Annotated in this window: 215 protein-coding genes, 3 tRNA genes, 2 pseudogenes and 2 riboswitches (1 of these 222 only partly in view); of the genes and pseudogenes, 95 read left to right on the top strand and 125 right to left on the bottom strand. The window is 66.3% G+C overall.

Translation table 11 applies throughout. The annotated features are described in order from the left end of the window. The 3 genes from AB4Y98_RS13690 to AB4Y98_RS13680 all read right to left on the bottom strand — a co-directional run. Window positions 1–466, bottom strand: partial view of a Rossmann fold nucleotide-binding protein gene (locus tag AB4Y98_RS13690; protein WP_363731440.1) — the 5' portion only. It extends 158 nt beyond the left edge of the window; only the first 466 of its 624 coding nucleotides appear in the window; it begins with the start codon at window positions 464–466; its stop codon lies off the left edge, out of view. A gap of 36 nt (window positions 467–502) precedes the next feature. Then, on the bottom strand, window positions 503–1,684 hold the full coding sequence (cml, locus tag AB4Y98_RS13685) for a CmlA/FloR family chloramphenicol efflux MFS transporter (RefSeq protein WP_442244525.1): 1,182 nt from the start codon (window positions 1,682–1,684) through the stop codon (window positions 503–505). Between the two features lie 218 nt (window positions 1,685–1,902). After that, window positions 1,903–2,808, bottom strand: coding sequence for a LysR family transcriptional regulator (locus tag AB4Y98_RS13680; RefSeq protein ID WP_442244524.1), 906 nt, complete (start codon window positions 2,806–2,808; stop codon window positions 1,903–1,905). Between the two features lie 109 nt (window positions 2,809–2,917). Here AB4Y98_RS13680 and AB4Y98_RS13675 point away from each other — a divergent pair, with 109 nt between their 5' ends. Then, on the top strand, window positions 2,918–4,384 hold the full coding sequence (locus AB4Y98_RS13675; protein ID WP_336032410.1) for an MFS transporter: 1,467 nt from the start codon (window positions 2,918–2,920) through the stop codon (window positions 4,382–4,384). Window positions 4,385–4,468: 84 nt separating this feature from the next. On the opposite strand, the gene AB4Y98_RS13670 is transcribed toward AB4Y98_RS13675, so the two are convergent. The 5 genes from AB4Y98_RS13670 to AB4Y98_RS13650 all read right to left on the bottom strand — a co-directional run bounded on the left by AB4Y98_RS13670 (window position 4,469) and on the right by AB4Y98_RS13650 (window position 7,829). Continuing rightward, complete coding sequence (locus AB4Y98_RS13670) at window positions 4,469–4,921, bottom strand: PA2169 family four-helix-bundle protein (protein WP_049466788.1); 453 nt, start codon at window positions 4,919–4,921, stop codon at window positions 4,469–4,471. 209 nt (window positions 4,922–5,130) lie between these two features. Beyond that, window positions 5,131–5,628, bottom strand: coding sequence for an Ohr family peroxiredoxin (locus AB4Y98_RS13665; protein WP_154881105.1), 498 nt, complete (start codon window positions 5,626–5,628; stop codon window positions 5,131–5,133). Window positions 5,629–5,660: 32 nt separating this feature from the next. After that, complete coding sequence (locus tag AB4Y98_RS13660; protein WP_442244523.1) at window positions 5,661–6,428, bottom strand: SDR family oxidoreductase; 768 nt, start codon at window positions 6,426–6,428, stop codon at window positions 5,661–5,663. A gap of 115 nt (window positions 6,429–6,543) precedes the next feature. Continuing rightward, entirely contained in the window at window positions 6,544–7,575 is a 1,032-nt protein-coding gene (locus AB4Y98_RS13655) for a LysR substrate-binding domain-containing protein (protein WP_442244522.1), read from the bottom strand. Beyond that, window positions 7,572–7,829: a sigma factor-like helix-turn-helix DNA-binding protein gene (locus AB4Y98_RS13650; protein WP_223483463.1), complete on the bottom strand. Its 258-nt coding sequence runs from the start codon at window positions 7,827–7,829 to the stop codon at window positions 7,572–7,574. Before AB4Y98_RS13650 ends, AB4Y98_RS13655 begins: the two co-directional genes overlap by 4 nt. A 144-nt stretch (window positions 7,830–7,973) precedes the next feature. Between AB4Y98_RS13650 and AB4Y98_RS13645 the strand changes: the two genes are divergently transcribed. The 3 genes from AB4Y98_RS13645 (at window position 7,974) to AB4Y98_RS13635 (ending at window position 9,860) form a co-directional block, all read left to right on the top strand. Next, window positions 7,974–8,453, top strand: a complete 480-nt coding sequence (locus AB4Y98_RS13645) for a carboxymuconolactone decarboxylase family protein (protein WP_099843770.1) — start codon at window positions 7,974–7,976, stop codon at window positions 8,451–8,453. Between the two features lie 35 nt (window positions 8,454–8,488). Beyond that, on the top strand, window positions 8,489–8,896 hold the full coding sequence (locus AB4Y98_RS13640; RefSeq protein ID WP_049466772.1) for a cupin domain-containing protein: 408 nt from the start codon (window positions 8,489–8,491) through the stop codon (window positions 8,894–8,896). An 82-nt stretch (window positions 8,897–8,978) separates the two neighbouring features. Continuing rightward, a complete protein-coding gene (locus tag AB4Y98_RS13635; RefSeq protein WP_154881108.1) occupies window positions 8,979–9,860 on the top strand; it encodes an RNA polymerase sigma-70 factor in 882 nt (293 codons plus the stop codon). Between the two features lie 197 nt (window positions 9,861–10,057). Here AB4Y98_RS13635 and AB4Y98_RS13630 read toward each other — a convergent pair whose 3' ends face one another. The 7 genes from AB4Y98_RS13630 to AB4Y98_RS13600 form a co-directional block, all read right to left on the bottom strand. Then, entirely contained in the window at window positions 10,058–11,011 is a 954-nt protein-coding gene (locus AB4Y98_RS13630) for an alpha/beta fold hydrolase (RefSeq protein ID WP_248151194.1), read from the bottom strand. Window positions 11,012–11,102: 91 nt separating this feature from the next. Further along, entirely contained in the window at window positions 11,103–12,023 is a 921-nt protein-coding gene (locus AB4Y98_RS13625; RefSeq protein ID WP_033832295.1) for an MBL fold metallo-hydrolase, read from the bottom strand. Between the two features lie 312 nt (window positions 12,024–12,335). After that, window positions 12,336–13,400, bottom strand: a complete 1,065-nt coding sequence (locus AB4Y98_RS13620) for a prolyl oligopeptidase family serine peptidase (protein WP_442244521.1) — start codon at window positions 13,398–13,400, stop codon at window positions 12,336–12,338. Between the two features lie 77 nt (window positions 13,401–13,477). Beyond that, window positions 13,478–13,777, bottom strand: coding sequence for a hypothetical protein (locus AB4Y98_RS13615; RefSeq protein WP_025879032.1), 300 nt, complete (start codon window positions 13,775–13,777; stop codon window positions 13,478–13,480). Continuing rightward, window positions 13,765–13,980, bottom strand: a complete 216-nt coding sequence (locus AB4Y98_RS13610) for a hypothetical protein (protein ID WP_025879033.1) — start codon at window positions 13,978–13,980, stop codon at window positions 13,765–13,767. The genes AB4Y98_RS13615 and AB4Y98_RS13610 overlap by 13 nt, the downstream gene beginning before the upstream one ends. A gap of 43 nt (window positions 13,981–14,023) precedes the next feature. Next, window positions 14,024–14,281, bottom strand: coding sequence for a hypothetical protein (locus AB4Y98_RS13605; protein WP_223483464.1), 258 nt, complete (start codon window positions 14,279–14,281; stop codon window positions 14,024–14,026). Window positions 14,282–14,378: 97 nt separating this feature from the next. Beyond that, window positions 14,379–14,609, bottom strand: coding sequence for a hypothetical protein (locus tag AB4Y98_RS13600; RefSeq protein ID WP_033832573.1), 231 nt, complete (start codon window positions 14,607–14,609; stop codon window positions 14,379–14,381). A gap of 167 nt (window positions 14,610–14,776) precedes the next feature. Here AB4Y98_RS13600 and AB4Y98_RS13595 point away from each other — a divergent pair, with 167 nt between their 5' ends. Next, window positions 14,777–15,079, top strand: coding sequence for a hypothetical protein (locus AB4Y98_RS13595; RefSeq protein ID WP_025879036.1), 303 nt, complete (start codon window positions 14,777–14,779; stop codon window positions 15,077–15,079). A 17-nt stretch (window positions 15,080–15,096) separates the two neighbouring features. Here AB4Y98_RS13595 and AB4Y98_RS13590 read toward each other — a convergent pair whose 3' ends face one another. After that, window positions 15,097–15,417, bottom strand: coding sequence for a hypothetical protein (locus AB4Y98_RS13590; protein WP_080149919.1), 321 nt, complete (start codon window positions 15,415–15,417; stop codon window positions 15,097–15,099). A 195-nt stretch (window positions 15,418–15,612) separates the two neighbouring features. Between AB4Y98_RS13590 and AB4Y98_RS13585 the strand changes: the two genes are divergently transcribed. Next, a complete protein-coding gene (locus AB4Y98_RS13585; protein WP_442244520.1) occupies window positions 15,613–16,254 on the top strand; it encodes a glutathione S-transferase family protein in 642 nt (213 codons plus the stop codon). A 100-nt stretch (window positions 16,255–16,354) separates the two neighbouring features. On the opposite strand, the gene AB4Y98_RS13580 is transcribed toward AB4Y98_RS13585, so the two are convergent. Further along, entirely contained in the window at window positions 16,355–16,681 is a 327-nt protein-coding gene (locus AB4Y98_RS13580; RefSeq protein WP_442244519.1) for a nuclear transport factor 2 family protein, read from the bottom strand. 87 nt (window positions 16,682–16,768) lie between these two features. Between AB4Y98_RS13580 and AB4Y98_RS13575 the strand changes: the two genes are divergently transcribed. Together AB4Y98_RS13575 and AB4Y98_RS13570 are read left to right on the top strand one after the other, a co-directional pair. Further along, window positions 16,769–17,113, top strand: coding sequence for a winged helix-turn-helix transcriptional regulator (locus AB4Y98_RS13575; RefSeq protein ID WP_025879040.1), 345 nt, complete (start codon window positions 16,769–16,771; stop codon window positions 17,111–17,113). 129 nt (window positions 17,114–17,242) lie between these two features. Then, window positions 17,243–17,563 (top strand): hypothetical protein, encoded by a 321-nt coding sequence (locus AB4Y98_RS13570; protein ID WP_025879041.1) that lies wholly within the window; start codon window positions 17,243–17,245, stop codon window positions 17,561–17,563. An 18-nt stretch (window positions 17,564–17,581) separates the two neighbouring features. On the opposite strand, the gene AB4Y98_RS13565 is transcribed toward AB4Y98_RS13570, so the two are convergent. Both AB4Y98_RS13565 and AB4Y98_RS13560 read right to left on the bottom strand, forming a co-directional pair. Continuing rightward, entirely contained in the window at window positions 17,582–18,250 is a 669-nt protein-coding gene (locus AB4Y98_RS13565; RefSeq protein WP_080149773.1) for a hypothetical protein, read from the bottom strand. 200 nt (window positions 18,251–18,450) lie between these two features. After that, complete coding sequence (locus tag AB4Y98_RS13560; RefSeq protein ID WP_442244518.1) at window positions 18,451–19,590, bottom strand: hypothetical protein; 1,140 nt, start codon at window positions 19,588–19,590, stop codon at window positions 18,451–18,453. 567 nt (window positions 19,591–20,157) lie between these two features. Here AB4Y98_RS13560 and AB4Y98_RS13555 point away from each other — a divergent pair. Next, entirely contained in the window at window positions 20,158–20,526 is a 369-nt protein-coding gene (locus tag AB4Y98_RS13555; protein WP_180165453.1) for a hypothetical protein, read from the top strand. After that, window positions 20,526–20,855 carry a helix-turn-helix domain-containing protein gene (locus tag AB4Y98_RS13550; RefSeq protein ID WP_152543233.1) on the top strand — a complete coding sequence of 110 codons (330 nt, stop codon included), beginning with the start codon at window positions 20,526–20,528 and terminating at the stop codon, window positions 20,853–20,855. The genes AB4Y98_RS13555 and AB4Y98_RS13550 overlap by 1 nt, the downstream gene beginning before the upstream one ends. A gap of 140 nt (window positions 20,856–20,995) precedes the next feature. Here AB4Y98_RS13550 and AB4Y98_RS13545 read toward each other — a convergent pair whose 3' ends face one another. Further along, window positions 20,996–21,385: a VOC family protein gene (locus AB4Y98_RS13545; RefSeq protein WP_033832304.1), complete on the bottom strand. Its 390-nt coding sequence runs from the start codon at window positions 21,383–21,385 to the stop codon at window positions 20,996–20,998. 74 nt (window positions 21,386–21,459) lie between these two features. Further along, window positions 21,460–21,867 carry a hypothetical protein gene (locus AB4Y98_RS13540; RefSeq protein ID WP_442244517.1) on the bottom strand — a complete coding sequence of 136 codons (408 nt, stop codon included), beginning with the start codon at window positions 21,865–21,867 and terminating at the stop codon, window positions 21,460–21,462. A gap of 74 nt (window positions 21,868–21,941) precedes the next feature. Here AB4Y98_RS13540 and AB4Y98_RS13535 point away from each other — a divergent pair, with 74 nt between their 5' ends. Both AB4Y98_RS13535 and AB4Y98_RS13530 read left to right on the top strand, forming a co-directional pair. After that, on the top strand, window positions 21,942–22,337 hold the full coding sequence (locus tag AB4Y98_RS13535; protein ID WP_180165451.1) for a winged helix-turn-helix transcriptional regulator: 396 nt from the start codon (window positions 21,942–21,944) through the stop codon (window positions 22,335–22,337). A 19-nt stretch (window positions 22,338–22,356) separates the two neighbouring features. Continuing rightward, window positions 22,357–22,917 (top strand): hypothetical protein, encoded by a 561-nt coding sequence (locus AB4Y98_RS13530; protein ID WP_152543234.1) that lies wholly within the window; start codon window positions 22,357–22,359, stop codon window positions 22,915–22,917. Between the two features lie 73 nt (window positions 22,918–22,990). On the opposite strand, the gene AB4Y98_RS13525 is transcribed toward AB4Y98_RS13530, so the two are convergent. The 10 genes from AB4Y98_RS13525 to dtd form a co-directional block, all read right to left on the bottom strand. Further along, window positions 22,991–23,533, bottom strand: a complete 543-nt coding sequence (locus AB4Y98_RS13525) for a hypothetical protein (protein WP_442244516.1) — start codon at window positions 23,531–23,533, stop codon at window positions 22,991–22,993. A gap of 85 nt (window positions 23,534–23,618) precedes the next feature. After that, window positions 23,619–23,828: a hypothetical protein gene (locus tag AB4Y98_RS13520; protein WP_442244515.1), complete on the bottom strand. Its 210-nt coding sequence runs from the start codon at window positions 23,826–23,828 to the stop codon at window positions 23,619–23,621. Between the two features lie 521 nt (window positions 23,829–24,349). Then, window positions 24,350–24,718: a hypothetical protein gene (locus AB4Y98_RS13515; protein ID WP_442244514.1), complete on the bottom strand. Its 369-nt coding sequence runs from the start codon at window positions 24,716–24,718 to the stop codon at window positions 24,350–24,352. Window positions 24,719–24,769: 51 nt separating this feature from the next. Beyond that, window positions 24,770–25,735: a hypothetical protein gene (locus AB4Y98_RS13510; protein ID WP_442244513.1), complete on the bottom strand. Its 966-nt coding sequence runs from the start codon at window positions 25,733–25,735 to the stop codon at window positions 24,770–24,772. Continuing rightward, the gene (locus AB4Y98_RS13505; RefSeq protein WP_442244512.1) at window positions 25,732–26,181 is read right to left on the bottom strand and encodes a DUF6932 family protein; all 450 of its coding nucleotides are present in this window, start codon (window positions 26,179–26,181) and stop codon (window positions 25,732–25,734) included. The genes AB4Y98_RS13510 and AB4Y98_RS13505 overlap by 4 nt, the downstream gene beginning before the upstream one ends. Window positions 26,182–27,247: 1,066 nt before the next feature. Beyond that, the gene (locus AB4Y98_RS13500) at window positions 27,248–27,541 is read right to left on the bottom strand and encodes a hypothetical protein (RefSeq protein WP_442244511.1); all 294 of its coding nucleotides are present in this window, start codon (window positions 27,539–27,541) and stop codon (window positions 27,248–27,250) included. Window positions 27,542–28,072: 531 nt separating this feature from the next. Then, window positions 28,073–28,148: transfer RNA gene (locus tag AB4Y98_RS13495), tRNA-Ile, on the bottom strand. Window positions 28,149–28,192: 44 nt separating this feature from the next. Next, window positions 28,193–28,522 carry a hypothetical protein gene (locus AB4Y98_RS13490; protein WP_442244510.1) on the bottom strand — a complete coding sequence of 110 codons (330 nt, stop codon included), beginning with the start codon at window positions 28,520–28,522 and terminating at the stop codon, window positions 28,193–28,195. Window positions 28,523–29,132: 610 nt separating this feature from the next. Then, window positions 29,133–30,983, bottom strand: a complete 1,851-nt coding sequence (rpoD, locus tag AB4Y98_RS13485) for an RNA polymerase sigma factor RpoD (protein ID WP_312111186.1) — start codon at window positions 30,981–30,983, stop codon at window positions 29,133–29,135. Between the two features lie 90 nt (window positions 30,984–31,073). Then, the gene (dtd, locus tag AB4Y98_RS13480) at window positions 31,074–31,514 is read right to left on the bottom strand and encodes a D-aminoacyl-tRNA deacylase (RefSeq protein WP_312705771.1); all 441 of its coding nucleotides are present in this window, start codon (window positions 31,512–31,514) and stop codon (window positions 31,074–31,076) included. A gap of 60 nt (window positions 31,515–31,574) precedes the next feature. Between dtd and AB4Y98_RS13475 the strand changes: the two genes are divergently transcribed. The 4 genes from AB4Y98_RS13475 (at window position 31,575) to AB4Y98_RS13460 (ending at window position 35,807) form a co-directional block, all read left to right on the top strand. Then, complete coding sequence (locus AB4Y98_RS13475) at window positions 31,575–32,495, top strand: lauroyl acyltransferase (protein WP_442244509.1); 921 nt, start codon at window positions 31,575–31,577, stop codon at window positions 32,493–32,495. A gap of 75 nt (window positions 32,496–32,570) precedes the next feature. Next, window positions 32,571–33,704, top strand: a complete 1,134-nt coding sequence (gene ribA / locus AB4Y98_RS13470; protein WP_105164716.1) for a GTP cyclohydrolase II RibA — start codon at window positions 32,571–32,573, stop codon at window positions 33,702–33,704. 112 nt (window positions 33,705–33,816) lie between these two features. After that, window positions 33,817–34,293: a PH domain-containing protein gene (locus AB4Y98_RS13465; RefSeq protein ID WP_442244529.1), complete on the top strand. Its 477-nt coding sequence runs from the start codon at window positions 33,817–33,819 to the stop codon at window positions 34,291–34,293. Further along, complete coding sequence (locus AB4Y98_RS13460) at window positions 34,290–35,807, top strand: PH domain-containing protein (protein ID WP_442244508.1); 1,518 nt, start codon at window positions 34,290–34,292, stop codon at window positions 35,805–35,807. Before AB4Y98_RS13465 ends, AB4Y98_RS13460 begins: the two co-directional genes overlap by 4 nt. Here the strand turns inward: AB4Y98_RS13460 and AB4Y98_RS13455 are convergent. Further along, a complete protein-coding gene (locus AB4Y98_RS13455; protein WP_312787159.1) occupies window positions 35,783–36,841 on the bottom strand; it encodes a CDP-glycerol glycerophosphotransferase family protein in 1,059 nt (352 codons plus the stop codon). The two genes, AB4Y98_RS13460 and AB4Y98_RS13455, sit on opposite strands and share 25 nt — an antisense overlap. On the opposite strand from AB4Y98_RS13455, the gene AB4Y98_RS13450 reads away from it, so the two are divergent. Next, entirely contained in the window at window positions 36,840–37,646 is an 807-nt protein-coding gene (locus AB4Y98_RS13450) for a glycosyltransferase family 2 protein (protein ID WP_312110434.1), read from the top strand. The genes AB4Y98_RS13455 and AB4Y98_RS13450 overlap by 2 nt on opposite strands. A gap of 25 nt (window positions 37,647–37,671) precedes the next feature. Here AB4Y98_RS13450 and AB4Y98_RS13445 read toward each other — a convergent pair whose 3' ends face one another. The 5 genes from AB4Y98_RS13445 to def all read right to left on the bottom strand — a co-directional run bounded on the left by AB4Y98_RS13445 (window position 37,672) and on the right by def (window position 43,708). Then, on the bottom strand, window positions 37,672–38,847 hold the full coding sequence (locus AB4Y98_RS13445) for an O-antigen ligase family protein (RefSeq protein ID WP_312787160.1): 1,176 nt from the start codon (window positions 38,845–38,847) through the stop codon (window positions 37,672–37,674). 233 nt (window positions 38,848–39,080) lie between these two features. Further along, entirely contained in the window at window positions 39,081–40,793 is a 1,713-nt protein-coding gene (locus tag AB4Y98_RS13440) for a glycosyltransferase family 39 protein (RefSeq protein ID WP_442244507.1), read from the bottom strand. A gap of 22 nt (window positions 40,794–40,815) precedes the next feature. Further along, window positions 40,816–42,147, bottom strand: a complete 1,332-nt coding sequence (rsmB, locus tag AB4Y98_RS13435) for a 16S rRNA (cytosine(967)-C(5))-methyltransferase RsmB (RefSeq protein ID WP_363734060.1) — start codon at window positions 42,145–42,147, stop codon at window positions 40,816–40,818. A gap of 3 nt (window positions 42,148–42,150) precedes the next feature. Further along, window positions 42,151–43,074, bottom strand: a complete 924-nt coding sequence (gene fmt, locus AB4Y98_RS13430; protein ID WP_394197946.1) for a methionyl-tRNA formyltransferase — start codon at window positions 43,072–43,074, stop codon at window positions 42,151–42,153. Window positions 43,075–43,195: 121 nt separating this feature from the next. Then, window positions 43,196–43,708, bottom strand: a complete 513-nt coding sequence (gene def, locus AB4Y98_RS13425) for a peptide deformylase (protein ID WP_154881125.1) — start codon at window positions 43,706–43,708, stop codon at window positions 43,196–43,198. A gap of 128 nt (window positions 43,709–43,836) precedes the next feature. On the opposite strand from def, the gene AB4Y98_RS13420 reads away from it, so the two are divergent. The 9 genes from AB4Y98_RS13420 to AB4Y98_RS13380 all read left to right on the top strand — a co-directional run bounded on the left by AB4Y98_RS13420 (window position 43,837) and on the right by AB4Y98_RS13380 (window position 53,480). Further along, complete coding sequence (locus AB4Y98_RS13420) at window positions 43,837–44,964, top strand: LysM peptidoglycan-binding domain-containing protein (protein ID WP_223496792.1); 1,128 nt, start codon at window positions 43,837–43,839, stop codon at window positions 44,962–44,964. Window positions 44,965–45,096: 132 nt separating this feature from the next. Continuing rightward, the gene (gene dprA / locus AB4Y98_RS13415; protein WP_363734058.1) at window positions 45,097–46,224 is read left to right on the top strand and encodes a DNA-processing protein DprA; all 1,128 of its coding nucleotides are present in this window, start codon (window positions 45,097–45,099) and stop codon (window positions 46,222–46,224) included. Window positions 46,225–46,267: 43 nt separating this feature from the next. Then, window positions 46,268–46,741: a DUF494 family protein gene (locus AB4Y98_RS13410; RefSeq protein ID WP_025879062.1), complete on the top strand. Its 474-nt coding sequence runs from the start codon at window positions 46,268–46,270 to the stop codon at window positions 46,739–46,741. 40 nt (window positions 46,742–46,781) lie between these two features. Beyond that, window positions 46,782–47,522 carry a GYF domain-containing protein gene (locus tag AB4Y98_RS13405; protein WP_442244506.1) on the top strand — a complete coding sequence of 247 codons (741 nt, stop codon included), beginning with the start codon at window positions 46,782–46,784 and terminating at the stop codon, window positions 47,520–47,522. Between the two features lie 49 nt (window positions 47,523–47,571). Beyond that, a complete protein-coding gene (locus tag AB4Y98_RS13400) occupies window positions 47,572–48,501 on the top strand; it encodes an RDD family protein (protein ID WP_312787211.1) in 930 nt (309 codons plus the stop codon). A gap of 222 nt (window positions 48,502–48,723) precedes the next feature. After that, complete coding sequence (locus AB4Y98_RS13395; protein ID WP_312110647.1) at window positions 48,724–51,207, top strand: DNA topoisomerase I; 2,484 nt, start codon at window positions 48,724–48,726, stop codon at window positions 51,205–51,207. A gap of 121 nt (window positions 51,208–51,328) precedes the next feature. Further along, on the top strand, window positions 51,329–51,889 hold the full coding sequence (locus tag AB4Y98_RS13390) for a Sua5/YciO/YrdC/YwlC family protein (protein ID WP_108266987.1): 561 nt from the start codon (window positions 51,329–51,331) through the stop codon (window positions 51,887–51,889). A gap of 43 nt (window positions 51,890–51,932) precedes the next feature. Then, complete coding sequence (locus tag AB4Y98_RS13385; RefSeq protein ID WP_442244505.1) at window positions 51,933–52,640, top strand: DUF4124 domain-containing protein; 708 nt, start codon at window positions 51,933–51,935, stop codon at window positions 52,638–52,640. 123 nt (window positions 52,641–52,763) lie between these two features. Next, window positions 52,764–53,480, top strand: coding sequence for a hypothetical protein (locus AB4Y98_RS13380; protein WP_312109873.1), 717 nt, complete (start codon window positions 52,764–52,766; stop codon window positions 53,478–53,480). A gap of 46 nt (window positions 53,481–53,526) precedes the next feature. Here AB4Y98_RS13380 and AB4Y98_RS13375 read toward each other — a convergent pair whose 3' ends face one another. Continuing rightward, complete coding sequence (locus tag AB4Y98_RS13375) at window positions 53,527–54,303, bottom strand: SDR family oxidoreductase (protein WP_025879399.1); 777 nt, start codon at window positions 54,301–54,303, stop codon at window positions 53,527–53,529. A gap of 111 nt (window positions 54,304–54,414) precedes the next feature. Between AB4Y98_RS13375 and AB4Y98_RS13370 the strand changes: the two genes are divergently transcribed. After that, entirely contained in the window at window positions 54,415–54,618 is a 204-nt protein-coding gene (locus tag AB4Y98_RS13370) for a hypothetical protein (protein WP_312109868.1), read from the top strand. Between the two features lie 107 nt (window positions 54,619–54,725). Here AB4Y98_RS13370 and sppA read toward each other — a convergent pair whose 3' ends face one another. The 4 genes from sppA to AB4Y98_RS13350 all read right to left on the bottom strand — a co-directional run bounded on the left by sppA (window position 54,726) and on the right by AB4Y98_RS13350 (window position 59,866). Further along, entirely contained in the window at window positions 54,726–56,648 is a 1,923-nt protein-coding gene (sppA, locus tag AB4Y98_RS13365; protein ID WP_033832340.1) for a signal peptide peptidase SppA, read from the bottom strand. Window positions 56,649–56,762: 114 nt separating this feature from the next. Next, window positions 56,763–58,127, bottom strand: coding sequence for an MATE family efflux transporter (locus AB4Y98_RS13360; protein ID WP_025879396.1), 1,365 nt, complete (start codon window positions 58,125–58,127; stop codon window positions 56,763–56,765). A 181-nt stretch (window positions 58,128–58,308) separates the two neighbouring features. Further along, window positions 58,309–58,872, bottom strand: a complete 564-nt coding sequence (locus AB4Y98_RS13355) for a DUF3106 domain-containing protein (RefSeq protein WP_442244504.1) — start codon at window positions 58,870–58,872, stop codon at window positions 58,309–58,311. Then, entirely contained in the window at window positions 58,865–59,866 is a 1,002-nt protein-coding gene (locus AB4Y98_RS13350) for a hypothetical protein (protein ID WP_442244503.1), read from the bottom strand. Before AB4Y98_RS13350 ends, AB4Y98_RS13355 begins: the two co-directional genes overlap by 8 nt. Window positions 59,867–60,259: 393 nt before the next feature. Between AB4Y98_RS13350 and AB4Y98_RS13345 the strand changes: the two genes are divergently transcribed. Then, on the top strand, window positions 60,260–62,470 hold the full coding sequence (locus tag AB4Y98_RS13345; RefSeq protein WP_442244502.1) for a primosomal protein N': 2,211 nt from the start codon (window positions 60,260–60,262) through the stop codon (window positions 62,468–62,470). A 112-nt stretch (window positions 62,471–62,582) separates the two neighbouring features. Here AB4Y98_RS13345 and AB4Y98_RS13340 read toward each other — a convergent pair whose 3' ends face one another. Both AB4Y98_RS13340 and AB4Y98_RS13335 read right to left on the bottom strand, forming a co-directional pair. Continuing rightward, complete coding sequence (locus AB4Y98_RS13340) at window positions 62,583–63,203, bottom strand: glutathione S-transferase family protein (RefSeq protein ID WP_100462250.1); 621 nt, start codon at window positions 63,201–63,203, stop codon at window positions 62,583–62,585. 119 nt (window positions 63,204–63,322) lie between these two features. Beyond that, window positions 63,323–64,117 carry an NYN domain-containing protein gene (locus tag AB4Y98_RS13335; protein WP_442244501.1) on the bottom strand — a complete coding sequence of 265 codons (795 nt, stop codon included), beginning with the start codon at window positions 64,115–64,117 and terminating at the stop codon, window positions 63,323–63,325. Between the two features lie 122 nt (window positions 64,118–64,239). Here AB4Y98_RS13335 and AB4Y98_RS13330 point away from each other — a divergent pair, with 122 nt between their 5' ends. Next, window positions 64,240–65,520 (top strand): NAD(P)/FAD-dependent oxidoreductase, encoded by a 1,281-nt coding sequence (locus tag AB4Y98_RS13330; protein ID WP_442244500.1) that lies wholly within the window; start codon window positions 64,240–64,242, stop codon window positions 65,518–65,520. 91 nt (window positions 65,521–65,611) lie between these two features. On the opposite strand, the gene AB4Y98_RS13325 is transcribed toward AB4Y98_RS13330, so the two are convergent. The 3 genes from AB4Y98_RS13325 to AB4Y98_RS13315 all read right to left on the bottom strand — a co-directional run bounded on the left by AB4Y98_RS13325 (window position 65,612) and on the right by AB4Y98_RS13315 (window position 66,909). Beyond that, complete coding sequence (locus tag AB4Y98_RS13325) at window positions 65,612–66,058, bottom strand: hypothetical protein (protein ID WP_442244499.1); 447 nt, start codon at window positions 66,056–66,058, stop codon at window positions 65,612–65,614. Window positions 66,059–66,061: 3 nt separating this feature from the next. Then, window positions 66,062–66,493, bottom strand: coding sequence for a nuclear transport factor 2 family protein (locus AB4Y98_RS13320; RefSeq protein ID WP_442244498.1), 432 nt, complete (start codon window positions 66,491–66,493; stop codon window positions 66,062–66,064). A 149-nt stretch (window positions 66,494–66,642) separates the two neighbouring features. Then, window positions 66,643–66,909, bottom strand: a complete 267-nt coding sequence (locus AB4Y98_RS13315) for a GIY-YIG nuclease family protein (RefSeq protein WP_442244497.1) — start codon at window positions 66,907–66,909, stop codon at window positions 66,643–66,645. A 40-nt stretch (window positions 66,910–66,949) separates the two neighbouring features. Further along, a riboswitch (glycine riboswitch) is annotated at window positions 66,950–67,039 on the top strand. Between the two features lie 13 nt (window positions 67,040–67,052). Further along, a riboswitch (glycine riboswitch) is annotated at window positions 67,053–67,156 on the top strand. Between the two features lie 84 nt (window positions 67,157–67,240). On the opposite strand from AB4Y98_RS13315, the gene AB4Y98_RS13310 reads away from it, so the two are divergent. The 4 genes from AB4Y98_RS13310 to AB4Y98_RS13295 all read left to right on the top strand — a co-directional run bounded on the left by AB4Y98_RS13310 (window position 67,241) and on the right by AB4Y98_RS13295 (window position 75,429). Further along, on the top strand, window positions 67,241–67,858 hold the full coding sequence (locus tag AB4Y98_RS13310) for a trimeric intracellular cation channel family protein (protein WP_032952083.1): 618 nt from the start codon (window positions 67,241–67,243) through the stop codon (window positions 67,856–67,858). Between the two features lie 220 nt (window positions 67,859–68,078). Further along, entirely contained in the window at window positions 68,079–69,245 is a 1,167-nt protein-coding gene (locus AB4Y98_RS13305; RefSeq protein ID WP_363734040.1) for an MdtA/MuxA family multidrug efflux RND transporter periplasmic adaptor subunit, read from the top strand. Then, window positions 69,242–72,373, top strand: a complete 3,132-nt coding sequence (locus tag AB4Y98_RS13300) for a multidrug efflux RND transporter permease subunit (RefSeq protein ID WP_442244496.1) — start codon at window positions 69,242–69,244, stop codon at window positions 72,371–72,373. Before AB4Y98_RS13305 ends, AB4Y98_RS13300 begins: the two co-directional genes overlap by 4 nt. Beyond that, a complete protein-coding gene (locus AB4Y98_RS13295) occupies window positions 72,370–75,429 on the top strand; it encodes an efflux RND transporter permease subunit (RefSeq protein ID WP_363734037.1) in 3,060 nt (1,019 codons plus the stop codon). Before AB4Y98_RS13300 ends, AB4Y98_RS13295 begins: the two co-directional genes overlap by 4 nt. Window positions 75,430–75,639: 210 nt before the next feature. Here AB4Y98_RS13295 and AB4Y98_RS13290 read toward each other — a convergent pair whose 3' ends face one another. The 6 genes from AB4Y98_RS13290 to AB4Y98_RS13265 all read right to left on the bottom strand — a co-directional run bounded on the left by AB4Y98_RS13290 (window position 75,640) and on the right by AB4Y98_RS13265 (window position 80,438). Further along, window positions 75,640–76,713: a 3-deoxy-7-phosphoheptulonate synthase gene (locus tag AB4Y98_RS13290; protein WP_363734036.1), complete on the bottom strand. Its 1,074-nt coding sequence runs from the start codon at window positions 76,711–76,713 to the stop codon at window positions 75,640–75,642. A gap of 253 nt (window positions 76,714–76,966) precedes the next feature. Next, the gene (locus AB4Y98_RS13285; RefSeq protein ID WP_025878654.1) at window positions 76,967–77,227 is read right to left on the bottom strand and encodes a hypothetical protein; all 261 of its coding nucleotides are present in this window, start codon (window positions 77,225–77,227) and stop codon (window positions 76,967–76,969) included. A gap of 188 nt (window positions 77,228–77,415) precedes the next feature. After that, window positions 77,416–78,153, bottom strand: a complete 738-nt coding sequence (locus AB4Y98_RS13280) for a DNA alkylation repair protein (protein ID WP_363734035.1) — start codon at window positions 78,151–78,153, stop codon at window positions 77,416–77,418. Then, on the bottom strand, window positions 78,150–78,650 hold the full coding sequence (locus tag AB4Y98_RS13275) for a MarR family winged helix-turn-helix transcriptional regulator (protein ID WP_442244495.1): 501 nt from the start codon (window positions 78,648–78,650) through the stop codon (window positions 78,150–78,152). The genes AB4Y98_RS13280 and AB4Y98_RS13275 overlap by 4 nt, the downstream gene beginning before the upstream one ends. A 110-nt stretch (window positions 78,651–78,760) precedes the next feature. Continuing rightward, window positions 78,761–79,789 (bottom strand): LLM class oxidoreductase, encoded by a 1,029-nt coding sequence (locus AB4Y98_RS13270; protein ID WP_442244494.1) that lies wholly within the window; start codon window positions 79,787–79,789, stop codon window positions 78,761–78,763. 13 nt (window positions 79,790–79,802) lie between these two features. After that, a complete protein-coding gene (locus AB4Y98_RS13265; protein ID WP_363734031.1) occupies window positions 79,803–80,438 on the bottom strand; it encodes a glutathione S-transferase family protein in 636 nt (211 codons plus the stop codon). Window positions 80,439–80,716: 278 nt separating this feature from the next. Here AB4Y98_RS13265 and AB4Y98_RS13260 point away from each other — a divergent pair, with 278 nt between their 5' ends. Continuing rightward, window positions 80,717–81,613: a LysR substrate-binding domain-containing protein gene (locus AB4Y98_RS13260; RefSeq protein ID WP_394197382.1), complete on the top strand. Its 897-nt coding sequence runs from the start codon at window positions 80,717–80,719 to the stop codon at window positions 81,611–81,613. Between the two features lie 141 nt (window positions 81,614–81,754). On the opposite strand, the gene groL is transcribed toward AB4Y98_RS13260, so the two are convergent. Both groL and AB4Y98_RS13250 read right to left on the bottom strand, forming a co-directional pair. Next, window positions 81,755–83,404, bottom strand: a complete 1,650-nt coding sequence (gene groL / locus AB4Y98_RS13255; RefSeq protein WP_025878650.1) for a chaperonin GroEL — start codon at window positions 83,402–83,404, stop codon at window positions 81,755–81,757. An 84-nt stretch (window positions 83,405–83,488) separates the two neighbouring features. Beyond that, on the bottom strand, window positions 83,489–83,776 hold the full coding sequence (locus AB4Y98_RS13250) for a co-chaperone GroES (protein ID WP_025878649.1): 288 nt from the start codon (window positions 83,774–83,776) through the stop codon (window positions 83,489–83,491). Window positions 83,777–84,127: 351 nt separating this feature from the next. Between AB4Y98_RS13250 and AB4Y98_RS13245 the strand changes: the two genes are divergently transcribed. From AB4Y98_RS13245 to AB4Y98_RS13225, 5 genes are all read left to right on the top strand, one after another. Further along, entirely contained in the window at window positions 84,128–85,918 is a 1,791-nt protein-coding gene (locus tag AB4Y98_RS13245; protein ID WP_442244493.1) for an endonuclease, read from the top strand. A 74-nt stretch (window positions 85,919–85,992) separates the two neighbouring features. Beyond that, a complete protein-coding gene (gene cutA, locus AB4Y98_RS13240) occupies window positions 85,993–86,331 on the top strand; it encodes a divalent-cation tolerance protein CutA (protein ID WP_080149728.1) in 339 nt (112 codons plus the stop codon). Beyond that, on the top strand, window positions 86,328–88,718 hold the full coding sequence (locus AB4Y98_RS13235) for a protein-disulfide reductase DsbD domain-containing protein (protein WP_442244492.1): 2,391 nt from the start codon (window positions 86,328–86,330) through the stop codon (window positions 88,716–88,718). The genes cutA and AB4Y98_RS13235 overlap by 4 nt, the downstream gene beginning before the upstream one ends. Then, window positions 88,715–89,272 carry a TlpA family protein disulfide reductase gene (locus tag AB4Y98_RS13230; protein WP_442244491.1) on the top strand — a complete coding sequence of 186 codons (558 nt, stop codon included), beginning with the start codon at window positions 88,715–88,717 and terminating at the stop codon, window positions 89,270–89,272. Before AB4Y98_RS13235 ends, AB4Y98_RS13230 begins: the two co-directional genes overlap by 4 nt. A 326-nt stretch (window positions 89,273–89,598) precedes the next feature. Further along, entirely contained in the window at window positions 89,599–92,124 is a 2,526-nt protein-coding gene (locus tag AB4Y98_RS13225; protein WP_363734023.1) for a sulfite reductase flavoprotein subunit alpha, read from the top strand. Between the two features lie 99 nt (window positions 92,125–92,223). On the opposite strand, the gene AB4Y98_RS13220 is transcribed toward AB4Y98_RS13225, so the two are convergent. Next, window positions 92,224–94,758: a methyl-accepting chemotaxis protein gene (locus AB4Y98_RS13220; protein ID WP_442244490.1), complete on the bottom strand. Its 2,535-nt coding sequence runs from the start codon at window positions 94,756–94,758 to the stop codon at window positions 92,224–92,226. Between the two features lie 202 nt (window positions 94,759–94,960). Between AB4Y98_RS13220 and AB4Y98_RS13215 the strand changes: the two genes are divergently transcribed. Next, complete coding sequence (locus tag AB4Y98_RS13215; RefSeq protein ID WP_363734020.1) at window positions 94,961–95,794, top strand: arylamine N-acetyltransferase family protein; 834 nt, start codon at window positions 94,961–94,963, stop codon at window positions 95,792–95,794. A 32-nt stretch (window positions 95,795–95,826) separates the two neighbouring features. Here the strand turns inward: AB4Y98_RS13215 and AB4Y98_RS13210 are convergent, their stop codons facing one another. Continuing rightward, the gene (locus tag AB4Y98_RS13210) at window positions 95,827–96,198 is read right to left on the bottom strand and encodes a VOC family protein (RefSeq protein WP_313249913.1); all 372 of its coding nucleotides are present in this window, start codon (window positions 96,196–96,198) and stop codon (window positions 95,827–95,829) included. A 113-nt stretch (window positions 96,199–96,311) separates the two neighbouring features. Between AB4Y98_RS13210 and AB4Y98_RS13205 the strand changes: the two genes are divergently transcribed. Then, entirely contained in the window at window positions 96,312–97,028 is a 717-nt protein-coding gene (locus AB4Y98_RS13205) for a transporter substrate-binding domain-containing protein (RefSeq protein WP_442244489.1), read from the top strand. Between the two features lie 32 nt (window positions 97,029–97,060). On the opposite strand, the gene AB4Y98_RS13200 is transcribed toward AB4Y98_RS13205, so the two are convergent. Beyond that, window positions 97,061–97,963, bottom strand: a complete 903-nt coding sequence (locus AB4Y98_RS13200) for a LysR substrate-binding domain-containing protein (RefSeq protein WP_032976453.1) — start codon at window positions 97,961–97,963, stop codon at window positions 97,061–97,063. A gap of 98 nt (window positions 97,964–98,061) precedes the next feature. On the opposite strand from AB4Y98_RS13200, the gene AB4Y98_RS13195 reads away from it, so the two are divergent. Further along, the gene (locus AB4Y98_RS13195) at window positions 98,062–98,256 is read left to right on the top strand and encodes a hypothetical protein (protein ID WP_363734085.1); all 195 of its coding nucleotides are present in this window, start codon (window positions 98,062–98,064) and stop codon (window positions 98,254–98,256) included. Here AB4Y98_RS13195 and AB4Y98_RS13190 read toward each other — a convergent pair. Further along, a complete protein-coding gene (locus AB4Y98_RS13190) occupies window positions 98,207–98,761 on the bottom strand; it encodes a GIY-YIG nuclease family protein (RefSeq protein WP_363734017.1) in 555 nt (184 codons plus the stop codon). The two genes, AB4Y98_RS13195 and AB4Y98_RS13190, sit on opposite strands and share 50 nt — an antisense overlap. An 84-nt stretch (window positions 98,762–98,845) precedes the next feature. Here AB4Y98_RS13190 and AB4Y98_RS13185 point away from each other — a divergent pair, with 84 nt between their 5' ends. Together AB4Y98_RS13185 and AB4Y98_RS13180 are read left to right on the top strand one after the other, a co-directional pair. Continuing rightward, window positions 98,846–99,643: a D-alanyl-D-alanine carboxypeptidase family protein gene (locus tag AB4Y98_RS13185; RefSeq protein ID WP_363734015.1), complete on the top strand. Its 798-nt coding sequence runs from the start codon at window positions 98,846–98,848 to the stop codon at window positions 99,641–99,643. Window positions 99,644–99,711: 68 nt separating this feature from the next. Continuing rightward, on the top strand, window positions 99,712–100,245 hold the full coding sequence (locus AB4Y98_RS13180) for a hypothetical protein (RefSeq protein WP_312785803.1): 534 nt from the start codon (window positions 99,712–99,714) through the stop codon (window positions 100,243–100,245). Window positions 100,246–100,264: 19 nt separating this feature from the next. Here AB4Y98_RS13180 and AB4Y98_RS13175 read toward each other — a convergent pair whose 3' ends face one another. Together AB4Y98_RS13175 and AB4Y98_RS13170 are read right to left on the bottom strand one after the other, a co-directional pair. After that, complete coding sequence (locus AB4Y98_RS13175; RefSeq protein ID WP_414716109.1) at window positions 100,265–100,828, bottom strand: TetR/AcrR family transcriptional regulator; 564 nt, start codon at window positions 100,826–100,828, stop codon at window positions 100,265–100,267. Between the two features lie 48 nt (window positions 100,829–100,876). Continuing rightward, on the bottom strand, window positions 100,877–101,473 hold the full coding sequence (locus AB4Y98_RS13170) for an NAD(P)H-dependent oxidoreductase (RefSeq protein WP_312108225.1): 597 nt from the start codon (window positions 101,471–101,473) through the stop codon (window positions 100,877–100,879). Window positions 101,474–101,664: 191 nt separating this feature from the next. On the opposite strand from AB4Y98_RS13170, the gene AB4Y98_RS13165 reads away from it, so the two are divergent. Beyond that, entirely contained in the window at window positions 101,665–102,066 is a 402-nt protein-coding gene (locus AB4Y98_RS13165) for a response regulator (RefSeq protein WP_117311546.1), read from the top strand. Window positions 102,067–102,077: 11 nt separating this feature from the next. On the opposite strand, the gene AB4Y98_RS13160 is transcribed toward AB4Y98_RS13165, so the two are convergent. Continuing rightward, window positions 102,078–102,905 carry an isocitrate lyase/PEP mutase family protein gene (locus tag AB4Y98_RS13160; protein ID WP_442244488.1) on the bottom strand — a complete coding sequence of 276 codons (828 nt, stop codon included), beginning with the start codon at window positions 102,903–102,905 and terminating at the stop codon, window positions 102,078–102,080. 46 nt (window positions 102,906–102,951) lie between these two features. Beyond that, complete coding sequence (locus tag AB4Y98_RS13155; protein ID WP_363734013.1) at window positions 102,952–104,292, bottom strand: acetamidase/formamidase family protein; 1,341 nt, start codon at window positions 104,290–104,292, stop codon at window positions 102,952–102,954. A gap of 265 nt (window positions 104,293–104,557) precedes the next feature. Here AB4Y98_RS13155 and aroQ point away from each other — a divergent pair, with 265 nt between their 5' ends. The 4 genes from aroQ to accC are packed head-to-tail and all read left to right on the top strand — an operon-like array spanning window position 104,558 to window position 107,355. Next, window positions 104,558–105,010 carry a type II 3-dehydroquinate dehydratase gene (gene aroQ / locus AB4Y98_RS13150; RefSeq protein WP_025878630.1) on the top strand — a complete coding sequence of 151 codons (453 nt, stop codon included), beginning with the start codon at window positions 104,558–104,560 and terminating at the stop codon, window positions 105,008–105,010. Continuing rightward, on the top strand, window positions 105,007–105,429 hold the full coding sequence (locus AB4Y98_RS13145; protein ID WP_089237270.1) for a lysozyme inhibitor LprI family protein: 423 nt from the start codon (window positions 105,007–105,009) through the stop codon (window positions 105,427–105,429). Before aroQ ends, AB4Y98_RS13145 begins: the two co-directional genes overlap by 4 nt. Before the next feature lie 54 nt (window positions 105,430–105,483). Next, complete coding sequence (gene accB, locus AB4Y98_RS13140; RefSeq protein ID WP_100553780.1) at window positions 105,484–105,975, top strand: acetyl-CoA carboxylase biotin carboxyl carrier protein; 492 nt, start codon at window positions 105,484–105,486, stop codon at window positions 105,973–105,975. A gap of 12 nt (window positions 105,976–105,987) precedes the next feature. Beyond that, on the top strand, window positions 105,988–107,355 hold the full coding sequence (gene accC, locus AB4Y98_RS13135) for an acetyl-CoA carboxylase biotin carboxylase subunit (protein ID WP_312785797.1): 1,368 nt from the start codon (window positions 105,988–105,990) through the stop codon (window positions 107,353–107,355). Window positions 107,356–107,494: 139 nt separating this feature from the next. Here the strand turns inward: accC and AB4Y98_RS13130 are convergent, their stop codons facing one another. Together AB4Y98_RS13130 and AB4Y98_RS13125 are read right to left on the bottom strand one after the other, a co-directional pair. After that, window positions 107,495–107,869 (bottom strand): hypothetical protein, encoded by a 375-nt coding sequence (locus tag AB4Y98_RS13130; protein WP_230109901.1) that lies wholly within the window; start codon window positions 107,867–107,869, stop codon window positions 107,495–107,497. Beyond that, window positions 107,866–108,831, bottom strand: coding sequence for a hypothetical protein (locus AB4Y98_RS13125; protein WP_223496859.1), 966 nt, complete (start codon window positions 108,829–108,831; stop codon window positions 107,866–107,868). Before AB4Y98_RS13125 ends, AB4Y98_RS13130 begins: the two co-directional genes overlap by 4 nt. A gap of 150 nt (window positions 108,832–108,981) precedes the next feature. Here AB4Y98_RS13125 and prmA point away from each other — a divergent pair, with 150 nt between their 5' ends. The 3 genes from prmA to fis all read left to right on the top strand — a co-directional run bounded on the left by prmA (window position 108,982) and on the right by fis (window position 111,085). Further along, window positions 108,982–109,902, top strand: a complete 921-nt coding sequence (gene prmA, locus AB4Y98_RS13120) for a 50S ribosomal protein L11 methyltransferase (RefSeq protein ID WP_312110626.1) — start codon at window positions 108,982–108,984, stop codon at window positions 109,900–109,902. A gap of 42 nt (window positions 109,903–109,944) precedes the next feature. Next, window positions 109,945–110,694: a DUF3426 domain-containing protein gene (locus AB4Y98_RS13115; RefSeq protein ID WP_442244487.1), complete on the top strand. Its 750-nt coding sequence runs from the start codon at window positions 109,945–109,947 to the stop codon at window positions 110,692–110,694. Window positions 110,695–110,809: 115 nt separating this feature from the next. After that, window positions 110,810–111,085 carry a DNA-binding transcriptional regulator Fis gene (fis, locus tag AB4Y98_RS13110; protein WP_006397198.1) on the top strand — a complete coding sequence of 92 codons (276 nt, stop codon included), beginning with the start codon at window positions 110,810–110,812 and terminating at the stop codon, window positions 111,083–111,085. Window positions 111,086–111,134: 49 nt separating this feature from the next. Here the strand turns inward: fis and AB4Y98_RS13105 are convergent, their stop codons facing one another. The 6 genes from AB4Y98_RS13105 to AB4Y98_RS13080 are packed head-to-tail and all read right to left on the bottom strand — an operon-like array spanning window position 111,135 to window position 116,948. Next, the gene (locus tag AB4Y98_RS13105) at window positions 111,135–112,130 is read right to left on the bottom strand and encodes a phosphatidate cytidylyltransferase (RefSeq protein WP_223496862.1); all 996 of its coding nucleotides are present in this window, start codon (window positions 112,128–112,130) and stop codon (window positions 111,135–111,137) included. Further along, on the bottom strand, window positions 112,127–112,756 hold the full coding sequence (locus tag AB4Y98_RS13100) for a lysophospholipid acyltransferase family protein (protein WP_025878621.1): 630 nt from the start codon (window positions 112,754–112,756) through the stop codon (window positions 112,127–112,129). The genes AB4Y98_RS13105 and AB4Y98_RS13100 overlap by 4 nt, the downstream gene beginning before the upstream one ends. A gap of 12 nt (window positions 112,757–112,768) precedes the next feature. Next, window positions 112,769–113,206, bottom strand: a complete 438-nt coding sequence (locus tag AB4Y98_RS13095; RefSeq protein WP_336032581.1) for a hypothetical protein — start codon at window positions 113,204–113,206, stop codon at window positions 112,769–112,771. Continuing rightward, on the bottom strand, window positions 113,203–114,537 hold the full coding sequence (locus AB4Y98_RS13090; protein ID WP_336032583.1) for a phosphatase PAP2/dual specificity phosphatase family protein: 1,335 nt from the start codon (window positions 114,535–114,537) through the stop codon (window positions 113,203–113,205). Before AB4Y98_RS13090 ends, AB4Y98_RS13095 begins: the two co-directional genes overlap by 4 nt. Next, window positions 114,537–116,288, bottom strand: a complete 1,752-nt coding sequence (locus AB4Y98_RS13085) for a bifunctional alpha/beta hydrolase/class I SAM-dependent methyltransferase (RefSeq protein WP_223496867.1) — start codon at window positions 116,286–116,288, stop codon at window positions 114,537–114,539. The genes AB4Y98_RS13090 and AB4Y98_RS13085 overlap by 1 nt, the downstream gene beginning before the upstream one ends. Window positions 116,289–116,327: 39 nt before the next feature. Next, window positions 116,328–116,948, bottom strand: a complete 621-nt coding sequence (locus AB4Y98_RS13080; RefSeq protein WP_442244486.1) for a CDP-alcohol phosphatidyltransferase family protein — start codon at window positions 116,946–116,948, stop codon at window positions 116,328–116,330. A 213-nt stretch (window positions 116,949–117,161) separates the two neighbouring features. Here AB4Y98_RS13080 and purH point away from each other — a divergent pair, with 213 nt between their 5' ends. From purH to purD, 3 genes are read left to right on the top strand one after another with little or no spacing between them, the layout of a single operon-like run. Then, window positions 117,162–118,745, top strand: coding sequence for a bifunctional phosphoribosylaminoimidazolecarboxamide formyltransferase/IMP cyclohydrolase (gene purH, locus AB4Y98_RS13075; protein WP_442244485.1), 1,584 nt, complete (start codon window positions 117,162–117,164; stop codon window positions 118,743–118,745). 17 nt (window positions 118,746–118,762) lie between these two features. Further along, window positions 118,763–119,641, top strand: a complete 879-nt coding sequence (locus tag AB4Y98_RS13070; RefSeq protein WP_442244484.1) for a hypothetical protein — start codon at window positions 118,763–118,765, stop codon at window positions 119,639–119,641. A gap of 58 nt (window positions 119,642–119,699) precedes the next feature. Further along, a complete protein-coding gene (gene purD / locus AB4Y98_RS13065) occupies window positions 119,700–120,983 on the top strand; it encodes a phosphoribosylamine--glycine ligase (protein ID WP_442244483.1) in 1,284 nt (427 codons plus the stop codon). Between the two features lie 135 nt (window positions 120,984–121,118). On the opposite strand, the gene rpoH is transcribed toward purD, so the two are convergent. The 6 genes from rpoH to rhlB all read right to left on the bottom strand — a co-directional run bounded on the left by rpoH (window position 121,119) and on the right by rhlB (window position 127,307). Continuing rightward, the gene (gene rpoH, locus AB4Y98_RS13060; RefSeq protein WP_100462199.1) at window positions 121,119–121,994 is read right to left on the bottom strand and encodes an RNA polymerase sigma factor RpoH; all 876 of its coding nucleotides are present in this window, start codon (window positions 121,992–121,994) and stop codon (window positions 121,119–121,121) included. A gap of 254 nt (window positions 121,995–122,248) precedes the next feature. Beyond that, on the bottom strand, window positions 122,249–122,974 hold the full coding sequence (gene ung / locus AB4Y98_RS13055) for a uracil-DNA glycosylase (protein ID WP_312108806.1): 726 nt from the start codon (window positions 122,972–122,974) through the stop codon (window positions 122,249–122,251). Then, window positions 122,971–123,813 (bottom strand): response regulator, encoded by an 843-nt coding sequence (locus AB4Y98_RS13050; protein WP_025878611.1) that lies wholly within the window; start codon window positions 123,811–123,813, stop codon window positions 122,971–122,973. The genes ung and AB4Y98_RS13050 overlap by 4 nt, the downstream gene beginning before the upstream one ends. A 7-nt stretch (window positions 123,814–123,820) precedes the next feature. Next, window positions 123,821–124,768, bottom strand: a complete 948-nt coding sequence (gene ftsX / locus AB4Y98_RS13045) for a permease-like cell division protein FtsX (RefSeq protein WP_223496878.1) — start codon at window positions 124,766–124,768, stop codon at window positions 123,821–123,823. Between the two features lie 2 nt (window positions 124,769–124,770). Next, window positions 124,771–125,457, bottom strand: coding sequence for a cell division ATP-binding protein FtsE (ftsE, locus tag AB4Y98_RS13040; RefSeq protein ID WP_025878609.1), 687 nt, complete (start codon window positions 125,455–125,457; stop codon window positions 124,771–124,773). A 119-nt stretch (window positions 125,458–125,576) separates the two neighbouring features. Continuing rightward, window positions 125,577–127,307 (bottom strand): ATP-dependent RNA helicase RhlB, encoded by a 1,731-nt coding sequence (gene rhlB, locus AB4Y98_RS13035; RefSeq protein ID WP_223496880.1) that lies wholly within the window; start codon window positions 127,305–127,307, stop codon window positions 125,577–125,579. Between the two features lie 512 nt (window positions 127,308–127,819). Between rhlB and trxA the strand changes: the two genes are divergently transcribed. The 3 genes from trxA (at window position 127,820) to AB4Y98_RS13020 (ending at window position 131,952) form a co-directional block, all read left to right on the top strand. Beyond that, window positions 127,820–128,149 carry a thioredoxin gene (gene trxA / locus AB4Y98_RS13030; protein ID WP_025878607.1) on the top strand — a complete coding sequence of 110 codons (330 nt, stop codon included), beginning with the start codon at window positions 127,820–127,822 and terminating at the stop codon, window positions 128,147–128,149. A gap of 229 nt (window positions 128,150–128,378) precedes the next feature. After that, window positions 128,379–130,154 (top strand): transcription termination factor Rho, encoded by a 1,776-nt coding sequence (gene rho / locus AB4Y98_RS13025; protein WP_442244482.1) that lies wholly within the window; start codon window positions 128,379–128,381, stop codon window positions 130,152–130,154. A gap of 223 nt (window positions 130,155–130,377) precedes the next feature. Continuing rightward, complete coding sequence (locus AB4Y98_RS13020) at window positions 130,378–131,952, top strand: sensor domain-containing diguanylate cyclase (protein ID WP_154881152.1); 1,575 nt, start codon at window positions 130,378–130,380, stop codon at window positions 131,950–131,952. Window positions 131,953–132,010: 58 nt separating this feature from the next. On the opposite strand, the gene AB4Y98_RS13015 is transcribed toward AB4Y98_RS13020, so the two are convergent. The 11 genes from AB4Y98_RS13015 to AB4Y98_RS12965 form a co-directional block, all read right to left on the bottom strand. Next, window positions 132,011–132,886 carry an energy transducer TonB gene (locus AB4Y98_RS13015; RefSeq protein WP_442244481.1) on the bottom strand — a complete coding sequence of 292 codons (876 nt, stop codon included), beginning with the start codon at window positions 132,884–132,886 and terminating at the stop codon, window positions 132,011–132,013. A gap of 65 nt (window positions 132,887–132,951) precedes the next feature. Beyond that, the gene (gene aceK, locus AB4Y98_RS13010; RefSeq protein ID WP_442244480.1) at window positions 132,952–134,682 is read right to left on the bottom strand and encodes a bifunctional isocitrate dehydrogenase kinase/phosphatase; all 1,731 of its coding nucleotides are present in this window, start codon (window positions 134,680–134,682) and stop codon (window positions 132,952–132,954) included. Window positions 134,683–134,827: 145 nt separating this feature from the next. Then, complete coding sequence (locus tag AB4Y98_RS13005) at window positions 134,828–135,187, bottom strand: hypothetical protein (RefSeq protein ID WP_025878601.1); 360 nt, start codon at window positions 135,185–135,187, stop codon at window positions 134,828–134,830. Window positions 135,188–135,239: 52 nt separating this feature from the next. Further along, a complete protein-coding gene (locus AB4Y98_RS13000) occupies window positions 135,240–135,656 on the bottom strand; it encodes a roadblock/LC7 domain-containing protein (RefSeq protein ID WP_032976421.1) in 417 nt (138 codons plus the stop codon). After that, on the bottom strand, window positions 135,649–136,197 hold the full coding sequence (locus AB4Y98_RS12995) for a GTP-binding protein (RefSeq protein WP_025878599.1): 549 nt from the start codon (window positions 136,195–136,197) through the stop codon (window positions 135,649–135,651). The genes AB4Y98_RS13000 and AB4Y98_RS12995 overlap by 8 nt, the downstream gene beginning before the upstream one ends. Then, window positions 136,190–137,137 (bottom strand): hypothetical protein, encoded by a 948-nt coding sequence (locus AB4Y98_RS12990; RefSeq protein ID WP_223496890.1) that lies wholly within the window; start codon window positions 137,135–137,137, stop codon window positions 136,190–136,192. Before AB4Y98_RS12990 ends, AB4Y98_RS12995 begins: the two co-directional genes overlap by 8 nt. A 363-nt stretch (window positions 137,138–137,500) precedes the next feature. Then, entirely contained in the window at window positions 137,501–139,723 is a 2,223-nt protein-coding gene (locus AB4Y98_RS12985; RefSeq protein ID WP_442244479.1) for an NADP-dependent isocitrate dehydrogenase, read from the bottom strand. Between the two features lie 356 nt (window positions 139,724–140,079). Then, entirely contained in the window at window positions 140,080–140,583 is a 504-nt protein-coding gene (locus AB4Y98_RS12980) for a hypothetical protein (protein WP_025878596.1), read from the bottom strand. Window positions 140,584–140,630: 47 nt separating this feature from the next. Then, complete coding sequence (locus AB4Y98_RS12975; protein WP_025878595.1) at window positions 140,631–140,924, bottom strand: LysM peptidoglycan-binding domain-containing protein; 294 nt, start codon at window positions 140,922–140,924, stop codon at window positions 140,631–140,633. Between the two features lie 265 nt (window positions 140,925–141,189). Beyond that, on the bottom strand, window positions 141,190–142,008 hold the full coding sequence (queF, locus tag AB4Y98_RS12970; protein WP_442244478.1) for an NADPH-dependent 7-cyano-7-deazaguanine reductase QueF: 819 nt from the start codon (window positions 142,006–142,008) through the stop codon (window positions 141,190–141,192). A gap of 555 nt (window positions 142,009–142,563) precedes the next feature. Next, on the bottom strand, window positions 142,564–143,883 hold the full coding sequence (locus AB4Y98_RS12965; RefSeq protein WP_025874644.1) for a M20 family metallopeptidase: 1,320 nt from the start codon (window positions 143,881–143,883) through the stop codon (window positions 142,564–142,566). A 186-nt stretch (window positions 143,884–144,069) separates the two neighbouring features. On the opposite strand from AB4Y98_RS12965, the gene AB4Y98_RS12960 reads away from it, so the two are divergent. The 10 genes from AB4Y98_RS12960 (at window position 144,070) to AB4Y98_RS12915 (ending at window position 160,636) form a co-directional block, all read left to right on the top strand. Then, window positions 144,070–145,308, top strand: coding sequence for an efflux RND transporter periplasmic adaptor subunit (locus AB4Y98_RS12960; RefSeq protein WP_312107986.1), 1,239 nt, complete (start codon window positions 144,070–144,072; stop codon window positions 145,306–145,308). A gap of 74 nt (window positions 145,309–145,382) precedes the next feature. After that, the gene (locus AB4Y98_RS12955; RefSeq protein WP_442244477.1) at window positions 145,383–148,616 is read left to right on the top strand and encodes an efflux RND transporter permease subunit; all 3,234 of its coding nucleotides are present in this window, start codon (window positions 145,383–145,385) and stop codon (window positions 148,614–148,616) included. A 31-nt stretch (window positions 148,617–148,647) separates the two neighbouring features. Continuing rightward, window positions 148,648–151,770, top strand: a complete 3,123-nt coding sequence (locus tag AB4Y98_RS12950; protein ID WP_442244476.1) for an efflux RND transporter permease subunit — start codon at window positions 148,648–148,650, stop codon at window positions 151,768–151,770. Window positions 151,771–152,018: 248 nt separating this feature from the next. Then, complete coding sequence (locus AB4Y98_RS12945; RefSeq protein ID WP_442244475.1) at window positions 152,019–154,076, top strand: TonB-dependent siderophore receptor; 2,058 nt, start codon at window positions 152,019–152,021, stop codon at window positions 154,074–154,076. Window positions 154,077–154,211: 135 nt separating this feature from the next. Continuing rightward, complete coding sequence (gene yccS, locus AB4Y98_RS12940; RefSeq protein ID WP_223496900.1) at window positions 154,212–156,389, top strand: YccS family putative transporter; 2,178 nt, start codon at window positions 154,212–154,214, stop codon at window positions 156,387–156,389. A 210-nt stretch (window positions 156,390–156,599) separates the two neighbouring features. Further along, window positions 156,600–157,397: an SDR family NAD(P)-dependent oxidoreductase gene (locus AB4Y98_RS12935; protein WP_442244474.1), complete on the top strand. Its 798-nt coding sequence runs from the start codon at window positions 156,600–156,602 to the stop codon at window positions 157,395–157,397. Between the two features lie 93 nt (window positions 157,398–157,490). Beyond that, window positions 157,491–159,380 carry an MFS transporter gene (locus AB4Y98_RS12930; protein ID WP_428703965.1) on the top strand — a complete coding sequence of 630 codons (1,890 nt, stop codon included), beginning with the start codon at window positions 157,491–157,493 and terminating at the stop codon, window positions 159,378–159,380. A 181-nt stretch (window positions 159,381–159,561) separates the two neighbouring features. Further along, window positions 159,562–159,849 (top strand): CD225/dispanin family protein, encoded by a 288-nt coding sequence (locus tag AB4Y98_RS12925; RefSeq protein WP_025874636.1) that lies wholly within the window; start codon window positions 159,562–159,564, stop codon window positions 159,847–159,849. Between the two features lie 33 nt (window positions 159,850–159,882). Beyond that, window positions 159,883–160,167: a CD225/dispanin family protein gene (locus tag AB4Y98_RS12920; RefSeq protein ID WP_025874635.1), complete on the top strand. Its 285-nt coding sequence runs from the start codon at window positions 159,883–159,885 to the stop codon at window positions 160,165–160,167. Between the two features lie 43 nt (window positions 160,168–160,210). Next, the gene (locus AB4Y98_RS12915) at window positions 160,211–160,636 is read left to right on the top strand and encodes a DUF2752 domain-containing protein (protein ID WP_025874634.1); all 426 of its coding nucleotides are present in this window, start codon (window positions 160,211–160,213) and stop codon (window positions 160,634–160,636) included. A 555-nt stretch (window positions 160,637–161,191) separates the two neighbouring features. On the opposite strand, the gene ampE is transcribed toward AB4Y98_RS12915, so the two are convergent. The 5 genes from ampE to AB4Y98_RS12890 all read right to left on the bottom strand — a co-directional run bounded on the left by ampE (window position 161,192) and on the right by AB4Y98_RS12890 (window position 164,884). Then, on the bottom strand, window positions 161,192–162,079 hold the full coding sequence (ampE, locus tag AB4Y98_RS12910) for a regulatory signaling modulator protein AmpE (RefSeq protein ID WP_025874633.1): 888 nt from the start codon (window positions 162,077–162,079) through the stop codon (window positions 161,192–161,194). Window positions 162,080–162,173: 94 nt separating this feature from the next. Continuing rightward, complete coding sequence (nudC, locus tag AB4Y98_RS12905) at window positions 162,174–163,106, bottom strand: NAD(+) diphosphatase (RefSeq protein ID WP_025874632.1); 933 nt, start codon at window positions 163,104–163,106, stop codon at window positions 162,174–162,176. Window positions 163,107–163,247: 141 nt separating this feature from the next. Next, entirely contained in the window at window positions 163,248–163,640 is a 393-nt protein-coding gene (gene erpA, locus AB4Y98_RS12900) for an iron-sulfur cluster insertion protein ErpA (protein WP_025874631.1), read from the bottom strand. Between the two features lie 31 nt (window positions 163,641–163,671). Then, complete coding sequence (locus tag AB4Y98_RS12895) at window positions 163,672–164,136, bottom strand: bactofilin family protein (RefSeq protein WP_025874630.1); 465 nt, start codon at window positions 164,134–164,136, stop codon at window positions 163,672–163,674. 4 nt (window positions 164,137–164,140) lie between these two features. Further along, window positions 164,141–164,884, bottom strand: coding sequence for a DUF6776 family protein (locus tag AB4Y98_RS12890; RefSeq protein WP_025874629.1), 744 nt, complete (start codon window positions 164,882–164,884; stop codon window positions 164,141–164,143). Between the two features lie 178 nt (window positions 164,885–165,062). On the opposite strand from AB4Y98_RS12890, the gene AB4Y98_RS12885 reads away from it, so the two are divergent. From AB4Y98_RS12885 to AB4Y98_RS12875, 3 genes are read left to right on the top strand one after another with little or no spacing between them, the layout of a single operon-like run. Then, window positions 165,063–165,680: a DUF4126 domain-containing protein gene (locus AB4Y98_RS12885; RefSeq protein ID WP_025874628.1), complete on the top strand. Its 618-nt coding sequence runs from the start codon at window positions 165,063–165,065 to the stop codon at window positions 165,678–165,680. Between the two features lie 44 nt (window positions 165,681–165,724). Beyond that, the gene (locus tag AB4Y98_RS12880; protein ID WP_032976658.1) at window positions 165,725–167,620 is read left to right on the top strand and encodes an EAL domain-containing protein; all 1,896 of its coding nucleotides are present in this window, start codon (window positions 165,725–165,727) and stop codon (window positions 167,618–167,620) included. Next, the gene (locus AB4Y98_RS12875; protein ID WP_442244473.1) at window positions 167,621–169,825 is read left to right on the top strand and encodes an ATP-binding protein; all 2,205 of its coding nucleotides are present in this window, start codon (window positions 167,621–167,623) and stop codon (window positions 169,823–169,825) included. It begins immediately after the preceding gene. Between the two features lies 1 nt (window position 169,826). On the opposite strand, the gene bfr is transcribed toward AB4Y98_RS12875, so the two are convergent. The 4 genes from bfr to AB4Y98_RS12855 form a co-directional block, all read right to left on the bottom strand. Beyond that, the gene (gene bfr, locus AB4Y98_RS12870; RefSeq protein WP_025874625.1) at window positions 169,827–170,297 is read right to left on the bottom strand and encodes a bacterioferritin; all 471 of its coding nucleotides are present in this window, start codon (window positions 170,295–170,297) and stop codon (window positions 169,827–169,829) included. A gap of 140 nt (window positions 170,298–170,437) precedes the next feature. Further along, window positions 170,438–170,647 carry a (2Fe-2S)-binding protein gene (locus AB4Y98_RS12865; protein ID WP_032951724.1) on the bottom strand — a complete coding sequence of 70 codons (210 nt, stop codon included), beginning with the start codon at window positions 170,645–170,647 and terminating at the stop codon, window positions 170,438–170,440. A 135-nt stretch (window positions 170,648–170,782) separates the two neighbouring features. After that, the gene (locus tag AB4Y98_RS12860) at window positions 170,783–170,971 is read right to left on the bottom strand and encodes a hypothetical protein (protein WP_312786958.1); all 189 of its coding nucleotides are present in this window, start codon (window positions 170,969–170,971) and stop codon (window positions 170,783–170,785) included. A 110-nt stretch (window positions 170,972–171,081) separates the two neighbouring features. Further along, entirely contained in the window at window positions 171,082–171,705 is a 624-nt protein-coding gene (locus tag AB4Y98_RS12855) for an RNA pyrophosphohydrolase (protein WP_025874624.1), read from the bottom strand. A gap of 121 nt (window positions 171,706–171,826) precedes the next feature. On the opposite strand from AB4Y98_RS12855, the gene AB4Y98_RS12850 reads away from it, so the two are divergent. Both AB4Y98_RS12850 and AB4Y98_RS12845 read left to right on the top strand, forming a co-directional pair. Then, a tRNA-Met gene (locus AB4Y98_RS12850) sits at window positions 171,827–171,903 on the top strand. 52 nt (window positions 171,904–171,955) lie between these two features. Continuing rightward, a tRNA-Gln gene (locus AB4Y98_RS12845) sits at window positions 171,956–172,029 on the top strand. Window positions 172,030–172,240: 211 nt separating this feature from the next. Here AB4Y98_RS12845 and rpsI read toward each other — a convergent pair. Further along, a complete protein-coding gene (rpsI, locus tag AB4Y98_RS12840; RefSeq protein WP_005411311.1) occupies window positions 172,241–172,633 on the bottom strand; it encodes a 30S ribosomal protein S9 in 393 nt (130 codons plus the stop codon). A 2-nt stretch (window positions 172,634–172,635) separates the two neighbouring features. Further along, window positions 172,636–173,064: a 50S ribosomal protein L13 gene (gene rplM / locus AB4Y98_RS12835; RefSeq protein ID WP_025874623.1), complete on the bottom strand. Its 429-nt coding sequence runs from the start codon at window positions 173,062–173,064 to the stop codon at window positions 172,636–172,638. Between the two features lie 196 nt (window positions 173,065–173,260). On the opposite strand from rplM, the pseudogene coq7 reads away from it, so the two are divergent. Continuing rightward, window positions 173,261–173,728, top strand: a pseudogene (gene coq7, locus AB4Y98_RS12830) (2-polyprenyl-3-methyl-6-methoxy-1,4-benzoquinone monooxygenase); the annotation flags it as partial. A gap of 60 nt (window positions 173,729–173,788) precedes the next feature. Here the strand turns inward: coq7 and AB4Y98_RS12825 are convergent. Both AB4Y98_RS12825 and speD read right to left on the bottom strand, forming a co-directional pair. After that, complete coding sequence (locus AB4Y98_RS12825; protein WP_025874621.1) at window positions 173,789–174,109, bottom strand: DMT family transporter; 321 nt, start codon at window positions 174,107–174,109, stop codon at window positions 173,789–173,791. Window positions 174,110–174,275: 166 nt separating this feature from the next. Next, window positions 174,276–175,070 carry an adenosylmethionine decarboxylase gene (speD, locus tag AB4Y98_RS12820; protein ID WP_025874620.1) on the bottom strand — a complete coding sequence of 265 codons (795 nt, stop codon included), beginning with the start codon at window positions 175,068–175,070 and terminating at the stop codon, window positions 174,276–174,278. Between the two features lie 150 nt (window positions 175,071–175,220). On the opposite strand from speD, the gene crp reads away from it, so the two are divergent. Continuing rightward, window positions 175,221–175,910, top strand: coding sequence for a cAMP-activated global transcriptional regulator CRP (gene crp, locus AB4Y98_RS12815; RefSeq protein WP_025874619.1), 690 nt, complete (start codon window positions 175,221–175,223; stop codon window positions 175,908–175,910). Between the two features lie 94 nt (window positions 175,911–176,004). Continuing rightward, a complete protein-coding gene (locus tag AB4Y98_RS12810; RefSeq protein ID WP_442244472.1) occupies window positions 176,005–176,766 on the top strand; it encodes a sulfite exporter TauE/SafE family protein in 762 nt (253 codons plus the stop codon). Window positions 176,767–176,917: 151 nt separating this feature from the next. Here the strand turns inward: AB4Y98_RS12810 and AB4Y98_RS12805 are convergent, their stop codons facing one another. From AB4Y98_RS12805 to AB4Y98_RS12775, 7 genes are all read right to left on the bottom strand, one after another. Beyond that, window positions 176,918–177,634, bottom strand: coding sequence for a haloacid dehalogenase-like hydrolase (locus tag AB4Y98_RS12805; RefSeq protein WP_442244471.1), 717 nt, complete (start codon window positions 177,632–177,634; stop codon window positions 176,918–176,920). Next, complete coding sequence (gene trpC / locus AB4Y98_RS12800; RefSeq protein ID WP_442244470.1) at window positions 177,631–178,425, bottom strand: indole-3-glycerol phosphate synthase TrpC; 795 nt, start codon at window positions 178,423–178,425, stop codon at window positions 177,631–177,633. Before trpC ends, AB4Y98_RS12805 begins: the two co-directional genes overlap by 4 nt. Window positions 178,426–178,499: 74 nt before the next feature. Next, window positions 178,500–179,531: an anthranilate phosphoribosyltransferase gene (trpD, locus tag AB4Y98_RS12795; protein WP_089237368.1), complete on the bottom strand. Its 1,032-nt coding sequence runs from the start codon at window positions 179,529–179,531 to the stop codon at window positions 178,500–178,502. 16 nt (window positions 179,532–179,547) lie between these two features. Then, a complete protein-coding gene (locus AB4Y98_RS12790) occupies window positions 179,548–180,135 on the bottom strand; it encodes an anthranilate synthase component II (RefSeq protein WP_025874614.1) in 588 nt (195 codons plus the stop codon). A 2-nt stretch (window positions 180,136–180,137) separates the two neighbouring features. After that, complete coding sequence (locus tag AB4Y98_RS12785; RefSeq protein WP_046983685.1) at window positions 180,138–180,917, bottom strand: SIMPL domain-containing protein; 780 nt, start codon at window positions 180,915–180,917, stop codon at window positions 180,138–180,140. Window positions 180,918–180,984: 67 nt separating this feature from the next. Next, entirely contained in the window at window positions 180,985–182,460 is a 1,476-nt protein-coding gene (gene trpE, locus AB4Y98_RS12780; protein ID WP_442244469.1) for an anthranilate synthase component I, read from the bottom strand. 176 nt (window positions 182,461–182,636) lie between these two features. After that, window positions 182,637–185,018, bottom strand: coding sequence for an XVIPCD domain-containing protein (locus AB4Y98_RS12775; RefSeq protein ID WP_046983683.1), 2,382 nt, complete (start codon window positions 185,016–185,018; stop codon window positions 182,637–182,639). Between AB4Y98_RS12775 and AB4Y98_RS12770 the strand changes: the two genes are divergently transcribed. Then, window positions 184,956–185,981 carry an ankyrin repeat domain-containing protein gene (locus AB4Y98_RS12770; protein WP_442244468.1) on the top strand — a complete coding sequence of 342 codons (1,026 nt, stop codon included), beginning with the start codon at window positions 184,956–184,958 and terminating at the stop codon, window positions 185,979–185,981. The two genes, AB4Y98_RS12775 and AB4Y98_RS12770, sit on opposite strands and share 63 nt — an antisense overlap. 8 nt (window positions 185,982–185,989) lie before the next feature. Here AB4Y98_RS12770 and yegS read toward each other — a convergent pair whose 3' ends face one another. The 5 genes from yegS to AB4Y98_RS12745 all read right to left on the bottom strand — a co-directional run bounded on the left by yegS (window position 185,990) and on the right by AB4Y98_RS12745 (window position 189,350). Further along, complete coding sequence (gene yegS, locus AB4Y98_RS12765) at window positions 185,990–186,922, bottom strand: lipid kinase YegS (protein ID WP_442244467.1); 933 nt, start codon at window positions 186,920–186,922, stop codon at window positions 185,990–185,992. Between the two features lie 257 nt (window positions 186,923–187,179). After that, window positions 187,180–187,767, bottom strand: coding sequence for a hypothetical protein (locus tag AB4Y98_RS12760; RefSeq protein WP_442244466.1), 588 nt, complete (start codon window positions 187,765–187,767; stop codon window positions 187,180–187,182). A 26-nt stretch (window positions 187,768–187,793) separates the two neighbouring features. Beyond that, a complete protein-coding gene (locus AB4Y98_RS12755) occupies window positions 187,794–188,273 on the bottom strand; it encodes a GNAT family N-acetyltransferase (protein ID WP_223497320.1) in 480 nt (159 codons plus the stop codon). A 12-nt stretch (window positions 188,274–188,285) separates the two neighbouring features. Beyond that, window positions 188,286–188,963: a ribulose-phosphate 3-epimerase gene (gene rpe, locus AB4Y98_RS12750; RefSeq protein ID WP_046983681.1), complete on the bottom strand. Its 678-nt coding sequence runs from the start codon at window positions 188,961–188,963 to the stop codon at window positions 188,286–188,288. Between the two features lie 57 nt (window positions 188,964–189,020). After that, the gene (locus AB4Y98_RS12745; RefSeq protein WP_025874605.1) at window positions 189,021–189,350 is read right to left on the bottom strand and encodes a J domain-containing protein; all 330 of its coding nucleotides are present in this window, start codon (window positions 189,348–189,350) and stop codon (window positions 189,021–189,023) included. Window positions 189,351–189,494: 144 nt separating this feature from the next. Between AB4Y98_RS12745 and AB4Y98_RS12740 the strand changes: the two are divergent. From AB4Y98_RS12740 to AB4Y98_RS12705, 8 genes and pseudogenes are all read left to right on the top strand, one after another. Next, window positions 189,495–190,397 (top strand): annotated as a pseudogene (locus AB4Y98_RS12740) (phosphoribosylaminoimidazolesuccinocarboxamide synthase); the annotation flags it as partial. Window positions 190,398–190,519: 122 nt separating this feature from the next. Then, complete coding sequence (locus tag AB4Y98_RS12735) at window positions 190,520–191,005, top strand: Mpo1 family 2-hydroxy fatty acid dioxygenase (protein ID WP_442244465.1); 486 nt, start codon at window positions 190,520–190,522, stop codon at window positions 191,003–191,005. Window positions 191,006–191,337: 332 nt separating this feature from the next. Then, window positions 191,338–194,166, top strand: coding sequence for a monovalent cation/H+ antiporter subunit A (locus AB4Y98_RS12730; RefSeq protein ID WP_442244464.1), 2,829 nt, complete (start codon window positions 191,338–191,340; stop codon window positions 194,164–194,166). Continuing rightward, on the top strand, window positions 194,166–194,543 hold the full coding sequence (locus tag AB4Y98_RS12725) for a Na+/H+ antiporter subunit C (RefSeq protein ID WP_025874601.1): 378 nt from the start codon (window positions 194,166–194,168) through the stop codon (window positions 194,541–194,543). Before AB4Y98_RS12730 ends, AB4Y98_RS12725 begins: the two co-directional genes overlap by 1 nt. Further along, window positions 194,540–196,075, top strand: a complete 1,536-nt coding sequence (locus tag AB4Y98_RS12720) for a monovalent cation/H+ antiporter subunit D (protein WP_025874600.1) — start codon at window positions 194,540–194,542, stop codon at window positions 196,073–196,075. Before AB4Y98_RS12725 ends, AB4Y98_RS12720 begins: the two co-directional genes overlap by 4 nt. After that, window positions 196,072–196,578: a Na+/H+ antiporter subunit E gene (locus AB4Y98_RS12715; protein ID WP_134833195.1), complete on the top strand. Its 507-nt coding sequence runs from the start codon at window positions 196,072–196,074 to the stop codon at window positions 196,576–196,578. Before AB4Y98_RS12720 ends, AB4Y98_RS12715 begins: the two co-directional genes overlap by 4 nt. Next, window positions 196,575–196,859, top strand: coding sequence for a K+/H+ antiporter subunit F (locus AB4Y98_RS12710; RefSeq protein ID WP_025874598.1), 285 nt, complete (start codon window positions 196,575–196,577; stop codon window positions 196,857–196,859). Before AB4Y98_RS12715 ends, AB4Y98_RS12710 begins: the two co-directional genes overlap by 4 nt. Further along, window positions 196,856–197,242: a Na+/H+ antiporter subunit G gene (locus tag AB4Y98_RS12705; protein WP_025874597.1), complete on the top strand. Its 387-nt coding sequence runs from the start codon at window positions 196,856–196,858 to the stop codon at window positions 197,240–197,242. The genes AB4Y98_RS12710 and AB4Y98_RS12705 overlap by 4 nt, the downstream gene beginning before the upstream one ends. A 108-nt stretch (window positions 197,243–197,350) precedes the next feature. Here AB4Y98_RS12705 and AB4Y98_RS12700 read toward each other — a convergent pair whose 3' ends face one another. Together AB4Y98_RS12700 and AB4Y98_RS12695 are read right to left on the bottom strand one after the other, a co-directional pair. Continuing rightward, on the bottom strand, window positions 197,351–198,310 hold the full coding sequence (locus AB4Y98_RS12700; RefSeq protein WP_394123073.1) for a sodium:calcium antiporter: 960 nt from the start codon (window positions 198,308–198,310) through the stop codon (window positions 197,351–197,353). A 73-nt stretch (window positions 198,311–198,383) separates the two neighbouring features. Beyond that, window positions 198,384–199,028, bottom strand: a complete 645-nt coding sequence (locus tag AB4Y98_RS12695) for a hypothetical protein (protein WP_223496932.1) — start codon at window positions 199,026–199,028, stop codon at window positions 198,384–198,386. Window positions 199,029–199,152: 124 nt separating this feature from the next. Between AB4Y98_RS12695 and AB4Y98_RS12690 the strand changes: the two genes are divergently transcribed. Continuing rightward, window positions 199,153–199,689, top strand: coding sequence for a hypothetical protein (locus tag AB4Y98_RS12690; protein ID WP_442244463.1), 537 nt, complete (start codon window positions 199,153–199,155; stop codon window positions 199,687–199,689). A 124-nt stretch (window positions 199,690–199,813) separates the two neighbouring features. Here AB4Y98_RS12690 and hmgA read toward each other — a convergent pair whose 3' ends face one another. Together hmgA and hppD are read right to left on the bottom strand one after the other, a co-directional pair. Then, window positions 199,814–201,112: a homogentisate 1,2-dioxygenase gene (gene hmgA / locus AB4Y98_RS12685; protein WP_394197536.1), complete on the bottom strand. Its 1,299-nt coding sequence runs from the start codon at window positions 201,110–201,112 to the stop codon at window positions 199,814–199,816. Between the two features lie 85 nt (window positions 201,113–201,197). Beyond that, window positions 201,198–202,310, bottom strand: a complete 1,113-nt coding sequence (hppD, locus tag AB4Y98_RS12680) for a 4-hydroxyphenylpyruvate dioxygenase (RefSeq protein WP_170919610.1) — start codon at window positions 202,308–202,310, stop codon at window positions 201,198–201,200. 129 nt (window positions 202,311–202,439) lie between these two features. Between hppD and AB4Y98_RS12675 the strand changes: the two genes are divergently transcribed. Together AB4Y98_RS12675 and AB4Y98_RS12670 are read left to right on the top strand one after the other, a co-directional pair. Further along, entirely contained in the window at window positions 202,440–202,934 is a 495-nt protein-coding gene (locus AB4Y98_RS12675; RefSeq protein WP_223496937.1) for a MarR family winged helix-turn-helix transcriptional regulator, read from the top strand. Window positions 202,935–203,483: 549 nt separating this feature from the next. Beyond that, the gene (locus AB4Y98_RS12670; protein WP_312108293.1) at window positions 203,484–203,711 is read left to right on the top strand and encodes a hypothetical protein; all 228 of its coding nucleotides are present in this window, start codon (window positions 203,484–203,486) and stop codon (window positions 203,709–203,711) included. 98 nt (window positions 203,712–203,809) lie between these two features. Here the strand turns inward: AB4Y98_RS12670 and AB4Y98_RS12665 are convergent, their stop codons facing one another. The 4 genes from AB4Y98_RS12665 to AB4Y98_RS12650 form a co-directional block, all read right to left on the bottom strand. After that, entirely contained in the window at window positions 203,810–204,949 is a 1,140-nt protein-coding gene (locus tag AB4Y98_RS12665) for a hypothetical protein (protein WP_442244462.1), read from the bottom strand. 120 nt (window positions 204,950–205,069) lie between these two features. Further along, entirely contained in the window at window positions 205,070–205,672 is a 603-nt protein-coding gene (locus AB4Y98_RS12660) for a thioredoxin family protein (protein WP_033832411.1), read from the bottom strand. Window positions 205,673–205,688: 16 nt separating this feature from the next. Further along, window positions 205,689–207,188: a peptide MFS transporter gene (locus AB4Y98_RS12655; protein ID WP_025874587.1), complete on the bottom strand. Its 1,500-nt coding sequence runs from the start codon at window positions 207,186–207,188 to the stop codon at window positions 205,689–205,691. A 179-nt stretch (window positions 207,189–207,367) separates the two neighbouring features. Then, window positions 207,368–208,243, bottom strand: coding sequence for a tryptophan 2,3-dioxygenase (locus AB4Y98_RS12650; RefSeq protein ID WP_140225246.1), 876 nt, complete (start codon window positions 208,241–208,243; stop codon window positions 207,368–207,370). Window positions 208,244–208,568: 325 nt separating this feature from the next. Between AB4Y98_RS12650 and pdhA the strand changes: the two genes are divergently transcribed. Genes pdhA through AB4Y98_RS12630 form a run of 4 tightly spaced genes read left to right on the top strand, consistent with a single transcriptional unit; the run spans window position 208,569 to window position 212,457 of the window. Beyond that, window positions 208,569–209,651 carry a pyruvate dehydrogenase (acetyl-transferring) E1 component subunit alpha gene (gene pdhA / locus AB4Y98_RS12645; protein ID WP_032976633.1) on the top strand — a complete coding sequence of 361 codons (1,083 nt, stop codon included), beginning with the start codon at window positions 208,569–208,571 and terminating at the stop codon, window positions 209,649–209,651. After that, window positions 209,644–210,711: an alpha-ketoacid dehydrogenase subunit beta gene (locus AB4Y98_RS12640; protein WP_025874584.1), complete on the top strand. Its 1,068-nt coding sequence runs from the start codon at window positions 209,644–209,646 to the stop codon at window positions 210,709–210,711. Before pdhA ends, AB4Y98_RS12640 begins: the two co-directional genes overlap by 8 nt. 1 nt (window position 210,712) lies before the next feature. After that, entirely contained in the window at window positions 210,713–211,066 is a 354-nt protein-coding gene (locus tag AB4Y98_RS12635) for an SH3 domain-containing protein (protein WP_025874583.1), read from the top strand. Further along, a complete protein-coding gene (locus tag AB4Y98_RS12630) occupies window positions 211,063–212,457 on the top strand; it encodes a dihydrolipoamide acetyltransferase family protein (RefSeq protein ID WP_442244461.1) in 1,395 nt (464 codons plus the stop codon). The genes AB4Y98_RS12635 and AB4Y98_RS12630 overlap by 4 nt, the downstream gene beginning before the upstream one ends. 163 nt (window positions 212,458–212,620) lie before the next feature. Here the strand turns inward: AB4Y98_RS12630 and AB4Y98_RS12625 are convergent, their stop codons facing one another. The 3 genes from AB4Y98_RS12625 to AB4Y98_RS12615 form a co-directional block, all read right to left on the bottom strand. Then, window positions 212,621–213,007 carry a VOC family protein gene (locus AB4Y98_RS12625; protein ID WP_442244460.1) on the bottom strand — a complete coding sequence of 129 codons (387 nt, stop codon included), beginning with the start codon at window positions 213,005–213,007 and terminating at the stop codon, window positions 212,621–212,623. A 262-nt stretch (window positions 213,008–213,269) separates the two neighbouring features. Then, window positions 213,270–213,977 carry a helix-turn-helix transcriptional regulator gene (locus AB4Y98_RS12620; protein ID WP_140228453.1) on the bottom strand — a complete coding sequence of 236 codons (708 nt, stop codon included), beginning with the start codon at window positions 213,975–213,977 and terminating at the stop codon, window positions 213,270–213,272. Next, window positions 213,977–214,612 carry an NAD-dependent epimerase/dehydratase family protein gene (locus AB4Y98_RS12615; protein WP_442244459.1) on the bottom strand — a complete coding sequence of 212 codons (636 nt, stop codon included), beginning with the start codon at window positions 214,610–214,612 and terminating at the stop codon, window positions 213,977–213,979. Before AB4Y98_RS12615 ends, AB4Y98_RS12620 begins: the two co-directional genes overlap by 1 nt. Window positions 214,613–214,718: 106 nt before the next feature. Between AB4Y98_RS12615 and AB4Y98_RS12610 the strand changes: the two genes are divergently transcribed. Then, on the top strand, window positions 214,719–216,257 hold the full coding sequence (locus tag AB4Y98_RS12610) for a GGDEF domain-containing protein (protein WP_025874577.1): 1,539 nt from the start codon (window positions 214,719–214,721) through the stop codon (window positions 216,255–216,257). An 87-nt stretch (window positions 216,258–216,344) separates the two neighbouring features. Here the strand turns inward: AB4Y98_RS12610 and AB4Y98_RS12605 are convergent, their stop codons facing one another. Next, window positions 216,345–217,271 carry a DUF808 domain-containing protein gene (locus AB4Y98_RS12605; RefSeq protein WP_442244458.1) on the bottom strand — a complete coding sequence of 309 codons (927 nt, stop codon included), beginning with the start codon at window positions 217,269–217,271 and terminating at the stop codon, window positions 216,345–216,347. Window positions 217,272–217,483: 212 nt separating this feature from the next. Between AB4Y98_RS12605 and AB4Y98_RS12600 the strand changes: the two genes are divergently transcribed. Next, window positions 217,484–219,127 (top strand): ABC1 kinase family protein, encoded by a 1,644-nt coding sequence (locus tag AB4Y98_RS12600; protein ID WP_243378189.1) that lies wholly within the window; start codon window positions 217,484–217,486, stop codon window positions 219,125–219,127. Between the two features lie 260 nt (window positions 219,128–219,387). Beyond that, complete coding sequence (locus AB4Y98_RS12595) at window positions 219,388–221,493, top strand: phosphoglycerol transferase I (RefSeq protein WP_442244457.1); 2,106 nt, start codon at window positions 219,388–219,390, stop codon at window positions 221,491–221,493. Window positions 221,494–221,979: the final 486 nt, after the last annotated feature.

The following is a 221,979-nucleotide window of genomic DNA, read 5'->3' as shown; positions in this document are numbered from 1 at the left end:
GCAGCCAGGCCAGGCACACTTCGGAAATCGTGCCCGCGCGCCCGCCGATGACGATGCAGGCATCGCCGGCCAAGGCCATGATCAGGTTGCGGGCATCGCCCATGCCGCATGGCACCACCACCGTTGCCGGCCAGTCTGCTGCGGGCATGCTGCCTTCCGGAATCACGCTCAGCACCGTGCCGCCAGCTGCGACTGCATGCTCGGCTGCCACCCGCGTGGCTGGGCTGCCACAGCCGCTGACCAGGGTGATTCCATTTTCGGCGAGGAACCTGCCCGCCTGTGCAGCGAGGTCGAACGCCGGTGAGCCAGGATCGGCACTCCCCAGGATGGCGATCTGGGGCTTGCGGAAGGACTTGCGGGAGGTTGGTGTCATGAAGCGACCTGGGTGACCGAACGGAAGGACAGCATGGAGACGGAACCGATCCGGGCAGCCACTGTTCAATTGCCCGACGCGGGAACGTATCACGCCAGCAGTTTGTCTTTCTGATGCTGATTGCACAGTTCACCGCCTCAGCATCACCAGGCCACCCAGGCTCAACGACGGCAGCAGCAGCCCAAAGGCCACCAGCGGCCAGACCGTATCGCCCGGCAGCAGCAGCGTCGCCAGCGTGCCAAGCGTTGCCACGATCACGCTCTGCACGGCGTAGTACAGCGCCACTGCCGTGCCGGAGGCATCGGCAAAATCGCGCAGCGCACCGTTGGCCGCCACCGCAGCCACCATCACGATGCCGATGGCCACCAGCCACATCGGCAACACGACACTGGCAAAGGATGGCGGCAGCATCGCCGTCATCGCCATGACCAGCGCGCCGCCGATCATCACCATCAGCCCACGCAGGAAACTGCCTCCAATGCCCCATCGCCCGATGAATCGAGCAGCGAAGCGCGAGGTGACGATCATCACCAGCGCCACCGTCGCGAAGGCCAGGCTGAAGCCCATCGCCGAATAGCCGGCCCTCCCCATCAGCACCCGCGGGGCGATCGAGAAAAACACGAAGAACGTGCCCATCGCCGCACTGAATCCCAATGCATGGACCCAGAAGCCGGCATTGCCGAGGATGCGCGCGAAGGCTGGCGATACGTGGACATGCTGCGGTGGCCGTGTCTCCTGCCAGCCGCGGCATGCGCGTGCACCCGCCAGCAGTCCCAGCACACCCAGCGCGATGAAAATGGCCCGCCAGCCCAGCGTATAGGCGATCAATGCGCCGAGGATCGGACCGAGCGCCGGCACGAACGCCAACATCGAGGCGAACAGGCCATAGAGCGTGGCGCCCTCGGCCGTATCGGCATACACGTCGCGCACCGTGGCGAAGGTGGCCACCAGTGCGGCCGACGCCCCAACCGCCTGCACGCCGCGCCACGCAAGGAATGCCGCACCACCGCTACACGCGGCCAGCGCGAACGACGCCAGCGTGAACAACAGCGCGCCCAGCAGCAGCACCGGCCGTCGCCCGATCCGGTCCGATAGCGGGCCGAAGATCAGCTGGCCCAGCCCCAGCACGAGCATGTACAGGCTCAGCGTCAACTGGATGAGGGCAGGCGACGTGCCGAGTGCCTGCGGCATGGCCGATACGACCGGCAGGTAGATATCCATGGCCAGCGAGGCCAGGAGGTCGAAGGGGGCCATCAACACGATGGCGCCCGGCAGGGAATGGGCCCAGCGAAGGGCTTTTCGATCAGACATGGGGAAACATCCGCTCAGGAGGGAATCCGGCGGTGATCAACCCAGTGCGTGGAAATCGCAGGACAAGATCACCGCAACAACGTGCGTACCGTTGTTGCGGCTCAGCGGACTGTCTGCGGACCGTTCCCGTTGTTCATCTGATGATCCGGTGGAAGATCGAATGCGGCCAGTGTAGCAAGGCCATTGCGGGCAGCCCGGCAACGTCGTCCGGCAGGGCCTCAGGGCAAGGGCAGCATGTCGATGCGCCGGGAGGGCGTACGCCGCACCTGCTCGATGAGCCGGCGGACCGCTGGCGATGTTTCCTGTTCACGGTACAGCGCTGCGATGGTCGAGGCGATGACCGGCCCGGCGATCGGCAGATACACCACGCCTGGCAGCAGCAGCGTCCGCTGCAGCACCGATGGCACGATCGCCACGGCGCCATCGCCCACCGAGACCTGCGCGAGCACCGCGACAAGATGACCGGGACGGGAACGGATGTCCGGCACGAATCCGCCACGGCGGGCGACTTCCAGCGTGCCTGCGGGCTGCTCCGGCATGATGAACGCCTCCTTCGCCAGCAGCACCGGCTGCACCGGCACCCCCGCGTGGGCCAGCGCATGCGATGCCGGCAACGCCACGCAGAACTGATCTTCGATCAGGATGTGCGAACCGAGCGCATCGGGCACCTCCATCGGAAGCCGGCAGAACACCACATCGATGCGACCGTCCAGCAGGAGGTCCGGCAGGTCGGCCATCGGCCATTCGCCGACCTTCAGCTCCACGTCGGGCGATGCGCTGCGGAACCGCTGCAACTGCTCCTGCAGCGCGCCGGCATGGACCGCCGAACCTACGTAGCCGATCTCGATCCTGCCGATTTCCCCGCGACCAGCGCGGCGGCCCACGGCCTCTGCCTGCTCGAACTGGCGCAGCACGTTGCGTGCTTCGGCCAGGAAGATCGCACCGGCAGAGGTCAGCGTGACCTCGCGCCTACTGCGATCAAACAAGGGGGTGCCCAGGCGACGCTCGATCTGCTGGATCTGAACGCTCAGCGTCGGCGTGGCGATGCCCAGGCGCAGCGCGGCGCGCCCGAAATGCAGCTCCTCGGCCAGTGCGACGTAGTACTGCAGATGTCGACGGTCCATGCGTGCCGGCTCGTTAGCTTTGGCCTAACGTACTTGAAGAACACCGGCAATGAAACAAACAGTCGAAGTTGCTTGAATGGGCCTTCGTCCTTCCCCACCCGAGTGCCCGGTGTCCCTCTTCCCCCGCCGCAGACCGCCCAACTGGATCCTGATCATCGCCTCGCTCGGCTGCACGATGACGGTGCTGGAAACCAACGCCGTGGCCGTCGCGCTGCCGACCATCGCGCGGGATCTGCAGGCTGACTTCGCCGACATCGAATGGGTGATCAGCTGCTACATCCTGACCTTCACCTCGCTGCTTCTGCCCGCCGGTGCCATCGCCGATCGCCATGGCCGCAGGCGGGTGCTGCTGATCGGCATCGCACTGTTCGCCCTCTCATCGCTGACCTGCGCGCTGGCCCCCACGGCCAGTGCGCTGTATGTGGCCCGAGCGTTGCAGGGCGTGGGTGCCGCTTTCCTGCTGGCCCCATCACTGTCGGTGATCGGCCACGAATTCCACGAGGGCAAGCAACGCGACGATGCCTGGGCCTTCTGGGGCACGGCAATGGGCATGATGATGGTGCTCTCGCCGCTTATCGGTGGGCTGTTGTCCTCGCTGTGGGGATGGCGCTCGGTGTTCATCGCGATCCTGCCCTTCCTCGCCTTCCTGGCCTATGGTGCGATCCGCTGGGTTCCCGACACTGCCGACACGGTGGTACGCCCGCTCGATCCGCCCGGCATCATCACCTTCAGCGTGGCGATCTTCGGCATCGTGTTCTTCCTCGTGGAAGGACTCGCGCAGGGATGGACATCGGCGGTGGCCCTGGCCGGCCTGGGCCTGGGCATCGCGATGGCCGCGCTGTTCACCTGCATCGAGCTCAAGCGTCGGCATCCGATGGTCGACCTGCGGCTGCTTGCCAGCCCGCGCTTTGTCGGTGCCCTGATCGCCATGGTCGGCTACGCGGTCAGCGCGCAGGTGATGGCCTCGATGCTGCCGCAGTACCTGCAGAACGGCGTCGGCCTGAGTGCACTGGCCACGGGCGCCGGCATGCTGCCGTTCGCTGCGGCGATGCTGCTGTTCCCCAGCGTGGGCAGGCGCCTGGGCAGACGATTGTCGAGTGGGATGGTGCTGGCCATCGGCCTGTCCACCACTGCCGCCGGCAATGCGCTGGCCGGTATCGGTGCATGGCACAACCAGCCGACGGTGGCGCTGCTGGCGATGGTCATCATCGGCGCAGGCGGTGGCATCCTCAACGGCGAAACATCCAAGGCGATCATCGGCTCGGCCCCCCGCGACCGCGCAGGCATGGCCTCGGGCATCAGTGCGACGACGCGCTTCGTCGGCATCCTGCTCGGCTTCACGGTCCTCTCCAGCGCCCTGACCGTCGGCATCCGCGCCGGACTCTCAACACGCGTACCTGCAGATGAAGTCATGCGTCTGGCCGACACCATCGCCACCGGTGCACTGCCCCAAGGAGCCCCGGTTGATCTGGCGCGGGCGATCTACAGCCAGGGCTTTGCCGCGTCCCTGTGGACTGCCGCCGCAGCAGCGACGCTGGCGAGCCTGGCCGTTGCCCTGCTCAGGCCACGCGCCTGATCGCAGATGGCAGACGCAGAAACGACCAGGGCAGCACTGGGCTGCCCTGGTCGCGGCGATGTGGGGGACGATCGCCAGATGCGATCAGGCAGCCTTCATCGCATGCTTGCGGGCGCGCATCACCGAGTGGCATTCCTGCACTTCCGGCAGCCACTGGGTCACTTCCTGGCGCACCGCCGGCGGCAGGTCGTTGTCCTTCAGCACATCCTTGAACGCGCCCAGCAGGCGATCCTCGGACTCTTCAAGTTCAGCCACGTAACCGTAGTTGGTGTCACCGAAGGCCGCGCGCACCTTGCCGTAGAACTGCTGCATGGAACCGACCATGGTGCCGTGCTCGGCCGGCTTGCCGCCGGTAGCGGCCACCGAGCTGCTCAGCGAGGACACGATGCGGCCCTTCACGCCGGCGATGCGGACGAACAATGCCGACAGCTCGGCATCCTTCACCTTGGTTGCGGCTTCCTCGTAGAAGGACTTGCCATCACGTGCGATCTCGATCAGGTCGTTGAGGCGATGCTCGATGGTGGACTGGGTGCTCATGTGTAGTCTCCTCTGGGGGAAAAAGGGCAACAGTGGAATCCGTTGCCTGCGAGCCCAGACTGGCCGACCGGGTGTGGTTCGCGGGTGAGCATCGATTGATGCGGTGATCATGCTGCCCAACGGCGCCCCACCCACTCACGCGGGCGACGCGGCGTCTTCACCGCATCTGAATCCTGGCAATGACCTGCACGGTCATCCGCACCGCATGTCTAGTCCACCGCTACCCGCACCACATGGCTGATGCCCCGATGGAACATCTTCGCGTACGGACAGACCCGCTCGGTGTTGCGCACCAGTTCGGCTGCACGTATCGGGTCCATGCCAGGCAGGCACACCACGATCTCGGCAGACAGCAGGTACAGGCCGTCCACGGGATCGCGCGCGAACGTCACCGCTACGTCGATGCTCGGCTCGACCAGTTCCATTCCCGCACGCGCAGCCACCAGCACCATCGCACCGTGGAAGCAGCCGGCGTAGCCCGCCGCCAGCAACTGCTCGGGATTGGTACCGCCACCGGGTCCACCCAGCTCAGCAGGCAACCGCAGGTCCACTGACAGCGCACCATCATCGGACCGCACCACGCCCGACGCGCGGCCATGCTGTGCCACGCCACCACTGACCCGCACCCGTCCGGTATACAGCGGGCGCACCTCATCACCGTGGTACTTGTCGAGCACACTGTGCGGAGGCGGTTTCAGCCCGGTCATCGCCGGTTCCTGCTGTCAGCGTCCACCGCCGATCAGGCCGGCTGGCCCTGTGCCAGCCCGGACTGCTGCAACCAGCGCTCGAAGCCGATCGTGCCGAGCCATGCCTGGCCCACCGGCACCAGCGTGTCCTGCTGCAGCTGCGCACCGAAGTAGCGCGCCTGGGCATCGCCAACCACTTCACGCGCGTCACCGGTTGCCTGCAGGAAGCGCTGCGCCAGCACCGCCATCGATTCGCGTTCCGGGCCGGCGATCTCCACCACGCCATTGGCTGGTGCCTGCTGCGCGATGCGCGCAACCGCATCGGCCACATCCTCGGCGGCGATCGGCTGCACTGCGGCGGTCGGCAGCTGCAGGGTCTGGCCGTCACCGGCTGCCTGGATGATGCCCGGCAGGAACTCGAAGAACTGCGTCGAGTGGATGATCGTGTACGCCAGGCCCGAATCGCGGATCAGGCGTTCCTGGGCGATCTTGCCGCGGAAATAGCCGCTGGCCGCCAACTTGTCGGTACCCACCACCGACAGCGCGAGATGATGACGTACGCCTGCCTGCGCCGCGGCCGCCAGGATGTTGTGGCCGGCAGTCACGAAGAACGACAGCACCGCCGCATCTTCGAACGAGGGCGAGTTGGCCAGGTCGACCACTACCTCGGTGCCTGCCATCGCAGCGGCCAGGCCCTCGCCGCTCAGCACATCGATACCGGTGGAGGGTGCAGCGACGACGACCTCATTGCCGGCCGCATGCAGGCGATCGACCACCTTGCTGCCGATGCGGCCGGTGCCACCGATGACGAGGATCTTCATGACAGGTCTCCTGGAAGGTGGAAGGTGCGGATGTGGCTGCATGCTAGGAACGCATTGGCCGGCGCAGTAGATCCGCAGCGGGCCACGCACTGTTGCCGCATCGGCACCAATGCGGTCATGCCCATGCCGGGGCCGAATCGCGCTGCACTGCCGCCTGCTGCCGCGCTTCCCAGTGCGAGAACACATCCAGATCCAGCGCGCGTATGCGCTGGGTGCTGAAATCGATGAACGCGCGGATCCGCTTGGGCAGCTGGCGTCGGCTGAGATAGCACAGGTAGTGGCCACGATCGTGAGGCGCGTAGCAGTCCAGGCAGGTCACTACAGCGCCTGAGCGCAGCGCATCACTTACCTGGTAGCTGGGCAACTGGGCGACCCCAAGCCCGTCGATCACGGCCTGCAGGACAAGATCGGCGTCATTGAACACCACCTCCGCCGGCGGCTGCAGATTCACATCCTGGCCGTCCACACGGAAGTCCCAGCGCTGCAGGCGCCCACCAGGCAGGCGTCGACCGATGCAGGCATGGCTGGACAACGCTTCGATGGTGTCTGCCAGGCCATGTGCCTGCACATACGCGGGCGACGCACAGACCACCAGCTGCATCGGCACCAGCTGCTTGGCGATCACCTGGCTGTCTTCCAGCACGCCATCGCGGAACGCTACATCGATGCGATCGGCGGCCAGGTCCGGTGCCTGCTCGTCCAGCAGCAGCTCCACAGAGACCTGTGGATACTCCGCGCGGAACGCAGACAGCAGCGGCGCGATCACCCGGCGTCCGAAGCCATGGGTCGCACTGATCCGCAGATGCCCGCGCGGCGGTCCTTCGCGCAGGTCGCGCATTTCATCCAGCGCCTGCAGGATGCTGGCAACGCCCGGGCTGCAGCCCTCCAGGAACAGCTCGCCTTCGCGGGTGAGTGTTGTCGAGCGCGTGGTGCGCAGGAACAGGCGCACGCCCAGTTGTCCCTCCAGCTTCTGCACGCTGCGGCTGACGGCCGAACGACCGATGCCGAGGCGATCACCGGCGCGGGCGAAGCTGCCCTCGGCGGCTACCGCGATGAATGCCAGAACCCCGGCATAGCTGGCGGAGAAGGACGCAGTGAGGGAATCGCGGCCGTCGCTGGCCAGACAGGACTGCGGCATGACATTCATGGTGTTCCAGGCTCCTGGAAGTCGCGTCGGGCAAGCAGGTGGGCGCGTGCATGGGCCAGTCGCTGGCGGCATGCCGGCAGCTCCAGCCCCAGCAGTGGCGCGATGTCCTCAAAGCCCGCGCCCAGCACGTCATGCAGCAACAGCACGGCCCGCATGTCCGGTGGCAGTTCGTGCAATGCGGCAAGGAAGGCCTGCCAGACCCGCTCACTGGCGGGGCAGGCTGCTGCGCGGTTCGGGGCGGATGAGGTGTCCATGCCCGGCAGACGGGCGAGCATCCGCCGCTGTGACAGACCATTGGTGTTTTTCGCTCAACACCGTGCAGCCCTGCCCTCGCCTACCGCCCCGCGTGCAGCGGGCCTAGCCTCGCTGCGTCCCTCAACTCCCATCGGAACACCGTCATGAGCCAACGCCTGGACTACGCCGCACAGTCGCCCGAACTCTTCAGGAAGCTCGGCACCTTCTCCCATGCCGTGCACAACAGTTCGATCGAAGCGGCCATCATCGACCTGGTCAACATCCGCGCCTCGCAGCTCAACGGCTGCGGGTTCTGCCTGGACATGCACGTGAAGGAAGCGACGATCCGTGGCGAGCGCGCATTGCGCCTGCACCATGTCGCGGCGTGGCGTGAATCGAACCTGTTCAGTGCGCGCGAACGTGCCTGCCTGGCGTGGACCGACGCACTTACCCACCTGCCTGCGCAGGGGGTTGCGGACGACGTGTATGAGCGCGTGCGTAGTCAGCTGTCCGAACAGGAAATCGTCGATCTGACCTACGCGGTGATGGCGATCAATGCATGGAACCGCGCCAACGTCGCCTTCCGTACGCAACCCGGCTCGCTGGACCAGGCCTTTGGCCTGGACAAGGCCGGTCTGGCCTGAGCGTCGACTGCCCAATTTCCTGCTGGAGACCTGCCATGCGTTCTCTCTGTTCCCTGGCGCTGCTGGCCCTGCTGCCGTTGACCAGCATCGCCGCCACGCCGCCGCCCACCGCACCCGAGCCCATCGTGCGCGAGGTCATGACCCGTCCGTTGCCGGAACAGCCGGGCAAGGAGGCACTGATCCTGACGGTGCAGTACCCACCCGGCGGCGCCGATCCCGTGCACCGGCACGACGCCCACGGCTTCGTCTATGTGCTGCAGGGCCGCATCGTGATGGGCGTGGCCGGCGGCCGCGAGGTCACCCTCGGCCCGGGGGAGGCCTTCCATGAAGGCCCGGACGATCTGCACACCGTCGGCCGCAATGCCAGCCAGACCGAGCCGGCGACATTCGTCGTGTTCCTGATCAAGGACATCGGCAAGCCGGCGGTACTGCCACCACGCTGACCGCCACCGGTCGGGGCAGTACCCGCCACTCCCACAGGTCCGCCGGTGTCACAATCGGCGGACCTGTCCCGTCTCTGCTGGCATGGACGACCCCACCGCACTGTTCACCCGACTACGCCCGCGCCTGTTCGGCGTGGCCTACCGCATGCTCGGCTCCTCGCACGAGGCCGAGGACGTGGTGCAGGATGTCTGGCTGCGCTGGCATGGCGCCAATCAGCAGGACATCGAGAACGCCGAAGCCTGGCTGGTGGCCACCACCACCCGCCGCGCCATCGATGGCCTGCGCCTGGCCCGGCGCACGCGCGAGCACTACGTCGGCATGTGGCTGCCCGAGCCGCTGCTCACCGAAGACACCGGCACACCCGAGTACATGCTGGAAACGGCCAGTGATCTGTCGGTGGCCTTCCTCAACGTGCTGGAGCGGCTGGCCCCGGACGCGCGCGCCGCGTTCCTGCTGCACGATGTGTTCGACCAGGATTACGACGTGGTGGCACGCACGCTGGACAAGACCGAAGCCGCCTGCCGGCAGATCGTGCACCGCGCACGCCTGCAGCTGCGGCAGGAGCGACCGCGCTACAACGTGCCGCAGGACGTGCACCAGAAACTGATGCGGCGTTTCGCAGAGGCCATCGCCAATGGCGACTTCGGGACGATGAAAACCCTGATGGCCGAATCGGCCGTGCTGATCGGCGATGGCGGCGGCATCGTCACCAGCTTCCCGAAACCGATGGTCGGCGGCGCACGCATCGCACAGCTGCTGTACGCCCCGCACCTGCGGCGCAAGGACCAGCTGCGGATGGTGCCGAGCATGATCAATGGACGACTGGGGCTGCTGCGCTACTTCGATGACGTGCTGGAATCGGCAATGGCCTTCGATACCAACGGCGAGCAGATCGTGCAGATCCTGGTGCAGCGCAACCCGCACAAGCTGCAGGGCCTGAACCAGCCAACCTTGATCCAGTAGATCCACGCCATGCGTGGATGCGGTTGCCTTCATGCACAGCAAAGCCACGCATGGCGTGGCTCTGCCGGCGGGCTTTCCACCCTGCGTCAATCCAGTAGATCCACGCCATGCGTGGATGCGGTTGCTCTCATGCACAGCAAAGCCACGCATGGCGTGGCTCTACCGGTCTCCGTGCCGCCTGACGGCTGCCCTTGCGGTTACTTCTGCTGCAGGAAGGCCAGCAGGTCCTGGTTGACCTTGTCCTTGTGGGTCTCGGTCAGACCATGCGGCGCGCCCGGGTAGACGATCAGCCTGGCGCCCTTGATCAGCTTGGCCGACATCCGTCCCGCCACGTCGATCGGCACGATCTGATCGTCGTCGCCGTGGATCACCAGGGTCGGCACATCGAACTTCTGCAGGTCAGCGCGGAAGTCGGTCGCCGAGAACGCGGCGATCGAGTCGTAGGTGTTCTTCTGCCCACCCAGCATGCCCTGCGCCCACCATGCATCGACCATCGCCTGGTTGACCTTCGCGCCCGGTCGGTTGAATCCATAGAACGGACCAGACGGAATGTCCTTGTACAGCTGCGAGCGGTTCTCCAGCTGCGCCTTGCGGATGCCGTCGAACACTTCGATCGGAACGCCACCCGGGTTGTCTGCGGTTTTCAGCATGAACGGCGGCACCGAACTGATCAGCACGGCCTTCTTCACCCGTCCCGTGCCATGGCGGCCGATGTACCGCGCCACTTCGCCGCCGCCGGTGGAGAAGCCCACCAGTGTGACGTCCTTCAGGTCCAGCGTATTGATCACCGTGGCCAGATCATCGGCGTAGTGATCCATGTCGTTGCCATCCCAGGGCTGGCTGGAACGACCGTGGCCACGGCGGTCGTGTGCGACCACCCGGTAACCGTGGTCCGCCAGGAACATCATCTGCGATTCCCAGCTGTCCGAATCCAGCGGCCAGCCATGGCTGAAGGTCACCACCGGCCCGTTCTTCGGGCCCCAGTCCTTGTAGTACAGCTGCACACCATCGGCGGTGGTGATGGTGCTGGCGGTGCGCGTGACAACGCTGGGCGCGGACGGGTGTGCCGGCGCGGCGGCCTGGGCGGACAGGCCCGCCTGCATCGACAGGGCCAGGGCAGTTGCAGCGAGGGTGCGGGTAACGGTGTTCATGGTGGACCTCCAGCGGATGGGTGGGTTTCGACAGGGGCTACTGTGCGCCCCTGTCCGGGACCATTGGTGACGTGAAGTCCAGAAAACTTGATCAAAAATCCCAGAACGCCGGCACCCAGCGGAACGCCTCGCCGTCGCGGGACACCCGGCCCACCGACGGGAACGGCAGGTGCGTGGCCACCAGCATCTCGCCGGTGCCGGCCAGCGCATTGAGCAGTTCAATGCGCACCCGCGCCGCTTCCTCCGGGTCGTGCTCGAAACCGTTGTGCCAGTTCGGTTGATCAAAACCGACGGCGAACACGGCATCGCCAGCAAAGGTCAGCGCCTGGCCCCCCGAAGCAACGCGCACCACGCAGTGGCCCGGCGTGTGGCCGCCGGTGCGGCGCGCGACTACGCCCGGTGCGATCTCATGCTCATCCTCGAAGGTGTGCACGAAACTGCCGTACTCGGCCCAGAAATGCGTGGCCGTTGCGCGAAGCGCGTCCGGGAACCCCTGTGGCATGTTGGTGCGGGTGAAGTCGGGCGACTTCCAGAACGCCACTTCCGACGCCGCGACATGGATCTTCAGATCCGGCCGCAGCTGTGCTTTCACTCCGTCCACCAACAGGCCACCGATGTGGTCCATGTGCATGTGGGTGATCACCACATCGGTGATCTCGCGCAGGTCGATACCGGCAGCGCCGAGGCGACGGATCAGCTGCCCGGCGCGCGGCAGCTGCAGGTCCGGGTCCATGCCCAGGCCGGCGTCGATCAGGATGGTGCGCTCACCGCTGTGCACCACCATCACGTTCAACGCCCAGTCGAACGCATCCTGTGGCAGGTACATCTCGTCGAACCATTCGGCGCGCTCGGACGCCTGCACGTTGTGGCCGAGCATCTGCGTCGGCAGCGGCAGCACGCCGTCGCTGACCACCAGCACATCGATATCGCCGACTTTCAGGGCGTAACGCGAGGGAACAAGCTCGTCGAGCGCGGGCGCGGCAGGGGCAATGGTGTTTTCCAGGCTGAACATGGGGCGATCTCCACGAAGGTTGGCTGGCAGGCAGTGAAGCAGGGCCGGCGGACAGTTCCGGGGTACGCCTTCGCACGGCGCAGGGCATGGCGTTGCCGGGCAGCAATGCCCTGCAGCACAGCGCCGCTGGTTCGATTGAAGACGGGATCCACGAGCTGTCGTGGCCCCGGAGCACGGCAAGGGCCGTGTGGGATCAGCGTAGACAACGCAGGCAGCGCGCAGTAGGCCCGCAGGCGGGCTCGTGGCGTTGCCTTTGGGGAAGCAGTGGGCGACGTGGTTCCCGCCCACCGCCTGCCACCCGGTGGGCTTCGCTCAGCCGCCCTTGCCCATCAGCCAGCGGATGGCCTGTGGGAACGAGGTCTTCCAGTCGTCCGGATAGAAATGGCCACCCTCATGGGTACGCGACCGGAGCTCGTTGCCATCGCTGAAAAGGGCGCGGAAATCCGCGCTCATCTTCTGGTTCGCCGGCCCTTCCTGCTCGCCGTTGATGACGAACACCCGCTTGCCGTGCGCGCTGCTCTGCGTGGGCACCGGCTGGCGCCAGCCACCCGGCGACACCAGCAATGCGCCGGCATAGTCATCCGGATGCTGCGCCAGCAGCGCGCCGGCATGCTGCGAGCCCTGCGAGAAGCCCATCAGGTACACCCGCTTGCGGTCGATGCACTGGCGCGCGGCCAGTTGCTCCAGCCCCGCCTGCACCACCTTGTGCGTGCCCTCATACGGGCCGGTCCAGCTGAAGCTGTCGAACGACTCGCGCATCTCCGTACCGTTGATGCCCAGCAACACCACACCAGCATCGGCCAGCGGCTGCTCGCTGCTGTCCAGGTGGCCGTTGATGCCGTAGCCGTGCAGCCACACCAGCACCGGCGCACAGGCCGGCATCGCAACACCCTTCGAAGGGGGCAGCACCGAGATGGCGCCCACCTTGCCGACCGATACCTTCGCGTAGCGTGCCTGCGTATTGGCCAGCACCTGCTTGAAGAACGGCGTTCCGCGCAGGTGCTCGAAGTCATCGTTGTCGGCCAGCGCGGGCGCGAACCACATGCCACGCTCATCGGCTTGGCGCAGATAGCGCTCGGCCAGCGCATCGTCACCGCGGCGTGCGAACAATGCCGCTGCGTGGTACGGCGCCTGCGCCAACGTGGGGTCTTCGCGGGTTGCGGCCAGATAGAGCGCCAGCGACTGCAGCAGCGTGGCGTCGTCTTCCTCGGCCCGCTCCATCAGGTCCTGCGCATCGTCGGCATTGATCAGGGCATTCAGCACCGGGCTGATCGACTTGAACGCGATGGTCGAGGCGCTGTCCTGTTCCTCGGCCTGTGCGGTTGGCGCGCAGACAGCGATCGCCAGGAAAACAGCAAGAGCAGACAGCTTCGGCATGGGGAATCTTCCGTGATTGCGGCAACGCGCGGGGCGCGCAGTCTAGCAACCTCCGGGCCGATCAGATCACCCTGCGCTCAACCGTAGGCAGGATGGCTGCCGGTAAGCACGCCCATCGAAAACGCGTAGCCCGCTTCTTCCAGCAACAGCCGCATGCGCAGTTCCGCGCGCCGCGGAACACACAGCCCGCTCGGTGCGTACAGCGCATAGACGAAGCCGGCGCCTTCCACGTGCTCGCGGCGCACCGAACAGTTGTTGGTTTCTGCGGCATCGGACCACACGGCCCGCAGCTTCTCCGGGCCGATGGATTGACCGTTGCGCAGGCGGAACGTCAGCCAGCGCACGCCCAGCGGCGGATGGTAGGTCAGGTTAGCCATTGCGCACCTTCAATACGGCGGCGGAGATGGTTCAGGACGTCCGGTTGCAGATCAGGATGCTCGTTGCGCGCGGACGCCGGCAGATCGATGCGGACAGCGCCGTTGACCAGCGCGGGGGGGTCGGTGTGCAGGTCGATCCACCATCCATCGGGAAGGCGAAGCCCGCGTCCATCCCTGTCATAGAGGTTGATCTGAAAAGACATGACGCTCGCTCCCATTGGAGTTCGAGCATACGCCTGCGCGATGTCACTCCAGACTGCGACCCGCCGACGCGATTTCCTCGACCCGCTTGGCGCACACGAAAACGAACGCCTCGTCCTGCTGCACCTTCAGGAACGAATCCAGCCACCGTGCCGCAGCACCKCGGTTGCCGATCACGCCCCCGAGTTCTTCGGTAAGGCAACGCGCGCACTCCATGCCACCCGGACTGGGGGCCTGGCAGGCGCGGCAGCGCGCCATCGTCGTCGTTCTTGCCGGACGGCACTGGTACATGATCTTCGTCATCAGGCTTACCGCACGGGCATGGGATGGCATCAGCGCTCTTCCCGAACGTTGGACAGAGGAAAGCCGCGCAACGCGCGGCCTCTTCTTCGCTTATTGCTCAGCGACGGGTGTCACGGCCCGGCTCGCTCTTCTGTTCCTGCCCGGACTTCTGCGGGCCGACCGGCTTTGCATCCTGCTGGACCTGCTGCTCCTGCTGGCGCTGCTTGCCGTCCTGCTTCCGGTCGCCGCCCATTGCGTTGCCGTCGGCCTGGCCCTGCTGGGCGGCCTGCTTGATTCCGGTCGGGGCGTTGGTGCGGTCGGTCTGGCCTTGCGGCGTATTGTTGTTCATGTCTTGCTCCACCGCAGCGATCTGCTGCAACGCCACTGTGGGCGTGGGCCGGTTACGCAGCTGCATGAAAGCCGGAGATTAATGAACGGGCACCATGAACAGCGCTGCGCGCACACAGGCTCCTGACATGCACAGGTGTACGTTGGCGTTCCAACAGGAGAAGTCTCATGGAACGCATCACCAACAAGGACTTCGTTGACGTCGAGCGCGAGCTGCAGCATTGGCAGGCCGCGTTCCAGACGGGCGATCTGCCCGCCATCAACTTCCGCCACGAGGTCGCACCGGTCATCCGCCTGGCGTGCGACATCTATGTCCGCAACCCACATGGCACGCGCACGGCGTGGCTCACCGATCTGCAGTCACGGCTCGCGCTGCGCACCAGCCTGCGTGGCCACCCGGGGTCGGCGGAAATGGCGATGGGCTGCTGGGCGCGCCTGTCCGGACCGGCATTGGCCCCGCAGGCGGGCTGACACCGGCTGCGCGCAGATCACTCCTCGCCGGCGAGCTGGTTGCCTTCCTGCATCAGCTGATCATTCAACCGGTTCACCAGCGCGATGACCGCATCGGCCAAGGCACGCGCATCGGCGATCGAACCGTGGAAGGCAATGCGGGTGCCCTCCACCCTCACTTCCGCCAATGAAAGCTGCGACGCCAGCGTCGCGCAGTGCTGCAGGAAGCGGCCGGTCCACTGTTCATCGGGTGCCTGATCGAGCAGCGCGGTGATGGCTTCATCGGCAGTCGCATCGACCTGCTGGTGAAGCCGTGGCACGTCGAACCCAACGATGCGCGGCAGTCTGGACGTGCTCACGTACTTCCCCAAGGGTGTGCAGGACGGCAGTATCGCTGCACCGACCCTCCCGGGCGAATCGTCCGACGTGAACCGTTCATCCGGGCCGGCGATGTCGGGCCCTCGGTCAGCGGAGGCGTGTCGATTCCCGAGCCGTCCGGGCGTCGAGAGAAGAAAGGCCGGCCAACGTGGCAGCCAACGCCGATGGACATCCCGATGACGCCGATCCTGACCGCATTCAAGCATTCCCCGGACCGTGGCCAGGGGCTGGCCCGCGACATGCGCGTGCGCTGGGCGCTGGAAGAGCTGGGCCTCGCCTACGACGTCCATCTGCTCTCCTTCGAGGAGATGAAACAGCCGGCGCACCTGGCGCGGCATCCGTTCGGTCAGATTCCCACCTATGAAGATGGCAACGTAGTGCTGTTTGAATCAGGCGCGATCCTGCTGCACCTGGCCGAGCAGCACCCCGGGTTGCTGCCCGTCGATGCGGGTGCGCGCATGCGTGCGATCACCTGGATGTTCGCCGCGCTGAATACCGTGGAGCCGCCGATCGTCGAACGCTCCATGGCGTGGGTGCTGGAACGCGAACAGCCTTGGTACGGGCAACGGCTGGTGATGCTGGACGAGCGCGTGCGCAGGCGGCTGAGCCAGCTGTCCGCCCGGCTGGGCGATGCACCATGGCTGGACGGAGACTTCAGCGCCGGCGATCTGCTGATGGTGTCGGTGCTACTGCGGCTGCAGAGCAGCGGCATCGTCGGCGAGTATCCAGACCTTGCTGCCTACGTGGACCGCGCGACCGCGCGGCCGGCCTACCAGCGTGCCTTCGCCGCGCAGCTGGCGGTGTTCCAGAACCTGTAGCTCCACGCCATGCGTGGAGTTCGCCATCCATTGGTACTGCTACGCGTCAATCGGCAGCCATCCGCGTGCCACCCGATCTCCGGAAGCAACAGCCACTGGATCAGTGGATGTCCAGCGCGACGATGCCGTCCCCTTCCAGGGTGAACGCGTGTGTCAGCACCACCGGGCTGCCCGGGAACGTGCCGCTGACCTGTGCAGATACGATGTGGCGACCGTCCTGCACGTGCAGCTGCAGGGGGACCACGTGTTGCTGGTAGGCCGCACGCGTCTGCGCCACCCAGGCGGCAATCGCCGTGTGTCCCTGGTGCTGCTGGCGCTCATCGCGCACCGTCGCGCCTGCGGCAAAGCACTGCTCTACGTGCGTTCCGGGCTCGCCATTGGCCAGCAGGAAATAGCGGGACAACGGCGCGGGAAGATCGATCGACATCGCAGGCACTCCAGGCGGGACTGGCGCTATTCTCGAACCGCAACCTGGCCGCCACAAGAACGCACCTGAAGGTAAGTGACCCACCCCATGAGAAAGGCCTATACCCCTGAGACCGCCGCCGCGGACGTGGCCAGTGCACTCGCACTGCTGGAAGGCCGCTGGAAGCTGTTGATCCTTTTCCACCTGTTCGACGGCAAGGTGCAGCGCTATTCCGACCTGGAGCGGCTCATCCCCGGCATCTCGCAGAAGATGCTGGCGCAGCAGCTGCGTGCACTGGAAGCCGACGGCATCGTGCTGCGCACGGTGTATCCGCAGGTGCCACCGAAAGTGGAGTATCGACTGAGTGCGTGGGGGCAGGCACTGTGCCCGGCACTGGACGCGCTGCTGCTGTGGCAGGAGCAGAAACCAGCGGCAGGCGAGCCATCGGCATGACCACCTTCAGCGCAGCCACCATGCTGCTGCGAATGGTGAACACCCCGTAAAACGGCCATCGCGCGTGCGGCCACGCGCACCGCACCATCACCTACGCTCAGGTTCCGCCCCCCCGCCCGGAACCGGATCATGCCCTTGATTGCCATCGCGCTTGCCTCAGCACTGTCCGCCCTGCCCGACATCGGCTGGGAGCGCGAGCGGGCCGAAGATGCCCACCAGCTCATGCTGTGCCAGATCCACCGCGACCAGCTGGCCGATCGCGGGGAGAAGTCGCAGACCTACCAGCAGGCCAAGGCCGTCTGTGATCTGCTCGCCCGCGAGTACAAGCAGAACTGGGATTTCGACGCCCACGACGCGCTGGCGGCGGAGGCAGTGGACTTCTTCGACCTCCTGCAGCGCGGTGAGGCCACGGCAGTGCCACCGCGCAAATCCGATCACGCTCTCGAGTGATCGCCGCCCTGTTGAAGATCAGAGAATGACGGCAGCAAACAGGCCGACAACCCCGATCGTCGTCAGCAGGAACGAGACCACTACCGAGCCGAGCGCACGCAGCGCTGATCCTCCATTCAAGGCCACGAAGGCCCGCATGCGGGCCCACAGGTACCACGCCACCGCCAGCGCGCCGATGGCTGGCGCGGTGAACGGGCCGGCCTGCGACGGGGAAGCAGCTGCCGCCTGCGCCAGCGCGAGTGCCACCACGAAGGGGCATGCGATGAACGCCTGGATGGAGAAGGGCTCGCGCAGCGTCTCGCGGTTCACGGGCAGCCGCTGACGCCGAAGCGTGCCCAGTGCCGCGCCGAGCGCGTACACGCAGAACACCGCAGAGCGGGTGAGCAGCAGCCCCTGCTCGCTGCTGAAAAGCAGCTGCCCTACCGGTGTACTGAGTCGGGGCGAGGACATGCGCAGCGCCATCTCCAGCGCATGGGCGATGGCCACCGACAGGATCAGCATCAGCACCGGGCTGATCGCATCGGAGAACCGCTGGTCCGAATCCTTGCCGAGCTCGCGGCGGGTGTAGAGGGCGACCTCGCCGGGGTGAATCAGTACCCGCCAGAACATCCGCGGATAGAACACCAGCCAGCCGACCAGCTCGTAGAGGAATTCTTCCAGCGATCGCAGCAGTCGTATGAGGTCCATGACCGCTGTGGATAGCGTGCGGCGCGTGAAGCCGGGATCACGGGCGGGGGAAGAGTGGCCGCGCTCTGGTCAGAGCCGATGCCGGCAAGTCCCATCTGCAGGTCCAATCCTGGACGACGTCACTCGCCACGGTTCCCCGTGTCTGTGCTGGCTCGGATGCTCTTCGCCATCGAGTCGCAGAATGCGGCAATCGCTCGAGCTCATTCGCAGACGGAAGCCGCTGCCTCCAGCAACGGCCCCACGGCAAGCGCTGGCGCCGGGCGCTCGGCCGGGAATGCAGCCGCGATTGCCTTGGCTGCGCGGTCAGCGTGCGGCTGGGCATACCATGACGAATCGCTGGACAGCGCTTTCCCACGCACGTCCCGTTCGAACCGATACTGGCCCCAGTAGATGGCCAACGGCTCTTCCAGTGCGTTCAGCGGATTGGGCAGGGCCAGCGCACTGGGGCACAGCTGCGCGAACGCTGCCGCCATCGCCTCCCGGTTGGCAGCAGGCTGCCCCGCCGACAGGAAGTGCGCGTACTCGTGCAGCACGATCGGCGCCCAGTCATCCTGCACGTGCTGCTCGGAGAACAGCACAATGGAGCCACCGCGCAGCTTGGCCTGGGTGCGGTTCGAATACGGCCACCACACGAATCGCACCTGGAAGATGGGCGCGGCCTCCGCACCGTAGAAGGTGCGCAGGCGCGCGGCAAATGCAGCAGCCTCCGGCGCCGCCAGTTCCCGGGTCAACGTCTCCTGTTGCTGGCTGAAGCGCGCCGTCCCGGTCAGCAGTGCGCGCGCACGGGGCGCAAAGCGTGCATAGAAACGCCTCAACAATTCCCGGTCACCAGCGGCCTGTGCGGCGATGGCGGCCTCGGTGGCGGCAGAGAATGATGCCGCGTTCTGGAAGTAGCCGGTGTATGGGTCGCCAATGCGTGTATCGCTGCCGGCAAACAGGCTGTCTGCCAGAGGCCGCTTCCCCTCGTCATTGCGGGCCATCGGGGAAGTGCGTTGACGAAACCGTGCATAAGCCTCGAGCGCAGCACGATCCTTAGCATCCAACCCGAACCTGCGCTCCCAGTCCTGCTGGTAGATCGCGTTGGTATAGCCAGGCAGCCAATCGGGCAGGTTGTCCAACAGATTGAACAGATCAAAGGCTTCGTCGTAGCCCACCGTAACCAATGGGGGCGCCTGCAGTGTCGAGCTTGCCGACCCGGCACGGGCCCACTGGGGCGCCAGCACAAGAACGGCGATGCACACAAAATGCACTGCCTGCGATCTGAATGACATCCGACATGCTCCTGGACGATCGGGTGGCCCGATTCGAGCATGGCGCCGAAGGTTCCACAACGTGACCATCGGCAGGGGCTGGCAGGCCCCTCCCCTCTTAACAACCTCGGGCAGATTGCCGACACGTATTCCATTGAATGAAGCGTGCGAACCGAAGGAGATCCATCTTCGGCATCAGCGAGCCCACGCTCCAACGACAAGAGCAGGAGATGCTGACCGAGCTGCGCACAACGAATCAGGATTGTGGATTTCGAGGATGAGGAGCCATCGGGAGAAGGCTGCGCTGGCTCAGCTCCGAAGTGCAGCAGGGGGCGCGAAGAATGGCAGCTCCCAACAGCGGCATGGGCACTGCCGGGAATGCAGCCACCAAGTAGGCACCAAACGAAAAAGGCACCGCATGGCGGTGCTCTTTTTGATGGCCTAAGCCATTGAATGCAATGGTGGCCCACCAGCAACCGAATTGTAATTACAAGTTATTGATATAAATACACATGTATTTACGTACATGTCTCACTGACTCGCTAACTGACTCGCTTTTGCGACGGCTGTCCCTGAAATCCCGTTGGCCGATTTCATGGGTTCCGGCACGGCCCGCACTGTGGCAGGGTGATCGGGGACACGTAGGCGGAGATCTAGATGGACACCTCTGAACCCGACATTTCCCTGCAGGACGAGATCAAAGCTCTCCGCCAGCAGTTGGCGGTCCTTCGTTTCGATATTTCAGGAAAGGAGTGGCTCACTGTTGACGAGGCGGCGCACTATTGCGGCGTGTCGTCCGGTCAGTTCCGGAAGAACGCTCCCGATCTCGGCCTTGTCCCTAGGAACTTCATGGGCAAGCAGCTCTATGAGAAGAATGAACTCTATCGGGCTATTCACAACGCTAGCGACTGGACCACGCGTGGGCGTGTTGGCTCCAACACTCCATCTATGGCTCCAAGGTCTGCGCGGGTGGAAGAGGCTCTTGCTCGCCTGAGGCGCTTTGACCAACGAAGAGGAAAGGGCTGATGGATCTGGCCGACAAGCTGATGACACTCGCTCAGGCGGCGGAGCTTTGTGCATGCCACCCTCGAACCCTTCGTAGGGCGATCAACGATGGCCAGCTCACCGCGATGCGTCTGGGGCAGGGCGCGAAATCGGATCGAATTCATGCCGCCGATCTAGAGGCATGGTGGCAGCGGTCGCGGTACGTGCCCCCACCCATGCCGGTCCTCCCGAAAGTCTCTTTCACCAAGCCACTCACATCATCTGCTGAGGAGCGGATTGCAGAACTACTGGCAACGAAGCGAACCAAGTCCGCTGACAGGACGGCGACTGTGCGTCGAAAAAGGAAGTAGTCCGTGAGGCGGAAATGTCCAGGGACCGGACTAGCGCGTCTGCAGGCCTTCGCGGCTAGGGCCAGATCGTCCGACGCCAGAGGTTGTTCTGGCGTCCGATCCGGTGGGAAAGCCGCGCTATACCACTCGCGAGCTATATGTCAGTGGGAGCCCAAGAATGACGAGTCGTGGAACACGGCTTCGATGTTGTTCCCATCCGTGTCTAGCACGAAGGCCGCGTAGTAGCCGGAATAGTACTGTGACCTGTATCCAGGCGGGCCGTTATCGCGAGCGCCGGCTGCCATCGCGGCCGCGTAGAAAGCATCCACCGCTGCTTTGCTCTGCGCCCGGAATGCGAGGTGCACAGCGCCAGCGGCTTTCGGTCCTGCGCTGATCCACAGCATGGGTGCGTCCTTCCCATAAGCGACCGTTGTGAGCTTGTCGGTCTCCGAGGTAAAGAGCTTTGCGTAGCCGAGCGCGTTCAGTGCCTCATCGTAGAAATGCACTGCCGCTCGATAGTCGGACATGGTTACGGAGATATGATCGATCACGTTGTCAGCCTAAAGTAACGTTGATGTGGAGTAGTCGCCTAGATCTGGCCGAGTAGCCGAATCGCAGCAATTCATTAGTCGCGCGCATTGGCGGACATGTGCGTCAGTGCGTATGGAGACACCCCCTCCCGCACCGCGTTCTGCGTGGCAAACGAGGTGAGAAGCAGCACAATACCCACTAGGGCAGGCACGGAATCCTTCAACTTCCCCGCGCCTATATGGGCGATTGCTGCGAGCCCCAGGTGGTAGAGGACTCCCGCATAGGCGAGATCGCTGAGCGGAACGCTAAAGCGCCAGAGAATCACCATCGGTGCCGCCACTTTGATGACCACCATGAGCGGGACAAGGTAAGGCGCCGCGTAACCGAGCCGCGCCTGGGCCTCACGCACAAAGACCGGCTTCACCAAGTACAAGGCAGCCGATGAGAAGTAGAGGGCGCTCAGTAGCGCGGTACTAGTCCAATAGATGATTGAGGTTGACATAGGTCACGTCGGATCGCTGGGGTATGCTCAGCATCCGAGACAACATCAGTCATCGCAAGTAGGATGAATTCGTCATGCCTAGTATTAAAAACAATACCAATGCAGATGAAGTGAACATGCACGAGGAAATGCGCCGCGCCTTCGCCCTTCTCTCTGGCAAATGGAAGCTGGAAATAATGTGGCATCTTAATCAGCGCGTGTATCGGTTTGGCGAGCTTAGAAAGGCGATCCCAGGCGTCACGCAGCACATGCTAACCGCTCAGCTTCGGGAGCTGGAAGACGACGGGTTAGTAACCCGCACAGTCTTCGCGGAGATACCGCCCCGTGTGGAATACGCAATGACGGACAAGGCTCGCGGACTAGGTCCAACGATGGAGGCGTTGATGGCATGGTGGGCTGAGTATGGGAAAAGCATCCCCCCAAGGCCGACGGGGAGAGGCCGCAGGCCAAACGGCCAATCTGCCACCTAGCCGCCTCGATATGACGCACATGATCTATTTCTCCGCCGATCAAGATGACGCGACCTCCCTGAAGATCTATCGCGGCATGACCTCTCAGCAGTGGAAAACTCGTCAAGGCATTGCGCGAAAAGGCACGGAACGCGAGGCACAGTTCCATGCGGGAGATACGGAAATCTCTGCGGGATCCACTGACGTCTACGTCACAAGCTGCATTCGGAATGCTCTGACCTTCACGGCGATTGACTCCTCCCGCTACAAGCAGAGCTGGTTGAGTTTCACCAGCGACAGGACCGTTGCTACGTTCTTCGCGCTGAATGAACTAGACGAGTCCGACTCAGACGGCGGAGTGGTTATCGAGACGACCTTGGCAGCGCTTCGTGAACTTGGGATCGCTTACGCTCAGAACGACCTCCGAGTCCTGTGGGAGCAAGAGATCAGTGTCGACCTCTTCGATCATCCATTCTTCCCGGAATCTGCCATTGCCCAAGTGCACCACGTCCCTTACACGGAGCTTTGGCGCGCGGCGGTAGCGCTCCAAAGTCGCTGGGGAGGAACCGGGGCCTACACACGGCACACTTACACCATCTAAGTGGCCGGGGATGCACTCTTCCGCGTGCATGGGCCGTTCGTCCGACACCGAAGATCGTTCTGGCGCCCTCCAATCAGATGGAAAAGCCACGCGGTGCCACTTGGGAGCCGGGTTGCCGTCCCCTCGACTGCACCCTGCCCGTCCTAAGCCAAGCCTTCATCGGTTCTTTTACCCTAGGGTTGGTCACCGCTGGCGGCCGACGTGGCTCCAGCGCTTCCTTGACTCGCTCCAGCTCCCTCGTTCCGGCCTCGGCCAAGCGGCGGGCCTGCTGCAGCTGCTCAGGTGTCGGCGGCAGGCCTGGCATCGGCGGCGGCGGCGTCGGCGTGCTGTCCAACAGCCTGGCTACCGCTTCCCGCAGCTTCAGCTCGGGGTAGAGCCTGGCCGCGCACCACCGCTCGGCGTAGCGCTTGCCTTGCGCGCTGCTGGCCGCCCTTACGTCCTTGGTATCCCACACCTTCCGGGCATCAAGGTGCACCCGAACACCGCTGTCCTTTGCCGGCGTGACATGGGCGATCTGCCGGCCGCTCCACCACAGCACCCAGCCCTCCCCCATCTGGACCCAGCCAGAGGGTGGCGGTGCGGCGCGAATGCCTTGGTAGCCGTGAGAGGGAAGCATGGCGGAAAGGATACGACCGGGCGTCTCAAAGGCTGCGAAGGGCCGCCCTACGTCTCTGAACCGTTCGGACTCACGCGGCCACTCATTACTTCATGCCCGGCACGGACCCAAGCCAGTTGTCCATCTGCCTGCTCTCGTGCGCCGCCATCTGCTGCGCGAAAATCCTTGCAGCCTCTATGGACTGGGCAAGGATCTCCTCGAATGAAGGACCCTCCTGCCGGGAAATAACTTGCGCGGCCGCTGCCGCATAAATGTGGGCGACCAAACCATGGTCGGGGTGGCTCGCATTGCTCATAACCATCTCCTTGGCAGCCCCGGCCAATCCAGGGCCAGTCCGCATCCTATCAGGGTCAATCGGGTCCTGATTCGTACGCCCACGGAGTACAGTGTCGACGAGTTCGCAGACCGTATCGGTTAGTCTCTCGCCACTTCAACACCTCCCCGGCTACCCATGTGGCCGGGCGCATGGTCAGGCGTATCGGAAAGTCTGGGCGACATGCCACCGTCTGCAGGACGGATCGAGGTGTCAGCCCAAGGAGCTCCCCCACAGCACTCGCGTTTATTGCCCTGAGCTCAAATGGCACTAGGCTGTTGCCCTCGTTCATGACCGCGCCCTTGGATGAGGTGGTGGCTTTCAGCCTAGCTCACGACGTTACCCCTATCGCCCACTACAAATTAGGACTCGAACACGCTGCGCTGCAACGCATTTGAGATCACAGGCGTAGTCAACGACCAGGGACGGAGCTCTCCTGCGGCCCACTCGTCAGCCGCCAAGGATCGTTCCGGCGCCCTCAAAAACCATCACGGAATGCCATCTCATCCGTGCTTGTGCGCTTTATCAGCCTCTGACTCTTGCCCACCGTAGTAATCATCCAAAGTTCCGCCTTTGGAAATGAACTCATAAAGATCCACATTTGCCACAACGGAACCAGCCTCTGAAACAATTTCATTTGTAAAATCAGGCGCGGCTTCCCACCGACTAAACTCGAAATCTTCTACAACCAGCCCATTAGCATCCGCCCAGTCAACGACCAAACTTGACAAACTCGGATTGGTAACCAGCAGCGCAGCAAGGTGGCTGCGGTCAACCGGCTCTTTTGGGCCGAGACCTGTACCCAAAAGCTTGCGGGCGTGGCTATCGCTTAGGCATCCAGCCAAAGCCTTGAGACGTTCCAGCTCCTTCATAGATGACTCCTGGTAGTTCAAATGGTGCGTTGGCGAGTACAGGTGCTTACGCTAAGTCGGGATTTCATCTTGGCGATTCAAAGTTCGCACAATCTCCACGCGATTTACCAACATCAGGCGCGGCCTTCCAGCTCTATCTGATTCGTACTCACCACTTACTCTCACCGTCTCACCGAATAGGGCTTTGTCCATTGCGGGCAGTACGCACCGCAAGCTACCGACACCAGAAACACCTCGTAGGTGCATTCTATTTTTGTCTAGATCGGCCTCACGGACCTCTCCAACGAAGGCCCCGGCCTTCCTATTTACGAGCAGCGGATGATTGATTGCCTCTCGCAATACGACGCGCTCGCGCTGCGAAAGTGTCCCCTTAGCCGCGCCGGGCGAAGTGACATCCAGAGTGTGGATGCCTTGCCTACCCGTTGGCGAAAGGCGAAGCAAAGCAGCAAGAACCGCGTCACGCTCTGCAGCATCTGGAATCATCTCCCCAATTTCGGGCTTCATGCTTTCATCGCCAATTGCCGTGGTAGCTTCCGGTAGCCCACGAAAGGTCGAACGAAGCTTTACAAACATTGGCTCATCGCTTGCCGGAATCATATCTGGGGGAGGAGACTCAAGTGCAATCCCGAGATAGAGGCTCCCGGGCGCCATACCGGTTAGGCGCAGATCAAGAGCTCTGCCTAACTGTTTCGCATTGCGATCTGAGAGATCAAACATTTCGCCAGACAGTTTTCGGAGAGCCGCCTCTGTTGCGCGCGACAGCCAGTTAAACGCGGATAGCGCGGGCGCGTTCGTCCGCACACCTGGTCCCTCGGCGTGAAACACCAGGTCGGAAGTCTCAAGCAAGTGATCCAAGGGCAGGCTGGTCCGCACAAGATCCAGTAGCGCGCCTTCGATTCCGTCAACCAATTGCGCGGGCGTTGCTTCAATCCCGTACTTGACCGACGCTTGCGCCATAGACGCCATGTTTTCCAAGTGGGCGCGCAGAAACGCTTGTGTAAGGGTGCGCTCACTCATAGTTGGACCCTCAAAATGCCTTTTGGGTGCTTGCTGTCGATTTGGAATTCTGCAGCTGCTTTCGACCCTGCGTACTGGAAGAATGCTGCGAAGTCGTTAGCAATCTCGGGATGTCGCGGGTACGCATCTACCTTGTAGGCGGCCTTCAACTTCGAATTACGCAGGTATAGAGAAACCGCCATTGGCATAGCGACTGCCTCCGGAAGGTCGGAAAAATCAACCACAACGTCAATGTCCGATGGGTGGTCTTTACGCCGCGTGAAGCTACCGTCGATCCAGATCGGAACGGGCGTATGCGGCTCAACTTCATCTGCCAAGAACTGGAGGAAGCCTTTCCACAACTCGCGCCGATGTGGCGTAGTAGCGAAAACCTCTTCTGCCTCAGCCAAAGTGCATTCCCACACTCCGGGTGGCAGCAAGCCAATGTCGTCCAGCGCCGGAATCACGCCCTGATCCTTCGTGCATCCATTCTGCACTCTCCGTCTTGTGATCTGTCCTTCGATCCAGTCGTCACGCCATAAGGGCCGCGCGAGGATCCCCTGTTGGGGGATGATCCTAACCGGCAAACTACAGTCCGCCAATCAGGAATTCGCTCCCATATCGGGCATTCAGCACTAATAGCGCCCTCCGACTAGGTACCCTGCGCTAATTCGCAAAATTGCCTACCCTGAGACGATTGAAGCATATCGACATAGTCCACCCAACGGTTGGATCCTCAAGACGCCAACCAGTCCCAGGCGTAGACCCACCCCTCCATGGAGCAATCCCGCATCACCATGGCGGACACGGCGACAAAGGCTACGGACCGTATAGAGCATTGCGTTCGTCATGCTTGGGCGATGCGTTCGCAATGCGTTCGCATGGCGGATGCTGCTAGGCTCCCCTCTGAACGCCAAGGATCCGGCCATGCTTAGAGTGCCATTCGTCGCCTTAGCCGTCCTCCCCCTGCTAGGTTCCTGCGCTAAACAGCCAGAGACTTGGACGGCCTTCGTCTACCCGCCCGGGACGTCCTTGGCCGCTGAAGATGCCTCCAAGGCGATCTACGGCCACTACGAGTCCTTCGAGCAGTGCCAAGCCGCCTCTATTGGCGCTCTGCGGCAATTGGCCTTCCAGCATCAATCCGAGGACTTCGGCAGCTATGAGTGTGGCGTCGGCTGCCGATACGAAAAGGAGTGGGACATGTACGTCTGCAAGGAGACCCGGAAGTAGGTCTAGTTCAGCGAGTGCTGATCTATGACCGAGTGGAACATGTCCACCTCAGCCACCCACCGGCCGTTGCTGAAACAGCTAACCAAGCCACACTGGCAGTGTCCGCCCGTCCAGGCAGGGCAGCGCCCGTCGTGCAGGTCGTAGGCCTTCCAGGGTTCGCCGATAGCGTTCTTGGCCACCTCCGCCCTGCCCTCAAAGTCCTCCGGCAGGCACTGCCGCTCAGCGGCAAACACCACGTAGGTCATACCATCCCAAGCCTCTTGGGATCTATCTCTTTCTACGGTAGAGATTGGCGTTTGATCATCAACCATGGCCGCCCTCCGGCTCGGAGTCTGGCGTCATAGCCACAAGTTGCACAGTGATGGCCTGGACGGGCACCGAATCAGGATCCACCCCGACGGACTGGACCGGCTTGCCGTAGCCACGATCTAGCAGCGCCTCACTGGACGCCTTAGCCAGAGCAGGATTGTCGGCTCGCATGATGGCTACCAGCTTCTCAATGGCCTCCTGGCCGTACTCTCGCGCCAGCCTTCGAACCTCAAAATCCACTTTGGGCCGGCCACTCGGGTTGTCCGATTGTCCTGGCTTGAATGCCATAGCTGTCACCTATTGTTTTCAGTTGTTACCAATGTGAGCCCATGCCTACGAAAGGCCTTGTCCGCAACATCCAAGCCCACCTCCTCGACATGTCGCAGGAGGAAGCTGGCGGCCATCTCGGTGATGTCCAGGCCCCCCAGGTAGACACGTTGCCCCGCATTGGCTCGGAGCGTCACTGCAGCGATGCCCTTCACGGCTGCGGGAGATAGAGACAACGACATAGCCACTCCCTACGTTCAGCCACAAGCATGCGCAGCCTGGGCGGCGCTTCGTACAGAATCGGGTTGTTCGTCATCCCTGCGAATGCCGGCTTGACCTCCTCGTCAGTCTGCTGAGGACTCGCAACCGACTACTGCGGCATATGCGCATATTTGTGGATCCAGCGATCTGCTACTCAAGGTGATGATGTAGCTAGCTGTCGAGCAATAGCTGGTGGCCATGAAGCATCAAGAGAAGCGCTGAAATTCTTTCGGCTATTTTTTCACCGGCACAAAAAAGGCACCTGGGCCGACGCCTAAGTGCCTGATTCGTTGGTGGGCCCACCAGGATTCGAACCTGGAACCAAGGGATTATGAGTCCCCTGCTCTAACCGTTGAGCTATAGGCCCTGCGCAGCGTCACAGTGTAGTGGAGCACGGCCGGAGTCGGCTACTCAGTCGGCAGTAGCGAGTACCTCAGCAACACGCTGCAACCGTCGCTCCGCCATCCCGGCCAACCGCCCCATCTCCTGCAGATGCGCCTGGAACAGCGCCACTGCCCTCATGGCCCCCTCCAGCCCCTTCTGATTGGCGTTACCGAAGCCTTCGATCAATCCTGCGCCAGACTGCGTCAGCAGCGCGAACGTCGCGCGCCTAGCAAACCCCAGCCGATCCTCCCGTTCGTCCTGCATCACTTCATTCCAATCCAGGAGGGGCGGGAAGTCACACGTATCTGCACGGACCCGGTCGCCAGCGCTCCTGACGGCTATCGCTTTCTGTCTCATCTTGGATCTCCTACGATTCGTCGAACCTTCTACGCCTCCTGTTGAGAGAGGCGGCCGGGTGCTTCAACACGGTCGTAGGGCCGCCCGCAGTTTTTCCCCTTACGGGGTCTTGCATGGCTGCGCGCCACCCGGCCAGAAACCTTTCGGCTCGCTTGGGTGGCGAGTGATGCGGCTTGACCCTCGATTGCCTGCTGTCAGGCAGACAGCCCTCCTACGACGGTGTGTTGAGCACCTGCGGGGACTGTGTGGAAGAGAAGGTAGTGGCTTCAATTGTTGTATGCGACAGGGCATGCGGGAGCCATGGCGACTCAAAAGGCTCGACGCACTGGGGCAATTGAGGATTGAGCTGACCAGCTTCTGCCCGTCGCACGGAGTCGCGCGCTATTGCTCAACAATGCTCAAGCCGGTTGCGTCAAAAGGCGCGAGTTTTGGCGGTTGGAGACGACGGAGAATTGGCCAAAGCGTCATCGCGGGAGAGCAGCCGAGCATGGGCTCGGCTCTACAGAAGGCACCCTCGCCATCCGGCCCCCACCCCAAAGAAAAACCCCGCCGAAGCGGGGTTTCTCTCGACAGAAGCAGTTGCCGAGCATGGCTCGGCACTACCTGGAAATCAATCGATATCCAGGAAGCTGCGCAGCTGCTCCGAACGGCTCGGGTGACGCAGCTTGCGCAGGGCCTTCGCTTCGATCTGGCGGATGCGCTCGCGGGTCACGTCGAACTGCTTGCCGACTTCCTCAAGGGTGTGGTCGGTGTTCATGTCGATGCCGAAGCGCATGCGCAGCACCTTGGCTTCCCTCGGGGTGAGGCCGGCCAGCACGTCGCGCACGGTTTCAGACAGGTTGATGTTGGTGGTGTTCTCGATCGGGGACTCCACGTTGGTGTCCTCGATGAAGTCGCCCAGATGGGAATCCTCGTCGTCGCCGATCGGGGTTTCCATCGAGATCGGCTCCTTGGCGATCTTCATCACCTTGCGGATCTTGTCTTCCGGCATGTCCATTTCCTTGGCCAGCTCCTCCGGCGTAGCCTCACGGCCGTACTGCTGGAGCATCTGGCGGGAAATGCGGTTCAACTTGTTGATCGTTTCGATCATGTGCACCGGAATACGGATGGTGCGCGCCTGGTCGGCGATCGAACGGGTGATGGCCTGGCGGATCCACCAGGTCGCATACGTGGAGAACTTGTAGCCGCGGCGGTACTCGAACTTGTCCACGGCCTTCATCAGGCCGATGTTGCCTTCCTGGATCAGGTCGAGGAACTGCAGGCCGCGGTTGGTGTACTTCTTGGCGATGGAGATCACCAGGCGCAGGTTGGCCTCGACCATTTCCTTCTTGGCCTTGCGCGCCTTGGCTTCGCCGTAGGCCATGGCACGGCTGAGTTCCTTCAGCTCGTCCAGGTCCAGCAGGGTGACCTTCTCGATGTCGATGGTGGCCTGCTGCTCGGACACGATCTGGTCCTTCACTTCACGCAGCGCCGAAGACCACTTCTGCTTGCGCTTCAGTGCGTCTTCCACCCACTCCAGGTTGGTCTGGTTGCCTTCCCAGGAACGGATGAAGTCCTTGCGCGGCATGCGGGCAGTGACGGTGGCCAGGTTCAGCACGCGGCGCTCGTGGGCCTTGACGCTGCCCATGGTGTCGCGCAGCTGCTTGGTCAGCACGTCGGTCAGCGGCAGCGGCAGCTTCAGGGTGACGAACACCGCCGACATCTCCTCGCGGAGCTTCAGCAGGTTCTTCTTGTCGCCCTTGGCAACGGCCTTCTTGAAGGCGTTGAGGGCATCGCCCAGCGCCTGCATACGCGCGGCGACTTCCTCCGGATCCGGACCGGTCGGCGCGGCTTCTTCATCGCCGCCGTCGACATCGTCCTCTTCCTCGTCGGCGTCGGCATCGGCGTCGTCCGCGTCATCGGCCACGGCAGCAGCCGGGGCCGGCACTTCCTCGGACAGGTCATTGAAGCCGACGATCACTTCGGCAAGGCGCTTGCGGCCTTCCTTGTGCGCTTCGTAATCGGTCAGCAGCGACTCGACCGACACCGGGAACTGGCCGAGTGCGGCCTGGACCTGGGACAGGCCTTCTTCGATGCGCTTGGCAATGGCGATTTCGCCTTCGCGGGTCAGCAGCTCGACGGTACCCATTTCGCGCATGTACATGCGCACCGGGTCGGTGGTACGGCCACCTTCGGTGTCGAGCGCGCTCAGCGCGGCGGCAGCTTCTTCGGCTGCGGTGTCGTCGACCTCACGGTTGCCCGTGTTGCCGTCGTTGAGAAGCAGGGTTTCCACATCCGGAGCAACTTCATGGACATCAATGCCCATGCCGTTGATCATGCCGATGATGTCTTCGATCTGTTCCGGGTCGACCATGTCGTCCGGCAGATGGTCATTGACTTCGGCATAGGTCAGGTAGCCCTGTTCCAGGCCCTTGCTGATCAGTTGCTTGATTTCGGATTGGGCAGGACGTTCGTTGGCCATGTAGTGCTCGCGCCACCGGCTAGGGGGAAATAGGGAACGTAGCATTATACCAGCCCGGGGCCCGGCCTGCCGGGCGGTGGTCCCGGTGGGCTAGGGCCTGAGGAGGAAGGTCACGGGACCGTCGTTGACCAGGCTGACGACCATATGGGCACCGAAGCGGCCCGTTTCCACCCCCGGCGCGTGATTTTCACGACAGATGTCGACAAATCGATTGAACCCGCGTTCAGCCTCCTGCGGCGGTGCCGCGCTGGTGAAGCTCGGCCGCATGCCGGAACGGGTATCCGCGGCCAGGGTGAACTGGCTGACCAGCAGCAGGCCGCCGCCGGTATCACGCAGCGAGCGGTTCATTTTGCCGGCCTCATCTGCAAACACACGGTAGCCGAGCACGCGTTCGGCCATCCGTTGCAGCTGGGCCTCGGTATCGCCCGGCTCCATGCCGACCAGGGCCAGCAGGCCGGGGCCGATCTGCCCTACCGCTTCACCTTCCACATGCACGGCAGCCTGGCTGACACGTTGAATCAGGACGAGCATCGGCGGGCTTCCAGGCAAGGGCCGGCCACGATAGCAGCGCCCTTGGCTAAACTGGGGCCGATGAATCCACACCGCAAAGCCCGGCTGGTCTACCGCGCCACCACCCTGTTCGCCCGCCTGCCCTGGCCACTGCTGCGCGGGTTCGCGCGCGCCCTGGCCTGGACGTGGGTGCGCCTTGATGCCCGCGAGAGCCGCGTCACCCGCCGCAACCTGGAACTGGCCTACCCCGAGCTGGACGCGCCGGCGCGCGACCGCCTGCAGCGTGAACTGCTGCGCTCCACTGCCCTGCAGGCCATCGAGACCCTGCGCCTGTGGAGCCGGACGCCCGAAGACAACCTGCGCCTGCACCTGAAGGAGCGCCACGGCCAGGCCCTGTACGACGCGGCCCTGGCCAGCGGCAAGGGCGTGATCGTGGCGGCCCCGCACTACGGCAACTGGGAGCTGCTGAACCAGTGGCTGGCTTCGCGCGGCCAGATCGCCATCGTCTACAAGCCGCCGGAGGACGAGGCCAGCGATGCCTTCCTGCAGATCGTGCGCGGCGGCGACAACGTGCAGCAGGTGCGTGCCGAAGGCCCGGCCGTGCGCCAGCTGTTCAAGGTGCTCAAGGACGGCGGTGCCACCGGCATCCTGCCCGACCAGCAGCCCAAGGCCGGCGACGGGGTGTTCGTGCCGTTCTTCGGCGTGCAGGCACTGACCATGACCCTGGTCAACCGCCTGGCCGAGCGCACCGGCGCGACCGTGCTGTATGGCTGGTGCGAGCGCATCGGCCCGGACATGGAATTTGCCCTGCACATCGAGCCGACCGACCCGGCCGTGGCCGATCCGGACCCGCACGTGGCGGCCACCGCGCTCAACGCGGGCATCGAACGCATCGCCCGCCGCGACCCGGCGCAGTACCAGTGGACCTACAAGCGCTATACGCTGCGGCCACCGGGCAGCGGCGAAGAAGACCCGTACGCGACCGACGAGCATCCGCACTGAAAGCCGCTCCACCCGGCCTGCGACACACCGCCGCAGCACGTTGAATACGACGCTGGCGCCCCCATAGAGACACCGATGTCCGCCTCCCCCGGTCCTGCCATGTCTGCTTCCTCCCTGTTCGGTGATCCGGCAGCGATCCGCTGCGAGCGCGCGGTCGCCGAACTGCGCGCCGGTCGCCCGGTCCTGCTCCACGATGGCCAGGGCCAGCGCCTGGCGGTGATCGCGCTGGACAGCGCCACTGCCAGCAGCTTTGCCGCCTTCGCCAGCGCCGCGCGCGAGCGCCATTACCTGTATCTGACCGCCACCCGCGCCCGCGTGCTCGGCGTGGAGGCGCCCGAGGGCGCGCGCCTGCCACTGGCTGGCGTTGCGTTCGATGCCCTGCCCTCGTTGGGCTACCTGCGCGAACCCGGACCGATGCCCGCAGCCTGGAGCGCAGGCGATGCGTTCGATGCCGGCGCGGTGGAACTGGCCCGGCTGGGCCTGCTGTTGCCGGCGATGGTGGCCGTACGCTTGGACGCAGACGACGCCACGTTCGATGGCGCGGCCGAGGTTGCCCTGTGCGATCTGGCCGAAGGCGCTGCGCACGCCGCACATGATTACGAACTGGTGGCGCGTTCTCCGGTGCCGCTGCGCGACGTCGGCATGACCACCTTCGCGGTGTTCCGCGGTGGCGTCGCCCAGCGCGACCAGGTTGCGATCATCGTCGGCGAACCGGACCTGTCCGCAGTGGTGCCGGTGCGCGTGCATTCGTCCTGCCTCACCGGCGACCTGTTCGGTTCACTCAAGTGCGACTGCGGCGACCAGCTGCGGCGCGGCCTGCGCAAACTGAAAGAACTGGGCGGCGGCGTGCTGTTGTACCTGGACCAGGAAGGCCGCGGTACCGGCATCGCCGCGAAGATGCGCGCCTACGGTTACCAGCATGACGGCCTGGATACCATCGACGCCGATGCGCAGCTGGGCTTCGGCGCCGACGAGCGCCGCTATGGCAGCGCGGTGGCGATGCTGCGCGGGCTGGGTGTATCCCGTGTTGCCCTGCTCAGCAACAACCCGACCAAGGCACAGCGCCTGCGCAATGCCGGCATCGAAGTGCTGGACTGCATTCCGGTCACCGGCGAGATCACCGCCGAGAACGAGCACTACCTGCGCACCAAGGCCGACCGCGCCGGCCATCTGCTGGATGTCGACGCGCTGATCCAGGCCGCCCAGTAACGCGGGCGACCTGCTAACGTCTGCGCGGTGCGGCCATCACCGCGCCTGCCCGCCCTGCTGCCCGACGGACGCCCGCGTGACCGAACTTCCTTTGCCTGTTGCTGCCACCGAAATGCCCCTCGACCACTGGCACCCCCTGCCGCGGCGCGCTGCCCGGTTGGCGGCACTGGAGGGCGCCTTCGGCGGTCTGTTCATCCCCGGCGCACCGCTGGTCGCCCTCTGGTGGTTCTTCGATCTTCCGGGTGGTCTGTGGGCGGCGATGCTGGGCCTGCTGGTCGGCCTCACCTTCGGTGGCTGGATCGGTCATCGCCGCATGACCCGCACCCGCTGGCGGCTGGACGCGCAGGGTCTGGGCCTGCGCCGCGACCTGATGTGGCAGCTGGAGACCCGCATCCCCATTTCGCGCGTGCAGCACCTGGACCTGCGTCGCGGGCCTCTGGAGCGGCGTGCAGGCCTGGCCACGCTGATCGTGCACACCGCCGGCACCCGCCTGAGTGCGGTCACCGTCAGCGGCCTGGACGAAGCCGATGCCGAGCGCCTGCGTGACACCCTGGCCCATCAGCTCGACCAGGACGCCGACGCCCTGTGAGCCTGCCACCGCCCCTGCCGCCGTCGCTGCCCAGCGGTGGCGAAGAGCATCGACTGCACCCGTGGTCGTGGCTGTTCGTACTGCTTATGCAGCTGCGCCACTATTTCCTGCCACTGGTCGCGTTGCTGGTGTTCGGCCAACGCGGCGACCGCGATCCGATGTGGGCACAGTTGATCCCGTTGACCGCCATCGCCGCGCTGGTGCTGGTGTCGGTGCTGCAGTACCTCAGCTACCGCTATCGCATCGGCAACGATGCGATCACCGTGCGCAGCGGCCTGCTGGCGCGCAACCGGCGCGAGATTCCCTTCGCCCGCATCCACAACGTGGAAGTGCGGCAGAACCCGTTGCACCGGTTGTTCGGGGTTGCCGAACTGCGCCTGGAATCGGCCGGCGGGGTGCGTCCGGAAGCGGAGATGCGCGTGCTGCGGCTGGACCAGGCGTTGGCCCTGGAACAACTGGTGCGCCAGCGTGGACAGGCGCCCCAGCCAACGCCGGGCGACGCGCCGGCTGCCGGTGTCGTGCCATCCGACGACGAGCAGGTACTGCTGCGCCTGTCGAGCTGGGATGTGCTGCGCATGGGCTTGCTGTCCAACCGTGGCTGGGCGCTGGCGATCGCCGCCTTCGGCGTCCTGTTCCAGACCGTACCGCGCCAGACGATGGACGATGCCATCCAGCGCGGCGGGCGCGAGGCCTTCGGCTACGCCAGCCATCTGCATGCCGGGGTGACCGGTGGGCTGGTGCTGTTGGCGGCCGCGTTGCTGCTGGGCTGGCTGTTGTTGCGGGTGCTGTCGGTGGTGTTGACGCTGCTGCGCTATCACGGCTTCACCCTCAGTGAGCGCGAGCGGCGCCTGACCGTCTCCACCGGCCTGCTCAGCCGCACCCGCAGCAGCGTCGCGCGCCGCCGCATCCAGGCATGGACGCTGGGCGAGAGCACCCTGCAGCGCTGGTTCGGGTTGCGCCAGCTGCGTATCGACAGCGCCGCCGGTGGCCCCGCGCGCGACGACGACCGCGCGCTGCGCGAACTTGCTCCTCTGGCTGGCGCGGGCACCTGCGACGACCTGGTGCGCCATCTGCTGCCACAGCTGCAATGGCCACCACAGCAGTGGCAGCCGATACCGCAACGCGGTTGGTGGCGATTGTCGTTGTCCACCCTGCTGACGGTGCCGTTGCTGACCGCCGCGCTGTACTGGCGCTGGGGCCTGCCGGCCTTGGCACTGCTGGCCTGGCTGCCGGTCAGCCTGTTGATCGCGCACCGGCAGATGGCACGGATGGGCTGGCACCTGGATGGCCAGTTCGTGGCGGTGCGCGGTGGCTGGTGGAAGCGCTGGTGGCGCTGGGCCGAGCTGGACAAGGTGCAGGGCCTGCGCCTGCAGCGTTCGCCGCTGGACAAGCTGCTGGGTACGGCCAGCCTGCAGCTGGACACCGCCGGTGCGCATGGCGATGTGGCACTGGCGCTGCGGTTGCCGGCCAGCGGCCGGCACTACACACATCAACGCTGCGACGGCCCCCAGTAGCCCAGGTCCTTGCGGATCTGCAGGTCCCGGACCCAACTGCCAAACGGCTTGCGACGCAGCGTGCCCATCTCGCCGGACAGGAAATCCTCGGTGGCGGCGATCACCCGCTCGCTGGACAGGCCATCGCGGTAGGGGTGGATGGCATCGGCGTAGCGCACGATCTCCGCCTGCAACGCAGCATCGGGATGCAGCGCGCGCGCCAGCATTGCCGGCAACTGCTGCGGATCGTCGAAATCGATCATGTGCGGCTTCGGCACGCGGTTGCGGAAGGTCACCACCGGCTTGTGCTGGACGATGAACTCCGAAACGATCGATGAGGTGTCCGATACCAGCACGTCGGCGGCGCGCTGGGCAGCCATCACCTGCTCCGGTTCGATGAACCGCGCATTGGCGCCGGCCAGCGCGCGGTAGCGTTCGAACAGTTCCGGCGGGCACTTCGGATGCAGGGTCAGCAGCCAGTAGTGCTGCCCGGCGGCGATGTCGGCCGCGATCTGCGCATGCAGGTGCGGAGCGGCGCTCAAGCGCTCGGTGAAGGTTGAACCGAACAGGATCACCGGGCGTCCACCGGCTGCACTGCGCAGTGCGGCACTGTCGCCGCCGTCGTCGCGGAACAGCGGGTCCAGCTTCGGCCAGCCGGTTTCCGCCACGGCGAAATGGCCCTGCACTGCCGCGATCTCGCGGAACGGCGCGGTGGTGGCAGGGCCCTGCGTGCAGTACAGGTCGAACATGCCGCGCACCCGGAAGTGGCCACGCGCACTGTCGCGTTTTTCCACGTTGAAGCCATGGAACAGCTGCACCTTGGCCCCCGACAGGAAGGTCGGCACCCAGTTGGCCGCGCTGAACACCGCCCGCGGCCGCATCGCCAGGGCCTGCTTCAGGCCGATGTTGGGCACGCCGGGCAGCTGGCTGCCAGCCGCACCATCTTCGAACCAGGCCGCCACTTCCTGGCCGGAAGCGTGCAAGGCCTGCACCAACGGGGCGAGAATAGGCAGCGCATAGCGCTCCGTCGCAAACAACAGGTACCCGGCCATCATGTCCTCCACGACCGCTCCCATCGAACGGCCTCGCATCTCGGCCTGCATTATCGCGTTCAACGAGGCCGGGCGCATCGGCGACTGCCTGGCCTCGCTGGCCTTCTGCGATGAGATCGTGGTGGTGGACTCCCTGTCCACCGACGCCACGGTGGCCATCGCCGAGGCTGCCGGCGCCCGCGTGCTGCAGCGTCCGTTCGATGGCTTTCGCAGCCAGAAGGCGTTCTGCGTCGAGCAGGCCACCCACGAGTGGGTACTGTGCCTGGACGCCGACGAGCGCATCAGCCCGGAACTGCGCACGGCCATCGAGCAGGCCCGCGACGGCGGCTTTGCAGGTCATGCGGGTTACCGCTTCGCGCGCCTGTCGGAGTACTTCGGCAGGTTCCTGCGCCACGGCAATGCCTATCCGGACCGGGTGCTGCGCCTGTTCGACCGCCGCCAGGGCGGCTGGCGCGGCAAGCGCGAGATCCATGAGGCGGCCAGCGTCGATGGCACCGTCGGCACCCTGCGCGGGGACCTCATCCACTTCCCCTACCGCTCGCTGCAGCAGCAGCTGGCCAAGACCGAGAAGTACGCACGGATGATGGCCGAGCACGAGTTCGCGCGCGGCAAGCGGGCCACCCTCGGCAAGCTGGTACTGGCGCCAGCCTGGCGGTTCTGGCGCGGCTTCCTGTTCCGTGGCGGCTTCCGCGATGGCTGGCATGGCCTGGTGTATGCCTATGTGCGCGCCAACTATGTGCGGCAGAAGACCATCATGCTGTGGATGCTGGGCAACGGTCAGGCCGTGTCCGACCCTCCCAACCCCTGAACGGGAAGTCGGCCAGGGCTGGACGCTACGGCGCGATCTTTGCCCGGTGCCGGGCACCTTCCACGATCGACAGGCCGGTCAGCAGGCCGACGATGGTGACGTAGAAGCTTGCGGTCATCTGGTGCGCGAACATCGACTGGGTCAACCCGCACAGGATGTAGGACACCACCACCATCACGCCGGCGGCGGCGGGGCCACGGAAGGTGATGTGCCCGCTGCGCCGGTGCAGGCGTACGAATACCCAGAGGGGCACGCCATACACGGCCAGAAGCAGCAACACGCCCGGCAGGCCCTGGGTAGCTCCCCACTCGGCCAGATCGTTGTGCGCATGGCGCAGGTGGCAGCGGATTTCCTGCGGGTTCTCGCGGCAGACCGGCACCCGCTTCATGGCCGTGTCGAAGTGGCCGATGCCTACCCCGGTCAACGGATGATCGAGGAAGGTCTCCCACGCCACCTGCAGGCGCTCGACGCGCGCCCCGGCCGAAGAGTCACTGTCACCCTGCTCCATGCGCTGCACATCGCTGTGCAGTTCGGACAACCGCACCTGGTGGCGCAGTTCGGGCACCGACAGCAGCAGGGTCGCGCCGATGGCCAGCATGCCGGCAAGCACTGAAAGACGCGCCACGCCGGTGCGCCAGCGCAGGCTCAGTGCCAGCACCACCAGCAGCGCCAGCAGAGCCGCGAACACGCCCCGGCTTCCGGTCAGGATGATGGTTCCGCACCCGGCGGCCATGCCGACGATTACCAGCGACCAGCGCCGCGACGGCCGGCAGAACACCAGCAACACCATCAGCATCATCACGATGTCGGCGAGCACGATCGCGTTGGTGAACAGTTCGGCGCGTGGCGCGCCCTGGGCCACCTGCAGCGCCGAAAGCACGAAGGTGCCCACCAGCCCGGCCAATGCACCGCGCCACAGCCAGCGCATGTCCGGGCGCAGCGCACACACCCACAGTGCGATCCACGGGATGACCAGGAAGCGGGATCGATTGTCGACATCGCGCAGGCCCTGTTCGAACAGCACGACCGACACGAGGGCCATCACCACCACCGCCAGCATCAGCCAGCTGAGGACCTTGATCGGCTGCATGTCCATACGCCGGGCCTGCCACAGCAGGCCGGGCACCATCGCCGTGCTGACCAGCAGCAGCAGCGCGTAGGGCAACAGATTGATCGGAATCGTCAGCACCAGCGCCGGCATGCAGAACAGGCCGATCTGCGCCAGCCAGTGCGCCGCACGCGGACGCCTCCCTGCGGGGACGCCCAGCGGATCGCCGATCGTGGATTCCAGGTTGTGCTTTGAAGCTGCCACGTCGAAAAAGTTCGCTGCAATCCGGCGGAATGAACGGGATCGCCGATACGGCCGATCCCACGCTGACGTTTTACTGCCTTTGCTGCCGCTTGGGCAGTCTGGACAAGCGCGGGCCAGGGTGGTTATTCCTCACGCTGCAATCGCCGTTCACGTTCGCGCTCCTCCGCGCTGGCCACGCACCGGCCCTGCACCGCAGTGGCCGGTACCAGCCACCAACGGCGGCGGTTGGCGATCCCGGCCAGCTCGGCACGGTCGCGGTCGATGCAGGGCAGCAGCGCGTCTTGGTGGACCAGCAACCAGCGGCGCCGGGGCGCCAGCTGTTGCCATTCCACCGCCGCAGCCAGCTGTGCATCCCAGGGCTCGTTGAAACCGAAGGTGGCTGCCGGGCGGTCTGCCATCAGCAGATTCTGCTCTTTCCAGGCCACCAGCCCCAGCTCCGCATCGGCGCCGATACGCTGGCCGGTGTGCCGCATCAGGCCGCGGGCGGAACTTGAATCATTCAGCAGCGGATAGCCGATCAGGCTGTACAGCACCCACACGGCAGTGAGGGTCGAAACCAGCGCCAGCTGACGGCGATCACGCCCGAACAACAGCAGGCTGGCCACACCCCAGCCGCCCATTGCCATGGCCGCCCAGGCCAGGGCGTTCATCTCGCCATTGCCGATGCCCCGCGTCTGCATCAGCCGCACTTCGAAGCCGGGCTTGCCCAGCAGGGCAGACAATCCGGCGGCCAACGTCCCCAGCGACAGCAGCAGGGTGAACGCGCCCAGCAGCCATTGCACATCGCGCCGGCGCAGCAGCCCCGGCAGCAACGGCGCCAGCGCCAGGCAGAACATCGGCAGCGCCGGCAGGATGTAGACGTCGCGCTTGCCATTGGGGATCGAGAAGAACAGCACGATCAGCGCCCACCAGCCCAGCAGCAACAGATAGCGCGCGTCCCGACGCTGCAGCCGGCGCCGCCAGGCGGGGATCGCCCACGGCACCGCCAGGAAGGCGGGAATCCACATCGACGGCATGGTGCCCAGGAAGTACCACCAGGGCTGGTGGTGGTCCCAAGATTGCGCATAGCGCTTGGCGGTCTGCCGGAACAGGATGTCGTTCATGTACGCCAGGTACTCGCCGGAGCGGGTCGCCAACGCGGTCATCACCATCGGCACCAGCCACAGCGCGACGGCCAGCACGAACGCCAACGGCGCCAACCAGAAGCGCAGGTCGCGTGCATGCAGCCGCACCCGCGGCCAGTGCAGCGCCGAACCGATCACCGCTGGCACGATCATCAGCAGCGCGATCACGCCCACGCCCTTGGTGATCACCCCGATGCCGGCAAAGAACCAGCCCAACCACCACCAGCGCCAGGCGGGCCCCAGCAGCAGGTGGCGCAGCAGACCGTAATTGGCCAGGGTGATGAACAACACCACCAGCGGGTCGATCTGCGCCTTCTTCGACTGGAAGGTGAACTGCAGGGCGAACAGCAGCGCCCAGCCCGCATACAGCCCGACCTGGCGCGTCCACAGACGCCGGCCCAGATCGACCACGCACCACAGCGTGCCGAGTGCAGCGATCAGCGAGGGCAGCAGGAACGCCACCCGCCAGTTGCCGACCACGCTGTACAGCGTGGCCTGCCACCACATCAGCATCGGCGGCTTGTCCGAGTACAGCTCCAGCCCACGGTGCGGGAACAGCCAGTCGCCGCTGTCCACCATCTGCTTGGCGACCAGGGCGAAGCGCGGTTCGTCCGAGGGCCAAGGATCGCGTAGTCCCAGGCCGGCACCCAACACCAACAGGGCCATCACAACGAACAGCCACGTCTGGCGTGATGCACGGGTTTTCAGCATGGGGGCTCGGACTGCGGTTGGGTCAGCCCTTTTTTAGCAGACGCGCGTAGAAAAATCCGTCAGCATCGTTTTCACCGGGCAGACGCTGGCGCGCGATACCGTCACAGTCCAGACCAAATGCGTCACCCAGCGCGACCGCTTCCGCATCCGCGTGCCATTTCAGGAAGCCCTTCACCTGATCGACGTTCTCCGCGCGCAGGATCGAGCAGGTGGCATAAAGCAGCACGCCACCTGGGCGCAGCATCGACCAGCAGGCTTCCAGCAACCGGGCCTGGATGCCGACCAGCGCGTCAATGTCCTCCGCCCGCCGATGGAACATCACGTCCGGCTGCCGGCGGATGACGCCGGTGGCCGAGCACGGTGCGTCCAGCAGGATCGCGTCGAACGGAACGCCGTCCCACCATGCCCCCGGATCGCTGGCATCGGCCACCTGCACCTGCGCGCCTTCGCCCACACCGGTACGGGCGAACGTATCCTTGGCGCGCGCCAGACGACGCGCATCGATATCCAGCGCCAGCAATTGCAGGCTGGGGTCACGCTCGAGCAGGTGCGCCGACTTGCCGCCCGGGGCGGCACATGCGTCGAGCACGCGGCTGCCAGTCGGCGGCGCCAGCGCGTCAGCAGCACACTGCGCCGACAGATCCTGCACCGACAGCAGGCCTTCGCCGAAACCGGGCAGCTGGTTCACCGGAACCGGCACGGCCAGCCGCAGCGCATCGGCGCTCAGTGGGCTGGCTTCGGCGGCAATGCCCGCCTCGGCCAAGGCCGCCATCATCTTCTCGCGCCCGCCCTGCTGGCGGTTGGCACGCAGCCAAAGCGGCGCCGGCTGCAGGCTGGCAGCGAAGATCGCCTCGGCCTGTGTCGGCCAGTCGCGCTCGATGGCCTCGGCCAGCCAGACCGGAAATGCGTCGCGTGCCGGTTGTTCGGGGAAGCCCTCGCGCTGGGCGCGGCGCAGGATCGCATTGACCAGACCCGCCTGGCGTTCACGGCCAAGTGCGCGCGCAGCATCGACCGTCGCCGACAGCGCCGCATGGGCGGGCAGTTCCAGCACATCCAGCTGGGCGAAGCCCACCATCAGCAGCGTGCGCAGGTCGGCATCGCGTGCGGACAGCGGCTTCTGCATCCACGCCTGCAGGGCAGCGTCATAGGTGCTGCGACGGCGCAGCACCGCAAAGCACAACGCTTCAAGCAGTGCGCGGTCGCGGGTGTCGGCCAGCTTGGGCAGCGCCCAGGCCAGCTCGGCCTTGAGCGAACGACCGCGGGTGAACACCTGGGCCAGCACGCGCGCCGCCAGCATGCGGGTGGCCGCGCCCGGCGCCGCCTTGGCGATGGAGAAATCGTTTGCCTTGCTCACCCGTCAGACCCCCACGCGCAGGTCACGGCGGGCATTGAGGTAGTCGGCGGCGGTAATCGCCTTGCCGCCCTCCCGCTGCAGTACACGCAGGCGCAGCGCGCCCTGCCCGCAGGCGATATCGATGCCCTCGCGGCCAGCGGCCAGCACCGTGCCCGGCGCTTGGCCATGGGCCACATCCAGCGCCACCGCGCCGTGGATGCGCACGCGCTCACCGGCCAGCAGTGCCTCGGCAATCGGCCAGGGATTGAACGCACGCACCGTGCGCGCCAGCGCTTCGGCGTCCTGCGCCCAGTCCAGTTTTGCCTCGGCCTTGTCCAGCTTGTGCGCGTAAGTCACACCCTGCTCCGGCTGCGGCCGCGCGATCGGCTTGATGCCGGCGCGCAGCAGGCCCAGTCCGTCGGACAGCACCTGTGCGCCGAGCTCGGCCAGCTTGTCGTGCAGCTGGCCACCGGTATCGGTGGCGGCGATGGGTAGTTCCTGGTGCAGCAGCACCGGGCCCGTATCCAGGCCAGCTTCCATCTGCATCAGACAGATGCCGGTCTTGTCGTCACCGGCCTGGATGGCACGCTGGATCGGAGCGGCGCCACGCCAGCGCGGCAGCAGCGAACCATGCACGTTCCAGCAACCGTGGGTCGGAATGGTCAGCACCGCTTTGGGCAGGATCAGGCCATAGGCCACCACCACCATCAGGTCCGGCTGCAGGTCACGCAGCTGCTGCTGGGCCGCTTCGTCCTTCAGCGTTTCCGGCTGGTACACGGGGATGCCACGGGCGACCGCTTCCAGCTTGACCGGCGAAGGCGCCAGACCACGGCCGCGACCGGCAGGGCGATCGGGCTGGGTATAGACAGCCACCACCTCGTGATGACGCGCGGCCGCGCGCAGCGACGACACCGCGAATTCCGGCGTACCGGCAAAGACAATCCTCATGGCAACCCCACTTGCAGGATGAAATCGTGCAGGAAAAAAAACGGCGCCGTCGGCCGGCGCCATGCAGCCCGCGCGTCACGCGCAGGCGCGGGCCACCCCGAAGGGCGGCCCGGAGCAGCGATCACGCCACGTGCTTGCGCTGCTTGGCCAGCTTCTTGCGGACCATCTCGCGCTTCAGCGGCGACAGGTAATCGATGAACAGCTTGCCGTCCAGATGGTCCATCTCGTGCTGCACGCAGACCGCCAGCAGGCCATCGGTGCTCAACTCCTGCGGCTGCCCCTGGCGGTCCAGGAACTTGACGGTGATGGTGTCGGCACGGGTCACGTCAGCGAAGATGCCAGGCACCGACAGGCAGCCTTCCTGGTACACCTGGCCCCCGTCCTTGGCGACGATTTCCGGGTTGATGAAGACGCGCGGCTCGTTCTTTTCTTCGCTTACGTCGATGACCATGAAGCGCTGGTGCACGTCCACCTGGCTGGCAGCCAGACCGATGCCCGGCGCGTCGTACATGGTCTCGAACATGTTGTCGAGCAGCTCCTGGAACGCCGGCGTGGTCACTTCGGCGGCATCGATCAACGCAGCCTTGGTACGCAGGCGCGGATCGGGGAACTCAAGGATGGGGAGTAAAGCCATGGCAGTTTCCGGGGTTGGGGCCGGGTTACGCCGGCATACGTCGCAGATTCTAGCTCCAACGCTTGCCTTGCGCCCCGGTTTCTGGACTATAGTGCGCGAACCTGTTGGGGAATCAGGGCTTCACACCTATGTTGCTTCGTTTTCGTACGGTCGTCGCCGCGGCGATGCTGACCGTGGCTGCCTATGCTACCGCCGTGGAAGTGAATGGCGGGCACCCGGACACCTATGTGGTCCGCAAAGGGGACACCCTGTGGGATATCGCAGGACGTTTCCTGCAGAAACCATGGCTGTGGCCGGAGATCTGGCAGGCCAATCCGCAGGTCGCCAATCCACACCTGATCTATCCCGGTGACGTCCTCAGCCTGGCCTACCTGGACCGTGTAACGGCCCAGCCCGGTCCGCGCCAGGAAGCCCCGGTCACCGGCGTGCCGCTGGCACAGGTGGAACCGTTCCTGAAACAGCTCAGCGTGGTCGACAGCATCGAGCAGCTGCCGTACGTGGTCGCGCTGGAAGACAACCGCCTGCGCGCCACCGGTGGGCAGACCGCCTATGTGCGCCTGGCCGACGCCCAGACCGGGCAGCGCTGGGCCGTGGTCCGCCCGACCGTGCGCTACGCCCAGCCCAAGCCCACCGAGGACCTGACCGCCAATGGCGATGTCACCCCGGGCAGCGGCAACCTCTGGAAGGCCTTCAGCGCGCCCAACCACCGCCGTGGCGTACTGGGTTACGAGCTGGCACAGGTCGGCACCGGCACCATCACCAAGGTGGCTGGCGGCAAGACCGAAGCGTCGACCCTGGTCCTGGACAACGCCAGTGGCGGCCGTGAAGTGCGTGCCGGCGACCGTCTGGTGCCGGTCGAGGCCACGCCGTACGACCTGCAGTTCTTCCCGCATGTGCCCGCAGCCGGCGTGGAAGGCGTGGATGTGCGCGTACTGGCAGTCACCGACATGTTCAGCACCGGCGGCCCGCGCGATGTGATCGCGATTTCGGCTGGCCGCGCCCAGGGCGTGGACAACGGCACCGTGTTCTCGCTGTGGCGCCATGGCAGCCACGTGGCGCACCGGATGAAGTTCCCGGGGTCCTCGCGCATGGACGATTCGGTCAGCACTGGCGCCGGCCGGGTCAGCCTGCCGGATGAGTACGCCGCGCATGCCATGGTCTTCCGCACCTTCGACAACGTCAGCTATGCGTTGGTGATGCAAGGTGTGAAGCCGGTGCGTGTGGGCTACAGCGCGCTGCATCCGGACGCGAAATGAGCCAGCGCCGGGCCCCGCCCGGCCTCGGCAGGGAGTGCCGGCCGCATCGGCCGGCAACCTCCGGGATACCCTGACAGCGATACGCGAAGGCGCCCTAGGGCGCCTTTATTGCGTGAAGCCGATAGTCGGGGGATGACTGAACATGTACATGAGGCGCTGCTGCGCCTGTTGATCGCGGGGGGAGGCCTGGCACCCAGGCGCGCCCTGTTGCAGACCGCCGGCAATGCGGATGCAGCGCTGGCGCTGGGCGTTGCAGGCTGGCGAGCCCACGGTTGCACGCCGGAACAATGCGCTGCGCTGCAGCGTCCCGATACCCGCGCCCTCGCACTTGCGCAGCGCTGGCTGCAGCAGCCAGATCATCATCTGCTGGCCTGCAACGATCCGGCCTTCCCGCCCCTCCTTCTTGATGCACCCAACCCGCCCTTGGCCCTGTTCGTTGCCGGGGATCCAGCCATCGCCTGGCGCCCCGCGGTGGCCCTGGTCGGCAGTCGTTCACCCACTCCTGCCGGTCGCGCCCTCGCCGCCCGGTTTGCCACCTGTTTCGTCGAGGCCGGGCTGGCGGTGACCAGTGGATTGGCGGCGGGCATCGATGCGGCCGCCCACCAGGCGGCGCTGGACGCAGGCGGCTGCACCCTCGCGGTGATCGGCACCGGCCCGGACCGCGCCTATCCCACCAGCCATACCCGCCTGCAGGCAACAATCGCTACCGAAGGCGCAGTGCTCAGCGAGTACCTGCCAGGCACGCCCGCACGGCCGGGCCACTTCCCCGCGCGCAACCGGCTGGTGGCCGGGTTGACCCTGGCCACGGTGGTGGTCGAGGCCGCGCAACGTTCGGGCGCCCTGATCACCGCCCGGCTGGCAGCCGAAGCCGGCCGCGAGGTCTGCGCGATACCCGGTTCGGTGCTCAATCCACGCGCCGCCGGCTGCCACCGGCTCATCCGTGAAGGGGTTGCCCTGGTCGAACGTCCCGAGGAAGTGCTGGAACTGCTGGCCCCGGCATTGCGTCACCAGCTTCCGGGCTTGCAAACCCGGCTTGCCACCCCCACTGAACAGGCAGCGCCGGCGGACCTGCCGGCTTGCTGGGCGAACGACGCTGACTACCAGCGCTTGTGGCAGGCGCTGGGGCACGACCCAATCAGTATGGATTCACTGATCACGCACTGTGGATTGACGGCGTCGGAGGTGTCCTCCATGCTGCTGGCCATGGAACTTGCGGGGATCGTGGTGTGCGTACACGGCCGCTACTGTCGACGTCCCTAGTTTCTTCACCTCCACAGCGTCGCGCGACGCAGGCCGAGGGGCAATGAAAGAGAGCATCCTGGATGTACTGTTGTACCTGTTTGAACACTATTTCAGCGAAGATGCGGACCTGATCCGTGACCGCGACTCACTGCAGAATGGCCTGATCCAGGCCGGTTTCAGCCCCACTGAGATCAACAAGGCATTCGAATGGCTCGATGCCCTGGCAGCGCAGCGCCCAAGCGCGGCCCAGGCCCGGGTCGATGGCCCGGTGCGCATCTATCACGGCCCGGAGCTGGACAAGCTTGATGTGGAATGCCGTGGTTTCCTGCTGTACCTGGAACAGCACGGCATCCTCGATGCCGGCCAGCGCGAGCTGGTGCTGGACCGGGCAATGGCCCTGGACCAGGACGAACTGGACCTGGACGACCTGAAATGGGTGGTGCTGATGGTGCTGTTCAACCAGCCCGGCGCCGAGGCGGCCTACGCCTGGATGGAAACGCAGATGTTCGTGGACGAGCCAGAACCCCTGCACTGACCGTACACTTGGGGGCCGTGCGCATTCAGGAGCGTCCCCCGTGAGTGAGTGGTTCCATGCCGAAGGCAACCGCCAGCAAGGCCCGTTGCCCTCGGAACAGTTGATCGAGCTGTTCCGTAGCAACCAGATCACCCTGGACACCCTGGTCTGGCGCGACGGCTTGCCGCAATGGCAGCCGTTGCGCAACGTGGTCGACGAACTGGGCCTGATCGTGCCCGCTGTAGATGCAGCCGCCACTGTCGCTGTGCCGCCGCCACCTCCTGCCGCTCCTCTGCCGCCAACCCTGCCACCTGCGTCGCCCTACGCGACCACGCCGATGGACGCTGCACCGGCCGCGAAGAAGGGCCTGTCCGGCTGCGCGTTGACCGCCATCATCGGTGGCGTTGCCCTGCTGGTGGTGGTGCCGATCCTGGCCATCCTGGCGGCCATCGCCCTGCCGGCCTACAACGACTACATCATCAAGGCCAAGGTCGCCGGCGCGATCACGGCGCTGCAGCCGCTGAAGGACAAGGTCCAGCATTTCGCCGATGACCAGGGCCGTTGCCCGGGCGCCAACGACGCTGGCTTCCCGGCCGCGGACGAATTCGCAGGCCAGGGCCTGTCGGCCGTGCATATCGGCCGCTTCAACAATGGTCACTGCGGCATCGAAGCAACGCTGGCGGTTCCGGGCAAGAGCCAGGACGGCGACCTGCTGTGGCTCGAGTACGACCGTGACAGCGGGCGCTGGGAATGCAGCGGCGAAAGCGACGACAAGTATCTGCCCACGCAATGCCACGGCTGAGCCGCGCATCGGGCAAACCCACCAAGGACGACCCAACAGGGGACATGCAATGACTGAGTGGTACTACGCCGAAGGACAGCAACGCCAAGGCCCGTTGGAGATCACCGAGATCCGCCAGCGTTTCCAGCGCGGCCAGTTGACCCTGGACACCCTGGTCTGGCGCGAAGGCATGGGACAGTGGGCACCGCTGCGGCAGATGGTGGACGAACTGGGCCTGCAGACCCTGGCCGATGCCAGCACCTCCACCGCCACCGGTGGCTTCGACCTGCGCAACGACTACGCCGCGATCGACAACGGCACCGCGCCACTGCCGGGCACCGGCGCCCTCAGCAGCTCGCCGTACACTGCGCCCGGCGCAGGTGGTGGTGACTATTCGCAGCCGGTGCAGGGTGGCGAAGTGGTCTACGCGGGTTTCTGGAAGCGCTTTGCCGCCTACCTGATCGACTATTTCGTCCTGCTGATTCCCAGCGGCGTGGTCGGTGGCGTGCTGGGCTTCGTGCTCGGCGCCGGCATGGGGGCGACCGGCAGCGGCGAAACAGCGGTGGAAGTGGTTACCCAGCTGATCAGTGGCCTGGCTGGCCTGTTCATCGCCGCCGCCTACTACGGCTGGTTCCATGCCTCCCGTGGCGGCGCCACCCTCGGCAAGATGGCCATCGGCATCAAGGTCGTGCGCGGCAACGGCGATCGCCTGACCCTGGGCCGCAGCATCGGCCGCTACTTCGCCACCATCCTCAGTGGCCTGACCCTCTGCATCGGCTACCTGATGGCCGCCTTCACCGAGCGCAAGCAGGGCCTGCATGACCTCATCTGCGACACCGTAGTGGTCGACCGCTGGGCCTATACCGACCAGCCGCAGCTGCAGCGCCGCGAGATGGGCACGGTGACCATCGTGATCCTGGTGCTGGGCGGCCTGCTGATGCTGGCCGGTTTCGCCGCGATCATCTTCGCCGTCGGCGTCATCGCCAACATGGCGTCGTGATCGCGGATCGAGGGCCAATGCGCCGTCGCGGACGGCCATCCTCACGCCTCCCTGCTTGACAACGGCAGGCCGGGCGTGATTCCTCTAATAAGGTGAAACCTGAACGCCCGGCACAGTCCCGGGCGTTCAGTTTATTGATTTGCCCGTGGCCGCTTCACTAATGCGGCCGTTTGCTCCACCCTAGCGGCCCTTCCCCGCGGCTTACCCACAGACCCTGCTGCCATGCCCAAGCACCTGCTCATCGTTGAATCGCCGGCCAAAGCCAAGACGATCAACAAATACCTCGGCAAGGACTACACGGTCCTGGCCTCGTATGGGCACGTGCGTGACCTGATCCCGAAGGAAGGCGCGGTTGACCCGGACAACGGGTTCGCCATGCATTACGACGTGATCGAGAAGAACGAAAAGCATGTCGATGCGATCGCCAAGGCCGCAAAGGGCGCCGACGACATCCTGCTGGCGACCGATCCGGATCGCGAGGGTGAAGCGATCAGCTGGCATATCGCCGAGATCCTGAAAGAGCGCGGGCTGGTCAAGGACAAGCCGATGCAGCGCGTGGTCTTCACCGAGATCACGCCACGCGCGATCAAGGAAGCCATCAGCCAGCCGCGCGAGATCGCCAGCGACCTGGTCGATGCCCAGCAGGCGCGCCGCGCGCTGGACTACCTGGTCGGCTTCAACCTGTCGCCGGTGCTGTGGCGCAAGGTCCAGCGTGGCCTGTCAGCAGGCCGCGTGCAGAGCCCGGCGCTGCGCATGATCGTCGAGCGCGAAGAAGAGATCGAAGCCTTCATCGCCCGCGAGTACTGGTCGATCGCCGCCGAGTGCGCGCATCCCTCGCAGCACTTCAACGCCAAGCTGATCAAGCTGGACGGGCAGAAATTCGAGCAGTTCACCGTCACCGACGGCGACACCGCCGAGGCCGCCCGCCTGCGCATCCAGCAGGCTGCACAGGGCGCCCTGCATGTCACCGACGTGGCCAGCAAGGAGCGCAAGCGCCGCCCCGCGCCGCCGTTCACCACCTCCACGCTGCAGCAGGAAGCCTCGCGCAAGCTCGGCTTCACCACGCGCAAGACCATGCAGGTTGCGCAGAAGCTGTACGAAGGCGTGGACATCGGCGGCGACGAAGGCACGGTCGGCCTGATCTCGTACATGCGTACCGACTCGGTGAACCTGTCGCAGGATGCGCTGGCCGAAATCCGCGACGTGATCGCCCGTGATTACGGCATCGCCTCGCTGCCCGACCAGCCCAACACCTACCAGACCAAGTCCAAGAACGCCCAGGAAGCGCACGAAGCCGTGCGTCCGACCTCGGCATTGCGTACCCCGGCCCAGGTCGCGCGGTTCCTGACCGACGACGAGCGCAAGCTGTACGAGCTGATCTGGAAGCGTGCAGTGGCCTGCCAGATGATCCCGGCCACGCTCAACACCGTCAGCGTGGATCTGTCGGCCGGCAGCGAACATGTGTTCCGCGCCAGCGGCACCACGGTGGTGGTGCCCGGCTTCCTGGCCGTGTACGAAGAAGGCAAGGACAGCAAGAGCGCCGAGGATGACGATGAAGGCCGCAAGCTGCCGGCGATGAAGCCGGGCGACCGGGTGCCGCTGGAGCGCATCGTGGCCGACCAGCACTTCACCCAGCCGCCGCCGCGCTTCACCGAAGCGGCGCTGGTGAAGGCGCTGGAAGAGTACGGCATCGGTCGTCCTTCGACCTACGCCTCGATCATCCAGACCCTGCTGTTCCGCAAGTACGTGGAAATGGAAGGCCGCAGCTTCCGCCCGTCCGATGTCGGCCGTGCGGTGTCCAAGTTCCTGTCCAGCCACTTCACCCAGTACGTCGACTACGACTTCACCGCCAAGCTGGAGGACGAGCTCGATGCCGTCTCGCGTGGCGAGGAAGAGTGGATTCCGCTGATGTCGCGCTTCTGGGGACCGTTCAAGGAACTGGTCGAAGACAAGAAGGAATCGGTCGACCGTGCCGAGGCCAGTGGTGCGCGCGAACTGGGTACCGACCCGAAGACCGGCAAGCCGGTCAGCGTGCGCCTGGGCCGGTTCGGGCCGTACGCGGCCATCGGCAGCACCGCCGAGGATGCCGAGGACAAGCCCAAGTTCGCCTCGCTGCGGCCGGGCCAGTCAATGCACACCATTTCCCTGGAAGACGCGCTGGAACTGTTCCTGATGCCGCGCGCGCTGGGTGAGGACAAGGGCGAGGACGTCAGCGTCGGCATCGGCCGCTTCGGCCCGTTCGCCAAGCGCGGCAGCACCTACGCCTCGCTGAAGAAGGAAGACGACCCGTACACCATCGACCTGGCCCGCGCCGTGTTCCTGATCGAAGAGAAGGAAGAAATCGCGCGCAACCGGATCATCAAGGAGTTCGACGGCAGCGACATCCAGGTGCTGAACGGTCGCTTCGGCCCGTACATCAGCGACGGAAAGATGAACGGCAAGATCCCCAAGGATCGTGAACCGGCATCGCTGACCCTGGCCGAAGTGCAGCAGTTGATGGAAGAGACCGGCAAGCCGGTGCGCAAGGGCTTCGGCGCCAAGAAGGCTGCCGCCAAGAAGGCACCGGCAAAGAAGGCGGCAGTGAAGAAGGAAGCCGCGCCGAAGAAGGCCGCTGCCAAGAAGGCACCGGCAAAGAAGGCGGCTGCGAAGAAGGCCGTGGCCAAGAAGGCACCGGCAAAGAAGGCCGTCAAGAAGGCTGCAAAGTAGATCTACGCCATGCGTGGATGAGGTGCCAAGGTGTGCGGACCAACGGTCCGCATCCACCGCTCCACCCGTTGTGCACGCAGCGGGGGGATAATGAAGGCCCACGCCGGGCCCGGTCGCCGCCATGAAAGAACTCACGCTGGACACCGCAGTCGCCACGCTCCGCAGTGGCGGGGTGATCGCCTACCCGACCGAAGCAGTCTGGGGCCTGGGTTGCGACCCTTCGCATGAGGCAGCGGTACACCTGCTGCTGCGGCTGAAGCAGCGCCCGATCGAGAAAGGCATGATCCTGGTGGCTGCGGAACTGTCGCAACTGCAGGGCTGGGTGCGCCTGCAGGCCCTGCCCGATGCACGCCAGCGTGCGGTGCTTGCCAGCTGGCCTGGCGCCAACACCTGGATCCTGCCCGCCGGCACCCGCGCCCCCGGCTGGATCACCGGCGAACATAGCGGCATCGCGGTACGCATCAGCGCCCACCCGCTGGTCGCAGCGCTGTGCCAGGCCTGGGGAGGCCCTCTGGTCTCCACCAGCGCCAACCTTGCCGGCGAGCCCCCCGCGCGCAGCCGCGAAGAGCTTGACCCGCGCCTGCTGCGCCTGCTCGACGGCATCCTCGATGGGCAGACCGGTGGCCTGGCCCAACCCACGCCGATCCGCGACGCGCTCAGTGGCAACGTACTGCGCTCCTGACAGGCTGATTGCGTCGGCGTCGCCGATCGCGCACGCTGCGCCCATGACCCTGCTCCGCCCTGCCCTGTGCCTGGCCCTGCTGCTGCCGTTGCCGGCACTTGCCGCTGACGACGTGCGGGTCTACCGCTGCGTCGGCAGCAATGGTGCCGTCGCCCTGCAGGACAAGCCTTGCATGGCCGGCCGCCAGGAAGTGCGCGACCTGCAACGGCCGCGCGACCCGCCGCCACGGGTGGTCAGCACCGAGGCCGCACCGCCCGCACCGGTGCAGACGCCACCGATGCGCGAGCGCGAGGTGCGCCATGTCTACATCCAGCCGCCACAGCCGATGTACGAATGCGTGAGTGAAGACGGCGACCGCTACACCAGCGACAACAACGAAGGAAATCCGCGCTGGGTACCGCTGTGGACCACGGTCTGGTATCCGCATGGTCATCTTGGTGGCGGGCGACCCGGACCGCATCCAGGGCCACGCCCGGCCAGCAGTGGCACCACCATCGATGCCTCCATCGGTGGGGGACCACCGGTGTATCGCCCGCCGTCAGTGGGCGTCGGTGTCAACGTGCCTGCCGGCAACATCCTGGTGCGCGATACCTGCCACGCCCTGCCCCCGCAGGAAGTGTGCGCACGCCTGCGTGATCGTCGCTGGGAACTGGACCGGCGCTACAACAGCGCGCTGCAGAGCGAGCGCACCGCGATCAGCAAGGAGCAGCGTGGCATCGACGCGCGGCTGGCGCAGGACTGCGGCGGCTGAGCCCCACGCTGGGGACGGTACCTCCTCTTTGGTAGATGCCCACCTTGGTGGGCACTGGCAAACAGCGGTGCCAACCAAGGTTGGCAACTACCAGGGCATGTGCCACCGCTGTAGGCTGATCGCATGAAAAGACTGATCTGGCTGGCCATGGGCCTGTTGCCCGGCAACGCGTTGGCCGACGACATGGTGATCTACCGCTGCATGGGCAGCAGCGATGTTCCTACGTTGCAACGCACCCCCTGCCCCGCCGGCACCCGCCAGCAGATCCAGCGCGTCCCTGCGCCAGCCGCCGCAGCACCAGCTGCACCGGTGCAGGACCGCCCCCTTCCGCCGCCTGCAGCGGTGCCCTCCGTGGACGCAGCCGCCGAGCCTGCCGCGACGCAGCCACGTGAGGGCCGAACGATCATGGAAGCACGCATGGTCGAGCACGAAGGCGGCGACGCCATCCTCGACAGCGCGATGCTGCCACGGTCGACCGACGCCACGGCGGTGGATGGCAGCGTGCCACCGAAGCCTCCGCTGCCGACGATCTTCCAGTGCATCGACACGCAGGGCGGTTCCTACCTGCATGAGTACGAGGCTGCACCAGGCCGCTGCGAACTGTTGAACGTGCAGGGCCTGGGCGGAGCGACACCAGTGAACGCCGCCAGTTGCGAGGTGGTCAGGGACCGCTGCACTGAAGTGGCCGAAGCGCAGCGCTGCGGCAGCTGGCAGCAGCGCTTCCGCGATGCACGCGGTCGCGAGCGCTTTGCTGCGCCCGAAAACCAACCGGCAGCGCGCGGCGAACGCGAACGCCTGCAGGCCGTGCTGGAAGCCAGCGACTGCCCCGTGCCGAAGTAGAGCATCCACGCCCGCCGTGGATGCCGATTCGCAGCGGGTGGTCCCGTCAGAACCCGTATCGCAGGAAGCCGCCATCCACCGCGATGCATTCGCCGGTGACATAGCTCGATGCCGGCAGGCACAGGAAGCCCACGGCCGAGGCCACTTCCTCCGGCTCACCGATGCGCCGCATCGGTGTGCGTCCGATCACTTCCTCGTAGTAGTCGGTATCGGACAGCGGGCCGGACGTGCGACGGGTCCGGATGTACCACGGCGCTACTGCATTGACCCGGATGCCGTCCTCGGCCCACTCCACCGCGAGGTTGCGGGTCATCTGGTGCATCGCCGCCTTGGTCATGCCATAGACCACGCCGCTGCGCACATGGGTCAGGCCGGACACGCTGCCGACGTTGACGATGGCCGATGAAGCGTGGCGCGCGAGCAACGGATGCGCATAGCGCGACAGCTCGAACGCCGAGAACAGATTGGTCTCGAAAATGCCGCGCCACTCGTCTTCGGAATACTCCGTGGCGGGCTTGGTGATGTTGCCACCGGCATTGTTGACCAGGATGTGCAGGCCGTCGGCGTGGTCCTCGACCCAGTCCAGGATCTGCCGGCGATCTTCGTCGTCGGACACATCGGCGGCCAAGGCGTGCACCTGGTGCTGCGGATACACATCCAGCAGTTCGTCGCGGGCACTCTCCAGCATGTCCAGGTCGCGGCCGACGATCATCAGATCGGCGCCGAGACCGGCCAGTTCATGCGCGATCGCCAGGCCGATACCGGCGCTGGCACCGGTGATCAGGGCCGTCTGCCCATCCAGGCGCCACCGTTGCTGGGTCATATGTCCTCCGGGGCCGCGCCCACTGTGTTTCGATGCGGCAAGGATACGCGCTCACGACCGTCCGCCGCCCGGGATGCGACACTGACTGCACGTCCCTCGTGGAGAGCTGCCATGCGCGTCCTGATTCCCGTTCTGCTGTCGGCCGCACTGCTGGCCGGGTGCCAGCGTCCCGCACCGCCGAATCCGGAACGACCACCGGAACCGCAGGCATTGGCCAAGGCAGTCAATCAACCACTGGACCGCGCCAAAGGCGTGCAGAAGACCCTGGACGAGGCGGCCGAACGCGAGCGCAAGGCAGAGGCCGACGCGCAGTAGATGCCCGCATACAACAACGCCCGGCCAAGGCCGGGCGTTGTGCGTTCAGTAGTTCCACGCCATGCGTGGACATTCCCAGTAGATCCACGCCATGCGTGGATGGGCCATCAGAACCCGCAGAAGCAATACGCCAGCGACTTCACCGGTGCACCGTTGCCCTTCTCGCGGGCCGCGTTCTCAACGAAGCGAAGCTGCGTATCGATTTCCGGCATCGTGCGCGCCAGCATCATCCGGCCCACGCCGGAATCGGCCAGCATCCAGGCGCCGGCGTGGCTGCCAGCGAAGCCGCTGACGAACTGCGCGAACGGCGTCGCCGCCTTCTCGATGTAACGCACGCGGTACTTGTCGGTCGCGCCCAGCTTGGCCCGGCCAGCAGCGTCAGCCACGGCGTCCTTCAGGCCACCGAAGGCATCGACCAGACCGCGCTCCTTGGCCTGCGCACCGCTCCAGACGCGCCCACGGGCCACTTCGTCGATCGCCTCGACCGGCTTCTTGCGGGCCTCGGCGACACGGCCGGTGAAATCGGCATAGCCCTTGTTGATCACCGACTGGATGACCTGGCCCACCGCCGGGTCCATCGGCCGGGTGACGTCGAAGGCACCGGCGAAACGGGTGGTGCCGACGCCATCGGTGTGCACGCCGAACTTGTCCAGCGCACGGCTGAAGTTGGGGATCATGCCGAAGATGCCGATCGAACCGGTGATGGTCGACGGATCGGCATAGATGCGATCGGCGTTCATGCTGATCCAGTAACCGCCGGACGCAGCGAGGTCACCCATGGACACCACCACCGGCTTGCCGGCAGCCTGCAGTGCCACCACTTCGCGACGGATCTGCTCGGAGGCGTAGACTTCGCCACCCGGCGAATCCACGCGCAGCACCACGGCCTTGACGTCGTCATCGTCGCGGGCCGCACGCAGCAGCGCCGAGGTCGATTCACCACCGATACGGCCGGCCGGCAGATCACCGCCGCTGATTTCACCGGAGGCCACGATGACCGCGACCTGCGGACGCGAATCAACCGGGTTGCGGCGCGCATCGAGCTGGGCCATGTAGGTGCCGAAATCGATGTTGCGGAAACCACCGTCGGCGTCTTCATCGGCCACGCCGCGCTCGATCATCAGATCCTCGAATTCCTCGCGGGTCTTCAGCGCCGTAACCAGCTTCTGCTGCAGGGCGAACTTGGCCAGGTCGCCGCCGGCGGCAGCGACGCCTTCAGGCAGGGTGTCGATGCCGGCCGCCAGCTGTGCCGGATCCAGGCGGCGGGCCTTGGCGATATCGCCGAGGTAGCGCTGCCACACATCGTTCATCCAGAACAGATCGGCTTCCTTGGACGCCGGCGACGCCGCGTCGAGCACGTACGGCTCGGCCGCCGACTTGTACTCGCCCACCTTGAACAGGTGCACGTCCACGCCCAGCTTGTCCTGCAGGCCGGTGCGGAAATACTGGCGGTAGCGACCCAGGCCTTCCAGCACCACCGAACCCATGGGGTCCAGGTAGACCTCGTCGGCCTGTGCGGCCAGCAGGTACTGCGACTGCCCCATGCTCTCGCTGAAGGCCACCAGCTGCTTGCCCGAAGCGCGCAGTTCCTGCAGCGCGGCGGACACTTCGCGCAGCGAGGCGAAACCGGACGGCTGCAGCTTGTCCAGTTCCAGCACCACCCGCTCGATCTTCTTGTCGTCGCGCGCGCTCTCGATCACCCGGATCAGATCGCGCAGCTGCACTTCCTCGGCACCGTTGTCACCGACGGCCTTGGCCAGCGCGCGGCTGACCGGATCGGCACTGTACTGCTCGACCAGGCGGCCTTCCGGCGCGATCACCAGGGTGGTGCGGTCCTGCAGCGCCTTGCTGGCACCTGCGCCCATGCCCGCAGCGACGATGAACATCACCAGCACCAGCAGCAACAGGCCGAAGAACACCAGGTTGAGGATCAACCGGCGGGTGAAATTCATCACGTCCCACAGCCCGATGAAGAAGCTGGCGACAGGATTGCGGTTCGCCGGGGGCAGCGGCGGCACGGGTTGGTTCATGGAGCACTCCGGATGGCTTCTTGCCGTGGTAACAGCATAGCCGGTGCCGCGTGAGGCAGCATCGGACACAAGTCAGGGGATCGCCAGTCACGGTTGCCCGGGACCGGCGTGATGTCAGGCCAGCGTGGACTGGCCAATGCGTTTGCTGCTGCGGCTCAGGCGCCAGCCCATCAGGATGGCGGCGGCGGTCAGGCCGACGATCAGGCCAATCCACATGCCCTGCGGCCCCATGCCCAGGCCCAGGCCGAGCCCGGCACCCAGCGGCATCCCCAGGCCCCAGTAGGCGAACATGGCGATGAACATCGGCACGCGGGTGTCCTTCAGGCCGCGCAGCGCGCCGGCCGACAGCACCTGGATGCCATCGGGGAACTGGAAGGTGGCCGCGTACAGCAGCAGGGTGGAAGCCAGACCGGCCACGGCCAGGTCGTTGGTGTAGACGCCGACGATGGCGTCGTGGCCGAACAGCAGTGCCGCCGCCGACAGCGTCTGCGTACCCATGATGATCGCGTAGCCGGCCCACGCCGCACGACGCACGCCGAAGCCATCACCACGGCCAACCGCATGGCCGACCCGCACGGTGGTCGCCTCGGCCACGCCCATCGGGATCATGAAGCACAGCTGCGCCACGTTGATCGCGATCTGGTGCGCGGCCGCTTCATTGGCGCCCAGGCGACCAATCAACAATGCGGTGACGATGAACAGGCCACCTTCCATCAGCACGGTGATGCCGATCGGCAGGCCAGTGCGCAGCAGGTCCCAGATCGCTTTCCAGCGCGGACCCTCGAAATGCGAGAACAGCTGCAGGTGGGCAAAGCGCTTGGTGAACCACAGGTAGGTACCGAAGGCGATCGCCTGCAGCCACATCATCACCGCCGAGGCGATGCCCAGGCCTTCAGCGCCCATTTCGGGGAAGCCCAGCTTGCCGTTGGCCAGCACGTACCCCATCGGCGCCAGCACCAGCAGGCCACCAAAACCGAGCAGCATGGTCGGCAGCGTCCAATGCATGCCTTCACTGAGATAGCGCATGCAGAAGTACAGCGTCAGCGCCGGGCCGCCCCAGCGCACCGCATGCAGGAAGGCCGTTGCGCCGGGCACGATGTCCGGGGCGATGCCGAATGCCGGCAGCAGCGGCGGCACCACGGTGAGGAAGGTGAACATGATCAGGCCCAGGCCCAGCGCCAGCCACAACGCCTGCCGGAACAACGGGCCGATCTCGCGCTCACGGCCGGCGCCATGCAGCTGCGACACCGAGGCGGTGAGTGAGATCAGCGTGCCGATCGGGATCAGCATCGGCAGCCACAGCAGCGCAGTACCGATGGTCACCGCGGCCAGGGTGGATGTCGCATGGTGGCCGGCAATCACATTGTCGACGAAGGAGATCAGACCGGTGGAGACGTGCCCGAGCACAAGCGGCAGGGCAAGCAGACCGGTGGCGCCGACTTCCTTGCTGAAGCGCGGCGTGGAGGTTGCAGTAGACATAAGGTGCTTGACGCGAACTACGGTTGCGCGCGAAGGGCACAGGCACCGGGTTGCGGCCGGCCATCTTACGCGCGCTGGGCGGCCATTCCCATGACTGCCCCATAAAGGGGACGGAGGGAATCAAGTCGTATCCGGCACAGTCGGGCCTGAAATGACTTGATTCCCTCCGTCCCCTTTTTGCTTACTGCCCGGCCTGGCGCTTGAGCCAGGTGTCGCGTTCGGCGGCGGGGACGGTGAGGAATGCGCTGCGTACGCTGTCGCGTTCCTGCGGCGGCGTGCGCTGGGCGACCAAGGCCAGCTGCACCAACTGCGACGGACTCAACTGGCGCAGCACGGCAAGCACGGCATCGCGCTGTTGCGGCGGTACGAAGCCGAACAGGCCGTGCAGCTTGGGGAACTCGGCGCCCAGTTGCGGGCCCAGCCGCCAGCCTTCGCGGAAAGCCTGGTCCTGTGCCTGGAACTGCGCGCGCAGCCGTTGCTGCTGATCGGCCGGCAACGCGGCGAAGCGGGTGGCAGCCTGGCGGATGCGCTCGCGCTCGCCCTCCGGCAGGGCGCGCCACGCGGCGTAGTCGCTGCGACGCTGGCGTTGCTGGGCGGGATCGAGTTGCGCGAATGCCGCCGCCGCAGTGGGCGCGGCCGATGGTGTTGCCGACGGTGCGGGCAGCGGCACGTTCACTGATTGCGGAGCGGCCGCCAGCGACAGCGGCAGGGCCAGCAGCAGGCCGGCGAAGAGGAGCTTATTCATCGGCAGCAGAGGTTTCCAGCGCTGCGCCGACCGGTTCCGGGTGGGTCGGCTTGGGTTGTGATTCGTCCACCGGCAACGGGCCACCGGCGGCACTCCAGGCATGCATGTCGGCCTCGGCCAGCAGCGAGTAATCGCGGTCGGCCAGCATCGCGGCATCTTCGCTGGCCTGCGCATCGCTACCCGCAGCAGGGCGGACATCGCTGGCGGGCAGCGCCTCGACGGTGACCGGCCCGGCCTCACCCACCACGCCTTCGGGCAGGGGGCCATCGGCAGTCAGCGCACGGCCCTGCCAATGGCGCCAGCCCAACGCAGCCAGCAGCAGCACCGCCACGGTGATCAACAGGATCACCGGGCCACGCCAGCGCGGCTTGGCATTGGGGCGACGACGCTTGCCAGTGGTAGATGCGCGTTCGTCGCGCGGCGGCGCACGCCAACTGGAAGCAGGTGCCTGGTTGTTGGCCGCTGGCGCGGACGGCTGCTGCAGCTGCTGCAGGCGCTTGGCCGGCAGGTCGCGGACACGCAGCTGCACCTGTTCGGCCAGAGCGCGCCATGCAGCGGCGTCGGGCTGGCCATCGGCATCGCGTGGGCAGGCCGTGGCCAACAGGCGCTGATAGCCTTCTTCGTCGACATCCAGAACGCGGGTGGCGATGCCTTCGTCCAGGCTGCCCCCCACCCGCAGCAGCAGGGCCAGCCGCGGCAAGGGTGCCATCTCGCCCAGCGCGGCCAGCGAAGGCGGCCACTGACCGGTGGCGGGCTCGCGCAGCGCCTGGCGCTGGCCCAGCAGGGTCCAGAAGCGGCTGGGCCACTGCGCCATCGGCAGGTCGCTGGCGACCGCGGCGAAGGCGCGCATCACCGCCACCAGCGTCTGTTCGGCACGGGCGGGGTCGCCGCACTGCAGTTCGGCCACGACCAGGGCACGGCGTTCGACGCCACGCAGAAATGCCGACAGCGCGCCGGCCGCGGTCGAGGAAACAGGGGCGGGCACAGCCGTCATCGGTCACTCCAAAGGTCTGCCGGCATGATAGCGGCAGCCCATCGCTGCCCGGCAGGACTTGCGATTGCAGGCGCTTTCTGCTGCAGGTTGTGCACAGCACCACGCGGGAACCGGGCGATTCCTGCGTGAATGGCTGAATTCACCCTGTTTCAGCAATGTTTCACACTTAAGTTGTTGATTTTTATTACTTTTAAAGTGTGGCTATTTTTTGACCAACCGAAGCGTGAGGCCGTCGCCATCGGCCTCATACGGCGCCATGAGCCGCTAACGCACAGACTTATCCACAGAAGATGTGGATAAGACTGAATCTCCAATAGACACCGATATTTAGGTGACATTTATGATTCGCCGGAGGGCATGCCAGTCGCATCTGCCACTGCCATGCGCCCTCGCATGGGCCGTTACACTGACCCGATGCTTGCCCCTGAATCCGGCCCTGTCCCGACCCTGCAGGTTGCCCTGCCCGTGCCCCTGCCGCGCCTGTTCGACTACCTGCCACCGCAGGGCGAAGGCCCGTCGGTAGCGGTCGGCTGCCGGCTGAAGGTGCCGTTCGGCAACCGCGAACTGATCGGCGTGGTGGCAGGGCATGGGCAGGTGGAGGACAGCCAGGGGCTGCGCCAGGCACTGGCCTGGTGTGACACGACACCGCTGTTGCAGGGCGAGTTGTGGCAGAGCCTGCAGTGGCTGGCCCGCTATACCCACGCCCCCTTGGGCGAAGTACTGAGCACCGCCCTGCCCGGCCCGCTGCGGCATGGCGAACCGCTGCCCGACACCCATCACTGGGGCTGGCAGCTGACAGCCGAAGGCCATGCCCAGCGCGAGAAGCTGCGCGCCGGCAGCCGTCCACGGCAATTGGCCGAGCTGCTGGCCGAAGCCGTGGTGGACGAAGATGTCCTGTCCGCACGCATGCAGGACTGGCGGGTGGCCGCACGCAGCCTGGGCAAGCGCGACCTGGCCGAGCGCATCGCCCTGAGCGTGGCGCCGCAGCACGCCCAGCCCCTGCCCGGCCCCACCCTCAATCCGGAGCAGGCCGAGGCCGTGGCCGCGATCACCGCCACCGAAAGCTTCCAGGCATTCCTGCTGGACGGGGTGACCGGCAGCGGCAAGACCGAGGTCTACCTGCAGGCGATCATCCATTGCCTGGCGCAGGGCAGGCAGGCCTTGGTGCTGGTGCCCGAGATCGGCCTGACCCCGCAGACCCTGGCACGCTTCCGCGGCCGTCTCGGCATTGCCGTGCACGCGTTGCACTCGGGGCTGACCGACAACGAGCGCGCGCGGGTCTGGGCCGCGGCCTCGCGCGGCGAAGCACGGGTGATCGTGGGTACGCGTTCGGCGGTGTTCATCCCGCTGCCGCAACCCGGCCTGCTGATCGTGGATGAAGAGCACGACGGCAGCTACAAGCAGCAGGACGGCATCCGCTACCACGCACGTGATTTCGCTCTGGTGCGGGCCAAGGCGCAGGGCATTCCGGTGCTGCTGGGCAGCGCCACGCCGTCATTGGAAACCCTGCACAACGCCTATGCCGGCCGCTATGCGCACCTGCGCCTGAAACAGCGCGCCGGTGATGCCCGACCGCCGCGCGTGCGCATCCTCGACGTCCGCAAGCGTCCGCTGCGCGATGGCCTTTCCGCCGACGTGCTGGCCGGCATCGGCGAACACCTCCAGCGTGGCCAGCAGGTGCTGGTGTTCAAGAACCGCCGCGGCTATGCGCCGGTGCTGCTGTGCCACGACTGCGGCTGGACCGCACCCTGCAACCGCTGCGATGCACCGATGACCGTGCATGGCGGTGGCCGTCGCCTGCAATGCCACCACTGCGGTGCGCGGCAGCCGGCACCACTGGCCTGCCCCGCCTGTGGCAGCCTGGCGCTGCAGCCACAGGGCATCGGCACCGAGCGACTGGAAGAACACTTGGTCAGTGCCTTCGCCGATTTCCCGGTGGTGCGCATCGACCGTGGCACCACCGCCCGCCGCGATGCACTGGAGCAGCAGCTGGCCAAGCTTGGCAACGAGCCCGGCATCCTGGTCGGCACGCAGATCCTGGCCAAGGGCCACGACCTGCCCAAGCTGACGCTGGTGGTGGTGGTGGGCATCGACGAAGGCCTGTTCTCGGCCGATTTCCGCGCCAGCGAAAAACTGGCGCAGCAGCTGATCCAGGTAGCCGGCCGCGCCGGTCGCGCGCGCGATCCGGGTGAAGTGTGGCTGCAGACCCATCATCCGGGGCATCCGCTGCTGGAGACGCTGGTCAACGGTGGTTACCACCCGTTCGCGCAGGCCGAACTGAACCAGCGCGAGGCGGCGGGTTTCCCACCGTTCGCGCACCTGGCGCTGATGCGCGCCGAAGCGCAGCAGCTGGAGCATGCCAATGCATTCCTGCTGGCCGCGCGCAAACTGCTGGGCGAGCAGAACGTGGTTGAAGCCTATGGGCCGATGCCGGCGCCGATGCCACGCCGTGCCGGCTATCAGCGCACGCAGTTGTTGTTGTCGGCGGCGCAGCGGCCACCGCTGCACGGAGTGCTGTCACAGCTGGTACCGCAGCTGTACGCGCTGCCGGAGGCACGCAAGGTGCGCTGGTCACTGGATGTGGATCCCACCGACCTGTATTGATCTGGCAGAGCGCTGCCGAGCATGGCTCGGCACTACCGTAGAGCCCTGGATAGCTTGGGGTCGGATCCCTTTTCGCAGAAAAGGGCTCTGACCCCGAACGTCGCCCCTTCGCTTACGTCATCGGTGACATCACGCCGCGCTGGTACGCCGGGCGTTCGCGCAGGCGTGCATACCACTCGGCCAGGTGCGGCAGGTCCGGGCGCTGGATGGGCAGCTCGAACCACGCGTAGATCAACGAGCCCAGGGCGATGTCACCCATGGCGAATTTCTCGCCCGACAGCCACGGCTGCGTGGCCAAGGTCGCGTTGGGCAGGGCCAGGAAATCACCGGCGCGGACGATCGCCGCATTGATGCGCGCCTCATCGCGGTCGGCCGGCGCGGTGCGCATGATGCCCCAGATCAGTTCGGAGTACAGCGGCGCCATCCGCGAGGTGCTCCAGTCCATCCACTTTTCGGCCTGCGCACGCTCCATCGCGTCTTCCGCGTACAGCGTGCCCAGCGAATAGCGCGCACTGAGGTAGCGCACGATGGTGTTCGATTCCCACAGCGGCAGGCCGTGGTCTTCGATCACCGGCACCAGCCCGTTCGGGTTCATCGCCACGTACTCCGGCGACTGCGTTCCGCCGTGACTACCGCCCACCTCGATGGACTCGTACGGCAGGCCGATTTCCTCGGCACACCACAGCACCTTGCGGACGTTGCTGGAATTGCGGCGACCCCAGATCTTCAACATGCGGATTTCCTTGCTGGCAATGCGAGCGGCAACGATACGCCTGATCGGCTTGGGTGTGAGCGCAATGACTGCATTGGGCATCCGCCGGGCCATGCCCGGCGACGCTGCGTGGCCGCGCGTTACCGGTTCTTCTTCGGCAGCGCGCGCACGTAGGAGGATTTACCGTCCTTCTTCAGTTCGAACAGACCGATTGCGGCCAGCAGATCGCTGAGCTTCCCGTAACCGTAGTTGCGCGGATCGAACGAGGCCTGGTTGCCGATCTGGCTGCCGACCGGACCCAGGTGCGACCAGCCATCCTCGCCTTCTGCCGAGGACACCGCACCGCGCAGCATCTTCACCAGACGCGTGTCGCTGCGCATTTCCGCCCCGCTCTTGCGTGGGCGCGCATCATCGCTGGTGGCCTGCTCGCTGGGCGCCTGTCCGTTCGATGATTGTTCGTTCGCTGCCTGCTCCACATCCTGCACGCTGGCGTGGGTCTGGCCCAACGCTTCGAGGTAGGTGAACTTCGAACATGCGTTGACGAAGGGTTCCGGCGTCTTCTTTTCGCCGAAGCCATACACCTTCACGCCATCGGTCAGCAGGCGCATCACCATCGGAGTGAAGTCGGCATCGCTGGACACGATCGCGAAACCATCGAGGTTGCGCGCGTACAGCAGATCCATCGCGTCGATCACCATCGCCATGTCCGACGCGTTCTTGCCCTTGCTGTAGGCGAACTGCTGGATCGGGCGGATCGCGTACTCGTGCAGCACCGCCTCCCAGCCCTTCAGTCGTGGGCTCTTCCAGTTGCCGTAGGCACGGCGGACGTTGGCCACACCGTAGCGCGCGACCTCGGCCAGGACTTCGTCGATCTTCGAGGCCGGTGCATTGTCGGCGTCGATCAACAGGGCGATGCGCTTTTCCGGTTCGCTCATGGACTCCTCACGGGCAGTTGCCTGAACCCGAGTATCGCCGATCCCGATGCACGCTGACGTGACAAGGACCGGCCATGCGAAGATGCCAGGCACTTCCCCCATGCCCCCCCTGGAGTGAGTCGATGAGTCGTGATCGCGTCCCCCACCTGGTCGTTGTCGGCGGCGGTTTCGCCGGCCTGTGGGCCACCCGTGCGCTGGCCCGCGAACGCATACGCATCACCCTGGTCGACCGTCGCAATCACCACCTGTTCCAGCCGCTGCTTTACCAGGTGGCCACCGCCGGGCTGTCGGCTCCGGATATCGCCGCACCGCTGCGCCATATCCTCGGCCACCAGCGCAACGTGGAGGTGCGGCTGGGCGAAGTGGTGGCCATCGACAAACAGGCACGCCAGGTGCGCATGGCCGATGGCAGCACGCTGGACTACGACAGCCTGCTGCTGGCCACCGGCGCCACCCATGCCTACTTCGGCCACGACGAATGGGCCGACGATGCGCCGGGCCTGAAGACCCTGGACGATGCCATCGCCCTGCGCCGCAAACTGCTGCTGGCGTTCGAGCGCGCCGAGGCCGAGCCGGACCCGGCGAAGAAGGCCGCATGGCTGAGCTTTGCGGTGGTGGGTGGTGGCCCGACCGGCGTCGAGCTGGCCGGCACTCTGGCGGAAATCGCCCGGCATACGCTGCGCAATGAATTCCGCCACATCGATCCAGCCAGCGCCAAGGTGCGGCTGGTCGAGGCCGGTCCGCGCGTGTTGTCCACCTTCCCCGAAGTGCTTTCGCTGAAAGCACGCCGGCAGTTGGAAAAGCTGGGCGTGGAAGTGATGACCGGCACGCCGGTGAGCCACATCGATGGACAGGGCTTCAAACTGGGCGACCAGTTCGTGCCCGCGCGCACCGTGGTCTGGGCCGCCGGCGTGGCCGCCTCACCGCTGGCGCGCACGCTGGACGTGCCGCTGGACCGCGCAGGTCGCGTGCAGGTGCAGCCCGACCTGACCCTGCCTGGTCATCCGGAACTGTTCGTGGCCGGCGACCTCGCTGCGCTGAACCAGGCCAACGGCAAACCAGTACCGGGCGTTGCGCCTGCCGCCAAGCAGATGGGCAAGTACGTGGCGGACGTGATTCGCGCGCGCCTACATGGCAAGGCAGCACCCGGGCCGTTCAAGTACGCCGACTTCGGCAACCTGGCCACTATCGGCCGCATGGCCGCGATCGTGCACCTGGGCAAGCTGCAGCTGTCCGGCGTGCTGGCCTGGTGGTTCTGGCTGGCCGCGCACGTGTTCTTCCTGATCGGGTTCCGCAACCGCGTCGTGGTGCTGTTGAACTGGGCGGTGGCGTACTGGAGCTACCAACGCAGCGCGCGGATCATTTTTGGCGATGACCGCGAAGACCGGCGGCCCCGACGGTAGTGCCGGCCGCTGGCCGGCTGCTGCGCGGTCGGATCCCTTTCCGCAGGAAGGGGCTCTGACTCCGTCAACGTCATCCACGCCTGGCGTGGATCTACCTCGGGCCGCCCGGGCCACGTGGGCGTGACCATACCTGGCAGACGTCTTCCTTTCTCGCGGTATCGGCAATCTGTGCGGCACTCCAATTCCGGGTGATCCAGATCGTCAACGCGGTGCTGCTCAGGTGCCAGCGCAGCATGTCGTGCTGCGGCTGCCGCATCAGGTGGCGGCGTGCAACCCAGAACGCTTCGCGCTCGATATCAGTCGCCTTCTTCAGCGCTCCAGGATCGAAGAACTGCGCCGCGAAGCGCCAAGGGTTCATCGGCTGGTATCCCGTTCGCAGTTCACTGCTGCATGCTGCCACACCGCTGGGCGCGCTGTCGGCCGGCTTCGGCCAGCCTTCCACCAGCGCCAGTCCGAGCAGGTACAGAAGGCCAGGCAGCAGCCCGATGCCGGCTGCCAGCACGACGACCGAGAGCCACGCTTTACCGGCGGCCCGCATCGCTCACTCCGCCTTCGGCTTCGGGTACCACAGCGCGTTGACGATGACCCAGCGCTGCTCGAAGCGGCCCATGTGGAAATAGTCGACGAACCACGGCGTTTCCAGCCGTACCGATGCGGCGTTGCCGGTCACGTCCAGCACCGTGCAACTGCGGTCCCATTGATCCTTCGGGGTCTTCAACGCGCCCTGCCTGGTCAGCGCGACCAGCTCTTCCTTCGACATCCGGCGCAGGCCGAGGCGTTCGTCGGGCGTATCACCGAGTACCGCGCGCTTGGCCAGGTCCGGGTGCAGGGAACGGGCGACGCGCTGCGGATTGGCTTCCAGTTGGCCGTCGACGTAGTCGTGGCAGGTCGCTTCAATGGCCGCGATCGTGGCGGCGTCGGCGGCAGGGCTTGCCGCTGCGGAAAGTGCGAACAACAGGGCAACGGCGGACATCCGGGTCTCCAGCGCTGAGGGCTGGGCGATCATGGCACGTTGATCCGGGGTACTGCTGGCCGCTGGCCGGCAACCGCAGGGTGCAACCAGGGTTCATGAGGTTGCCGGCCAGCGGCCGGCACTACCGCGCTTCATGCGTCGCGCGTGGTTCAGCCCTGTTCCTGCATCAGCCACGCCAGCTTGCGTTCGCGCGGCTGCCGCTTGAGCTCCCATTCGGCACGTGAGGCCGCTGCCCGGTCCGGGTACTCGCGCACCGCCAGGACCCGCAGTGGTGGCCGCGACCGGGTGTAGCGGGCCCCCTTGCCGGCCTGATGGGCAGCAAAACGGGCCTGCACGTCGGTGCTGATGCCGGCGTAATAGCTGCCGTCTCGGCATTCGAGCAGGTACAGGAACCACGGGCGGGAGGGCGAATCCATGGCCGGATTATGCCGTGCTGCACTGCAGCGGATATACTGGCGACCGAATGCAGGAGAGAGGCGCCGCGCTGGCGCCCGCCGAAGGCGCAGGCTCCCATGATCGCTCAGGCCGGTGGGCTGGAATCCCACCAACCATGCATTCGACTCGCCGAGCTGGAGAGAGGTCACCGGGCACGCCCGGGACGATCCGCCGAAGGGGCACGCGGCTCACGCCGCTGAACTCTCAGGCAAAAGGACAGCGGGAGCGGCACCGGTCATCGTCATCCCGTCATTGCGCAGGCAGTGGCGGTATGTGCGCATGGCCGGCCCCACCGCGCCCGGAGCCTGTCCCATGCTGCTGTCCATCATCTACCTGATCGCCATTTCCGCCGAAGCCATGACCGGTGCCCTGTCTGCCGGCCGCCGCCGCATGGACCTGTTCGGCGTGGTCATGATCGCCTGTGTCACCGCCCTCGGTGGCGGCTCACTGCGCGACATCCTGCTCGGCCATTATCCGCTGGGCTGGGTGAAACATCCGGAGTACCTGGGCTTCACCGTGTGCGCGGCACTGATCGCCACCTGGGTGGCGCGCTGGATGCATCACTTCCGCCGTACCTTCCTGGTGCTCGATGGCCTGGGCCTGATCGCCTTCACCCTGATCGGCTGCTCGATCGCGCGTGAGGCCGGCCATGCACTGCCGATCGTGCTGATCGCCGGCATGCTAACCGGCGCCTTCGGCGGCGTGCTGCGCGACATCCTCTGCAACGAGGTGCCGTTGATCTTCCAGAAAGAGCTGTACGCCATCATCTCGCTGCTGACCGGTGCGGTGTATCTGCTGTTGCTGCACTGGGGCGTGGCCGATGCCACGGCGATCCTGTGCTGCCTGGGTGGCGGGTTCGCCGTGCGCCTGCTGGCGATCCATTACCGCTGGGAAATGCCGAAGTTCGTGTACCACGACGAAGTGCATTGAGGGGCGCGGGCCGGCACCACCGGCGGGGTGGCATGACCAAGGTCACGCGGCGACGGCCTGCGTAAACCGCTACCATTGGCGCCCCGTCGCACGCGCGACGGCATCCAGCCACGCCGCGCCTGCGGCCCCGCCAGACAATCCTCCTCCCCCGCTGCCCGTGGCCCTTCGTGGTGCCGACGGGCCCGCATGACCCTGCGTGCACGCAGGGCGCAGGATGCCCATGTCTGTCGCCGAAAACTCCCGCTCACATCGTGCCCGCCTACTGCTGGTCGTTGCCGGTCTTGCCCTTGTCGCTGGCCTGGCGTGGTGGCTGTGGCCGCAGGCCGAGGCGGGCGGTGGCGAAGCCGGCAGCGGCAAGACGGTGCCGGTACGCATCGCCCGCGCCAGCGCCGAACCGCTGGTGCTGCGGATGAAAGCGGTCGGTACGGTCACCCCGCTGCACAGCGTGGTGGTACGCAGCCGCGTGGACGGCGAACTGATGCGCCTGCATTTCCAGGAAGGTCAGCAGGTCAACGCCGGCGACCTGCTCGCACAGATCGATCCCCGCCCCTACGAAGTGAAGCTCGCGCACGCGCAGGGTACGCAGCAGCAAAACCTCGCCGAGCTGGAGAATGCCGAGCGCCAGCTGCAGCGCTACCGCGAACTGCAGCGACAGAACTACGTATCCGCACAGGAACTGAGCGACCAGCAGAGCAAGGTGCGGCAGCTGCAGGGGCGTCGCCTGAGCGACCAGGCGTCGGTGGACGAAGCGCGACTGCAACTGCAGTACACCCGCATCGTCGCCCCGGTCAGCGGCCGAGTTGGCCTGCGTCGATTGGACGTAGGCAATCTGGTGCACGCCAGCGATACCGAAGGCCTGGTCACGCTGGCGCAGACGGCGCCGATCAGCGTGTTGTTCACCGTGCCCGAGCCGGAGCTTCCCGCCCTGCTCGATGCGGTGCAGGCGCAGCCGGCGCTGGCGGTGGAAAGCTGGGACCGCGAAGAACGACGGCAGCTTGCCAGCGGCACCCTGTCCAGCGTCGACAACCGCATCGATACCGCCACCGGCACGCTGAAGCTGCGCGCACAGTTCGACAATGCCGATCAGGCGCTGTTCCCCAACCAGTTCGTCAATGTGCGCCTGCAGCTGGGTGAGCACCCCGCGCTGCTGGTTCCCGACGCCGCCGTGCAGTTCGGCAGTCAGGGCAACTACGTGCACATCATCGACAAGAACAACAAGGCACAACGACGCACGGTGGTGCTCGGCCCGGCCGATGACGGTCGCGTTGCGGTGCGTTCCGGTCTGGTGGCCGGTGACAAGGTGGTGATCGAAGGCATCGACGGGCTGGAAGACGGCACCGCGGTGGAGATCATCACCGAGGAGGCATCGACCAAGGCCGGCGCATGAACCTCTCGCGCGCCTTTATCCTGCGCCCGGTCGCCACCACCCTGCTGATGGTGGCGCTGCTGCTGTCCGGGGTACTGGCCTATCGCCTGCTGCCGGTGGCGGCGCTGCCGCAGGTCGACTACCCGATCATCCAGATCACCACGCTGTACCCCGGTGCCAGCCCCGAGCTGACCACGCGCACCATCACCGCGCCGCTGGAGCGCCAGCTCGGGCAGATTCCCGGCCTGAAACAGCTGTCGTCCACCAGTTCCGGTGGTGCCTCGGTGATCACCCTGCAGTTCGGCCTGGAGGTGTCGCTGGGTGTGGCCGAACAGGACGTGCAGGCGGCAATCAACGCGGCCGGCAGCTTCCTGCCCGGTGATCTGCCGGTGCCGCCGGTGTACCGCAAGGTCAATCCGGCCGACACGCCGATCCTGACGCTGGCGGTGACTTCGCAAGGCCTGTCGCTGCCGCAGGTGCACGATCTGGTCGACACCCGCATCGCCCAGCGGTTGGCACAGCTGCCGGGGGTGGGCCTTGTCAGCCTGGCCGGTGGCCAGCGCCCCGCCGTGCGCATCCAGGTCAATCCGGGCGCACTGGCCGCCAACAACCTGGGCATGGACCACATCCGCACCGCGATCGCCGCGGCCAACGTCAACCTGCCCAAGGGCAGCTTCGATGGCCCGATCCGCGCGGTGATGCTCGATGCCAACGACCAGATGCGCAGCGTTGCCGAATACCGTGCACTGGTGCTGGCCTGGCGCGACGGCGCACCGCTGCGGCTGGGCGATGTCGCCACCATCACCGACGGCGCCGAGAACCGCCAGCTGGCGGCATGGAGAGGCACCACCCCGGCGGTGCTGGTGAACATCCAGCGCCAACCCGGCGCGAACGTCATCGCCGTGGTCGGACAGGTGCGTGCGTTGCTGCCGCAGCTGCAGGCCACGCTACCGGCCGGCGTGCAGATGACCGTGCTCAGCGACCGCACCGAATCGATCCGCGCGTCCGTGCGCGGCGTACAGAAGGAACTGGTCCTGGCCATCGCGCTGGTGGTGCTGGTGACCTGGGTGTTCCTGCGCAACCTGCCGGCTACGCTGATTCCCAGCGTGGCGGTGCCGCTGTCGCTGATCGGTACGTTCGCGGTGATGCTGCTGGCCGGCTATTCGCTCAACAACCTCACGCTGATGGCGTTGACCATCGCCACCGGCTTCGTGGTGGACGATGCGATCGTGATGCTGGAGAACATCGCCCGCCACTTGGAAGACGGCGAAAGCCCGCGCGAGGCAGCGCTGAAAGGTGCCAGCGAGATTGGCTTCACCCTGGTGTCGCTGACGGTCTCGTTGATCGCCGTGCTGATCCCACTGCTGTTCATGGCCGACCTGGTGGGCGCGCTGTTCCATGAGTTCGCAGTGACGCTGGCGGTGGCCATCGGCATTTCGCTGCTGGTGTCGCTGACCTTGACGCCAATGCTGTGTGCGCGCTTCCTGAAACCACATGCCAAAGGGTCAGCGCCCCACGGGGATCTGACCCCGCCCGGGTCGGATCCGGTCAGGGCTCCGACCCCGAAGCGCGACGTGTTCGATCGCATCATTGCCCTGTACGACCGCCAGCTGCGCTGGGTGCTGCAGCGCCAGCCACTGATGCTGCTGGCGACCGTGGCCACGCTTGCGCTGACGGTGGCGCTGTATTTCGCCGTGCCCAAGGGCTTCTTCCCGGTGCAGGATGCCGGCCTGGTCCAGGGCATCAGCGAAGCCCCGCAGGCGATCTCGTTCCAGGCCATGCGCGAGCGCCAGCTTGCCCTGGCCACGGCCATCGAACAGGACCCAGCCGTGGCCAGCCTGTCTTCCTACATCGGCGTGGACGGCAACAATGCCGCCCTCAATACCGGCCGCCTGCTGATCGAACTGAAGCCACACGGCGAGCGCGAGGGCGTCGACGTGGTGATGGCGCGGCTGCAGCAGCGCGTGGCCAGGATTCCCGGTATCACCCTGTACCTGCAACCGGTGCAGGAGCTGGGCATCGAAGACCGCATCAGCCGCAACCAGTACCAGTTCACCCTGACCACGCCGGACCTGCAGACGCTGGAAACCTGGACCCCAAAGCTGTTGCACGCGCTTCGCCAATCGCCAGCGCTGCGTGATGTGGCCAGTGACCTGCAGATGCAGGGCCGGCAGGCCAGGGTGAGCATCGACCGCGATGCCGCCGCACGCCTTGGCGTGAGTGTGGAAGCAGTGGCCGACGCACTGTACGACGCCTACGGGCAACGGCAGATCTCAACCATCTTCACCCAGGCCAGCCAGTATCGGGTGGTGCTGGAGGCCGATCCTGCGCGGCAACCGGGGCCGGAGGCGATCAGCGGCCTGCGCGTGCGCAGCAGCAACGGCCAGACCGTGCCGCTGGGCGCGGTGGCGCGCGTCGAGCAGGGGCCAACGGCGCTGCTGCGCAACCATGTCGGTCAGTTCCCGGCGGCCACGCTGTCGTTCAACCTTGCGCCCGGCGCATCGCTGGGCGAAGCGGTGGATGCCGTGCATGCCGCGCAGGCACAGGTGGCATTGCCGCAGAGCATCGAGCTGCGGCTGCAGGGCGCGGCGGCGGCCTTCAGCAGTTCGCTGTCGAGCACGCTGTGGCTGATCCTGGCGGCGGTGGTGGTGATGTACATCGTGCTGGGCGTGCTCTACGAGAGCTTCATCCACCCCATCACCATTCTCTCCACCCTGCCCTCGGCGACCGTGGGCGCCCTGGCCGCGTTGTGGGCGAGCGGACGCAGCCTGGACCTGATCGCAGTGATTGGCATCGTGCTGCTGATCGGCCTGGTGAAGAAGAACGCGATCATGATGATCGACTTCGCGCTGGACGCGCAGCGCACGCGCGGCATGAGCCCGCGTGAGGCGATCCACCAGGCGGCGCTGCTGCGCTTCCGGCCGATCCTGATGACCACCCTGGCCGCGCTGTTCGGCGCGGTACCGCTGATGCTGGCCAGTGGCTCGGGCGCCGAGCTGCGGCAGCCGCTGGGCTGGGTGATGGTGGGTGGCCTGATGGTCAGCCAGGTATTGACCCTGTTCACCACGCCGGTGATCTACCTGGCCTTCGACCGTCTGCAGCGTCGCCGCGCGACAGCACCGGCAACCGCTGGCGAGGCCGGCGCATGACCCCTGTGGCACGCCTGGCACAGGCCTGCGTGCAGCGTCCGGTGGCGACCCTCCTGTTGGCGGTGGCGCTGGTACTGGCCGGCCTGCTGGCGCTGCGCCTGCTGCCGGTGGCACCGCTGCCCCAGGTCGACTATCCCGCCATTGAAGTCAGTGCCAGCCTGCCCGGCGCCTCGCCCGAATCGATGGCGGCCACCGTCGCCACGCCGCTGGAGCGTGCGCTGGGCAGTCTGCCCGGCATCTCGCGCATCGACTCGGCCAGCACCCAGGGGCAGACCGAGATCGAATTGAAGTTCGTGCTCGGCCGCGACATCGACGAGGCCGCGCGCGAAGTGCAGGCCGCGATCAACCTCGCCCGCGGCCAGCTGCCCAGCGGCATGCCGGGCATGCCGCAGTACCGCAAGGTCAACCCGTCGCAGGCGCCGATCCTGGCGCTGGCGTTGACCTCCGATACGCTCTCGCCGGGCCAGCTGTACGACCTGGGTTCGACCGTGCTGGCGCAGAAGCTGTCGCAGGTACCCGGCGTGGGCGAAGTGCAGGTGGGCGGCAGCGCGCTGCCGGCGGTTCGCGTGTCGCTGGACCCCAATGCCCTCAATCACGCAGGTCTGGCGCTGGAGGACGTGGCACAGGCGATCAGCCGCGCCAATGCAGTGCGCCCACTGGGTGCGGTCGCGGGCGCGCAGCAGCACTGGCAACTGGAGGCACCGCTGCAACTGCGCCAGGCCGCGCAGTATCGCCAGCTGGCGCTGAAGGCCAGCGATGACCGCCTGCTGCGGCTGGGCGATGTCGCTGCCGTCGCCGATGGCGTGGAGGACCGCTATGCCAGTGGCTTCCACAACGAACGCCCCGCCGTGCTGCTGATCGTCAGCCGCCAGCCCGGCGCCAACATCATCGCCACCGTCGATGCGATCCAGGCGCAGTTGCCGCAGCTGCACGCCCTGCTGCCCAGCACGGTGGACATGCGCCTGGTGATGGACCGCTCGCCGGTGATCCGCGCCACCCTGCATGAAGCAGAAGTGACCCTGCTGCTGGCGATCGCGCTGGTGGTGCTGGTGGTGCTCGGCTTCCTTGGCCACTGGCGTGCGGCCCTGGTACCCAGCGTGGCGATTCCGGTGGTGCTGTTCGGCACGCTGGCGTTGATCGCGCTGATGGGCTTCTCGCTCAATACGCTCTCGCTGATGGCCCTGATCGTAGCGGCGGTACTGGTGGTTGACGACGCCATCGTGGTGCTGGAGAACATCGCGCGCCATCGCGAACTGGGCGCCGACCGCTGGCAGGCGGCGGTGCGCGGTGCATCGGAAGTGGGCGCTACGTTGCTATCGATGAACCTGGCGCTGGCAGTGGTGTTCGTCTCGATCCTGTTCCTGGACGATTTCGTCGAGCGCCTGTTCCGCGAATTCTCGCTGACCCTGGTGGCGGCGATGACGGTGTCGGTGCTGGTGGCACTCAGCCTGGTGCCGATGCTGTGCGCGCGCCTGTTCGTCGATGACGCACAACAGCCCACGCGCTGGCAGCGCGGCAGCAATGCGCTGTTCGAGCGCGTGCGTGGCGCCTATCTGCGCACCCTGCAGGCCAGCCTGCGGCAACTGCGCTGGCCATTGCTGGCCTTCGTGGCAGTGATCGCACTCAATGCCTGGCTGTTCCAGCAGGTACCCAAGGGCATCGTTCCGCAGCAGGACACCGCACAGCTGCGCGGCTTCGCGCGTGGCGATGACGGCCTGTCCTTCCAGGCGATGCAGCCGAAGATCGATGCCTACCGCAGACTGCTGCTGTCCGACCCGGCCATCGAGGACATCATCGGGTATATCGGTGGCAGCAACGGGGTCAACAACGCCTTCATCATGATCAAGATGAAGCCGCTGGCCGAGCGCGGCGTCTCCAGCCAGCAGGTGATCGACCGCCTGCGTGCGCGTCTGCCCAAGTTGCCCGGGGGCAACCTCTATCTGTGGGTGGACCAGGACATCCGCCTGGAAGGCGCCGGCAGCAGCGGCAAGTACGAATTCCAGTTGCTCTCGGCCGATACCGCGCCACTGCGCCAATGGGCACCGAAGGTCGCTGCTGCGCTGCGTGGCCTGCCGGAACTGGTGGACGTGGAAGCGCAGGGCGAGGCCGGCATGCGCCAGGTGATGCTGGACATCGACCGCGAGGCAGCGGCGCGCCACGGCGTGGACCTGCGCACCGTAGCCAACATGCTCAACAACGCCTTCAGCCAGCGCCAGGTCGCCACGTTGTACGACAGCCTCAACCAGTACCGGGTGGTGATGGAGCTGGACCCGAAGCACACCCAGGACCCGGGCACGCTCGCACGGCTGCAGGTGATCGATGGCAGCGGCCAGCGCATTCCCCTGTCGAGCATCGCCAGCTGGCGCTATGGCATGGCGCCGGACCGCGTGTACCACAGCGAGCAGTTCGCCTCGATCTGGATCGAGTTCGCGCTGGCACCCGGCGTGGGCCTGGAACAGGCCACCCGGGCGATTGATGCGGCGATGGCCAAACTGATGCTGCCGCGCTCGGTGCAGGCCAAGCTGTCCGGCGAGGCCGGCGGCCTGGAGCAGCTGCGTTCGCGCCAGTTGTGGCTGGTACTGGGTGCGACGCTGGCGGTGTACCTGGTGCTGGGCATCCTCTACGAGAGCTTCCTGCAGCCCTTGGTGATCCTGTCCACGCTGCCGTCGGCCGGCATCGGTGCGCTGTTGGCGCTGTGGCTGTTCGGCAACGAACTGAACCTGATCGCCCTGCTCGGCCTGTTCCTGCTGGTGGGCGTGGTGATGAAGAACACGATTCTGCTGGTCGACTTCGCCCTGGCCGGCGAACGCCGCGGGCTGAGTGCGCAGGATGCAGTGATGGAAGCGGCACGATTGCGCCTGCGGCCGATCCTGATGACCTCGCTGGCAGCACTGCTGGGTACGTTGCCGCTGATGCTGGCCAACGGTGAAGGTTGGGAGCTGCGGCAGCCGCTGGGCATCGCTATCGTCGGCGGGTTGCTGGTCAGCCAGTGGTTGACGCTGTACACCACGCCGGCGATGTATCTGGCGTTGGCGCGAGTACGGGCGGGGCGGTGAGCGAGGTGGCTTCATCCACGCATGGCGTGGGTCTACTGCGGCCATCGCCGGTTCGGGTCTCACACCACCCCGGCGATGTACCTGGCGCTGTCGCACATACGCAGCGCCAGGCGCATCGCCGGTGCAGACGGGCCGGTCTCCAACTCCGACCGGCCCTGATCGCGGCCGCACCCCCGCAGGCGCTGGCCGCCATCCACACACGTGCCGCACTCAAGCGGCTTCGGACACCTTCACTTCACGGCGGGCGCGCACGGCAGCGGCGAGCCGCTCCAGCACCTGCACGGTGGTGTCCCAATCAATGCAGCCATCGGTGATGCTCTGGCCGTAGACCAGCGGCTGGCCTTCGACCAGCTCCTGGCGGCCACCCACCAGATGGCTTTCGACCATCACACCGACGATGCGCTGCTCGCCATCTTCCAGCTGGATGGCGATGCCTTCGATCACCTTCGGCTGGTTTTCGTGATTCTTCAGGCTGTTGGCGTGGCTGGCATCGATCATCAGGCGCGTCGGCAGCTTGGCCTTGGCCAGTGCCTGACAGGCATCGGCCACGCTGGCCGCGTCGTAGTTCGGCTGCTTGCCACCACGCAGGATCACATGGCAGTCCGGGTTGCCGGTGGTGGAGACGATGGCCGTGCCACCCTGCTTGGTGACCGACAGGAAGTGATGCGGATTCGAGGCTGCGCCCACGGCATCGGCGGCTATCTTGACGTTGCCGTCCGTGCCGTTCTTGAAGCCAACCGGGCACGAGAGCCCCGACGCAAGCTCGCGATGCACCTGGCTTTCGGTGGTGCGTGCACCGATCGCGCCCCATGCCACCAGGTCGGCGATGTACTGCGGCGAGATCACGTCGAGAAACTCGACGCCGGCAGGCAGGCCCAGCTTATTGATGTCGCGCAGCAGGCCGCGGGCGATGCGCAGGCCCTTGTCGATCTTGAAGCTGCCGTCCAGGTCCGGATCGTTGATCAGGCCCTTCCAGCCCACCGTGGTGCGCGGCTTCTCGAAGTACACGCGCATGACGATTTCCAGCTCGCCGGCCAGCGCATCGCGCAGCGGCTTCAGACGCTGTGCGTACTCGATGGCGGCTTTCGGATCGTGGATCGAGCACGGCCCGACCACCACCGCCAGGCGGTCATCGCGGCCATGCAGGATCTGGTGCAGGGCGGCGCGCGAAGCGCTGACGGTATCGGAGGCTTCGTCATCACAGGGCAGCATCGCCAGCAGCTGGGCAGGCGGTGTCAGCGGTTCGATGGTGCGGATACGCAGGTCGTCGGTGTGCGGGGGCATGGTGAGGGGTCTCTACGGAACGTTGGGGGTCCGCAGCGTGGCGACATGAAAAAAGCCGCCAGGTTCGCTGGCGGCTTTCGGGAATGCGTCTGAAGCTTTCTTCAGGGTGAGCGCAATCCTTCCTCCGCCGGGGGCTTCGGAAAGTAATACCAATAAAAGCTGGCATGGGTTGCGTTCATGGGATCTATTGATAACACAGGGTTTTGGCGGGTGCCAACTGTTTCATCCGCAACTGCGGGCGCGGTTCAGCGGACTATCGGCCGCCATGCACTTCCACGTCCAGCAGCAGCGTCTCGTGGATGTCGACCCAACGCTCCACCACGCGGTCCAGTTCCTGCCTGGCCTCATCAAGCTGTTCGGGGTTGAGCATTGACCTGGCCGTATACAGATCGGACACCAGCTGCCGCAAGGTGGCTTCCTGGATGGCAACCACCGGCCCTTCCAGGCCGGGTACCTGCAGCGCTGGACTGCTGCCCAGCGCTCCGTACAACGTCACCTGGATCTTGCTCTGCATGCTCGACTTCCCTGCGGATGGACACGGCCGAGCGCCATCTTTACCCGGAATGGATGACACGCGCATGTGCCACGAGGGTGCCGGAATGCAGTCCGATGAGGCGGTGGCGCATGGGGTCTCCCTTGAAGGTCATGGGGTTGCCGGCCAGCGGCCGGCACTGCCGGGAAACGCGGGTGAACGGTACGGCGTTACAGCGAGCGCAGCGCGCGCTTGCGGATGTACGTATTGGCTGCGCTGTCGTGCGTTGACTGCCACCGTGCGCATACATCCCGCACCCATCCGGGCTGGCTCTTGCCTGCGTCGTTCAGCCAGTTGCCGACCGAGTCCTGCACATAGCGCTCGGGATCGTCAGCGAGGGCCTCCAGCAAGGGCAACGCGTGCTCGGGTTGCTGCTTGAACAGCGCAATGTGCGTGGCCCATACACCGCGGGGGCGAAGCGCCTCACAGGCGAAGCGGCGCTGATGCGGCGAGCGCTGCTGCGTCCAGGGTTGCAGCAGGGCAAGCGCTTCCAGCGGCTCGGCGACGATATCGCTGCGCAAGGCCAACCATGCCCATTCGCGCACACCGAAGTGCGGATCATCTGCCAGTGAACGCATGGCCTGCAGCTTGTCGGCCAATGCCGCCTGCGCGTCGCCGCCGATCAGATAGCAGGCCCATCCGCGCACGGTGTCGGAGGGATGCGCCTGCCAGCACTGCACCTCGTCCTGCCCTGCCTCGCGCAGTACCGCTGCGGCCAATGCCATGCGCTGGGTGATTCCTTTGCCTGCAGCGGCCTGCATCCGCTGTATCGAGGCCGGTGGCAAGGTCGGTGCCACCGCCTGCAGCAACGCAGCGAAGTCCACAGCCAGGCACTCGGCCAGATGCGTGCTGGCTGCACTGCCCGCGTTCAGTTCCCGCAGGCGTGCCGTGGCGATGGTATTGCTCATGTACCTGCTTCCTGGCCCGCGTCGGTGTGTCGCCAGACCTTTTCCAACAGCAGCGACAACTGCACCTGTTCGCGGGAATCAAGACCGTTGAACAGTCCGCCGATCCATTGTGTGTGCTGGTCGAACAGATCGCCGGCCAAGCGCTTGCCGCGGGCCATCAGCACGATCTGCAGACGGCGGCCATCCTCGGCATCGTTGCGCCGCTGCAGCAGGCCGTCACGCTGCAGGCCATCGAGCAACCCGCTGATGGTGGCGCGGGTGACGCCAGCACGCTCGGCCAACTCGTGCGGAGGCAACGTGCCACCAGCACCGTGCAGCAGGAACAGCACAATGAAACGGCCCTCGCTGAGGCCGTGCGGCGCCAGGCGTGAAGCGCAGTCACGGTCGATCGCGCTGGACAAGGCCAGCAGCTGGAAGCACAGGCGCAGCTGCGCAACAGTGGCGTGGCCACGGCGCTGCGCCTCCTCGACGAAGGCCTGGTGCTTCAACTCAAGCATCATGCACCCCTATATAATTAGGTGGCTAATCATAATTCGTTGAACAAAAACTGCAAGCCTCCCGCTGCGGCCGGCAGGGTCCGCAGCTCAGCGATCGCGGAAATGCATCGCTACCATTCCTTCCCCCCCGACGGTGGACCGGGATGCGACGGAAACAACGGCAGCACCTCTTCGGCCAGTTCCTGCAGCACGTCGGCAGCTGGGCGCTGCGAGAACTGAATGCCGAGCGCGGCATGGTTTACCCCGGCACGCTGCCAGGCTTCCAGCAGCGCGATCAGCCCCTTGCGCCCGGTACGCAGGCAGTAGCCACCCTGCAGCGGCACGCGCGGATGGTCCGGGTCATCCACCAGGTCCAGCCATTCATTGGTCATGTGCGGACGGAAGCCGCCGTCGGGAATCTGCGCGCGCCATGCGCGGATCTTCGCCGCCAGCCGCTGGGGTCCTGCCGTGTCATGGGTGGCGTCGGGATAGGTCAGCCAGCCGTCGGCGTGCTGGCCGATCCATTGCAGCGACTGCCGGGCACCTCCGGTGACCATCAACGGGATGCGACCGCTTAGCGGCGGGGGCAGCAGCTGCACGCCCTGCGCGGCCCAGGGATGGCCGGCCAGCGCCCCGTCTGTGGGCTGCAACCATTGCCGGAAGGCCACCACGGCATCTGCGAACCGCTCACCACGTCGGGCGTCGTCGAGGCCGTAGGCGGGAAACTCAAGCGGTCGATCACCCGAGGCAATACCCATCACCAGCCGCCCTGCGGACAGCTGGTCGATCGACGCGGCGGCCTTGGCCAGGTCGATGGGATGCCGCAGTGGCATCACCACGCTGCCTGTCGCCAACGCGACGCGATGGGTGCGGGCCGCCAACCACGCGAGATAGGTGAACGGATCGAATACCTGTCCGGCATCACCGAACTGTGGATCGAACAGCGGAACGTCACGCACCCAGACCGCAGCGAAACCATGGCGGTCGATGGCCTCTACCAATGCGGTCTGCCCCTGCAGAGCCGCCATGTCGCCCTGGTAGAAGCGCAGCGGCAGGAAGATGCCCAGAGTCAGTGCATCGGCGCGGAACATGCGCTGGTAGCCGGCATGGCTGGCGAAGGCGGCTGCCGAAGCGCCGTGGATCGAAAGGGAAGCTGTCATTGCGGGGATCTCCTCAGGGCCCGGTCGCGGGCTCAGGCAGCAGCACGCCGCGCTGTACGGCGGGCCGCGCGGCTAAGCGCTGGTACCACGCCGAAAGATGACGATGGCGCGAGAAGTCGATGTCGATCACCCTGAGCACATGCAGCCAACCGAAGTGCGCGATGTCCGCGATCGAGTAGTCATCGCCGGCCAGCCAGGGACGCTCGGCCAAACGTGCATCGAGGATCGCGAAGATGTCTTCGGAAAGGTGCCGGTAGCGCTCGATCGCCGGCAGGTAGCGCTCCTGCGCGAAGTGTTCGAAATGCACGCGCTGGCCGAAGATGGGACCGACGCTGGAGGCATGGAACATCAGCCAGGTGATGGCGTCCCAGCGCGCGGCTGGCGCCTGTGGCAACAATGCGCCGCCCTGCTCGGCCAGGTACAGCAGGATCGCCGCCGATTCAAACAGCACGATGCCTCTGCCGCGGTCTTCGAGGACCGGAATGCGACCGTGCGGATTGAGCCGCAGGAAATCAGGATGGCGATGTTCACCCTGCTCGATGCGCACGTGGTGCAGGCGATACGGCAGGCCCAGCTCCTCCAGCGCGATGGTGGCCTTGTAGCCGTTGGGTGAGCTGTCGGTATGCAGGTGCAGCGAAGGTTCGGTCACGGAGGCATCCTGGAAGTAGAAATCAGGTGCACACGCGCTGCCCTCCCACAACATGGGCAGGGCGAAGCGATGTGGAAAAAAGGCGCTGCAGCGACCGTGCAACCAGTCTAGGAACCTGGCATGCAGGCGGGAAACGATGTCTGCTGCGGTTGCAGTTGAGCCCAGCTCAACATCGCGCGCACCGGCGCGACAGCCATCGACCCGGCCGATATGCTGTGCCCTGCGCTGGCCGGTGGACGTGCCGACGGCTCGCCAGCATCGTCACGGGAGAATGGAAGATGGGTGCGGTACTGCCCTTGCTGGCCCTGCGGGCCTTCGTTGAAACCAGCCGCCACGGCAGCCTGACGGCGGCCGCCGAGGTGATGGGCGTGACACCCGGCGCGGTGAGCCAGCAACTGCGGCAGTTGCAGGAACGGCTCGGCGTCAGCCTGTTCGATCGAACCCGCCACGGCGTGGTGCTCAGCACTGCCGGCAACCGTGTCTACCCGGAACTGCGCCAGGCCTTCGATCAGATCGCCAGCAGCCTGCACGCACTGGAAGCGTGGCAAGGCAGGTCGTCGTTGCGGATCAGCGCCGCGCCCAGTTTCGCCGCCCACTGGCTGGCACCGCGACTGGCCGATTTCAGCGCGCGACATCCAGGAATCGACGTGCAGTTGGATGCCAGCCCCGCGCTGGTGGACCTGCGCCGTGATGGCGTGGACATCGCGATCCGGCACGGCCTGGGCCAGTATCCGGGGCTGCATGCGGAGCACCTGTTGGCACCGGCGTTGCTGCCGGTGGCAAGCCCGGCGCTGCTGGCGACCGTGCCACCGATCACCCGCGTGGAGCACTGCCTGCGGTTGCCACTGCTGCAGGACAGCGAACGCAATGACTGGCGGCTGTGGTTTCAGGCCCTGGGCGTGCCGCAGGATGCGCGCCTGCAGCGCGGCCCCGCTTTCGATGACGATCTGTTGTTGATACGCGCAGCGGCAGCCGGCCAGGGCATCGCGCTGGTGCGCGACATCCACGTGGCCGAAGAAGTGGCCAACGGTCGCCTGCAGGTAGTCCTGGAGCAGCCGTGGCCGCAGTCCTTCGCCTATTACGCGGTGACCCGGCCAGGCAGCAACGACAACCCGATGGTGGCCGCGTTCCTGGCGTGGCTGCAGGACAACCTGCCGACAGCTCCAGCAGCGTAGCGGCGGGTGATGCCGCATTGCCCGGTAGATCCACGCCATGCGTGGATGCAGGCCACAAAAAAACCCCGCCTTCCGGCGGGGTTTTTCATTGCAGCAGGGAAGCGTGCCGACCTGGGTCGGCAGCTACCGGTGCAGCGGGACTTAGAAGTCCATGCCGCCCATGCCACCCATGCCGCCCATGCCACCAGCGCCACCCATGGCCGGCTCGTCCTTCTTCGGAGCGTCGGCAACCATGGCTTCGGTGGTGATCATCAGGCCAGCGATCGAGGCTGCGTTCTGCAGCGCCGAACGGGTCACCTTGGTCGGGTCCAGGATGCCGAACTGCAGCATGTCGCCGAACTCGCCGGTGGCGGCGTTGTAGCCGAAGCTGCCGGTGCCTTCCTTGACCTTGTTGACGATGACCGACGGCTCTTCACCGGCATTGGCAACGATTTCGCGCAGCGGGGCTTCCATCGCACGCAGGGCGATCTGGATGCCGTGGTTCTGGTCTTCGTTGGCACCCTTCAGGCCAGCCAGTGCGGAGACCGCACGGACCAGGGCAACGCCGCCGCCCGGAACCACGCCTTCTTCAACGGCCGCACGGGTCGCGTGCAGGGCGTCGTCGACGCGATCCTTCTTTTCCTTCATTTCGATTTCGGTCGAAGCGCCGACCTTGATCACTGCCACGCCACCGGCCAGCTTGGCCACGCGCTCCTGCAGCTTCTCGCGGTCGTAGTCCGAGGAGGTGTCTTCGATCTGGGTCTTGATCTGCGCAACGCGCGAATCGACCGCAGCCTTGTCACCCACGCCATCGATGATGGTGGTGTTTTCCTTGGAAACCTGCACCTTCTTGGCGCGGCCCAGGTCCTTGATGGTGGCCTTTTCCAGCGACAGGCCGACTTCCTCGGAGATCACGGTGCCGCCAGTCAGCACGGCCATGTCTTCCAGCATCGCCTTGCGACGGTCGCCGAAGCCCGGAGCCTTGACGGCCACGACCTTGACGATGCCGCGGATGGTGTTGACCACCAGGGTCGCCAGCGCTTCGCCTTCGACTTCCTCGGCAACGATCAGCAGCGGCTTGCCGGCCTTGGCGACGCCTTCCAGCACCGGCAGCAGGTCACGGACGTTGGAGATCTTCTTGTCGTGCAGCAGGATGTACGGGTCATCCAGGTCAGCGGTCTGCGACTGCTGGTTGTTGATGAAGTACGGGGACAGGTAGCCGCGGTCGAACTGCATGCCCTTGACCACGTCCAGCTCGTTGTCCAGGCCCGAGCCTTCTTCAACGGTGATCACGCCTTCCTTGCCGACTTCCTTCATCGCGTTGGCGATGATCTGGCCGATCGACTCGTCCGAGTTGGCCGAGATCGTGCCGACCTGGGCAATGGCCTTGTCGTCAGCGGTCGGCTTGGAGATGTTCTTCAGCTCGGCGACGGCAGCCACGACGGCCTTGTCGATACCGCGCTTGAGGTCCATCGGGTTCATGCCGGCAGCAACGGCCTTGGCGCCTTCGCGGATCAGGGCCTGGGCCAGCACGGTGGCGGTGGTGGTGCCGTCGCCGGCGTCGTCGTTGGTACGCGAGGCGACTTCCTTCACCATCTGCGCGCCCATGTTCTCGAACTTGTCAGCCAGTTCGATTTCCTTGGCGACGGACACGCCGTCCTTGGTGATGGTCGGGGCGCCGAAGCTCTTCTCGAGCACGACGTTGCGGCCCTTCGGGCCCAGGGTGGCCTTGACGGCATTGGCGAGAACGTTGACGCCGCGCACCATGCGCGAACGGGCGTCTTCACCGAAACGAATATCCTTGGCAGCCATTGCGTTTACCTCTGTGTAGAGCCGAGCGGAGCCCGGCTGCTTTTAGCGGAAATGGGGTGTAACTGAAGCAGGTCGCGCTGACACTCAGCCGATGACGGCGAGCACGTCGTCTTCGCGCAGGACCTTGTACTCGACGCCTTCGCTCTTGTACGAGCTGCCGGCGTACTGGCCGTAGATGACCTTGTCACCGACCTTCAGCGACGGAGCGCGCACGTTGCCGTTGTCCAGCGGCTTGCCCGGGCCCACGGCCACGACTTCACCCTTGGTGGACTTTTCCTTGGCGGAGTCCGGGATCAGGATGCCACCGGCGGAAACTTCGTCGGCTTCGATCGGCTTGACCACAACGCGGTCGTGCAGCGGCTTGATGCTCATGTGGGACCTCTTAAGTTATTGATTGGTCTGAAAAAGTCCGGCGATGTTAGCACTCACACCAGGTGACTGCCAGCAACGCGCGTGAAAAAGCCCGACAGGTCGGGAGCACGACAGAGATGGAGACCTCCGGAGTCCTTTCAAGGCCCGCCCATAAATTTTTCCCGGCGGCCCGGCGGCACTCCATCCCTGCGCGGACGCCTTTATAGGGATGCGTCGCGGCAAGCCAAGGGGGAATTGGCCGCCATTTGGTGACCGCCGTCGCACTGTCAGATATCTGGCGTTCATTTACGACAAAGTGTCACCGGATCGGCTTTAGGGTGGCCCGGCATTCCCAATCACAAGGAGTAGTCGATGCGATTGCTGTCCCCGCTCGCCGCCGCCTGCCTGCTGGCCCTGGCTGCCGCGCCGGCCCAGGCCGAGGTCTTCATCAACGAACTGCACTACGACGACAGCACCGCTGCCGGTGACGTCGGCGAAGCCATCGAAGTGGTCGCCACCGCCGGCGAGGATCTGTCCGGCTACCGCCTGTACCTCTACAACGGCAGCAATCCGTCGGCCGCCACGGTCTACGCCAACAACGCGGTACCGGCCGGAACCGCGGCCAGCTGCGGCAGCGCCTCCCTGGCGGTGGTCACCTACCCCAGCAACGGCCTGCAGAACGGCCCCAACGACGGCATCGCCCTGGTCGACGCCAGCGGCAAGGTGGTCCAGTTCCTCAGCTACGAGGGCGCGATCACCGCCTCCGCCGGCCCCGCCGCCGGCATGACCAGCCAGAACATTCCCGTTGCCGAAACCAACAGCACCGCTGCGGGCACCTCGCTGCAGCTGACCGGCAGCGGCAGCCAGTACGCGCACTTCACCTGGGCCGAATCGGCCAGGCAGACCTTCGGCAGCTGCAACAACAACCAGACCTTCAGCGGCGGTGGCACCCCGGGCCCGAACACGCCGCCGTCGGTGTCCACCACCACGCCGGCACAGGGCAGCAGCACCTTCCCTGCCGCCGCCGACCTGGAAGTGGTGTTCAGCGAGACGGTCAACCTCGCCAGCGGCGCCTTCGCACTGACCTGCGGCACCTCCGGCAGCGTGCCGCTGATCTGGCCGGCCAGCGGCAAGAGCGTGAAGCTGTCGACCAACACCGCGCTGGTCGCCGGTGAAGCCTGCCGCTTCGACATCCGTGCCGCACGCATCACCGATGCGCAGGGTGCCCGCCCGGCGACCGACAGCCGCATCGCCTTCACCGTGGCCACCACCACCGGCAATCCGGACCCGGGCAATCCCGGCGGACCGGCCGGTTACTACTCGAAGGTCAACACCAGCAGCCCCAGCCAGCTGCGCTGCTCGCTGCACGCCACCATCAAGGGCCACACCGCGTATCCGTACAGTGGCTCGGGCACCAGCACCTGGACCATCCTGGAGATCGCCGACGAAGATCCGAACAACAGTGGCCGGATCCTCGACGCCTATCGCAACCGCAGCTACACCAAGGTGACCGACCGTGCAGGCAGTGGCGGCGGCCTGAAGTACAACCGCGAGCACACCTGGCCGAACTCGCTGGGCTTTGCCAGCACCACCGGCGACAAGGGCCTGCCGTATGCGCCCTATACCGACACCCACATGCTGTACCTGACCGACGCACAGTGGAACGCCGACCGCGGCAACAAGCCGTTCGGCAAGTGCGACGCCAACTGCGGCGAGCGTGCCACCGAGGCCAACAACGGCCAGGGCGGCGGCAGCGGCGGCTATCCGGGCAATTCGAACTGGGTACGTACGCCGGATGGCAACGCTGGCACTTTTGAAGTGTGGGGTGCACGCAAGGGCGACATGGCACGCGCGGTGATGTACATGGCCATCCGCTACGAAGGGGGCAAGGATGCGGCCACCGGCCAGTCCGAACCGGACCTGGAACTGACCGACGACCGCAGCAAGATCGTCAAGACCAGCAGCTCGCCGGCCTACATGGGCCTGCTGTCGACCTTGATCGACTGGCATCTTGCTGATCCGCCGAGCGCTGCAGAACGTGCCCGCAATGACGTGATCTACAGCTTCCAGGGCAACCGCAACCCGTTCATCGACCACCCCGAGTGGGCCACCCCGGGCCTGTTCACCTCGGCCAAGCCCGCGACCTGCCAGCTGGCCAACTGACACCGTTTGAAGAAAGTTGTATTTCCCCTGTCCGATCCTGACCCGGTCGGACAGGGGCCCTATACTCGACGGTCATGTCGACCGTCGATCCCGTCCTGCTGCTGTTGACCACCTGCCCGGACCGGGCCAGTGCCGAGCGCATCGCGCACGCGCTGGTCGCCGAGCACCTGGCTGCCTGCGTGACCCGCCTGGACGGCGCACAGTCGACCTACCGCTGGCAGGGCGAGGTGACCACCGACGCCGAGCTGCAGCTGCTGGTGAAAACCACCGCAAGCCGTGTCGATGACGCCATCGCCCGGATCGTCGAACTGCATCCGTATGAACTCCCGGAGTGCATCGCGGTCGAAACCCGGGCCGGCCTGCCGGCGTATCTGGACTGGATCCGGGCACAGACCCGGGAGGACACTGATTGAAGACTCTGTTTGCGCGTGGCGCCGCCTTGTGCGCCCTGTTGTGGCTTTCATTGCCAGCCTTCGCGCTGGATGAGAAGGATCTGCTGCCGGTGGACCAGGCGTTCGCGCTGACCGCCAGCGCGCCCGAGCGTGGCCAGATCCAACTGCAGTTCAAGATCGCCCCCGGCTATTACCTGTATCGCCACCGCACCACGGTGAAGGCTGATCCGGCGTTCAACGCCGCTGCGCTGCAGATGCCCGCAGGCAAGAAGCACCACGACGATTTCTTCGGTGAGGTGGAGACCTACCGCGAGCGCCTGCAGGCCACCCTGCCCGGCGCGCCCGCCGATGCCGCTGGCACCATCAGCCTGGAAGTGCGTTACCAGGGCTGCGCCGATGCCGGTGTGTGCTACCCGCCGCAGAAGCGCGTGGTGCAGGTGACCCTGCCCGGTGCAGGCGGTGCGGCGGCCACGCTGCCGACCGCACGCGCCACCGGCGCCAGTGCGTTCAACAACCCGCTGGCCGGCGCCGGCAGTGGCGGTGGCCTGCGACTGCCGGGCACCAGCAACAGCCAGGCATTGCCGCTGCCATCGGAACAGGCATTCGGCTTCGATGCCATCGCCAGCGATGGCAACACCCTGCTGCTGCGCTTCAGCCCGGCACCGGGCTATTACCTGTATCGCGACCGCACCTCGCTGAAGCTGGAAGGCAGCGCCGGGGTACTGGCCGACAAGCCGCGCTGGCCGGCGGCGCAGTCGCACCGCGACGAGCACTTCGGTGATGTGGCGGTCTATTTCAACCAGGTGGAAGTGCCGGTGCCACTGCGCCGCAGCCGCGCCGAGGCCGTAGACAGCACGCTGGTGGTGACCTTCCAGGGCTGCCAGACCGATGGCATCTGCTATCCGCCGATGACCCGGCGGGTGAAGCTGTCGATCCCCGCCGGCAAGGTCAACGCCACCGGTGATGCACCGGCTGCACGCGACGAAGTGATCCGCTCGCTGCCGCCTTCGGCCGCTGCCAGCACCCGCGAGGGCGCCAACGGCACGCCACTGCGCCTGCTTCCGACTGTGCCCAATGACGCGCCCGCCACCACGGGCGGTGCCGACGCCAGCAGCGGCGCGCGCGATGCATTCGCCGCTGATGCGCAGCAGGACAATGCACTGCGTACCAAGGCCCCCAGCCGCGTGCCGAAAACCGACAGCTCGCTGCTGTGGGTGCTGCTGCTGGCGCTGGGCGGAGGCCTGGTGCTGAATCTGATGCCCTGCGTGCTGCCGATCCTGTCGTTGAAGGTGCTGAGCCTGGCGCAGAGCGGGGAAAGCCCCGAACGCGCCCGCAGCCATGCCATGTGGTACACGCTGGGCGTGCTGGTTGCCTTCGCGGTGATCGGCGCGCTGATGGTCGGCCTGCGCATGCTGGGCAACGCAGTCGGCATCGGTTTCCAGCTGCAGCATCCCGGCGTGGTCGCGGCGTTGGCCTACATCATGTTCGCGGTGGGCCTGAGCCTGTCCGGCGTGTTCACCATGGGCGGCGGCATCGGCAACTTCGGCCAGTCGCTGGCGCGACGCAGTGGCCCGGCCGGCGATTTCTTCACCGGCGTACTGGCCTGCGTGGTCGGCAGCGCCTGCGTGGGTCCGTTCTTCGGCCCGGCGGTGGCCTATGCCTTCGTTGCACCGCCGGTGGCGGCGATGCTGGTGTTCCTGTTCCTCGGCCTGGGCCTGGCCCTGCCGTTCCTGCTGATCGGCTTCGTGCCGGCGCTGGCCCGTCGCCTGCCCAAGCCGGGCCAGTGGATGGAAACCCTCAAGCATGTGCTGGCCTTCCCGATGTACGCCGCCGCGTTGTGGCTGCTGTGGGTGCTGGGCAAGCAGCGCGGCGTGGATGGCATGGCGCTGGCGCTGGGTGGCCTGCTGCTGCTTACCGGTGGCCTGTGGCTGTTCGAGCGCAGCCGCTGGCGCAGCCAGCGCGCGGCCGGGCTGCTGGGCGTGCTGCTGGTGATCGCGGCGCTGGTGCCGGTGTGGGCGGTGACGCAGCTGGCACCGCCGGCACGTGCCGCACAGGCGAGCAGCGAGAACGTGGTGGACTATTCGCCGCAGATGCTGGACCGCCTGCGCGCCGACAACCGCGTGGTGTTCGTCAACATGACCGCCGACTGGTGCGTGAGCTGCAAGGCCAACGAGCGCGCGGTGCTGTCGCGCCCGGAGTTCAAGGAACTGCTCAAGCGCACCAACGCGGTGTACATGCGCGGCGACTACACCAATGTGGACCCGCAGATCACCGCGTTCCTGGATGAACACAAGGCCGTGGGCGTGCCGCTGTACGTGGTGTACGGCCCCGGCGCACCGCCGACGGTGCTGCCCACCCTGCTGACCCAGGCGCTGGTGGAAGAAGCGCTGCTGCGCACCGCACGATGAAGTGGCAACGGCCAGCACTGCTGTGGACAGCGGTGCTGGCTGCCGGGCTTGGCCTGTGGGCCGGCAATCGGCTGGCGCCGGCGCCGGCGACGGAAGCTGCAGCGCCTGCCGTATCGCCCCCGGCGCTGCCGATGCTGCGCCCCGGTGATCCGCTGCCGGCGCTGGTCCTGCCCGATGGCGAAGGCCACGCGCTGGATATCCGCGAACGCTTCAAGGGCCGGCCGCTGCTGGTCAATGTCTGGGCCAGCTGGTGCGGCCCCTGTGTGGAAGAGATGCCCGAGCTGGCCCGCTTTGCCGAGGGCCAGGGCGCACGCGGCGTGCAGGTGTTGGGCCTGGCGCTGGATACGCCTGACAGCGTGCGCGATTTCCTGCAGCGGGTGCCGGTGGACTATCCCATCGTGCTCGATACCCCCGGCCCACGCGATGCCAGCGTGCAGTTGGGCAACGCGCAGGGTCTGCTGCCCTACAGCGTGTTGTTCGACGCACAGGGACGGATGGTGAAGGCCAAGCTCGGACCGTTCGCGCACGGCGAAATCGAAGGCTGGGCGAAGTAGGTCGGCAGGGCTGGCGGGGTGGGTCCGGTTGCGGGGGTGTAAGCGCCATGGATGGCGCGCCCAAGCCCCCAAGGATGGGTTCACGGCGTCCCCCGCAACCGGACCCACCCCGCCTACCCTCAGGAAACCAGCTTCGGCTGTTGCTGTTGATGTTGATGTTGCTATTGAGGTTGCCGGCCAGCGGCCGGCACTACGGCGGGTGCAGGGCGCAGCCCTGCCGGCAAACCCTCCTTGACCGCAGCGGCCCGCGACCCGGAGAATTACGATTAATTCTCATTTGCTGTTGCGCAGGATGCGGGCGGCAGCCTCGACGGCCCTCGATCCCGATGTTCAAGAACGTCCTGTTCCAACTGCACTGGCTGCTGGGCATCAGCGCCGGTGCCATCCTGGCCGTGATGGGCCTGAGCGGTGCGGTCCTGTCGTTCGAGGATGAGCTGCTGCGTGCGGCCAATCCCGGTTTCGCCGCGATCGCCGAACACCATGCCGACAACCAGCAACCGCTTGCCTTGAGCGAACTGGTGCCGTTGCTGCAGGCGGGCAGCGAGCGGCCGCTGCAGCGCCTGCGGGTGGATGCCAGCGGCCAGCGCCCATCGGTGGCCCGCTTTGCCGGCGGCAAGGACCACTGGGTGTATTTCGACCCCTACAGCGGCGAGCGCTTCAGCGCGCTGCGTGGACAGGCCTTCTTCGATTTCGTCGAGGACCTGCACCGCCACATGGTCGCCGGTGAACGCGGCTCGTGGATCACCGGCAGCTGTGCGATCGCGCTGTTGTTCTTCACCCTGTCCGGGCTGTACCTGCGCTGGCCACGCCGCTGGTGGCACTGGCGCAGCTGGCTGGCGGTGGAATGGGCGCGCAAGGGCCGGGGCTTCCTGTGGAGCCTGCATTCGGTGATCGGCACCTGGGTGCTGCTGATCTACCTGATGAGCGCACTGACCGGGTTGTGGTGGTCGTTCGACTGGTATCGCAATGGGCTGACCCAGCTGCTGGGTGTTGCGCCTCCCGCCAAGCACAAGGTCGCCACGGATCTGCCCCTGGATCTGCACAAGGTCGAGGCCACGCTGTACGCACTGCCCGGCGTACGCCTGGGCTTCATCGATCTGCGCCTGCCGGAGAAGCCCGGCCAAGCGCTCAACGTACGGGTGATGTCGACAGATCCCGCGCAACGGGGCGGCCATCACGACCGCGCCCATGACCTGCTGCAGCTCGACCCGGCCACCGGCGCGGTCCTCGACGCGCGCCCCTACGCGCGCCAGGGTGCCGGCGGCCAGCTCACCACCAGCATGTTCGCCCTGCACTCGGGCAGCTTCTTCGGCATGCCCGGGCGCATCGTGGTGATGCTCAGCAGCCTGGGCATGTGCCTGTTCTTCGTTACCGGCTGGCTGTTGTACCTGGACCGCCGCCGCGGCCAGCGTGCCGCCCGCGCGCTGCGGCAGACCGTGCCGGCAGCAGCACCCCATGCTTCGGGCACGCCCTGGCTGGTGGTGCATGCCAGCCAGAGCGGCCTGGCCGAACAGTTGGCCTGGCGTGCGGCGGCGCAGCTGCAGGCGGCCGGCCACGCGGTGCAAGTACTGCCGCTTGCGCGTGTGACTGCCACGCAGCTGCAGGCCGCCACGCAAGCGCTGTTCGTCCTCAGCACCTTCGGTGATGGCGAACCACCGGACAACGCACGGCGCGGCGCGCGCCAGTTGCTGGCACAGCTTCCGGACCTTTCCGGGTTGCACTACGGCATGCTCGCACTGGGTGACCACCAGTACGCGCAGTTCTGCGGGTTCGGCATCCAGATCGACGACTGGTTGACGCGCTCGGGCGCGCAACCCTTGTTCGCCCGCATCGACGTCGATGCTGCTTCGGTGGGGGCGCTGCGCCAGTGGCAGCTGCAGCTGACCGGACTGACTGGCATCGACACCGACGACAGCGTGTTGCCGGCCGCCACAGTGATGCACGACTGGCGCCTGATCGACCGCACCCTGCTCAACGCTGGCAGCGTCGGCGGCCAGATCTGGAAGATCCGCCTGGCACCGCCGGCCGATGTCGATTGGCAGGCCGGCGACATCCTGCACATTGCGCCCCGCCACGACGCGATGCATGCCAGCGCGGTACTGCGCGCGCATGGCCTGGATCCCCAGCAGCCACAGCTGATCGACGGCGTTGCGAAGACCCTGCTGGAACTGGCCAGCGAACGCGTGCTGCCCGAACCCGGCCGTGCGTTGCAGGTGCAGGATGCAGGCCTCTGGTTGTCGGGCCTGCCGTCACTGCCTGGGCGTGAGTACTCCATCGCCTCATGCGCCGCCGATGGCGAAGTGGAGCTGGTAGTGCGGCTGGTCCACGACGCAGCTGGCCGCGCCGGACTGGGCTCGGGCTGGCTGGCCCTGCATGCGCCGCTGGACGGTGCGATAGCCGCCCGCGTGCATCGCAATCCGGGCTTCCATCGGCAGCCGGGTGCGCCGATGCTGCTGATCGGCAACGGCACAGGCATCGCCGGCCTGCGCAGCCTGCTGCGCGAAGCCGCGCATCACGGGGAGCACGGCCAATGGCTGCTGTTCGGCGAGCGTCAGCGCGCGCACGACTTCCTGTTCGCCGACGAGATCATCCGGTGGCAGGCTGACGGGCATCTGCTGCGTTTGGATCAGGCCTATTCGCGTGATGTGGACGATGGCAGCTACGTACAGCATCGACTGCGCGCTGCGACGGATGAACTGCAGGCGTGGTTGGCACAAGGTGCAGTGATCCATGTGTGTGGATCACTGCACGGCATGGCCGAAGGCGTGGACCAGGTGCTGCGCGAGGCACTGGGCGATGAGATGGTGGAACTGCTGCTGGAGAACGGGCGCTATCGGCGCGACGTGTATTGAGTGGAGCCCGGGCCACGCCCTGCCGCTGAGGGTGGGCGGAGCACGCTCCGCGCCCACCACAGCTGATCCCGCCGGTATCGGCAGCCCTACCCGTCGCTGCTAGGCCGCCCATGCCCGGCGCTCGGGCTGCAGCTGGAACGCGGCCACCGCTTCGGCCAGCGCGCGCACCTGGGTCTGCATCTGCGCAGTCGACGCGCCGGCCTCTTCCACCAGGCTCGCATTGCGCTGCGTGCTGGCCTCCATCTGTACGACGGTCTGGTTTACCTGGGCAATGCCTGCATGCTGTTCGTGCGAGGCACTGCGGATACCGGCCAGTAGACCGGCCAACTGCTGCACACTGCTGACGATCTCGTCCATCGTCGTACCCGCCTGCTCGGCCTGCATACTGCCCTGGTCAACCCGCGTCACCGAATCCTCGATCAGCCCCTTGATCTGCTTGGCCGCATCGGCACTGCGCTGGGCCAGCAAGCGCACTTCAGCCGCCACCACCGCGAAGCTTCGGCCCTGCTCGCCTGCACGCGCGGCCTCCACTGCCGCGTTGAGGGCCAGGATATTGGTCTGGAAGGCGATGCCATCGATCAGCTGGATGATGTCACCGATGCGCCGCGACGCCGCACTGATGCCCTGCATGGTGGCCACCACTTGGCCGACCGCAGTGCCGCCGCGCTCGGCCACCCTGGCGGCGTCGCGCACCAGTCCATCGGCCAGCCCCGCCGCGTCGGCGTTGCGGCCGACGGTATCGGTCAGTTCATGCATGGATGCAGCGGCTTCTTCCAGGTTGGCTGCCTGTTGCTCGGTGCGCTGGGAAAGATCGTGATGGCCGGCGACGATTTCGCCAACACCCACGTCCAGGCGGACCGTGGCCTGCTGGATGCGGGTGACGATGTGGCCCAGCTGCGCGACAGTGGCGTTGGCATCGTCACGCATGCGGGCGAACACCCCCTGCAGGTCCCCCTCCAAGCGCACGCTCAGGTCACCGCGTGCCAGTGCGGCCAGCAGTGCCTGCAGATCGCCGAGGTTGGTCTCGAAGGTGGACAGCAGGCGATTGATGCTGGTCGACAGCGTGCGCACGAAGCCCTGCTTGCCCTCCAGTACGATGCGCCCTTGCAGCTCGCCATGCGCCGCCGCGTCGACCAGTGCCGCCACTTCGGTTTCCAGCAGCGTTTCCAGCGCGCGACTGCGCCATTCCACCGCAACGCCAAGGAAGTGGTCGTCCTCGACGATGGCATTGGCGATCAACTGGTAGCGGGTACCGGCGTGGCCGATCTCACGCTCTTCGCGCTGACGAACACCGATCAGTCCCGCCAGCGCCGGATGCAGGCGGACCGCGTCGCTGCCAAGCAACGTCTCTGCGGGAAGATCCAGGAGCTGCAGCAGCGCCGGATTGGCGTAAGCCACCAGTCCTTCCGCATCAACCACCATCAAGCCGGTCTGGGCGCTGTCCAGCGCCTGCCGCACGCGCGTGTTGCCGCGTGCCACCGCGCGCTCGGTTTCGATCCGCGCACGCAGGCGTTGCTGCATGTCGACCAGGCAATGCGCAAGCTGGCCGATCTCATCGTTGACGTTGTGCACGCGCAGCGTGGTGTCGAGCCGGTCATCGGCAATATCGCCAGCGAAACGCAGGGTGTCCTGGATCGGTCGACGCACCGCGCGGACGACCAGCACCAGGCTGGTGATCAGCACGCCAGCCACCAGCAGCAGGGTGGCCACGAACAGCACGCTGGCCATCCGAGCGCCCGACTGCTGACGAAGCTGCGCCTGAGCCAGTGCCGCACTTTGCGCCTGCTGGAATGCGGCCAGTGCCGGGCCCACGGCTGCCGCCGTCTCGAGCAGCGACTGTGCTTCCACGTCCAGGCCGACACGCGCGGCGGTATAGCCCAGCAGCGCGGCCTGGTAGGCCTCCATGCCGTTGCGCACGCGCTCCTGCACCTCGGCGGGCAGGCCCGCCAATGCCAGATCGAAGGGCAGCTTCTCTTCGCTGGCACGATCGGCATGGGTGGAATCGCCATCGAGCAGCAGCAGTGCTTCCTGGCGCCGCATCCGCTGCACATGCAGGGAAAGCGCAGGGCGCTCAAGCGCGTCCACCTGTGCCTGCAGTGCGTCGGCGGACTGCTGCAGCTGCGCGGACAGGCCTGCGTCGCCGCGCCCCATCTCATCCACCCGCTCGAACAACGCGGCGATGCCCTGTGAGAATGCATCAACGGCCTCGGTCATCTCCTGCAGCACCTTGCGCCGCCCCGCATCCATCGGCATTGCACGCAATGCCTGCAGATCCTGCTTCAACGTCCGTTGCGTGGCCAGCAACTGGCTGCGGTCGGCATCGTCGAAACTTCGCGCATACTGGGTCTGCAGGCGCCGGGCCTCGGCCACCCGCGCTGCCAGCGAAGCGACGCGGTCACTGCCCTGCTGGTAGCTGGCCTGGTCGCGCGCCGCCTGCATGCTCGCATGGCTGGTCCAGGCATGGACGGCGGCGATGGCCACCAGGCCCAGGCTGCAGACCAGCAGGGTCGCCTTGAGCTTGTCGGCGACGCTGAGCCGATTGGGTTGCAACCAGCGCAGCAGGCCAGGGAAACGGGGACGCAACCCGACAACGCGGCTACGCAGGGACCGAAGGTGGGGAACGACGGCCGACATGACAGACTCCAGGCGGAAGGACGCACCTGTATCGACCGGTTGGGGCGGAACTTTAGCGTCGGACTGAATTCTTCTGCGGGCATTGGCCAGTTGTCGCTGTTGTACCGGCCGCAGACGACCGGGGGATGACACCGTCGGGGCGCGCTTGACCTCAACCCCGGTTGCGGTATCACAGTGGAGCCCCCTGCCCGTGATGCCTGCCATGTCCATCGACGTCCCCCGCTACCTGCAGCGCCTGCAGCTGGATGCCCCGCCCCCGCTCACTCTGGCCGGGCTGACCCTGCTGCAGCAGCGCCACAACGCCCTGCTGCCGTTCGAGACCCTGACCAGCCTGCTGCGCGACGCGGTGGCGATCGACCTGGACAGCGTCCAGCACAAGCTGCTGCACGCGCAGCGCGGCGGTTACTGCTTCGAACTCAATGGCGCGTTCCTGGCCCTGCTGCAGGCCTTGGGCTTCGATGCGCGACCGCTGAGCGCTCGGGTGCTGCTCTCGGCTGCAGAGGGCAAGCTGACCGCGCGTACGCACTTGCTCCTGCGGGTGCGTCTGAAGGACGAGGATTGGCTGGTCGATACCGGCTTCGGCAGCCTGACCCCGACCGTGCCATTGCGCCTGCATGAGACCGCAGTGCAGGACACACCGCACGAGCGCTACCGCGTGCGGCGCCTGGACGATGGCGACTTCATGCTTGCCGCTGAGGCCGGTGACGACTGGCGGCCGCTGTACCGTTTCGACCTGCAGCCACCGGCACCGATCGATAACGAGGTAGGCAACTGGTACGTGTGCACGCATCCGCAGTCGAGCTTCCCCGGCCAACTGCGTGCATCACTGACCGGGCCGGATTGGCGGCGCACCATCGGCAGCGGCAACTACACCGAATACCGCCCGGGCCAGGCGCCGGCCAAGCGCCCGCTGCGTGATGTTCAGGACGTGCGCGAGGTGCTGCAGCAGGGTTTCGGCATGCGCCTCCCGGACGATCCGCGGTTGGATCCGGCGATCGCCGATTGGCTGCAGCGATCGCGAGCCACGTCCGTGTAGCGGCACGTCATTCCCGGCTGCTGTGCTTGCGGCTATGGGTTGATGGGTGCCTGCAGGGCGATCCGGTTGCCCTCGCTGTCGCGGATCTCGGCCACCCGCCAGCCACCGGCCACGGCCGGGCCAAAGCACAGCACCGCGCCGGCCTGCAGGGCACGCTGCAGGCTGCGATCCACATCGTCCACGCCCAGGTAGATGCGCGGACCCTGCTCCGACGGCAGGTAGTCGGCGCCGTGCACCAGCGCCATGCTGGCACCTGCGGCGTCATCGTTGAACGACAGGTAGGCCATTCGGCAGTCATGCAGGTCGATCGGCGCTTCGATGCGCACCTGCAGCCAGTGCTCGTAGAACGCCACGGCGCGTTCGAGATCGGCGACCGGAACTTCAACATGCAGGATGGGATTCATGGTGATCGTGCTCGGCGTGCAGGCGGATGAAAGGCAGCATCGCAGCCCTGTGCACTACACGCTACAGCCACGACTGGCATGCTGGACAGCCCGCCACCCTCCTGGAAACGCCCATGTCCCTGGCCGACCATCGTCATGCTTTGGCCCCGCTCGGCCACCTGCGCGTTGCCATCAACCTGGGCAACCCGGTGCTGGCCCAGGGCAACGCCAATCCACCACATGGGCCGTCGGTGGAACTGGCCACCGCGCTGGCACAGCGGCTGGGTGTGCAGGCCTGCTTCAGTTGCCACGATGCGGCCGCATCGGTGGTTGCGGCGGTGAATGAGGATGCGTGGGACCTGGCCTTCCTGGCGGTGGACCCGGCGCGCGCCGACCGCATTGCCTTCAGCGCGCCGTATGTGGAGATCGAAGGCACCTATCTGGTGCGCGATGACAGTCCAGCGCAACGCGTTGCAGACCTTGATCGCAACGGGCTGCGCATCGCGGTGGGACGCGGCGCCGCCTACGATCTGTTCCTCAGCCGTGAGCTGCGGCAGGCATCGATTGAACGTGCCGATACCTCGGCCGCCGCCATCACCCTGTTCGACCAGCAGCGGCTGGATGCAGCGGCCGGCGTACGCCAGCCCCTGCTGGCCTGGGCACAGGCACATCCCGGCCATCGCGTGCTGGCCGATCGCTTCACCGCCATCCAGCAGGCGGTCGCCGCACCCATCGCACGGCCCGCGGCGGCGTTGCAGGCACTGTTCGCGGAAGTGGATGCCATCAAGGCGGGGCCGCTGCTGGGCGAGGCCTTCGCACGTGCCGGGCAGGCAGTCACACTGGTGCGGTGACGCACACTCCCCGTCATTACGCTTGCCCGGCGCTATCCCGCATCTGCGGCCTGCATGTGCCGCACGTGCTCGGCTGCCTGGGCGTGCAACCATTCGCGAAAGGCCAGGAAACCACGGTGCCGCACCGAGCGCTGCGGATACACCAGCCAATGCGGCCATGCGGTTTTCAGGCGCCGGTCCGACAACGCAACCAACTGGCCGGAGTCCAGCAGCAGCCGTGCCCGCGTTACCCGCCCCAGTGCAACACCGACGCCGTCCAGTGCGGCGCGATGGTGGGCTTCGGAATCATCCAGCACCGCCACGTACCGCGCCGGCGGGCGCTGCCCGGTCAGCGCGAACCATGCGCCCCACGCGCCGTCGGGGTCTCCCAGCAACGGCCACTGTGCCAAAGGTAGGTGGCCGATGCCGCCCATGCGCTCGATCAGTGCCGGGCTGGCCATGGGCAGCAGCCATTCGTCGAACAACGGTTCCACCACCAGCCCCGGCCATTGTCCGCTGCCCAGCCGCAGTGCTGCATCGAACTGCAGTTGCCGATCGAAGTCGATCAGCCGCTCGCTCGACTGCAGATTGATTTCGATCTGCGGATGCGCGGCCACGAAGTTGCCCAGGCGTGGCACCAGCCAGGCGCTGGCCATCGAGGGCACGGCGCTGAGGGTGAGTACATGCTCCGGTCGCGCGGCGTAGGGCTGGAAGGCTTCGTTGATCGCATCCAGGTGGGGGCCGATCTGATCCAGCAGGCGCTGCCCTTCCAGGGTCAAGGCAACGCCGCGTGCCTGCCGTATCAGCAGCGGCTGGCCCAGGCGTTCCTCGAGCTGGCGCATCTGATGGCTGAGCGCACTGACCGTCAGGTTCATCGACGCGGCGGCGCGGGACAGGTTGCCCAGGCGTGCGGCAGCGACGAAGCCCTGCAGGGCATGCAGCGGTGGGCGGGACATAAGGCTTGAATTCCTCTCAAGTCGACCTTGCGGAAATGTCGCTTTTTGCACCGCCATGCTGCCCGTATCGTGCATTCCACTCAAGTGGAGGCGCGATCATGAACATCTTCAGCGGTCTGTTGTTCCTGCAGGGTCATGTGACCAACGTTGCCCTGGCCCAGCGCCTGGCCAGTCCCGTTCCCGCAGTGCCCGATGCACGCCGGGCGCAGCAGCCGACCCACACGTCGGCCACCCCGGCCAGCATCACCAGCCGCGCTGCAGGTGCTCCGGCAACCACGGCTCCGGATCGATAGCGAGCGCGCGATACGCATCGATGGCGTCGCGCAATGCGGCCACACCGACGGGCGTGCGCAGGCTTTCCTCTTCCGGCACCTGCGTTGCGGCCCAGTCATGTAGCCGGTCCAGACGCTGGACCATCGCAGCTCGCAGCCACAGCCGCAGCGGGTAGGTGTGATAGCCCTGCTGCGCCAGCGCGCGCACAGCCTCGGCCAATGCGGCGTTGGCCCCGCGCACCCATTCGGTGCGCCCACCGGCCTTCTCCTGCACCGTCATCGGTGCCGGCGCACGATGCAGCTTGAAGGGCCGGCGCAACTGCAGTTCCAAGTCACGCGCATCCCGCTCTGATTCCGCCTCGACCAGCGCGCCTGCTTCCAGATCGAAGAACTCGAACCAGCGCCGATGCAGCGCACTGATCCGGCCCAGCGGATCGCGCGAGAAGCCAATCTTCGCGTAGTCCTCCCAAGCGCAGGGAAAGACGTAGGCGAACACGCGGCCATCGATGCGGATGTCGGAATCCATTTCCACAGGATCGCGTGGCGGGTATTCGCAGGATGTGCAGGCAATGCCCACGGCATGCGTACTTCCGGCTACGCTTGCGCGACCATGTCTTCATTGCACGCCCCTCGCCCGCCCGTGTCATCGATCACGATCGATGCCGTCTCGCTCGACATCCTCCAGCAGCAGCACGCGGATCTGCGACGACCACCGGCCTCGCTGACCAAGCTGATGACCGCCTACACCGCGTACGACCTGCTCGCGCAGTCGGGCGGTTCGTGGTCGGACACGATCACCATCGACCCGCGCGACGTACACGAGGTGGCCGACGATGAAACGCGGATGGGCCTGGTGCCCGGCGAAAGCATCGCCCTCGGTAGACTGCTGGAGGGCCTGATGGTGGTTTCCGGCAACGACGCAGCGCTCGCCCTGGCACGTCATCTGGCTGGATCACAGGCGGCGTTCGCGCGGCACATGAACGATCACGCGCGAGCGCTGGGCCTGCACGATACGCACTTCATCTCCGCGTCCGGCATCACCACTGCGGGCCATCTGTCGACCGCACGCGACATGGCGATGCTGGCCGCCCACCTGCTTGCCCGCCACCCCGATCTGCTCGCGATCACCGCACAGCGCAGCTTCGTGCACCGCACCCTGCAGAAGGCCAACCAGAACGCGCTGCTGGGCGAAGACGGCGTGGATGGTTTGAAGACAGGTTACACCCAGGCGGCCGGCTTCTGCCTGGCGGCCACCGCCCGTCGCAGGTGCGCTGGGCACGCGCTGCCACTGCGGCTGATCAACGTGGTGCTGGGTGCTGATTCCCGTGCGTCGCGCGATGAGCAGGTACGTGCGCAGCTTGATGCAGGCTTCGCCAGCGCCGGAATGGCCGACGCACAACGCGCGTGACCGGCAGGCTGGGCAGACACCACGGGCAATGCGCTCTATAGTCCAGCGCCCGAAGGAGTACCCCATCGATGGATCGACGTCTCTTGTGCTGGATGCTTGCGCTGTTCTGCACTTTCTCTGCGGTACTCACCCATGCCGGCGAACTCAGCCCTGCCGAGACCGGCGCGCTGCAGCAGGATCTGCGTTCTCTGCTCTCCACCTTCGCGCGTGGCGATACCGATGCCATGATCGCGCGCACCCATCCGAGCGTGAAGCGTTTCGCTGGCGGCGACGAGGCGTATGCAAAGGCCACGCGCGATGCGATGAAGGCACTCGGCGACATGGGCCTGAAGGTCATCAGCGATGATGTCGGCGAACCGACCCGCACCTACGCTGCCGGCGACGAAGAAGTCTGCTTCGTGCCGCGGACCACGGTGTTCACCACCGACGCACAGACAGTGAAAAGCCTCACCTTCATGGTCGCCATCCGGCCGGCAGAGGGTACGCAGTGGCGCTACATCGATGGTGCCGCGATGCAGGCGATGCCGGAGCTGCTGCGACAGCTGCTGCCAGAGCTGCAGCCTGACGTGCCACTGCCGCGGGTCAGCGTCGAACCGCTGTAGGCCGCTTCGCCCACACGATTCAGCTGCCGCGCTTGACGATGGCGACGATCACGCGCTCCAGCTCGGCCTCGGCAGCCGCGTGTTCCACCGCACCGGCCGAAACGGCTTCAGACAGGGTTTCGGCGGCACCGAGAATGGCCCACAGCCCGGTAGCCGGCACGGCCTCACCCGCTGCGAACGGGCCGAGCCACCGCGCGCACTTGTCGATGAAATCCTGCTGATAGCAACGGCGTACCGCACGCAGTTCCGGTGATCCGGCCAGCGCGGCGAGAATGTCCTGGATCTCGCTCCCCTGCGACAGCACACAATCGATGTAGCCCGACGCGATGGCACGCGCGCGATCCTTCAACCGGGCCTTCGCACTGCCGATGCGCTCATCGAAGACCACGGTCTGCTTGTGGTCATAGTCGGCATACAGCGCGGCCAGCAGGCCGTTGCGGGTTTCGAAGTGGTCGTAGGCCAGCGGCTTGGTCACACCGGCCGCCTCGGCCAGGCGGGCCAGGGTCAGCGCATCGGTGCCCTCTTCGCCAACCAGCGCCCACGCCACGTCCAGCAGCTGCCGGGCGCGCTGTTCACGGGTCAGGCGGCGGCGGGGCTCGGGCGCGGCAGGTCTGGAAGGCAAAGGAGATCGTCAGGGCGCGGGGGTTCCGATCTTACGTCCGATGTCCACTGCCGTCTGCAGATGCGCCTCGGCCATGCCGCTGTCGGCATCCAGCAGCAGCGTGGATGACAGCACCGGCGCTCCGCAGTAATCGAAGATGCCCTGGTCGATCTGGGTCTTCATCGCCTCGCCATAGCCACGCCGGTCGATCATCTGCTGGCCGGCGCCGCCCAGACCTACCAGATGCACCTGCAGCCGCTGCAGCTTCTTTTCCACCTTGCCATCGGCACCTTCGTCATAGGCCCAGCCCTGGGTGAAGACGCGATCAATCCAGCCCTTCAGCAGCGCCGGGAACGACCACCAGTAGAGCGGGTAGACCAGCACCAGCGCATCGGCCGCATCCAGCCGAGCGTGCTCGGCGGCGACATCAGCTGGCAGCGTTGTGGTCCTGCGGAAGAACGCGTGGTCCTGGGCGCTGAAACGTGGATCGAAGCCTTCGGCCATCAGATCCACCGAGGTGACCGTATTGCCGGCATCGGCATTGACGATGGCCTCACCGATCCGCGCAGCGACGGCGTGGGTGAGCGAGGCCGGTTCAGGATGTGCCACGACGATATGGGTATGCATGAGGGGGACTCTGCCGTTCACTAGTTACCAATGGTAACTAAGATTGCAGCCAGCACCAGCACCATCGGTGGAATGCTGTTGCGCGCTGCGGTCGCTGTTGTGCACATCACAGCCACACCGGGCTGCCACGGCCTTGATGCCGGTAAGCGGATGCTTGCCGGACCAACGCAGCATTCGCACGACAACACACCATGCAGAGCAACAACGAACGACCCGCACCACTACCCCGCCTGCTCCTTGTGGAAGACCAGCTCGATCTGGCAGATCTGATGGAACAGGCCCTGACCGACGAAGGCAACGAAATCGCCCACGCCAACAGCGTCTTCGAGGCATTGGGCATGCTCGACACTGGCCACTTCGATGGCGCCGTGCTGGACGTGGAACTTCGTGATGGCGTGGTATTTCCTGTGGCCGATCGGCTGCTCGAACTGGGCATCCCCTACCTTTTCGCTTCAGCGGTATACGACCAGCTGGTGCCGGTCCGGCATCGGCGCGCACCCTTCCTGGCCAAACCGTTCCATGTGCAGGGCCTGCAGCGCGCGGTGCGCGAAGCGCTCGGCAGGACGGCCGCCCCGCCGACACCGCCGCACTAGCCTGCACGCACCTACGGCTTGAACAACCCGTTGAGCTCGGCACCGGACGGGGTGGCCGGCAGCGCATCGAATGATCCACTGGCAAGCATCTGCCGGGAGGCGTCGAGAAAGCCGGACCACGCGCTGCGGGCCAGCGCACCGCCGACACTGACCCGGCGCACGCCCAGACTGGCCGCCTGCTGCAGCGTCATCTGCCCGGGCGCACCGATCAGCAGGTTGACCGGCTTGCCACCGGCGGCCTCCACCACGGCGCGGATCTGCTCTGTGGTCCGGATGCCGGGCGCATACAGACAGTCGGCACCCGCCTGCGCATAGGCGCGGATGCGGGCCAATGTATCGTCCAGATCGGGTCGCCCGACGAAGAAGTTTTCCGCGCGCCCCACCAGCATCACATCGTGCCCGCTCTCATCGATTGCACGGCGCGCGGCCTGGAGCCGGGCCACGCTGTCTTCGATGCTGCGCAGCGGATGGTCCGCGTCGCCGGTGGAATCCTCGATCGACAGGCCGGCCACACCGGTAGCGATCGCCATCGACACGCTCTCGTGCACGGCCTCCGGGCTGCGGCCAAAACCATCTTCGAAGTCAGCGTTCACCGGTAGATCAGTCGCCGCCACCATCGCCTGCAGGTGGGCCAGAATCTCGCTGCGCCCCATCGCCCCATCAGTCTGACCATGGGCCCAGGCATGGCCGGAGCTGGTGGTGGCCAGTGCCTTGGCCCCCAGCCGCGCCAGCGCCACCGCACTGCCCACGTCCCATGGATTGGGCAGCAGGAAGCAACCGGATGCATGAAGCGCCCTGAAGGCGGCGCGGCGGTTCTGGATGGCGTCGGCACTCATCACGGACTCCTGGTGGATACGTCTTCCCCGGCTGCTGCCGGCGCAGTGGTCACCTGGCAGCAGGCTTCACGGCGGCGCGGCCCGGTTCCACTGTCGTCTGCAACGGCAGCCCCTGCAACACTGCCTTGTCCAGCTTCGCTGCCACGCCAACACTGCGCCCAGCCAGGTTGGCCACCTGGTACTGCACCGCCACGCCCAGCACCTGGGTCGCCTCGGACAGCGTCAACCCATAGGCCTGGCGCAGCCACTGCAGCATGCCCGAGGTGGCGATGCGCAGCGCATCATCGCTGGAGCCACCCTGGCCCAGAGTCATGATCTGCGTTGCCGATTCCACCCGTGGCGTTGCGATCGCATGCTGCTTCAGCAGCTCTACTTTCACCACCACATCCAGCGACGTCTCCAGTGCCCACTGCGTGGTTTCGCCATCGCCCTGGAGCGCGTGGCCATCACCCAGGTACATCAGCGCGCCAGGCTGCTGCACGGGCAGGTAGACCGTATTGCCTTCCACCACGGCGTTGAAATCCATGTTGCCGCCGAAATCGGCGGTATCGCCGGTGGAGAACGGCGGATAGCCGAAGCCCGGCGCCAGCGCCAGGCCGCCGAGCATCGGCTTCACCGGCACTTCGAAATGCCGCAGGCCACCACTCGCGCCCTGCGGACGCGCGACGCCCCTGCTGCGGTCCAGCTGCCAGCGCACCGGCTTGCCCAGCCCGCTGGCTTCGGCTGCCACCCTCGGCGTCTTCAAGCGCCCCACCAGGCCATCCAGGCTGTCGGCGTAGTCACGGTTGAGCTTCAACGAGGTGAGCGTGATCGCCAGCGTGTCGCCGGGTTCGGCGCCGACCACGAAGAACGGCCCGACCTGTGGATTGCCGAACAGCGCGCGGGTGACGCCCTTCTCGTCGACGCCGCCGGAGTCCAGCGTGCGGGTCTGTACCGAGTCGCCTGGCCAGATCACCAGCACCGGCGCGCGATCGGCACTGAACGTATTGGAGTAGTCGGTCGGCGTGAACACATGGCGCTGAGGTGCGGTCGAAACCCGCGCCGGTACTTTCCAGGCGCTGAAGGCGTGGACGGCACGCGCATCGCGGTTGTTGGTGTCCGGCTGATCGCTCTGTCCCTGCATCCCCGCCCCGTCAATGCGCCCGTCGAACTGGTAGCGCTGGCCCTGGCTGTCGGTTGCGGTGAACACCATCTGTCCCGCGCCCAGGGTGCCGGTAACCGGGTCGGCGTCCAGCCGGCCGGCGATACGCCCGCCCTGCACGTCCAGATGCAGGGTCTGGTAGTTGCTGTTGCCCCACAGGTCGGTGGCAACGATCCATTGTTCGGCAGCCAGCGCATTCAAAGGCAGCATTGCCAGCAGCAGTGCGGGCAATCGCAGGGAGGTAGGCAAGGCGGGCATCCATGAACGCCGACGTGGCGGATAGGCGCAGTGTAGGAATGCCGTGGCAACCTCCGCAGTGTCGAACGTAATGCGGCCCGGCCGCAGTCTTCCGGCAGGGGGATGGCCGGCACGCGCAATTTCCACTATCTATGGTGAGCAACCATGCGGAGCACGGCTTTTTCAAACGATCGCTTTAAACACCACTAATTTCGCCGAACTGGACAGCATCCTCAGCTTCCGCCAGACTGCCGCCCTTTCCCGTCAATCGGATCCCATGGCGAAGCTGCTGGTCCTGCATGGCCCCAACCTCAACCTGCTCGGCAGCCGCGAGCCGGAGGTCTACGGCCACACCACGCTGGCCGACATCGACCAGGCGCTGGCCGCCCAGGCCGCTGCCGCGGGTCATGCGCTGGAGAGCCTGCAGTCCAACGCCGAGCACGTCCTGGTGGATCGTGTACAGGCCGCACGCACCGACGGAACCGCCTTCATCCTGATCAACCCGGCCGCCTTCACGCATACCTCGGTTGCCCTGCGCGATGCGCTGGCGGCGGTGGCGGTGCCGTTCATCGAGATCCACCTGTCCAACCCGCATACCCGCGAGCCCTTCCGCCAGCACAGCTATTTCAGCGACAAGGCGGTTGGCGTGGTGTGTGGCTTCGGTGCCGACAGCTACCGCTATGCGATGGACGCGGCCTTGGCACGCGTGCAGGCTGCCGCCGCGTCATGAGCCTGTCGCGCGTCCTCGCCAGCGTTGTGCTGTGGGCCGGCCTGTGCGGCGCTGCCGCCGCGTCCGACCGTGAGGCCGAAGGCATCGACTGCGCGCATCCGACCACCACGATGGAGAGCGACCTGTGCGCCTCGGACGTGGCAGCGGCCGCCGACGTTGAACTCAACGCCGTCTACGCACAGGCGCGCAGGCAACTGCGCACGCCTGCCAACGGCGGCAGCTGCAGCTACTGCGGCAATGCCGAACAGGAGCTGGTGCTGGCCCAGCGCGCGTGGATGCAGCTGCGCGACCACGACTGCCAGGCGGTGTACGCCCTCAATTCCGACGGCACCGCGCGCAATGGCGCACAGATGCGCTGCCTGATCACCCTCGCGCGCGACCGCACCCGACAGCTGCGCGACTTCTACGAACTGCTTTGACCCGAGCGCAACGCGCTTCCCACCACACTGACATCAAAGAGCAAAGAGGCCACCATGGATCTCCGCAAAATCAAGAAGCTGATCGACCTGCTGGAAGAGTCGAACCTGGCTGAAATCGAAATCAAGGAAGGCGAAGAATCGGTGCGCCTGTCGCGCGCTCCGGTGTCCGGCTACGGCATGATGCAGGCCCCGCCGCAGATGATGATGGCCGCCCCGGTCGCTGCCCAGCCGGCTACCCCGGCGATGCCGATGCAGTCGCCGACTGAAGCCTCCACCGGCGGCACCGCCAAGCCGGGCAACGCGCTGCCGGAAGGCCACGTGCTGCGCTCGCCGATGGTCGGCACCTTCTATGCCTCGTCCTCGCCGGACAAGCCGGCCTTCGTCAGCATCGGCCAGCAGGTCAAGGCCGGCGAGACCCTGGCCATCATCGAAGCGATGAAGATGTTCAACCCGATCGAAGCCGATGCGTCGGGCACCATCGTCGCCATCCTCGGCGAGAACGGCCAGCCGGTGGAATTCGACCAGCCGCTGTTCGTGATCGGCTAAGGGGCGGCTGCCATGCTCGACAAAGTCGTCATCGCCAACCGAGGGGAAATCGCGCTGCGCATCCTGCGCGCGTGCAACACCCTGGGCATCCGCACGGTGGCCGTGCACTCCACGGTCGACCGCAACCTCAAGCACGTGGCCATGGCCGATGAATCGGTCTGCATCGGTCCGGCGTCGTCGGCGGAAAGCTACCTCAACATCCCGGCGTTGATCGCTGCGGCCGAGGTTACCGACGCCCAGGCCATCCACCCGGGGTATGGCTTCCTGTCCGAGAACGCCAACTTCGCCGAGCGCGTGGAAGAGTCCGGCTTCATCTTCATCGGCCCGAAAGCAGACACCATCCGCCTGATGGGCGACAAGGTCGAAGCGATCCGCGCCATGAAGTCGGCCGGCGTGCCGTGCGTGCCCGGCTCGGGCGGCCCGCTGGGCGAGGACATCGTCGCCAACACCAAGATCGCCCGTGAGATCGGCTACCCGGTCATCATCAAGGCGGCTGGCGGCGGCGGCGGCCGCGGCATGCGCGTGGTGCACGCCGAAGCTTCGCTGAAGACCTCCATCGAGACCACCAAGAGCGAGGCCAAGGCCGCGTTCGGCAATGGCGAGGTCTACATGGAGAAGTTCCTGGAGAACCCGCGCCACGTGGAGATCCAGGTGCTGGCCGACGGCCAGGGCAACGCCATCCACCTCGGCGAGCGCGACTGCTCGATGCAGCGTCGTCACCAGAAGGTGGTCGAGGAAGCACCGGCACCAGGCATCACCGCCGAGCAGCGCGAGCAGATCGGCAAGGTGTGCGTGGAAGCCTGCATCCGCATCGGTTATCGCGGTGCCGGCACCTTCGAGTTCCTGTACGAAGACGGTCGCTTCTACTTCATCGAAATGAACACCCGCATCCAGGTGGAACATCCGGTCACCGAGATGGTCACCGGCATCGACCTGGTCGCCGAACAGCTGAAGATCGCTGCCGGCCAGAAGCTGTCGATCAAGCAGAGCGATGTGGTGCTGACCGGCCATGCGATCGAGTGCCGCATCAATGCCGAAGACGCCGAAACCTTCGTCCCGAGCCCGGGCACCATCACCGGCTTCCACGCACCGGGTGGTCCCGGCGTGCGCGTCGATACCCACATCTACAGTGGCTACCGCGTGCCGTCGAACTACGACTCGATGATCGGCAAGCTGATCGTGCACGGTCCGGACCGCGAGACCGCCATTGCCCGCATGCGGGTGGCGCTGAGCGAGATGGTGGTCGATGGCATCAAGACCAACATCGCCCTGCAGCAGCGGATCATGCGTGACAAGGGCTTCCAGGCCGGTGGCCAGAACATCCACTATCTGGAAAAGCGCCTTGCCGAGCGCAAGAGCAAGCCGATCGCGTTGACCTGATCGGAAGCTGCTGTCGCTGCACATGAAAAGGGCGGGGATTTCCCCGCCCTTTTCTGTTTTGTTTTCGGTAGAGCCGAGCCCACGCTCGGCTTGCTGGAAAGAAGCCGAGCATGGCTCGGCTCTACAAAAGCAGATCAGCTCAGCGCTTGTCGGCGACTTCCGCGGGAATCTGCGAGTTCGCCAGAGGACGCACGCCGTTCGGCGAGGTCGGATCGACGATCACCATGGTCTCGCTGGACCCATCCGGCCACACCACCTGGAAGGTGCTGCCGGCCGGCAACGACGAGAACGGCACGCCACTCTGCGCGCGGTAAACGGCGGCAACCTGGCTGGCACCGGCACGACGCACGTCTTCCTGTGCCTTCACCGAGGTCAATTCCACCTTCGACAGACGTCGGTAGCGGTCCTCGTAGGTATCGATCATCAGCAGGCCCACGGCACCGGCCGAGTACGCCACGAACAACACCACCCAGAACCAGAACTTGGCCCCATGCAGGAATCGACGGTAGTTCATCGCCCGTCCCTCGTTCCAATCAATCGCTTGATCCATTCCTTCATTTTCCCCGCACCTTGCCGCGAAACCGCGGCGTCATACACAAATTCACGGAAGTCCTGCGTTCCATCCGGCGAACAGATCCCTCCATTCGCACAAAAACTGTTGACCAGCACGCTGTCGGCTCCACAGGGAAGACCGAGTTCGCAGGCCGCAACCCGCCATGCCAGTTCACTGAGCTGTTCGCCGGCCACCATGCCGGTCAACGCCTTGTCGCCAGCCGCGCGCAACCCCATGCCCGGCGCGATCGCCATGTACGCCTCCGGATCGCGCGAGGTACGTACGCGTTCAACCAGATCGCGGCGATACTGCTCGCTGTCGTGCAGCGGCTCACCTTCGGCAAACAGCGCCGCTTCGGCCGCCAGGTTGCCCTGCTGGGCCGCACGACGACGTTCGCCGAGCACCAGTGCCGGCCCCAGCTTGTCGCCGGGCACGAAGCCCCCGCAGCGCTGCGCCACCCGTTCGCGCGCCTCCACCATCTCCGGTGCAGCACTCAGGCCGAGGCCGGCCAGCACGTTGTTGTCCAGGCGATAGCCACCTGGATCGACCGCGTACTGCGCACAGTAGTCGTAGACCCGGCTGAGCATCCAGCGCGCCTCGTGGTTGCCCTGGTCGGCCTGCACACGCAGGCGCTGCGCGTAGGCGTACAGATCGGTGGCACCTTCGATGTCGGCACGGATATCCAGCGGCAGGCCCGAAGGCAGCGCGGTACCACGTTCGAACGCAGCGAGGCGGCGTTCCAGGGCTTCCGGCATTACCGGTGCCAGCGCTCCCTGCGCATCGCTGCCCTGGGCTGCCAGCGGCACATCGACGCGCGTGTTCGTGTCCAGGTTGTGGCCCGTGGCCCGATAGCCGGCCACGCCCAGCACGGCCACGGCCGGCAGGACGAGCAACCAGGTTTTCAGGGTCGGGGCGAAGGCCATCGGCAACGGGCGGCTGTACGGCGCACAGGAAAGCGCCGAGTTTAGCAAGGCCCGTGAGGCCTGTCTGAATCGGCTTCGTTCATCTCAAGGCATACGGAGACGGCCTGATGGTCTAGCATGGCCCCCTTTCCCGCGATTGCCCTCACCGCCATGCCGTTCCTGGAACTGACCCTGCGTTGCACCGAAGCCACCCAGCCCCGCTATGAGAATGCGCTGGAGGACGTGGGCGCGCTGGCGGTGACCCTGCTTGATGCCGAAGCCGACACCAGCAACGAGCAGGCCATCCTCGAACCCGGCGTGGGCGAGACCCCGCTGTGGGACACCCTGGTGCTCAGCGCGCTGTTCCCGGCCGACAGCAACGCCTTGCTGCTGCTGGCCGCGCTGGAAGCCTTCGACCCGGAGCTGGACTGGAGCAATGGCAGCTTCCGCGCCGTGGAAGACGAAGACTGGGAGCGTGCGTGGCTGGACCAGTTCCAGCCGATGGACTTCGGCAGCCGTACCTGGATCGTGCCGTGGAACCACGAGCTGCCGGAAGCCGCGCAGGCCGCCGACGCTGCCATCGTGCGCCTCGACCCGGGCCTGGCCTTCGGCTCGGGCACCCACCCGACCACCGCGCTGTGCCTGCGCTGGCTGGACCAGTTGGCCGTTGATGGCCAACTGCAGGGCCAGCGCGTGCTCGACTTCGGCTGTGGCTCGGGCATCCTCGCCCTGGCTGCATTGAAGCTCGGTGCTGCCCAGGCCATCGGCGTGGACAACGACCCGCAGGCGTTGATCGCCACCGCCGACAATGCCGAACGCAACGGCGAACAGGCACGCATGCAGGTGTACCTGCCGCAGGACGAACCGGTCGCTACCTACCCGATCGTGGTCGCCAACATCCTGGCCTCCGCATTGGATGCACTGGCCGAACTGCTGGCCGCCCGCGTCGCCAGCGGCGGTCGCATCGCCCTGTCGGGCATCCTGCATGGTCAGGAAGACGAACTGCTGCAGCGCTATGCAACGTGGTTCGACGACCTCCAGGCCACCCAGGATGGCGACTGGATGCGCATCACCGGCGTGCGTCGCGCCTGATCGTGGTTGAATGACCGCTGGATCCGAGCCCGCGCCCTGAGCATGTCCGAGCCGCACCCACCGCGCCGTCCCCTGGCCACGTTCCTGCGCACCGCGCAGGAGCGAGCGGCCGCGCCTGAAGCCAGCGAACCGCGCGAACCGAGGCTGACCGATGCAGCGCCGGTGATCGAGGGCATCGACCCGGCAACGGACATCGTGGCGGCAACCGAAACAGAACCGGTGGCCGCCGCTGATCCAATCATCGAGCCGGACTTCACCGCCAAACCCAGCATCGTTGCCACCGCCGCCGATGCGCCCAGCTTCCTCGGCGTACGCCCGCGGGCGCTGCCCACCCCACGCTGGCATTGGCTGCTGGTGGCCGGGTTGGCGCTGCTGCTGTTGCTGCAGAGCGTGCTTGCCGATCGTGCACGGCTGGCCGCCGATGCCGGTACCCGGCCGTGGATCGGTGCGCTGTGCAGCGTGCTGCGCTGCGAGCTGCCCGCTTGGCGCGAGCCCACTGCATTGACCATGACCAGCCGTGAAATCCGCCCGTTGCCGGCCCAGCCAGGCGTGCTGCAGATCCAGGCCAGCATCCGCAACGATGCGCGCTGGCCGCAGGCATGGCCGGACCTGCGCCTGTCGCTGTCCGATGCCGATGGTCGTGTGATCGGCACCGGCGTGTTCGCACCAGCGCAGTACCTCGGCGAAAACCCGGGTGCGGCCCCGCTGGAACCGGGTCAAAGCGCACGCATCGCCTTCCGCGTGCAGGAGCCTGCCGCATCCACGGTCGCATTCACCTTCGAGTTCCTTTGACCTGGGCCGGACCGTCCGGCCGTGGCAGGTCGGCCACGCTCGCGCTAGACTGACCGCCATCACCTCATCCGGTCCGGCGCCCCGCGTGCATGGACCAACCAGATCGGGAACCCCCTTGAACGCTGTCCTTTCTCGTCCTGACAACAGTCGTGGCGCTGCCCGGCCACCGCTGCGCGAACATGTGGCCCAGTCCGTGCGCCGTTACCTGCGCGACCTCGATGGCTGCGATGCGGACGATGTCTACGAGATCGTGCTGCGCGAGATGGAGATTCCACTGTTCGTGGAAGTGCTCAACCACTGCGAAGGCAACCAGAGCCGCGCGGCCGCGATGCTGGGCATCCACCGCGCCACCCTGCGCAAGAAGCTGAAGGAATACGGCATCAGCGCGTAAGCGCGTTCCCGGTAGATCCACGCCATGCGTGGATGGCCCGCCGACGGAATCAACTGCCGCCACCCGCCTTCCAGTAGTAACGCACCACGTGGAAGAACACCGGCGCGGCGAAGCACACTGAATCCAGCCGATCGAGCATGCCGCCATGGCCCTCGATCATGTTGCCCCAGTCCTTGATGCCGCGATCGCGCTTGATCGCCGACATCACCAGGCCGCCCCAGAACCCCATCAGGTTGATCAGCAGCGACAGGCCGAACGCCTGCAGCGGCGTGAACGGGGTGATCCACCAGAGCGCGGCGCCCAATGCGCTGGCACAGAGCACGCCGCCCACGAAGCCTTCCACCGTCTTCGACGGCGACAGCTTCGGCGCGATCAGGTGCTTGCCCAGCAGCTTGCCCCAGATGTACTGCAGCACGTCCGACGACTGCACCACGATCACAAGGAAGGCGAACAGCAGCACGTTGCGCGCCGGATCGTAGCCCGGCACGCGCAGGTTCAGCAGCAGCGGCACGTGCGAGATGCAGAACACGCAGATCATCAAGCCCCACTGCACCTTCGACGTGCGCTCCAGGTAGTGGGTGGTATCACCACCGATGGTGGCCAGGATCGGCAGGAACAGGAACGCGTACACCGGGATCAACAGCGTGTACATGCCATACCAGTCGATCCACACCAGGTAGTACTGCCACGGCAGCACGATGTAGAACGCGGCCAGCAACGCGTAGTAGTCGCCCGATCGTGTCGGCGCCAGGGTGATGAATTCGCGCAGTGCGAACAGCGAGATGATGGCGAACAGCACGATCACTCCGGCGCGCCCGAAGAACAGCGCCAGCCCCACCACGATGGCCATCACCCACCACGCGCGGATGCGCGAGACCAGGTTGGCGATTACCGCGCTGGGTTGTCCACGCTGGCGCCAGCGCAGGGTTTCGGACACCAGCGTGGCCAGCACCAGAACCGCACCCACGCCCGCGAACAGCAGGCCGGTCTGCTGGCCCACGCTGCGTGCGGCGAGATCACCGGAAACGTCGATCATGAAGCTCATGCACGGCCTCCGTTCGGGGCCAGGGCCAGCAGCGCCTGCCGGCTGCGCGCCAGGAACGCGGCCTTGTCCTCATCGGCCTGCAGCCGCAGCGGCGTACCAAAGGTTGCCGTGCACAGCAGCGGCAGCGGCAGGAAACGCCCCTTCGGCATCACCCGCTTGAGGTTGTCGATCCACACCGGCACGAACTCCAGCTCCGGGCGTTGCCGGGCCAGGTGGTAGATGCCGCTCTTGAACGGCAACAGCGGCTCATCGCCGATGTTGCGCGTGCCTTCCGGAAACAGGATCAACGAACAGCCCTCATCCACCGCATCACGCAGCACCTGCAGCGGATCCTGATGGCGGTTGCCCGCCTCACGCTCCACCAGCACGCCATTGAACACCGCGTCGATCAGATAGCGTCGCAGACCGTCGCGCTGCCAGTACTCGGCGGCGGCGACCGGCCGTACCTGGCGCCGCAGCGCCGGCGGCATCGACGACCAGATCAGCACGAAATCACCATGACTGGCATGGTTGCCGTAGTAGACGCGGTGCTCGCTGGACGGCGCGCAGCCAACCCACAGCGCGCGTGCGCCGGTCACTACATGGATGGCCGCGCTGCAGGCGCGGGCGATCAGTTCAGCAAACATCGGCACCTCCGGTCAGGTCTGCGGCCACAGCACGGCCAGCAGCAGGGCAGCGAACTGCAGCAGCGTGGCGGCGTACTGGCGCATCAGCAGACGCCGCATGCCGGTCCAGCGCGCATCCCAGCCACGCGTCGGCGCCTGTGCGTCCAGCCTGCGCAGGCCGGCCGTGTGCAGTGCCTGGTCCACCCGCTGTGCCGCGTCTTCACCCTGCAGCCCCTCCTGCTGCAGCAGGCGCAGCAGGCTGGCGTCCAACTGCACGCGCACCGCGTAGTACGCCTGCAGAACGCCTGCAACCAGGCTCAGCAGCAGCAGGCCGGCGGCGAACATCGCCAGCCCAGGCTCGATGCCCAGCAGCAACAGGGCTACCAGCAGCAGGCCCAGTGACAACGCGGCAGGCAATCGCCCCTGTCGCAGCAGCAGGTGCATCATCGGCAGATCGGGCACGGCGCTCATGCAATGGTCTCCTGCGCGGCAGCGGCCGCGATCACCTGTAGATGAACGTCGTGCAGCACGATCGACGGCCGCGCGCCACGCACGATCGACACGGCGTCGGCCGCATCGCGCGCACGGCCGGTGCGCAGCAGCCAGGTCGCCACGCTGGCCGCGCTGCGCGAATACCCCAGCGCACAGCAGACCAGGACGGGGCCATGGCCGCGCAGGCGTTCAATGGCATCTGCCGCTGCACGCAGCTGCGCGGCCGACGGCACCACCAGGTCCAGCATCGGCACGCTGGCGTACGCTGCTCCCGGCGCGCGGCAGGACAGCTCGGCACAGGTGTCGACCACGCCCACCAGCGGTGCCGGCAGTGCGGTGCCTGGCAGGCGCCCCAGCCAGACCGCGTCAGCCACGTGCACCGGCTGCGGCGCACGGCGCGTCCACAGCCGCGAATTGATCCATGCGGCAGCCAGGTACGGTGCCAGCAGCCAGCGCGCCGCCATCGTCAACCGGCCATCGGCGCGCTTCTGGAACACCGCCGTGCCCAGCCCGGCGTAGGCCAGCGACACCAGCAGCAACGACACCATGGGCCACAGCAGCCACAATGCGGTGCCGCGCAGCATCACCACCGGCACCAGCAGCAGGCCGGCGCCCAACACATACAACGCGGCCAGCCGCCAACGTTTCGGGTCACCGGCGGCCTGCCAGGCACGCAACGGCGGCGTGCCCTGCTCCGGCCACAGCCACACGCACAACCAGCCGGCCAGCAGCCCGGTGGGAATGTCGATGAAGTGATGCTGGAACGTGGTCAGCACCGAAATGCCGATCAGCAGCGCCCACACATGCAGCACCAGCCGCCAGACCCCGTGCAGGTACTGCGCGAACTTCACCCACAGCACGATCAGCAGCACGATGTGCAGCGACGGCGCCTGGTTGAATGGTTTGTCGAAGCCCAGCAGCACGTCGAACAACCAGCCGAACACACCGCCGATTTCCGGCCGTTCGAAGCTGAAGCGCAACGGCCACAACAGGAAGCACGCCACCGCGATCACCTGCGCACTGAGCAGGCGCAGCGCGTGCCGGTCCAACTCCAGCCGGCGCCGGCACAGGAAGAACGAGATCGCATAGAACAGGTCGATCGACCAGTACGGCACGATCGTCCACGGCACGAATGGAATCCGGGTCTCCCAGGCGAACGCCATCACCGGCAGCTGGGCATGGCGGCCGGCCATCCAGTTGGCGAAGCCATAGCTGGCGAAGAAGAACGGACCGAGCAGGGCCAGCCACAGCAGGGCGCGCCGCCAGGGGCGCGCCTCGCTGGATGATGCGGTTGCCGCCAGCGTCGCCATCACGCGATCCGTCGTGCCAGCGATACGGTGAAGATGCCGAAATCATCGATGCGCTGGGCCACCTTCTGGAAGCCGGCCAGGCGCACCAGTTCGTCCATCTCGTGCTGGGTACGGCGGCGCATCACCCACGCCGCGCCACCACGATGGCTGGTCAACGCACGCGCGATGAACTCCAGCTGCGGATGCCACGGCTGCCCGGTGTAGGCCAGGTAACCGCCCACCGGCACCGTCGCAGCGATGCCCTGCAGCGAACGCAGCACCGCATCGTTGTCCGGGAATAGTTCGTACAGGCCGGACACCACCGCCAGCGTCGGCGCAGGGTCCACCGCTGCCAGCTGCGCCGGATCGAACGCATCGCCCTGTTCGAAGCGGGCGATGTCGGCCGCGCCGAGGCGCTCGATCAAGGCTTTGCCCTGGGTCACGTTCAGATCGCTGAAATCGCGCAGCACGATGCGGTCGGCACGCTGTTCGCCCTGGCCGAGTGCTTCCAGCACGTAACGGCCATGGCCGGCCGCCACGTCCAGTACGCGCACCGGCGCACCCTGCCCGCGCAGTCGCTGGGCGGCATCGCGCAGCAGTTCCTGCAGGTGCTTGCCGCGCACGCGGATGCCGCGCCAACCGATCGCATCCAGATAGTTGCGGTCGACCATCCGGCCCAGCGGGCCCTTGCCCCGCGCCTCATCACGGTAGATGTAGTCCAGCGTGCTGCCCGAGTCGAAGCCGGTCTGCAGGCCCAGCGCGATGCCCTCCGACAGCGTGCCGCCGAAACGCAGGCCACCGCGCACCACGCGCCAACGCAGGTCGGCCAGGCTGTTGCGTTCCGGTGGCCAGGACAGGATCTCCGATTCCTCGAAGGTCGGGCCATGCCGATGCGCATCGCGCCGCGACAGCTCCTGCAGCGGTTCGGCAAAGCGTGCCTGGATGAAGCTGCGGATACGCGCCAGCGCCGGCGCACGGTCGCGCTCGCCGAGGGTGTCGTGGAAGAAGCCCGGCAGGTGCACGCGCTCCTTGATCGGGCTGGACAGGCGTTCGTAGAAACGGTCCTGCGGGCCACGATGCACCACGAAGTCCGAGCCCGATACCAGCAACTGCACCGGCACGCTGATCGCCTGCGCGTCGGCCACGATGCGGTCGGCGGCTTCGTACAGGCCCAGCAGCACGCGCACCGAGATCGGCCGGGTGATCAGCGGATCGGTGCGGTAGCTTTCCACCCGTGCCGGGTCGTGGGTCAGCCACTGCGGCTTGACGTAGCTGTTGACGAAGAAGTTGCCGCGCAGCTTCTGCATCAGCGCCAGCCCAGCGCGTGCGAACGGCACGTACAGCTTCACCTTGAAGGCGGGCGAGGCCATCACCAGCGCGCGCAACCGCGGCGCATAGTCATGCACCCAGGTGGCGGCAACCACCGCGCCCACGCTTTGTGCGATGACCACGATGTCCTCCACCGCGATGCCATGCTCGGCACCGATGTGGGCGATGAAACTGTCCAGGTCGCGTACCAGCGCCGGGAAGCCCGGTGCATCGCCGCGCGTGCCGGGTGAACGGCCGTTGCCGCGCGCATCCCATGCAAAGAAAGCTGTGTCGGGCAGGTCCAGTTCGTCGACCAGATGGGTGACCCGGCCTGAGTGTTCATGGCCGCGATGCAACAGCACGATGGCCTTGGCCGGCGTGGTTGCCGTGGTGCTCGGCCAGTACCGGTAGAACAGCGGTACCTGGTCGAAGCTGTGGAATTCCCGTTCCTGCGCCTGACGCATGCAATCTCCGTATTGATTGGGCGTGTAGTCTTGTTGTGTTTACCGCTGCGGTGTCGCCGCAGCTTCCTTCAATCCCTGGCGTACGCGACGGGCCATCGTCAGCACACACAGCAGTGCGGCCAGTGCGGCGACCGCGCTGACCACGGTCGCGCCTGCCCAGCCAAACGCCAGCAGCAGGCCCAGCACGCCGATCACGAACGCGCGGTCGCTCTTGCCCATCGGGCCGTCATAGCGGCGGCTGGCGCCGACCATCAAACCCAGTACGCCGGCGTACTCGCTCAGCGCGGCGGCCCAGGCCAGCAGCCACAGTGCCTCCGCACGCACGCCCGGTACGCTGAGCAGGCTCAGGTACAACGCTGCGTCGGCGATCACATCGCACAACTCGTTCAGATAGGCGCCCAGCCGCGATTGCTGGCCAAACTCGCGGGCCAGCATGCCGTCGACGGCGTTGAGGGCCATGCGCAGCAGCATCCACAGCGGCAGGGCCAGATACAGCAGCGGCTGGGTGGGAGCGCAGCACCACACCGCAGCGGCCACCAGCAGCGAGACCACGGCCGCAGCCACGGTCACCGTGTTGGCGGTGATCCCCATGCGGTACAGGCCGTGTACGGCCGGACGCAGCAGGTCCTGGAAACGTCCTTTCAATGCATAGATCGACACGATCTGAACCCGCTAATCCTTGGCAGTGCGGGCACAGCCTACCTGATTGCGACAGCACCACGTATCGAATTGCCTCCAATGCCGGTCCATGCAGACGCTACCGAGCGCACCCGCGACGGGGTCTGCACCGGCCAATTTCCCCCACCAGCACCCGCCACCGGCCCCCACCGCCTACAATATCGGCCCCGCTCCGCTGCCGATTGCCCTGTCCCCATGACTGCTGATCTGTTGCCCGTCCGCCGGGCCCTCCTCTCCGTTTCCGACAAGACCGGCCTGGTCGAGCTGGCCACCGCGCTGGCTGCACGCGGCGTGGAGCTGCTGTCCACCGGCGGTACCGCCAAGGCGATCCGCGATGCGGGCCTGGCCGTGAAGGACGTCGCCGAGGTCACCGGCTTCCCGGAAATGATGGATGGCCGGGTCAAGACCCTGCATCCGATGGTGCATGGCGGCCTGCTGGGCCGCTCCGGCCTGGACGACGCGGTGATGGCCGAGCACGGCATCGGTGCCATCGACCTGCTGGTGCTGAACCTGTACCCGTTCGAATCGGTCACCGCCAAGGCCGACTGCACCCTGGCCGACGCGGTGGAGAACATCGATATCGGCGGCCCGGCGATGCTGCGCTCGGCGGCCAAGAACTTCGCCCGCGTGGCGGTGGCCACCGACCCGTCGCAGTACGGCGAACTGCTGGCCTCGCTGGATGCCAACGACGGCCAGCTGTCGGCCGGCACCCGTTTCGCTTTCTCGGTGGCCGCATTCAACCGCGTTGCCCAGTACGACGCGGCGATCAGCAACTACCTGTCGGCGGTCACCGCCACCGACGCCGCCGTGCCGGTGCGCGCCGAATACCCGGCACAGATGAATTCCACCTTCGTGAAGGTGATGGACCTGCGCTACGGTGAGAACCCGCACCAGAGCGGCGCGTTCTACCGCGACCTGCATCCGGTGCCGGGCACGCTGGCCACCTTCCAGCAGCTGCAGGGCAAGGAACTGAGCTACAACAACCTGGCCGATGCCGATGCAGCCTGGGAATGCGTGCGCCAGTTCGACGCGCCGGCCTGTGTCATCGTCAAGCATGCCAACCCGTGCGGCGTGGCCGTTGGCGCCGGCAACGGCGATGCCTACGAGCTGGCCTACGCCACCGACCCGACCAGCGCCTTCGGCGGCATCATCGCCTTCAACAAGCCGCTGGACGCAGCCACCGCGCAGGTGATCCTGGACCGCCAGTTCGTTGAAGTCCTGATTGCACCGGACTACGAACCGGCCGCGTTGGAATACGCGCAGAAGAAGGCCAACGTGCGCGTGCTGCGCATCCCGCACGGCGACGGCCTGAACAACTTCGACAACAAGCGCGTGGGCTCCGGCCTGCTGCTGCAGTCGTCGGACAACCGCGGCATGACCCGCGACGAACTGAAGGTGGTCAGCAAGCTGGCACCGACCGACAAGCAGTTCACCGACCTGCTGTTCGCCTGGAAGGTCGCCAAGTTCGTGAAGTCCAATGCGATCGTCTACGCCAAGGACAACCGCACCATCGGCGTGGGTGCCGGCCAGATGAGCCGCGTCTACTCGGCGCGCATCGCCGGCATCAAGGCGGCCGATGCGAACCTGGTGGTCGAAGGGTCGGTGATGGCCTCCGATGCGTTCTTCCCGTTCCGCGACGGCATCGACGCCGCTGCCGCCGCCGGCATCAAGGCGGTGATCCAGCCGGGCGGTTCGATGCGCGATGCTGAAGTCATCGCTGCCGCCGACGAACATGGCCTGGCCATGGTGTTCACCGGCGTCCGCCACTTCCGCCACTGATTGCTGGAGCGACACGGATGTCTGCAGTCTCTTTGAAACCGCTTGCCGTGCTCGCCTTCGCTGGCACCGCCCTGCTGGCCGGCTGCAAGCCGGCTGCCGAACCCGCATCTGCCCCGCAGGCAGATGCGGCAAAGCCCGCCGCCCGCGAACCGGCAGCGCATGTCAGTCGCACCGCGCGTCTGCAGGCGTTCCTGACCGGGCGTTACGGCAAGGACGCCAAGCTTTCCGGCCAATGGCGCGGCAGCTGGACCCAGGACGATGAAACGCGCGCGATCGACTGGCAGGTCTGCGCCGAGCAACCGGTGGTGACCGGTGACAGCTGGCAACAACTACTGGCGGTGTGCGGTGCGCTGGTCGATGGTGCGCATATCGACCCGGGAACGATCGAGTTCTTCGTGCTGCAGCCCAAGGGCGATGGCTTCGGGGTAACCAGCGAACTGACCGGCGAGCGCTTCGGCAGTGGTGGCCAGCCCGGCACCGCCAGCATCATCCGCGCCGGCAGCGATTTCTACGGCTTCCGAGTCGAGGATGGCTGGTTCGGCCAGGGCTTCTCGCTGCTCTCGCAGACCCTGGTCCTGCCGGGCCCGAAAGGCCTGACCAGCACCGGCAACGTGCGCAGCCACATCGACAACGACGCCCAGTACGAATGCGAGAACGTCGACGCGGCCGCCGACCCCGATACCGCCGAAGACTGCCGCACCCGCCGCTTCAGCATCGATTTCGCACTGCGTTTCGACGACAGCGACCGCAGTGCGCGCGTCTGGCCACTGCTGATCGAGGAAACCGGCAACACCTGCGGCGGCAAGCGGGTGCGCCAGGAGCACCGCTTCACCCTGGACGCGAAGTCCTGGACCTACTCCTTCCCCGAATCACTGCGACGCGAAGGCTGCGAGTGAACCACGCGCGCCGCCGGGGCTATCGACCTTCCCTTCCCACGCAATCTGGAATCTCGTGATGAACGTACTTGTCATCGGCTCTGGCGGCCGCGAACACGCCCTGGCATGGAAGCTGGCCCAGTCCTCCCGTGTCACTGAAGTGCTCGTGGCACCCGGCAATGCCGGCACCGCCAACGAAGACAAGTGCCGCAACGTCGCGGTGAAGGTCACCGACATCGATGGCCTGCTCGCGCTGGCCCAGGCCGAAGGCGTGGCGCTGACCGTGGTCGGCCCGGAAGTGCCGCTGGTGGCCGGCGTGGTCGACCGCTTCCGCGCCGCCGGGCTGCGCATCTTCGGGCCGACGGCGGCAGCCGCGCAGCTGGAAGGCAGCAAGGCCTACGCCAAAGACTTCCTGGCACGCCACAACATCCCCACCGCGTTCTATTCGGTGCACACCGAGGTGGACGCGGCACTGGCCTACCTGCGCGAGAAGGGCGCGCCGATCGTGGTCAAAGCCGACGGCCTGGCCGCCGGCAAGGGTGTGATCGTGGCAATGACCCTCGCCGAAGCCGAAGACGCGGTGCGCGACATGCTCTCGGGCAACGCCTTCGGCGATGCCGGTGCACGCGTGGTGATCGAGGAATTCCTCGACGGCGAGGAAGCCAGCTTCATTTCGATGGTCGATGGCGTGCATGCACTGCCGATGGCCACCTCGCAGGATCACAAGCGCGTCGGCGACGGCGACACCGGCCCGAACACCGGCGGCATGGGTGCGTACTCGCCGGCTCCGGTGGTGACACCTGAAGTGCATGCCCGGGTGATGCGCGAGGTGGTGAACCCGACCGTGCAGGGCATGATTGCCGATGGCATTCCGTTCACTGGCTTCCTCTATGCCGGCCTGATGATCGACGCCAGCGGCGCGCCGAAGGTGATCGAGTTCAACGTGCGTTTCGGCGACCCGGAAACCCAGCCGGTGATGCTGCGCCTGCAGTCGGACCTGGTGGAGCTGGTGGAAGCGGCGATCGATGGCCGCCTGGACCAGGTGGAAGCGCAATGGGATCCGCGCCCGTCGCTCGGCGTGGTGCTGGCAGCCAAGCCTTACCCGGAAACGCCAATCACCGGCGAGGTGATCTCCGGCCTGGATGAAGTGCCGGCAACGGCCAAGGTGTTCCATGCAGGAACGACGCTGGATGCGCAGGGCCAGGTGCTCAGCGCCGGTGGCCGCGTGCTGTGCGTGGCGGCGTTGGGCGACAGCGTGCGCGACGCGCAGGCGAACGCGTATGCGGGTGTGGCGAAGGTGACCTGGGCCAACGAGTTCCACCGCAGTGACATCGGCTGGCGGGCGATCGCACGCGAAAACTAAGACCGCGCTGATCCACGCATGGCGTGGATCTACTGGATCGCGAAGTAGATCCACGCCATGCGTGGATTGAATACCTCGGAAAAAGCAAAGGCCCGGCAATGCCGGGCCTTTCCATTACTCAAACGCTTCATCGCCTCAAGCGGTGAACAGCGCCTTCATCTTCTTCAGCGCGTTCGCTTCGACCTGGCGGATACGCTCGGCCGATACGCCGTACTCGTCCGCCAGTTCCTGCAGCGTCACCTTGCTGTCCGCATCCAGCCAACGGCGGCGGATGATGTCGCGCGAACGCGCATCCAGTTCCGCCAGGCCTTCGCGCAGCAGCTGCATCTGGTTGTCTTCGCTGTCCTCGCGCTCGTAGGCCATCGACGGATCTTCGTCATTGGCCACCAGATACGCAGCCGGCGACGGCGGCGCGTGGTCGTTGTCTTCATCGGTCGGCGCATCGAAACCGATATCGCGGCCGGACAGGCGCGATTCCATTTCAAGCACCTCGCGCTCGGACACGTTCAGGTCCTTGGCCACCGCGGTGACTTCGGCGGCGTTCATCCAGCCCAGGCGCTTCTTCGATTTGCGCAGGTTGAAGAACAGCTTGCGCTGCGCCTTGGTCGTGGCGACCTTCACGATGCGCCAGTTCTTCAGGATGAACTCGTGCATCTCGGCACGGATCCAATGCACGGCGAAGGACACCAGGCGCACGCCCATGTCGGGGTCGAAGCGCTTGACCGCCTTCATCAGGCCGATGTTGCCTTCCTGGATCAGGTCGCCCAGCGCGAGGCCGTAGCCGTTGTAACCGCGGGCCACGTGCACCACGAAGCGCAGGTGCGAATGCACCAGCTCACGGGCAGCGTCCAGATCGTTGCCGTCGCGGAAGCGACGGGCCAAGTCCTGTTCGTTATCGACCGACAGCACCGGGATCTGGTGCACGGCACCGATATAGGCGTCCAGCGAACCGAGCGCACTGGGAATCGGCAGATTGTTTGCCACAAGGGCAGTAGAGGTGTTCTGGCTCATAGGCACCCATCTTAGCAGTCTGGGATTTGGACTGCTAAAGGAGGAAAAAGTTCCAGCATTCCACTGATGAAACACTGGTCCCAAACAGAGCCCTACCGTAACGCGATTTGATGACAGTGGCGAGCGCGCTTTTCGGGATACACAATCCCTTGGAATTCAACCCACTAGCCCAGAAAACACGGCCATTCGGGGTCAAAGGGAGCTGAACAGGTGGCGGCTTCGCCCATTCAATACCGGGCAGCGTTGCCCGCCGTTCAGCCCGATGGCGACAGCATCGCCCGCGGCGGCAGCGACCAGTCGATCGGCGCCTGGCCACGGCGCTGCAGGTACTCGTTGGCCATCGAGAAATGGCGACAGCCGAGGAACCCGCGGTGGGCCGACAGCGGCGACGGATGCGGGGCTTTCAGCACGCGGTGGCGGCCGGTATCGATCACCTTGCCCTTCTGCTGCGCGTAGGCGCCCCAGAGCATGAACACCAGGCCCTCGCGCTCACGGTTCAACACATCCACCACATGGTCGGTGAAGCCTTCCCATCCGCGCCCCTGGTGGGCACCGGCCTTGCCCTCTTCCACCGTCAGCACCGCGTTGAGCAGCAGCACGCCGCGCTGTGCCCAGGGAATCAGGCAGCCATGGTCCGGACGGCCAATACCGAGGTCACCCTCGATTTCCTTGTAGATGTTCAACAACGACGGCGGCACCGGCACGCCCGGCTGCACCGAGAAACTCAGACCATGGGCCTGCCCACGGCCGTGGTACGGGTCCTGGCCGAGGATGACCACTTTCACCTGATCAAACGGGGTGGCATCGAAGGCGGCGAAGATCTGCGGGCCGGGTGGGAACACCGCCGCACCGCTGGCCTTGCGCTGCCGCAGGAAGCTGGACAGCTCGCGCATCTGCGGCTGCAGCAGGTAATCGCCCACACGCTGTTTCCAGCTCGGTTCCAGCTGGATCGCCGGGGTGTCCACTACTTCATCGATCATCGCAACAGGGGTCCATCATTCAGTCGGGCCAGCCGCAGCTGGAACAGCACCTTGGTGATCAGCAGGCGCTCTTCGATCGGCTTCAGCACCAGGTCGTTGGCGCCAGCCTGCAGCAGGCCGGTCTGGTTGTGCGGATTGCCATCGCCGGTCATCACCAGCACCGGCAGGCGGCGCTTGCCGTAGCCGAAGTCCACGCGCACGCGCTGCACCACGTCGCGGCCACTCAGCTCTCCCTTCAGGGTCACATCGGTCAGCACCAGGTCGATGCGATGGCGGCTGCGCCCCAGCGATTCGGCGGTCAGCAGGGTGAACGCTTCTTCGGCGCTGACCACATGCATCACGTTGAGCTGCTGGCGCTCGAGCATGCGCTTGGTGGCCTCGGCCACCACCCGGCTGTCCTCGATGTAGAGGATGGTCGCGCCGGGAATGGTCTGCGGCTGCACGTAGCCGCGCACGAACGTCGCAAGGGCCTCGTGGCCCAGCGATTTGTCGAAATAGTCGGTGACGTACTCGGTGAAGCGGCGCTGCTCCAGGTGCTGCTGGGCGTCGCCGGAGACCACGATCACCGGCACATAGGCCTGCCCTGCCGCTTCGCGCACCATCCGCGCCAGCGCCAGGCCGTCGCCATCGCGCAGGGTCAACGAGGTGGTGACCAGATCGACCGGGCCCTGCGCCAGCGCATGCTGTGCGTCTTCGATGCTGTCGCAGCCGATCACCTCCACGCCCGGCAGATCGCGCTGCAGGACGTCGGCAATCAGCTTGCGTACCAGTTTGGAACCGTCAACCACCATCACCCGCGTCGCGGGCCCTTCAAGGTGCTTCAGCGCTTGCGGTTGCATGCCGGTCTCAGGTGTCTGTCGGGCGGGTCTGGCGGAGGAAGTGACCGGTCACCAGCCATGCACCCAGCCAGCCCAGCAACAGGGTGCCAAGCAGCACCAGGCTGCCATGCAGCAGGTCCAGGCCATGCAGCACGAACGGGCTGCCGTAGCTGCGCGACAGCTCGGCCAACGGCGCGCGCAGGGCGGCACCGGCAATGCCGATCAGGCCCAACGCGACCGCACCGGCGCCCAGGCCATACCAGGCACCCAGGTACAGGAACGGGCGGCGGATGAAACCATCGCTGGCGCCGAGAAGCTGCAGCACGCCGATTTCCTCGCGGCGGGCCTGGATGTCCAGGCGCACGGTGTTGCCGACCACCAGCGCGGCACCGGCGCCGAGCAGCACCGACAGCACCTGCACCAGCCGCGCACCAAACGCGAGCCAGGCATCCAGGCGCTGGCGCCACAACGCGTCGTGCTGGACCAGGTCTGCCCCGGGCAGGCTCTCCAGCGCGCGCGCCAGCCGCGCATCGTCCTGGCCCTGGCCAGGGGTGACCACCAGCAGCGAGGGCAACGGGTTGTCGTTGAGTGCGTCGATGGCTTCGCCGAGGCCGGCCTGGCGCAGCTCCTCCAGGCCCTGATCCGGCGTGCGCACGGTGACACTGGCCACGTCCGGGCGATCGCGTAGTTCACCGGCCAGGCGCAGCGCACCGGGGCCGTCGACGTCGGCCTTCAGGAAGACGTTGATGTCGCGCGACTGCTGCACGCTGCCGGCAAACTGCTTGAGGTTGTCCAGCGCGATCGACAGGCCCAGCGGCAGCGCCAGGGCCAGCGCCATGACCATCACGGTCAGCAGCGTCGCCCACGGTTTGCGGCAGGCGCGGCCGAGGCTGAACACCACGCTGTGCACGTGATGCTGGAACCACACGCCCAGGCGCGACGGCGCAGCGGCTTCGGTGTTTTCGTTCTTGGCCATGGTTACTCCGCCAGATCCTGCGGCGAGATGTCGTCCACCAGCCGGCCGTGGTCGAGGATCAGCACGCGCTTGCGCATGTGGCGCAGCAGCGGCAGGTCGTGGCTGACCACCAGCACGCTGGTGCCGCGCGCAGGCAGCTCGGCGAACAGGGACATGATCTCGGCCGCCAGGGTTGGATCGAGGTTGCCGGTCGGCTCGTCGGCCACCAGCAGCTTGGGCTCGCCGACGATCGCCCGGGCGATGCCGACGCGCTGCTGCTCACCGGCCGACAGCTGCGAGGGCAGCGCCTTCTCGCGGTGGCCAAGGCCCATGCGCTCGAGCACCGAACGCACGCGCTTGTTGATGTCGCCACGGCGGGTACCGCGCAGGATCAGCGGCAGGGCCACGTTCTCGGCGATGGAGCGGTCCATCAGCAGGCGGTGGTCCTGGTAGACCGCGCCGACCGCGCGTCGATGCCGCGGCACATCGCCGCCGCGCACCTTCAGCAGGTTGCGCTCGTCGAACATCACCGCGCCGCGGCTGGGCCGCTCGTCGAGGTGGATCAACTTGAGCAGGGTGCTCTTGCCCGCCCCGGAGTGACCGGTGACGAACAGCATTTCGCCCGGCGCGACCTCGAAGCTGACATCGGTCAGGGCTTCGTGGCCACCGGCGTACTGTTTGCTGACATTGTCGAAGCGCAGGACACTCATGCCCCGATTATGCAGGACCGGCGCGACGGCGTGGAGATGCCGGGGCGATGGTGGGTGCCGACCGTTGGCCGGCACGCCCCGAAAGCCACCCGACCAACGGTCGGGTGCTACCGCACCGATCAGCTGCCGGACAGCATCCGGCGGATCTTGCGGCCGATACGGGTCAGGAACGAGTCGCCGGCATCGGCGCTGGTACGCACCGGCTTGGCCACCACCTGCACCGGAGTGACCGGGCTGGCACCGTTGCCGGCGTTGCTTGCCACACCTTCGGCGCCCTCGACCGGACGGCCGTGGCGACGACGACGACGCTTGCGCGGCTTGCGCTCGCCATCCACCGCACCTTCCGGCGCAGTTTCAGCGCGCGGCGGACGCGGGGCCTGCACGGCAGCAGCTTCAGCCGTCACCGCACCTTCGACTGCGGCGGCGGCTACCTGCTCGCCTTCCACACGCGGCTTGCGCGGGCCACGCGGACGGCGTTCGCCGCTGCGCTCGCCATCACGGCCACCACGGCCGGCGCCAGCACTGCTGCCGGAACGACCGCCACTACGGCCGCCGCCACGACGCTCTTCCTCGGCGGCACGCGCTTCGCGTGCTTCGCGGAAGATCTGGCCGACGCTTTCGTTCTCGTCGCCTTCCTCGCCCGGTGCCGGTGCGGCACGCTCGGGGCGCGGCAGCGAAGTCAGGATCTCGCTGGTGACCGCTTCGACCGGGATCTTCTGTTCGATGTAGGCCTCGATGTCCGGCAGGCCCATCGCATAGCGCTCGCAGGCGAAGCTGATGGCATCGCCTTCCTCGCCCAGGCGGGCGGTACGGCCGATGCGGTGCACGTAGTCTTCGGCGTCGAACGGCAGGTCGTAGTTGTAGACGTACTTGATGCCGTCGATATGCAGGCCGCGGGCGGCCACATCGGTGGCCACCAGGATTTCCAGCTGGCCCTTCTGGAAGCGGTTGAGCAGGCTCTCGCGCTTCTTCTGCGGCACGTCACCGGACAGCACGCCGACGCGGTAGCCGGAACGCTCCAGCGAACGGGCCACGCGCTCGACGAACACCTTGGTGTTGACGAAGACCATGGTGCGCGCGCCTTCGCTGCGCGACAGCAGGCCCAGCAGCAACGGAATCTTCTCTTCGTCGGCCGGGAAGTAGATGCGCTGGCGCACGCGCGCGGCGGTGATGGTCTCGGCTTCGACCACCAGCTTCTGCGGCTCGTTCATGTGCTCATAGGCCAGCTCGAGCACGCGATGGCTCAGGGTGGCGCTGAACAGCAGGGTCTGCCGGGTGGAGCGCTCAGGCATGCGGCGCAGCAGGAAGCGGATGTCCTTGATGAAGCCCAGGTCGAACATGCGGTCGGCTTCGTCCAGCACGCAGATTTCGCAGGCGTGCAGCGACACCACCTTGTGCTGCTTGACGTAGTCGATCAGGCGGCCCGGGGTGGCGATGATCACGTCCACGCCCTGCTGCAGGATCTCGCGCTGCTTGTCGTAATCAACGCCGCCGTAGACCAGCGCGAAACGCAGACCCAGGTCCGAACCGAACTTGACCGCATCCTTGTGGATCTGGATGGCCAGTTCGCGGGTGGGGGCCAGGATCAGCGCGCGCGGGTCTTCCGGCTTGCGATCAGCCAGTGCCGGGCGGGTCAGCAGGCGGTTCACGACAGCGACCAGGAAGGCCAGCGTCTTGCCGGTGCCCGTCTGGGCCTGGCCGGCGACGTCGCCACCGGGCAGCGCGACCGGCAGGGTCAGCGCCTGGATGGGCGTGCAGCGGGTGAATCCGGCTCCTTCAAGACCGGCCTGCAGGGCCGGATGCAGATCAAAGGAGGAAAAGGTCAAATCGGTCAGCGGTTTGTCGCTCATGTGTCCGTCTTGGTATGGCCACGCACCTGCGGGCGGCGGCACTGAAATCTGTCTGGGGCTCCGTCGCAAACTGCGGCCCCTGCGGCGGGTCGGGCTGGCCGGGACCCCTCGGGTCCGCGCGCCGCACAATGCCCCAGTTTACCGCACTCGGGCCAGCAAACCGGGATTGGGCGTCTCAGGACTCACGGAGACGCACCTCTTCACCCCGCAGTACCGCGCTTGAACAGCAGCGCATGCACCCATGGCCTACCGCGCCAGCACCCCCATTTCTGCCATGGACAGTGAAATCGGACACATACCGGGCTCAGCCCCGATCACGATACGCTGGGTTCCAACCAGCATCTGTCCCCGCCCTGCGATAGGGGTACACTGCCGGCCGTGAGCGTCCAGGCATCCCGCCGAACGCACCGTGGCAGTCCGCCGCGAGGCAACGACGAGGGTCACGCCACCGGGCATGGCCCAGTTCACCCACCTCCGGCCTGGCCGGGTGCAATCCAAGACGAGAAACCAAGATGAGCGACAAGGTTGTACACGTCGGCGATGCCGACTTTGATAGCGCCGTGCTGAATTCCAAGGAACCGGTGCTGGTCGATTTCTGGGCCGAATGGTGTGGCCCCTGCAAGATGATCGCCCCGGCGCTGGACGAACTGGCCGATGCCTACCAGGGCCGCGCCAAGATCGCCAAGGTCAACGTGGACAACAACCGCGCCCTGGCCGCCAAGTACCACGTGCGTTCGATTCCCTACCTGGTCGTCTTCAAGGACGGCGAGAAGGTCGGCGAGCAGATTGGTGCCGTTGGCAAGGCCCAGCTGGCCGGCCTGCTGGACAAGGCCCTGGCCTGATCCTGCGGGTGACCGGCAGCCGTTTTCCACGGCTGCCGGGCGGGCGCCCCGGCGCCTGACTGAATACCGTATCCGGCGCCCCTTGCGTGGCGCCGCGGGCCGATGATAGTGTCGGCACATCCGGCCGCGTTCGCGTGCCGCATCTTCTGGACGCAGTTTCTTCCAGACCCATTCCCAATGTTCGCCGCCCCAGCCGGGCGCTCGCACCTTCAAGCGAGGAATAACGCTCTTGTCCGATAACACTCCCGAAACCGGTAGCGCTGATGCGCCCGCCGAAAAGCGCGTGCGCAAAGCCCGCGTAACCAAGGCTGCCGCTCCGGCCGCCGCCGAAACCAGCGCTCCGGCGCAGCCTGCCCTGCCGCTGACAGCCGCGCCCGAAGCGCCGGCACCGGCCGCAGCGCCTTCCACGCCGAGCGCGCCTGCCGCCGAGGCCCCTGCCAGCAATGGCGGCGGCGAAGGTGGCGAGGGCCGCGAATCCGGCCAGGCGCGCCAGAACAACCAGGGCGGTGGCCAGAACCAGAACCCCTACAACCAGGGCGGCCAGCAGGGCCAGCAAGGCCAAGGCAACCGCCGTGACCGTTTCCGCAACCGCCGCGACCGTGATCGCAATGGCGGCGGCGGCGGCGGCGGTGGTGGCGGTGGCAACGGCGGTCGCTTCCGCGACGACGGCATGCCGAACGACAACGGCGAACAGCAGCCGTTCGTACCGCGTCCGCACGCCAACGTGCCCGAGGGCTTCCCGGTCTATTCGCTGAGCGACCTCAAGCGCATGCCGGCCCAGAAGCTGCTGGAGATCGCCGAGCAGCTGCAGATTTCCGAAGGCGTGGCCCGTGCCCGCAAGCAGGACGTGATCTTCGCGCTGCTGAAGGTGCTGACCCGCCACGGCGACGGCGTTGCCGCCGACGGCGTGCTGGAAATCCTGCCGGACGGCTTCGGCTTCCTGCGCGCGGCCGAGGCCAGCTACCTGGCCGGCCCGGACGATACCTACATCTCGCCCAGCCAGATCCGCCGCTTCAACCTGCGCACCGGCGACCATCTGTCGGGCCGCATCCGCTTCCCGAAGGACGGCGAGCGTTACTTCGCGCTGTCGATCGTGGACACCATCAACGGTGAGCCGCTGGAAGCATCGAAGAACAAGGTGCTGTTCGAGAACCTGACCCCCCTGTTCCCGCGTCGCCGCTTCACCCTGGAGCGCGGCAACGGTTCGTCGGAAGACATCACAGGCCGCATCCTCGACCTGATGGCACCGCAGGGCAAGGGCCAGCGCTCGCTCATCGTTTCCCAGCCGAAGGCCGGCAAGACGATGATGATGCAGCAGGTCGCCACGGCCATCACCACCAACCATCCGGACGTACACCTGATCGTGCTGCTGATCGACGAGCGCCCGGAAGAAGTGACCGAAATGCAGCGCACCGTGCGCGGCGAAGTCATCAGCTCGACCTTCGACGAACCGGCCGCGCGCCACGTGCAGGTGGCCGAAATGGTCATCGAGCGCGCCAAGCGCCTGGTCGAGCACAAGAAGGACGTGGTGATCCTGCTCGACTCGATCACCCGCCTGGCACGTGCTTACAACAACGTCGTGCCGAGCTCGGGCAAGGTGCTGACCGGTGGTGTGGACGCCAACGCCCTGCATCGCCCGAAGCGTTTCTTCGGTGCTGCGCGCAACGTGGAAGAAGGCGGCAGCCTGACCATCATCGCCACCGCGCTGGTCGATACCGGCTCGAAGATGGACGAGGTGATCTACGAAGAGTTCAAGGGCACCGGCAACAGCGAAGTGCACCTGAGCCGTCGCATCGCTGAAAAGCGCGTGTTCCCGGCCATCGACATCAACCGTTCCGGCACCCGCCGCGAAGACCTGCTGATCGAGCCGGAGCTGCTGCAGAAGATCTGGATCCTGCGCAAGCTGCTGCATCCGATGGATGAAATGACGGCGATGGAATTCCTGCTCGACAAGATGAAGAACACCAAGTCCAACGACGAGTTCTTCGGTTCGATGAAGCGCTGATCGCGCGGCATTGATGGAATACGGAAAGGCCCCGCAGTGCGGGGCTTTTTCTTTGGATGGCGGCAGGACCAACGGCTTCACTTCGCGGCCCTGTGATTTGGCGATAATCTGCGGGACAAATGCCTGACTCTCCGCCCCAGCCGCGCTGGCCGGGCCGCCGATTCCCGCTGTTGCCCCATCCGGAGGATCCGGCGGGTCCAGCCCTGCCCGATCCTTCAACCGCATGCGCACACTGTCCCCCCGGCTCAACCTGGGCAAGCTGATCCTTGCCCTGGCCCTGCTCAGCGCCGTCATCGCTCTGGCCAATACGCTGCTTGCCAGCTATCGCGTGCAGCGCGACCAGCTGGTGGGCAACACCCTGGAAGCCAACCGCGTGTACGCCACCAAGCTGGCCGAGACCACGCAGAACTTCCTGCTGGCCGCGCAGCAGCAGCTGGCCTATGCCGCCACCCGGCTTGGCGACAGCGACATGGATCCGGCCCAGGCGCAGGATGAAGCCCGTCGCCTGCAGCTGCAGTCCAGCAGCTTCAACTCCTCGCTGGTGGTGGCCAACGACGGGCGGGTGATCGCGACCTCGCCGCAGAGCCTGCAGCTGCAGGGCGAGATCCTGCGCAGCGCTGGCAACAAGGCAGCATTGGAACGGCGCCAGCCGATGATCAGCGATCCCTACCAGTCGGCCACCGGCAAGCTGCTGATCTCGATCTCGCACCCGGTATTCGACCGCAGCGGCCAGTACCGGGGCTATGTCAGCGGCACCCTGTACCTGCGCCAGCGCAGTGCACTCAATACGCTGCTGGGTACGCACTATTACCGCGATGGTTCCTACCTGTACGTGGTGGACCGCCATGGCCGTCTGATCTATCACAACAACCCCAAGGAAGTGGGCACCTACGCATTGAACAACCCGGCGGTGAGGGAAGTGATGCGCGGCCAGCGCGGTGCGCAGCAGGTGCGCAACAACCACCAGGTGGCGATGCTGGCCGGTTACGCGCCCGTGGCGGCAACCGGCTGGGGCATCGTCGCGCAGCGCCCGACCGAGGCGACGCTGCAGCCACTGTCACGCCTGATGTCGGCGGTGATCTGGAATGCCATTCCGCTGGGCGTGTTGTCGCTGCTGATCACCTGGTGGTTCGCCCGCCGCATTTCGCTGCCGCTGTGGCAGCTGGCGCGCAACGTGCAGGACGGCGAAGACACCGGCAATGCGATCAGCCACGTCAATGGCATCCGCGCCTGGTACTTCGAAGTGGCGCAGCTGAAACAGGCCGTGCTGTACAGCTTCAATGCGCTGCAGGACCGCATCGGCACGCTCAACCGCGCCAGCCGTACCGATCCGCTGACCGGCCTGCTCAACCGTCGCGGGCTGCAGCAGGCGCTCGACGCGCTGCAGGCGCAGGGCCTGCCGTTTGCGATCCTGACGCTGGATATCGACCGCTTCAAGTCGATCAACGACAGCCACGGTCACGACGTCGGCGATGCGGCCATCGTGCATATCGCCGAACAGATGCGCCGCCATTCGCGCGAGACCGATGTGCTGTGCCGCGCCGGTGGCGAGGAGTTCCTGGTGCTGCTGCCGGGCGTTGGCATCGAAGCGGCCCGGCAGACCGGCGAGCGCCTGCGCCAGGCCATCGCCGACGAACCGTTCGCTCCGGTGGGCACCATCACCGTGTCACTGGGAGTGGCCCACTTCCCCAGTTTCCATACCGATCCGGAACAGGCGCTGCGCTTGGCCGACAAGGCCCTGTACCTGGCCAAGGAACAGGGCCGCAACCGGGTGGTGGTGTACCCGCACGCCGATTGAGCACATCGATTCCAGCGGGATGCGCCGGGGCAGGCCCGGTGCATCCCGCAATCACGCATCATCCCAGCGGGGTCAGCAGGCGCGGGCCTTCCTGCGCACGACCCACCATGTACACACCGCCTTCGGGCAGCAGATCGGTTCCGGCGATCTGGGTTTCCTCACCGGTCTTCCACGGCGCCTGCTGGCGCGGACCGGGAATGTACGCGGTCCAGCGGCCGTAACGCTCGCTCTGCTTGTCGAAGAAATAATTGACCGGCACGCGCACGGTCCAGAAGTCCCGGTCCTTGTCCTCGCCGGTAGTGGGCGGGTTGAAGGTCCATTCGCGGGCGCTCCTGACACTGGCCTTGGCAAGCACGTCGCGCAGCTGGTTCATCGTACGCTCGGGACCGACCACGGTCAGGTTGGTCTGCTCGGCAATTACGTCAGCTACCTTGCCATCACGCCCCACCTTGACCAGAAGCATGACAGTGCCCTGCCCGCGGATCGATGCCGCCTGTGGTGGGTAGACCGGTGCGCGCGTCTTCGCTGCGGTGACGTCATCGGTGCTCGGCGCACTGGATCCGCCGAGCTTGCCGAAGCGCGCATCAACCACCCGTACCTGCATGCTGTTGCCCTCCATGTTGCCGGCAATCAGACGCAGGTGGACGGTAGTACGGGCAGGCATCGGCTTGCCGTCGACCAGCGTCGGCTCAAATCGCCAGCTCTGCACCGCCTTGTCGACGAACCCCGCTACGCCAGCATCAACCTTCTCGCGGTGATCGAGCTGGAACCCTTCAACCTGGCCTTCGCGGCCGATGTCGATGACCCCGCTGAGGGTCATGCTGGCCTCGGCCTGCCTGCGTACCTCGCGCGCGGTCTGCGCATCGGCGGTATCGATCAGGGCGCCACCGCCAGACACCGCAAGGGCCAGTGCCAGGAAAAGAGAAGAACGCATCATTGCCGATCCTTGGTGATGAAAGCACCGAGATTACCCGAGTTCCTCGCCGTCGGCGCGACCAATCACGCCAACCGCTGCGCAGCCGAGTACGGTGGCGTGTCCGGATAATCGCCCGCCGCAAAGCGCGCCTGCAGTCCCTGCCACCAGGCGGGATCGAACAGATGGCGATAGTGCTCGCGCACCGCTGCCAGTTCCTGCGCCGGCAAGCCCATGAACGGCCCAAACCGCTCGGGGAAGACGTCACGCGGACCGACATGGAACCAAGGCTCATCGGCCATCGCTTCCTCTGCGGAGTTTGGCTTGGGCCAGGCCCGGAATACGCAGTCGCTGACCAGGCACAACTCGTCGTAGTCGTAGAACACGGCACGGCCGTGACGCGACACGCCGAAGTTCTTCGGCAGCATGTCACCGGGAAAGATATTGTTGCGCGCCATGTCGGTGATCGCCTGCGCGTAGTCGAGTACCGCTGCGCGCACGGCCTCTCCAGCCTGTTCGCGCAGATAGAGATTCAGTGGCCGGAAGCGACGCTGCACGTAGCACAACGCGATCTCCACCTCGTCGCCATCCACGCGCACGCTCTGCGCGCACTGCTGCAGCAGCTCTTCCAGCAACGCCGGGGCAAAGCGTTCGCGCGGGAAACGCAGGTGCCGGTAGGGCTGTGCGTCAAGCAGGCGACCGACGCGGTCGAGGTTGAACACCAGGGCGTACTTTTCCTCCACCTGCTGCCGCGACATCGTCTTGGGCCAGGCGAAACGATCGCGGATCAGCTTGAACACCAGCGGGTAGCTGGGCAGGGTGAACACCGCCATGACCATGCCCGGCGTGCCTTCGGCATGCGCCAGACGCTCATTCGGGTATTCATTGAAGTGACGGAAGAACGTCCGGTAGCGCTCGGTCTTGCCCTGTTTGGCGCGTCCGAGCACGGTATAGATCTCGTCGATCGGCTTGCCCGGCAGCAGGCTGCGCAGGAACACCACCGCATCGCCAACCGTGCCCAGGTCGGCCTGGAAATAGCTGCGAGACACGCCGAACAGATGGGCCACATCGCGACGCCGGGTCAGCACGGCATCGGCGCGCAGGCCCCGGTCGTCGTTGACCAGCGCGATCACGCACGGCGAGAAGCGGTGCTCGCCGAACACGCGCCCGACCAGATAGGCGCGACGCTCGCGGTAGAACACGGTATCGAGCAGTTCGATGCTGCGTACCGGCGTGTCGCCCCAGTGCGCCAGATCGTCCTGCAGGCGCACGGCGATGGCGGCGGCACAGCGCAGCTGGTGCGCATACGGAACACCGAAGCGGTAGTCGGCCAGCACCCGTTGCAGCGCCTCTACCGGCCGCGTCGGCGATACCGCGTAGGTGTGCCGCGCCACCGGATGGGTGATCGCATCGGAGGGCTCGACATCGAAGGCGATGAACTCCACTTCCGGATCCACACCGCGGATGGCGAACAGCCGCCGCGACAGGGTGTTGTAGAAGGTCTTGTAGAGCTCGGCGTCGATCAGGCCCTGCAGCAGGGCGCTGAAGTGCGCGTGCACTTGCAGCCACAGCGCGCGTTCGCTGATGGCGTCACCGGCCAGCCGCCGCAGCGCATCCATCTGCTCGGCGATGCACTGGTCGTACAGGGCGATGCGCTCCACCGCATCGTGGCGCGCCGCCGCCCAGTCGCGCTGCTGGAAACGCACCCGGGCACGCGCCGTGATCGCGGCGAAGCGGGCGTGATACTGCTCGAAACCATCGCGGATGGCGTCGGCGATGCGCGGCGCCAGTTCGGTTGCAGTGACAGGATCGGACATGCACGACGTATCCGGGGGAACCGACCTCACCATACGCTGGCGTGTGTGATGTCGTCGAGCGTGCAGACGGTGCCGCCCGCTGGTCGGCACCGTCTGGGCAACCCCTGGATGCAGGCAGTTGCCGGCCAGCGGCCGGCACTACCGTTCAGATAGCCAGTTCGGCCTCCACGTCCTGCACCTTGCGCCGCGCCAGGGCGAGGTTGGACTTGGTCCGGTCCAGCACGATGTAGAAGAACAGGCCCTTCTTCTTCGCCACCGGGCGCATGATGTGATACGCCTTGCCGAGCGAGATCAGGATGTCCTCGATGCCATCGTTGAGGTTGAGCGAGGCGGCGGTTTTCATCTTCGCGCGGATCACTTCGGTGTTGCCGGCCGCCGCCACTTCCATGTCCATGCCCGAACCGGCCTCGCCCAGCAGCATGCCGCTTTCGTAGTCGACCAGCGCCACGGCCTGCGCGCCATCGATACCCATCAGTGCAGTCAACGAATCATTCAATCCAGCCACGTTGCACCCCTCTCAATGTTGGTTCGAGCCCCTCGTTCCCCTGCGGCCGGGCTCACGATCCGCTGAGTTCGGCCAGGATCGCCTGGCCACATTCCCTGCTCTGCCACAGCACCTGGCCGATCACGCTGCGCTGGTCGCAGGCCGCCATCAGCAGCAGCGGCGCTCGCCCCTCGGCCTGGATGGCCAGCATCAGCACCTTGCCACCGGCAGCCTCCAGCATCAGTGTCTGCAGATCGCCCAGCGCAAGTTCGCGCCCCACTGCTGCAGCCAGGGCCAGCATCGCGCTGGTCATCGCCGCCAGGCGTTCGCCACGCCCCTCCGCACCAGCACTGACCAGGGCAAAGCCATCGACGCTGGCCAGCACCACGGTCCGCACCCCTTCCACCCGCTGCTGCAGGTCCTGCAGCAGCGGCTGCAGGCGCTCGCGCTGCTGCGCGTCCGGCAACGGCGCGCCTTGTCCATCAGCCATGTGCGGCCACCAGTGCATGCGCTTCCATTTCGCTCATCAGTACGTCCATCAGCAGTAGTCCTTGTTCGCGATCACGGGCATCCACCGCCAGCAACGGCAGCGGCTGGCCATCGAGCCGGGCGCGCTCGGCCCAGTCATCCAGTGCCGCTGCCGGCACCTGGTCAAGATGCGTCACCGCCACCACCAGGGCCAATGCCGGACCGAACGGGCGCAGCACCTGCAGGTAGGCGTCCAGCTCGGCGGCCACCCCGGCACGGCGCGCGTCCAGCAGCAACACCGCACCGCGCGCACCCTGCAGCAGGATCGGCCACAGGAAATCAAAGCGCTGCTGGCCAGGCGTGCCATACAGGCGCAGCCTCTCGCCGTTGGGCAGGTCGATATCGGCATAGTCCAGCGCCACCGTGGTCGAAGCCTTGTCGGCACCCGCGCGGTCGCTGTTGGCTACGTCGGTGTCGACCACCGCACCGGCGGCGATGCTGCGTACCAATGTCGACTTGCCGCTGCCCATGCCACCGAGCACCACCACCTTGTGCTCACGCATCGCGATCACTCCCGCGCAGCGTGCGCCACAGGCGTGCGAGCAGGCCGTTGTCGGCAGTGCTGGCACGCGCACCCGCCAGCGGTACTGCAGGTGCGACCTGCAGCTGCGCATAGCCGCACAGGTAGGCGGCGTGGATGAAATCGCGCACGGCGGCGGCGGGAAGATCCAGCAGCATCGCGCATTCGTCCACCGTGCAGGCACGCTTTAGCAGCAGCGAACATAGACGGAAGCCATCGTGATCGTGGCCGAGCACGCGGAAGTCCGGCCAGCGCAGCAGCTTCACCGACGCCCCGCGCAGGCGCTCATCCAACGCCTGCCAGTGACGGCTGCGCTGCGCCCATTGCCACAGCAACGGACGCAACGGCAGTCGCGTGCGGTCACCCGCCAGTGCCTGCAGCTGCGCCGGCAGCAGCGCATCCAGATACAGGTGCTCGAAGCCCTGCGCCAGCCGTTCCACCAGCACCGTGGCCGGTTCGTGCAGCAGTACCGCCTGGTCCTGCTCCAGATCCAGCAGCAGCAGCGGCTCTGCGCCCTCGCCCAGCAGCGCCTGGCCCTGCCGCGATGGCAGCCGCTCGCGCAGCAGGCGGGTGATCGCATGCGCGCCGTCAGCCAGGCGGATCGGCGTCGCTTCGGTGCCGGCCTGCATGCCGCGCAGCGCCCGTCCTATCGCGCCATCATCCAGTACGTCCTGGCCGCCATCGCCTTCGCGCAACTGGCCGCCGAGGTCCTCGATCCAACAGTGCAGGCGCGGGCGCTGCTGGCGCATGCGCAGTGCCGCGTTGCGCAGAGCTGGCGTATCGCGGATCACCAGCAGGTCGCAGTCGTCCAGGTCCTGGCTGCGGCGTATCTGCCCGTCGGGCAGCGCCGAGGCCAACCGCAGCCGTTGCAGCAGGGCCTGTTCGCCCTGGATATCGGTTCCCACTACGAGCACGCGTGCCATCCGTGTTCCCCGTGCGACCACCTCCCCGGCGGTCTCGCATCGCCAAGGCTAGGCCATGGCTTGCCGCCATCGTCGTGATCGACTGCTCATATTGACGGCAATGGTGAACACGCACGCGTCCGTTCTGCGACGGCCATCGCGGGCAAGTTTCATGCCGTGTTGACGGCATTCCGACAGATGACGGATTTCACGGTTTTCTGCCGCTCCCCGCCCGCGCATGGATGGGCGCCCGGGTGGATCCATGCCACTTGGATGGACGCTCTGGTAGATCCACGCCATGCGTGGATGTGCGCCGGCGACAACCGGGCAAAAGAAACCCGCGCCGGAGCGCGGGTTTCGAGGTCACCACCGGGCGGCGATGAATCAGCCGCGCAGCTGCTCCAGCGCGGCATTGAAGGTCGCGCTCGGACGCATCGCGGCAGCGGCCTTCGCCACGTCCGGACGGTAGTAGCCGCCGATGTCCACGGCCTTGCCCTGCACCGCGATCAGCTCGTCAACGATCTTCTGCTCGTTGTCGGCCAGCGCCTTGGCCAGCGGAGCAAAGCGTGCCTGCAGTGCGGCATCTTCGTTCTGCGCTGCCAGGGCCTGCGCCCAGTACAGGGCGATGTAGAAGTGGCTGCCACGGTTGTCGATGCCACCGAGCTTGCGCGACGGCGACTTGTCGTTGTCCAGGAACTGGCCGTTGGCCTCGTCCAGCGCCTTGGCCAGCACGCGGGCGGCAGCGTTGTCGTAGCGGTTGCCCAGATGCTCCAGCGACGCGGCCAGGGCCAGGAATTCACCCAGCGAGTCCCAACGCAGGTAGTCCTCTTCGACGAACTGCTGCACGTGCTTCGGCGCCGAACCGCCAGCACCGGTCTCGAACAGGCCGCCCCCGGCCATCAGCGGCACGATCGACAGCATCTTGGCGCTGGTGCCCAGCTCCATGATCGGGAACAGATCGGTGAGGTAATCGCGCAGCACGTTGCCGGTCACCGAAATGGTGTCCTCGCCCTTGCGGATGCGGGCCAGCGAGAAGGTGGTCGCTTCCACCGGCGGCAGGATGCGGATCTCCAGGCCGTTGGTGTCGTGGTCCTTCAGGTACGTCTCGACCTTGGCGATGACCTGCGCATCGTGGGCACGGGCGGCGTCCAACCAGAACACGGCCGGGGTGCTGCTCAGGCGCGCGCGTTCGACGGCCAGCTTGACCCAGTCCTGGATCGGCGCGTCCTTGGTCTGGCACATGCGCCAGATGTCGCCCGCTTCCACGGCATGTTCGAACACCACGTTGCCGGCGTCATCCGTGACCTTGACCACGCCGTCGGCAGCGATCTGGAAGGTCTTGTCGTGCGAGCCGTACTCTTCAGCCTTCTGCGCCATCAGGCCGACGTTGGGCACCGAGCCCATGGTGGCCGGGTTGAAGGCACCGTTGCTGCGGCAGTCGTCGATGACAGCCTGGTACACACCGGCATAGCAACGGTCCGGAATGACCGCCTTGGTGTCCTGCAGCTTGCCTTCGGCATTCCACATCTTGCCGGAGTCGCGGATCATCGCCGGCATCGAGGCGTCGACGATCACGTCGCTCGGCACGTGCAGGTTGGTGATGCCCTTGTCCGAGTTGACCATGGCCAGGCCCGGACGCTGCGCGTACTCGGCCTGCAGGTCGGCTTCGATGGCGGCACGGGTGGCTTCGGGCAGCGACGGCAGGCGCGCGACCAGATCACCGATGCCGTTGTTGGCATCGAAACCGGCCTGCTTGAGCGTGTCGGCGTGCTTGGCGAGCACGTCCTTGTAGAACTCGTTGACGACCACGCCGAACATGATCGGGTCGGAGACCTTCATCATGGTCGCCTTCAGGTGCAGCGAGAACAGCACGCCCTGCGACTTGGCGTCTTCGATCTGCGCATCGATGAAGGCGGCCAGCGCCTTGCGGCTCATCACTGCCGCGTCGACGATCTCACCGGCCTTGACCGCGGTCTTTTCCTTCAGCACGACGGCGCTGCCGTCCTTGCCGTGCAGGGTGATCTTCAGCGCGCCGGCGTTGGCCAGGGTGGCCGACTTCTCGCTGCCGTAGAAATCACCCGCGTCCATGTGCGCAACGTGCGACTTCGAATCGGACGCCCAGGCGCCCATGCGGTGCGGGTGCTTGCGGGCGTAGTTCTTCACCGACAGCGGCGCGCGCCGGTCGGAGTTGCCTTCGCGCAGCACCGGATTGACTGCGCTGCCCTTGACCTTGTCGTAGCGCGCCTTGTAGTCGCGCTGCTGGTCGTCGGCCGGGGTTTCCGGGTAATCCGGCAGCGGATAGCCCTGGTCCTGCAGTTCCTTGATGGCGGCCTTCAGCTGCGGCACCGAGGCGGAGATGTTCGGCAGCTTGATGATGTTGGCGTCGGGGGTGGTCGCCAGCTGGCCCAGCTCGGCCAGGTCATCGTTGACCTTCTGCGCATCGCTCAGCAGTTCCGGGAACAGCGACAGGATGCGGCCGGACAGCGAGATGTCACGGGTTTCCACTGCGATGCCCGCGGTGGAGGTATAGGCGTCGACGATCGGCAGCAGCGACTGGGTGGCCAGGAACGGTGCTTCGTCGGTCAGCGTGTAGAGGATCTTGGACATGGGGGACTTGGACTCTGTAGCAGTGCTCAGGGGAAGGCCGGCGCCAGCGCCGGGCCACGTGCAACCGTGTCACTTTCCCCGCCGCCGTCAGGGTGGGCGCGCGTCGGGGAAACCCCTGCATTGTCGCGTTTTCAGCCGCGCGGGGCAAAGCCGTGCCATACGCGGCGGTACTGCACCCTGGCAACGCTGTGATCCATCATCCACGCGTGGCGTGGATGGAGATGATGCCGCGTGCAAGGCCCAGGTAGATCCACGCCATGCGTGGATGAGGCCTTCCCGCAAAGCCACCAACAAAAAAGGACGCAGCCTCGCGGCTGCGTCCATCGTGAGTCCAACCGGGAGAGAGTCGGCGGGACTTACTTGACCTCGAACTCCTGCGGCGTTCCGGCCGCCTTACCATCAACCATGACTTCGGCGCGGTACTTGCCGGCCGGCCAGCCATTGGCATTCTTGAAGGTGATGTTGGTGGTCTCTGCACCGCTGGTGTTCAGGGTCGCGTTCTGCTCGCCGGCCACCTGGCCATCCTGGAAGGTCAGCTTGGCGCCGACGGTGACATTGTTGGCCGCGCCATCGGTCTTCACCGAGACGATGACATCGTCCTTCGGCGCGAACAGGGCAGCCGTGGTCACCGACTTGTCAGCTGCGGCAGTCTTGCCGACAGTGACCGCCGATACCGCCACGGCCGATGCAGCCATCGGCGGCGGCGCGCCGGTCATCGGAGCGGGCGCCTCGGCCGGCGTGGTTGCCGCCGGAGCCGCGTTGTTGTCTGCAGTCTCTTCCTTCTTCTTGCAGCCCACCAGGGCGACGCTGCCCAGCAGCGCGGCCAGCAGGGCATTCTGAAGCGGGGTCGTCTTGATCATTCGGGATTCCTCCAAGGATTGTTCGGACGGCGATTGGATCGCCGGTATTACTTCGGCGGCAGTTTCAGGGTCTGGCCCGGGAAGATCTTGTCCGGGTCGTCGAGCACATCGCGGTTGGCTTCGAAGATCTTCTTCCAGGCGTTGGCATCGCCCAGGTGCTGCTTGGCGATCTTCGACAGCGAATCACCCTTCTGCACGGTGTAGGTGCCACCGCTGACCACCTCGGCGGTACTGTCCACCGAAGCACTGACGCCGGAAAAGTCCGCCTTGGGGACCTGCTGGGCGGTACTGTCGACGCTGCCACTGACGCCGGAGAAATCGGCTTTCTTCTCGGTACTCATCCACACACTCCCGTCTGTATGACTACATGGCTGGCACGGTGTCATAGAGGTTGTTAAATGGGGATGGTGCCGATGTGAAGCCGCCCCCCGGGGCGGCTGAACAATCGAGGCGGAACGCCACCGCTGGGCTCGCCGGGCATGGCCCGGCGCTACCCGTCACAACGCAGCCCGACGGTAGTGCCGGCCGCTGGCCGGCTTGGCCTGGACGCGGGCTCCGCGCGGTTGCCGGCCAGCGGCCGGCACTACCTGTAACCGCCTGCGGCGGTTACTGCCGCAGTTCTCGGTAGGTCGCGGCCGGGGCGGCGATGCCGGGGCTGGCGCGCCACGGGTTGATGTCCAGGCCACCGCGACGAGTATAGCGGGCTTCGACTTCCAGCCACTGCGGCCAGCAGCGCGCGGACACTTCGCTGAAGATGCGCTCGACGCACTGTTCGTGGAACTCGGCGTGCTCGCGGTAGCTGACCAGGTAGCGCAGCAGGCCGGCACGATCGATCTGCGGGCCGCGGTAGCGCAGGCTGACGGTGGCCCAGTCCGGCTGGCCGGTGACCGGGCAGTTGGACTTCAGCAGGGCCGAGACCAGGGTCTCCTCCACCAGCGCATCGGCGTTGGCCGACAGGTAGTCCGCCTGCGGCGGGCCATAGCAATCGATGTCCACCTCAAGGCCGTCGATCGACTCGCCCAGCGGTGATTCGCGCAATGCCGGCAGGCCGAACGTGACCTGGACCGGGGCACCGGCACAGGCCGACAGGTCGGCGACGAGGCGCTCGCGCAGGGCTTCGGCACTGTCGATGCGGGTGCTGTTGAGGGAGTTCAGGTAAAGCTTGAACGACTTCGATTCGATCAGCCGCGGCGAGGTGCACGGCACCTGCACGGTGGCGACGGCGACCTGCGGTTTGCCACGCGGGTCAAGCCAGCTCAGCTCGAAGGCGTGCCAGCGGTCATGGCCGACGAAGGGCAGCGCGGCCTCGTCCAGACCGATCTCGGCGCGGGCGCCGACGCGCGGGATGGGAAACAGCAGGCCGGGATCGTACTGCGACGGGTAACTGACCTCGCGACCGAGGCTGGAATCCTGTGGGGTGTTCATGGTGCTTATTGTATCGCGCGCAGAGCGGGCCTTCGGCCGGGTCGGCCAACGGCGGAGCCCCTCCGTGGTGGGTGGGTTGGTCGCGGGAAGCCCCGACTCCCGGGTGCGGGCCGGGCGGGTGGGGCTGGCGGGGACGCCGTGAATCCATCCTTGGAGGCTTAGCCGCGCCATCCATGGCGCGGATACCCCGCCACCCCCACCCGCCCGGCCCCCAGACACATTTCTGCCGCCGATCCACCACGGGAAAGATCAGAAAAATCAAAATCAAAAGCCGATGCTTCAGACGTTCATGACGTCCGCCGTGTCGACCAAGGTCGACACCTACCAAAGCAGGATGTCGTTCCAACAGCCGCGGGAATCTGTCGAAGGCGGGGTGGGTCCGGTGGCAGGGGCGTGAGCGCCATGGATGGCGCGACCGAGGCTACAGGGACGTACTTGCGCCGTCCCCTGCCACCGGACCCACCCCGCCATCCCACGGAATGCCAGCCTTTGCCGTTGCTCCGGCTGTTGCTGTTGCTTCGGCGGGTGCAGGGCTGCAAGCCCTGCCTGCAACCCTCACCCCGCCGGGGTGCCCGCACCATGCAGATAATCCAGGCTTACCTGCAGCAGCGCGCGGAATCCAACATCCAGCGCCTTCTCATCCAGCAGGAACTTCGGCGAATGGTTGGCCGGCGCCGTCGCCGGGTCGATGCCCACGCTGGTGGAACCGACGAAGAAGAACATGCCCGGCACTTCCTTGGCGTACAGCGAGAAATCCTCCGCGCCCATCTGCAGCGGCGGCTCGTACACGTTGTCCTTGCCCACCACCGCCTGCAGGCTCGGCAGCATCTTCGCGGTCAGCGCCGGGTCGTTCACCGTGGCCGGGTTGCCTTCCGATTCGTAGATGTCGGTCACCGCCTTGGCCCCATGCGCGGCAGCGGTGTGGTCGGCCACGTTGCGCAGGTCGGCGAAGATCTGCTGCCGCATGCCTTCATCGAAGGTGCGGATGGTGCCGACCATCTCCACTTCATCGGGAATGATGTTGTAACGGATGCCGCCGTTGATCGCGCCGAAGGTCAGCACCGCCGGCTGCTTGGACAGGTTGGCCCGGCGGCTGACGATGGTCTGTGCGGTGCCGATCAGGTCGGCAGTGGCAACAATCGGGTCGACGCCGTTCCATGGGGCCGAGCCATGGGTCTGGCGGCCGATCACCTTGATGCCGAAACGATCGGACGCGGCCATCAGCGGGCCACCGCGCACCGCGATCTGCCCTGCCTGCACGCTGGAGAACACATGCAGGCCGAACACCGCCTCGGGCTTGAAGTCGGCAAACAGGCCTTCCTTCAGCATCAGCGCCGCACCGCCCTCTTCCGGCGGCGGCGCACCTTCTTCGGACGGCTGGAAGATCAGCATCACCTGGCCCGGCAGGTCCTTCTTCATCGCCACCAGCGCTTCGGCCACGCCCAGCAGGGTGGCGGTGTGCGCGTCATGGCCACAGGCATGCATCACGCCTACGGTCTGACCGCGGTACTGCGCGGTGGCCTTGGAGGCGAACGGCAGCCCGGTCTGCTCGGTCACCGGCAGTGCGTCCATGTCCGCGCGCAGGGCGATCTTCGGCCCCGGCTTGCCGCCTTCGATGATCGCCACCACGCCGTGGTGGGCAATGCCGGTCTTCGGCTTCAGGCCCATCGCACGCAGCCGCTTGGCGACCTCGGCGGAGGTGCGCTCCTCGCGGTTGGAGAGTTCCGGGTGCTGATGGAAATCGCGGCGCCATTCAACCACCTTGGCCTGCAGGCGCTGCGCGGCGGCGGTCACTTCCGGGCGCTGCGCGTCCTCGGCGTGGGCAAGGGCCGGCAGGGCCAGCAGCAGGGCGGACAGCAGCAACGAACGGCGCATCTCGATCTCCACGGAAGGGGTCTGCACCTGAATGTAGGGCAACCTTGCCGTTACGGGAACCTCCAGCGTCGTCCATCTGTCTGAGCGCCCGTCCCATCCGTCATGCAGGAAACCCGGTGGGCCACAGGTATGCTTTGCGCATTGCCACCCGGGGTTGCACCCCGTCCAGCCCTCTTGGAGTCTTGAATGTCACGTGTTTGGAAGATCGTGCTGCTGGTCGTGGCGGTACTGGTGCTGGCCGTGGTCGGCCTGCGCGTACTCGGTGGCGGCAAGGACAAGGCAGCCGGGCAGGAAGCAGGCGCTCGCGAGGGCGGTGAAGATCCCGATGCCGGCCCGGTGCCGGTAACCGTGGTCGATGCCGTTCGCCAGGACGTGCCGGTGTATGCCAGCGCACTGGGCACGGTGACCGCGATGAACACCGTGACCGTCAGCCCCCAGGTGGGCGGCCAGCTGATGAGCCTCAATTTCCGCGAAGGCCAGGAAGTGAAGAAGGGCGACGTGCTGGCGGTGATCGACCCGCGCACCGCCCAGGCCAGCTATGACCAGGCCGTCGCGTCCAAGCGCCAGAACGAAGCCCTGCTGGCCACCGCGCGCTCGAACTACCAGCGCTCGAACGCGCCGGAGTACCGCCAGTTCGTGGCCAAGACCGATCTGGATACACAACGAAACCAGGTGGCACAGTACGAAAGCGCAGTGGCGGCCAATGAAGCCAGCATGCGTTCGGCGCAGGTGCAGCTGCAGTACACCCGGGTCACCGCGCCGATCACCGGTATCGCCGGCATCCGCGCGGTCGACGCCGGCAACGTGGTCAACGCCGGTACCGCACTGGTCACCTTGACCCAGATCCATCCGATCCACGTGCTGTTCAACCTGCCCGAGCGCCAGCTCGGCGACGTGCGCCAGGCGCAGGCCGCCGGCAGCGTACCGGTGGCAGCGCTGGACCGCGCCGATTCCCACGTGCTCAGCGGCGACGGCAAGCTGGACGTGGTCGACAACCTGATCAGCGCCGACAGCGGCACCTTCAAGGCACGCGCGGTGTTCGACAACACCGACAACGGCCTGTGGCCGGGCCAGTTCGTCAATGTGCGCATGCAGCTGCGCACCATCGGCGGCGGCGTGGTGATCCCGACCCAGGCAGTACTTCGTGGCCCGGACGGCGAGTACGTCTACGTCGTGCAGGGCGACAACACGGTGAAGATGCAGACCGTGCGCAGTGGCGTGGAAGTGGGCGACAGCCAGGTGCAGATCGCCGAAGGCCTGAAGGGCGGCGAGCGCGTGGTCAGCGAAGGCCAGTTCCGCCTGAAGCCGGGCAGCAAGGTGACCGCGCTGAAGCCGGGTGAGACCCCGGCCGCACCGACCGAGGCCGAACTGAAGGCCGCCGAACAGAAGAGTGGCGGCGGCCGCCGCGGTGGTGGCCCGCGCTGAGCGCAGGCCCCTGTTCTTCCCCGCGCCGGCGATCCCGCCGGCGCTGCCATTGAAGTGCCAGCAAGGATCAGTCCGTGGGCTTTTCGACGATCTTCATCCGCCGCCCGATTGCCACCTCGCTGTTGATGGCGGGCTTGTTGCTGCTGGGCATCCTCGGTTACCGCAAGCTGCCGGTGTCGGCGCTGCCGGAAATCGATGCGCCCAGCCTGGTGGTGACCACGCAGTACCCCGGTGCCAACGCCACCACCATGGCCTCGCTGGTGACCACGCCGCTGGAGCGCCAGTTCGGGCAGATCTCCGGGCTGGAACTGATGACCTCCGATTCCTCGGCGGGGTTGTCCACGATCATCCTGCAGTTCTCGATGGACCGCGACATCGACATCGCCGCACAGGACGTGCAGGCAGCGATCCGCCAGGCCACCCTGCCCTCGTCGCTGCCGTACCAGCCGGTCTACAACCGGGTGAATCCGGCCGACGCGGCCATCGTCACCCTCAAGCTGACCTCCGATACGCGACCGCTGCGCGACGTCAACAACTACGCTGACTCGATACTCGCCCAGCGCCTGTCGCAGGTGCAGGGCGTGGGCCTGGTGTCGATCGCCGGCAACGTGCGTCCGGCCGTGCGCATCCAGGTCAATCCGGCGCAGCTGTCCAACATGGGCCTGACCCTGGAAGAGCTGCGCAGCGCGCTCACCCAGGCCAACGTCAATGCGCCGAAGGGCTCGCTGAACGGCAAGACCCAGTCCTACAGCATCGGCACCAACGACCAGCTGGCCAGCGCCGCCGAATACCGCGACACCATCATCAGCTACAAGAACGGCCGCCCGGTGCGGCTGTCCGACGTGGCCGACGTGATCGATGGCGTGGAGAACGACCAGCTGGCCGCATGGGCCGATGGCAAGCCGGCGGTGCTGCTGGAAGTGCGCCGCCAGCCGGGCGCCAACATCGTGCAGACCGTCGAGCGCATCCGCGCGCTGCTGCCGCAGCTGCAGGGCGTGCTGCCGGCCGACGTGCACCTGGAGGTGTTCTCCGACCGTACCGAAACCATCCGCGCTTCGGTGCATGAAGTGCAGTTCACCCTGATCCTGACCATCGGCCTGGTGGTAGCGGTGATCTTCGTATTCCTGCGCCGGTTCTGGGCCACGATCATTCCGTCGGTGGCGGTGCCGTTGTCGCTGGCCGGAACTTTCGCAGTGATGGCCTTTACCGGCATGTCGCTGGACAACCTCTCGCTGATGGCGCTGGTGGTGGCCACCGGCTTCGTGGTCGACGATGCGATCGTGATGATCGAGAACATCGTGCGCTACATCGAACAAGGCAAGAGCGGCAAGGAGGCGGCCGAGATCGGTGCGCGCCAGATCGGCTTCACCGTGCTGTCGCTGACGGTTTCACTGGTGGCGGTGTTCCTGCCGCTGCTGCTGATGCCCGGCGTCACCGGCCGCCTGTTCCACGAGTTCGCCTGGGTGCTGAGCATCGCGGTGGTGCTGTCGATGCTGATCTCGCTGACGCTCACCCCGATGATGTGCGCCTACCTGCTCAATCCCGATGCGCTGCCCGAGGGCGAAGACGCGCACGAACGTGCGGCCGCGGCCGGCAAGCAGAATCTGTGGACGCGCACCGTCGGCCTGTATGAGCGCAGCCTGGACTGGGTGCTGGAACACCAGCCGCTCACCCTGGCCGTGGCCGCGGCCGCGCTGGTACTGACCGTGCTGCTGTATGTGCTGATTCCCAAGGGCCTGCTGCCCGAACAGGACACCGGCCTGATCACCGCCGTGGTCCAGGCCGACCAGAACATCGCCTTCCCGCAGATGGAGCAACGCACCAAGCAGGTGGCCGAAGCGCTGCGCAGGGATCCGGACGTGACCGGCGTATCGGCCTTCATCGGTGCCGGCAGCATGAACCCCACGCTCAACCAGGGGCAGCTGTCGATCGTGCTGAAAGAGCGCAGCGAACGTGATGGACTGGATGAGATCCTGCCGCGCCTGCAGAAGTCCGTGGCCGGCATTCCCGGCGTGGCGCTGTACCTGAAGCCGGTACAGGACGTGACCCTGGACACCCGCGTGGCCGCCACCGAGTACCAGTACTCGCTGTCGGACGTGGACAGCGCGGAAGTCGCGCTGCAGGCCAACCGCCTGACCCAGGCGCTGCGCCAGCGCCCGGAACTGGCCGACGTCGACAACAACCTGTCCAACCAGGGCCGCGCGCTGGAACTGAACATCGACCGCGACAAGGCCAGCGTGCTGGGCGTGCCGATGCAGACCATCGACGACACCCTCTACGATGCGTTCGGCCAGCGCCAGATCTCGACCATCTTCACCGAGCTCAACCAGTACCGCGTGGTGCTGGAAGTGGCGCCGCAGTTCCGTACCAGCACTGCGCTGATGGAACAGCTGGCGGTCGCCTCCAACGGTGCCGGCGCCCTCACCGGCACCAACGCGACCAGCTTCGGCCAGGTCACCTCGTCCAACTCGTCGACCGCCACCGGTATCGGTGCGCAGAACACCGGCATCACCGTCGGTGCGGGCGGCATCATCCCGTTGTCGGCGCTGGCCGAGGCGAAGGTCTCCAGCGCGCCGCTGCTGGTCAGCCACCAGCAGCAGCTTCCTGCGGTGACGGTCTCCTTCAACGTTGCTGCGGGCTACTCGCTGTCCGATGCGGTCAAGGCCATCGAAGAGACCAAGGCCAGCCTGGACATGCCGGCGCACGTGCATGCGCAGTTCATCGGCAAGGCCGCCGAATTCACCGGCAGCCAGACCGACGTGGTGTGGCTGCTGCTGGCCTCGCTGGTGGTGATCTACATCGTGCTGGGCGTGCTGTACGAGAGCTACATCCACCCGATCACGATCATCTCGACCCTGCCACCGGCCGGCGTCGGTGCGCTGCTGGCACTGATGGTCTGTGGCCTGAGCCTGTCGGTGGACGGCATCGTCGGCATTGTGCTGCTGATCGGCATCGTCAAGAAGAACGGCATCATGATGGTCGACTTCGCCATCGAGGCGCGGCGCACCGGCGCCAACGCGCGCGAGGCCATCCGCCGCGCCTGCCTGCTGCGCTTCCGCCCGATCATGATGACCACCGCTGCAGCCATGCTTGGCGCGTTGCCGCTGGCGCTGGGCACCGGCATCGGCTCGGAACTGCGTCGGCCGCTGGGCATCGCCATCGTCGGCGGCCTGCTGCTGTCGCAGCTGGTAACCCTGTACACCACGCCGGTGATCTACCTGTACATGGAACGCTTCTCGGAATGGCTTGCCCGTCGCCGTGAGCAGCGTGCGCTGCGCGATGGCACGGTGCAGGAGCCGCAGGCATGACCCTGGCCCCGCACCTTCGGGGGGCTGCACGATGAACCTGTCCGGCCCCTTCATCCGCCGCCCGATCGGCACCGCCCTGCTGGCCATCGGCTTGTTCATGGTCGGCGTGATCTGTTACCTGCGGCTCGGCGTGTCGGCACTGCCGAACATCGAGATCCCGGTGATCTTCGTGCATGCCAGCCAGTCCGGTGCGGATGCGGCGACCATGGCCTCCACGGTGACCGCGCCGCTGGAGCGTCATCTCGGCCAGCTGCCTGGCATCGACCGCATGCGTTCGTCGAGCTCGGAAGGCAGCTCGCTGGTCTTCATGATCTTCCAGAGCGACCGCGACATCGATTCGGCCGCGCTGGACGTACAGACCGCGATCAATTCGGCGCAGGCCGACCTGCCCTCGGGCATGGGCTCGCCGATGTACCAGAAGGCGAACCCGAACGACGACCCGGTGATCGCCATCGCGCTGACCTCGCAGACGCAGTCCGCCGATGAGCTGTACAACGTCGCCGATTCGCTGCTGGCCCAGCGCATCCGCCAGATCGGCGGCGTCGCCTCGGTGGATATCGCCGGTGCCTCGACGCCGGCGGTGCGTGTGGACGTCAACCTGCGCCTGATGAACGCGCTGGGACTGACCGCCGACGACCTGCGCAATGCCGTGCGCGCGGCCAACGTGACCTCGCCCACCGGCTTCCTCAGCGATGGCAACACCACCACGGCGATCATCGCCAACGATTCGGTCGCACGCGCCGCCGACTTCGCCGATCTGGTGGTCAAGACCCAGGGCGATGGCCGGGTGATCCGCCTGAAGGACATCGCCAACGTCTACGACGGCCAGCAGGATGCCTACCAGGCCGCGTGGTTCGACCACAAACCGGCCGTGGTGATGTATGTGTTCACCCGTGCCGGCGCCAACATCGTCGAGACCGTGGACCGGGTGAAAGCGCAGATTCCCGCGTTGCGCGACTACCTGCAGCCGGGCACCACGATGACGCCCTACTTCGACCGCACCCCGACCATCCGGTCGTCGCTGCATGAAGTACAGATCACCCTGCTGATCAGCCTGGCGATGGTGGTGCTGACGATGGCGCTGTTCCTGCGCCGGTTGGCGCCGACGCTGATCGCGGCGGTCACCGTGCCGCTGTCGCTGGCCGGTGCCGCGCTGGTGATGTACGTGATGGGCTTCACCCTGAACAACCTGAGCCTGCTGGCGCTGGTGATCGCGATCGGCTTCGTGGTCGACGATGCGATCGTGGTGATCGAAAACATCATGCGCCACCTCGACGAGGGCATGCCGCGGATGCAGGCGGCCTTCGCCGGTGCGCGCGAAATCGGCTTCACCATCGTCTCGATCACCGCTTCGCTGGTGGCGGTGTTCATCCCGCTGCTGTTCGCCAGCGGCATGATGGGCGCGTTCTTCCGCGAATTCACCGTGACCCTGGTGGCGGCGATCGTGGTGTCGATGATCGTTTCGCTGACGCTGACCCCGGCGCTGTGCAGCCGCTTCCTCAGCGCGCACGACCACACGGCGGCACCGTCGCGCTTCGGCCGCTGGCTCGATGCCGGTCACGAAAGGATGCTGCGCATCTACACCGTGTTCCTTGATTTTTCGCTGCGTCATGCGCTGCTGCTTTCATTGACACCGTTGATCCTGATCGGCGTCACCATCTTCCTGTTCGGTGCGGTGAAGAAGGGTGCGTTCCCGCCGCAGGACACCGGCCTGATCTGGGGCCGCGCCAATTCCAGTGCGACGGTGTCCTTCGAGGACATGGTCAGCCGCCAGCGCCGCATCACCGACATGCTGATGGCCGACCCGGCAGTGAAGACCGTGGGCGTACGCCTGGGCAGCGGACGCCAGGGCTCCAGCGCACAGTTCAACGTCGAACTGAAGTCGCGCAAGGAAGGGCGCCGCGAAACCACTGCACACGCACTGGCACGGCTGAGTGCGAAGGCCGACCGCTACCCGGACCTGCAGCTGCGCCTGCGCGCGATCCAGGACCTGCCCAGCAACGATGGCGGTGGCAACAGCCAGGGCGCACAGTACCGCGTCTCGCTGCAGGGCAACGACCTGGCCGCACTGCAGGAATGGCTGCCCAAGCTGCAGGCGGCATTGAAGAAGAACCCGAACCTGCGTGATGTCGGCACCGACGTCGACAACGCCGGCCTGCGCCAGAACATCGAGATCGACCGGGCCAAGGCCGCGCGCCTGGGCATCTCGGTCGGCGCCATCGACGGTGCGCTGTACGGCGCCTTCGGCCAGCGCCAGATCTCCACCATCTACTCGGACATCAACCAGTACAGCGTGGTGGTCAATGCGCTGCCGTCGCAGACCGCTACGCCTTCGGCGTTGGACGAAGTGCATGTGCGTGCACGCAACGGCGAAATGGTGCCGATCACGGCGGTGGCCCGACAGGCGCCGGGCCTGGCGCCCTCGCAGATCACCCATGAAAACCAGTACACGACGATGGACCTGAGCTACAACCTCGCCCCCGGCGTCAGCATGGGCGAGGCCAAGGCCATCATCGACAGCACCGTGGCCGGCATGCGCATGCCCGGCGACATCCGCCTGGCCGACGATGCGGGCTTCGGCTTCAATTCCGACCCCAGCGACATGCTGATCCTGGTACTGGCAGCCATCCTCACCGTCTATCTGGTGCTGGGCATCCTGTACGAAAGCCTGATCCACCCGGTGACGATCCTGTCCACCCTGCCGGCCGCCGGCGTCGGTGCGTTGCTGGCGTTGTTCGGCACCAACACCGAACTGTCGGTGATCTCGATGATCGCGCTGGTGCTGCTGATCGGCATCGTCAAGAAGAACGCGATCATGATGATCGACTTCGCCCTGGTGGCGCAGCGCGAACATGGGCTGACTCCGCGCGAGGCCGCACGTGAAGCCAGCATCGTGCGTTTCCGGCCGATCATGATGACCACGATGGTGGCGATCCTGGCGGCGGTGCCGCTGGCGATCGGCCTGGGCGAAGGTTCGGAGCTGCGTCGCCCGCTGGGCATCGCGATGATCGGCGGCCTGCTGTTCTCGCAGAGCCTGACCCTGCTCAGCACGCCGGCGCTGTACGTGATCTTCTCGTGCCTGGCCGAGCGCTGGAAGGCGCGGCGCGCGCGCAGGCGCGAAGCGAAGCTGCTGAGGCGCGCACAGCGTGCGTAGCAAGGCCCATCCACGCATGGCGTGGATCTACTGCAACACCTGCCCTGGTGGGTGCGGACCGTTGGTCCGCACGCCGATGGCATTTGACGCGCTGTAACGAAAAGAGAACAATTCTCATCCAGCCATGGTCCTGCGCCCCCTTGCGGCGCCCCGCTGCCGTCCCCGGCATGCCTGCGTGATCCCAGCCACCGACCTTTCCCCCCTGCATGGGCGGATGGCCCGTGGCCGCCCGCCGAGGATCTCCATCGATGTTGCCGATTCGCTCCCCCCGCCTGGCCGTACTGGCCGTCGCGCTGTCCGCCGCCTGCACTGCACACGCCGAAGCCCCGGCCGAATCCCGCAGCGCCACCGATCTGGACGCGGTCAAGGTCATCGCCGAGCGTACCCATACCGAGGCTGGCGCCCTCGGCGATCGCGCGCTGCGTGATACCCCGTTCGCGATCACCGCCGTCGGCCGTGAGCAGATCGAACAGCGACAGGTCGTGTCGCTGGGCGAAGCCTTCCTGCTCGACCCCTCGGTCACCACCCAGGTCAGCGCCTATGCCAGTGGCTGGAGCTCGCCGATCCGCAACCGTGGCATCGACCTGAATTTCGACAGCTACCGGGTCAACGGTCTGCAGGTCTCGTCCTGGGGCACCGAATGGCCGCTGGAAGTGATGGAACAGGTCGACCTGCTGAAGGGTCCGGGAGGTTTCCTGTACGGCTTCGGCGCGCCGGGCGGCATCGTCAACTACATCACCAAGAAACCGACCGACGTACCGACCTTCTCCGCCCAGCTCGGCTGGCGCGAACAGGGCATCGTCAGCGGCGGCATCGACGTCGGCGGCCGCTTCGGCAACGAGCAGATGTTCGGCTACCGCTTCAACGCATACCAGGAAAAGGGCGAAACCTTCAACGGTGGCCATGTCGATCGCAAGGTCGGTGCACTGTCGCTGGACGCGCGACTGAGCGATGCGCTCACCTGGACCTTCGACGGCGTGTTCCAGTCGCGCGACCTGCGCGAGGAATCACCGCAGTACTACTTCCGTGGCCTGACGTCACTGCTGCGGCCGATCGCCGGCGATGTCGACAACAGCGTGCCCGGCACCTACTACGACACCCGCTCCAGCCTGCTGTCCACCGCGCTGAACTGGCAGATCAACAGCGACTGGAAGGCCAGCCTGAGCTATGGCGTCACCACTTCTTGGAATGACGTCAACAAGATCTTCGCCTACATCGACGATACCAACGGCGACTACGCCGTCAACGTCTATGAGCTCGGCGGCAAGAGCGAGTGGAAGCTGGCGCAGGCACTGGTACAGGGCCGCTTCGGTACCGGCCCACTGCAGCACCAGCTGGTGGCCGGTGTCAGCCACCAGACCGGGCTGGGCTGGGACCGTCCCTACGAGTTCAGCCTGATCGGCCGCGCCAACCTCTACCAGCGCCATGGCATCCGTCACGACGCGGTGGGTTCACGGGTGATGACCCGCGGTGACGAGACCGTGCAGCAGGCGGTGTTCGTCAGCGATACCGTCGATCTCGGCCATGGCTGGTCGGTGCTGGCCGGTTGGCGCTACAACGACTTCGAGACCAAGGGCGCCTACCACACCTATCCGGTCACCCCGACCTACGCGGTCATGTTCAAGCCCAGCGAGGCCGTCACCCTGTATGCCAGCTACATCGAGTCGCTGGAAGCAGGCAGCCGCGTAGGCAACAGCTACATCAATGCCGGCGATGTGCTCGACCCCACCATCAGCAAGCAGTACGAGATCGGCGCCAAGGTGGAAGCGAATCGCTGGAACGCGAACGTCGCTGCGTTCCGCCTGGAGCGTGGCGCCAACATCGATCAGCTGACCGATGCAGGCAAGCGCCTGGTGCAGGATGGCATCACCCTGTACGAAGGCGTCGAAGCCAGCGCCGACCTGCACCTGACCGATGCGCTGACCGTGGGTGGTGGCGTGACCTGGCTGGACCCGACCTACGACAAGCTGTCACCGGGCAGCGCGGCGCAGGAAGGCAACCGTACCGTCGGTGCTGCGCGCTGGAGCGGCGTGCTGCACGCCACCTACCAGCTGCCGTGGGTGGAAGGGCTGGAGACCTATGCCGCCGTGCGCTACTACGGCGATGTCTGGTACGACGCCGACAACACCCTGAAGCTGCCCGACTACACCCTCGTCAACGCCGGCGTCGGTTACCGCCTGCTGGCCTCCGGCCATCCGGTGACCCTGCGTGCCAGCGTGGAGAACCTGGCCAACCGCAGGTACTGGTCCAATGCCGGCGTCGGCCTGCCGCGCACCTTCGCGCTGAGCGTTCGGTTCGACATGTAACGGGTCTCGGTAGCGCCGGGCCATGCCGGCGGCTGCATGCCACGCCGCGCTGCGTGCTCGCCGCGCATGGCGCGGCGCTACCGGATTTCACGCGTGGCCCGTAATAATGGTGGCCGATCCTTTCGCCGAGCCTGCATGTCCGCACGCGAATCCCGCCTCAGCCGCCTGTGGGCCCACGAGAAGGCCAGCTATGGCCTGCGGGTGTTCATTGCCCTGACAGCGGCCCTGGCCGTGTGCTGGCACCTGGATGCGCTGACCGCGCTGCCCGGCGTGTTCCTCGGCATCATCGCCAGTGCGATTGCCGAGACCGATGACAACTGGTGGGGCCGGACCAAGGCCGTGCTGCTGTCGCTGTTGTGCTTCTGCCTGGCGGCGGCCTCGGTGATCTGGCTGTTCCCCTGGCCGTGGATATTCATCGCGGCCCTGGCGCTGTCCACGTTCGGCCTGACACTGCTCGGTGCACTGGGCGAGCGCTACGCGTCCATCGCCCAGGCGACCGTCACGCTGGCCATCTACACCATGATCGGCCTGGAACAGCATGGTGCCCATGACCTGCACAGTGCGCTGGATGCGGTCAGCCACCTGCTGGCAGGTGCAGTCTGGTACGGGCTGCTGTCGATCCTGTGGACCACGTTGTTCGCCAACCGGCCGGTGCGCGAGCGCGTGGCCCGCCTGTACGTGGAACTGGGCCGTTACCTGCAGCTCAAGGCCGCGCTGTTCGAACCCGTGCGCGAGGCGGACCTGCAGCGCCGCCAGCTCGACCTGGCCGAGCAGAACCGCCGCGTGGTCGGCGCGCTGAACGAGGCGAAGACAGCGATCCTGGCGCGCTTTGGCCGCTCCGGACGGCCCGGCGTCAACTCCGGCCTGTACCTGCGCCTGTACTACATGGCACAGGATTTCCATGAGCGCGCCAGCTCCTCGCATTACCCGTACGGCGCGCTGGTCGACGCGTTCTTCCACAGCGACGTGCTGTACCGCTGCCAGCGCCTGCTCGACCTGCAGGGCCAGGCCTGCGCACGGCTGGGCGAAGCGATCCGGCTGCGTCGTCCGTTCGTCTACGGCGAGAGCAACCAGCAGGCCGGGCGCGATCTGGCCGATGCCCTGGCCTACCTGCGCGACCAGCAACGGCCGCAGTGGCAGCGCCTGCTCGGCTCGCTGGACCTGCTGGTGCACAACCTGCGCAGCATCGAGCGCCGCCTGCTCGATGCCGAACGTTCCGAAGCCAGCCTGGACAACGTCGACACCCGCCTGCGCGACAGCAACCCGCACACCTTGCGCGAAATGGGCGTGCGCGTGCGCCAGCAGCTCACCCCCGGCTCGGTGCTGTTCCGCCATGGCCTGCGCATGGCGCTGGCACTGATCGCCGGTTTCGTTGCCATCCATCTGTTCAATGCACAGAACGGCTCGTGGGTACTGCTGACCATCGTGTTCGTGTGCCGGCCCAGCTTCGGTGCCACCCGCCAACGCCTGGCCCAGCGCATCGTCGGTACGCTTGCCGGCCTGGTGCTGACCTGGGCGCTGCTGCAGCTGTTCCCAACGCTGGAGATCCAGCTGCTGATCGCACTGCTGTCGGCACTGCTGTTCTTCTTCACCCGTTCCGACCGCTATCTGGTCGCCTCGGCCGCCATCACGGTGATGGCGCTGACCTGCTTCAACCTGATCGGCGACGGCTTCGTGCTGATCGTGCCGCGCATGGTCGATACGATCCTGGGGTGCGCGATCGCCGCAGCGGCCGCGTTCCTGATCCTGCCGGACTGGCAGGGTCGACAGCTGCACCGCGTGCTGGCGCGGGTGCTGGATACCGCCGCCCGTTATCTGGAATCGGTGCTGGGCCAGTACCGCAGCGGCATGCGCGACGACCTGGCCTACCGCATCGCCCGCCGCGACATGCACAACGCCGATGCCGCACTGTCCACCGCATTGTCGAACATGCTGCGCGAACCGGGCCACGTGCGCCGCAACCTCGATTCGGGTTTCCACTTCCTGGCGTTGTCCAACACCCTGCTCGGGCATCTATCGGCGCTGGGTGCGCACCGCGACCAGGTTGACAGCTACGCGGGCGATCCACTCGCGCTGGCCGCCGGCGAGCGGGTGCGTAAAGCGCTGCAGCAGCTGGCATCGGCATTGACGGCACAGCAGCCGGTGTCAGAGGAAGACAACGACGCCGATCGTGCGGTGGCCGCGGAACTGGAGCAGCTCGATGAGACGATGCCGCCGAAACTGCAGTTGATCCGCACGCAGATGGCGCTGGTGCTGCGGATGTTGCCGAAGGTCAGAGCGGCAGCGAATGGCGCGGTGCGCGGCTTGGCTTGAGCGGACCGCATCCACGCATGGCGTGGATCTACTGGAGCGCATCCACGCATGGCGTGGATCTACTGGTGCGGCATCCACGCGTGGCGTGATGTGCTGGAGCGGCATTCGGGTGTCGCCCTGTCGGCCGTGCAACATCGTGTTGCGTCCACGGGGGCATTCCGATCACGCCGCCGCGCCGATACTGCCGTGTCGCCCACGCAGGATCTCCCCATGAAGATCGAACTCAACGACCGCACCGCACTGGTCACCGCCTCCACCGCCGGCATCGGTCTGGCCATCGCACAGGGGCTTGCCGCCGCGGGTGCGCAGGTCATCCTCAACGGCCGCAGTGCCGACAGCGTGGAACGCGCGCGCCAGCGCCTGCTGGCTGCCATTCCCGACGCCAACGTGCTGGGCGTGGCCGCCGACCTGTCCGACGCCCGCGGGGTCGACGCGCTGCTGGCCGGCCTGCCGGGCAACGTCGACATCCTGGTCAACAATGCCGGCATCTTCGGCCCGCAGGACTTCTTCGAGACCGACGATGCCACCTGGGAGCAGTACTGGCAGACCAATGTCATGTCCGGCGTGCGCCTGTCGCGCGCCCTGCTTCCGGCGATGGTCGACGCCGGTTGGGGCCGCGTGCTGTTCATCTCCTCCGAATCGGCACGCAACATTCCTGCCGACATGATCCATTACGGCGTCAGCAAGACCGCGCAGCTGTCGTTGTCGCGCGGCTTGGCCAAGCGCGTAGCCGGCAGCGGCGTCACCGTCAATGCGGTGCTGCCCGGCCCAACGTTGTCCGACGGCTTCGCAACAATGTTCGAAGAAGAACGCGCACGTACCGGCAAGCCGCTGGAACAGATCGGCCGTGAGTTCGTGATGGCCCATCGTCCTGCATCGGTGATCCAGCGCGCGGCCACGGTCGAGGAAGTGGCCAACATGGTGGTCTACCTCGCCTCGCCGCAGGCGTCGGCCACCTCCGGCGCAGCGCTGCGGGTCGATGGCGGCGTGGTCGACGATATCGTGTGAGCGTTGGTGGGGTGTGCGGACCAACGGTCCGCACCTACCCCATCCCTGCCTGACAGGCAGGAATGCTAGGCTGCGCCGGTCCAAGGAGGTTCCATGTCCGGTCACAACCAGTTCGCCCTGCTGCGCCAGCGCCGTTTCCTGCCGTTCTTCATCGTGCAGGGCTTGGGTGCCTTCAACGACAACGTGTACCGGCAGGCGATCATCGGCCTGCTGTTCTACCTCGGCGTGGCTGAAAGTGAGCGCACGCTCTACACCAACCTGGCGCCGGCGCTGTTCATCCTGCCCTACTTCCTGTTCTCCGCCCTGGCCGGGCAGATCGCGGAAAAGCTGGAGAAGTCGCGGCTGATCGTGATCACCACCACCATGGAGATCGTGATCATGACGCTGGCTGCGGTGGGCTTTCTTACCGAGAGCCTGCCGGTGCTGCTGGTGGCCCTGTTCTGCACGGGCCTGCAGTCCACCCTGTTTGGCCCGGTGAAGTACTCGGTGCTGCCCTCGGTGCTGCGCCCGGAAGAACTGACCGGTGGCAATGGCCTGGTCGAGATGGGCACGTCGATGTCGATCCTGACCGGCATGATCGTCGGCGGCCTGGTGTTCACCCTGGCCGGCAGCCATGGACCGATCGTGGCCGCCACCGCGGTCATCGCGCTGGCGATCTGCGGCAACCTGGCCGCGCGCATGATCCCCAAGGTAGATGCCGGCGCCCCGGACCTGAAGATCAACTGGAACCCGATTCCCGAATCGCTGGCCGTGCTGCGCATGGCCAGGAAACAGAAGGCGGTACGCAACGCCATCCTCGGCGTGTCCTGGTTCTGGTTCGTCGGCACCATCCTCACTGCGCAGCTGCCGTCCTATGCGGTCACCAACCTCGGTGGCGAACCCACCCTGTACATCTTCGCCCTGGCGCTGTTTTCGGTAGGCACCGGCGTCGGTTCGCTGCTGTGCGAAAAGCTGTCGGCGCGTACGGTGGAGATCGGCCTGGTGCCGCTGGGTGCGTTCGGCATGACCGCCTTCCTGCTGGACCTGTACTTCGCGCGCGCCGGTGAAGCCACCGCGCAGGGCCTGTCGGTCACCCAGTTCGTGCACCAGGCCGGCAGCATCCGCATCATCATCGACCTGCTCGGCATCGGCCTGTTCACCGGCTTCTTCGTGGTGCCGCTGTTTGCGTTGATCCAGAGCCGCACGCCGAAATCGGAGATGTCGCGCGTATTCGCCGCGCTGAACATCCAGAACTCCGGCTTCATCGTCGCTGCGGCCGTACTCGGCCTGCTCACCCAGCGCCTGCTCGGCTGGACCATCCCGCAGCTGTTCCTGGCACTGGCCATCGCCAATGCCGTGGTGGCGATCTACATCTTCACCATCGTCCCCGAATTCCTGATGCGCTTCCTCAGCTGGGTGATGGTGCGCACGCTGTACCGGCTGCGCCCGCACGGCATCGAAGCGAACGTGCCCGATGAGGGCGCCGCGCTGCTGGTCTGCAACCACGTCAGCTACATGGACGCGCTGATCCTGTCGGCGACGATCCCGCGCCCGGTGCGCTTCGTCATGTACTACAAGATCTTCAACATCCCGGTCATGCGCTGGATCTTCCGCACCGCCAAGGCGATTCCGATCGCTGGTGCGCGCGAAGACCCGGCCTTGATGCAGCGCGCGTTCGATGAAGTCGACGCCGCACTCGCCGAGGGCGAGCTGGTATGCATCTTCCCGGAAGGCGCACTGACCCGTGACGGCGCGATGGCACCGTTCAAATCGGGTGTGGAGAAGATCCTTGAACGCCGCCCGGTACCGGTGGTGCCGATGGCCCTGCGCGGCATGTGGTCGAGCATGTGGAGCCGCCGCGATACCCGCCTGGGCCGGATGCGCGTACCGCGTCGGTTCCGGGCGACAGTGGAGGTGGTCGCCGCCCCGGCGGTGGATGGCCATTCAACCGATGCCGCCGCCCTGGAAGCGCAGGTCCGCACCCTGCGCGGCGACCTCGCCTGACGCAATCGCCCCCATCCGGGGGCGATGACGGTACGCTGCATACGCCACCGTCCAAGGGCGATGCGAGGCCTGACGGGGCTGAAAACGCATACATGCGTCGTTGGTTGCGGTAGATTACGCACCCACAGGGGGGAGGTTCGGCCCGTTCACACGGCCGACCACCAAGGAATGGAGTCTTGCTTTGAATCAACCGCCACCGCTCAGCCGTCCGGTCTACATCCCCAACCATCTGGTCTGGGCGATCCTGACGACGCTGTTCTGCTGCCTGCCGTTGGGCGTGGTGTCGATCGTGTATGCCGCCCAGGTCGATGGTCGCAATGCGGCCGGTGACCTGCCGGGGGCCTATAGCGCGTCGCGCAAGGCGGGCTGGTGGGCGGTGGCTTCGGCCGCAGCCCTGCCGGTCCTGTTGCTGTTGTGGTTCGGGCTGTTCGGCGGCTTGGCCGCGCTGGGCGCTCTATCCGACCTTTGATTCACCACCACCACCCATCGAGGAGCTTGAACCATGAACACCACCACTGCGCAGGTCCCCAATAATCTGGTCTGGGCCATCCTGTCCACCCTGTTCTGCTGCCTGCCGGCCGGCATCGTGTCGATCGTCTACGCCGCGCAGGTCAACGGCAAGCTGGCTGCCGGCGACGTCGCCGGTGCCCGTGATTCGGCCGACAAGGCCAAGAAGTGGGCCATCTGGTCGGCCATCGCTGCCGTTGTGGTTGGCGTCCTGTACTTCATCATCATCATGGCCGTTGGCGGCCTGGGCGCCCTGAGCGGCGGCAACGGCAGCTACTGATGCCCGCGACGGGGTCCGGCCATGCGCCGGATCCCGCCCCCGCATGTCCGCACTTCCTGCTCGTTCCCGACTCACCCGCTGGGCTCCGCTGCTGGCCGCGTCCGGCCTGGCTGCGGGTGCCGCCGTGGTCCTGCGCCACGTCAATCCGTATGTCTCCGGCAATCCGCTGCCGGGCTGTCCGCTGTACGCACTGACCGGCTTCTACTGCCCCGGCTGCGGCAGCACGCGCTGCCTGTACTCACTGGTCCACTTCGACCTGCCCGGCGCGATGGCGATGAACCCGTTGCTGGTCATCAGCCTGCCCTTCCTGTTCCTGATGCTGCTCAACACCGCCGGCGTACGCCCGCGCGTGCTTGATCCACTGATGCGGGTACTGGCCAGCCCCACGTTCTGGCTATGGCTGCTGCCCGGCTATGCCGTGCTGCGCAACCTGCCGTGGGCACCGTTCACCGCGCTGGCTCCGGTGTAGGTTTCCAGCCAACGGCGCAGCCCCTTGTGGTGGGCGGCGTTTGAAGGCAGAAGCCCTGGGGTGGCCGGGCGGGATGGGGTTGCGGGGGACGCCGTGAATCCGTCCGTGGAGGCTTGGCCGCGGCATCCATGCCGCGGACACCCCCGCAGCCCCATCCCGCCCGGCCACGGACAATTTCCGTGCGCGTCCACCACGGAAGAGAAAGAGAAGATCAAAAGCCGAAGCGGGTCGCTCCGCTCGGCATCCACGCATGGCGTGGATCTACTGGCCGTCATCGGAAACTGTCGGGGGTGGGGCGGTGTGGGGCTGCAGGACCGTTGGCGCCATGGGCCCGAGGCATGCCTCGGGCGGGTTGGGCAGGACGCCCGACCCCGGTCTTGCCGTGTGCGCAGGACAGCGCACACGAGCAAGGCGCAATCGAGCCCCCATGGATGGGTTCACGGCGTGTCCTGCAGCCCCACACCGCCCCGCCAAACCCACAGAAATCCAGAGCCGCTGTTGCTGTTGCTGTTGCTTCCAGCGGGTGCAGGGCAGCAAGCCCTGCAGAAAGAACAACTAGGTCACCCAGCCCGCGATCACCAGCAGGGCCAGCACCGCCAGCCACAGCAGCAGCATCCGCCACACCAGGCTCATCGCATCCCGCAGGTCCGGCAACCGCTGCCACACCGGCAGCAGACCGGCTTCGGTGTAATCGTGCGCATCTTCGCGCAGCTCGGCATTGACGCTGGCACGCGCCACCGCGCCCAGGAAACCAATGCCGCCGGCCAAGCGCTCACCATGCGCCTGGCGCCATGCCTTCCAGGCCGTGTCGAAGTTGCCGACCAGGGCCATCGAGAACGCCATCAACTGTGCCACCGGCCACTCGATCCAGCCCAGCAGCCGCTGTGCCAGCGCCAGCGGCTCCACCGGCACGCGCGCGCGCATCGGGCTTTCCGCCATCAGTGCCAGTAGACGATAACCGAGAGCCCCCACCGGGCCCAGCAGCAGGAACCAGAACAGCACCGCGAACCAGCGCCGCAGGGCGTTGAGCACGGTCGCCTCGACCAGTGACGGAACATCCTCGCGCAGGCTGCCACCGGCCGACTGCAGGTTGCGTACCGCCGCCTGCCGGGTGGGCGCATCGTCGGCATCGATGATCGCTTCGATGTCGCGGTCCAGATCCCGCGGGCCCCAGCACCAGGCCAGCACGGCCACGCCCAGCAGCAGCGCCGGAAGGCCGAACAGCACCCCGCGCAGCAGCCAGGCGACCAGCGCCATCAGCAACAGTGGCGGTACGATCGCCAACGCCACGCCGGCGGCCCCCTGCCAGGCCCGACCACCGCGCGCGTCCAGCCAGCCCAGCCAGCGCCGGAAGCCGTCGAAACGGCGCAGCGACGCGGCAGCGGCCGGGGCGACATGGCCAAGGGCCAGTGCCACCAACACGGCGACCAGGGTGGTGAACATGGCAGGTCTCCCTACGAGCGAGCGTTCGGCGTCGCTACCTTACCTGTCGCAGCGTCGCCGTCAGCGGTGAACCGTACTGTAACCGGCTGCGTGTTCAGGTGGCGGCAATGCTGGCACCGCCGGATGCCGGTTGCTGGCGGTACCAATGCTCGATCAGGCCCCGCGAAATGGAAATCGGCGGTGACAGACGGATGCCTTCTCCATCGTCCTCGACGTCACGCGCGAGGGCCGCGCCAACTTCCTCGGCGCTGAACCAGCGCGCGTCTTCCAGTTCGCCATCCACGGTCGGCACGTCGTCGTGTGCCTGCGCGCGGAATCCGACCATCAATGCGCCGGGGAACGGCCAGGGCTGCGAGCCCAGGTACTGGCAGGCGGTCACCCGCACCTTGCTCTCTTCGTGCACTTCGCGCGCTACGGTCTGCTCGAAGGTCTCGCCCGGCTCGACAAAGCCGGCCAGCACCGAATAGCGGCGCGGCGCCCAGTTGGACTGGCGACCCAGCAACAGCCGGCCCTGGTTTTCCACTGCGACGATCACGGCCGGGTCGACGCGCGGATAGTGTTCGGTCGCGCACTGCGGGCAGCGGCCGACGAAGCCACCCCGGGCGAACGTCACGGCGCTGCCGCAGACACCGCAGAAGCGGGTACGCGATTGCCAGTAGGACATGCCACGGGCGTAGCTGAAGGCTGTCGCATCGGCCACGGTCCACAGCAGTGCGGCCTGGCGCAGATCGAGCCGGCGTGGCGCGGTGACGGTCACGCTGGCCGCTTCCACCGAGAACCACGCCTGCTCGCCACGCAGGCCGAGGAAGATCGCGACACCCGGCCCGCCACCGACATCGGCGCCGGTCAACGCCAGCGGCTGGTCGTCATCACCGGTGAAGGCGGTGCCGTCCTGGTCCAGGACAAGAATGCGCGCATCGGGCCACAGGCGCGCCAGAGCATCGGCGTCTTCGCGCATGGCATCGGCGCGCTCCAACGGTTCACCCACGAAGGCAAAACCGGAAAGCGGCGAAGGAGAATTGAGCATCCAGCTAGCCTGCCGCCAATCACGGCAAGTGGCAAGCCGCAGACTGTGCAGAAACCCGCCTGTGGTTGCAGGAAAGGCCATCCACGCATGGCGTGGATCTACCGAAGGCACCGCGCGGGGCGCATGCCCCACGCCCTGCGATTACATGCTGAAACTGCTGCCGCAGCCGCAGGTGGTCTTGGCGTTCGGATTGCGGATCACGAACTGCGCACCGGTCAGGCTCTCGGTGTAATCCACTTCGGCACCCATCAGGTACTGCAGGCTGAGCGGATCGACCAGCAGGGTGACCCCGCTGGTCTGCACCGCCAGGTCATCGCCGGCACGGTTCTCGTCGAACTCAAACCCGTACTGGAAGCCCGAACAGCCGCCACCCTCAATGTACACACGCAACGACAGGTCGGGGTTGCCCTCGTCCTGGATCAGTTCCTTGACCTTGGCCGCAGCGGCCTCGGTGAAGTTCAGCGGCCGATCCAGCGACTGGTAGTCGGGCGCGGCGGCCGGCGTGGCGCCGGGGAGGGAGACGAGCGTGTTCATGGGCTCAGCATGGGGGCGCCGGCGCTGGCTTTCAAGCCATCGCCTCGGCCAGCTTGCGGCGGGCGGCGGTGTCGCCCTTGCCGTCAGCGGACGCTTCGCCTTCCGGCGCAGGCAGGGCCTGCATCGGGGCGCTGGCATGGATCAGCCGGCCGTTCAGCTGGGCGCCCGCATTCATTTCCACCACCTGGTAATGAACGTTGCCGTTGACCCGCGCACTCGGGGTCAGCTCGACCTTCTCGGTGGCATGGACATCGCCGTCCAGCCGGCCACTGATGACCACCACCTGGGCGCGGATCTCGCCTTCGATCACGCCATGCTCGGCGAGGGTCAGGGTCGCCGCGCTGGCGCCCTCCTGGGCAATCACCTTGCCGTGGATGCGACCTTCCACGTACAGGCCACCACTGAATTCMACATCGCCACGGATCACCACCTGGTTGCCGATCAGGGCATCCACCACCAGTTGGCCATCACGGCTGGATTTGCTGCTTCCGAACATCTGCCTACTCCCCTTTGCTGGCCGGTGCACCGGCCTGTTTCCAGTCGAATACCTGCGTGGTGCCCCCCGCACCACTCCCCAATGTCACCTTCACCCGTTGCGGGGTGAAGTCAGCCGGCAGCATCACGCTGCCGGTGAGCTGCTGGAAGTACCGGAACGAGTAATCCTGTCCCGGCACCTTGCTGCGCTGGTGCAGCTCGTCCCAGCTGATGGTGGCCAGCTTGCCGTTCTTCACGCCTTCCACCGTGAAACGCATCTGCCCTTGGCTGATCGCCCCGCGGTTGAGGTTCTGGGTCAGCACCACGCTGTACTGCCAGGTGCCGGCCGATTCCGGGCTGAATTCAATCGAATGGGTGTTCAGGCCCTTGCGCTGGCTGGTCGAGCCCACCAGGCGTTCGTAGAAGGCGACGTCAGCGCGCAGGCCGGCGATCTCTTCATCGCGCTCGGCCAGCGAAGACTGCACTTCGTTGTTGGCGGCGCGGCTGATGCGGTCCGACGCTTCCAGCGTGGCCTGCTTCTGGCGCAGTTCGGTCAGCTGCGTCTGCAGCGTATCGGCGCGCTTCTCGGCAGCCTGCACGCGCTGGCCCTGTTCACCGCGCGGCGTGCCCAGCCAGCAGCCACCCAGCACCGCAAGCACCAGGCTCAGCAGCCAGATGCCGGCGATCACCAGCAGGCGACGGCGGTCGGCGGGTGGTTGCGCGGCACCGGGAAGGCGGACCTGCACGCGCATGGGAGGGCGGTTGTTCATGGGTAGTCTCCGTGGCATCGCAGTGGCGACGCCAGTACGGCCCCTGGGGCAAACGACGGGCTAGTGTATGACAGGAACGGCGGGTTTCCCCGGTGCCGGCCGGCACCGGGCGGTGGCATTCAGCCACTCCATGGTCGATAGTGTGGCACCCCGCACAGTTCCGCCGCCGGAGCACGCCATGACCGAAGCCCACCTGTTCGTGATCGGCATCCTGCTGGCTTGGCTGGCCGGCATCCGTGTCTACCTCACCGTATTCGGCGTCGGCATCGCCGGCCTGCTCGGCTGGGTCGACCTGCCACCGGCGCTGCAGGCCACCGAGTCGTGGTGGGTGCTCGGCACGTCGGCGGCGCTGGCCATTGCCGAATTCTTCGCCGACAAGATTCCCGGCGTGGATTCAGCCTGGGACCTGGTGCAGACCCTGGCGCGCGTGCCCGCCGGCGCCTTCCTCGCGGCAGCGACACTGTCGCCCGATGGCGACCTGGGCACCGGCGCACTGGTCGCCGGCGCGGGCGTTGCACTGGCCAGCCATGGCCTGAAGGCCGGCACCCGCGCCCTGCTCAACACCTCACCGGAACCGGCCAGCAACTGGGTCGCCTCTGCGGCCGAAGATACCGTGGTGATCGGCGGCTTGGCGCTCGCGCTGGCGCATCCATGGATCGCGCTGGTGGTGGTGCTGGCCTGCAGCCTGGCCGGCGCATTGCTGGTCTGGCTGGTCTGGCGCACCCTGTGGAAAAGCGTGCGCTGGTTGGCACGTGGCGGCAGCGACGACGGACAACGGCAACCGCGTACCGGCTGATCGGCAGGCTTGTCGCATAATGGCCGCGAACACCAGGAGCATCGATGGCCGCAAACGAATCCGCCGCGGGCCCCCGCCCGGGACGCGCTGAAACCCCCCCGGCCGATCATTGGCAACGTTGGGCCGCCCCCTTGGCCGCGGCAACGCCTGCCGAAGCGGTACCGGCGGTGTCAGAGACACCCGCCCTGTCGGTGCCCGGCGACGGCGCCCGACTGGCGGCTCCGCCGCCCCTGCCCTCCACCGCCGCACTGCCCGAGGCGGGTAACAGTGACATCCCGCCTGTCGATGCCGACTCGCCCTACCGCGTGCTGATCGTCGAAGACGATCGTGCCCAGGCCCTGTTCGCACAGAGCGTGCTGCATGGCGCCGGCATGCAGGCGATCGTGCTAGGCGATGCCGATGGCGTGCAGCAGGCCATCCGCGAGCAACGCCCTGACCTGATCCTGATGGATCTGCACCTGCCCGGGCTGGATGGCATGCGGCTGACCGCGATGATCCGCCAGCAGCCCGGCATGCAGCTGCTGCCGATCGTCTTCCTCAGCGGCGACCCGGATCCGGAGCGCCAGTTCGAAGTGCTCGACTGCGGTGCCGACGATTACCTGAGCAAGCCGATCCGGCCGCGCCACCTGATCGCCGCGGTGGCCAACCGTATCCGCCGCGCACGCGCGCAGGCAGCGACCCTGCCCGGTGCCAACGGCGCACCGGCCACCAGCAACCCGGAAACCGGGCTGCCGACGCGCCACCACGTGCTGCAGCAACTCAACGCAACGCTGGCCCAGCACGACCGCGGCGGCGTGTTCTTCGTCGAAATCTCCAGCGCGCTGGGCCTGCGCGAGCGCTATGGCTATGCGGCCTTCGAGCGGCTGATGGTGCAGGCCGGGCAACGCCTTGCCGAGGCTGGCCATCCGCACCTGCTGGCGCGCCTGAACGACAACAGCTTCCTGCTGCTGGCGCGCAACGCCGATGAGGACAGCCTGGAAGCGATTGCCGGCACCCTGCGTGAGCAGCTGTCCGCGCGCGCCTTCGTGATCCGCGACGACGAATCGGTACACCTGCGTGGCGTGGTCGGCTACGCGCCGCTGTCGCCGGGTTTCGACGATGCCAGCAGCGCCCTGGAAGCGGTCGAACGTACCACCCTGCAGGCACGCCTGCTCAGCGCCGGCGTGGCCGGCCACGTGCATCGCCAGGTCACGACCGAGCAGGAGCACCTGGCGTTGCTGGAAGGCCAGCTCGAGCTCGCTTACCAGCCGATCGTCGCCGTCGCCGGTGGCAGCAGCGCGCAGTACCAGTTGCTGCTGCGCCTGCGCCGGACCGATGGCAGCGTACTGACCGCCGGCCAGGTGATTCCGGCAGCCGAGGCGGCCGGCCGCATCGCCGACCTCGACCAGCAAGTGCTGGAGCATGCGATGGGTCTGCTCGACCTGTATCGCCACGCCACCCAGCCGCTGAACCTGTTCGTCTCGCAGTCGCTGCGTACCCTGCAGCGCGATGCCTTCGCCGACTGGCTGCTGGAGTCACTGCAGCAACGCCGCCTGCCCGGCAGCGCGCTGGTGATCGACGTGCGCCTGCCCGATGCACTGATCCACACCGTGCCGTTGCAGCAGTTCTGCCAGCGCATGGCCAGCGTCGGCGTGCGCTTCTGCCTGAGCCAGTTCGAACCGGGCAGCGAAGCCCTGGCCCTGCTCACCCAGCTGCCCCTGTCGTTCGTGCGCATGGCCGCACGCTTTTCCAGCAGCCACTCCAACCCCGATACGCGCGAAGAACTGCGCCGATCGATCGAGCAGGCGCATGCAGCCGGCCTGCAGATCATCGGCCAGCAGATCGAGGACCCGCAGGCAGCGGCCGCGATGTGGGTCGGCGGTGTCGATTACATCCAGGGCAACATGGTGCAGTCGGCCGGCAGCGACCTGAACTTCGACTTCCACAACGCGGTGCTCTGAGTGTCACCGACGGTCGCGCTGTTGGCGGTACTGGCGCTGGCCATCGTCGCCCTGCTGGTACTGGGCCTGCGATTGCGTTCGCGCAATCGCGCGCTGGCGGCACTGCAGCGCGAACGCATCACCCTGACCAGTGAACGCGACCAGCTGCGGCGTACCACCGAGCGCCAGGGCCAGCTGGAACATCAGCTGCTGCAGGCCAAGCAGGCTGCAGAAGCAGCCGTGCTGGCCAAGGGCGAATTCCTGGCCACCATGAGCCATGAAATCCGCACGCCGCTCAACGGCATCCTGCCGATGCTGGAGCTGATTGCYCGCGGCCCGCTCGGCGAAGACCAGCGGCAGATGCTGGCCACCGCCTCGGCCAGCTCGCAGCAGCTGCTGCGCATCGTCGATGACATCCTCGATTACTCGCGACTGGAAGCCCAGGCACTGGAACTGGAGATCACCAGCTTCAACCTGCGCGAACTGCTCGACGGCGTGGTGCAGCTGCTGCAGCGCGCCGCCGAAGCCAAGGGCCTGACGCTGAGCCTGCAACTGGATCCGGCCGTACGCCTGCCGGTACGCGGCGACCCCGTGCGCCTGCGCCAGGTCCTGGGCAACCTGCTGGCCAATGCCATCAAGTTCACCGCACGCGGCCAGGTGCAGTTGCGCGTGCAGCGGCTGGGCGAAGGCCCCGCGCAGCACCAGCTGCGTTTCGAAGTGATCGACACCGGCATCGGCATCGATGAGGCCCTGCAGGCGCGGCTGTTCCAGTCCTTCAGCCAGGCCGACGCCTCCACCACCCGCATCTACGGTGGCACCGGCCTGGGCCTGGCCATCTGCAAGCGCATCACCGACCTGATGCATGGCGACATCGGCGTGCATTCCACCCCAGGCCAGGGCGCAACCTTCTGGTTTGAAATACCGCTGCTGAAGGTTCCCGGCGACCTGCCGGCGCTGGCCCGCTCGCCGGCAGCGCTGCTGCTGTACACCGCCGATGCACAGCTGCAGCCACGCGTCGAACGCATCGCCGCGCACCACGGCCTGCAGGTGCAGCCGCTGGCCAGCATTGATGAGGCAATGGAACGCCTGCGTGCAGCACCACGCCCGGGCCAGAGCACACCGGCATGGCTGCTGGTCGACGCGCGCCACCGCCGCAATGGCGAGGCGGCCCTGCAGCGCGCCTTGGCCGAGCGCGGTGCCGACGACGCACTGCAGGTGCTGTGGCTGCAGGATGATCCGGTTGCAGCACGGCCGCGCCAGCAGCAGCTGCACAGCACATTCAACGATGCCGACCTGCACGCCCTGCTGGCCCAGCCAACAGCCACTGCACGCCCGGCAGCCCTGCTGGCCAACGCCGAAGACGCCAGGCCGGCCACCGTGCTGCCGCCACTGGATCTGCATGTGCTGCTGGTCGAAGACAACACGGTCAACCGGATGGTGGCCGAGCACCTGCTGCGGGTCTTCCAGTGCCGGGTACGCAATGCCGCCGACGGCGAGCAGGCCCTCGCACTGCTGCGCGAAGGTGGAATCGACGTGGTGCTGATGGATTGCCAGATGCCGGTGCTCGACGGCTACAGCGCGACACAGCGCTGGCGCAGGGAGGAGGCCGAAGCGGGGCGGACGCGGTTGCCGATCATCGCGATGACCGCCAACGCCATGGCCGGTGATCGCGAGCGCTGCCTGCAGGCGGGCATGGACGACTATCTGTCCAAGCCGATCACGCGTGAAGCGCTGCATGCATTGCTGCAGCGTTGGGGCCGGGTTTCCGCGGATCGCGGACATGCACCGCTGCCGGACCCCGTGCAACCTGCCGCGACCCCGAGCGTGCCCGACGGCGAAAGCGTGGACGATGAACGAACGCGCGCGATCCCGATTCCACAGCCGGTGCTTGATCGCAGCGTGCTGGATGAACTGCAGGCGGTGATCGGCGATGCCGCCGCGCAGATCGTAACGGTGTTCCTGGAAGACGCACCGCAGCTGGTGCAGCAGCTGCAGCAGGCGGCGCAGGGCAACGACATCGAACGCCTGCAGGCGCTGTCGCACAGCCTGAAATCCTCCAGCGCCAACGTCGGCGCGCTGTCGCTGTCAGCGGTGGCGCGGCGGATCGAACTCGAAGCCCGCAGTGGCAGCCTGCAGCGCCCTGCCGTGGCAGTGGCGCTGCTGGTGGCGGAGTTCGCCCGCGCGCGCGTGGCGCTGACCGGCTACCTCGCCGGCCAGGCCCGTTGAATCACTCTTCGAGCTTGCTCAGCAGGTACTTCGGCTCACCGATGCGCTCGATCAGCTCCAGCTGGGTTTCCAGCCAGTCGATGTGTTCTTCCTCGGAATCGAGGATCTTCACGAACAGCTGGCGGCTGACGTAGTCGCCGACCGAATCGGCATAGGCCACGGCCTCGCGCAGGGTGACCACGCCATCGCGCTCCAGCGACAGATCGCACTGCAGGATCTCGGTCGGGTTCTCACCGATGCGCAGCTTGCCCAGCGCCTGGAAGTTCGGCAGGCCTTCAAGGAACAGGATGCGATCGGCGAGCATGTCGGCATGCTTCATTTCCTCGATCGATTCCTTGTACTCGTGTTCGGCCAGTTCCTTGATGCCCCAGTTCTTCAGCATCTTGGCGTGCAGGAAGTACTGGTTGATCGCGGTCAGCTCGTTGTAGAGGACCTTGTTGAGGAATTCGATGACCTTGGTGTCGCCCTTCATGGGGATGCTCCTGCACGCTGAAATCGCGGGCACTGTAGCGCCTTGCGCGCGCGCGTGAAGGAACGCGAATCGTGCGCATTGGCCACTGCGGCCAGCAATGAAGACCAGGAGAGCGCGGCGTCAACGCGCCGCGAAACGACTCAGGCGACCTGCGCCAGGCCCAACACCGGCAACGGCAGATCGTGGGTGGCACGCGCCTTGGCCAGCAGCTCGCCGGCCATGTCCAGGCAGGAACCGCAGGTGGCGCCGCATCCGGTGCGCATGGTCAGCTCGGCCACCGACGTGACGCCATGGCTGGCGGCTTCGCGGATCTGGTGGTCGGTAACACCGTTGCAGATGCAGACGTACACGGGCGGGAACCAGGGCAGCAGGCCAGTAGCGGCCTGGTCGCTATTCCAATGGAAACGAGAATGGTTGTCAATCAGAGACCTGAACCATTCTCGATACGGTTCAGAGTGCGGTCGAATCCACCCGGTACGAGGCGGCTACAGGCACAACAGCCCAAGCGCCAGCACCGGTGTACTGAAGAAGACGATCAGCCACTGCACACCACCACCTGCCGCCCTCAACCGCAGCAGGTAGTCCGCCAGGAACAGCGCACCCGCACAGGTCGCGAAGGCGAGGCACGCGCCCAGCGCCAGCGGCATCCATGCGATGCCGCCGAGGACTGCCACGCTCAACAACAGCCAGGGGAGGCTTGCCAGACGGACAGCCAGTCCCTGCCGGAAATACCCAGCAGACGTGCGTTGCGACCGTTCGACCCGCTCTTTGCGCAACCTGCCCGTCAAACGGCTCCCGGTTCACCCTTGGCTTTCCGCGGCCAATACCCGCCGCGCATGGGCGTGCGCTTCCTGGGCCTGTCGTGGCCGGCCGCGTGGCCTGGCATCCAGGCCTCGGCAGCGCTCTTGGGCATGGCACTGATGCCCTGCCCCGCCACCCCTTGGGCCAACGGCGCCAGATGTCGCAGGGCGCGCGCATAGACGCCACGCTTGAACACCACCACATGCTCTACCGGATACCAGAAGTCGACCCAGCGCCAATGATCGAACTCAGGCGAGTCGGTATGGTCCAGGCTGACGTGGGCTTCATCACCGGTCAGGCGCAGCAGGAACCAGACCTGCTTCTGGCCGATGCAGACCTGGCGTTCATTGCGGCGGATGGCACGCGCCGGCAGCTTGTAACGCAGCCAGCCCGGTGTCGCCCCAAGCACTTCAACGTGCTCCGGCAACAGCCCGGTCTCTTCCTGCAGTTCACGATACATGGCCTCGACAGGCGTCTCGTCGGTGTTCATGCCACCCTGCGGGAACTGCCAGCCATCCCGGCGCACACGTCGTGCCCAGAACACCTGCCCGTCCTGCCGCATCAGCACGATGCCGACGTTCGGTCGATAGCCGTCCGGATCGATCACGATGCGGACTCCTAAGAAAATCTACTGGTTGGGACTATCCCATGCCGTCTGTCGGGCCACAAGCACGATACAAAGGTGTTGACAGTCCTTGTACACATCAGCAGAATAGCGGGCTCACCAAGGCTATGTAGCTCAGCCGGTTAGAGCACAGCACTCATAATGCTGGGGTCGGTGGTTCGAGTCCACCCATAGCCACCACGTTGAAGTTGTTTTTCAATGTGAAAAGTGAGAAAATAGTTACACGTTACATTGCCCCTTAGCCAAGCGGTAAGGCACCTGACTCTGACTCAGGCATCGGTGGTTCGAATCCATCAGGGGCAGCCAAATTAAAAAGAAAAAGGCCTGATCGAAAGATCAGGCCTTTTTCTTTTTAATTTGGTCACGCCTCTCTCGCCATGCGAAGCCGCGGGTAGTGCCGGCCACTGGCCGGCAACCTCGAAATGCATGACTCCAGAACGACAAAAGCCCGGCCGAAGCCGGGCTTTTGCTTTTCCAACCAGCGGGCTCCCGAAGGAGCCCGGCCAGGCGCGGTAAATCAGCGCTTGGAGAACTGGGTGGCGCGGCGGGCCTTGTGCAGACCGACCTTCTTACGTTCGACTTCGCGGGCGTCGCGGGTCATGAAGCCAGCCTTGCGCAGCTCGGACTTCAGGGTTTCGTCGTACTCGACCAGAGCACGGGCGATGCCCAGACGGATCGCACCGGCCTGACCGGTGGTGCCGCCGCCAGCGGCGGTGACCAGGATGTCGAAGCTCTCGGTGTTCTTGGTCAGCTCGAGCGGCTGGCGCACGATCATGCGAGCGGTCTCACGGCCGAAGAACTCGTCCAGCGGACGGCCATTGACGGTGATGTTGCCCGAACCCTTGCGCAGGAACACGCGAGCGGTGGAGGACTTGCGGCGGCCAGTGCCGTAGTTTTGAGTGATAGCCATGATTAGATATCCAGAACCTGCGGCTGCTGTGCGGCGTGCGGATGCTCAGTGCCGGCGTAGACCTTGAGCTTGCGGTACATCTGGCGACCCAGCGTGCCCTTCGGCAGCATGCCCTTGACGGCGGTCTCGATCACGCGCTCCGGGTGGCGCTCAAGCGCCTGGGCGAGGGATTCGGTCTTCAGGTTGCCGATGTAACCGGTGAAACGGTGATACATCTTGTCCTGCAGCTTCTTGCCGGTGACGACAATCTTTTCTGCATTGATGACGACCAGGTAGTCGCCGGTATCAACGTGCGGGGTGTAGACCGGCTTGTGCTTGCCACGCAGACGGCGGGCCAGCTCGGTGCAGAGACGGCCCAGGGTCTTGCCCTCGGCGTCGACGAGGTACCAGTCGCGCTGGACGGTCTCGTTCTTGGCAGTGAAAGTGCTCATGAAGAACTCTTGGTTAGGTCGGGCTCATTGCGGCGAAGGACTCGCCGGAACTCTGCCACGCGTTGTGAAAGGTGGAGCGTAAGGGGCGGCATTGTACGCAGCTTGGCTGGCGGGTGCAAGCCGGCGCCCGCCCCGGGTTGGCAGGGGGCCGGGGCCGGGCGAGAATCGGGCTTCCCCCGCTCCACGCCGTGCCGCCATGACCGTGCTTCGCCAGACCACCCCGCTGGACCATCTGCTGACCGAGGCGCAGCGCGCCCTGGACACGGTGTTCGGCAACCCGCCGGCCAGCCGCCCCTATCCGGCCACGGACACCGGCGAGCCCGGCATGGACAGCGCCCAGCGTCGCCACGCGGCCGGGCTGATGCGCATCAACCATGTCGGTGAGGTCTGCGCCCAGGGCCTGTACTTCGGCCAGGCCGCGGTGGCACGCGACCCGGCGACCCGCGAACATCTGCTGGAAGCGGCCCAGGAAGAGACCGATCACCTGGCCTGGTGCGCCACCCGCCTGGGCGAGCTGGACAGCCGCCCGAGCCTGTTCAATCCGCTCTGGTACGCCGGCAGCTACACCATCGGTACCCTGGCCGGGCTGCGCGGCGATGGCTGGAACCTTGGCTTCGTGGTCGAGACCGAGCGCCAGGTGGAAGCCCATCTGGACGAACATCTGGCCCCGCATGGGTCGCCGCAGGTCATGAGGTTGCCGGCCAGCGGCCGGCACTACCAGGGCTTAGTTGGGTGACACCAGCTTCAGGCCGATCACGCCGGCCACGATCAGGCCCACACAGGCCAAGCGTGCCGGCGAGGCGCTGTCGTTGAACAAGTAGATGCCCAGTACGGTCACGCCCATGGCGCCGATGCCGGTCCAGATCGCATAGGCCGTGCCGACCGGAATGTTCTTCATCGCCTGGCTCATCAGATACAGGCTGATCAGGGCCGATACCACCGTCAGGGCGGTCGGCACGGGTTTGCTGAAACCTTCGGAGTACTTCATTCCAAGGGCGAATCCGATCTCGAACAGACCGGCCAGCAGCAGATAGATCCAGGGCATGGGTGGGGGCTCCTTACCTTTTTTGAGAAAAACGAAACGGCCCGGTGTTTTCACACCGGGCCGTAAGTCGGTACATCGCCGTGGAACTGAAGATTGCGCCAAGCGCAGGTTCCACGGGGCGGGGCGTCCCGCCTGGGTGGCGATGCCTGCCGGCATCGCACATGGGTCACTCAGCCAGGTTGCGGCCGTGGAACAGCTCTTCGATCTCACGACGCAGCAGCGCTTCGATCTTCATGCGTTCCTTGAACGAGATGTTCTTGGCCTTTTCCTCGAACAGGTACTGGTCCAGGTCAAAGTCCTTCAGGTGCATCTTCGTGTGGAAGATGTTTTCCTGGTAGACATTGACGTCGAACATCTCGTAACGCGACTTGATGTTCTTGGCCAGGAAGTTCTGGATCGAGTTGATCTTGTGATCGATGTAGTGCTTCTTGCCCTTCACATCACGCGTGAAGCCACGGACACGGTAGTCCATGATCACGATGTCCGATTCCAAGCTCTCGATCAGGTAGTTCAGTGCCTTCAACGGCGAAATGACGCCGCAGGTAGCCACGTCGATATCGGCGCGGAAGGTGGCAATGCCTTCCTGCGGGTGTGTTTCCGGATAGGTGTGCACGGTGATGTGCGACTTGTCCATGTGCGCGACCACGGCATCGGAAATCAACTCCTTGCCGGCCTGCTTCTTGTCGATCACCGGCTCTTCGGAGATCAGGATCGTCACCGAGGCACCCTGCGGATCGTAATCCTGGCGCGCCACGTTGAGGATGTTGGCGCCGATGATCTCAGCGACATCGGTCAAGATTTGAGTAAGCCTGTCGGCGTTGTACTCTTCATCGATGTATTCAATGTAACGCTGACGCTCCTCTTCGGTGCGCGCGTAACACACGTCATAGATGTTGAAGCTCAGCGCCTTGGTGAGGTTGTTGAAACCCTGCAACCTCAGGCGAGGCAACGGCTTGACCACGGCGGTCGATTCCTGTGTAAGAAGGGAAAGGGGGAATTATGCGGCATAAGTGTCTCCAGGGGGAACGTGAAGACGCTCAGGTTCTGGCACACTGTTTGCCCTTAACAATTGCGCTGGTTAAGCTCCGCTATCGACCCCGTGAATCCGTTCATGCGCAGAGGGAGCGCCCCTATCGTGTCAACCGTGCGCCTAGCTAGCAGCCCATTGGCCTTGGACATCGCAACAATCGACCGCTTCCTGGCACACAGCCACAGGCGGCGCTATCCCACCCGTACCGACGTCTTCCGACCCGGTGATCCGGCAGGCACCCTGTATTACGTCATCAGCGGCTCGGTTTCGATCATGGCCGAGGAGGAAGAGGACCGTGAGCTCGTGCTGGGCTATTTCGGCGCCGGTGAGTTCGTCGGCGAGATGGGCCTGTTCGTGGAGTCGGATCGCCGCGAGGTGATCCTGCGCACCCGCACGGCCTGTGAGCTGGCCGAAATCAGCTACGAGCGCCTGCATCAGCTGTTCCTCGGCCCGCTGTCGGCCGATGCCCCGCGCCTGCTGTACGCGCTGGGCCAGCAGATCTCCAAGCGCTTGCTGGACACCAGCCGCAAGGCCAGCCGCCTGGCGTTCCTGGATGTCACCGACCGTATCGTGCGCACCCTGCACGATCTGGCGCAGGAGCCGGAGTCGATGAGCCACCCGCAGGGCAGCCAGCTGCGCGTCTCACGCCAGGAACTGGCCCGTCTGGTGGGCTGCTCGCGCGAAATGGCCGGCCGGGTGTTGAAGAAGCTGCAGACCGACGGCCTGCTGCATGCCCGCGGCAAGACCGTGGTGCTGTACGGCACCCGTTGACCACCCGGTGTCCGCCGGGCATGGCCCGGCGGATCGCCGTACGTGCGACGTACCATCGCATGTCCCGCACACCCGCTTCCGCTAGGCTCGATCCATGGAACTGAGCAGCGAATTCTGGTGGTTCATCCTCATCGGCCTTGGCGCACAGCTGGTTGATGGTGCGCTGGGCATGGCATTCGGGCTGGTTTCTTCATCGGTGCTGCTCAGCATGGGGCTGCCTCCCGCACAGGTCAGCGCCAGCGTCCATACCGCTGAGGTGTTCACCACCGGCGCATCCGGTGTGTCGCATCTGGTAGCAGGAAATGTCGACAAACGCCTGTTCTTCCGCCTCGCCTTGCCCGGCGCCTTGGGCGGCGCACTCGGCGCGTACGTCCTTACACAGGTCCCTGGCGACCTGATCCGCCCGCTGATCTACCTGTACCTGCTGGTGCTGGCCATCATCATCCTGGCCCGCGCGGCCGGCCGCTGGATGCCCAAGGGCGAGATCCGCCGGGTGCCGGTGCTGGGCTTCTTCGCCGGCCTGCTCGATGCCAGCGGCGGCGGTGGCTGGGGCTCGGTGGCCACCTCCACCCTGCTCGCCCGCGGCGGTCAGGCGCGGACCACGATCGGCACCGTCAACGCGGCCGAGTTCGTGGTCACCTTGACCATCTCGGCCACGTTCCTGCTGTCGATGGGGGTGCAGCACCTGCAGATCGTCGCCGGCCTGCTGATCGGCGGCATGATGGCCGCGCCGGTGGCGGCGGTGCTGGTGAAACGGGTGAAGGAACGCTGGGTGCTGGTCGCAGTGGGCGTGCTGGTGCTGGGCATCAGCCTGTTCCAGGTGGGCCATGCGCTGTTCGGGTACCTGGGCCGCTGACCGCCCGCCGGGCGTGGCCCGGCRCTACCCGCGTGGGATTCGGTAGTGCCGGCCGCTGGCCGGCGACCTCATGAGCTGCGGAAGGGGATGCAAGGTTGCCGGCCAGCGGCCGGCACTACCGGGTCCCTGCCCGGCGGGCTGGCGGGATCGATTACGCCTTGTCGCCACCGCGGTCCGCGCAGCCCCAGTTGAGGATGCGGGTACCGGCCGGCAGCACGCGGCGGAAGAATTCCACCTTGGCCGGCTTCGGGTTGACCACCACCGGCGCTTTCGCCGCCAGCAGCAGCGGGAGATCGGCGGTGCTGTCGGAATAGGCGATGTCGATGTCACCGTAGCCGCGCTCGCGCAGCATGCGCATCTTCTCTTCGTTGTGGCAGTGTCGGGTCGGCCCTACCCCGCCCAGACGCGGCCCCACTTCGGTGCCGATCACCGGCACGTCCTGGTGAGCGACAAAGGCCAGGATCGCGCGGGCCAGCTCCGGCGGCGCACCGGTGGCCACCACCACGCGGTCGCCCTTGGCACGATGCGCGGCGAACACCTCCAGCGCCTGCGGCAACAGCTTGGCGCGCATCTGCGCCTCGTTGCGCAGCACGTAGGCGTCGATCACCTTGTTGAACTCACGCGCGCGGTGCAGGCCGAAGCTGCCGATCCACACATAGACCGAAATGCCGGCACGGCGGGTCGGCAGCATCGCCACCATCGGCCCGGCAATCGGGGTGACCAGCAGCGCCGCCAGCATCCGCAGCGGGTTGCGCTTGATCAGCGACGCGAACAGGTGGGTACCCGAATCGCCGTCATACAGGGTGTGGTCGAAGTCGAAGACCACCAGCGGCGCATCCTCGCGCGGCGTTGGATAGTGCGTTTTCATGCTGCGAAGAATAGCTGACGCAGACCCTCGCCCGGCTCTTCCACGCGCATGAAGGCCTCGCCGACCAGGAACGAGTGGATGCCGGCATCGCGCATCAACGCCACGTCCTGCGGGCCGAGAATGCCACTCTCGGTAACCAGCAGGCGGTCGCGCGGCACGGCCAGGCGCATGTCCAACGTGGTCTGCAGCGACACCTCGAAGGTGCGCAGGTTGCGGTTGTTGATGCCGATCATCGGCGCCGGCACCTGCAGCGCACGCTCCAGTTCGTCGATGTCATGCACTTCCACCAGCACGTCCATGCCCAGCGACATCGCCAGTTCGGACAGCGTGGCCAGTTGCGTATCGTCCAGCGCGGCGACGATCAACAGGATGCAGTCGGCGCCGAGCACGCGCGCCTCGTACACCTGGTAGGCGTCGATCACGAAGTCCTTGCGCAGCACCGGCAGCGTGCACGCTTCGCGCGCCTGCTGCAGGTAGGCGTCGGCCCCCTGGAAGAAGTCCACGTCGGTCAGCACCGACAGGCAGCTGGCGCCGCCAAACTCGTAACTGACCGCGATGTCGGCCGGGCGGAAGTCGGGGCGGATCACACCCTTGGACGGGCTGGCCTTCTTCACTTCGGCAATCACCGCTGGATCGCCATTGGCCACGGCAGCCTGCAGCGCGCGCACGAAGCCGCGCACCGGTGGCGCATCGGCCAGCGCGGCCTGCAGCTCCTCAAGCGGCCGCTGGGCGCGGCGCTGGGCTACTTCTTCGGCCTTGCGGGCCAGGATCGTCTGCAGGATATCGCTCATCGTCGTCGGGTCGGTGCTGGGGCGGTGAGGACGACCATTATCGGCCATCGGGTGGGTCAGGCTGAACCGCGCGCTCAGGCAACCAGCGCGCGGGTGGTATCGACATACTGCTGCAGGCGGGCACGGGCGCTGCCATCGGCGATGACCGCGCGGGCGCGGGCCAGGCCGTCGCCGATATCGCTGGCCACCCCGGCCACATACAACGCTGCGCCCGCATTCAGGGCGACGATATCCAGCGCTGGGCCCGGCTCGTTGTCGAGCACGGCGCGCAGCATGGCAATGGATTGCTCCGGGCCGTCCACGCGCAGGTTGCGGCTGGCCGACATGGCGATGCCGAAGTCCTCCGGATGGATCTCGTACTCGCGCACCTTGCCGTCGCGCAGCTCACCCACCAGGGTGCCCGCGCCCAACGAGATCTCGTCCATGTTGTCGCGGCCCCACACCACCATCGCGCGCTCGGCGCCCAGTTCGCGCAGCACGCGCGCCTGGATGCCCACCAGATCGGGATGGAAGACGCCCATCAGCACCGACGGCGCATTGGCCGGGTTGGTCAGCGGACCGAGGATGTTGAAGATGGTGCGCACCCCCATCTCGCGACGGACCGGCGCCACTACTTTCATCGACGGGTGGTGGATTGGCGCGAACATGAAACCGATGCCGGTCTGTTCGATGGCCGCCGCCACCTGCGCCGGCTGCAGCTCGATCGCTGCGCCCAATGCCTCGACCGCATCAGCGCTGCCGGACTTGGACGACACGCTGCGGTTGCCATGCTTGGCCACGCGCGCGCCGGCGGCAGCAGCAACGAACATCGCGCAGGTTGAGATGTTGAACGTATGCGAGCCATCGCCACCGGTGCCGACGATGTCGACCAGGTGGGTTGTATCGGCAACCGGCACGGCCAGCGCGAATTCGCGCATCACCGTCGCCGCGGCGGCGATCTCGTCGATGGTTTCCTTCTTCACGCGCAGGCCGGTGAGGATAGCGGCGGTCATCATCGGCGAGACATCGCCGCGCATGATCTGCCGCATCAGGTCGACCATTTCGTCGAAGAAGATCTCGCGGTGTTCGATGGTGCGTTGCAGGGCTTCCTGGGGGGAGAAGCTCATCGGAATACTCCTTGGATCAGGCAGCCGGGCGCTGCAGGAAATTGCGCAGCAGCGCGTGACCATGCTCGGTGAGGATCGATTCGGGATGGAACTGTACGCCCTCCACCGGGAACTGGCGGTGGCGCAGGCCCATGATCTCTTCGATCGAGCCATCCTCGTTTTCGGTCCATGCGGTCACTTCCAGCGCGTCGGGCAGGCTGTTCTTGTCCACCACCAGCGAGTGGTAGCGGGTGGCCTGGTAACCGTCCGGCAGGCCGGCGAACACGCCCTTGCCTTCATGGCGGATCGGCGAGGTCTTGCCGTGCATGATGTTGCCGGCGCGGATGACCGTGCCGCCGTAGACCTGGCCGATGCCTTGGTGGCCCAGGCACACGCCGAGGATCGGCGTGGTCGGGCCCAGGCGCCGGATCAGCTCCAGCGACACGCCCGCTTCGTTGGGCGTGCACGGGCCGGGTGAGATGACGATGCGTTCGGGCTTCTGCGCGGCGATCTCGTCCACGCTCATCGCATCGTTGCGCACCACCTTCACTTCGGCCCCCAGCGTCTGCAGGTACTGCACGAGGTTGTAGGTGAAGCTGTCGTAGTTGTCGATCATCCACAACATGGTCAGGTTCCGTCGCTTATCAGGAAAATGGCGTATACGTTTTCGGTGTAGGTGATGGGGCCGGCTTCGATGGATTCGCGTTCAGCGGGCGCCGGCGCCGAGGCCGGTGCGTAGCTGCCGGTCACCGAGATCCTGTCGAGATACTCACCATCCTCGCCCGGCTGCGGCCATTGCCCGGCCTGGATGCCATAGGCAAAGTTCGGCGCCACATCGGAGATGCTGTACAGGCCGCGCACTTTTGTTCCATAGGCCTTGGCAAGTCCCTGCGCGGACTCGCGGGTCTTGGCCGCGGCCTCGCCCTTGAGCTCGCGGCGCAGCGCGACTTCACCGGAGTAGGTCGGGGCAACGCTGCTGACCTGCACGTTCTCATTGGCCTTCAGCGCGCCCAGCACGTCCTGCATCTGCTTCACGCTGGCGAAGCTGGCGCGCAACTGGCGCGACACCTGGGTACCCATGAAGACCTGCCGGCTCTGCTCATAGCGGGTTGCCGGACCGATCCGCAGGTTGTCCGCACGTACGCTGCCTTCCACCGCCTTGTACTGCTTGAACAGCGCCAGCACGCGGGCAACGTTGTCCTGCACGCGGCGGCGCGCCGCATCCGCGTCCATGTCGGTCTCTTCGATGTTCAACTGCAGGCCGAACCGATCCGGCATCACCACGCGACGCGCCTCGCCCTTCACCAGCAGGTGCGGCTGCGAGGGAATGGTATTGGCCTGCGCCCACGCAGACGGGGCCATCGTGGCCAGCAGTGACGACCACAGCAATGCGCTCAGCAGCTTCATGCGGTACTCCTTGTCTTGAATGGGAACAGCGGAAGGTGCCGCGGCGTCGGCCACGGCACGGCAGAACTCACAGACCCTTGGCGGCCTGGGCGACGGCGCGGAACAGGGCACGGCCCTTGTTCATCGTCTCGTCCCATTCCTTGTCCGGGTCCGAGTCGTAGACGATGCCTGCGCCGGCCTGCACGTACAGGCGGCCGTCCTTGATCACCGCAGTGCGGATCGCGATCGCGGTATCGGCATCGCCGTGCCAGCCGATGTAGCCGATGCTGCCGGCGTAGACATTGCGCTTGATCGGTTCCAGCTCGCGGATCACTTCCAGCGCGCGGATCTTCGGCGCACCGCTGACCGTACCGGCCGGGAAGGTGGCGCGCAGCACGTCGGCATAGCTCAAGCCCGGCTGCAGCTGCCCGGTCACTTCGCTGACGATGTGCATGACGTGGCTGTAGCGTTCGATCACGAACTGCTCGCCCACTTCCACGGTGCCGGCCTTCGAAACACGACCGGCGTCGTTGCGGCCCAGGTCGATCAGCATCAGGTGCTCGGCGCGTTCCTTCGGATCGGCCAGCAGCTCGACTTCCAGCGCCTGGTCCAGCTCCGGCGTGGCACCACGCGGGCGGGTGCCGGCGATCGGGCGCACGGTCACTTCTCCGTCCTGCAGGCGCACCAGGATTTCCGGCGACGAGCCGACCACCTGCAGGTCGCCGACATCGAGGAAATACATGTACGGCGACGGGTTCAGTGCCCGCAGCGCGCGGTACACATCCACCGGCCGCGCCTTGAACGGCACGCTCAAGCGCTGGCTGAGCACCACCTGGAAGATGTCGCCGGCACGGATGTACTCCTTGCTGCGCTGGACCGCATCGACGAAGCCTTCGCGGGTGAAACCGGAGACGAAATCGGACTCGTCCAGCACGTCGCTGGTGAGTGGTGCCGGATAGCCGGCACCCGGCGCGCGCAGCTTGGCCGCCAATGCGTCCAGGCGCGCCTGCGCCTGCTCGAAAGCGCCCGCTTGGCGCGGGTCGGCGTGCACGATCAGGTACAGCCGGCCCTTCAGGTTGTCGAACACCGCCAGCTCATCGGAGTGCAGCAGCAGGATGTCCGGAGTGCCCAGTTCGTCGCGGCCGGCCGGCGATGCCAGGCGCGGCTCGATGTAGCCGATGCACTCGAACCCGAACCAGCCGACCAGGCCACCGGTGAAGCCCGGCAGGCCTTCCAGCTTCGGCACCGAGTGGGCACTGCGCAGCGCCTCGACCTCGGCAAACGGATCGGCCACCTCGCGGGTTTCCACCACCTGGCCGTCCTCGCGCACCGTCAGGGTGTGGCCGTGGAAGGCGTACACGCGACGTGCCGGCAGGCCGATGATCGAGTAACGACCAAAGCGCTCGCCGCCTTCGACGGATTCAAACAGGTAGGTATTGGGGCCGTCGGCGAGCTTCAGATAGACCGAAAGCGGCGTGTCCAGGTCGGACAGCACTTCGCGGACAACGGGAATATGGGTGTGGCCTTCAGCGGCCTGCTGCAGAAACTGAGCGTGCGAGTTCAAGACGACTTTCCTTCCGGGACACAGCGTTATGGGGACGGACGACGGCAACAGGCCACCATCGCCACCAACGGCGTGCGGAAGAAAGGGTATGCGGGGTCGTCAGGCTGGACACCCAATGACTGTATCGCAGCTTTGGCCGCAGGGAAACCCTTTGGCGACGGGCGGTTTGCGCCGCCCTAGCCCATCCGCCGTGCCTGTTCCTGGGTCTCCTGCACCTGCTGCTGGGCCAGCGATACCCCCTGCGCCTGCTCGCGACTGGCGTTGATCGCGTCAACCTGGGCCGTGCTCGCGCTCAGGGGCTGGGCCATGCCCGCTGCCACATCGACGTGGGCATGGCGGCGGTGCGCGGCGTTCAGGTCCGGCGTATCCACCGCGAAGGCACGGCTGTGATCCTCGCTGAGCACCACGTGGGAAATGGACTCCAGCCCTTCGCGCTTGGCCTGCACGGCCAGTGCGCCGGCGAGCTGGTCGCTCTGCAGGTCAGGCACCCGGTTGTGGGCGCGGTCCAGGGCGTGGACCCCGGTCTGTGCGCCATTGAACAACCGGTAGTCGGTGTGGCCAGGGTCATTGATGCCGTGCCCGCGCGCAGCGGGCTCTGCTGCCACGCTGGCGCGGCGGCCATCCTCGGGATGCTGTATGCGCTGGTGCTGCTCGACCAGCTTGCGGGCGACGGCTTCCTGCTTGATCAGTTCCGAGTCCAGGCTGGGAATGACAGTCTCGGCCATGCCATGGCGGGCAGTTGCCTCGCCAAACGCTGGACCGATGTCACGGATCAGTCGCGCGGACTGAGCGAGATTGGAGAGCTTCACCGCATCCAATGGCAGGACACCGGTGGGTACATGCGTTGCTGCCGCAGTGCCCACCCCCACACTGATGCCCCCGACCGTCGCCATGGCAGCTGGCGCTTGGGCGGTAACGCCCTTTACCTTCGATGCCACCAGGTCATAGCCGCGGTCCACATGGGCGCCGGCGGTGGCAAAACCGTTCTGCAGCTTGCCGGCCACCCACTGCCCGTCATTGCCGATGGCCGTGGCCGTCCGCTCGCCAAAGGCACGCGTCCCCTCGGCATCCGCATGTGCTTGCCGCGATGCGAGCACCGCACGCTGCTCGCCCGTAGTACGTGCCCTTTCGGCCTCTTTGGCCAACCTGTCGGACGCGTCATCCAAACCAATCCGACCGGCTACCCACGACAGTGCGGACATGCCATGGGAACTGGCCTGCGACTGCGCGCGGTGCAGGGTTGCCTCTATGCCTCCGGTCAGCTCGCGCCCGGAGGCGATCACGGTGGTGGTCGCCCGGGTACCCACTTGGAGCGTGGTCGATCCCATGTTCACGACCTGGCCAATGGCCATGCCCTGGGTCCTGAGGATCTGCTCTGCGCCATCGCCGACCCTGTCCAGCACATGCGCGCCAGTCGCACCCGCGCGTTCAACCTGCTCACCGATCACACGCCCACCGCGCATGCCGTAACCAGTGGCGTGCAGCACCGTGGACAGCGGTCCAGCCAGCTCTGCAACCTGGCTTGGCGCCGCTACCTGCGAACGATTGACGATATTGCCCTGTGCGTCGCGTGCCTTGGCCTCGAGCAGCAGTTCGGCACGGCCAGCGGCAACCGGGATATTGCGCAGGGCTTCCTGCCCCGGCTGGGTCGCCAGTTGTTCGATGAACTGCGCTGCGGACGTCTGCGCACCCGGTGGCATCATCTCGCGCAGTTTGTCGCCCACCAGCTTCTGCATGGCGGGCTCCTTCAGCAACATGCCCATTTCATTGGCAAGCACGCCATAGCCGCGACGCTGCTGCTCGCTCAGGCGCTGCATGCCGTTCTGCACGTCATTCAGCACCTCGCCGGTGGTCTGGTAGGTGTGCACGCTTTGTTGCGGGTTGAAGGTGGGCAGACCATTTTCCTTCGCGAAACGAGCCGCCGTTTCCGGATGCAGGCCTGCCGCATTGAAGGTGGTAGCCCGTGCGCCGGTGACGGCCGACGCGGCGGAAGCCATGCCGCCACCGAGGGAGTGACCGGCGATTTCGAAGTTATTGCCAATGCGATCATTCAGCTGCGTGGCAAGTGACATGGCGCGATCGTAGTAGTCGCTTCGCATCCCAATGCCTTGCTGCCCATTGTTCAGAAAATCCTCGCCGCCCGACTCACGCCATCCATTCGGTGCAAGAGGATCGGCGATCTTACCGGTAGAGCCTTTGTAGACCACCACCGGCTTTGCGTCTGCACCGAAAAGCGCTTTGTCGGGAACATATATTTCCGCACGGAATCCAGACTGCGGCGGTTGCAGAAGCTCACGCAACTCTTCGTCAGACATGTTGATGCCTGCAGCGCGCAGTGCATCCGGATCGGAGCTGCCGCGCGTCCATCCCACGGGAGGCGCACCTTCGTGCTTGGCTGATTGATAGACATCAGCTGCGAGACCAGACATTTCACGCGCGTGATAGGTCTCCTGAAGACGATCAGCTTCCCTGTCATTGCCGCTTTCCCGCAGCTGTTGAACGAGAAGATTCTGCTGCTGGAGGGCGCGCGCACGCGCCTCGATGTCGGTTCCATTCATGGCAAACTCCATTGCGCCGGGCACGGGCTTGGGCACGCGATGCTTATCGATTATCAGAACTTTTTGCTAATGTCACGTTTCAGCCCAATCATCAGGATGATAATGCCCATTCACTTTCACAAATGTGTGCAGAAAGCCCTCATCTCCGCGGCTTGTCTCACACTTTTGTTGATCAGCGGCTGCGCGGCATCATCGAGTCATGGAGCAGACAACTACTTTGAAGGGAGGGCTCTGCAGCTTGCCATCGCCACGGAAAGCGGCGATTCAAAGGCCATTCGCCGCCTCATCGGTGAAGAGGGTGTCGATCCGGACAAGACGTTCTCGCGTGAAGACGGGATTCCCATGGTCGCCTGGCCTCTACGCACAGGCAGTCTGGACGGCCTCCGCGCACTTCTTGAAAACGGGGCAGATCCAAATGCCCGCGCTTACAAGGTCGTGGATGGCCGCAGACTTGGCTACAACAACGCCATGGTCTACGCCGCAAAGCTGGACGACGCGCGCTACCTGCAGTTGCTGCTCAAGTACGGCGGCGATCCCAACACGCGGAATTCGGCAGGCGAAACGTTGCTGTTTCAAGCCTTCATCGCAGGCAATCAGTGGGAGAACGTGAAACTTCTGATTGAGAATGGAGCGAACATCAATGAATCCAATCGCGGCACCGCCGACACAGTCCTCAGCTGGTACACCACCCGGGGTGGATTCGAGCATGCCTATTGGCTGCTGGAGCACGGGGCCGACCCTACGGTGATGCTGAAATCATCCATCGGCGCTCCCGACAGAATGCTGATCGCCGAGCACATCTTCTGGGGCATCACTACACCCGATCTTCTGCCATGGCAGAAGAAGTGCCAGCAGTGGCTTGTCGCCCGGGGCATCCCTCGTCCCCCGATGCCAAAAGGCATCCGCGACAAGCGTGAAGCCTTCGGCTTCCCCACAAAGGAAGAAGACATTCCGCTGCTCTGATTCCTGTCTCAGCTGCCGGAAAGCAGCACGCAGTCATCCGGCAGATGCATGCGAACCCTGCCCGCCACGCATTCGATGCGGAAGAGGCGTGCCTGCACCGGTTCGCCGTCCAGGTTCAACGTCAACGGTTGCGTTGCGTCGATCTGCAGCCACGGCAGCTGCGCGCGCGTGGCGACACGTTCAAGCGCCGCCTCCTTGCCGCCGGTCAGCATCTGTCCAAGGGTGGCTGCGACTTCACCCTCCAGTTCCGGCACCACGGTGACGTCCAGCAGGCCGTCATCGATCAGTGCCTGCGGGCACAGCTGCTGGCCGCCACCGGCCTGACGGCCGTTGCCGATGCCCAGTGCGATGAACCCGCCTTCCCACTGGAAGTCCGGCCCGCTCAGGCGTGCGGTGATCGGTTCGATGCGGCCGAGCTTGGCGATGCCGGTGATGACATAGGCCAGGCCGCCGAGCATCTTCTTCAACCCCGCATCGGTTTCCACCGTGACCTGGGTGCCGAAGCCACCGCTGGCGAGGTTGGCGCACCACCATGGCTTGCCGTCGGCATCGACGCGCAGCAGATCCATCGGGCGTGGGTGGCCGCCGGCAATCAGCGCGAAGGCCTCCTGCGGCTCCACCGGAATGCCAGCAGCGGTGGCGAAATCGTTGGCGGTGCCCATCGGCACCAGCGCCAGCGAAGGCAGCGCCTCAGCCGGCTCGTCGCGATGCGCCAGCGTCTCGGCGACCGCGCTCAGCGTTCCGTCGCCACCGGCCGCCACGATCACGTCCACGCCGTGGTCGATGGCCTCGGCGACATAGCGCTCGGCATCACCATCTTCCCAGGTCACCCGCACTTCCAGCTGCACGCCGCGTTCGCGCCAGTGGCCCACGGCCTCGCGCAGGTCATCGTTGCCTGCGGACTTGCCGTTGAGGATCAGGCGCCAGCGCGGTGTGCTCATGCGGTGCTTCCAGGGAAGGGCGGCACAGGCTAGCAACCGCGCGTTCGGGGCCAGTGAAAGGAAGAGGCCACCGTTCAGGTCAGGGCGCTGGGCTCGCCCGCGCAGCATGTCATGCAGGTGTCATCGGCCACCCGGAGAATGGAAGGCCATAGCAGGGACGACGGATGGAGGCAGGATCAGCCTCCCACGCATGCAGCAAGGCCACGCCAGTGTTTGGCGTGGCTTTTTTTACCCATCGCGCGGGTGTAGAGGCCGGTTCACAGGTAAGCCTCGATGGGACCGTGCAGGAGGCAGCTGTCGAAGGCATCGATGCTGCACAACATCGCTTCATCAATTGCGTACTCCTGCAACAGAAGGTCGAGCGCCGGAATTCCGGTCACGAACCTGCGTTCCACCCGCGTCTGCGCGTCCTGCATGGCGTAGTCGTAGTCGAAGCCATAGGCGGTCTCGGTGAAGCGTGCGGCATGGGTGATCAAGCGCAGCTCGTAGGTGTCTTGTTCGCCAGGAATGACATGGGCGAAGCAGCGCAACCCGGCGCCCACCGAAGCCAGCTCCGCTGCCAGCGCCCATCCCTTTTCAAGCGCCGAAAATGGCCGCGGCGGCGGCGATGGGTGGCGGCGACGCCAAAGCATCATGGCGCGTTCCACGTCATGGCCAGCGGCCTGCAGCTCGATGGCGGCCTCGGCGGCACCCAACCCTGTGCGGTGCCCGTAATCGGCCACGAGCTGATCAACCACCAAGGCGTGCGCCTGTGACAGGTCACCGCCGGCAGCCTCCAGCGCCTGCCTGCAGACAGCAATCGAAGCCGGCAGCCGCTGTCGGAGTGCGGCAATGGCGTATTTCATCGGCACACCAGTCACCAGGATACGGCCTACCCGGCGAATGCTTTCAGCGCCTCACCTTCCAACCGGTACACCGTCCACTCGTCCTGCGGTCTGGCGCCGGCTGCGGTGTAGAACTCGATGGCCGGCGTGTTCCAGTCCAGCACCGACCACTCGAAGCGACCACAACCTTCAGCTACCGCCTGGCGGGCGATGTACTTCAGCAGCGCTTTTCCCGCGCCGGAGCCACGTTTTTCCGGGCTCACGTACAGGTCTTCCAGGTAGATGCCCTTGCGCCCCAGCCAGGTGGAATAGTTGTAGAAATACACCGCGTAGCCGATGGCTTCGCCGTTCGCCTCGCAGACCAGCGCGCGGGCGGTGGCGTCGGCGCCGAACAGGCTTTCGGCGATGCCGATCTCATCGGTCTGCACCGACTGCTCGGCCTTCTCGTAGATCGCCAGTTCGCGGATGAACCGAAGGATCAGGCCAGCATCGGCGACGGTGGCCGGACGGATGTTCAACACGGCCACCGTGCTCATGGCTCAGCCCCGCGCTGCAGCGACGTTGGCGCGCATCTGCGCGATCACGTCCTGGTAGCTGGTCTTGGCGTTGAAGATGGCCGAGCCGGCGACGAACGTGTCGGCGCCAGCGGCGGCGATCTCGCCGATGTTGTCGGCCTTCACGCCACCGTCGATCTCCAGGCGGATGTCACGGCCGCTGGCATCGATCTTCTGGCGCACCACGCGCAGCTTGTCCAAGGCCGACGGAATGAAGGCCTGGCCGCCGAAGCCCGGGTTGACCGACATCAGCAGCACCAGGTCGAGGTCGTCCAGCACCCAGTCGAGGATGTCCACCGGGGTGGCCGGGTTGAGCACGATGCCCGGCTTGCAGCCCAGCGAGCGGATCAGCTGGATGGTGCGATGGACGTGGCGCGAGGCTTCCGGGTGGAAGCTGATGTAGGTAGCACCGGCCTCGGCGAAGTCCGGGATGATGCGGTCCACCGGCTCGACCATCAGGTGCACGTCGATCGGCGCGGTGACGCCGTGCTTGCGCAGGGCTTGGCAGACCATCGGGCCGATGGTCAGGTTGGGCACGTAGTGGTTGTCCATCACATCGAAATGGACCCAGTCGGCACCCGCGGCCAGGACGTTGTCGACTTCCTCGCCCAGGCGGGCGAAGTTGGCCGAGAGGATGGAAGGAGCGATGAGGCAGTTGGACATGGCCGGGGCCTTCGGAACGGGGAAAGGGGTCTCCCGCCCGCAGGCGGGGCAATGGGGTCAGCGCTTGCGCAGGGTCTTGATGCGGTCGTAGGCGGCGTTGATGCGCCGCGACTTCTGCTCGGCCTGCTGCTGCAGCTCGGGGGCAGCGCCGCCCAGCTTGTCGGGGTGGTACTGGGAGATCAGCTTGCGGTAGGCGCGCTCAACCTCGGCATCCGTGGCCTCGGAGGTCAGCCCCAGCTCGCGGTACGGGTTCTCCTTGTTCAGGCGGAACCAGTCGCTGTCGAAGGCATGCCCCAGCAACAGGCCGACCACCGCGCCGAACAGCGGATTGGGCCGGAACAGCAGGGCGCCGGCGATGAATCCGAGCAGTTTTCCGTACCAGCGCATGGCGCTCCGGGGTCGGCCGACGAAATGGACGCTCATTTTACGTCACAGCGGGCCCGGACCGCTTTACACTAGGCCGCCCGCTGACCAGTTGCGGGCCCGCCGGGTCCGTTGGGCAGCCGTATCGACGAAGCCCCAGGAGTGCCCGTGCCAACCACGCTGTTGCAATCCGATCTCCCCGGCCTGCCCTTGCGCCACCGCGGCAAGGTGCGTGATGTGTTCGATATCCCGCGCGAGCGGCTGCCGGCCGGTACCCCACCGGGGGACTACCTCTTGATGGTCGCCACCGATCGCCTGTCGGCGTTCGACGTGGTCCTGCCCGACCCGATCCCGGGCAAGGGCGAGATGCTCTGCCAGGTGTCCAACTTCTGGTTCGCCAAGACCGCGCACCTGATGCCCAACCACCTGACCGGCATCGATGTGGCCAGCGTGCTGCCCGAGGGCGTGGACGCGGCCCTGTACGCCAAGCGCGCGGTGGTCACCCGCAAGCTGAAGCCGGTACCGGTGGAAGCGATTGCCCGTGGCTACCTGATCGGCAGCGGCTGGAAGGACTACCAGCGCACCGGCAAGGTCAGCGGCATCGAGCTGCCCGACGGCCTGCGCCAGGCCGAGCAGCTGCCCGAGCCGATCTTCACCCCCTCGACCAAGGCCGCCGTTGGTGACCATGACGAGAACATCGACTTCGACGCGATGGTGAAGACGGTCGGTGCGGAAATGGCCGAGCGGGTGCGCGACGCGACGCTGCGCATCTACAAGTTCGCGGCCGATTACGCACGCGAGCGCGGCATCATCCTGGCCGACACCAAGTTCGAGTTCGGCACCGACGCCGACGGTCGCCTGTACATCATGGACGAGATGCTGACGCCGGATTCCTCGCGCTACTGGCCTGCCGACGAGTACGAAGTGGGCACCAGCCCGCCGAGCTACGACAAGCAGTTCGTGCGTGACTACCTGGAGACGCTGGACTGGGGCAAGACCGCCCCGGGCCCGAGCATCCCGGCCGAGATCATCGAGCGCACCCGCGCCAAGTACGCCGAGGCGCTGGGCCGGGGGCGTTCTGAATGCGGTAGTGCCGGCCGCTGGCCGGCAACCTCGCGAACTCGGCTATGCTGGGTTGCCGGCCAGCGGCCGGCACTACCGTTGTCCGACGTTGTCCGAGGAAGCGACGCAGCATGCAGACCACCACCCAGCTTGCGCGGCCGATCGACCGCTACTTCGCCAGCTATTCCGACGACCATCGCAACGTCATCAACCAGCGCATCCACGTGGTGGCGGTGCCGGCGATCCTGTGGTCGGTGGTGGCCCTGCTGTGGTGCGTGCCGCCGCTGATCACCTGGTTCCAGTACGGCATCTGGTCGGCGTTTGCGATGTTCAGCGCGTGGTGCTTCTACAACAAGCTGTCGCGTCCGCTGGGCATCGGCATGCTCATCCAGTTCTTCGTGTTCGGCTGCCTGTGCCGGCTGCTGGAAGCGGAAATCGGCCTGCACAACCTGCGCTCGCTGGCCATCGGCGTATTCGTCGTCGCCTGGATCGCGCAGTTCATCGGCCACAAGTTCGAAGGCCGCAAGCCCAGCTTCCTGACCGACCTGACCTACCTGCTGATCGGCCCGGCGTGGGTGATGGCCAAGGCCTATCGCAAGCTCGACTGGCGCTACTGACCTGCGTCGCCGCGTCGACGCCTTTGTTTCCTGAACGGGCAGGTGCCGTCACCCACACTGCACGGCGCGCCTGCCAGCCTGCCACGGTGACCTCCTCTCCTTGTCCCGCCCGGCGGCGGCGGTCCCTGTGCGACAGGGGCTGCGCTGTCCCTGCGTGGGCGTAGGGTGGACCTGCCAACCGGGTCCTGATGGGTCATCCGCGCGGCATGCTGCACCGCAGAAAAAATGAATCAGCGCACGTTACATGCAATTGATCGCTGTTCAATGGGTTTCGGCGACATTTGGCAGCCTGTTATGCTCCCTGACCTGCTCGTGAATCATGGATTCCCTGCATGCTCCCCAGCCTGCCCCTGCTGCTGGCCCTGCCGTTCCTGATGGCAGTGGCTGTCGCAGCCTTCCCCCGTAGTTCGCGCTCGACTGCTGCCTGGCTGGCGGCGCTGGCGCCGTTGGGCGGGCTGGCGATCCTCGCCTGGCTGACCCCATCGGTGCTCGATGGCCAGGTGGTGCGCACGATGGTGCCGTGGCTGCCGCAGATCGGCCTGGACTTCACCCTGCGCCTGGATGGGCTGGCCTGGATGTTCGCCGGACTGGTGCTGGGCATCGGCGCACTGGTGGTGCTGTATGCGCGCTACTACCTCAGCAGCCAGGACAACGCGCACCGCTTCTATACCTACCTGTTGCTGTTCATGGGCGCCATGCTGGGCATGGTGCTGTCTGGCAACCTGTTGCTGCTGATGGTTTTCTGGGAAATGACCAGCATCAGCTCGTTCCTGCTGATCGGTTTCTGGTCGCACCGCCAGGACGCGCGCGAGGGCGCGCGGATGGCGCTGGTGATCACCGGTGGCGGCGGCCTGGCGCTGCTGGCCGGCGTGCTGCTGATCGGCCGCATCGTCGGCAGCTTCGACCTGGACGTGGTGCTGGCCGCCGGCGAGCAGATCCGCGCCAGCGCGCTGTACCCCTATGCCCTGTTCCTGGTGCTGGCGGGCATCTTCACCAAGAGCGCGCAGTTCCCGTTCCACTTCTGGCTGCCGCACGCGATGGCCGCGCCTACCCCGGTGTCGGCCTACCTGCACTCGGCCACCATGGTGAAGGCCGGTGTGTTCCTGCTGGCGCGCCTGCACCCGGCATTGGCCGGCAGCGATCTGTTCTTCTACACGGTCAGCGGCATCGGTGCGATCACCCTGCTGATCGGTGCCTGGAACGCGATCTTCCAGCATGACCTGAAGGGCCTGCTGGCCTATTCGACGATCTCGCACCTGGGCCTGATCACCCTGCTGTTCGGCCTGTCCACGCCGATGGCGGTTGTCGCCGGCGTGTTCCACATCATCAACCACGCCACCTTCAAGGCCTCGCTGTTCATGGCCGCCGGCATCATCGACCACGAGACCGGCACCCGTGACATGCGCAAGCTGGGTGGCCTGCGCAGGCTGATGCCGTTCACCAGCGCGCTGGCGATCATCGCCTCGCTGGCGATGGCCGGCATCCCGCTGCTCAATGGCTTCCTGTCCAAGGAAATGCTGTTCGCCGAAGCGCTCTCGGCGGGCGGCACCGACACCATGCGCACGGCGGTGTCGATCGCCGCGCTGCTGGCCGGTGTGTTCGGCGTGGCCTACAGCCTGCGCTTCGTGCACGACACGTTCTTCGGCAAGGGCCCGCATGGCCTGGACCGCGTGCCGCACGAGCCGCCGCGCTGGATGAAGGTACCGGTGGAAATCCTGGTGGTGATCTGCGTGGCGGTGGGTATCGCCCCGGCCGTGACCGTGGCCCCGGTATTGCACGCGGCAGCCGCCTCGATCCTCGGCAGCGCGATGCCCGAGTACAACCTGTCGATCTGGCATGGCTTCAACCTGCCGCTGGCGATGAGCGCCGCTGGCGTGGTCGGTGGCGTGGCCCTCTACTTCGGCCTGCGCAAGCTGATCGATCTGCACGCGGTAACCAACACCACGCCGGGACGCAACGTCTTTCACCACCAGCTGGACCTGCTGTCGGCCAGTGCGCAGCGGTTGACCGCCGGCATCGCCAACGGCAGCCTGCAGCGCATGCTGCTGGGCCTGGTGCTGGTGGCTATCGTGGTCGCCGCCGCGCCCTACATCGCCAACCCGGCCTCGCCGGAATGGACCAGACCGCAGCCGATACCGCTGCTGGGCTGGGCGTTGTGGCTGGTGATGATGTCCTGCGCGGTGGCGACCCTGCGCATGTACAAGCAGCGCCTGCTGGCCGTGCTGCTGGTCGGCGGCGTCGGCCTGATGGTGGCGCTGACCTTCGTGTTCCTGTCCGCACCGGACCTGGCGCTGACCCAGCTGCTGGTGGAGATGGTGACCCTGGTGCTGATGCTGCTGGGCATGAACTACCTGCCGGCACAGTCCGGTCCGGAGCGGCCGCGCTGGCGCAAGCGCCGTGATGCGCTGATCGCGATCGTGGCCGGTGCCGGCCTGGGCGCGCTGGCCTACAGCGCGATGACCCTGCCGCCGAACACCATGGCCGGCGAGCTGCTTGCCCGCGCCCTGCCCGAGGCATACGGCCAGAACGTGGTCAACGTGATCCTGGTCGACTTCCGCGGCTTCGATACCTTCGGCGAGATCACCGTGTTCGGCATTGCCGCACTGGTCGTGCATGCGCTGCTGCGTCGCACGCGGATGGCGCCGGAGCAGATCATGCCCGGTCCGCCGATCAAGCTGCCGGTGCCGGCCGATCTGGCCCAGATCATGTTCCCGCTGACCCTGACGGTCTCCATCTTCCTGTTCCTGCGCGGCCACAACGCGCCGGGCGGCGGCTTCATCGCCGGCCTGGTGCTGGCGGTGCCGCTGCTGATCCAGTACGTGATCCAGGGCACCGCCTCGGTGGAGTCACGCTTCGGCTTCGACTACATCCGCTGCATCGGTACCGGCCTGCTGATCGCCATCCTCAGTGGCGCCGCGTCGATGCTGTTCGGCGTGCCGTTCCTGACCAGCGGCCACCTGGACCTGCACCTGCCGTTGATCGGCGATGTACCGCTGGCCAGCGCGATTGGTTTTGATATCGGCGTGTACCTGGTGGTGTTCGGTGGCGCGATGCTGATGCTGTCGATGATGGCCACCGTCAAACCCTCGCGGACGCGCACCGCGCGCAAGGGCGAGATCGACCTGCAACGCCGCTCGGCACGTACCGGGGAGATGCACTGATGGAACTGGCCCTGGCCTCTGCAATCGGCGTGCTGACCGCCATCGGCATCTACCTGCTGCTGCGCGCGCGCAGCTTCGATGTGATCCTCGGCATGACCTTCCTGTCCTACGCCACCAACCTGCTGATCTTTGCCGGCGGCCGCGTGGTGCAGGGCAAGGCGCCGGTGCTGCAGGAAGGCGTGGAGAGCCACCTGGGCAACTACACCGATCCGCTGCCACAGGCGCTGGTGCTGACCGCCATCGTCATTGCCTTTGCGATGACCGCCGTCAGCATCGTGCTGGCCATGCGCAGCCGCAGCGACAACCACAGTGACCACGTGGACGCGCACGAGCCGGACGACGATGCACCGCCGCGCCGGGGCGAGGACCGCGCATGAATCATCTGGTGATCCTGCCGATCCTGGTACCGCTGCTCGGCGCTGCGCTGTCGCTGTTCGTTGAACACCGCCGCTATGGGCCGAAGGTGCAGCGCGCCGTGGCGTGGACCGCGCTGGGCGCGCTGGCGGTGGTGGTCGGCCTGTTGTTCGCCGACACCGCAGGCGGCGACATCCGCGTGTACCTGCTGGGTGACTGGCCGTCACGCCTGGGCATCGCACTGGTGGCCGACCGGCTGTCGGCGTGGATGCTGCTGACCACCCTGCTGCTGGCCATCCCCTGCCTGCTGCATGCGTGTTCCGGTTGGGACCGGCGCGCACCGCACTTCCATGCGCTGTTCCAGTTCCAGCTGGTCGGCCTCAACGGCGCCTTCCTGACCGGCGACATCTTCAACCTGTTCGTGTTCTTCGAGGTGATGCTGATCGCCTCTTACGGCCTGCTGCTCAGTGGCGGCCGTGGCCTGCGCATGCGCATCGGCCTGCACTACGTGGTGTTCAACGTCACCGCCTCGACCCTGTTCCTGATCGCACTGGGCCTGCTGTACGCCTCGCTGGGTTCATTGAACATGGCCGAGCTGTCGCAGCGCATCGCCGAAGTGCCGCCTGCGCAGCTGACCCTGGTGAAGGCGACGATGGGCCTGTTGCTGCTGGTGTTCTGTGCCAAGGCCGCGCTGATGCCGCTGTACCTGTGGCTGCCCGAATCGTATGCGCGTGCACCGGCTGCGGTGGCGGCACTGTTTGCGATCATGACCAAGGTGGGCCTGTATGCCGTGCTGCGCATCCAGATGTTGTGGTTCGGCGAGGATGCGGGGGCGATGGCCGGCTATGGCCGCGACTGGCTGCTGTGGGCCGGCGTAGCGACGCTGGTGCTGGGCGGCCTGGGCGCGTTGGCCGCCGCGCGCCTGCGCGTGCTGATTTCGTACCTGGTGATCGTCTCGGCGGCCACGTTGTTCATCGCCTTCTCGGTGGGTACGCCTGAGGTGCTGTCGGCCGGCCTGTACTACCTGCCGCACAGCAGCTTCGTCGCCGCCGCACTGTTCCTGGTCGCCGACCTGATCCGACGCCGCCGTGGCGGCGCCAGCGACCGCAAGGAAGTGATCGCACCGATGCCCGGCAAGGAGACCCCTGCCGTGCTGTTCCTGATTGCGGCGGTGTCGGTGGCCGGCCTGCCGCCGCTGTCCGGCTTCCTGGCAAAGGCCGCGCTGTTGGCCGGCATGCCCGCCCAGTACACCGGCGCGGTGTGGACCGCGGTGCTGGTCAGCAGCCTGCTGGTCATCATGGGCCTGACCCGCGGCGGCATCCGCCTGTTCTGGCGCGTGCCGCTGCCCGATCCCGATGCACCGCCACCGCGCAAGGCGCCGCTGCGTCGTGTGGAGCTGTTTGCCGCCTGCATCCTGCTGGCCTACGGCATCGGCATGACATTGTTCGCTGCCCCGCTGATGCAGCACACCGACGCCATCGCCACCCAGCTGCTGCAGCCGGGCGACTACGTGCAGCAGTTGCGCGCGACCACGCCGGAGATCCGCCAGCCATGACCGCCAAGCGTTCCCCGATCCGCCGCCTGCTGCCTTCGCCCGCGCTGAGCGTGATGGTGGTGGTGTTCTGGCTGTTGATGTCCGACAGCTTCACGCTCGGCCAGTTCCTGCTGGGCGTGCTGCTGGGGGTGGTGATTCCGCTGTTCGCTGCGCGCCTGGACCGCGAGTTCGCCCGCATCGGCACCCTGCGGCCGCTGCCGAAGCTGCTGTTCGTGACCCTGTGGGACATCCTGATGTCCAACATCCGCGTGGCCATCCAGGTACTGGGCCCGGAAAAGAACATCCACCCCGGTTTCATCTGGCTGCCGCTGGACATCGCCAACATCCACGGCATCGCCGCGCTGACCAGCATGATCACCCTGACCCCCGGCACGGTGTCGGCCGCCCTCAGCGACGACCGCAAATTCCTGCTGGTGCACGTGCTGCACCTGGAAGACCCGCAGGAGCTGATCGACACGATCAAGCGCCGTTATGAAGCCCCGTTGATGGAGATCTTCCCATGACTGGATTCCAGATCATCCAGACCACCCTGGTGGTGTGCATGCACGTGGTCGGCCTGGCCATGCTGCTGGCCACCTGGCGCCTGCTGCGCGGGCCGACCGTGCCCGACCGCATCCTTGCACTGGATACGCTGTCGGTGACCGCCATCGCCGAGCTGATGCTGTTCGGCATGTACCTCAATTCGGCGATCTACTTCGAGGCGGCACTGATCATCGCCATGCTCGGCTTCGGCAGCACCGTGGTGCTGAGCAAGTTCGTGCTGCGCCGGGACATCGTCGAATGATCACCTTCATCCAGATCGCGCTGTCGATCCTGCTTCTGTTCGGTTGCTTCTTCATCCTGGTCGGCGCACTGGGCCTGGTGAAGCTGTCCACCTTCTTCAAGCGCCTGCACGCGCCGACCAAGGCCAGCACGCTGGGCGTGGGCTGCGTGCTGGTGTGCTCGGTGTGCTACCACATCTTCCTGGGCCAGGACCCGCAGCCGCGCGAGCTGCTGATCACCGTGTTCCTGTTCATCACCGCACCGATCAGCGCGCACCTGATGGCCAAGGCCGCACTGTCGCTGCTGATGGAAACGCGCCCCAGCCTGCCGGGCAACGAGCGTGCCGAAGACGAGCAGCTGCCGCCGCCGGAACCGGAGCGGGAAGAGGAAACCACCGCGCGTTGACGGTGGGTGCCGACCGTTGGTCGGCACGACCCCGGATAACCGCCAGTAGAGCCAGGCCATGCCTGGCTGCGAGTTCGCCGAGGTTGCCGGCCAGCGGCCGGCACTACCTCAGACCGGTGTGACCAGCGCGATTTCCAGCCCCAGCCAGGCCACGAACGCGCCCAGCAGTACCGCACCTTCGATGCGGCTGATGCGCAGGTCGCCGCGCAACATCGGGTACAGCACCAGTGCGAAGGCCAGCAGCGCCGGCAGTTCCAGGCGCACGAACGAGGCCGGCAATGCCAGCGGCTGCAGCAGCCCCATCGCACCGATCACCAGCATCAGGTTGACCACGCTGGAGCCGAGCACGTGGCCCAGCACCATGTCGCCGTGACCACGGCGTGCTGCCGCGACCGCGGCCGCCACCTCCGGCAACGCAGTGCCGATCGCCACCGGCAGCAGACCCACCAGCAGCGGCGTCCAGCCCAGCGCGGCGCCGAAATCAGCGGCGGCACCGACCACCAGGCGCGCGCCCCAATACAACGCCAGTGCGGCAACCAGCAGGCGCAGCACGTTCAACGGCAGGCTGGTGCGGCTCAGGGCCGACTCGGCAATGATCGCCTGTACCTCGGCGCTCTCATGGCGCCCGCGTCGCAACAGCAGGAACTGCACCACCACGAACCCTGCCACCAGCACGCCGGCCTCCCAGCGCAGCAGCCGGCCATCGAGTCCGAACACGATCAGCAGCAGGCCCGCGGCCAGCAGCCCCCACCACAGCACGGCCTGCAGGCGCGCGCGCAGCAGCAACGGCGCCACCATCGCGGCCACCGCCAGGGTCAGGCCGAGGTTGACCACGCTGCTGCCGACGGCATTGCCCAAGGCCAGCTCCGGCTGGCCCACCACCAGCGCGCGGGCGTTGACCGCCAGCTCCGGAAGCGAGGTGGTGATGCCCAGCAACAGCAGGCCTGCGGTGAATGCACTGGCGCCGAAACGCTGCGCCAGGCCGGACACGGCTTTGACGATGGAGTCCCCACCCAGGGCCAGCAATAGCAGGCCGAGCAGGAACCAGGCAATGGCAATAGCGATCATCGGGCGCTCCCCAGCGGTCGTGGCGCGATTCTACGCTCGGCCCACCCACGGCGGGTGAGCCGAGGATGGCCGATCAGCCGCAGCCTTCGGCGTAGTCCACCTGCGGGGTCCTGCCGACCCGCCAGGCGCCGACCTTGCCGTCAGCGCCGAGTGCAAAGTCGATGATCGCCGCTCCCTCCTGCGCCGGGCGCACGCGCAGGTGCTGGGCCTTGTCGTCGTACTTGTCCGGGCCGACGTCGGCGCGCTCGGGATAGAGCACCTGCAGCTCACCCAGGGTCATGCCGACCCGGCCGCCGCCGGGCGCGACGATCGCCTGGCTGCGAACGTCGTAGCGGACCAGCTTGCGCGCCTCGAACATCAGACGCGGGTCTTCGGCCCCCTGCGGGCGCAGGAAGTAGCAGCCTTCATTGGCATCGTCGGCAGGCAGCGGCTTGCCAGCGGCATCGGTACCCAGACCCTGCAAGGGGGTGCCGAAGCCACTGCGGACCTCGGCGATGCCCGCGCCCAGCGTGGCGCCGCCGAAGCCATCCAGGCGTGCCGGGCTGTCGCTGCGCGGATCCACCGGCGAAGCGGTGGCCAGATCGGCGTCGGCGGGGACGGAGGCATCCTTCGCCGGTGCGGTGGCGGCGGGCGGCGCTGCCGGTGCGGCGGTGTCGGGACTACGGTTGCAGGCGGCCAACGACAACAGCAGCAGGCCGGCCATCGGGAGATGCTTCATCGGTGCGGATCCTTGGCACAGGGTGGGTGCACGCTACCGCAGCCGGCGTGCAGGCGCTGCATTGTCATCGCGGTTTCATCGCCCTCATTCAGGCTGGGCGAGCACCGACTTGGCTGTCCTCCCCATGCAACCGCGCAAGACCGACCTCGCCCGAACCGCGCTGCAGGCCCACCGCGCACCGCTGGACATGCGCCAGCGACGGCTGCTGATCCTGTGTGATGGCCAGCGCAGCATCGCCGAGCTGACCGCACTGCTTGGGCAGGACGCGGCAGCGATGGTGATCCAGATGATCCAGGGCGGCTACCTGGTGACCGCTGCGGACGTACCCGCCTCCACGCCGCCTGCGCCGGTTGCGATGCCGGCTCCGCTGGCGCCGTCAGTCACTGCCGCTTCTGCGGCGCCGGTCGAGCGCCGCCGCTCGCTGGTAGCCGCGCGCATCTATGTGCTGGGAATCCTGGAGATGCAGCGGCATCCCAACGCAGCGGCGCTGTTCCGCGACCTGCAGCAGGCGCGTGCCGAAGGCGAGGTGCTGCGGGTGATGCAATCGGCGCTGCAGGTGCTGCCGGCGCTGACCTCGGAAGGGTACTGCCAGCGCGTGCGGCAGCGGCTGATGGAGGCGCTGCCGGTGGAGCATTGCAGCGCGTTCGCGGCCATTGCCTGAACCGGTGAACAGCATCCACGCATGGCGTGGATCTACTGGGAAGCGCGATAGCGCACCCGCACATGGCGCGGATCCATCCGTGTGCGTGGTGCAGTAGATCCACGCCATGCGTGGATGCGGACGATCAACGGAAATTGTTGCGCAGGCCGTTCCAGCACTGCTGGTAATCGCCCTGCCGGTGGCTTGCTGCCAGCGCCTGCGCGGTCGGGCGGATCACCCCACGGGTCTCGAACATGAAGGCCATGGTGTCCTTGATCACATCCGGTTTGGACAGGTCCGCATTGGAGGCCTTGTCGAAGGTCGGGGCATCCGGACCGTGGCCGCTCATGCAGTTGTGCAGCGACGCACCGCCCGGCACGAAGCCTTCGGCCTTGGCGTCGTAGGCACCATGCACCAGGCCCATGAACTCGCTGGCGATGTTGCGGTGGAACCACGGCGGACGGAACGTGTTCTGCGCCACCAGCCAGCGCGGCGGGAAGATCGCAAAGTCCATGTTGCTGGTGCCCGGGGTGTCGCTGGGCGAGTGCAGCACCAGGAAGATCGACGGATCCGGGTGGTCGTGGCTGATCGAGCCGATGGTGTTGAAGCGGCGCAGATCATAGCGGTACGGCGCGTAGTTGCCGTGCCAGGCGACCACGTCCAGCGGCGAATGATTGATCGGCGCACGCCACAGGCGGCCGTCGAACTTGGCAATCAGTTCGAAATCGCCGTCGACGTCTTCGAACGCGGCATGCGGGGTCTCGAAATCGCGCGGATTGGCCAGGCCGTTGGAACCGATCGGGCCCAGGTCGGGCAGCTTCAGCAGTGTGCCGAAGTTCTCGCAGATGTAGCCGCGGCTCGGGCCATCCGGCAGCTCGACGCGGAAGCGCACGCCGCGCGGAATCACCGCGATCTGCTGCGGTTCGATCTCGATCACGCCCAGCTCGGTCAGCAGGCGCAGGCTGCCCAGCTGCGGCACGATCAGCAGTTCGCCGTCGGCGTCGTAGAAGTAGCGGCCGACCATGTCACGGTTGGCTGCGTACAGATGGATGCCGACACCGGCATGCGCGTCGGGCGAGCCGTTGCCGCCCATCGTGTACAGGCCTTCGACGAAATCGGTGGGCAGCTCCGGCAGCGGCAGCGGGCTCCAGCGCAGCTGGTTCGGCGAAGCCGGCTGCGCACTGAAATCGCACTGCAGCTGTGATTGCGCGAAGGGAGTGAACTCGCCGTGGGTGACCGCCGGGCGGATCCGGTACAGCCAGCTGCGGCGATTGCTGCCGCGCGGTGCGGTGAATGCGGTACCGGTCAGCTGCTCGGCATACAGGCCATGGGCCACCTTCTGCGGCGAGTTCTGGCCGACGGGCAGCGCACCGGGCACGGCCTCGCTGGCGAACTCGTTGCCGAAACCGGACTGGTAGCCGCGGGCGGTGATGGAAGGAGACATGGAAACTCCAGAGGTTGCCGGCCAGCGGCCGGCACTACCATTCGGACAGGGTTTGCCGGCCAGTGGCCGGCATTGCCTGCAGACCTTACAGCACGCCGCGGCGGATCTGGTCGCGTTCGATGCTCTCGAACAGCGCGGTGAAGTTGCCTTCGCCGAAGCCTTCGTTGCCCTTGCGCTGGATGATCTCGAAGAAGATCGGGCCGATACAGTTCTGGGTGAAGATCTGCAGCAGCTTGCGCTGGTGGGTTTCCGGGTCGGCGTCGATCAGGATCTTGTTCTTCGCCAGGCGGGCGACATCCTCACCGTGGTTCGGCACGCGCTGGTCGATCACATCGAAGTAGGTCTCCGGCGTGTCGAGGAAATCCACGCCCTGCGCACGCATGGCTTCGACCGTTTCATAGATGTTCTCGGTGAAGCAGGCGATGTGCTGGATGCCCTCGCCCTTGTACGCGTCCAGATACTCGTTGATCTGGCTCTTCGGGTCGGACGATTCGTTCAGCGGAATGCGCACGATGCCGTCCGGCGCGGTCATCGCCTTGGACACCAGGCCGGTCTTCAGGCCCTTGATGTCGAAGTAGCGGATCTCGCGGAAGTTGAACAGGCGCTCGTAGTAGTCCGACCACTGCTGCATGTTGCCGAAGTACAGGTTGTGGGTCAGGTGGTCGATGAAGGTCAGGCCGAAGCCCTTCGGGCGCAACTCGGCGCCGGCGATCAGCTCGTAGTCGCCATCGAAGATGCTGCCGGCATCGCCGTAGCGGTCCACCAGGTACAGCATGCAGTCGCCGATGCCCTTGATGACCGGGGCGTTGACCGCCTTGCTCTCCGGCTTGAAGGCGATGGCTTCAGCGCCGTTGCCCAGCGCGGTCTGGTAGACCTCCGCACCCGGCTTCTTGAAGCGGATGGCGAAGCCGCAGGCGCACGGGCCGTGCTTTTCGGCGAAGTCGGCGGCGAACGAATCGGGGTCTTCATTGACCAGGAAGTTGACGTCGCCCTGGCGATAGACGGTAATCGGACGCTGCTTGTGCTTGAGCACCGCGCTGAAGCCCATCTTGCGGAAGTACTCGTGCAGCTCGGCACCACGGCCGGCCGGTGCGGCGAATTCGACGAACTCGAAGCCGTCGATGCCCATCGGGTTTTCGAAGGTGGTGACCTGCATGCCGGGGTTGGGATGCGAGGCGGACGGGACTGCGGTATTCATGGCGTGGCTCCGAATCGGTGCCGCATCGGCACAAACCAGGTGCGGGCGGGGTTGGACCCGGCGAGAATGCAGGGTACGGACCCAATACTTATAGTTACACTTGAAACCACCAGCAAGGTGCACCGCAACATGAGCCCCGCCGATCCCGTTTCCACCCGCCTGCGTGCTTCCCACGTCCTGCTCGACCTGGAACAGTTCCTGCCGTACCGGCTGAGCGTGCTGTCCAACCGGGTCAGCGGCAACATCGCCAAGCTGTACGGCGACCGCTATGGCCTGGCCATTCCGGAGTGGCGGGTGATCACCATCCTGGCGCTGTACCCCGGGTCGTCGGCCAGCGAGGTCTCCGACCGCACGGCGATGGACAAGGTGGCGGTCAGCCGCGCGGTGGCCCGCCTGCTGGAGCGCGGTTTCATCAAGCGTGAGACGCATGGCGATGACCGCCGCCGTTCGGTGTTGGCGCTGTCGGCGGCGGGGTTCGAGGTATACGAGACGATCGCGCCGATGGTGATCGAGATCACCCGCAAGCTGATGTCGGTGCTCAGCGAAGAAGAGGAGCAGATGCTGGAGAAGCTGATCCTGCGCCTGGCCGGCGATGGCCTGGAGCGGATGGGCGAAGGGGTCTGACCCCGGGGCGGCGCCCCCCCGCCGCCGCTCTTGGTAGGTGTCGACCTTGGTCGACACATGGATCCACGCCAGGCGTGGATGTGGATGATGTCGCGGGCTGCGCGGTGAGGGATCAGACGCAGGCCATTGATGACGCCCAACGCGCGCGTTGGTCATTGCCCGCCGACGAACGGTCTTTCGGCCGGGTTCGACTCGCCATGTCGCGTTTACCGCCTGATATTTCGGAATGGGGCCGATAGAGTCCTGATCGGCGGAGCTGGCGTATCGCCATTCGCGCATCAAGTGGCATTGCCTATTGGACAGCCGGTTCCATCGGCCTGAGGGTAGGCACACAGCGGAGCACCGCTGCCGGGGTTGAAAGCCCGTTACTCAAACGCGCAACGACGCTGCACCAATGGTGCCCATCTTGCGGTGGCGGCATTCTGCAGCCGGGCCTGCCCTATGGCGGGCGGTGCGTGGGGCCTCGTGCCCACCGTTTTCGCGTTTGAGCGGTCTTTCAACCACGCATCGCCTGCCGCCTTCCCGGCGGCTTCGCCACGGAGCTTCGCCATGACACGCCCCAGTCCCCCCACTACCGAGCCCATCGACCGCGAAGCCGACCTGCAGCGCATCGATGAGGCGTTGGCCACACTGGAAGCCATCACCCAGGCGTGGTTCGAACATCAGCGTCTCAAGGCCTGCCAGCCGGGGCTGCTGCTGTCGTTGAACCGGCTGCTTGACCTGACCAGTCTCGCCAAGGGCTATGCCAGTGCGCTGCGGGTGATTGCCGAGCCCTGAGTGCTGGATGGAAGAGCATCCACGCATGGCGTGGATCTACTCGAAGCCCGCACGCATCTGGTCAGTAGATCCGCGCCATGCGTGGATGACCCACTCGATCAGCTCAGATGCTTGCGCCGCGCATGGATCCACGGCACCGCAAGCGCGCCGATGGCGCCACCGGCAAAGCCCAGCGAGGCGGCAACAGTGGCCGCTTCGACCGCCCCGGGCAACGCCAGTGCAGCAGTGACCAGCAGCAGCGACGGCAGGCCGACGAAGGTGCCCAGGAAGAACGGCCAGCGCGGCGACCAGGTGTTGAGCTGCAGCAGGCTGACCGGCTGCCACGCTTCGGACGAGGCATCTTCGGCGATCTTCGCTACCACTCTGCCCAGATCCACTTCCGGCAACAGCTTGCCCGGACGCGCGGCGGCAATCGCCTCGGCCACGGCCTCGACGGGCGGGAAGCTGCCCGGCCACGCCACCGGTGCTGGCACGCCATAGGCGGTCAGCAGCGGCACGCTCAACCAAGGCGCTACCAGTGGACGCAGCCTGCGCCGGCCATGCACACACCAGATCTGTGGCTGGCCGTGTGCGGTCACGCTGTACAACGCCAGCTCGCTCGGCGGCGGGTAGCCCAGCATGGTCACCCGGGCCGCCAGGCTGTCCTGGTCCATCGCACGCAGGAAGCCGGGGCGGCTGCGCCCTTCCTGCATCCAGGCCAGGCCAAGCGCGCCGACCAGATAGGCCTCGGCGACATCCTTGCTGCCCGCGTTGGCGCGGTCATCGCTGGCCAGGTACCAGGCCAGTGACTTCGGTTCGGGCACGTCGGCCAGGCCCCAGCGACTGTCGTCGCCCAGCACATGGCGCACCGGCAGGCGGGCGGGTGCGGTTTCACCACGCTCAGCGGGCTGCAGGAACGGCAGCACGCCCTGCACGAAACTGGACAGGTCGATCGCACGCACGCCGTTGCCGTGCCATTCCGGCGGCAGCAGGCCGGCCAGCTGTCCCTCGGCGGCGAGTCGATCCAACCGCGCCTTCTGTTCCACCAGCTTCTGCACCGCGCCCTTCAGCACCACGTTGTCGGGCAGGGCGATCTGCGGCAGCCGATGCCGCGGCGGTGCCAACTCCAGCGTGTCTTCGCCGGTGCCGGCGTCCTCCAGCAGGGCTTCCTGCGCAGGCAGGCTCACGCCATCGGGCGCCTCTCCTTCGGCCAACGGGCTGGCAGGTTCGGGCAGGCGTTCGGCGTGGTCGCTGTGCATGGGCGCTCCGGTCGCGCCGGGTGGCGCAGTGAGGTCCTTGCCATTAACGGCCGAAGGGTAATGATCTGTAGATCCACGCCACGCGTGGATGGCCGGGCAGCGGGCGGGAAACGCCGGGCGCTACCGGTCAGGCGCCCACTGCTTGAGGAACGCCATCACGCGTGCGGTCTGCACGGCATTGCCCTTGCGCATTGCTTCGCTGGGCTGCGGCGCCAGCAGGGTGCCGTCGGCATCGATCACCAGCAGGTGCGGGTGCTCGCCTTCGAGCGGCGGGAACTGGCCGAGGAACGCCGCGTTCGGGTTCTCGGCGCTGTCGTTGACCTTCACCCACACGTAGTGGGCATCACGGAAGCGGCGCAGATCGCCATTGCCTTCCACGGCTTCATCCAGCGCATGGCAGGGCTCGCACGCGGCGTTGCCCACTTCCAGGATGATGCGCTTGTTGCCGCGCTGGGCCTCGACCTTGGCCGTTTCCAGGTCGGCAACGGGATTGCGGGCGGGGTCGAACTGCGCGCCAAGCCCGGCAATGGCGGCGATATCGGCCGCCGCCGGGGTGTTGCCCGAGGCCACCGGTTCGCTGGGGTCAGCGACCGGTGGCTCGGTGGGGCGGGTATCGAGGGGCTGCGTGGGCTCGGGGGCCGCGGGAGGTTGAGGCTGCGAACAGGCGCCGATCAGCGCCGCACACACCACTGCCACCACTGCACCACCGAACGTTGTACGCATGCCCACTACCCTCTCATTACTTCACGCCATGCATCAGCTTGTTGATCAGCGGCGCGACCAGGAACAGGACCACACCCGAACCGATCAAGGCCCAGAACCCGAAGGTATACCCCTTCAGGGCCGATTCGACCGTCATGCCACCTTCACCGCTGACCGCACCGGCGAAGATGCCCGACAGGTTGTTGCCGATGCCGGTGGACAGGAACCAGCCGCCCATGCCGAAACCGACCAGGCGCACCGGGGCCAGCTTGGTCACCATCGACAGGCCGATCGGCGACAGGCACAGCTCACCGACGGACTGGATGACGTAGACCATGAACAGGGTCCAGAACGGGATCTTGCCGTCCACGACCATGGTCGACAGGGCGAACATCAGCAGGGCGAAGGCCGCGCCGTTGAACAGCAGGCCGAGGCCGAACTTGCGCGGGATGGACGGATTGGCGCGGCCCAGGGCCACCCAGATCCAGGCGATGATCGGCGCCAGGGTGATGATCGCCACCGAGTTGACCGACTGGAACCACGCGGTCGGGAAGGTCCACTCACCCAGCTGGCGGTTGACGATGTTCTCGGCCAGGAAGGTGAAGGAGCTGCCGGCCTGTTCGAAGAACATCCAGAACATGACGTTGAAGGCGAAGATGATCAGCATGGCGATCACACGGTCGCGCTGCACCTTGCCCTCGCGGATGCCTTCCACCAGCAGCAGCACGGCCAGGGCAGCGAACATCACGCCAAGGATCCAGGCCAGCGCGGTGGCGCCGGTGGCGAGCAGGAAGTAGGCCACCGGAATGGCGAACAGCGAACCGACCAGCACCATGACGATGCGGCCGAAGCCTTCGGCACCGGCCGGCGGTGCACCGATGCCCTTCAGGCCGGCACGACCGATGTAGAACCACACCAGCGAGATCAGCATGCCCACGCCGGAAGCGATGAACACGACCTTGTAGGACGGCATTTCCGAGGTGCCGAAGACCTTGCGGGCCAGGTACTCGGTCAGCACCGGAGCGATCATCGCGCCGATGTTGATGCCCATGTAGAAGATGGTGAAGCCCGAGTCGCGGCGTTCGTCCTTCAGGCCGTACAGCTTGCCGACCATGGTCGAGATGTTGGGCTTGAACAGACCGTTGCCGACGATGATCGTGGCCAGGCCGAGCTTGAAGATGTGCTCCTGCGGCAGCGAGATCATGAACAGGCCGACGGCCATGATGATCGCGCCGGTCAGGATCGAGCGCTGGTAACCCAGTACCCGGTCGGCCACGTAACCGCCGAAGATCGCCGCGGCGTACACCAGCGCCAGGTAGGCGCCGTAGATGCGGCTGGCGTCGCCTTCACCGGCGGCGTTGCCGTTGTAGAACTGGGCAACGATGTACAGCACCAACGCCCAGCGGATGCCGTAGAACGCAAAGCGCTCCCAGAACTCGGTCATGAACAGCATCCACAACGGGCGCGGGTGGCCCATCGTGGTGTTGAAGTCCGGCAGCGCCGGCTCTGGGGTGTTCGCAGTGGCGTTTACGCTCATGCGGAATTCCTGGTTCGGTGGATGGAGGCACGTCCGATGTGCGGTGAAGCAACGCGCGAGGATCACCGACTTCTGGCGTTCACGTCAAATACACGCCGTTTGAGGCAGGTCGCAGCCTGCTCGCTGAACTTGCATCTGAAACGATCCAGCCAGCCGCGGGCGGCCAAGCTGAATGGGGATCAGGCCAGATCCGGCGGGGGCGCGACCTGCAGGGTGGTGCGTACCTGGAACAATTCAGGGAAGAAGGTCAGTTCCAGCGCCTTGGCCAGGAAGCCCACGCCGGACGAGCCGCCGGTGCCGCGCTTGAAGCCGATCACCCGCATCACCGTGCGCATGTGGCGGAACCGCCACAGCTGGAAGGCGGTTTCCAGGTCCACCAGGTCCTCGCACAGCGCGTACTCGCGCCAGTAGCGGTCGGTGTCCTGGTAGATGCGTTCGAAGACCGGCTGCAGGCTGTCGTCGGCCACGTGTGGCTGGGTCCAGTCGTGCGCCTCGTACACCGCCGGCACGGCGTGGCCGAAGCGGGCCAGGTACTTCAGGAATTCCTCGTACAGGCTCGGCGCCTCCAGCACGGTGCGCAGCTGCGCCTGCCCGGCCGTGTCGTGCTCGAACACCTGCAGCATCTGCGCGTTCTTGTTGCCCAGCAGGAACTCGATGTAGCGGTACTGCAGCGACTGGAAGCCCGAGGACGGACCCAGCACGTCGCGGAAGCCCATGTACTCGGACGGGGTGAGCGTTTCCAGCACCGACCACTGCTCGGTCAGCTGGCGCAGCACCTGCTTGCTGCGCGCCAGCACCTTGCGGCACTGCCAGACCTCATCGCGCTGCAGGAAGCCGATCGCCGCACCCAGCTCGTGGCCCAGCAGCTTCAACCACAGCTCGGAGGTCTGGTGCTGGATGATGAAGAGCATCTCGTCGTGATGCGGCGGGTTGGACAGCGGCTGCTGCGCGCTGAGCAGCTGGTCCAGCCGCAGGTAGCCGCCGTAGGTCAGCCGCCCCTGCAGATCGGTGTGGATACCGGCTTCGAGATCGCGTTGGTTGTTGTCGACGGACATGGGCGGGACCAGATCGGGGGCGGCAAGGGTAGCGCGTTGCCGCCGCGCTGGCAGCCGCGATGACCGTACCGGGGCGTGCGGTAGGGCTGTGGAACGGTGGTTGCGCGTGGAACCGTTTGCGCCGTTCTACTGGCGCTCAGCCCAGCGTCGTTTGTGATGCTTTGCAGCAATGGCTGAATACGTTGAAGTTATTGGCATCATGGACCCGGTGGGGGGTACAAAGGCCGGTAGGCCGTGCTGCGCCGCAGGACGGCTTTTTCGTACGCATTCCTTAACATGGCGATTCATATCATTTGTAACTTCTCTGTCGAAGGTGCAGTACGCAATGACGGTTGCCGCTGAGTTCAAGATCGAATACCTGCAGTATCTGGACACGGACGGCACGCTCGTYCGCGATGACCTGCCCGAAGCCCTGCGCGACCCACGCGCGTTGCTGCCGATGTTCAAGCAGATGCTGTTCGTGCGCGTGTTCGACGGCAAGTCGATCGCGCTGCAGCGCACCGGCAAGCTGGGCACCTACGCCGCATGCCTCGGCCACGAAGCCGCGCATGTGGGCATCGGCGCCTCGATGCAGAAGGACGACGTGTTCGCACCGTCCTACCGCGAGTACGGCGCGATGTTCATGCGTGGCGTGCGCCCGCACGACGTGCTGATGTACTGGGGCGGCGACGAGCGCGGCAACGACTACGGCGGCAATGCCGCCAAGGACTTCCCGTTCTGCGTGCCGATTTCCACCCAGTGCCTGCACGCCGCAGGCGCTGCGCTGAAGTTCAAGCTCAACAAGGAACCGCAGATCGCGGTGGCCGTATGCGGCGACGGTGGCAGTTCCAAGACCGACTTCTACGCGGCCTTGAATTCGGCCGGTGCCTACAAGCTGCCGCTGATCCTGTGCATCGTCAACAACGGCTGGGCCATCTCGGTCCCGCGTTCGGCGCAGACCGGTGCCGAGACACTGGCACAGAAGGGCCTGGCCGGCGGCCTGCACTGCCTGCAGGTGGACGGCAACGACCTGATCGCGGTGATGGCCGCCATGCTGCAGGCGCGCGAGCGTGCGCTGGCCGGCGACGGCGGCACCGTGCTGGAACTGATGACCTACCGCCTGTCCGACCACACCACCGCCGATGACGCGCGCCGCTACCGCGACGACGCCGAAGTGAAGGATGCCTGGCAGCGCGAGCCGATGCTGCGCCTGCGCAAGTACCTGACCAACGCCGGTGTCTGGAGCGAGGAAGAAGAAGCTGCCTGGACCGCCGAATGCGGCAAGCGCGTGGACGAGGAAGTGAACCTGTACCTCAACACGCCGGTGCAGCCGGTCGAGGCGATGTTCGATTTCCTCTATGCCGACCCGCCGCAGGACCTGCTGGCCCAGCGTGCCCAGGCGATCGCCCTGGAGCAGCGCCATGGATGAGATCAAGAACGGCGCGTCCAGCGCGCATACCAACGCCGCCGACAGCGCTGCCGTCGCGCGCGGAGAACAGAACATGACCGACACCCCGATCACCCTCATCGAAGCCATCACCCAGGCGCTGGCCTGGGAGCTGGAACACGACAAGTCGGTGCTGGTGCTGGGCGAAGACGTGGGCGTCAACGGCGGCGTGTTCCGCGCCACCGCCGGCCTGCAGCAGCGCTTCGGCGCCGACCGCATCCTCGACACCCCGCTGGATGAAACCACCATCGCCGGCCTCACCATCGGCCTGGCCGCACAGGGCATGAAGCCGGTGGCCGAAGCGCAGTTCGATGGCTTCATGTACCCGATGGTCGACCACATCATCTGCCACGCCGCGCGCCTGCGTTACCGCACCCGTGGCCGCCTGCACTGCCCGATGGTGCTGCGCGTGCCGTGGGGTGGCGGCATCCGTGCGCCGGAGCACCACAGCGAGGCCAACGAAGCGATCTTCACCAACGTACCGGGCCTGCGCGTGGTGCTGCCGTCCTCGCCGCAGCGCGCCTATGGCCTGCTGCTGGCCGCGATCCGCGAGCCGGATCCGGTGATCTACATGGAGCCCAAGCGCATCTACCGCCAGTACAAGGAAGTGGTCGTCAATGACGGCGAAGCCCTGCCGCTGGACGTGTGCTTCGTGCTGCGCGATGGCACCGACGTGACCCTGGTGACCTGGGGTGCACAGGTGAAGGAAGCGCTGGAAGCGGCCGACAAGCTGGCCGGCGAAGGCATCAGTGCCGAAGTCATCGACGTGGCTACGCTGCGTCCGCTGGACTTTGCCACCATCGCCGAGTCTGTGGCCAAGACCGGCCGCTGCGTGATCGTGCAGGAGGCCCCGAAGACCGCGGGCTTCGGCGCGGAAATCGCCGCACGCCTGGCCGAGGAATCGATCTACGACCTGCTGGCTCCGGTCGAGCGCGTTACCGGTTACGACACCCACATTCCGCTGTTCCGCCTGGAGATGAAGTATCTGCCGAGCGTGGAGCGGATCGTGGCGGCGGCCAAGCGCGCGGTGGCGGCAGGCTGACATGCGGGCCCGCCTTCTCGGGGCTTACCGCAGCCAGTATCCCAACCCGCTCCGGTTCCGCACCGGCCAGATCGTCGAAGTAGGTGTACGTGACGAGGAATGGCCGGCGTTTGCCTGGGTGCGCACCAGCGATGGGCGCGCCGGATGGGCACCGGTAGCGTGGTTGCAGCTGTTGGACGATGGTCGCGCCGAAGCCCTGCGCGACTACGACGCCCGCGAGCTGGATGTGGAGAACGGCGAGATGGTCAAGCTTCATCACGAACACGGCGGGTGGTGGTGGTCCGAGCGCGCCAATGGCGCGACGGGCTGGTTGCCTGCCCGCGAACTGGAACTGCTGGAAGAGAACTGCAAATGAGCCAGACCAAGAACTTCAACCTGCCCGACCTGGGCGAAGGCCTGCCGGACGCGACCATCGTCGAGTGGTTCGTCAAGGAAGGCGATGTGATCAAGCTGGACGAGCCGCTGGTCTCGATGGAGACCGCCAAGGCCGTCGTCGAAGTGCCCTCGCCGTTCTCCGGCACGGTGCTGAAGCTGTCCGGCGCTGCCGGCGACATCATCACGACCGGCGCGGTGCTGGCCAGCTTCGCGCTGGACCCGAACCTGCCGCAGCGTGCTGACGGCCAGGACACCGGCCACAGCCACGGCCATGCCGCTCCGGCTGCTGCGGCAGCTCCGACGCCACCGCCGCTGCCCACCGCAGCCGCCCCGGTGGCCGCTGGAGAAGCCAAGCCGGCTGCCGCCGAGCGTGATGACGCCGGCACCGTGGTCGGCGCGATGCAGAGCTCCAACGCTGTGCATGCCGAACAGGCGCTGGCCGTGGGCGGCGTCAAGGCCGTGCCGGCGGTGCGTGCCACCGCGCGCAAGCTGGGCGTGGACCTGAGCCGCGTACGTGCCACCGGCGCCGATGGCGCGGTGACCATGGCCGACGTCAAACAGGCCGCAGCCGACGGCAGCGCGAAGATCGGCGCGGCTCCGGCAGCGGTTGCTGCACCGGCTGCCGCCGCACCGGCGCCGGCCCAGGTGGCCGCACCGGTACAGTCCGACGCACGCACCCCGCTGTCCGCTGCCGGCAAGCCGATGCGCACCCAGCCGCCGGGCGTGGTCGCCAAGGGCCAGCCGGAACCGCTGAAGGGCGTGCGCCGCAACATGGCCCGCGTCATGGCCGATGCGCACAGCAAGGTCGTGCCGACCACGCTGAACGACGACGCCGACATCCACGCCTGGTTGCCGGGCAACGACGTCACCGCGCGCCTGGTGCGCTCGATCGTGGTCGCCGCGCAGAAGGTGCCGGCGATGAACGCCTGGTTCGACGGTGAAGCGCTGACCCGCACCCTGCACGCGCAGGTGGACATCGGCATCGCCGTGGATACCGACGACGGCCTGTTCGTGCCGGCCCTGCGCAACGCCGACATGCTCGACGCGCGTGGCATCCGTGAAGGCGTGAACCGTCTGCGCGAGCAGGTGGAAGCGCGTTCGATCGCGGCCTCGGAATTGAGCGGCTACACCATCTCGCTGTCCAACTTCGGCATGTTCGCCGGCCGCTACGCGACCCCGGTCGTGGTGCCGCCGTGCGTGGCCATCGTCGGTGCCGGCCGTGCCCGCCACCAGATGACCCCGGTGATGGGCGGCGTGGAAGCGCACAAGGTCATTCCGCTGTCGGTGACCTTCGACCACCGCGCCGCCACCGGCGGTGAAGCGGCCCGCTTCCTGCGCGCGATGATGGACGATCTGGCTCTGGCCAGCTGACCGGTAGGTGCCAACCTTGGTTGGCACATGAGTTGAAAAAACGCCGGGCATTGCCCGGCGTTTTTTTGTGCCTGCTGGATCGCGCGCCATCCACGCATCGCGTGGATCTACTGAACGACCTGTCGCTGCGGTGGGCTCGCCGTTGTTCTGCGTCAGGGGAGGATCAATCGCGCGCGACCATGCCCTCGGCGCGGCTGTAGACACGCAGCCGGTGACCATCGGGGTCGACCCCGACGAAGGTGTGGCCGAATTCCAGCGTCACCGGCGCCTGGGCGATGCGCACGCCAAGCCCGCGCCACTCGTCGTGCATGCGCTGCACCGTTGCTGCATCTGACACCACCATCGCCAGCTCGGCTGCACCGCCCTCCGCATCCACTGGCGGCTGCACGTCATCGCGCTGCCACAGGCCGAGTGCGGCGCCATCGCCGAGCAGGAACAGGGCAAAGCCGGGCGACTGTTCGACCGGTGCCGTGCCGAGGATGCCGCTGTAGAAGGTGGCGCTGGTGTCAACGTCGCGCACGTACTGCAGCAGGGTGCTTGGCTTGAACATGAGGAAGCTCCGTGGTTGGGAGCGGTCATGGTGGCCCTGCCCTGCTGACAGATCGTGTCAGCAGCGTCGACCCTGCTCGACTGCTGCTGCTCTGGCTTTGGTAGATGTCGAGCTTGCTCGACTGCTCTCCGCGAAGAGCAAGAGCGTCGAGCAAGCTCGACACCTACCGAGCGCAGAGAGCGAAGAGCAAGAGCGTCGAGCAAGCTCGACACCTACCAAAGCCAGAGCAACGACCGGAAGCGGTCGAGCAAGCTCGACCTCGTCACGAACGGTCCAGCCAATCCGGAGCGATGCCCTGCGCCTTCTGCCAGCGCCGCAACAAGGTCGCGCGTGGCACCAGGTAGTGCTCTTCCAACGCACGCGCATGGCGAATGCGATCCAGGCGGAAATGACGGAAGTCCTCGCGGCCCTCGCACCACGCCGCCAGCATGGGCACTTCATCGAAGTACCCCAGTGCGAACGGCCAGACCACGCGCTCGGTACGCCGGCCCTGCGCATCTTCGTAGGCGAACTGCAGCCGTTGCTGCGTGCCCACCGCTTCGCGCACGGCCTGCAGGCGCGCCGGGGGTACCTTGGCCGTCGTACGCGATGGACCCACCCGCAGGCCGCTGTCACGCAGCGCCTCGCGTCGCGCCGCCGGCAGCACATGCGCAATGCGCGCCAGGGCATCACGCGCGGCCTCGGCCAGGGCCGGCTCGGTGCGTGCCGCCACCCAGCGCAGGCCCAGCACCAGCGCGTCGATCTCGGCCGGTGGCAAGGTCAGCGGCGGCAGCACATCGCCCGGTTCCAGCTGGTAGCCGACACCGGCTTCCCCGCGCAGATCGGCGCCCTGCTCGCGCAGCGTTTCAATATCGCGGTACAGCGTACGCAGGCTGATGCCCAGTTCTTCGGCCAGCGCCTGCCCGGCCACCGGCCGGCGATGGCGGCGCAGCACCTGCAGCAGCTGGTTCAGGCGCAGCGCGCGGGACATCAGCCGACCAGATCGCGCGACGGCACCACGTGCTCGCCCGGCTTTGCCGCCAGCGCCGCATCCACCAGCACGTGTGCAATCTCCGGTGCCGGATTGATCCGCCAAGCACGTGGCAACATCGGCCCCAGCACACCCAGCACCTGCAGCGCGAAGTGTTCGCCACGGCGGACCTCCTGCCGCTCACCGCCGATCAGCCCCGGCCGCACCAGCGTCAGCGACGGGAAACCCAACGCGCGCAGGTCGCGCTCCAGCTCGCCTTTGACCCGGCTGTAGAAGATCGACGAACGCGGGTTGGCGCCTGCGGCCGAGTTCAGCGCGAAGGCCTGGGCACCCTGCGCAAGGGCCAGGCGGGCGAAGTCCAGCGGGTAATCGTGGTCGATGCGATGGAACGCCTCGCGGCTGCCGGCCTGGGCGATGGTGCTGCCCAGGGCGCAGATCACCGCGTCCACCCGGGCCCAGTCCGGCGCATCGGGCAGCCGGGCGAAGTCGAGCACCGGGTTGTGCAGTTTCCCGTGCGGCGCAGCCAGCGGGCGGCGGCTGGGCGCGACCACGGCGCTGCAGCGGGGGTCGGCCAGCAGCTGCGACAGGGCGTGGCCTCCGACCAGTCCCGTCGCCCCCAGCAACATCACACGCATACCCACCTCCACTGCGGCATCCTGTCACCCATCCTATCGGTTCAAGCCACCGCCGGTTGCGCCGATATGCTGTGACCAGCCCCCCTGCCATCCCAGGATGCGTTCCATGACGGACCAGCCCGACCCCCGCCCTGCCCCCGGCACCGCCATCGGGCCGCCTGCGCGCGTGCGCGCGGTGGTCGATGACGGGCGCGGCGATCGGGTGGTACTGCAGGGTGGTGGCAGCGTGGCGTTGCAGCAGCTGTTTGCCGGGGCCGATGCCCCCGAGCCGCTGCTGGCCGCCTTCGCCAATGGCATGGCCACCCTGCCGGGTGAGCTGGGCGACATGGGTGATCGCCTGCAATCGGCGCAGGCCAGTGCCGACTGGCCGCGCTATGGCCGGGCGATGCGGCAGCTGATCGATAAATACATCCGCACCATCGACCAGCACTCGCCCGATGGCCAGCCCGACAGCCTGCGCCTGTCCGAGCAGCTGCGGTTGCTGCTGGGCGGCGCGGTGGTCGCGCTGCTGCAGCACGATCCCGACCTGCGCGAGCAGGCGCAGGCCCTGGCCGTACGCCTGCGCCAATGGCAACCGGGCGCGGCACTGGAACCGATCGAACAGGGCGCGCGCGAGCTGGGCCACCAGATCGGCGTGCGCGCCGAAAGCTGGCAGGAACAGCAGGCGTTGTTGCTTGAGTTGTTCGCCCTGCTGCTGGAGAACGTCAGCGAGCTGCTGGATGACCGCAGTTGGCTGCAGGGCCAGATCGCGGCCGTGCGCCAGTTGCTGGCCGGGCCGCTGGAAGCCGAATCGGTCGAGCGCACCCGCGCCGAGCTGCGCGAGGTGATCTACAAGCAGGGCCTGCTGCGGCAGGGAATCGACGATTCGAAAGCGGCCATGCGTAGCTTGATGGGCGAGTTCATCGAGCGCATGGATGGCATGGCTGCCAGCACCGGTGAATACCACGACCGCATCGGCAGCTACGCGCTGCAGTTGCGCGAGGCGCGCAGCATCGCCGACCTCAACCACCTGCTGCAGGAAGTGATGCAGGACACCGGCAAAGTGCAGCAGCAGGCGGCGCAGGCGCGCGATCACCTGGCCAGCGCGCGGCAGGAAGTGGAACGCGCCGAACAGCGCATCAACCAGCTGGAGCAGGATCTGCGCGCGGCCGGCGATCTGGCGCGTATCGACCCGTTGACCCAGGCCCTGAACCGCCGTGGCCTGGATGAACTGCTGCAGCGCGAGCTGGCCCGCGCCGCACGCAACCACTCGCCGCTCGGACTGGCGGTGATCGACCTGGATGATTTCCACCAGACCAACGACGAACACGGCCATGCCGGCGGCGACGCGCTGCTGCAGCACCTGGTGGCGGTGTGCCGCCTGCTGCTGCGTGCCACCGATGGCATCGCCCGGCTGGGCGGCGACGAGTTCGTGCTGGTGCTTCCCGAAACCCCCGGCGCGGACAGCATGGCCACGGTGCAGCGGCTGCAGCGCTCACTGGCGCATCGCGTGCTGACCCTGCAGGAGCGGCGCATACCCGTGCATTTCAGTGCGGGCCTGGCGCAATGGCAGCCAGGCGACGATGCCGATACGCTGCTGCGACGCGCCGATGACGCGCTGTACGCGGCCAAGCGCCAAGGCAAGAACCGGGTACACGCGGGCTAGCTCGTCGGTGGGTGCCAACCTTGGTTGGTGCTTGCGGGAATAAAACCGCCGACCAAGGTCGGCCTCTACCGGGCAGTGGGCCGGCGCTTACTTGCCGCGCAGCTTCTGCACGCCAGTCACCGCCGCCAGCACGATGGCACCGGCGATGATGCCGACCACCATGTTGCCCAGCGCGTTGACCAGCCAGCCCCACTGGCCTTCCCCGCCCAGCGCCTGCACCGCGTGGTGCAGCGCCGGCACGTTGTGCACCAGGATGCCGCCGCCGACCAGGAACATCGCCGCGGTACCGGCCACCGACAGGAACTTCATCAGCCACGGTGCCGACACCAGCAGGCCGCGGCCAACTGCCGCCAGCGCGGCGCCCTTGCGCGACAGGTACAGGCCCAGGTCGTCCAGCTTGACGATGCCGGCGACCAGCCCGTAGACGAACACGGTCATCGCCAGCGCGATCACCACCAGGGTGCTGACCTGGTTGATGAACGACGCCGTCGCAACCACGCCCAGCGACAGCACGATGATTTCGGCCGAGAGGATGAAGTCGGTGCGGATCGCGCCCTTCACCTTGTCCTTTTCCCACGCGACCATGTCCACCTGCGCATCGGCCAGCGCCTTGCGTCGCTCAGCCTGGTGTTCGGCGTCCTCATCGGCGGAATGCAGGAACCGGTGCGCCAGCTTCTCCACGCCCTCGAAGCACAGGAAGGCGCCGCCGATCATCATCAGCGGCACGATCAGCGGCACGTTCCAGCCGCGGCTGTGCAGCCAGGCTTCCAGCGCGCTGATCGCCAGCGCCGCCGGCACCAGGATCACCTTGTTCACCAGCGAGCCCCTGGCCACCGCCCACACCACCGGCAGCTCGCGGTTGGCGTTGACGCCGGTCACCTGCTGCGCGTTCAGCGCCAGGTCGTCGCCCAGCACGCCGGCGGTCTTCTTGGCGGCGACCTTGGTCAGTACCGAGACGTCGTCGAGCAGGGAGGCGATATCGTCGAGCAGGGCAAACAGGCTGGCACCGGCCATGGGGGATCCAGTAAAGGGAATGAGCGGATTCTGACCGATCCGGCGCCACCTGCGGTAGCGGGTTCACCGCGCGCCCACCGGGCGGCAGGGACACTGGAAGCGTAATCCGGTCTCGCCGGCGGCGGGATCACGGACATCGGGTCGTCGTCTTCGAGGAGTGTCGTTTGAGCAATCCGTCCACCGCCACAGGCAATCCCCCGCTGATCCGGGGCATGAACCGGCGCAGCCAGATCCTGCGCCTGCTGATGCGCTACCGCCATTCCGGCGTGTTCTCCGGCATGAACCTGGACGCTGCCGGCAGCCACACCGACGTGCCACCGGACGGCAATCCGGAGCAGTTCGTCAGTGACCTGGAAGCACTGGGGCCCACCTTCGTCAAGCTCGGGCAGATGCTGTCGACCCGCCCGGACATGGTGCCGGTGGAGTTCGCCACTGCGCTGGAGCGGATGCAGGAGAAGGTGGCCGAGATTCCGGTGGAACGCATCCACGCCATCGTCGAGCAGGAACTGGGTGCACCGGTGAACAAGCTGTTCGCCGCATTCGACCCACAACCGCTGGGCTGCGCGTCGATCGCCCAGGTGCACCGCGCGGTGCTGCATGACGGTCGCGAGGTGGCGGTGAAAGTGCAGAAGCCCGAAGTGGCCGCGCAGCTGCGTTCGGATCTGGAAGTGCTGCGCAGCTTCGCCCTGGCCGCCGACCATCTGACCCAGATCGGTCGCCGCGTGCGCCTGCGCGACTGGCTCAACGAATTCGCCAAGACGCTGATGCAGGAGCTGGACTACCACGCCGAGGCCGAGAACCTGTCGCGCTTCGGCCGGCACTTGAAGCCGTTCCGGCGCCTGTGGATTCCGCAGCCGCTGTGGGACTACAGCAGCCATCGCGTGCTGACCATGGAACTGGCCACCGGCGTGCGCGTGGATGCCATTCCCGATGTGCGCCGCACCGAACAGGCGATGGATCCGCTGGCGGCGGCGCTGATCCGCGGTTACCTGGACCAGATCTTCGTGCACGGCGAAATCCATGCCGACCCGCATCCCGGCAACCTGCGGGTGATGCCTGATGGGCGCTTGGCCATCTTCGACCTGGGCATGGTCGCGCACATGCCACCGCGGCTGCGCGAGCGCCTGCTGAAGATCCTGTTTGCCGCCGTCGATGGCCGCGGCGAGGAAGTGGCCGACGACCTGATCAGCATCAGCACGCGGCTGGAGGCATTCGATGAGGAGCGCTACCTGCGCGAGACCGGCCAGCTGATCGCACGCTATGCCGCCAGCGCCAATTTCTCCGAAGGGCGCGTGGTGCTGGACATGGTGCGCATTGCCACCTCGTCCGGATTGCGCACGCCGCCGGAGCTGAGCCTGCTGGGCAAGGCGCTGCTCAACCTTGAAACCGTATGCCGCCTGCTGGCACCAGACCTTGATACGCGCCGCATCGTCGAACGCCAGCTGCAACACGTGATGCGTGCGCGCCTGAAAAAATCGCTGTCGGCCGCCAACCTGGCCAGCGAGGCGATGGAGCTGCAGCAACTGCTGCGCGACGGGCCGCGCAAGCTGTCGGACATCATGGCGCTGCTGGCCGAGAACCGCCTGCAGATGAAGGTGACCGGGCTGGAAGAATCGCGGCTGATGGAGAACCTGCAGAAGATCGCCAACCGCGTGGCCGCCGGCATCATCAGCGCCGCGTTGATCATGGCGGCGGCAATGATGATGAAGATCGACACGGGCTGGCATGTGCTGGGCTATCCCGCCATCGCACTGGTGCTGTTGTTGATCGGCGTGGTGCTTGGGCTGGGCATCGTGACCAGCGCATTGTTGTTCGATCGCCGTGCGCGCTCGCGCGAGGAACGCGGGCATCGATAGCGTCGTATCCACGCACGACGTGGATCAGCGAAAACAGTGAATTCATGCGGTTTTTAATGCAATCGAGCGTGAGTTTTCACGCTCGTTTTACGTTCGCGGCATGATATCGCGCGCACGATTTCAACAAACATTTCAGTCAGGTTCGTGCATGCACTATCGGGTCATCGGCCTGTCATGCAGATGTGCTTGCAGCAGCGCCGGTCGGATGGACACGCGTCGGTACGACGTCCATCGCCACCCCGTCACTGCCGAAGCTGCCTATGCTCTGGATTCTGCTGCTGTCGCTGTTGCTGCTGTCCTGGTTGTTCCTCGCGTCCGCAAAGTGGGTGTGGTGGAAAGCAGGCTTGTTCTCGCTGTTGCTGCTGGCGCTCAGTGCCTGGTGGCTGATCGACAAGCTGTCCGGCGACGGACTCAACGCCGCCACCCTGTACCACCTGGGTGCGGACATGGAAGGCGCCGGTGTCGCCGACTTCAAGGGCTATATCGCCGGCTTCATCGTGCTGGCCGCCGTGTCGCTGCTGCCGCTGTTCGCTACGCGGGTGAAGCGTTGGCGCCGCCCCACGGCCGGTGGTGCGTGGTTTGCCGGTTTCGCCGCGCTGTGGGTGGCGGCGATCATGATCAGCCCACTGGCCCGCGATGGCCAACGCCTGTACCAGCAGCTGCGCCCGGTGGATTTCGCCCGTATCGCCCCCGAATACCAGGTGCCCACGCAGGCCCTGCAGCGCCCACGCAACATCGTCTGGATCTACGGCGAGAGCCTGGAGCGCACCTATCTGGATGAGGCCGTGTTTCCCGGCCTGATGCCCAATCTCAACCGCCTGGCGGCCAGGTCGCTGGATGTACGCGGTCTGGCCTCGGCCGAAGGCGGTGGCTGGACCATCGCCGGCCTGGTGTCGTCGATGTGCGGCGTGCCGCTGACCACCTCGCAGGGTGATGAGAACAGCATGGACCGCATGGGCAGCTTCCTGCCCAAGGCCGTGTGCCTGGGTGATTATCTCAAGCAGCAGGGCTACACCAACCATTACCTGGGTGGTGCCAACGGCCAGTTCGCCGGCAAGGGCCAGTTCCTGGCCAGCCACGGCTTCGATGAAGTGCATGACCTGGCGTGGTTCAAGCAGCAGAAGAAGATCGGCCGTATCCACTACTCGGCGTGGGGCGTGCATGACGACGTGCTGCTGGACACCGCCTACCAGCGCTTCGAGCAGCTGTCGCGACAGGATGCGCCGTTCATGCTGACCACGCTGACCATGGACACGCACCACCCGGCCGGGCACCTGCCGGTGGCCTGCAAGGGCGAGCGCTACCAGAGCCAGTACGGCAACATCGGCATGCTCAATGCGCTCAAGTGCACCGACCGCCTGATCTCGCAGCTGGTCGAACGCATCCAGGCCAGCCCGTACGGCAAGGACACGTTGATCGTGATCGCCTCCGATCACCTGGCCATGCCCAATGACCTCAGCCATATCCTGACCAAGCAGAAGCGCGAGAACCTGCTGTTGTTCCTCGGTGATGGCGTCGCCCCGCGCCAGCTGGCCGCTGAAGACGGCTCGACCCTGGATTCCGGGGCCACCCTGCTCAGCCTGCTCGATCCGAACCTGCAGACGATGGGCTTTGGCCGTTCGCTGCTGGACGACAAGCGCGCGCCGAGTGCCAGCGCCGCGGCACGCCGCGATGGCGGCCGCGACTATCCGCAGTACCTGGCCTTCGCCCGCTCGCTGTGGCTGGGTGAGCCGACGCGGCAGCTGAAGATCGACGGCCATGACCAGGTGGTGGTGGGCCTGCAGCACGTGCAGCCGCCGGTGCTGCTGGAATACGACAAGGACTGGGACCTGAAATCGGTGTACCTGGAAAACACCTCGCGCCAGTTCGACGATGCCGACCCGGACAACACGCTCGCCTACGTTGATCGCTGCACCGCGTTCGAGGATGGCTCGGCCGACGGCGACTGGTGCGCGCTGCTGGTGAACCGCGACAACGGCATCAAGCTGTACCGGGACGGCCAGCTGCGCAACGGCATCGACGTGGATGCACCACTGGATGCGTTCCAGGGCCCCCGCCCCAGCGTGCGCCAGGCACACATGATCACGCAGAAGGGCCGCCGTACCCGCGCCGGCCAGTACATGCTGCAGCTGGTGGCGAGCACGCGCCCGGATCGCGGTTTCTGGATCGAAGCGGTGTCCTCGCAGCGCAAGGTGGTGCTGGCCCAGCAGTGGGTGCAGCCCGATGCCGATGGCAAGATCAACGTGTCATTCGGGCTCGACCACGAAGTGGATGATCTGGAAATCCGCGCGTGGTTGAACCATGCCGAGAAGCTGGCGGTGGATACGTTCGCACTGGTGCCCTCGCGCGGCCGACCGCGGGGGTAAAGGGGTTCGGCAGGGCTGCGCCCTGCACCTGCTACGAGCCGAAGCAACGGCAACAGCGACAGCGACAGCTGGCATTCCGTGGGATGGCGGGGCACTGTGGGTTTGCGGGGCCGCCGCAAGTACGTCCGTGTAGGCTTGGTCGCCGCATCCATGCGGCTCACACCCCGCAAACCCACAGTGCCCCACCTTCGACAGTTTCCCGGTGGTCAGTAGATCCACGCCATGCGTGGATGAATGTCCATCGAAATCGAATATTTCGACAATTGATCGAAAAGCATCCACGCATGGCGTGGATCTACGTGTCGACCAAGGTCGACACCTACCAACAGCAGCGCGGTCGAAACCCACCAAGAGCACGCCATGCAATTTCGCCAGATCGCAGAAATCTGTCGAAGGCGGGGTGGGTCCGGTTGCGGGGGCGTGAGCGCCATGGATGGCGCGACCGAGCTTACAGGGACGTACTTGCAGCGTCCCCCGCAACCGGAC

This window comes from Stenotrophomonas sp. 2YAF26 (genome assembly GCF_052114625.1).
Classification (GTDB): Bacteria; Pseudomonadota; Gammaproteobacteria; order Xanthomonadales; family Xanthomonadaceae; genus Stenotrophomonas; species Stenotrophomonas indicatrix.
This window is presented reverse-complemented; position numbering and strand designations above follow the sequence as displayed.

What these genes read in the sequence shown, in the direction of transcription:
- AB4Y98_RS13450 (WP_312110434.1), top strand. Translation starts at nt 36,840, where the DNA reads ATGTCCTCCACGACCGCTCCCATCGAACGGCCTCGCATCTCGGCCTGC.
- AB4Y98_RS12960 (WP_312107986.1), top strand. Translation starts at nt 144,070, where the DNA reads ATGTCACGTGTTTGGAAGATCGTGCTGCTGGTCGTGGCGGTACTGGTG.
- AB4Y98_RS13095 (WP_336032581.1), bottom strand. Translation starts at nt 113,206, where the DNA reads ATGAGCGCCGTGCCCGATCTGCCGATGATGCACCTGCTGCTGCGACAG.
- crp (WP_025874619.1), top strand. Translation starts at nt 175,221, where the DNA reads ATGCGCAGAGGGAGCGCCCCTATCGTGTCAACCGTGCGCCTAGCTAGC.
- AB4Y98_RS13260 (WP_394197382.1), top strand. Translation starts at nt 80,717, where the DNA reads ATGGGTGCGGTACTGCCCTTGCTGGCCCTGCGGGCCTTCGTTGAAACC.
- rpsI (WP_005411311.1), bottom strand. Translation starts at nt 172,633, where the DNA reads ATGGCTATCACTCAAAACTACGGCACTGGCCGCCGCAAGTCCTCCACC.
- AB4Y98_RS13570 (WP_025879041.1), top strand. Translation starts at nt 17,243, where the DNA reads ATGCCCTTGATTGCCATCGCGCTTGCCTCAGCACTGTCCGCCCTGCCC.
- AB4Y98_RS13540 (WP_442244517.1), bottom strand. Translation starts at nt 21,867, where the DNA reads ATGTCAACCTCAATCATCTATTGGACTAGTACCGCGCTACTGAGCGCC.
- AB4Y98_RS13310 (WP_032952083.1), top strand. Translation starts at nt 67,241, where the DNA reads ATGCTGCTGTCCATCATCTACCTGATCGCCATTTCCGCCGAAGCCATG.
- AB4Y98_RS13210 (WP_313249913.1), bottom strand. Translation starts at nt 96,198, where the DNA reads ATGAATCCCATCCTGCATGTTGAAGTTCCGGTCGCCGATCTCGAACGC.
- AB4Y98_RS13465 (WP_442244529.1), top strand. Translation starts at nt 33,817, where the DNA reads ATGCCCCTCGACCACTGGCACCCCCTGCCGCGGCGCGCTGCCCGGTTG.
- accB (WP_100553780.1), top strand. Translation starts at nt 105,484, where the DNA reads ATGGATCTCCGCAAAATCAAGAAGCTGATCGACCTGCTGGAAGAGTCG.
- AB4Y98_RS12990 (WP_223496890.1), bottom strand. Translation starts at nt 137,137, where the DNA reads ATGGCACGCGTGCTCGTAGTGGGAACCGATATCCAGGGCGAACAGGCC.
- AB4Y98_RS13555 (WP_180165453.1), top strand. Translation starts at nt 20,158, where the DNA reads ATGGACACCTCTGAACCCGACATTTCCCTGCAGGACGAGATCAAAGCT.
- AB4Y98_RS12945 (WP_442244475.1), top strand. Translation starts at nt 152,019, where the DNA reads ATGTTGCCGATTCGCTCCCCCCGCCTGGCCGTACTGGCCGTCGCGCTG.
- AB4Y98_RS13440 (WP_442244507.1), bottom strand. Translation starts at nt 40,793, where the DNA reads ATGCTGAAAACCCGTGCATCACGCCAGACGTGGCTGTTCGTTGTGATG.
- AB4Y98_RS13105 (WP_223496862.1), bottom strand. Translation starts at nt 112,130, where the DNA reads ATGAGCTTCATGATCGACGTTTCCGGTGATCTCGCCGCACGCAGCGTG.
- ampE (WP_025874633.1), bottom strand. Translation starts at nt 162,079, where the DNA reads ATGTTCACCACCCTGGTCGCCGTGTTGGTGGCACTGGCCCTTGGCCAT.
- bfr (WP_025874625.1), bottom strand. Translation starts at nt 170,297, where the DNA reads ATGAAGGGCGACACCAAGGTCATCGAATTCCTCAACAAGGTCCTCTAC.
- prmA (WP_312110626.1), top strand. Translation starts at nt 108,982, where the DNA reads ATGCCGTTCCTGGAACTGACCCTGCGTTGCACCGAAGCCACCCAGCCC.
- AB4Y98_RS13130 (WP_230109901.1), bottom strand. Translation starts at nt 107,869, where the DNA reads ATGAACTACCGTCGATTCCTGCATGGGGCCAAGTTCTGGTTCTGGGTG.
- AB4Y98_RS13325 (WP_442244499.1), bottom strand. Translation starts at nt 66,058, where the DNA reads ATGCGGGCCGCCGGTAAAGCGTGGCTCTCGGTCGTCGTGCTGGCAGCC.
- AB4Y98_RS12640 (WP_025874584.1), top strand. Translation starts at nt 209,644, where the DNA reads ATGGATGAGATCAAGAACGGCGCGTCCAGCGCGCATACCAACGCCGCC.
- AB4Y98_RS13530 (WP_152543234.1), top strand. Translation starts at nt 22,357, where the DNA reads ATGATCTATTTCTCCGCCGATCAAGATGACGCGACCTCCCTGAAGATC.
- ftsX (WP_223496878.1), bottom strand. Translation starts at nt 124,768, where the DNA reads ATGGCCAAGAACGAAAACACCGAAGCCGCTGCGCCGTCGCGCCTGGGC.
- AB4Y98_RS12920 (WP_025874635.1), top strand. Translation starts at nt 159,883, where the DNA reads ATGAACACCACCACTGCGCAGGTCCCCAATAATCTGGTCTGGGCCATC.
- rplM (WP_025874623.1), bottom strand. Translation starts at nt 173,064, where the DNA reads ATGAGCACTTTCACTGCCAAGAACGAGACCGTCCAGCGCGACTGGTAC.
- AB4Y98_RS13185 (WP_363734015.1), top strand. Translation starts at nt 98,846, where the DNA reads ATGTCTTCATTGCACGCCCCTCGCCCGCCCGTGTCATCGATCACGATC.
- AB4Y98_RS12745 (WP_025874605.1), bottom strand. Translation starts at nt 189,350, where the DNA reads ATGCGCTGGTACGGAAAACTGCTCGGATTCATCGCCGGCGCCCTGCTG.
- AB4Y98_RS13315 (WP_442244497.1), bottom strand. Translation starts at nt 66,909, where the DNA reads ATGGATTCGCCCTCCCGCCCGTGGTTCCTGTACCTGCTCGAATGCCGA.
- purD (WP_442244483.1), top strand. Translation starts at nt 119,700, where the DNA reads ATGAACGTACTTGTCATCGGCTCTGGCGGCCGCGAACACGCCCTGGCA.
- AB4Y98_RS13270 (WP_442244494.1), bottom strand. Translation starts at nt 79,789, where the DNA reads ATGACAGCTTCCCTTTCGATCCACGGCGCTTCGGCAGCCGCCTTCGCC.
- AB4Y98_RS12600 (WP_243378189.1), top strand. Translation starts at nt 217,484, where the DNA reads ATGAACCGGCGCAGCCAGATCCTGCGCCTGCTGATGCGCTACCGCCAT.
- dprA (WP_363734058.1), top strand. Translation starts at nt 45,097, where the DNA reads ATGACTGAACATGTACATGAGGCGCTGCTGCGCCTGTTGATCGCGGGG.
- AB4Y98_RS13000 (WP_032976421.1), bottom strand. Translation starts at nt 135,656, where the DNA reads ATGGCTGATGGACAAGGCGCGCCGTTGCCGGACGCGCAGCAGCGCGAG.
- AB4Y98_RS12810 (WP_442244472.1), top strand. Translation starts at nt 176,005, where the DNA reads ATGGAACTGAGCAGCGAATTCTGGTGGTTCATCCTCATCGGCCTTGGC.
- cml (WP_442244525.1), bottom strand. Translation starts at nt 1,684, where the DNA reads ATGTCTGATCGAAAAGCCCTTCGCTGGGCCCATTCCCTGCCGGGCGCC.
- AB4Y98_RS13195 (WP_363734085.1), top strand. Translation starts at nt 98,062, where the DNA reads ATGAACATCTTCAGCGGTCTGTTGTTCCTGCAGGGTCATGTGACCAAC.
- AB4Y98_RS12630 (WP_442244461.1), top strand. Translation starts at nt 211,063, where the DNA reads ATGAGCCAGACCAAGAACTTCAACCTGCCCGACCTGGGCGAAGGCCTG.
- AB4Y98_RS13280 (WP_363734035.1), bottom strand. Translation starts at nt 78,153, where the DNA reads ATGAGCAATACCATCGCCACGGCACGCCTGCGGGAACTGAACGCGGGC.
- AB4Y98_RS12915 (WP_025874634.1), top strand. Translation starts at nt 160,211, where the DNA reads ATGTCCGCACTTCCTGCTCGTTCCCGACTCACCCGCTGGGCTCCGCTG.
- AB4Y98_RS12965 (WP_025874644.1), bottom strand. Translation starts at nt 143,883, where the DNA reads ATGCGCCGTTCGTTGCTGCTGTCCGCCCTGCTGCTGGCCCTGCCGGCC.
- AB4Y98_RS13650 (WP_223483463.1), bottom strand. Translation starts at nt 7,829, where the DNA reads ATGGACACCTCATCCGCCCCGAACCGCGCAGCAGCCTGCCCCGCCAGT.
- AB4Y98_RS13640 (WP_049466772.1), top strand. Translation starts at nt 8,489, where the DNA reads ATGCGTTCTCTCTGTTCCCTGGCGCTGCTGGCCCTGCTGCCGTTGACC.
- queF (WP_442244478.1), bottom strand. Translation starts at nt 142,008, where the DNA reads ATGAACACCCCACAGGATTCCAGCCTCGGTCGCGAGGTCAGTTACCCG.
- AB4Y98_RS12700 (WP_394123073.1), bottom strand. Translation starts at nt 198,310, where the DNA reads ATGATCGCTATTGCCATTGCCTGGTTCCTGCTCGGCCTGCTATTGCTG.
- AB4Y98_RS12650 (WP_140225246.1), bottom strand. Translation starts at nt 208,243, where the DNA reads ATGTCCGTCGACAACAACCAACGCGATCTCGAAGCCGGTATCCACACC.
- AB4Y98_RS13300 (WP_442244496.1), top strand. Translation starts at nt 69,242, where the DNA reads ATGAACCTCTCGCGCGCCTTTATCCTGCGCCCGGTCGCCACCACCCTG.
- AB4Y98_RS13520 (WP_442244515.1), bottom strand. Translation starts at nt 23,828, where the DNA reads ATGAGCAATGCGAGCCACCCCGACCATGGTTTGGTCGCCCACATTTAT.
- rpoD (WP_312111186.1), bottom strand. Translation starts at nt 30,983, where the DNA reads ATGGCCAACGAACGTCCTGCCCAATCCGAAATCAAGCAACTGATCAGC.
- nudC (WP_025874632.1), bottom strand. Translation starts at nt 163,106, where the DNA reads ATGCTCAATTCTCCTTCGCCGCTTTCCGGTTTTGCCTTCGTGGGTGAA.
- AB4Y98_RS13125 (WP_223496859.1), bottom strand. Translation starts at nt 108,831, where the DNA reads ATGGCCTTCGCCCCGACCCTGAAAACCTGGTTGCTCGTCCTGCCGGCC.
- AB4Y98_RS13610 (WP_025879033.1), bottom strand. Translation starts at nt 13,980, where the DNA reads ATGTCTTTTCAGATCAACCTCTATGACAGGGATGGACGCGGGCTTCGC.
- AB4Y98_RS13340 (WP_100462250.1), bottom strand. Translation starts at nt 63,203, where the DNA reads ATGTTGAAGATCTGGGGTCGCCGCAATTCCAGCAACGTCCGCAAGGTG.
- AB4Y98_RS12625 (WP_442244460.1), bottom strand. Translation starts at nt 213,007, where the DNA reads ATGTTCAAGCCAAGCACCCTGCTGCAGTACGTGCGCGACGTTGACACC.
- AB4Y98_RS12760 (WP_442244466.1), bottom strand. Translation starts at nt 187,767, where the DNA reads ATGAAATACGCCATTGCCGCACTCCGACAGCGGCTGCCGGCTTCGATT.
- AB4Y98_RS12735 (WP_442244465.1), top strand. Translation starts at nt 190,520, where the DNA reads ATGCAGACCACCACCCAGCTTGCGCGGCCGATCGACCGCTACTTCGCC.
- AB4Y98_RS12720 (WP_025874600.1), top strand. Translation starts at nt 194,540, where the DNA reads ATGAATCATCTGGTGATCCTGCCGATCCTGGTACCGCTGCTCGGCGCT.
- AB4Y98_RS13230 (WP_442244491.1), top strand. Translation starts at nt 88,715, where the DNA reads ATGAAGTGGCAACGGCCAGCACTGCTGTGGACAGCGGTGCTGGCTGCC.
- AB4Y98_RS13680 (WP_442244524.1), bottom strand. Translation starts at nt 2,808, where the DNA reads ATGGACCGTCGACATCTGCAGTACTACGTCGCACTGGCCGAGGAGCTG.
- AB4Y98_RS13165 (WP_117311546.1), top strand. Translation starts at nt 101,665, where the DNA reads ATGCAGAGCAACAACGAACGACCCGCACCACTACCCCGCCTGCTCCTT.
- AB4Y98_RS13350 (WP_442244503.1), bottom strand. Translation starts at nt 59,866, where the DNA reads ATGACGGCTGTGCCCGCCCCTGTTTCCTCGACCGCGGCCGGCGCGCTG.
- AB4Y98_RS12665 (WP_442244462.1), bottom strand. Translation starts at nt 204,949, where the DNA reads ATGCACAGCGACCACGCCGAACGCCTGCCCGAACCTGCCAGCCCGTTG.
- trxA (WP_025878607.1), top strand. Translation starts at nt 127,820, where the DNA reads ATGAGCGACAAGGTTGTACACGTCGGCGATGCCGACTTTGATAGCGCC.
- AB4Y98_RS13490 (WP_442244510.1), bottom strand. Translation starts at nt 28,522, where the DNA reads ATGAGACAGAAAGCGATAGCCGTCAGGAGCGCTGGCGACCGGGTCCGT.
- AB4Y98_RS12785 (WP_046983685.1), bottom strand. Translation starts at nt 180,917, where the DNA reads ATGAAGCTGCTGAGCGCATTGCTGTGGTCGTCACTGCTGGCCACGATG.
- purH (WP_442244485.1), top strand. Translation starts at nt 117,162, where the DNA reads ATGACTGCTGATCTGTTGCCCGTCCGCCGGGCCCTCCTCTCCGTTTCC.
- AB4Y98_RS13375 (WP_025879399.1), bottom strand. Translation starts at nt 54,303, where the DNA reads ATGACCCAGCAACGGTGGCGCCTGGATGGGCAGACGGCCCTGATCACC.
- AB4Y98_RS12620 (WP_140228453.1), bottom strand. Translation starts at nt 213,977, where the DNA reads ATGTCCCGCGCGCTGCGCCTGAACCAGCTGCTGCAGGTGCTGCGCCGC.
- AB4Y98_RS13395 (WP_312110647.1), top strand. Translation starts at nt 48,724, where the DNA reads ATGCCCAAGCACCTGCTCATCGTTGAATCGCCGGCCAAAGCCAAGACG.
- AB4Y98_RS13220 (WP_442244490.1), bottom strand. Translation starts at nt 94,758, where the DNA reads ATGTCGGCCGTCGTTCCCCACCTTCGGTCCCTGCGTAGCCGCGTTGTC.
- AB4Y98_RS13090 (WP_336032583.1), bottom strand. Translation starts at nt 114,537, where the DNA reads ATGGCGACGCTGGCGGCAACCGCATCATCCAGCGAGGCGCGCCCCTGG.
- AB4Y98_RS13625 (WP_033832295.1), bottom strand. Translation starts at nt 12,023, where the DNA reads ATGTTCAGCCTGGAAAACACCATTGCCCCTGCCGCGCCCGCGCTCGAC.
- yccS (WP_223496900.1), top strand. Translation starts at nt 154,212, where the DNA reads ATGTCCGCACGCGAATCCCGCCTCAGCCGCCTGTGGGCCCACGAGAAG.
- AB4Y98_RS13355 (WP_442244504.1), bottom strand. Translation starts at nt 58,872, where the DNA reads ATGAATAAGCTCCTCTTCGCCGGCCTGCTGCTGGCCCTGCCGCTGTCG.
- ftsE (WP_025878609.1), bottom strand. Translation starts at nt 125,457, where the DNA reads ATGAGTGTCCTGCGCTTCGACAATGTCAGCAAACAGTACGCCGGTGGC.
- AB4Y98_RS13360 (WP_025879396.1), bottom strand. Translation starts at nt 58,127, where the DNA reads ATGTCTACTGCAACCTCCACGCCGCGCTTCAGCAAGGAAGTCGGCGCC.
- AB4Y98_RS12670 (WP_312108293.1), top strand. Translation starts at nt 203,484, where the DNA reads ATGACACGCCCCAGTCCCCCCACTACCGAGCCCATCGACCGCGAAGCC.
- AB4Y98_RS13580 (WP_442244519.1), bottom strand. Translation starts at nt 16,681, where the DNA reads ATGTCGATCGATCTTCCCGCGCCGTTGTCCCGCTATTTCCTGCTGGCC.
- AB4Y98_RS12930 (WP_428703965.1), top strand. Translation starts at nt 157,491, where the DNA reads ATGTCCGGTCACAACCAGTTCGCCCTGCTGCGCCAGCGCCGTTTCCTG.
- AB4Y98_RS13635 (WP_154881108.1), top strand. Translation starts at nt 8,979, where the DNA reads ATGGACGACCCCACCGCACTGTTCACCCGACTACGCCCGCGCCTGTTC.
- AB4Y98_RS13615 (WP_025879032.1), bottom strand. Translation starts at nt 13,777, where the DNA reads ATGGCTAACCTGACCTACCATCCGCCGCTGGGCGTGCGCTGGCTGACG.
- AB4Y98_RS12595 (WP_442244457.1), top strand. Translation starts at nt 219,388, where the DNA reads ATGCTCTGGATTCTGCTGCTGTCGCTGTTGCTGCTGTCCTGGTTGTTC.
- AB4Y98_RS13100 (WP_025878621.1), bottom strand. Translation starts at nt 112,756, where the DNA reads ATGTTTGCTGAACTGATCGCCCGCGCCTGCAGCGCGGCCATCCATGTA.
- AB4Y98_RS13645 (WP_099843770.1), top strand. Translation starts at nt 7,974, where the DNA reads ATGAGCCAACGCCTGGACTACGCCGCACAGTCGCCCGAACTCTTCAGG.
- AB4Y98_RS12825 (WP_025874621.1), bottom strand. Translation starts at nt 174,109, where the DNA reads ATGCCCTGGATCTATCTGCTGCTGGCCGGTCTGTTCGAGATCGGATTC.
- AB4Y98_RS12995 (WP_025878599.1), bottom strand. Translation starts at nt 136,197, where the DNA reads ATGCGTGAGCACAAGGTGGTGGTGCTCGGTGGCATGGGCAGCGGCAAG.
- AB4Y98_RS13550 (WP_152543233.1), top strand. Translation starts at nt 20,526, where the DNA reads ATGGATCTGGCCGACAAGCTGATGACACTCGCTCAGGCGGCGGAGCTT.
- AB4Y98_RS13390 (WP_108266987.1), top strand. Translation starts at nt 51,329, where the DNA reads ATGAAAGAACTCACGCTGGACACCGCAGTCGCCACGCTCCGCAGTGGC.
- AB4Y98_RS13345 (WP_442244502.1), top strand. Translation starts at nt 60,260, where the DNA reads ATGGGCCGTTACACTGACCCGATGCTTGCCCCTGAATCCGGCCCTGTC.
- AB4Y98_RS13320 (WP_442244498.1), bottom strand. Translation starts at nt 66,493, where the DNA reads ATGTCCGCCGTTGCCCTGTTGTTCGCACTTTCCGCAGCGGCAAGCCCT.
- AB4Y98_RS13085 (WP_223496867.1), bottom strand. Translation starts at nt 116,288, where the DNA reads ATGCGTCAGGCGCAGGAACGGGAATTCCACAGCTTCGACCAGGTACCG.
- AB4Y98_RS12985 (WP_442244479.1), bottom strand. Translation starts at nt 139,723, where the DNA reads ATGTCCAAGATCCTCTACACGCTGACCGACGAAGCACCGTTCCTGGCC.
- AB4Y98_RS13600 (WP_033832573.1), bottom strand. Translation starts at nt 14,609, where the DNA reads ATGAACAACAATACGCCGCAAGGCCAGACCGACCGCACCAACGCCCCG.
- AB4Y98_RS13245 (WP_442244493.1), top strand. Translation starts at nt 84,128, where the DNA reads ATGCGATTGCTGTCCCCGCTCGCCGCCGCCTGCCTGCTGGCCCTGGCT.
- AB4Y98_RS13295 (WP_363734037.1), top strand. Translation starts at nt 72,370, where the DNA reads ATGACCCCTGTGGCACGCCTGGCACAGGCCTGCGTGCAGCGTCCGGTG.
- aceK (WP_442244480.1), bottom strand. Translation starts at nt 134,682, where the DNA reads ATGTCCGATCCTGTCACTGCAACCGAACTGGCGCCGCGCATCGCCGAC.
- AB4Y98_RS13445 (WP_312787160.1), bottom strand. Translation starts at nt 38,847, where the DNA reads ATGCCGGCGCTGGTGCTGACGATTCCGATCAATCTGTTGCCCTACGCG.
- AB4Y98_RS13575 (WP_025879040.1), top strand. Translation starts at nt 16,769, where the DNA reads ATGAGAAAGGCCTATACCCCTGAGACCGCCGCCGCGGACGTGGCCAGT.
- AB4Y98_RS13670 (WP_049466788.1), bottom strand. Translation starts at nt 4,921, where the DNA reads ATGAGCACCCAGTCCACCATCGAGCATCGCCTCAACGACCTGATCGAG.
- dtd (WP_312705771.1), bottom strand. Translation starts at nt 31,514, where the DNA reads ATGCTCGTCCTGATTCAACGTGTCAGCCAGGCTGCCGTGCATGTGGAA.
- AB4Y98_RS12705 (WP_025874597.1), top strand. Translation starts at nt 196,856, where the DNA reads ATGATCACCTTCATCCAGATCGCGCTGTCGATCCTGCTTCTGTTCGGT.
- AB4Y98_RS13275 (WP_442244495.1), bottom strand. Translation starts at nt 78,650, where the DNA reads ATGCTTGAGTTGAAGCACCAGGCCTTCGTCGAGGAGGCGCAGCGCCGT.
- trpC (WP_442244470.1), bottom strand. Translation starts at nt 178,425, where the DNA reads ATGAGCGATATCCTGCAGACGATCCTGGCCCGCAAGGCCGAAGAAGTA.
- AB4Y98_RS13015 (WP_442244481.1), bottom strand. Translation starts at nt 132,886, where the DNA reads ATGCGTTCTTCTCTTTTCCTGGCACTGGCCCTTGCGGTGTCTGGCGGT.
- AB4Y98_RS12725 (WP_025874601.1), top strand. Translation starts at nt 194,166, where the DNA reads ATGGAACTGGCCCTGGCCTCTGCAATCGGCGTGCTGACCGCCATCGGC.
- AB4Y98_RS13190 (WP_363734017.1), bottom strand. Translation starts at nt 98,761, where the DNA reads ATGGATTCCGACATCCGCATCGATGGCCGCGTGTTCGCCTACGTCTTT.
- AB4Y98_RS13385 (WP_442244505.1), top strand. Translation starts at nt 51,933, where the DNA reads ATGACCCTGCTCCGCCCTGCCCTGTGCCTGGCCCTGCTGCTGCCGTTG.
- AB4Y98_RS12715 (WP_134833195.1), top strand. Translation starts at nt 196,072, where the DNA reads ATGACCGCCAAGCGTTCCCCGATCCGCCGCCTGCTGCCTTCGCCCGCG.
- AB4Y98_RS12790 (WP_025874614.1), bottom strand. Translation starts at nt 180,135, where the DNA reads ATGTTGTGGATGATCGACAACTACGACAGCTTCACCTACAACCTCGTG.
- erpA (WP_025874631.1), bottom strand. Translation starts at nt 163,640, where the DNA reads ATGAACACGCTCGTCTCCCTCCCCGGCGCCACGCCGGCCGCCGCGCCC.
- AB4Y98_RS13215 (WP_363734020.1), top strand. Translation starts at nt 94,961, where the DNA reads ATGTCCATCGACGTCCCCCGCTACCTGCAGCGCCTGCAGCTGGATGCC.
- aroQ (WP_025878630.1), top strand. Translation starts at nt 104,558, where the DNA reads ATGGCGAAGCTGCTGGTCCTGCATGGCCCCAACCTCAACCTGCTCGGC.
- AB4Y98_RS13620 (WP_442244521.1), bottom strand. Translation starts at nt 13,400, where the DNA reads ATGCCGAAGCTGTCTGCTCTTGCTGTTTTCCTGGCGATCGCTGTCTGC.
- AB4Y98_RS13595 (WP_025879036.1), top strand. Translation starts at nt 14,777, where the DNA reads ATGGAACGCATCACCAACAAGGACTTCGTTGACGTCGAGCGCGAGCTG.
- yegS (WP_442244467.1), bottom strand. Translation starts at nt 186,922, where the DNA reads ATGAGCACACCGCGCTGGCGCCTGATCCTCAACGGCAAGTCCGCAGGC.
- AB4Y98_RS13335 (WP_442244501.1), bottom strand. Translation starts at nt 64,117, where the DNA reads ATGAGCGAACCGGAAAAGCGCATCGCCCTGTTGATCGACGCCGACAAT.
- AB4Y98_RS13370 (WP_312109868.1), top strand. Translation starts at nt 54,415, where the DNA reads ATGCGCGTCCTGATTCCCGTTCTGCTGTCGGCCGCACTGCTGGCCGGG.
- AB4Y98_RS13410 (WP_025879062.1), top strand. Translation starts at nt 46,268, where the DNA reads ATGAAAGAGAGCATCCTGGATGTACTGTTGTACCTGTTTGAACACTAT.
- AB4Y98_RS13510 (WP_442244513.1), bottom strand. Translation starts at nt 25,735, where the DNA reads ATGAGTGAGCGCACCCTTACACAAGCGTTTCTGCGCGCCCACTTGGAA.
- hmgA (WP_394197536.1), bottom strand. Translation starts at nt 201,112, where the DNA reads ATGTCTCCTTCCATCACCGCCCGCGGCTACCAGTCCGGTTTCGGCAAC.
- accC (WP_312785797.1), top strand. Translation starts at nt 105,988, where the DNA reads ATGCTCGACAAAGTCGTCATCGCCAACCGAGGGGAAATCGCGCTGCGC.
- AB4Y98_RS13515 (WP_442244514.1), bottom strand. Translation starts at nt 24,718, where the DNA reads ATGAAGGAGCTGGAACGTCTCAAGGCTTTGGCTGGATGCCTAAGCGAT.
- AB4Y98_RS12980 (WP_025878596.1), bottom strand. Translation starts at nt 140,583, where the DNA reads ATGATCAAGACGACCCCGCTTCAGAATGCCCTGCTGGCCGCGCTGCTG.
- AB4Y98_RS13455 (WP_312787159.1), bottom strand. Translation starts at nt 36,841, where the DNA reads ATGATGGCCGGGTACCTGTTGTTTGCGACGGAGCGCTATGCGCTGCCT.
- AB4Y98_RS13500 (WP_442244511.1), bottom strand. Translation starts at nt 27,541, where the DNA reads ATGGCATTCAAGCCAGGACAATCGGACAACCCGAGTGGCCGGCCCAAA.
- AB4Y98_RS13070 (WP_442244484.1), top strand. Translation starts at nt 118,763, where the DNA reads ATGTCTGCAGTCTCTTTGAAACCGCTTGCCGTGCTCGCCTTCGCTGGC.
- sppA (WP_033832340.1), bottom strand. Translation starts at nt 56,648, where the DNA reads ATGAACCAACCCGTGCCGCCGCTGCCCCCGGCGAACCGCAATCCTGTC.
- AB4Y98_RS12690 (WP_442244463.1), top strand. Translation starts at nt 199,153, where the DNA reads ATGCAACCGCGCAAGACCGACCTCGCCCGAACCGCGCTGCAGGCCCAC.
- AB4Y98_RS13420 (WP_223496792.1), top strand. Translation starts at nt 43,837, where the DNA reads ATGTTGCTTCGTTTTCGTACGGTCGTCGCCGCGGCGATGCTGACCGTG.
- AB4Y98_RS12605 (WP_442244458.1), bottom strand. Translation starts at nt 217,271, where the DNA reads ATGGCCGGTGCCAGCCTGTTTGCCCTGCTCGACGATATCGCCTCCCTG.
- AB4Y98_RS12610 (WP_025874577.1), top strand. Translation starts at nt 214,719, where the DNA reads ATGACGGACCAGCCCGACCCCCGCCCTGCCCCCGGCACCGCCATCGGG.
- AB4Y98_RS13225 (WP_363734023.1), top strand. Translation starts at nt 89,599, where the DNA reads ATGTTCAAGAACGTCCTGTTCCAACTGCACTGGCTGCTGGGCATCAGC.
- AB4Y98_RS12890 (WP_025874629.1), bottom strand. Translation starts at nt 164,884, where the DNA reads ATGAACAACCGCCCTCCCATGCGCGTGCAGGTCCGCCTTCCCGGTGCC.
- AB4Y98_RS12885 (WP_025874628.1), top strand. Translation starts at nt 165,063, where the DNA reads ATGACCGAAGCCCACCTGTTCGTGATCGGCATCCTGCTGGCTTGGCTG.
- AB4Y98_RS12655 (WP_025874587.1), bottom strand. Translation starts at nt 207,188, where the DNA reads ATGAGCGTAAACGCCACTGCGAACACCCCAGAGCCGGCGCTGCCGGAC.
- AB4Y98_RS13380 (WP_312109873.1), top strand. Translation starts at nt 52,764, where the DNA reads ATGAAAAGACTGATCTGGCTGGCCATGGGCCTGTTGCCCGGCAACGCG.
- ribA (WP_105164716.1), top strand. Translation starts at nt 32,571, where the DNA reads ATGTCCGCCTCCCCCGGTCCTGCCATGTCTGCTTCCTCCCTGTTCGGT.
- AB4Y98_RS13630 (WP_248151194.1), bottom strand. Translation starts at nt 11,011, where the DNA reads ATGAACACCGTTACCCGCACCCTCGCTGCAACTGCCCTGGCCCTGTCG.
- AB4Y98_RS13170 (WP_312108225.1), bottom strand. Translation starts at nt 101,473, where the DNA reads ATGCATACCCATATCGTCGTGGCACATCCTGAACCGGCCTCGCTCACC.
- rpe (WP_046983681.1), bottom strand. Translation starts at nt 188,963, where the DNA reads ATGTCCAACTGCCTCATCGCTCCTTCCATCCTCTCGGCCAACTTCGCC.
- AB4Y98_RS13560 (WP_442244518.1), bottom strand. Translation starts at nt 19,590, where the DNA reads ATGGTCACGTTGTGGAACCTTCGGCGCCATGCTCGAATCGGGCCACCC.
- AB4Y98_RS13050 (WP_025878611.1), bottom strand. Translation starts at nt 123,813, where the DNA reads ATGCAACCGCAAGCGCTGAAGCACCTTGAAGGGCCCGCGACGCGGGTG.
- AB4Y98_RS12935 (WP_442244474.1), top strand. Translation starts at nt 156,600, where the DNA reads ATGAAGATCGAACTCAACGACCGCACCGCACTGGTCACCGCCTCCACC.
- hppD (WP_170919610.1), bottom strand. Translation starts at nt 202,310, where the DNA reads ATGAATACCGCAGTCCCGTCCGCCTCGCATCCCAACCCCGGCATGCAG.
- trpD (WP_089237368.1), bottom strand. Translation starts at nt 179,531, where the DNA reads ATGAGCTTCTCCCCCCAGGAAGCCCTGCAACGCACCATCGAACACCGC.
- def (WP_154881125.1), bottom strand. Translation starts at nt 43,708, where the DNA reads ATGGCTTTACTCCCCATCCTTGAGTTCCCCGATCCGCGCCTGCGTACC.
- AB4Y98_RS13115 (WP_442244487.1), top strand. Translation starts at nt 109,945, where the DNA reads ATGTCCGAGCCGCACCCACCGCGCCGTCCCCTGGCCACGTTCCTGCGC.
- AB4Y98_RS12730 (WP_442244464.1), top strand. Translation starts at nt 191,338, where the DNA reads ATGCTCCCCAGCCTGCCCCTGCTGCTGGCCCTGCCGTTCCTGATGGCA.
- AB4Y98_RS12975 (WP_025878595.1), bottom strand. Translation starts at nt 140,924, where the DNA reads ATGAGTACCGAGAAGAAAGCCGATTTCTCCGGCGTCAGTGGCAGCGTC.
- AB4Y98_RS13285 (WP_025878654.1), bottom strand. Translation starts at nt 77,227, where the DNA reads ATGCAGAGCAAGATCCAGGTGACGTTGTACGGAGCGCTGGGCAGCAGT.
- AB4Y98_RS13200 (WP_032976453.1), bottom strand. Translation starts at nt 97,963, where the DNA reads ATGTCCCGCCCACCGCTGCATGCCCTGCAGGGCTTCGTCGCTGCCGCA.
- AB4Y98_RS13475 (WP_442244509.1), top strand. Translation starts at nt 31,575, where the DNA reads ATGAATCCACACCGCAAAGCCCGGCTGGTCTACCGCGCCACCACCCTG.
- AB4Y98_RS12805 (WP_442244471.1), bottom strand. Translation starts at nt 177,634, where the DNA reads ATGAAAACGCACTATCCAACGCCGCGCGAGGATGCGCCGCTGGTGGTC.
- groL (WP_025878650.1), bottom strand. Translation starts at nt 83,404, where the DNA reads ATGGCTGCCAAGGATATTCGTTTCGGTGAAGACGCCCGTTCGCGCATG.
- AB4Y98_RS12675 (WP_223496937.1), top strand. Translation starts at nt 202,440, where the DNA reads ATGAGCCCCGCCGATCCCGTTTCCACCCGCCTGCGTGCTTCCCACGTC.
- AB4Y98_RS12695 (WP_223496932.1), bottom strand. Translation starts at nt 199,028, where the DNA reads ATGAAGCATCTCCCGATGGCCGGCCTGCTGCTGTTGTCGTTGGCCGCC.
- AB4Y98_RS12615 (WP_442244459.1), bottom strand. Translation starts at nt 214,612, where the DNA reads ATGCGTGTGATGTTGCTGGGGGCGACGGGACTGGTCGGAGGCCACGCC.
- AB4Y98_RS13205 (WP_442244489.1), top strand. Translation starts at nt 96,312, where the DNA reads ATGTCCCTGGCCGACCATCGTCATGCTTTGGCCCCGCTCGGCCACCTG.
- cutA (WP_080149728.1), top strand. Translation starts at nt 85,993, where the DNA reads ATGTCGACCGTCGATCCCGTCCTGCTGCTGTTGACCACCTGCCCGGAC.
- AB4Y98_RS12880 (WP_032976658.1), top strand. Translation starts at nt 165,725, where the DNA reads ATGGCCGCAAACGAATCCGCCGCGGGCCCCCGCCCGGGACGCGCTGAA.
- AB4Y98_RS13290 (WP_363734036.1), bottom strand. Translation starts at nt 76,713, where the DNA reads ATGCCCCCGCACACCGACGACCTGCGTATCCGCACCATCGAACCGCTG.
- AB4Y98_RS12635 (WP_025874583.1), top strand. Translation starts at nt 210,713, where the DNA reads ATGCGGGCCCGCCTTCTCGGGGCTTACCGCAGCCAGTATCCCAACCCG.
- AB4Y98_RS13535 (WP_180165451.1), top strand. Translation starts at nt 21,942, where the DNA reads ATGCCTAGTATTAAAAACAATACCAATGCAGATGAAGTGAACATGCAC.
- AB4Y98_RS13585 (WP_442244520.1), top strand. Translation starts at nt 15,613, where the DNA reads ATGACGCCGATCCTGACCGCATTCAAGCATTCCCCGGACCGTGGCCAG.
- AB4Y98_RS12710 (WP_025874598.1), top strand. Translation starts at nt 196,575, where the DNA reads ATGACTGGATTCCAGATCATCCAGACCACCCTGGTGGTGTGCATGCAC.
- AB4Y98_RS13660 (WP_442244523.1), bottom strand. Translation starts at nt 6,428, where the DNA reads ATGAAGATCCTCGTCATCGGTGGCACCGGCCGCATCGGCAGCAAGGTG.
- AB4Y98_RS13665 (WP_154881105.1), bottom strand. Translation starts at nt 5,628, where the DNA reads ATGACCGGGCTGAAACCGCCTCCGCACAGTGTGCTCGACAAGTACCAC.
- AB4Y98_RS12950 (WP_442244476.1), top strand. Translation starts at nt 148,648, where the DNA reads ATGAACCTGTCCGGCCCCTTCATCCGCCGCCCGATCGGCACCGCCCTG.
- AB4Y98_RS13145 (WP_089237270.1), top strand. Translation starts at nt 105,007, where the DNA reads ATGAGCCTGTCGCGCGTCCTCGCCAGCGTTGTGCTGTGGGCCGGCCTG.
- rhlB (WP_223496880.1), bottom strand. Translation starts at nt 127,307, where the DNA reads ATGAGCGACAAACCGCTGACCGATTTGACCTTTTCCTCCTTTGATCTG.
- AB4Y98_RS12775 (WP_046983683.1), bottom strand. Translation starts at nt 185,018, where the DNA reads ATGAATGGAACCGACATCGAGGCGCGTGCGCGCGCCCTCCAGCAGCAG.
- AB4Y98_RS13655 (WP_442244522.1), bottom strand. Translation starts at nt 7,575, where the DNA reads ATGAATGTCATGCCGCAGTCCTGTCTGGCCAGCGACGGCCGCGATTCC.
- AB4Y98_RS13250 (WP_025878649.1), bottom strand. Translation starts at nt 83,776, where the DNA reads ATGAGCATCAAGCCGCTGCACGACCGCGTTGTGGTCAAGCCGATCGAA.
- AB4Y98_RS13330 (WP_442244500.1), top strand. Translation starts at nt 64,240, where the DNA reads ATGAGTCGTGATCGCGTCCCCCACCTGGTCGTTGTCGGCGGCGGTTTC.
- fmt (WP_394197946.1), bottom strand. Translation starts at nt 43,074, where the DNA reads ATGAGGATTGTCTTTGCCGGTACGCCGGAATTCGCGGTGTCGTCGCTG.
- AB4Y98_RS13305 (WP_363734040.1), top strand. Translation starts at nt 68,079, where the DNA reads ATGTCTGTCGCCGAAAACTCCCGCTCACATCGTGCCCGCCTACTGCTG.
- AB4Y98_RS13565 (WP_080149773.1), bottom strand. Translation starts at nt 18,250, where the DNA reads ATGGACCTCATACGACTGCTGCGATCGCTGGAAGAATTCCTCTACGAG.
- AB4Y98_RS12660 (WP_033832411.1), bottom strand. Translation starts at nt 205,672, where the DNA reads ATGCGTACAACGTTCGGTGGTGCAGTGGTGGCAGTGGTGTGTGCGGCG.
- AB4Y98_RS13020 (WP_154881152.1), top strand. Translation starts at nt 130,378, where the DNA reads ATGCGCACACTGTCCCCCCGGCTCAACCTGGGCAAGCTGATCCTTGCC.
- AB4Y98_RS13180 (WP_312785803.1), top strand. Translation starts at nt 99,712, where the DNA reads ATGGATCGACGTCTCTTGTGCTGGATGCTTGCGCTGTTCTGCACTTTC.
- AB4Y98_RS13525 (WP_442244516.1), bottom strand. Translation starts at nt 23,533, where the DNA reads ATGCTTCCCTCTCACGGCTACCAAGGCATTCGCGCCGCACCGCCACCC.
- AB4Y98_RS13400 (WP_312787211.1), top strand. Translation starts at nt 47,572, where the DNA reads ATGACTGAGTGGTACTACGCCGAAGGACAGCAACGCCAAGGCCCGTTG.
- rpoH (WP_100462199.1), bottom strand. Translation starts at nt 121,994, where the DNA reads ATGAGCCAGAACACCTCTACTGCCCTTGTGGCAAACAATCTGCCGATT.
- ung (WP_312108806.1), bottom strand. Translation starts at nt 122,974, where the DNA reads ATGATCGATGAAGTAGTGGACACCCCGGCGATCCAGCTGGAACCGAGC.